The 221,763-nt window shown below is 67.3% G+C and carries 228 protein-coding genes and 1 pseudogene (2 of these 229 only partly in view); 105 read left to right on the top strand and 124 right to left on the bottom strand.

What is annotated here, in order from left to right; translation table 11 throughout:
- Positions 1-609: the 3' portion of a GGDEF domain-containing protein gene (locus AC4LGL_RS11960; RefSeq protein WP_491838870.1), read on the top strand. 480 nt of this gene lie to the left of the window's left edge; only the last 609 of its 1,089 coding nucleotides appear in the window; its start codon lies beyond the left edge, outside the window; the stop codon is at positions 607-609.
- Between the two features lie 11 nt (positions 610-620).
- On the opposite strand, the gene AC4LGL_RS11955 is transcribed toward AC4LGL_RS11960, so the two are convergent.
- The gene (locus tag AC4LGL_RS11955; protein WP_491838869.1) at positions 621-1,838 is read right to left on the bottom strand and encodes a class I SAM-dependent RNA methyltransferase; all 1,218 of its coding nucleotides are present in this window, start codon (positions 1,836-1,838) and stop codon (positions 621-623) included.
- A complete protein-coding gene (locus AC4LGL_RS11950) occupies positions 1,835-3,838 on the bottom strand; it encodes an APC family permease (RefSeq protein ID WP_217267093.1) in 2,004 nt (667 codons plus the stop codon). Before AC4LGL_RS11950 ends, AC4LGL_RS11955 begins: the two co-directional genes overlap by 4 nt.
- Positions 3,839-3,936: 98 nt before the next feature.
- On the opposite strand from AC4LGL_RS11950, the gene AC4LGL_RS11945 reads away from it, so the two are divergent.
- Both AC4LGL_RS11945 and AC4LGL_RS11940 read left to right on the top strand, forming a co-directional pair.
- Positions 3,937-4,611, top strand: a complete 675-nt coding sequence (locus AC4LGL_RS11945; protein WP_088303980.1) for a potassium channel family protein — start codon at positions 3,937-3,939, stop codon at positions 4,609-4,611.
- Entirely contained in the window at positions 4,611-5,279 is a 669-nt protein-coding gene (locus tag AC4LGL_RS11940; RefSeq protein ID WP_055113307.1) for a potassium channel family protein, read from the top strand. Before AC4LGL_RS11945 ends, AC4LGL_RS11940 begins: the two co-directional genes overlap by 1 nt.
- A 6-nt stretch (positions 5,280-5,285) precedes the next feature.
- On the opposite strand, the gene AC4LGL_RS11935 is transcribed toward AC4LGL_RS11940, so the two are convergent.
- Complete coding sequence (locus tag AC4LGL_RS11935; protein ID WP_491838868.1) at positions 5,286-5,981, bottom strand: DUF3159 domain-containing protein; 696 nt, start codon at positions 5,979-5,981, stop codon at positions 5,286-5,288.
- Positions 5,978-6,349, bottom strand: coding sequence for an OB-fold nucleic acid binding domain-containing protein (locus tag AC4LGL_RS11930; protein WP_036444904.1), 372 nt, complete (start codon positions 6,347-6,349; stop codon positions 5,978-5,980). Before AC4LGL_RS11930 ends, AC4LGL_RS11935 begins: the two co-directional genes overlap by 4 nt.
- 134 nt (positions 6,350-6,483) lie before the next feature.
- Here AC4LGL_RS11930 and AC4LGL_RS11925 point away from each other — a divergent pair, with 134 nt between their 5' ends.
- On the top strand, positions 6,484-7,203 hold the full coding sequence (locus AC4LGL_RS11925; protein ID WP_491838867.1) for an alpha/beta fold hydrolase: 720 nt from the start codon (positions 6,484-6,486) through the stop codon (positions 7,201-7,203).
- Positions 7,204-7,212: 9 nt separating this feature from the next.
- Here AC4LGL_RS11925 and AC4LGL_RS11920 read toward each other — a convergent pair whose 3' ends face one another.
- Together AC4LGL_RS11920 and dut are read right to left on the bottom strand one after the other, a co-directional pair.
- Positions 7,213-8,013, bottom strand: a complete 801-nt coding sequence (locus AC4LGL_RS11920; protein ID WP_491838866.1) for a DUF3710 domain-containing protein — start codon at positions 8,011-8,013, stop codon at positions 7,213-7,215.
- Complete coding sequence (dut, locus tag AC4LGL_RS11915; RefSeq protein ID WP_491838865.1) at positions 8,013-8,477, bottom strand: dUTP diphosphatase; 465 nt, start codon at positions 8,475-8,477, stop codon at positions 8,013-8,015. Before dut ends, AC4LGL_RS11920 begins: the two co-directional genes overlap by 1 nt.
- A 25-nt stretch (positions 8,478-8,502) precedes the next feature.
- Here dut and AC4LGL_RS11910 point away from each other — a divergent pair, with 25 nt between their 5' ends.
- A complete protein-coding gene (locus AC4LGL_RS11910) occupies positions 8,503-8,982 on the top strand; it encodes a DUF3093 domain-containing protein (protein WP_064884471.1) in 480 nt (159 codons plus the stop codon).
- A gap of 34 nt (positions 8,983-9,016) precedes the next feature.
- On the opposite strand, the gene AC4LGL_RS11905 is transcribed toward AC4LGL_RS11910, so the two are convergent.
- Positions 9,017-9,319 (bottom strand): DUF4193 domain-containing protein, encoded by a 303-nt coding sequence (locus AC4LGL_RS11905; RefSeq protein ID WP_019344626.1) that lies wholly within the window; start codon positions 9,317-9,319, stop codon positions 9,017-9,019.
- Between the two features lie 165 nt (positions 9,320-9,484).
- Here AC4LGL_RS11905 and cei point away from each other — a divergent pair, with 165 nt between their 5' ends.
- On the top strand, positions 9,485-10,135 hold the full coding sequence (gene cei, locus AC4LGL_RS11900) for an envelope integrity protein Cei (protein WP_491838864.1): 651 nt from the start codon (positions 9,485-9,487) through the stop codon (positions 10,133-10,135).
- Here the strand turns inward: cei and AC4LGL_RS11895 are convergent.
- Entirely contained in the window at positions 10,109-10,957 is an 849-nt protein-coding gene (locus tag AC4LGL_RS11895; RefSeq protein WP_491838863.1) for an inositol monophosphatase family protein, read from the bottom strand. The genes cei and AC4LGL_RS11895 overlap by 27 nt on opposite strands.
- A gap of 157 nt (positions 10,958-11,114) precedes the next feature.
- Here AC4LGL_RS11895 and ppgK point away from each other — a divergent pair, with 157 nt between their 5' ends.
- Entirely contained in the window at positions 11,115-11,936 is an 822-nt protein-coding gene (gene ppgK / locus AC4LGL_RS11890) for a polyphosphate--glucose phosphotransferase (RefSeq protein ID WP_491838862.1), read from the top strand.
- A gap of 205 nt (positions 11,937-12,141) precedes the next feature.
- Positions 12,142-13,587: an RNA polymerase sigma factor gene (locus AC4LGL_RS11885; RefSeq protein WP_491838861.1), complete on the top strand. Its 1,446-nt coding sequence runs from the start codon at positions 12,142-12,144 to the stop codon at positions 13,585-13,587.
- Positions 13,588-13,676: 89 nt separating this feature from the next.
- On the opposite strand, the gene AC4LGL_RS11880 is transcribed toward AC4LGL_RS11885, so the two are convergent.
- Positions 13,677-15,119: a histidine phosphatase family protein gene (locus tag AC4LGL_RS11880; protein ID WP_491838860.1), complete on the bottom strand. Its 1,443-nt coding sequence runs from the start codon at positions 15,117-15,119 to the stop codon at positions 13,677-13,679.
- 283 nt (positions 15,120-15,402) lie between these two features.
- Here AC4LGL_RS11880 and lipP1 point away from each other — a divergent pair, with 283 nt between their 5' ends.
- A complete protein-coding gene (gene lipP1, locus AC4LGL_RS11875; RefSeq protein WP_491838859.1) occupies positions 15,403-16,332 on the top strand; it encodes a LipP1 family hormone-sensitive lipase in 930 nt (309 codons plus the stop codon).
- Between the two features lie 16 nt (positions 16,333-16,348).
- On the opposite strand, the gene AC4LGL_RS11870 is transcribed toward lipP1, so the two are convergent.
- Positions 16,349-17,986, bottom strand: a complete 1,638-nt coding sequence (locus AC4LGL_RS11870; protein ID WP_491838858.1) for a flavin-containing monooxygenase — start codon at positions 17,984-17,986, stop codon at positions 16,349-16,351.
- A gap of 224 nt (positions 17,987-18,210) precedes the next feature.
- On the opposite strand from AC4LGL_RS11870, the gene AC4LGL_RS11865 reads away from it, so the two are divergent.
- Both AC4LGL_RS11865 and AC4LGL_RS11860 read left to right on the top strand, forming a co-directional pair.
- A complete protein-coding gene (locus AC4LGL_RS11865; protein WP_491838857.1) occupies positions 18,211-18,987 on the top strand; it encodes an SDR family oxidoreductase in 777 nt (258 codons plus the stop codon).
- Between the two features lie 5 nt (positions 18,988-18,992).
- Positions 18,993-19,784 (top strand): SDR family NAD(P)-dependent oxidoreductase, encoded by a 792-nt coding sequence (locus AC4LGL_RS11860; RefSeq protein WP_491838856.1) that lies wholly within the window; start codon positions 18,993-18,995, stop codon positions 19,782-19,784.
- A gap of 70 nt (positions 19,785-19,854) precedes the next feature.
- On the opposite strand, the gene AC4LGL_RS11855 is transcribed toward AC4LGL_RS11860, so the two are convergent.
- On the bottom strand, positions 19,855-20,922 hold the full coding sequence (locus tag AC4LGL_RS11855) for an acyl-CoA dehydrogenase family protein (protein WP_491838855.1): 1,068 nt from the start codon (positions 20,920-20,922) through the stop codon (positions 19,855-19,857).
- Positions 20,923-21,064: 142 nt separating this feature from the next.
- Between AC4LGL_RS11855 and AC4LGL_RS11850 the strand changes: the two genes are divergently transcribed.
- The gene (locus tag AC4LGL_RS11850; protein WP_491838854.1) at positions 21,065-21,955 is read left to right on the top strand and encodes an IclR family transcriptional regulator; all 891 of its coding nucleotides are present in this window, start codon (positions 21,065-21,067) and stop codon (positions 21,953-21,955) included.
- Between the two features lie 8 nt (positions 21,956-21,963).
- Here the strand turns inward: AC4LGL_RS11850 and AC4LGL_RS11845 are convergent, their stop codons facing one another.
- Positions 21,964-23,061 (bottom strand): acyl-CoA dehydrogenase family protein, encoded by a 1,098-nt coding sequence (locus AC4LGL_RS11845; RefSeq protein WP_491838853.1) that lies wholly within the window; start codon positions 23,059-23,061, stop codon positions 21,964-21,966.
- Positions 23,062-23,135: 74 nt separating this feature from the next.
- On the opposite strand from AC4LGL_RS11845, the gene AC4LGL_RS11840 reads away from it, so the two are divergent.
- On the top strand, positions 23,136-24,137 hold the full coding sequence (locus AC4LGL_RS11840) for an acyl-CoA dehydrogenase family protein (protein WP_491838852.1): 1,002 nt from the start codon (positions 23,136-23,138) through the stop codon (positions 24,135-24,137).
- On the opposite strand, the gene AC4LGL_RS11835 is transcribed toward AC4LGL_RS11840, so the two are convergent.
- Positions 24,087-25,523 (bottom strand): wax ester/triacylglycerol synthase family O-acyltransferase, encoded by a 1,437-nt coding sequence (locus AC4LGL_RS11835; protein ID WP_491838851.1) that lies wholly within the window; start codon positions 25,521-25,523, stop codon positions 24,087-24,089. The genes AC4LGL_RS11840 and AC4LGL_RS11835 overlap by 51 nt on opposite strands.
- A gap of 145 nt (positions 25,524-25,668) precedes the next feature.
- Here AC4LGL_RS11835 and AC4LGL_RS11830 point away from each other — a divergent pair, with 145 nt between their 5' ends.
- The 4 genes from AC4LGL_RS11830 to AC4LGL_RS11815 are packed head-to-tail and all read left to right on the top strand — an operon-like array spanning position 25,669 to position 29,892.
- Entirely contained in the window at positions 25,669-27,315 is a 1,647-nt protein-coding gene (locus tag AC4LGL_RS11830) for an AMP-binding protein (protein ID WP_491838850.1), read from the top strand.
- Positions 27,312-28,301, top strand: a complete 990-nt coding sequence (locus tag AC4LGL_RS11825) for an alpha/beta hydrolase (RefSeq protein WP_491838849.1) — start codon at positions 27,312-27,314, stop codon at positions 28,299-28,301. Before AC4LGL_RS11830 ends, AC4LGL_RS11825 begins: the two co-directional genes overlap by 4 nt.
- A gap of 20 nt (positions 28,302-28,321) precedes the next feature.
- Positions 28,322-29,119, top strand: a complete 798-nt coding sequence (locus tag AC4LGL_RS11820) for an SDR family NAD(P)-dependent oxidoreductase (RefSeq protein ID WP_491838848.1) — start codon at positions 28,322-28,324, stop codon at positions 29,117-29,119.
- Complete coding sequence (locus AC4LGL_RS11815) at positions 29,119-29,892, top strand: glucose 1-dehydrogenase (RefSeq protein ID WP_491838847.1); 774 nt, start codon at positions 29,119-29,121, stop codon at positions 29,890-29,892. Before AC4LGL_RS11820 ends, AC4LGL_RS11815 begins: the two co-directional genes overlap by 1 nt.
- Before the next feature lie 49 nt (positions 29,893-29,941).
- Here AC4LGL_RS11815 and AC4LGL_RS11810 read toward each other — a convergent pair whose 3' ends face one another.
- The 4 genes from AC4LGL_RS11810 to AC4LGL_RS11795 all read right to left on the bottom strand — a co-directional run bounded on the left by AC4LGL_RS11810 (position 29,942) and on the right by AC4LGL_RS11795 (position 33,345).
- Positions 29,942-31,006 carry an alcohol dehydrogenase catalytic domain-containing protein gene (locus tag AC4LGL_RS11810; RefSeq protein ID WP_491838846.1) on the bottom strand — a complete coding sequence of 355 codons (1,065 nt, stop codon included), beginning with the start codon at positions 31,004-31,006 and terminating at the stop codon, positions 29,942-29,944.
- Positions 31,006-32,202 carry an LLM class flavin-dependent oxidoreductase gene (locus AC4LGL_RS11805; protein WP_491838845.1) on the bottom strand — a complete coding sequence of 399 codons (1,197 nt, stop codon included), beginning with the start codon at positions 32,200-32,202 and terminating at the stop codon, positions 31,006-31,008. Before AC4LGL_RS11805 ends, AC4LGL_RS11810 begins: the two co-directional genes overlap by 1 nt.
- 86 nt (positions 32,203-32,288) lie before the next feature.
- Positions 32,289-32,927, bottom strand: a complete 639-nt coding sequence (locus AC4LGL_RS11800) for a TetR/AcrR family transcriptional regulator (RefSeq protein WP_491838844.1) — start codon at positions 32,925-32,927, stop codon at positions 32,289-32,291.
- A gap of 43 nt (positions 32,928-32,970) precedes the next feature.
- On the bottom strand, positions 32,971-33,345 hold the full coding sequence (locus AC4LGL_RS11795) for a DUF952 domain-containing protein (protein WP_491838843.1): 375 nt from the start codon (positions 33,343-33,345) through the stop codon (positions 32,971-32,973).
- A gap of 159 nt (positions 33,346-33,504) precedes the next feature.
- Here AC4LGL_RS11795 and AC4LGL_RS11790 point away from each other — a divergent pair, with 159 nt between their 5' ends.
- Positions 33,505-33,696, top strand: coding sequence for a DUF7455 domain-containing protein (locus tag AC4LGL_RS11790; protein WP_055113266.1), 192 nt, complete (start codon positions 33,505-33,507; stop codon positions 33,694-33,696).
- 64 nt (positions 33,697-33,760) lie between these two features.
- Positions 33,761-34,759 (top strand): YihY/virulence factor BrkB family protein, encoded by a 999-nt coding sequence (locus tag AC4LGL_RS11785; protein ID WP_491838842.1) that lies wholly within the window; start codon positions 33,761-33,763, stop codon positions 34,757-34,759.
- Here the strand turns inward: AC4LGL_RS11785 and AC4LGL_RS11780 are convergent.
- Positions 34,749-34,985: a DUF3039 domain-containing protein gene (locus AC4LGL_RS11780; RefSeq protein WP_055113262.1), complete on the bottom strand. Its 237-nt coding sequence runs from the start codon at positions 34,983-34,985 to the stop codon at positions 34,749-34,751. The two genes, AC4LGL_RS11785 and AC4LGL_RS11780, sit on opposite strands and share 11 nt — an antisense overlap.
- Positions 34,986-35,062: 77 nt before the next feature.
- On the opposite strand from AC4LGL_RS11780, the gene AC4LGL_RS11775 reads away from it, so the two are divergent.
- The 3 genes from AC4LGL_RS11775 to AC4LGL_RS11765 all read left to right on the top strand — a co-directional run bounded on the left by AC4LGL_RS11775 (position 35,063) and on the right by AC4LGL_RS11765 (position 37,491).
- Entirely contained in the window at positions 35,063-35,491 is a 429-nt protein-coding gene (locus AC4LGL_RS11775; RefSeq protein ID WP_491838841.1) for a DUF3099 domain-containing protein, read from the top strand.
- Positions 35,492-35,608: 117 nt separating this feature from the next.
- The gene (locus tag AC4LGL_RS11770; protein ID WP_268952398.1) at positions 35,609-36,598 is read left to right on the top strand and encodes a sigma-70 family RNA polymerase sigma factor; all 990 of its coding nucleotides are present in this window, start codon (positions 35,609-35,611) and stop codon (positions 36,596-36,598) included.
- Positions 36,599-36,801: 203 nt separating this feature from the next.
- Complete coding sequence (locus AC4LGL_RS11765; RefSeq protein ID WP_055113255.1) at positions 36,802-37,491, top strand: iron-dependent transcriptional repressor DtxR; 690 nt, start codon at positions 36,802-36,804, stop codon at positions 37,489-37,491.
- 4 nt (positions 37,492-37,495) lie between these two features.
- Here AC4LGL_RS11765 and AC4LGL_RS11760 read toward each other — a convergent pair whose 3' ends face one another.
- Positions 37,496-38,563 carry a DUF4192 domain-containing protein gene (locus tag AC4LGL_RS11760; protein ID WP_491838840.1) on the bottom strand — a complete coding sequence of 356 codons (1,068 nt, stop codon included), beginning with the start codon at positions 38,561-38,563 and terminating at the stop codon, positions 37,496-37,498.
- 161 nt (positions 38,564-38,724) lie between these two features.
- On the opposite strand from AC4LGL_RS11760, the gene sthA reads away from it, so the two are divergent.
- The gene (sthA, locus tag AC4LGL_RS11755; RefSeq protein WP_491838839.1) at positions 38,725-40,140 is read left to right on the top strand and encodes a Si-specific NAD(P)(+) transhydrogenase; all 1,416 of its coding nucleotides are present in this window, start codon (positions 38,725-38,727) and stop codon (positions 40,138-40,140) included.
- On the opposite strand, the gene AC4LGL_RS11750 is transcribed toward sthA, so the two are convergent.
- Positions 40,134-40,958, bottom strand: a complete 825-nt coding sequence (locus AC4LGL_RS11750; RefSeq protein WP_491838838.1) for a trypsin-like serine peptidase — start codon at positions 40,956-40,958, stop codon at positions 40,134-40,136. The two genes, sthA and AC4LGL_RS11750, sit on opposite strands and share 7 nt — an antisense overlap.
- A 171-nt stretch (positions 40,959-41,129) precedes the next feature.
- Here AC4LGL_RS11750 and AC4LGL_RS11745 point away from each other — a divergent pair, with 171 nt between their 5' ends.
- The 3 genes from AC4LGL_RS11745 to AC4LGL_RS11735 all read left to right on the top strand — a co-directional run bounded on the left by AC4LGL_RS11745 (position 41,130) and on the right by AC4LGL_RS11735 (position 43,959).
- Positions 41,130-42,155 (top strand): proteasome assembly chaperone family protein, encoded by a 1,026-nt coding sequence (locus tag AC4LGL_RS11745; protein ID WP_491838837.1) that lies wholly within the window; start codon positions 41,130-41,132, stop codon positions 42,153-42,155.
- Positions 42,156-42,190: 35 nt separating this feature from the next.
- Positions 42,191-43,213, top strand: a complete 1,023-nt coding sequence (locus AC4LGL_RS11740; protein ID WP_491838836.1) for an alpha/beta fold hydrolase — start codon at positions 42,191-42,193, stop codon at positions 43,211-43,213.
- A gap of 68 nt (positions 43,214-43,281) precedes the next feature.
- Positions 43,282-43,959, top strand: coding sequence for a PhzF family protein (locus AC4LGL_RS11735; protein ID WP_491838835.1), 678 nt, complete (start codon positions 43,282-43,284; stop codon positions 43,957-43,959).
- Between the two features lies 1 nt (position 43,960).
- Here AC4LGL_RS11735 and nrdR read toward each other — a convergent pair whose 3' ends face one another.
- Together nrdR and AC4LGL_RS11725 are read right to left on the bottom strand one after the other, a co-directional pair.
- Positions 43,961-44,416, bottom strand: coding sequence for a transcriptional regulator NrdR (nrdR, locus tag AC4LGL_RS11730; RefSeq protein ID WP_463745561.1), 456 nt, complete (start codon positions 44,414-44,416; stop codon positions 43,961-43,963).
- 164 nt (positions 44,417-44,580) lie between these two features.
- A complete protein-coding gene (locus AC4LGL_RS11725; protein WP_491838834.1) occupies positions 44,581-45,111 on the bottom strand; it encodes a LysM peptidoglycan-binding domain-containing protein in 531 nt (176 codons plus the stop codon).
- A gap of 242 nt (positions 45,112-45,353) precedes the next feature.
- Between AC4LGL_RS11725 and lexA the strand changes: the two genes are divergently transcribed.
- Positions 45,354-46,076 (top strand): transcriptional repressor LexA, encoded by a 723-nt coding sequence (lexA, locus tag AC4LGL_RS11720; protein ID WP_064884422.1) that lies wholly within the window; start codon positions 45,354-45,356, stop codon positions 46,074-46,076.
- A 48-nt stretch (positions 46,077-46,124) separates the two neighbouring features.
- Here the strand turns inward: lexA and AC4LGL_RS11715 are convergent, their stop codons facing one another.
- Complete coding sequence (locus AC4LGL_RS11715; protein ID WP_491838833.1) at positions 46,125-48,428, bottom strand: LGFP repeat-containing protein; 2,304 nt, start codon at positions 48,426-48,428, stop codon at positions 46,125-46,127.
- Between the two features lie 188 nt (positions 48,429-48,616).
- Positions 48,617-49,777 carry an acyl-CoA dehydrogenase family protein gene (locus AC4LGL_RS11710; protein WP_491838832.1) on the bottom strand — a complete coding sequence of 387 codons (1,161 nt, stop codon included), beginning with the start codon at positions 49,775-49,777 and terminating at the stop codon, positions 48,617-48,619.
- 101 nt (positions 49,778-49,878) lie between these two features.
- Between AC4LGL_RS11710 and AC4LGL_RS11705 the strand changes: the two genes are divergently transcribed.
- Positions 49,879-52,167, top strand: coding sequence for a molybdopterin guanine dinucleotide-containing S/N-oxide reductase (locus tag AC4LGL_RS11705; RefSeq protein WP_491838831.1), 2,289 nt, complete (start codon positions 49,879-49,881; stop codon positions 52,165-52,167).
- A 108-nt stretch (positions 52,168-52,275) separates the two neighbouring features.
- Positions 52,276-53,781, top strand: a complete 1,506-nt coding sequence (locus AC4LGL_RS11700; RefSeq protein WP_491838830.1) for a PE-PPE domain-containing protein — start codon at positions 52,276-52,278, stop codon at positions 53,779-53,781.
- 7 nt (positions 53,782-53,788) lie between these two features.
- Here AC4LGL_RS11700 and hflX read toward each other — a convergent pair whose 3' ends face one another.
- Genes hflX through AC4LGL_RS11680 form a run of 4 tightly spaced genes read right to left on the bottom strand, consistent with a single transcriptional unit; the run spans position 53,789 to position 57,734 of the window.
- Positions 53,789-55,198, bottom strand: a complete 1,410-nt coding sequence (gene hflX / locus AC4LGL_RS11695) for a GTPase HflX (RefSeq protein WP_491838829.1) — start codon at positions 55,196-55,198, stop codon at positions 53,789-53,791.
- Between the two features lie 46 nt (positions 55,199-55,244).
- Positions 55,245-56,123 carry a diaminopimelate epimerase gene (gene dapF / locus AC4LGL_RS11690; protein ID WP_491839344.1) on the bottom strand — a complete coding sequence of 293 codons (879 nt, stop codon included), beginning with the start codon at positions 56,121-56,123 and terminating at the stop codon, positions 55,245-55,247.
- Between the two features lie 19 nt (positions 56,124-56,142).
- Positions 56,143-57,051: a tRNA (adenosine(37)-N6)-dimethylallyltransferase MiaA gene (miaA, locus tag AC4LGL_RS11685; RefSeq protein ID WP_491839343.1), complete on the bottom strand. Its 909-nt coding sequence runs from the start codon at positions 57,049-57,051 to the stop codon at positions 56,143-56,145.
- Positions 57,048-57,734, bottom strand: a complete 687-nt coding sequence (locus tag AC4LGL_RS11680; RefSeq protein ID WP_491838828.1) for a class III extradiol ring-cleavage dioxygenase family protein — start codon at positions 57,732-57,734, stop codon at positions 57,048-57,050. Before AC4LGL_RS11680 ends, miaA begins: the two co-directional genes overlap by 4 nt.
- 227 nt (positions 57,735-57,961) lie before the next feature.
- Between AC4LGL_RS11680 and AC4LGL_RS11675 the strand changes: the two genes are divergently transcribed.
- Positions 57,962-59,305: a DUF349 domain-containing protein gene (locus tag AC4LGL_RS11675; protein WP_491838827.1), complete on the top strand. Its 1,344-nt coding sequence runs from the start codon at positions 57,962-57,964 to the stop codon at positions 59,303-59,305.
- A gap of 50 nt (positions 59,306-59,355) precedes the next feature.
- Here AC4LGL_RS11675 and AC4LGL_RS11670 read toward each other — a convergent pair whose 3' ends face one another.
- Together AC4LGL_RS11670 and miaB are read right to left on the bottom strand one after the other, a co-directional pair.
- Positions 59,356-60,006, bottom strand: a complete 651-nt coding sequence (locus AC4LGL_RS11670; RefSeq protein WP_491838826.1) for an Rv2732c family membrane protein — start codon at positions 60,004-60,006, stop codon at positions 59,356-59,358.
- The gene (miaB, locus tag AC4LGL_RS11665) at positions 59,994-61,583 is read right to left on the bottom strand and encodes a tRNA (N6-isopentenyl adenosine(37)-C2)-methylthiotransferase MiaB (RefSeq protein WP_491839342.1); all 1,590 of its coding nucleotides are present in this window, start codon (positions 61,581-61,583) and stop codon (positions 59,994-59,996) included. The genes AC4LGL_RS11670 and miaB overlap by 13 nt, the downstream gene beginning before the upstream one ends.
- Positions 61,584-61,741: 158 nt before the next feature.
- On the opposite strand from miaB, the gene AC4LGL_RS11660 reads away from it, so the two are divergent.
- From AC4LGL_RS11660 to AC4LGL_RS11645, 4 genes are all read left to right on the top strand, one after another.
- Entirely contained in the window at positions 61,742-62,470 is a 729-nt protein-coding gene (locus AC4LGL_RS11660; RefSeq protein ID WP_491839341.1) for an amino acid ABC transporter ATP-binding protein, read from the top strand.
- Positions 62,471-62,494: 24 nt separating this feature from the next.
- A complete protein-coding gene (locus tag AC4LGL_RS11655) occupies positions 62,495-63,304 on the top strand; it encodes a glutamate ABC transporter substrate-binding protein (RefSeq protein ID WP_491838825.1) in 810 nt (269 codons plus the stop codon).
- A gap of 63 nt (positions 63,305-63,367) precedes the next feature.
- Complete coding sequence (locus AC4LGL_RS11650) at positions 63,368-64,048, top strand: amino acid ABC transporter permease (protein ID WP_491839340.1); 681 nt, start codon at positions 63,368-63,370, stop codon at positions 64,046-64,048.
- Complete coding sequence (locus AC4LGL_RS11645) at positions 64,048-64,941, top strand: amino acid ABC transporter permease (protein ID WP_491838824.1); 894 nt, start codon at positions 64,048-64,050, stop codon at positions 64,939-64,941. The genes AC4LGL_RS11650 and AC4LGL_RS11645 overlap by 1 nt, the downstream gene beginning before the upstream one ends.
- Positions 64,942-64,969: 28 nt before the next feature.
- Here the strand turns inward: AC4LGL_RS11645 and recX are convergent, their stop codons facing one another.
- Together recX and recA are read right to left on the bottom strand one after the other, a co-directional pair.
- Complete coding sequence (gene recX / locus AC4LGL_RS11640; RefSeq protein WP_491838823.1) at positions 64,970-65,533, bottom strand: recombination regulator RecX; 564 nt, start codon at positions 65,531-65,533, stop codon at positions 64,970-64,972.
- Positions 65,502-66,557 (bottom strand): recombinase RecA, encoded by a 1,056-nt coding sequence (recA, locus tag AC4LGL_RS11635; RefSeq protein WP_055113217.1) that lies wholly within the window; start codon positions 66,555-66,557, stop codon positions 65,502-65,504. The genes recX and recA overlap by 32 nt, the downstream gene beginning before the upstream one ends.
- Positions 66,558-66,757: 200 nt before the next feature.
- Between recA and AC4LGL_RS11630 the strand changes: the two genes are divergently transcribed.
- The 18 genes from AC4LGL_RS11630 to hypD all read left to right on the top strand — a co-directional run bounded on the left by AC4LGL_RS11630 (position 66,758) and on the right by hypD (position 82,347).
- Positions 66,758-67,087, top strand: coding sequence for a hydrogenase maturation nickel metallochaperone HypA/HybF (locus AC4LGL_RS11630; RefSeq protein WP_491839339.1), 330 nt, complete (start codon positions 66,758-66,760; stop codon positions 67,085-67,087).
- 1 nt (position 67,088) lies between these two features.
- Positions 67,089-67,877 (top strand): hydrogenase nickel incorporation protein HypB, encoded by a 789-nt coding sequence (gene hypB / locus AC4LGL_RS11625; RefSeq protein WP_491838822.1) that lies wholly within the window; start codon positions 67,089-67,091, stop codon positions 67,875-67,877.
- A gap of 119 nt (positions 67,878-67,996) precedes the next feature.
- Positions 67,997-69,052 carry an NADH-quinone oxidoreductase subunit B family protein gene (locus AC4LGL_RS11620; protein WP_044517805.1) on the top strand — a complete coding sequence of 352 codons (1,056 nt, stop codon included), beginning with the start codon at positions 67,997-67,999 and terminating at the stop codon, positions 69,050-69,052.
- A gap of 97 nt (positions 69,053-69,149) precedes the next feature.
- Complete coding sequence (locus AC4LGL_RS11615) at positions 69,150-70,949, top strand: nickel-dependent hydrogenase large subunit (RefSeq protein ID WP_491838821.1); 1,800 nt, start codon at positions 69,150-69,152, stop codon at positions 70,947-70,949.
- 3 nt (positions 70,950-70,952) lie between these two features.
- Complete coding sequence (locus AC4LGL_RS11610) at positions 70,953-71,855, top strand: NifU-related iron-sulfur-binding protein (protein ID WP_491838820.1); 903 nt, start codon at positions 70,953-70,955, stop codon at positions 71,853-71,855.
- Positions 71,852-72,484, top strand: coding sequence for a DUF5947 family protein (locus AC4LGL_RS11605; protein ID WP_491838819.1), 633 nt, complete (start codon positions 71,852-71,854; stop codon positions 72,482-72,484). The genes AC4LGL_RS11610 and AC4LGL_RS11605 overlap by 4 nt, the downstream gene beginning before the upstream one ends.
- On the top strand, positions 72,481-73,137 hold the full coding sequence (locus tag AC4LGL_RS11600; protein ID WP_491838818.1) for a DUF6084 family protein: 657 nt from the start codon (positions 72,481-72,483) through the stop codon (positions 73,135-73,137). Before AC4LGL_RS11605 ends, AC4LGL_RS11600 begins: the two co-directional genes overlap by 4 nt.
- The gene (locus tag AC4LGL_RS11595; RefSeq protein WP_491838817.1) at positions 73,134-74,453 is read left to right on the top strand and encodes a hypothetical protein; all 1,320 of its coding nucleotides are present in this window, start codon (positions 73,134-73,136) and stop codon (positions 74,451-74,453) included. Before AC4LGL_RS11600 ends, AC4LGL_RS11595 begins: the two co-directional genes overlap by 4 nt.
- A gap of 12 nt (positions 74,454-74,465) precedes the next feature.
- Entirely contained in the window at positions 74,466-74,585 is a 120-nt protein-coding gene (locus AC4LGL_RS11590) for a DUF6893 family small protein (RefSeq protein WP_110917949.1), read from the top strand.
- 8 nt (positions 74,586-74,593) lie between these two features.
- The gene (locus AC4LGL_RS11585; RefSeq protein WP_491839338.1) at positions 74,594-75,076 is read left to right on the top strand and encodes a hydrogenase maturation protease; all 483 of its coding nucleotides are present in this window, start codon (positions 74,594-74,596) and stop codon (positions 75,074-75,076) included.
- A gap of 3 nt (positions 75,077-75,079) precedes the next feature.
- The gene (locus AC4LGL_RS11580) at positions 75,080-75,334 is read left to right on the top strand and encodes a HypC/HybG/HupF family hydrogenase formation chaperone (protein ID WP_491838816.1); all 255 of its coding nucleotides are present in this window, start codon (positions 75,080-75,082) and stop codon (positions 75,332-75,334) included.
- Positions 75,331-77,628, top strand: a complete 2,298-nt coding sequence (gene hypF / locus AC4LGL_RS11575; protein WP_491838815.1) for a carbamoyltransferase HypF — start codon at positions 75,331-75,333, stop codon at positions 77,626-77,628. The genes AC4LGL_RS11580 and hypF overlap by 4 nt, the downstream gene beginning before the upstream one ends.
- Positions 77,629-77,632: 4 nt before the next feature.
- Entirely contained in the window at positions 77,633-78,382 is a 750-nt protein-coding gene (locus AC4LGL_RS11570) for a DUF6390 family protein (protein WP_491838814.1), read from the top strand.
- Positions 78,379-79,140 carry a phosphoheptose isomerase family protein gene (locus AC4LGL_RS11565; protein WP_491838813.1) on the top strand — a complete coding sequence of 254 codons (762 nt, stop codon included), beginning with the start codon at positions 78,379-78,381 and terminating at the stop codon, positions 79,138-79,140. The genes AC4LGL_RS11570 and AC4LGL_RS11565 overlap by 4 nt, the downstream gene beginning before the upstream one ends.
- Before the next feature lie 4 nt (positions 79,141-79,144).
- Entirely contained in the window at positions 79,145-79,819 is a 675-nt protein-coding gene (locus AC4LGL_RS11560; RefSeq protein WP_491838812.1) for a D-sedoheptulose-7-phosphate isomerase, read from the top strand.
- Complete coding sequence (gene hypE, locus AC4LGL_RS11555; RefSeq protein ID WP_491838811.1) at positions 79,816-80,916, top strand: hydrogenase expression/formation protein HypE; 1,101 nt, start codon at positions 79,816-79,818, stop codon at positions 80,914-80,916. The genes AC4LGL_RS11560 and hypE overlap by 4 nt, the downstream gene beginning before the upstream one ends.
- 17 nt (positions 80,917-80,933) lie before the next feature.
- Positions 80,934-81,206 (top strand): HypC/HybG/HupF family hydrogenase formation chaperone, encoded by a 273-nt coding sequence (locus tag AC4LGL_RS11550; protein WP_491838810.1) that lies wholly within the window; start codon positions 80,934-80,936, stop codon positions 81,204-81,206.
- A gap of 16 nt (positions 81,207-81,222) precedes the next feature.
- Positions 81,223-82,347: a hydrogenase formation protein HypD gene (hypD, locus tag AC4LGL_RS11545; RefSeq protein ID WP_491838809.1), complete on the top strand. Its 1,125-nt coding sequence runs from the start codon at positions 81,223-81,225 to the stop codon at positions 82,345-82,347.
- Positions 82,348-82,357: 10 nt separating this feature from the next.
- Here the strand turns inward: hypD and AC4LGL_RS11540 are convergent, their stop codons facing one another.
- Genes AC4LGL_RS11540 through AC4LGL_RS11530 form a run of 3 tightly spaced genes read right to left on the bottom strand, consistent with a single transcriptional unit; the run spans position 82,358 to position 83,998 of the window.
- Positions 82,358-82,561, bottom strand: coding sequence for a hypothetical protein (locus tag AC4LGL_RS11540; RefSeq protein WP_055113216.1), 204 nt, complete (start codon positions 82,559-82,561; stop codon positions 82,358-82,360).
- Positions 82,562-82,621: 60 nt separating this feature from the next.
- Positions 82,622-82,816, bottom strand: coding sequence for a DUF3046 domain-containing protein (locus tag AC4LGL_RS11535; protein WP_491838808.1), 195 nt, complete (start codon positions 82,814-82,816; stop codon positions 82,622-82,624).
- A gap of 9 nt (positions 82,817-82,825) precedes the next feature.
- Entirely contained in the window at positions 82,826-83,998 is a 1,173-nt protein-coding gene (locus AC4LGL_RS11530; RefSeq protein ID WP_491838807.1) for a glycosyltransferase, read from the bottom strand.
- Positions 83,999-84,039: 41 nt separating this feature from the next.
- On the opposite strand from AC4LGL_RS11530, the gene AC4LGL_RS11525 reads away from it, so the two are divergent.
- Complete coding sequence (locus AC4LGL_RS11525; protein ID WP_055113210.1) at positions 84,040-84,474, top strand: limonene-1,2-epoxide hydrolase family protein; 435 nt, start codon at positions 84,040-84,042, stop codon at positions 84,472-84,474.
- A gap of 7 nt (positions 84,475-84,481) precedes the next feature.
- Here AC4LGL_RS11525 and pspM read toward each other — a convergent pair whose 3' ends face one another.
- The 5 genes from pspM to pgsA form a co-directional block, all read right to left on the bottom strand.
- The gene (gene pspM, locus AC4LGL_RS11520; protein ID WP_491838806.1) at positions 84,482-85,300 is read right to left on the bottom strand and encodes a phage shock envelope stress response protein PspM; all 819 of its coding nucleotides are present in this window, start codon (positions 85,298-85,300) and stop codon (positions 84,482-84,484) included.
- Positions 85,301-85,320: 20 nt separating this feature from the next.
- The gene (gene pspA, locus AC4LGL_RS11515) at positions 85,321-86,136 is read right to left on the bottom strand and encodes a phage shock protein PspA (protein ID WP_491838805.1); all 816 of its coding nucleotides are present in this window, start codon (positions 86,134-86,136) and stop codon (positions 85,321-85,323) included.
- Between the two features lie 227 nt (positions 86,137-86,363).
- On the bottom strand, positions 86,364-86,705 hold the full coding sequence (clgR, locus tag AC4LGL_RS11510) for a transcriptional regulator ClgR (protein ID WP_491838804.1): 342 nt from the start codon (positions 86,703-86,705) through the stop codon (positions 86,364-86,366).
- A gap of 92 nt (positions 86,706-86,797) precedes the next feature.
- The gene (locus AC4LGL_RS11505; protein WP_491838803.1) at positions 86,798-87,286 is read right to left on the bottom strand and encodes a CinA family protein; all 489 of its coding nucleotides are present in this window, start codon (positions 87,284-87,286) and stop codon (positions 86,798-86,800) included.
- The gene (pgsA, locus tag AC4LGL_RS11500) at positions 87,264-87,869 is read right to left on the bottom strand and encodes a CDP-diacylglycerol--glycerol-3-phosphate 3-phosphatidyltransferase (RefSeq protein WP_491838802.1); all 606 of its coding nucleotides are present in this window, start codon (positions 87,867-87,869) and stop codon (positions 87,264-87,266) included. Before pgsA ends, AC4LGL_RS11505 begins: the two co-directional genes overlap by 23 nt.
- Positions 87,870-87,911: 42 nt before the next feature.
- Here pgsA and AC4LGL_RS11495 point away from each other — a divergent pair, with 42 nt between their 5' ends.
- Positions 87,912-88,433: an amino-acid N-acetyltransferase gene (locus AC4LGL_RS11495; protein ID WP_491838801.1), complete on the top strand. Its 522-nt coding sequence runs from the start codon at positions 87,912-87,914 to the stop codon at positions 88,431-88,433.
- Between the two features lie 108 nt (positions 88,434-88,541).
- Here AC4LGL_RS11495 and AC4LGL_RS11490 read toward each other — a convergent pair whose 3' ends face one another.
- A complete protein-coding gene (locus AC4LGL_RS11490) occupies positions 88,542-91,121 on the bottom strand; it encodes an FtsK/SpoIIIE family DNA translocase (protein ID WP_491838800.1) in 2,580 nt (859 codons plus the stop codon).
- A gap of 158 nt (positions 91,122-91,279) precedes the next feature.
- On the opposite strand from AC4LGL_RS11490, the gene AC4LGL_RS11485 reads away from it, so the two are divergent.
- The 3 genes from AC4LGL_RS11485 to AC4LGL_RS11475 all read left to right on the top strand — a co-directional run bounded on the left by AC4LGL_RS11485 (position 91,280) and on the right by AC4LGL_RS11475 (position 93,351).
- A complete protein-coding gene (locus tag AC4LGL_RS11485; RefSeq protein ID WP_055113196.1) occupies positions 91,280-91,594 on the top strand; it encodes a putative quinol monooxygenase in 315 nt (104 codons plus the stop codon).
- Between the two features lie 63 nt (positions 91,595-91,657).
- Positions 91,658-92,485: a mycofactocin-coupled SDR family oxidoreductase gene (locus AC4LGL_RS11480; RefSeq protein ID WP_491839337.1), complete on the top strand. Its 828-nt coding sequence runs from the start codon at positions 91,658-91,660 to the stop codon at positions 92,483-92,485.
- Positions 92,482-93,351 carry an SAM-dependent methyltransferase gene (locus AC4LGL_RS11475; protein WP_491838799.1) on the top strand — a complete coding sequence of 290 codons (870 nt, stop codon included), beginning with the start codon at positions 92,482-92,484 and terminating at the stop codon, positions 93,349-93,351. The genes AC4LGL_RS11480 and AC4LGL_RS11475 overlap by 4 nt, the downstream gene beginning before the upstream one ends.
- On the opposite strand, the gene AC4LGL_RS11470 is transcribed toward AC4LGL_RS11475, so the two are convergent.
- The gene (locus AC4LGL_RS11470) at positions 93,348-93,755 is read right to left on the bottom strand and encodes a group III truncated hemoglobin (protein ID WP_491838798.1); all 408 of its coding nucleotides are present in this window, start codon (positions 93,753-93,755) and stop codon (positions 93,348-93,350) included. The genes AC4LGL_RS11475 and AC4LGL_RS11470 overlap by 4 nt on opposite strands.
- Before the next feature lie 185 nt (positions 93,756-93,940).
- Here AC4LGL_RS11470 and AC4LGL_RS11465 point away from each other — a divergent pair, with 185 nt between their 5' ends.
- Complete coding sequence (locus tag AC4LGL_RS11465) at positions 93,941-94,378, top strand: hypothetical protein (protein ID WP_491838797.1); 438 nt, start codon at positions 93,941-93,943, stop codon at positions 94,376-94,378.
- On the opposite strand, the gene AC4LGL_RS11460 is transcribed toward AC4LGL_RS11465, so the two are convergent.
- The 5 genes from AC4LGL_RS11460 to AC4LGL_RS11440 form a co-directional block, all read right to left on the bottom strand.
- Entirely contained in the window at positions 94,364-95,038 is a 675-nt protein-coding gene (locus AC4LGL_RS11460; RefSeq protein WP_491838796.1) for a hypothetical protein, read from the bottom strand. The genes AC4LGL_RS11465 and AC4LGL_RS11460 overlap by 15 nt on opposite strands.
- Positions 95,039-95,085: 47 nt before the next feature.
- A complete protein-coding gene (locus AC4LGL_RS11455; protein ID WP_491838795.1) occupies positions 95,086-96,762 on the bottom strand; it encodes a ribonuclease J in 1,677 nt (558 codons plus the stop codon).
- The gene (dapA, locus tag AC4LGL_RS11450) at positions 96,762-97,610 is read right to left on the bottom strand and encodes a 4-hydroxy-tetrahydrodipicolinate synthase (RefSeq protein ID WP_491839336.1); all 849 of its coding nucleotides are present in this window, start codon (positions 97,608-97,610) and stop codon (positions 96,762-96,764) included. Before dapA ends, AC4LGL_RS11455 begins: the two co-directional genes overlap by 1 nt.
- A gap of 112 nt (positions 97,611-97,722) precedes the next feature.
- On the bottom strand, positions 97,723-98,475 hold the full coding sequence (gene thyX, locus AC4LGL_RS11445; RefSeq protein ID WP_491838794.1) for an FAD-dependent thymidylate synthase: 753 nt from the start codon (positions 98,473-98,475) through the stop codon (positions 97,723-97,725).
- A 46-nt stretch (positions 98,476-98,521) separates the two neighbouring features.
- Positions 98,522-99,337: a hypothetical protein gene (locus AC4LGL_RS11440; RefSeq protein WP_491838793.1), complete on the bottom strand. Its 816-nt coding sequence runs from the start codon at positions 99,335-99,337 to the stop codon at positions 98,522-98,524.
- Between the two features lie 98 nt (positions 99,338-99,435).
- Between AC4LGL_RS11440 and AC4LGL_RS11435 the strand changes: the two genes are divergently transcribed.
- The 10 genes and pseudogenes from AC4LGL_RS11435 (at position 99,436) to AC4LGL_RS11390 (ending at position 107,777) form a co-directional block, all read left to right on the top strand.
- Complete coding sequence (locus tag AC4LGL_RS11435; protein ID WP_491838792.1) at positions 99,436-100,410, top strand: DUF3558 family protein; 975 nt, start codon at positions 99,436-99,438, stop codon at positions 100,408-100,410.
- 96 nt (positions 100,411-100,506) lie between these two features.
- A pseudogene (locus tag AC4LGL_RS11430) lies at positions 100,507-101,382 on the top strand (hypothetical protein); the annotation flags it as partial.
- A gap of 24 nt (positions 101,383-101,406) precedes the next feature.
- Positions 101,407-101,595 carry a DUF4926 domain-containing protein gene (locus AC4LGL_RS11425; protein ID WP_491839335.1) on the top strand — a complete coding sequence of 63 codons (189 nt, stop codon included), beginning with the start codon at positions 101,407-101,409 and terminating at the stop codon, positions 101,593-101,595.
- A gap of 155 nt (positions 101,596-101,750) precedes the next feature.
- Positions 101,751-102,239 carry a hypothetical protein gene (locus AC4LGL_RS11420; RefSeq protein WP_491838791.1) on the top strand — a complete coding sequence of 163 codons (489 nt, stop codon included), beginning with the start codon at positions 101,751-101,753 and terminating at the stop codon, positions 102,237-102,239.
- 215 nt (positions 102,240-102,454) lie between these two features.
- On the top strand, positions 102,455-102,751 hold the full coding sequence (locus tag AC4LGL_RS11415; protein WP_491838790.1) for a hypothetical protein: 297 nt from the start codon (positions 102,455-102,457) through the stop codon (positions 102,749-102,751).
- Positions 102,752-102,820: 69 nt separating this feature from the next.
- Positions 102,821-103,606 carry a bestrophin-like domain gene (locus AC4LGL_RS11410; RefSeq protein WP_055113166.1) on the top strand — a complete coding sequence of 262 codons (786 nt, stop codon included), beginning with the start codon at positions 102,821-102,823 and terminating at the stop codon, positions 103,604-103,606.
- A 157-nt stretch (positions 103,607-103,763) separates the two neighbouring features.
- Positions 103,764-104,375, top strand: a complete 612-nt coding sequence (locus AC4LGL_RS11405) for a TetR/AcrR family transcriptional regulator (RefSeq protein ID WP_088304125.1) — start codon at positions 103,764-103,766, stop codon at positions 104,373-104,375.
- The gene (locus AC4LGL_RS11400; RefSeq protein ID WP_088304124.1) at positions 104,372-105,448 is read left to right on the top strand and encodes a DUF1214 domain-containing protein; all 1,077 of its coding nucleotides are present in this window, start codon (positions 104,372-104,374) and stop codon (positions 105,446-105,448) included. Before AC4LGL_RS11405 ends, AC4LGL_RS11400 begins: the two co-directional genes overlap by 4 nt.
- Complete coding sequence (locus tag AC4LGL_RS11395) at positions 105,445-106,707, top strand: sulfotransferase family protein (RefSeq protein ID WP_491838789.1); 1,263 nt, start codon at positions 105,445-105,447, stop codon at positions 106,705-106,707. The genes AC4LGL_RS11400 and AC4LGL_RS11395 overlap by 4 nt, the downstream gene beginning before the upstream one ends.
- Positions 106,704-107,777: an NADPH:quinone oxidoreductase family protein gene (locus AC4LGL_RS11390; protein WP_491838788.1), complete on the top strand. Its 1,074-nt coding sequence runs from the start codon at positions 106,704-106,706 to the stop codon at positions 107,775-107,777. The genes AC4LGL_RS11395 and AC4LGL_RS11390 overlap by 4 nt, the downstream gene beginning before the upstream one ends.
- A 531-nt stretch (positions 107,778-108,308) precedes the next feature.
- Here AC4LGL_RS11390 and AC4LGL_RS11385 read toward each other — a convergent pair.
- Positions 108,309-109,508, bottom strand: a complete 1,200-nt coding sequence (locus AC4LGL_RS11385) for a winged helix-turn-helix domain-containing protein (RefSeq protein WP_491838787.1) — start codon at positions 109,506-109,508, stop codon at positions 108,309-108,311.
- Positions 109,509-109,604: 96 nt separating this feature from the next.
- Between AC4LGL_RS11385 and AC4LGL_RS11380 the strand changes: the two genes are divergently transcribed.
- A complete protein-coding gene (locus tag AC4LGL_RS11380; protein WP_491838786.1) occupies positions 109,605-110,846 on the top strand; it encodes a hypothetical protein in 1,242 nt (413 codons plus the stop codon).
- Here the strand turns inward: AC4LGL_RS11380 and AC4LGL_RS11375 are convergent.
- Positions 110,828-111,319 carry a dihydrofolate reductase gene (locus AC4LGL_RS11375; RefSeq protein WP_491838785.1) on the bottom strand — a complete coding sequence of 164 codons (492 nt, stop codon included), beginning with the start codon at positions 111,317-111,319 and terminating at the stop codon, positions 110,828-110,830. The genes AC4LGL_RS11380 and AC4LGL_RS11375 overlap by 19 nt on opposite strands.
- A complete protein-coding gene (locus AC4LGL_RS11370) occupies positions 111,316-112,116 on the bottom strand; it encodes a thymidylate synthase (RefSeq protein ID WP_491838784.1) in 801 nt (266 codons plus the stop codon). Before AC4LGL_RS11370 ends, AC4LGL_RS11375 begins: the two co-directional genes overlap by 4 nt.
- Positions 112,117-112,158: 42 nt before the next feature.
- Between AC4LGL_RS11370 and AC4LGL_RS11365 the strand changes: the two genes are divergently transcribed.
- Both AC4LGL_RS11365 and AC4LGL_RS11360 read left to right on the top strand, forming a co-directional pair.
- Positions 112,159-112,908 carry a dienelactone hydrolase family protein gene (locus AC4LGL_RS11365; RefSeq protein WP_491838783.1) on the top strand — a complete coding sequence of 250 codons (750 nt, stop codon included), beginning with the start codon at positions 112,159-112,161 and terminating at the stop codon, positions 112,906-112,908.
- Positions 112,909-112,930: 22 nt separating this feature from the next.
- On the top strand, positions 112,931-113,848 hold the full coding sequence (locus AC4LGL_RS11360) for an HpcH/HpaI aldolase/citrate lyase family protein (RefSeq protein ID WP_491838782.1): 918 nt from the start codon (positions 112,931-112,933) through the stop codon (positions 113,846-113,848).
- 7 nt (positions 113,849-113,855) lie between these two features.
- On the opposite strand, the gene AC4LGL_RS11355 is transcribed toward AC4LGL_RS11360, so the two are convergent.
- The 5 genes from AC4LGL_RS11355 to AC4LGL_RS11335 all read right to left on the bottom strand — a co-directional run bounded on the left by AC4LGL_RS11355 (position 113,856) and on the right by AC4LGL_RS11335 (position 116,460).
- Positions 113,856-114,320, bottom strand: a complete 465-nt coding sequence (locus AC4LGL_RS11355; RefSeq protein ID WP_491838781.1) for a hypothetical protein — start codon at positions 114,318-114,320, stop codon at positions 113,856-113,858.
- Between the two features lie 13 nt (positions 114,321-114,333).
- On the bottom strand, positions 114,334-114,789 hold the full coding sequence (locus AC4LGL_RS11350; RefSeq protein WP_491838780.1) for a flavodoxin family protein: 456 nt from the start codon (positions 114,787-114,789) through the stop codon (positions 114,334-114,336).
- Entirely contained in the window at positions 114,786-115,256 is a 471-nt protein-coding gene (locus AC4LGL_RS11345) for a hypothetical protein (RefSeq protein ID WP_491838779.1), read from the bottom strand. Before AC4LGL_RS11345 ends, AC4LGL_RS11350 begins: the two co-directional genes overlap by 4 nt.
- Positions 115,253-115,990: a 4-hydroxy-tetrahydrodipicolinate reductase gene (dapB, locus tag AC4LGL_RS11340; protein WP_491838778.1), complete on the bottom strand. Its 738-nt coding sequence runs from the start codon at positions 115,988-115,990 to the stop codon at positions 115,253-115,255. Before dapB ends, AC4LGL_RS11345 begins: the two co-directional genes overlap by 4 nt.
- A gap of 77 nt (positions 115,991-116,067) precedes the next feature.
- Positions 116,068-116,460 (bottom strand): hypothetical protein, encoded by a 393-nt coding sequence (locus tag AC4LGL_RS11335; protein WP_491838777.1) that lies wholly within the window; start codon positions 116,458-116,460, stop codon positions 116,068-116,070.
- A gap of 114 nt (positions 116,461-116,574) precedes the next feature.
- Here AC4LGL_RS11335 and AC4LGL_RS11330 point away from each other — a divergent pair, with 114 nt between their 5' ends.
- On the top strand, positions 116,575-117,345 hold the full coding sequence (locus AC4LGL_RS11330) for an META domain-containing protein (protein WP_491838776.1): 771 nt from the start codon (positions 116,575-116,577) through the stop codon (positions 117,343-117,345).
- Between the two features lie 2 nt (positions 117,346-117,347).
- Here the strand turns inward: AC4LGL_RS11330 and aldR are convergent, their stop codons facing one another.
- The gene (gene aldR, locus AC4LGL_RS11325; protein WP_064935636.1) at positions 117,348-117,857 is read right to left on the bottom strand and encodes an HTH-type transcriptional regulator AldR; all 510 of its coding nucleotides are present in this window, start codon (positions 117,855-117,857) and stop codon (positions 117,348-117,350) included.
- Positions 117,858-117,954: 97 nt separating this feature from the next.
- Here aldR and ald point away from each other — a divergent pair, with 97 nt between their 5' ends.
- The 3 genes from ald to AC4LGL_RS11310 all read left to right on the top strand — a co-directional run bounded on the left by ald (position 117,955) and on the right by AC4LGL_RS11310 (position 120,319).
- Positions 117,955-119,070 carry an alanine dehydrogenase gene (gene ald, locus AC4LGL_RS11320; RefSeq protein ID WP_491838775.1) on the top strand — a complete coding sequence of 372 codons (1,116 nt, stop codon included), beginning with the start codon at positions 117,955-117,957 and terminating at the stop codon, positions 119,068-119,070.
- A 96-nt stretch (positions 119,071-119,166) separates the two neighbouring features.
- Positions 119,167-119,721 carry a DUF4334 domain-containing protein gene (locus AC4LGL_RS11315; RefSeq protein ID WP_491838774.1) on the top strand — a complete coding sequence of 185 codons (555 nt, stop codon included), beginning with the start codon at positions 119,167-119,169 and terminating at the stop codon, positions 119,719-119,721.
- Positions 119,722-119,848: 127 nt separating this feature from the next.
- Positions 119,849-120,319, top strand: coding sequence for an Hsp20/alpha crystallin family protein (locus AC4LGL_RS11310; RefSeq protein ID WP_491838773.1), 471 nt, complete (start codon positions 119,849-119,851; stop codon positions 120,317-120,319).
- Here the strand turns inward: AC4LGL_RS11310 and bla are convergent.
- The 6 genes from bla to AC4LGL_RS11280 all read right to left on the bottom strand — a co-directional run bounded on the left by bla (position 120,311) and on the right by AC4LGL_RS11280 (position 126,978).
- On the bottom strand, positions 120,311-121,195 hold the full coding sequence (gene bla / locus AC4LGL_RS11305; RefSeq protein ID WP_491838772.1) for a class A beta-lactamase: 885 nt from the start codon (positions 121,193-121,195) through the stop codon (positions 120,311-120,313). The genes AC4LGL_RS11310 and bla overlap by 9 nt on opposite strands.
- 18 nt (positions 121,196-121,213) lie before the next feature.
- Positions 121,214-122,503 (bottom strand): M16 family metallopeptidase, encoded by a 1,290-nt coding sequence (locus AC4LGL_RS11300; protein ID WP_491839334.1) that lies wholly within the window; start codon positions 122,501-122,503, stop codon positions 121,214-121,216.
- 29 nt (positions 122,504-122,532) lie between these two features.
- The gene (locus tag AC4LGL_RS11295) at positions 122,533-124,785 is read right to left on the bottom strand and encodes a polyribonucleotide nucleotidyltransferase (protein WP_491838771.1); all 2,253 of its coding nucleotides are present in this window, start codon (positions 124,783-124,785) and stop codon (positions 122,533-122,535) included.
- 304 nt (positions 124,786-125,089) lie between these two features.
- On the bottom strand, positions 125,090-125,563 hold the full coding sequence (gene lppU, locus AC4LGL_RS11290) for an LppU family putative lipoprotein (RefSeq protein WP_491839333.1): 474 nt from the start codon (positions 125,561-125,563) through the stop codon (positions 125,090-125,092).
- A gap of 37 nt (positions 125,564-125,600) precedes the next feature.
- The gene (gene rpsO, locus AC4LGL_RS11285) at positions 125,601-125,870 is read right to left on the bottom strand and encodes a 30S ribosomal protein S15 (RefSeq protein WP_055113116.1); all 270 of its coding nucleotides are present in this window, start codon (positions 125,868-125,870) and stop codon (positions 125,601-125,603) included.
- A 121-nt stretch (positions 125,871-125,991) separates the two neighbouring features.
- Positions 125,992-126,978 carry a bifunctional riboflavin kinase/FAD synthetase gene (locus AC4LGL_RS11280; protein WP_491838770.1) on the bottom strand — a complete coding sequence of 329 codons (987 nt, stop codon included), beginning with the start codon at positions 126,976-126,978 and terminating at the stop codon, positions 125,992-125,994.
- 80 nt (positions 126,979-127,058) lie between these two features.
- Between AC4LGL_RS11280 and mntR the strand changes: the two genes are divergently transcribed.
- The 3 genes from mntR to AC4LGL_RS11265 all read left to right on the top strand — a co-directional run bounded on the left by mntR (position 127,059) and on the right by AC4LGL_RS11265 (position 130,244).
- On the top strand, positions 127,059-127,784 hold the full coding sequence (gene mntR / locus AC4LGL_RS11275) for a manganese-binding transcriptional regulator MntR (RefSeq protein ID WP_055113112.1): 726 nt from the start codon (positions 127,059-127,061) through the stop codon (positions 127,782-127,784).
- Between the two features lie 76 nt (positions 127,785-127,860).
- Positions 127,861-129,030 carry an LLM class flavin-dependent oxidoreductase gene (locus tag AC4LGL_RS11270; RefSeq protein WP_491838769.1) on the top strand — a complete coding sequence of 390 codons (1,170 nt, stop codon included), beginning with the start codon at positions 127,861-127,863 and terminating at the stop codon, positions 129,028-129,030.
- A complete protein-coding gene (locus AC4LGL_RS11265) occupies positions 129,027-130,244 on the top strand; it encodes an SfnB family sulfur acquisition oxidoreductase (protein ID WP_491838768.1) in 1,218 nt (405 codons plus the stop codon). Before AC4LGL_RS11270 ends, AC4LGL_RS11265 begins: the two co-directional genes overlap by 4 nt.
- A gap of 7 nt (positions 130,245-130,251) precedes the next feature.
- On the opposite strand, the gene truB is transcribed toward AC4LGL_RS11265, so the two are convergent.
- From truB to pptH, 3 genes are read right to left on the bottom strand one after another with little or no spacing between them, the layout of a single operon-like run.
- A complete protein-coding gene (gene truB / locus AC4LGL_RS11260) occupies positions 130,252-131,145 on the bottom strand; it encodes a tRNA pseudouridine(55) synthase TruB (RefSeq protein ID WP_491838767.1) in 894 nt (297 codons plus the stop codon).
- On the bottom strand, positions 131,142-131,816 hold the full coding sequence (gene pptT, locus AC4LGL_RS11255; protein WP_491838766.1) for a 4'-phosphopantetheinyl transferase PptT: 675 nt from the start codon (positions 131,814-131,816) through the stop codon (positions 131,142-131,144). Before pptT ends, truB begins: the two co-directional genes overlap by 4 nt.
- The gene (gene pptH, locus AC4LGL_RS11250) at positions 131,813-132,772 is read right to left on the bottom strand and encodes an ACP phosphodiesterase PptH (protein WP_491838765.1); all 960 of its coding nucleotides are present in this window, start codon (positions 132,770-132,772) and stop codon (positions 131,813-131,815) included. Before pptH ends, pptT begins: the two co-directional genes overlap by 4 nt.
- Positions 132,773-132,933: 161 nt before the next feature.
- On the opposite strand from pptH, the gene AC4LGL_RS11245 reads away from it, so the two are divergent.
- Positions 132,934-133,530 (top strand): DUF3558 domain-containing protein, encoded by a 597-nt coding sequence (locus tag AC4LGL_RS11245; protein WP_491838764.1) that lies wholly within the window; start codon positions 132,934-132,936, stop codon positions 133,528-133,530.
- Positions 133,531-133,578: 48 nt separating this feature from the next.
- On the top strand, positions 133,579-135,216 hold the full coding sequence (locus AC4LGL_RS11240) for a CocE/NonD family hydrolase (protein ID WP_491838763.1): 1,638 nt from the start codon (positions 133,579-133,581) through the stop codon (positions 135,214-135,216).
- A gap of 80 nt (positions 135,217-135,296) precedes the next feature.
- Here the strand turns inward: AC4LGL_RS11240 and AC4LGL_RS11235 are convergent, their stop codons facing one another.
- Together AC4LGL_RS11235 and AC4LGL_RS11230 are read right to left on the bottom strand one after the other, a co-directional pair.
- Positions 135,297-135,845 carry a DUF1802 family protein gene (locus AC4LGL_RS11235; protein ID WP_491838762.1) on the bottom strand — a complete coding sequence of 183 codons (549 nt, stop codon included), beginning with the start codon at positions 135,843-135,845 and terminating at the stop codon, positions 135,297-135,299.
- Positions 135,842-136,105 (bottom strand): DUF2277 domain-containing protein, encoded by a 264-nt coding sequence (locus AC4LGL_RS11230; protein ID WP_491838761.1) that lies wholly within the window; start codon positions 136,103-136,105, stop codon positions 135,842-135,844. The genes AC4LGL_RS11235 and AC4LGL_RS11230 overlap by 4 nt, the downstream gene beginning before the upstream one ends.
- A gap of 22 nt (positions 136,106-136,127) precedes the next feature.
- Between AC4LGL_RS11230 and AC4LGL_RS11225 the strand changes: the two genes are divergently transcribed.
- Complete coding sequence (locus AC4LGL_RS11225) at positions 136,128-136,883, top strand: enoyl-CoA hydratase (protein WP_491838760.1); 756 nt, start codon at positions 136,128-136,130, stop codon at positions 136,881-136,883.
- 5 nt (positions 136,884-136,888) lie between these two features.
- Here AC4LGL_RS11225 and AC4LGL_RS11220 read toward each other — a convergent pair whose 3' ends face one another.
- Complete coding sequence (locus AC4LGL_RS11220; RefSeq protein ID WP_055113100.1) at positions 136,889-137,326, bottom strand: MerR family transcriptional regulator; 438 nt, start codon at positions 137,324-137,326, stop codon at positions 136,889-136,891.
- Positions 137,327-137,371: 45 nt separating this feature from the next.
- Between AC4LGL_RS11220 and AC4LGL_RS11215 the strand changes: the two genes are divergently transcribed.
- A complete protein-coding gene (locus AC4LGL_RS11215; protein WP_491838759.1) occupies positions 137,372-137,989 on the top strand; it encodes a class I SAM-dependent methyltransferase in 618 nt (205 codons plus the stop codon).
- Between the two features lie 150 nt (positions 137,990-138,139).
- Here AC4LGL_RS11215 and AC4LGL_RS11210 read toward each other — a convergent pair whose 3' ends face one another.
- From AC4LGL_RS11210 to AC4LGL_RS11200, 3 genes are all read right to left on the bottom strand, one after another.
- Positions 138,140-138,838, bottom strand: coding sequence for an anti-sigma factor (locus AC4LGL_RS11210; RefSeq protein WP_491838758.1), 699 nt, complete (start codon positions 138,836-138,838; stop codon positions 138,140-138,142).
- Positions 138,835-139,398 (bottom strand): ECF RNA polymerase sigma factor SigK, encoded by a 564-nt coding sequence (gene sigK / locus AC4LGL_RS11205; protein WP_491838757.1) that lies wholly within the window; start codon positions 139,396-139,398, stop codon positions 138,835-138,837. Before sigK ends, AC4LGL_RS11210 begins: the two co-directional genes overlap by 4 nt.
- Positions 139,399-139,483: 85 nt before the next feature.
- Positions 139,484-140,377 carry a cyclopropane mycolic acid synthase family methyltransferase gene (locus AC4LGL_RS11200; protein ID WP_491838756.1) on the bottom strand — a complete coding sequence of 298 codons (894 nt, stop codon included), beginning with the start codon at positions 140,375-140,377 and terminating at the stop codon, positions 139,484-139,486.
- Positions 140,378-140,617: 240 nt separating this feature from the next.
- Between AC4LGL_RS11200 and AC4LGL_RS11195 the strand changes: the two genes are divergently transcribed.
- The 3 genes from AC4LGL_RS11195 to AC4LGL_RS11185 all read left to right on the top strand — a co-directional run bounded on the left by AC4LGL_RS11195 (position 140,618) and on the right by AC4LGL_RS11185 (position 144,081).
- Positions 140,618-141,532 (top strand): metal-dependent hydrolase, encoded by a 915-nt coding sequence (locus AC4LGL_RS11195; RefSeq protein ID WP_491838755.1) that lies wholly within the window; start codon positions 140,618-140,620, stop codon positions 141,530-141,532.
- Between the two features lie 148 nt (positions 141,533-141,680).
- Positions 141,681-142,622, top strand: coding sequence for a PDR/VanB family oxidoreductase (locus AC4LGL_RS11190; RefSeq protein ID WP_491838754.1), 942 nt, complete (start codon positions 141,681-141,683; stop codon positions 142,620-142,622).
- A 58-nt stretch (positions 142,623-142,680) separates the two neighbouring features.
- A complete protein-coding gene (locus AC4LGL_RS11185) occupies positions 142,681-144,081 on the top strand; it encodes an FAD-dependent oxidoreductase (RefSeq protein ID WP_491839332.1) in 1,401 nt (466 codons plus the stop codon).
- A gap of 67 nt (positions 144,082-144,148) precedes the next feature.
- On the opposite strand, the gene AC4LGL_RS11180 is transcribed toward AC4LGL_RS11185, so the two are convergent.
- The 7 genes from AC4LGL_RS11180 to rimP all read right to left on the bottom strand — a co-directional run bounded on the left by AC4LGL_RS11180 (position 144,149) and on the right by rimP (position 151,937).
- Positions 144,149-145,483 (bottom strand): MATE family efflux transporter, encoded by a 1,335-nt coding sequence (locus tag AC4LGL_RS11180; protein WP_491838753.1) that lies wholly within the window; start codon positions 145,481-145,483, stop codon positions 144,149-144,151.
- Positions 145,484-145,515: 32 nt separating this feature from the next.
- A complete protein-coding gene (locus AC4LGL_RS11175; RefSeq protein ID WP_491838752.1) occupies positions 145,516-146,520 on the bottom strand; it encodes a DHH family phosphoesterase in 1,005 nt (334 codons plus the stop codon).
- Positions 146,513-147,016: a 30S ribosome-binding factor RbfA gene (gene rbfA, locus AC4LGL_RS11170; protein WP_135362295.1), complete on the bottom strand. Its 504-nt coding sequence runs from the start codon at positions 147,014-147,016 to the stop codon at positions 146,513-146,515. Before rbfA ends, AC4LGL_RS11175 begins: the two co-directional genes overlap by 8 nt.
- A gap of 13 nt (positions 147,017-147,029) precedes the next feature.
- Positions 147,030-149,858 carry a translation initiation factor IF-2 gene (gene infB / locus AC4LGL_RS11165; RefSeq protein WP_491838751.1) on the bottom strand — a complete coding sequence of 943 codons (2,829 nt, stop codon included), beginning with the start codon at positions 149,856-149,858 and terminating at the stop codon, positions 147,030-147,032.
- Between the two features lie 79 nt (positions 149,859-149,937).
- Entirely contained in the window at positions 149,938-150,189 is a 252-nt protein-coding gene (locus tag AC4LGL_RS11160; protein ID WP_367301455.1) for a YlxR family protein, read from the bottom strand.
- Between the two features lie 177 nt (positions 150,190-150,366).
- Complete coding sequence (nusA, locus tag AC4LGL_RS11155; protein ID WP_055113091.1) at positions 150,367-151,395, bottom strand: transcription termination factor NusA; 1,029 nt, start codon at positions 151,393-151,395, stop codon at positions 150,367-150,369.
- Complete coding sequence (rimP, locus tag AC4LGL_RS11150; RefSeq protein ID WP_491838750.1) at positions 151,392-151,937, bottom strand: ribosome maturation factor RimP; 546 nt, start codon at positions 151,935-151,937, stop codon at positions 151,392-151,394. The genes nusA and rimP overlap by 4 nt, the downstream gene beginning before the upstream one ends.
- Positions 151,938-152,137: 200 nt before the next feature.
- Here rimP and AC4LGL_RS11145 point away from each other — a divergent pair, with 200 nt between their 5' ends.
- Together AC4LGL_RS11145 and AC4LGL_RS11140 are read left to right on the top strand one after the other, a co-directional pair.
- A complete protein-coding gene (locus AC4LGL_RS11145) occupies positions 152,138-152,665 on the top strand; it encodes a hypothetical protein (protein WP_491838749.1) in 528 nt (175 codons plus the stop codon).
- On the top strand, positions 152,662-153,141 hold the full coding sequence (locus tag AC4LGL_RS11140) for a ferritin-like domain-containing protein (RefSeq protein WP_491838748.1): 480 nt from the start codon (positions 152,662-152,664) through the stop codon (positions 153,139-153,141). Before AC4LGL_RS11145 ends, AC4LGL_RS11140 begins: the two co-directional genes overlap by 4 nt.
- An 81-nt stretch (positions 153,142-153,222) precedes the next feature.
- Here the strand turns inward: AC4LGL_RS11140 and AC4LGL_RS11135 are convergent, their stop codons facing one another.
- The 9 genes from AC4LGL_RS11135 to mqo are packed head-to-tail and all read right to left on the bottom strand — an operon-like array spanning position 153,223 to position 164,335.
- The gene (locus AC4LGL_RS11135; protein ID WP_491838747.1) at positions 153,223-154,983 is read right to left on the bottom strand and encodes a proline--tRNA ligase; all 1,761 of its coding nucleotides are present in this window, start codon (positions 154,981-154,983) and stop codon (positions 153,223-153,225) included.
- A gap of 24 nt (positions 154,984-155,007) precedes the next feature.
- A complete protein-coding gene (locus AC4LGL_RS11130) occupies positions 155,008-155,682 on the bottom strand; it encodes a 4a-hydroxytetrahydrobiopterin dehydratase family protein (RefSeq protein ID WP_491838746.1) in 675 nt (224 codons plus the stop codon).
- 33 nt (positions 155,683-155,715) lie between these two features.
- Positions 155,716-157,236 carry an MFS transporter gene (locus tag AC4LGL_RS11125; protein WP_491838745.1) on the bottom strand — a complete coding sequence of 507 codons (1,521 nt, stop codon included), beginning with the start codon at positions 157,234-157,236 and terminating at the stop codon, positions 155,716-155,718.
- Between the two features lie 33 nt (positions 157,237-157,269).
- Entirely contained in the window at positions 157,270-158,487 is a 1,218-nt protein-coding gene (cobA, locus tag AC4LGL_RS11120; RefSeq protein WP_064959945.1) for a uroporphyrinogen-III C-methyltransferase, read from the bottom strand.
- Complete coding sequence (locus AC4LGL_RS11115) at positions 158,484-159,848, bottom strand: cobyrinic acid a,c-diamide synthase CobB (protein ID WP_491838744.1); 1,365 nt, start codon at positions 159,846-159,848, stop codon at positions 158,484-158,486. The genes cobA and AC4LGL_RS11115 overlap by 4 nt, the downstream gene beginning before the upstream one ends.
- Before the next feature lie 28 nt (positions 159,849-159,876).
- Positions 159,877-160,491, bottom strand: coding sequence for a cob(I)yrinic acid a,c-diamide adenosyltransferase (cobO, locus tag AC4LGL_RS11110; RefSeq protein WP_491838743.1), 615 nt, complete (start codon positions 160,489-160,491; stop codon positions 159,877-159,879).
- Positions 160,492-160,505: 14 nt separating this feature from the next.
- A complete protein-coding gene (locus AC4LGL_RS11105; RefSeq protein ID WP_491838742.1) occupies positions 160,506-162,377 on the bottom strand; it encodes a magnesium chelatase subunit D family protein in 1,872 nt (623 codons plus the stop codon).
- Between the two features lie 19 nt (positions 162,378-162,396).
- On the bottom strand, positions 162,397-162,882 hold the full coding sequence (locus AC4LGL_RS11100) for a GNAT family N-acetyltransferase (RefSeq protein ID WP_064931161.1): 486 nt from the start codon (positions 162,880-162,882) through the stop codon (positions 162,397-162,399).
- A 13-nt stretch (positions 162,883-162,895) separates the two neighbouring features.
- Positions 162,896-164,335 (bottom strand): malate dehydrogenase (quinone), encoded by a 1,440-nt coding sequence (gene mqo / locus AC4LGL_RS11095; RefSeq protein ID WP_491839331.1) that lies wholly within the window; start codon positions 164,333-164,335, stop codon positions 162,896-162,898.
- Between the two features lie 337 nt (positions 164,336-164,672).
- Here mqo and AC4LGL_RS11090 point away from each other — a divergent pair, with 337 nt between their 5' ends.
- Positions 164,673-165,701, top strand: a complete 1,029-nt coding sequence (locus tag AC4LGL_RS11090; RefSeq protein ID WP_491838741.1) for an alpha/beta hydrolase — start codon at positions 164,673-164,675, stop codon at positions 165,699-165,701.
- A 9-nt stretch (positions 165,702-165,710) separates the two neighbouring features.
- Complete coding sequence (mtr, locus tag AC4LGL_RS11085) at positions 165,711-167,096, top strand: mycothione reductase (RefSeq protein ID WP_491838740.1); 1,386 nt, start codon at positions 165,711-165,713, stop codon at positions 167,094-167,096.
- Here the strand turns inward: mtr and nicT are convergent.
- The 7 genes from nicT to AC4LGL_RS11050 all read right to left on the bottom strand — a co-directional run bounded on the left by nicT (position 167,093) and on the right by AC4LGL_RS11050 (position 173,599).
- A complete protein-coding gene (gene nicT / locus AC4LGL_RS11080; RefSeq protein WP_491838739.1) occupies positions 167,093-168,193 on the bottom strand; it encodes a Nickel transporter NicT in 1,101 nt (366 codons plus the stop codon). The two genes, mtr and nicT, sit on opposite strands and share 4 nt — an antisense overlap.
- A 64-nt stretch (positions 168,194-168,257) precedes the next feature.
- Positions 168,258-168,587, bottom strand: a complete 330-nt coding sequence (locus tag AC4LGL_RS11075) for an ArsR/SmtB family transcription factor (protein ID WP_491838738.1) — start codon at positions 168,585-168,587, stop codon at positions 168,258-168,260.
- A 9-nt stretch (positions 168,588-168,596) separates the two neighbouring features.
- On the bottom strand, positions 168,597-169,322 hold the full coding sequence (locus tag AC4LGL_RS11070; protein ID WP_491838737.1) for a FadR/GntR family transcriptional regulator: 726 nt from the start codon (positions 169,320-169,322) through the stop codon (positions 168,597-168,599).
- Between the two features lie 17 nt (positions 169,323-169,339).
- Positions 169,340-170,113: a 3-oxoacyl-ACP reductase gene (locus AC4LGL_RS11065; protein ID WP_491838736.1), complete on the bottom strand. Its 774-nt coding sequence runs from the start codon at positions 170,111-170,113 to the stop codon at positions 169,340-169,342.
- Complete coding sequence (locus AC4LGL_RS11060; RefSeq protein WP_491838735.1) at positions 170,114-171,478, bottom strand: aldehyde dehydrogenase family protein; 1,365 nt, start codon at positions 171,476-171,478, stop codon at positions 170,114-170,116.
- Positions 171,475-172,194: a gamma-glutamyl-gamma-aminobutyrate hydrolase family protein gene (locus AC4LGL_RS11055; protein ID WP_491838734.1), complete on the bottom strand. Its 720-nt coding sequence runs from the start codon at positions 172,192-172,194 to the stop codon at positions 171,475-171,477. The genes AC4LGL_RS11060 and AC4LGL_RS11055 overlap by 4 nt, the downstream gene beginning before the upstream one ends.
- A 37-nt stretch (positions 172,195-172,231) precedes the next feature.
- Positions 172,232-173,599 (bottom strand): glutamine synthetase family protein, encoded by a 1,368-nt coding sequence (locus AC4LGL_RS11050; protein ID WP_491838733.1) that lies wholly within the window; start codon positions 173,597-173,599, stop codon positions 172,232-172,234.
- 189 nt (positions 173,600-173,788) lie between these two features.
- On the opposite strand from AC4LGL_RS11050, the gene AC4LGL_RS11045 reads away from it, so the two are divergent.
- On the top strand, positions 173,789-175,378 hold the full coding sequence (locus AC4LGL_RS11045; protein ID WP_491838732.1) for an amino acid permease: 1,590 nt from the start codon (positions 173,789-173,791) through the stop codon (positions 175,376-175,378).
- Here AC4LGL_RS11045 and AC4LGL_RS11040 read toward each other — a convergent pair whose 3' ends face one another.
- The gene (locus tag AC4LGL_RS11040) at positions 175,379-178,705 is read right to left on the bottom strand and encodes a DEAD/DEAH box helicase (RefSeq protein ID WP_491838731.1); all 3,327 of its coding nucleotides are present in this window, start codon (positions 178,703-178,705) and stop codon (positions 175,379-175,381) included. It abuts the gene before it with no gap.
- Positions 178,706-178,802: 97 nt separating this feature from the next.
- Here AC4LGL_RS11040 and AC4LGL_RS11035 point away from each other — a divergent pair, with 97 nt between their 5' ends.
- Together AC4LGL_RS11035 and ngg are read left to right on the top strand one after the other, a co-directional pair.
- Complete coding sequence (locus AC4LGL_RS11035) at positions 178,803-180,608, top strand: N-acetylglutaminylglutamine amidotransferase (RefSeq protein WP_491838730.1); 1,806 nt, start codon at positions 178,803-178,805, stop codon at positions 180,606-180,608.
- Positions 180,605-182,392 carry an N-acetylglutaminylglutamine synthetase gene (gene ngg, locus AC4LGL_RS11030; RefSeq protein WP_491838729.1) on the top strand — a complete coding sequence of 596 codons (1,788 nt, stop codon included), beginning with the start codon at positions 180,605-180,607 and terminating at the stop codon, positions 182,390-182,392. The genes AC4LGL_RS11035 and ngg overlap by 4 nt, the downstream gene beginning before the upstream one ends.
- A 230-nt stretch (positions 182,393-182,622) precedes the next feature.
- On the opposite strand, the gene AC4LGL_RS11025 is transcribed toward ngg, so the two are convergent.
- The 5 genes from AC4LGL_RS11025 to AC4LGL_RS11005 all read right to left on the bottom strand — a co-directional run bounded on the left by AC4LGL_RS11025 (position 182,623) and on the right by AC4LGL_RS11005 (position 186,902).
- Positions 182,623-183,186, bottom strand: a complete 564-nt coding sequence (locus tag AC4LGL_RS11025; RefSeq protein ID WP_491838728.1) for an alpha/beta fold hydrolase — start codon at positions 183,184-183,186, stop codon at positions 182,623-182,625.
- Positions 183,187-183,249: 63 nt separating this feature from the next.
- Positions 183,250-183,924 (bottom strand): hypothetical protein, encoded by a 675-nt coding sequence (locus tag AC4LGL_RS11020; RefSeq protein WP_491838727.1) that lies wholly within the window; start codon positions 183,922-183,924, stop codon positions 183,250-183,252.
- A 9-nt stretch (positions 183,925-183,933) separates the two neighbouring features.
- Complete coding sequence (locus AC4LGL_RS11015; RefSeq protein WP_491838726.1) at positions 183,934-185,433, bottom strand: cobyric acid synthase; 1,500 nt, start codon at positions 185,431-185,433, stop codon at positions 183,934-183,936.
- Between the two features lie 10 nt (positions 185,434-185,443).
- Positions 185,444-186,301, bottom strand: a complete 858-nt coding sequence (gene map / locus AC4LGL_RS11010; RefSeq protein WP_491838725.1) for a type I methionyl aminopeptidase — start codon at positions 186,299-186,301, stop codon at positions 185,444-185,446.
- Positions 186,302-186,317: 16 nt separating this feature from the next.
- Positions 186,318-186,902 carry a TetR family transcriptional regulator gene (locus AC4LGL_RS11005; protein WP_491838724.1) on the bottom strand — a complete coding sequence of 195 codons (585 nt, stop codon included), beginning with the start codon at positions 186,900-186,902 and terminating at the stop codon, positions 186,318-186,320.
- A gap of 41 nt (positions 186,903-186,943) precedes the next feature.
- Here AC4LGL_RS11005 and AC4LGL_RS11000 point away from each other — a divergent pair, with 41 nt between their 5' ends.
- From AC4LGL_RS11000 to AC4LGL_RS10990, 3 genes are all read left to right on the top strand, one after another.
- A complete protein-coding gene (locus AC4LGL_RS11000) occupies positions 186,944-188,005 on the top strand; it encodes a DUF1214 domain-containing protein (RefSeq protein ID WP_491838723.1) in 1,062 nt (353 codons plus the stop codon).
- A complete protein-coding gene (locus tag AC4LGL_RS10995; RefSeq protein WP_491838722.1) occupies positions 188,002-189,189 on the top strand; it encodes a sulfotransferase family protein in 1,188 nt (395 codons plus the stop codon). The genes AC4LGL_RS11000 and AC4LGL_RS10995 overlap by 4 nt, the downstream gene beginning before the upstream one ends.
- A 69-nt stretch (positions 189,190-189,258) precedes the next feature.
- Positions 189,259-189,639 carry a PaaI family thioesterase gene (locus tag AC4LGL_RS10990; RefSeq protein WP_491838721.1) on the top strand — a complete coding sequence of 127 codons (381 nt, stop codon included), beginning with the start codon at positions 189,259-189,261 and terminating at the stop codon, positions 189,637-189,639.
- A gap of 2 nt (positions 189,640-189,641) precedes the next feature.
- On the opposite strand, the gene AC4LGL_RS10985 is transcribed toward AC4LGL_RS10990, so the two are convergent.
- The 3 genes from AC4LGL_RS10985 to AC4LGL_RS10975 all read right to left on the bottom strand — a co-directional run bounded on the left by AC4LGL_RS10985 (position 189,642) and on the right by AC4LGL_RS10975 (position 192,776).
- Entirely contained in the window at positions 189,642-190,229 is a 588-nt protein-coding gene (locus AC4LGL_RS10985) for a DUF1707 SHOCT-like domain-containing protein (protein WP_491838720.1), read from the bottom strand.
- A gap of 23 nt (positions 190,230-190,252) precedes the next feature.
- The gene (locus AC4LGL_RS10980; protein ID WP_491838719.1) at positions 190,253-192,076 is read right to left on the bottom strand and encodes a penicillin-binding transpeptidase domain-containing protein; all 1,824 of its coding nucleotides are present in this window, start codon (positions 192,074-192,076) and stop codon (positions 190,253-190,255) included.
- 91 nt (positions 192,077-192,167) lie between these two features.
- Positions 192,168-192,776, bottom strand: coding sequence for a TetR/AcrR family transcriptional regulator (locus tag AC4LGL_RS10975; RefSeq protein ID WP_491838718.1), 609 nt, complete (start codon positions 192,774-192,776; stop codon positions 192,168-192,170).
- 75 nt (positions 192,777-192,851) lie between these two features.
- Here AC4LGL_RS10975 and AC4LGL_RS10970 point away from each other — a divergent pair, with 75 nt between their 5' ends.
- Positions 192,852-193,412 carry a peroxiredoxin-like family protein gene (locus tag AC4LGL_RS10970; RefSeq protein WP_491838717.1) on the top strand — a complete coding sequence of 187 codons (561 nt, stop codon included), beginning with the start codon at positions 192,852-192,854 and terminating at the stop codon, positions 193,410-193,412.
- Between the two features lie 18 nt (positions 193,413-193,430).
- Here AC4LGL_RS10970 and AC4LGL_RS10965 read toward each other — a convergent pair whose 3' ends face one another.
- Genes AC4LGL_RS10965 through sigI form a run of 5 tightly spaced genes read right to left on the bottom strand, consistent with a single transcriptional unit; the run spans position 193,431 to position 198,786 of the window.
- Entirely contained in the window at positions 193,431-194,285 is an 855-nt protein-coding gene (locus AC4LGL_RS10965; protein ID WP_491838716.1) for a GNAT family N-acetyltransferase, read from the bottom strand.
- A gap of 55 nt (positions 194,286-194,340) precedes the next feature.
- Positions 194,341-195,495, bottom strand: a complete 1,155-nt coding sequence (ispG, locus tag AC4LGL_RS10960; RefSeq protein ID WP_491838715.1) for a flavodoxin-dependent (E)-4-hydroxy-3-methylbut-2-enyl-diphosphate synthase — start codon at positions 195,493-195,495, stop codon at positions 194,341-194,343.
- Positions 195,496-195,508: 13 nt separating this feature from the next.
- Positions 195,509-196,729: a M50 family metallopeptidase gene (locus AC4LGL_RS10955; RefSeq protein WP_491838714.1), complete on the bottom strand. Its 1,221-nt coding sequence runs from the start codon at positions 196,727-196,729 to the stop codon at positions 195,509-195,511.
- Entirely contained in the window at positions 196,726-197,910 is a 1,185-nt protein-coding gene (dxr, locus tag AC4LGL_RS10950) for a 1-deoxy-D-xylulose-5-phosphate reductoisomerase (protein WP_491839330.1), read from the bottom strand. The genes AC4LGL_RS10955 and dxr overlap by 4 nt, the downstream gene beginning before the upstream one ends.
- A 30-nt stretch (positions 197,911-197,940) precedes the next feature.
- Positions 197,941-198,786 carry an RNA polymerase sigma factor SigI gene (gene sigI / locus AC4LGL_RS10945; protein WP_491838713.1) on the bottom strand — a complete coding sequence of 282 codons (846 nt, stop codon included), beginning with the start codon at positions 198,784-198,786 and terminating at the stop codon, positions 197,941-197,943.
- A 93-nt stretch (positions 198,787-198,879) separates the two neighbouring features.
- Here sigI and AC4LGL_RS10940 point away from each other — a divergent pair, with 93 nt between their 5' ends.
- Both AC4LGL_RS10940 and AC4LGL_RS10935 read left to right on the top strand, forming a co-directional pair.
- Positions 198,880-199,722 (top strand): NmrA family NAD(P)-binding protein, encoded by an 843-nt coding sequence (locus AC4LGL_RS10940; RefSeq protein WP_491838712.1) that lies wholly within the window; start codon positions 198,880-198,882, stop codon positions 199,720-199,722.
- A gap of 24 nt (positions 199,723-199,746) precedes the next feature.
- Positions 199,747-200,187, top strand: a complete 441-nt coding sequence (locus tag AC4LGL_RS10935; protein WP_491839329.1) for a nitroreductase family deazaflavin-dependent oxidoreductase — start codon at positions 199,747-199,749, stop codon at positions 200,185-200,187.
- Positions 200,188-200,209: 22 nt separating this feature from the next.
- On the opposite strand, the gene AC4LGL_RS10930 is transcribed toward AC4LGL_RS10935, so the two are convergent.
- Positions 200,210-201,028 carry a DUF4097 family beta strand repeat-containing protein gene (locus AC4LGL_RS10930; RefSeq protein ID WP_491838711.1) on the bottom strand — a complete coding sequence of 273 codons (819 nt, stop codon included), beginning with the start codon at positions 201,026-201,028 and terminating at the stop codon, positions 200,210-200,212.
- A gap of 20 nt (positions 201,029-201,048) precedes the next feature.
- A complete protein-coding gene (locus tag AC4LGL_RS10925) occupies positions 201,049-201,522 on the bottom strand; it encodes a histidine kinase (protein ID WP_491838710.1) in 474 nt (157 codons plus the stop codon).
- Between the two features lie 107 nt (positions 201,523-201,629).
- Between AC4LGL_RS10925 and AC4LGL_RS10920 the strand changes: the two genes are divergently transcribed.
- On the top strand, positions 201,630-202,751 hold the full coding sequence (locus AC4LGL_RS10920; protein ID WP_491838709.1) for a hypothetical protein: 1,122 nt from the start codon (positions 201,630-201,632) through the stop codon (positions 202,749-202,751).
- A 51-nt stretch (positions 202,752-202,802) separates the two neighbouring features.
- Here AC4LGL_RS10920 and AC4LGL_RS10915 read toward each other — a convergent pair whose 3' ends face one another.
- Positions 202,803-204,104 (bottom strand): hypothetical protein, encoded by a 1,302-nt coding sequence (locus tag AC4LGL_RS10915; protein ID WP_491839328.1) that lies wholly within the window; start codon positions 204,102-204,104, stop codon positions 202,803-202,805.
- Positions 204,105-204,361: 257 nt separating this feature from the next.
- Positions 204,362-205,231, bottom strand: coding sequence for a TIGR03619 family F420-dependent LLM class oxidoreductase (locus tag AC4LGL_RS10910; RefSeq protein ID WP_491838708.1), 870 nt, complete (start codon positions 205,229-205,231; stop codon positions 204,362-204,364).
- A 47-nt stretch (positions 205,232-205,278) separates the two neighbouring features.
- Here AC4LGL_RS10910 and AC4LGL_RS10905 point away from each other — a divergent pair, with 47 nt between their 5' ends.
- Together AC4LGL_RS10905 and AC4LGL_RS10900 are read left to right on the top strand one after the other, a co-directional pair.
- A complete protein-coding gene (locus AC4LGL_RS10905; RefSeq protein ID WP_491838707.1) occupies positions 205,279-206,613 on the top strand; it encodes a cryptochrome/photolyase family protein in 1,335 nt (444 codons plus the stop codon).
- 87 nt (positions 206,614-206,700) lie between these two features.
- Positions 206,701-206,955, top strand: a complete 255-nt coding sequence (locus AC4LGL_RS10900) for a DUF2631 domain-containing protein (RefSeq protein WP_088304089.1) — start codon at positions 206,701-206,703, stop codon at positions 206,953-206,955.
- Positions 206,956-206,977: 22 nt separating this feature from the next.
- On the opposite strand, the gene AC4LGL_RS10895 is transcribed toward AC4LGL_RS10900, so the two are convergent.
- Positions 206,978-207,835 carry an acyl-CoA thioesterase gene (locus AC4LGL_RS10895; protein WP_491838706.1) on the bottom strand — a complete coding sequence of 286 codons (858 nt, stop codon included), beginning with the start codon at positions 207,833-207,835 and terminating at the stop codon, positions 206,978-206,980.
- A complete protein-coding gene (locus AC4LGL_RS10890) occupies positions 207,835-208,440 on the bottom strand; it encodes a hypothetical protein (protein ID WP_491838705.1) in 606 nt (201 codons plus the stop codon). The genes AC4LGL_RS10895 and AC4LGL_RS10890 overlap by 1 nt, the downstream gene beginning before the upstream one ends.
- Positions 208,441-208,649: 209 nt before the next feature.
- Here AC4LGL_RS10890 and AC4LGL_RS10885 point away from each other — a divergent pair, with 209 nt between their 5' ends.
- Positions 208,650-209,357 (top strand): DUF427 domain-containing protein, encoded by a 708-nt coding sequence (locus AC4LGL_RS10885; protein ID WP_491838704.1) that lies wholly within the window; start codon positions 208,650-208,652, stop codon positions 209,355-209,357.
- 33 nt (positions 209,358-209,390) lie between these two features.
- Positions 209,391-209,870, top strand: a complete 480-nt coding sequence (locus AC4LGL_RS10880; protein WP_491838703.1) for an SRPBCC family protein — start codon at positions 209,391-209,393, stop codon at positions 209,868-209,870.
- A 9-nt stretch (positions 209,871-209,879) separates the two neighbouring features.
- Here the strand turns inward: AC4LGL_RS10880 and AC4LGL_RS10875 are convergent, their stop codons facing one another.
- The 8 genes from AC4LGL_RS10875 to AC4LGL_RS10840 all read right to left on the bottom strand — a co-directional run bounded on the left by AC4LGL_RS10875 (position 209,880) and on the right by AC4LGL_RS10840 (position 218,182).
- Entirely contained in the window at positions 209,880-211,115 is a 1,236-nt protein-coding gene (locus tag AC4LGL_RS10875) for a MinD/ParA family ATP-binding protein (RefSeq protein ID WP_491838702.1), read from the bottom strand.
- Positions 211,116-211,291: 176 nt separating this feature from the next.
- Positions 211,292-212,215, bottom strand: coding sequence for an alpha/beta hydrolase (locus tag AC4LGL_RS10870; protein ID WP_491838701.1), 924 nt, complete (start codon positions 212,213-212,215; stop codon positions 211,292-211,294).
- Between the two features lie 3 nt (positions 212,216-212,218).
- Positions 212,219-213,754, bottom strand: coding sequence for a flavin-containing monooxygenase (locus AC4LGL_RS10865; protein ID WP_491838700.1), 1,536 nt, complete (start codon positions 213,752-213,754; stop codon positions 212,219-212,221).
- Entirely contained in the window at positions 213,736-214,440 is a 705-nt protein-coding gene (locus AC4LGL_RS10860) for an SDR family NAD(P)-dependent oxidoreductase (RefSeq protein WP_491838699.1), read from the bottom strand. Before AC4LGL_RS10860 ends, AC4LGL_RS10865 begins: the two co-directional genes overlap by 19 nt.
- 38 nt (positions 214,441-214,478) lie before the next feature.
- Positions 214,479-215,264, bottom strand: a complete 786-nt coding sequence (locus AC4LGL_RS10855; RefSeq protein WP_491838698.1) for an HpcH/HpaI aldolase family protein — start codon at positions 215,262-215,264, stop codon at positions 214,479-214,481.
- Positions 215,261-216,229: a zinc-binding dehydrogenase gene (locus AC4LGL_RS10850; protein WP_491838697.1), complete on the bottom strand. Its 969-nt coding sequence runs from the start codon at positions 216,227-216,229 to the stop codon at positions 215,261-215,263. Before AC4LGL_RS10850 ends, AC4LGL_RS10855 begins: the two co-directional genes overlap by 4 nt.
- Before the next feature lies 1 nt (position 216,230).
- Positions 216,231-217,469, bottom strand: coding sequence for a cytochrome P450 (locus tag AC4LGL_RS10845; RefSeq protein ID WP_491838696.1), 1,239 nt, complete (start codon positions 217,467-217,469; stop codon positions 216,231-216,233).
- Positions 217,470-217,477: 8 nt separating this feature from the next.
- Positions 217,478-218,182 carry an NIPSNAP family protein gene (locus AC4LGL_RS10840; RefSeq protein WP_491838695.1) on the bottom strand — a complete coding sequence of 235 codons (705 nt, stop codon included), beginning with the start codon at positions 218,180-218,182 and terminating at the stop codon, positions 217,478-217,480.
- A 76-nt stretch (positions 218,183-218,258) separates the two neighbouring features.
- On the opposite strand from AC4LGL_RS10840, the gene AC4LGL_RS10835 reads away from it, so the two are divergent.
- Both AC4LGL_RS10835 and AC4LGL_RS10830 read left to right on the top strand, forming a co-directional pair.
- Positions 218,259-219,119, top strand: a complete 861-nt coding sequence (locus tag AC4LGL_RS10835) for an SMP-30/gluconolactonase/LRE family protein (RefSeq protein WP_491838694.1) — start codon at positions 218,259-218,261, stop codon at positions 219,117-219,119.
- Positions 219,120-219,131: 12 nt separating this feature from the next.
- Complete coding sequence (locus tag AC4LGL_RS10830; RefSeq protein WP_491838693.1) at positions 219,132-219,953, top strand: thioesterase family protein; 822 nt, start codon at positions 219,132-219,134, stop codon at positions 219,951-219,953.
- A gap of 45 nt (positions 219,954-219,998) precedes the next feature.
- Here the strand turns inward: AC4LGL_RS10830 and AC4LGL_RS10825 are convergent, their stop codons facing one another.
- Both AC4LGL_RS10825 and AC4LGL_RS10820 read right to left on the bottom strand, forming a co-directional pair.
- Positions 219,999-221,177 (bottom strand): alpha-hydroxy acid oxidase, encoded by a 1,179-nt coding sequence (locus tag AC4LGL_RS10825; RefSeq protein WP_491838692.1) that lies wholly within the window; start codon positions 221,175-221,177, stop codon positions 219,999-220,001.
- On the bottom strand, positions 221,174-221,763 hold the 3' portion of the coding sequence (locus AC4LGL_RS10820; RefSeq protein WP_491838691.1) for a cyclase family protein. 319 nt of this gene lie beyond the right edge of the window; only the last 590 of its 909 coding nucleotides appear in the window; its start codon lies off the right edge, out of view; the stop codon is at positions 221,174-221,176. The genes AC4LGL_RS10825 and AC4LGL_RS10820 overlap by 4 nt, the downstream gene beginning before the upstream one ends.

Here is a 221,763-nt window from a genome sequence, read left to right as displayed (position 1 = left end):
GCGCTCCTGGTGATCCTGAGCACCTCAGCGCTGTGCCGGATGGCAGTCGAGCTGATCGAACCCGACCGCGTCCAGCATCCGAGCGAGATCGACCCGCTGACTGGTCTGCTCAACCGCGAGGCCTTCGACATGCACACCGCCACGATGCTCGGCTCCCACAGCCGCCACGACGACCAGTACCTGGTGGTTGTGGCCGTCGGCATCGATGACATGGCGCTGCTCAGCGACATGGACGGCAGCCATAGCACGTTGCACGCCCGCGTCGCCGTCGCCCAGGCGATCCGCGAGACCGTGCGCCACAAGGTTCCGCTGGCCCACGTATCCGACAGCGAGTTCCTGATCGCCGACGTGTTCAAGACCAACGATCCGTCACCCCTGGTCAACCGGATCCGCATGGCGCTGACCACCACGCCCATGCGGTTGACCGCCAGCATCGGCAGCGCGTGCAGCCAGCTGCGTCCGCTGACCGAACTGCCCACTCCGCAGATCGTCGACGCCCTGGTGGCCCTGGCCGTCACCGCCATGAACCAGTCGAAGGCCCAGGGCGGCAACCGCGCCACCTACGCCCACTTCCCCACCCCCACGATGGGCCCCGACGCCCAGGAGTGAGCCGGGCCCGTTCAGCGGGTCAGCACCGCGACGCACTCGACGTGATGGGTGAGCGGGAAGGAATCGAACACCCGCAATTCCTCCACGGCGTAGCCGTGCCGCAGATACAGCCCCACGTCGCGGGCGAATGACGCAGCCTCACAACCGATGTGGATCACCCTCGGCGCCTCGGTGGCGGCCAGCGCGTCGATCACCTCACGCCCGGCACCGGTGCGGGGCGGATCGAGCACCACGACATCGGGACGTCCCGACTGCGCAGACAGCGCACGCCGCACCGAATCGGTGACCACCGAGACCCAGGGCAGGTCGGCCAACGCGCTGCGCGCGGCACGCGACGCCCCTCGGGAGGTGTCGACGGTCAGCACCCGTCCGTCGGGCCCGACCTGCTCGGCCAACGCGGCGGCGAACACCCCGGCACCGCCGTACAGATCCCACGCCGTCATCCCAGGCTGCAGCCCGGACCGATCGGCCACCAGCCCGCTGTAGAGGGCGGCCGCATCACGGTGGGCCTGCCAGAACGCCGTCACCGGCAGCATCCACTGCCGCGCGCCGATGCGCTGCACCGCCTCGTACTCGCCTTCGATCACGCGCGTCTGACTCTTCGAACCGGCCACGCGACCGTCTTTGCGGCCGGTCTTGGGGCCCGACTGCACGACGTGCCTGCGGCCGTCGGAATCCAGCACCGCGTGCACGTGCGCGCCGGGCGTCCAACGCATCTCTGCCAGTCCATCGGTCAGCTCGGCGGGCAGTTGTGCGCAGTCGAGATCGGTGACCAACTCGGCGCTGTGGTAGCGGTGGAATCCGGCCCGGCCGTCGCCGGTCGTGTCCAGCCGTACCCGGGTGCGCCAGCCGAGCACCTCGCCGGCACCGACCGGCTCGGCGACCGCGCTCTGCTCGTCGCGCCACGTGTATCCGCCCAGCCGGGCCAACTGGTTGGCCACCACCGCGCCCTTGAGCCGACGCGCCGCACCGGGCTCGGCGAATGCCAGATCGCAGCACCCGGCACCGTCGACGCCGGCGATCCGGCACAGCGACGCGACCCGGTCCGGTGACGGATCTATCACCTCGACAACCTCTGCGTGCCAATACGATCCGCGCTCGTCGAGCACCTTGACCCGTACGGTCTCGCCGGGCAGGGCATAGCGGACGAACACCACGCGGCCGTCGTGGCGGGCCACACAGCTGCCACCGTTGGCCGCCGGGCCCGTGGTCAGAGTCAGTTCCGTCATTCCAGAAAACCCCTGCGCGCGTCGCCCGGAGTGGCGCGAGGCTGCAGCGCCTTGAGCCGCTCCGACGAATTCAGTTGCCACGGAACCGAAGTCACCATCACGTTCGGCATGAACAGCAGCCGGCCCTTGAGCCGCAACGCGCTCTGGTTGTGCAGCACCTGCTCCCACCAGTGCCCCACCACATATTCGGGGATGAACACCGTCACCACCGTGCGCGGCGATTCCTTGGTAACCCGTTTGACGTAATCCAGCACCGGCCGGGTGATTTCGCGGTAGGGCGAGGCGATCACCTTCAACGGCACGCTGATGTCACTGTCTTCCCACTGGTGCACCAGGGCACGGGTCTCGGCGTCGTCGACGCTGACCGTGATCGCCTCCAGCACGTCCGGCCGCGTGGCCCGCGCATACGCCAGCGCCCGCTTGGTCGGCAGGTGCAGCTTTGACACCAGGACCACCGCGTGGTTGCGGCTCGGCAGGACGATGTCACCCTCGGCCTCGTCTTCCCTTTCGAGTTCGCGGGCGACGGTGTCGTAATGCTTGTGGATGAGTTTCATGATCACGAACAGGGCGCTCATCGCCAGGATCGCGATCCAGGCACCGGCGACGAACTTGGTGACCACGACGACCACCAGCACCGCACCGGTGGCGGTGAGCCCGACCGCGTTGATGATGCGCGACCGCATCATGTGCCGCCGCACCGCCGGGTCGGTCTCGGTGCGCAACAACCGGGTCCAGTGCCGGACCATGCCGATCTGGCTGAGGGTGAACGACACGAACACACCGACGATGTAGAGCTGGATCAGCGCGGTCACCTCGGCCCGGAAAGCCACCACGAAGGCGATCGCGGCAAGGGCGAGGAACAGGATGCCGTTCGAGAACGCCAGCCGGTCACCGCGCGTGTGCAGCTGCCGCGGCAAGAAGCGGTCCTGGGCCAGGATCGACCCGAGCACCGGAAAGCCGTTGAATGCCGTGTTGGCCGCCAAGACGAGGATCAGCGCGGTGACTCCTGCGATCAGGTACAGGCCCACCGGGAAGTCGTGGAACACCGCATCGGCGAGTTGCGCGATCAGGGTCTTCTGGTGATAGTCCGGCGGCGCACCGATCAGCTGTTCGTGCGGACGCTCGGCGATCTGCACGCCGGTCGCCTTCGACAGCAGAATGATTCCCATGAACAGCGTCACCGAGATGACCCCGAGCAGCAGCAGGGTGGTTGCCGCATTACGCGACTTGGGTTTCCGGAACGCCGGCACGCCGTTGCTGATCGCCTCGACACCGGTCAGGGCCGCCGAACCGGACGAGAACGCCCGGGCCACCAGGAACACCAGCGCGAAACCGAGGACTTCGCCATGTTCGGGGCGGATCTCGAAACCGGCGGACTCCGCGCGCAGCGGATGGTCCAGAACGTAGATCTGGAACAGACCCCAGCCCAGCATGATGTACATGCCGATCATGAACGCGTAGGTGGGAATCGCGAAGGCGGTACCCGATTCCCGCAGCCCGCGCAGGTTCATCGACGCCAGCAGCAGGATCGCCGCCACCGCGAACATCACCTTGTGTTGAGCGACGAACGGCACCGCCGAACCGATGTTCGACATCGCCGAGGACATCGACACCGCAACGGTCAGCACATAATCCACCATCAGCGCGCTGGCCACCGTGAGGCCGGCGGTCGGCCCGAGGTTCGTGGTGACGACTTCGTAGTCACCGCCACCGGACGGATAGGCGTGCACGTTCTGCCGGTAACTGGCGATCACGATCAGCATCACGGCCGCGACCGCCAGACCGATCCAGGGCGTCAGCGAGTAGGCCGTCAGCCCCGCCACCGAGAGCACCAGGAAGATTTCCTCTGGCGCATAGGCCACCGACGACAACGCATCGGAGGCGAACACCGGCAGGGCGATCCGTTTGGGCAGAAGCGTGTGAGAGAGCTTGTCGCTGCGGAACGGCCGCCCCAGTACCAACCGGCGCGTTGCCGTCGAAAGCTTGGACACGAGAGCCAAGACTAAGCCCGAACACGAAAAGTCGTCACAAAGCTGTAGCGTTCGAGTGCAACGGTTAAGCGCAACAGCGCTCCTCTGTCACCGGAAAGGACCGTCGGGTGCGTGTAGTCGTCATGGGGTGCGGCCGGGTGGGCGCGTCCCTCGCAGACAGCCTGGCCCGCATCGGCCACGAGGTCGCGGTCATCGACCGCGACACCACCGCGTTCCACCGGCTCTCGCCGGAGTTCGCCGGTGAGCGTGTGCTCGGGATGGGCTTCGACCGTGACGTGCTGCTGCGCGCCGGCATCGAGGAGGCCGGGGCGTTCGCCGCGGTGTCCTCGGGCGACAACTCCAACATCATCTCGGCGCGGGTGGCCCGTGAGACGTTCGGCGTCGAGCGCGTGGTGGCCCGTATCTACGACGCCAAGCGTGCTGCCGTCTACGAACGGCTGGGGATCCCGACGGTGGCGACCGTGCCGTGGACCACCGATCGTCTGCTCAACGTGCTCACCAGGGAGACCGAGACCACCAAGTGGCGCGATCCCTCGGGCAACGTGGGCGTGGCCGAACTTCCGCTGCACCAGGATTGGGCCGGGCACCTGGTCACCGATCTGGAGGCGGCCACGGGTGGCCGCGTGGCCTTCATGATCCGGTTCGGCAACGGCTACCTTCCCGAACCCAAGACCGTGATCCAGGCCGGCGACCAGGTGTACGCGGCCGCGGTATCCGGGCACATCGCCGAGGCGCTGGCCATCGCGGCGCTGCCGCCGAGCGAGGACTTGGAGTCGCACTGATGAAGGTTGCCATCGCCGGGGCCGGGGCCGTGGGTCGCTCCATCGCCCGCGAGTTGCTCGAGAACAACCACGATGTGACGCTGCTGGAGCGCAATCCCACCCACATCGACGTCGATGCCATCCCGGCCGCACACTGGCGGCTCGGCGATGCCTGTGAGCTCACCGTGATGGAGTCGGTCAAGCTCGAGGAATTCGACGTGGTGATCGCGGCGACCGGTGACGACAAGGTCAATGTCGTGGTCAGCCTGCTGGCCAAGACCGAGTTCGCGGTGCCGCGGGTGGTGGCCCGCGTCAACGACCCCCGGAACGAGTGGCTGTTCGACGAGAACTGGGGTGTGGACGTGGCGGTGTCGACACCGCGCATGCTCGCCTCGCTCGTCGAGGAGGCTGTCGCCGTCGGCGACCTCGTGCGCCTGATGGAGTTCCGCAAGGGGCAGGCCAACCTGGTCGAGATCACCCTGCCCGATGACACCCCGTGGGGCGGCAAGCCCGTCAAACGGCTCGAGCTGCCGCGCGACACGGCCCTGGTGACGATCCTGCGCGGAGCCAGGGTGATCGTGCCCGAATCCGACGACCCCCTCGAGGGTGGGGACGAGCTGCTGTTCGTCGCGGTCACCGAGTCCGAGGACGAGCTGCGCGAACTGCTGCTGCGTCCGGCGCCGCGCTAGGCCGCCTCAGTCGGCGCTCTGCGTCGTATCCTGCGCGTGCACAGCGCGCTGGGCGGCCCTGATGGCCAGATACGTCACCAGCGCGGCCACGGCGGTCAGCGGCCAGCCCATCGCGATACGTGCGAAACCCAACCAGCCGGTCTGGTCGGAGTCGTACAGATACTGCTGCACCAGAAACCGCGACCCGAACACCGCAACCCAGGTGAGGGTGGCGATGTCGAATGCCAGCACCGCCTTACCGACCTCGCGCCAGGCCCGGTCGTGGGTGTTCACCCAACCCCAGATGTAGCCGACCACCGGGCGCCGGACGATCACCGACACCCCGAACAGCACCGCGTACACCAGAGAGCTCCAAATGCCAAGCAGGAAATAGCCTTTCGACTCCCCCACCACGTAGGCGATCAGGGCACTGACGCCCACGGCGAAGAATCCCGACACCGCGGGCTGAACGGATTCGCGGCGGATCAACCGCCAGATGAGGATCAGTGTCGCCACGCCGAGCGCGGCTGCGATCGCCGGCATCAGGCCGAACGCCGTGGACACCGGGACGAACACCACCACCGGCAGCGACGAATAGATCAGGCCGCTGACGCCGCCCATCTGGTCCAGCACCGCACGTCCGCCGCCATGGGCAGGAGTCAGCGCCGGGTCACTCTCGGGGGGTTCAGGTGCGTTGCCTGTGTCCTCTTCGGGTTGGCTCACTTCTGAATTTCGTAGCGGGGGTTGTAAATCGCCTTCGCGCCGTTCTCCAGCTTGCCGACGCGGCCGTGCACCCTCAGAGTGCACCCCGATTCGATGCCCGGAATACGGCGCTGTCCCAGCCACACCAACAACACCGTGTCGGTACCGTCGAACAATTCGGCCTTGATGCCGCCGGAACACCCCTTGCCGTTACATTCCACGCTGCGCAGGGTGCCGACCATCGTCACTTCCTGGCCGCGCTGAGCGTCGATCGCTTTCAGCGCGCCGGTGTTGGCGGCCTCATCGCTGAGCTCTTCGACATCAAGCTGTTCGGGGTCTTCCGTCAGGCGTCGCGTAAGCCGGCGCAGATACCCTTCGGCCGTAGCCATGGCCTCTCCTGACCTTCTGCGGATCCACTGTGAATCCGCCCAACCAACGCCACCGTAGACCTCTTGTGCACCGAATGCCACGTGGGGTGTGGGTCGGCACGCCGACGATTTGACCGGGCAGGCACGATCGTGTGATGAGCGTCATTCTGCGCGGTGTTCCCACCGTTCTCCTGCCCGGCACCGGGTCCGACGACAACTACGTCTACCGGGCATTTTCCGATGCGCTGCATGATGCCGGCGCGCTGGTGGTGACCCCGCCACCGACTCCGGACCGGCTCGTCGAGGGCTACCTGCAGGCGCTGGACGACGCCGCCCGGTCCGGCCCCATCGCGGTCGGCGGAGTGTCCATCGGCGCCGTCGTGGCGGTGCGGTGGGCGTTGGACCATCCCGGCCGGGCCGTGGCGGTGCTGGCCGCCCTGCCGCCGTGGACGGGGACCTCCCAGCACGCCCCCGCGGCGCTGTTGGCCCGGCAGTCGGCGGATCTGCTGCGCCGGGACGGGCTGGCGGCCACGGTGGCCCAGATGCGGGCGTCCAGCCCGCCGTGGCTCGCCGACGAGCTGGCCCGGTCCTGGGTGGGTCAGTGGCCCACCCTGCCCGACGCGATGGAGGAAGCGGCCGGTTACCGCGCACCCGGCAGTGCCGAACTCGAACAACTTCGGATACCGATGGGCGTCGCGGTCGCCACCGACGATCCGGTGCACCCGGCCGAGGTCGGCTACGAATGGGTGACTGCCGCACCGCAGGCGGCGTTGCGCTCGGTCACGCTCGAACAGATGGGGCTCGACACCGGCGTGCTGGGGGCCGCATGTGTGGCGGCGCTGCAGGAGGCCGCCAGCGACACTGTCGCGAGCTGAGGCGGGGCCTCAGCCGCCGGTGATGGTGCGCAGCTGCTGCATCGCCGAGCCCTGCACGCTGCGCCGGGCCACCGGCTCGGCCGGCGGCTGGTCCTGCGGCGGGGACTGTGACGCAGCTGCGAGCTGCTGGGCGGCCTGCTGCATCGCGGCCTGCTGCGCCGCGGCCTGAAGTTGGGCGGCCATCGGCTCGGGCAGCTCCACCTGCAGCGGTGTGCGTACCGGCAGGGGGGTGTCCCCGCGACGAATCACGGTGTCAGCCAATGATGCCCGGGCCTCGTCGGCCAGTGCGTCGATGGTTTCCGGGGCGCCGTTGACCACACAGCGCACCATCCAGCGGTAGCCGTCGACACCGATGAACCGCACCACACCGCCATTACCCGCGCCGACCACCTCGCGGCCCCACGGGCCGTCCTGGATGGCCACGGAGCTGGCGTCCTTGCGCAGCGACTCGGCGAGCTCACCGGCCACCTCACGCCAGAGGCCTGCGCTCTTGGGCGCGGCGTAGGCGGCGATGGTGAACCGCCCGTTGGGCGTCACCACCCATACCGCGCTGGGCGCCCCGGCCTCGTTGAGCTCAACCTGCACCTGACCGCCGTCGGGCATGGGGATCAAGACCGAGCCGAGATCGAGCCGCCCCTGCACCGCGACGGCGGGGTCGTCGAAGTCCTCGACTTCGAACGGGCCCTGATCATCGGCCCAGTCGTCGCTCTGGTCCTCGTCAGCCGCTTCTGCCGCAGCCGGTTGTTCGACAACCTGCTCATCAGCTGTGCCGTCTGCCGAATCGTTGTTCTTGCGTTTTCCGAATGCCATCACAAACTCGCATGTCCGCCGGAGGAACCGTGGCCGCCATCGCCACGGGAGGTGTCAGCCAGGCCCGCCTCGTCGAACGAGGTCACCTCGACCAACTCGGGCAGTTCTACCCGCTGAACCAACAGCTGGGCAATCCGGTCACCGCGGTTGATCACGATCGGCGTGTGCGGATCGAGGTTGATCAGCGAGACCTTGATCTCGCCGCGGTAGCCGGCATCTACGGTGCCCGGGCTGTTGACGATCGAAAGACCCACGCGTGCAGCCAAACCCGAACGCGGGTGGATCAGGCCCACCATTCCGTGCGGAATGGCCACGGCCACGCCGGTGGGCACGAGCTCCCGTTGCCCGGGGGCCAGCTCGACATCGCGCGCGCTGTAGAGGTCTACGCCCGCGTCACCATCGTGCGCCCGGCTGGGCATCGGTAGTTCGCGGTCCAATCGGACGACCGCCAGAGAGGTGGACACGACGTCACAGATTACTCTGAGCCGCGTGTCAGACACGCGCGCAACCGCCCAAAGCGTTCACTACCGCGAACGTTTGTGGGTGCCCTGGTGGTGGTCGCTGCCCGCTGCGGTGCTGGCAGGAGTGATCGCATTCGAGATCGGGCTGGCCGCGCCGGCGATCCCGGCGTGGTTGCCGTACGTGCTCCTGTTCGGCGTGGCGGCGGCTGTGCTGATGTGGTTCAGCAAGACCGAGTTGAAGGTCGTGCGCGACAGCGGGGGCGACACCGAGTTGTGGATCGGTGACGCGCACCTGCCGACGAGCGTCATCTCGCGCGCCGCGGAGGTCCCGCGGTCGGCGAAGTCGGCGGCGCTGGGCCGTCAGCTCGATCCCGCCGCCTACGTGGTGCACCGGGCCTGGGTAGGCCCGATGGTCCTGGTGGTGCTCGACGATCCGGATGACCCCACCCCGTACTGGTTGATCAGTTCGAGGCACCCGGATCGGGTCCTGGCGGCGCTCCGCGGCTGAGCCGCGAATTCAGCGCCAGCGGCTGAGCCGCCGGTCAGGCGGCGCAGTCCGTGCAGATCATCACGCCGTTCTTCTCGCTTGCCAGCCGGCTCCGGTGATGCACCAGGAAGCAGCTGGAGCAGGTGAACTCGTCGGCCTGCTTCGGGACCACCCGTACCGACAGTTCCTCGCCGGACAGGTCTGCGCCCGGCAGCTCGAACGACTCGGCCGATTCTGATTCATCGACATCCACCACGGCGGACTGCGCCTCGTTGCGCCGCGCCTTGAGCTCCTCGAGCGAATCCTCAGAAACCTCGTCTGCTTCGGAACGCCGCGGAGCGTCGTAGTCGGTAGCCATCGTCTGTGTCCCCTCCCTTACCTTGCAGCAGAGCTTTGTACCAGCGTCGAACGCATTCCCCAAATGATTCGTGCCCGTATTGCCACACGTTTCACTGTGATTTACATCACAGTACCGTCTGAGCTCTGGTGCGTCAGCGAACACCGTTGCCCTTAGAGTGCATGTGTGGTCGCGCAAATCACCGACGGCACCGCCTTCGACCGACACGGTCGACCGTTCCGTCGGCGCAGTTTCGTTCCCGGCATCGTGCTGTTCGTTGCACTTGCGGTCGTGACGATGATCGTGTGGATCATCGCGCTCAACCAACCGACCGATGTGCACGTTGCCGCGGTCTGCAACAACCCGCCGCCGGCCGCTGATCCGGCGGCCCCGAAGCTGGGCGAACAGGTGGCCTTTTCGGCGATGACCGACGTCACTCCGGCCCCGCTGGCCGAGACCAGGATCCGCGTACTCAACGCCAGCGGCCAGGGCGGGCAGGCCGGCGAGGTGGCCGGCGCACTGCGCGATCTGGGATTCGCCCAACCCGAGGCGGCCAACGACCCGATCTACGCCAACACCCGGCTGGAATGCCAGGGCCAGATCCGGTTCGGCCCGTCCGGCCGCGCCGCTGCCGCAGCGGTCTGGCTGGTGGCCCCGTGCACCGAGCTCTTCCAGGACGAAAGGCCGGACGCCACAGTCGATCTGGCACTCGGCACGGAGTTCAGTGAACTCGCCAGCAACGACGACATCCGGGCCGTGCTGGCCAGCCTGCGACCCGACGCCACCGCTCCGTCGGATTCCGCACTCCTGTCAAAGATCCATACCGCCGCCTGCTAGCGCGTCGCGCAGACCGTCGGCGATGCCCGGCGCCGACGCCGCCGCATACTCGGCGCCGGGTGCGGTCGGCAACCACACCGTCGCCCCCGCTTCGGCCGCGATCAGCGCCGCCGCCGCCCAGTCCCAGACCTGGACGTCCTCTTCGTAATAGGCGTCCAACCGGCCGGCGGCAACCATGCACAGGTCGAGCGCGCACGAACCGATGCGACGCACGTCGCGCACCGCGGGCAGGATGTGTGCCAGCACACCGCCCTGCCTCGCGCGCCGGTCGGGATCGTAGGAGAACCCGGTACCCACCAGCGCCATCGACAACTCGTCGACGGCACTGCACCGCAACGGGGTCCGCACCCCTGCCCGCACCACCTCGGCGCCGTGCCCGAGTGCGGCCGAGTACACCTCGCCGGCGGGCACATTCGCCACGGCCCCGGCCACCGACCGGCCGTCGTACTGCGCGGCCACCGACACCGCGTAAGCCGGGATGCCGTAGACGAAGTTCACGGTGCCGTCGATCGGGTCGAGCACCCAACTCAGGCCGTCACGCCCTTCCTGCTGGCCGCCCTCCTCCTCCCCCAGGATCGCCTCTGACGGCCGCAACACCGCCAACCGCTCACGCAGCCACCGTTCGGTTTCGGTGTCGACGATCGTGACGGGGTCGGTCGGGGTGCTCTTGGCTCTCACGGCTCCCGGGGCCGGCGCCCCGTCGGAGTCCGCGGCGGCACCGAACACCTCGGCGCGCCGGCGCGCGACGAACTCTGCGGCTTCGGTGGCAAGTTGCTCGGCCACCGCCCTCAGGGCGGGAGCATCGAAACTGTTGTCGGTCACGGCTCTATCGCAACACCTTCCGACGGAAAAGTCGCTTCCGGGGGGATGCCGGACCGCACGCGCGGGCGTTGGCGAGCAACTAAGGTGGGGGCGCGCTTGGTTTGTCCCTACCCCTGTCCGACAGCATCCTCACCGCCTGTCCCTCAAAGGAGCACCCATGACCGCACCCGACGCGCCCGCGCCAGATCCGGTTTCCTCCGAAGCGCCTCAACGCCGCGGATTCGGCGTCGACGTCGGCGGCAGCGGGATCAAGGGCGGCATCGTCGACCTCGACACCGGACAACTCGTCGGCGAGCGGTTCAAGCTCGACACGCCGCAGCCGTCCACCCCGGAATCGGTGGCGAAGACAGTGGCTGCGGTGGTGGCCGAGTTCGGCTGGACCGGCAAGGTGGGCGTCACCTACCCAGGGGTGGTCACCGAAGGCATCGTGCGCACCGCGGCCAATGTCGACAAGGGTTGGATCGGCGTCAACGCCTCCGAGGTGATCAGCACCGCTCTCGGCGGACTGCCGGTGCGCGTACTCAACGACGCCGACGCCGCGGGCCTGGCCGAGGAACACTACGGGGCGGGCAAGGACAACTCCGGTGTCGTGGTGCTGTTGACCTTCGGCACCGGCATCGGCTCGGCGGTGATCCACAACGGGGTGTTGTTGCCCAACACCGAGTTTGGCCACCTGCAGGTCGACGGCAAGGAAGCCGAGCACCGCGCCGCCTCGTCGGTCAAGGAGCGCAAGGATTGGAGTTACGCGCGCTGGAGCGAAGAGGTGAACAAGGTTCTGGTGACGATCGAGAACGCGATCTGGCCGGACCTGTTCATCGCCGGCGGCGGCATCAGCCGCAAGTCGGACAAGTGGCTCCCCCTGCTGAAGATCCGCACCCCGATCGTGCCTGCGGCGCTGCTCAACACCGCAGGCATCGTGGGGGCGGCCATGGCCAGTCAGGTACCGGGGGCCACCGACCCGCAAGCTACCAATCGGTAACTTTGCCGGGTTGGGTCGGTCACGTGTCGAAATTTGCCGCTCGGCACGGTGAACTCCCACACTGTCGTTACAATGGTCCTCGGCGGCCGCCTACCGAATAGCGGTGAATATCCCAGCCGATAAGAACGCCAACATTCGATAGCAGACGCTTTCGGTGGACTATGCCCATACCCACCGAGAATTTCGCGAGACCGAAAGGGTGTACGTGGCAGCGACAAAAGCAAGCCCGGCGACCGACGAGCCGGTGAAGCGCACCGCTACCAAGACTCCCGCCAAGAAGGCCCCGGCCAAGCGGGCAGCCAAGAGCACTGCAGCCAAGGCCGAGGGCGGCACCGCCACCAAGCGCGCTCCCGCCAAGAAGGCGCCCGCCAAGAAGGCCGCCAAGGCCACGGCGAGCAAGCCCGAGGACGTCAACGACGATCTGGAGACCACCGACGACCTGGAGGCAGGTCCAGGCGAGGATCTCGACGTCGAGGACACCGACCTCGAGCTCGACGACGATCTCGGCAGTGACGACGACGTCGAGGAGTCGGGCGACGACGAGGACGACGAGGACGAGGCCGAGGAAGGCAAGGACGCCAAGGCAGCCGCACCGGCCGCGGGCAAGGCGGCCAAGTCCGACGAGGAGCATCCCGAGCCGTCCGAGAAGGACAAGGCCTCCGGCGACTTCGTCTGGGACGAGGAAGAGTCCGAGGCACTGCGGCAGGCACGCAAAGACGCCGAGCTGACGGCCTCGGCCGACTCCGTCCGCGCCTACCTCAAGCAGATCGGCAAGGTCGCGCTGCTCAACGCCGAGGAAGAGGTCGAACTCGCCAAGCGCATCGAGGCCGGGCTGTTCGCCACCCAGAAGATGGCTGAGTTCGTCGAGAAGGGCGAGAAGCTCACCACTCAGGTGCGACGCGACTACCAGTGGATCTGCCGCGACGGCGATCGCGCGAAAAACCATCTGCTGGAAGCCAACCTGCGTCTGGTGGTGTCGCTGGCCAAGCGCTACACGGGCCGCGGCATGGCGTTCCTGGACCTGATCCAGGAAGGCAACCTCGGTCTGATCCGCGCGGTCGAGAAGTTCGACTACACCAAGGGTTACAAGTTCTCGACGTACGCCACCTGGTGGATCCGTCAGGCCATCACCCGCGCCATGGCCGACCAGGCCCGCACCATCCGTATCCCGGTGCACATGGTCGAGGTGATCAACAAGCTCGGCCGTATCCAGCGCGAGCTGCTGCAGGACCTGGGTCGCGAGCCCACGCCCGAAGAGCTGGCCAAGGAAATGGACATCACGCCGGAGAAGGTGCTGGAGATCCAGCAGTACGCGCGTGAACCCATCTCGCTGGACCAGACCATCGGCGACGAGGGTGACAGCCAGCTCGGTGACTTCATCGAGGACTCCGAGGCCGTCGTGGCCGTCGACGCCGTGTCGTTCACGTTGCTGCAGGATCAGCTCCAGTCGGTGCTGGAGACGCTGTCCGAGCGCGAGGCGGGCGTGGTCCGGCTGCGGTTCGGCCTCACCGACGGTCAGCCTCGCACGCTCGACGAGATCGGCCAGGTCTACGGCGTCACGCGTGAGCGCATCCGCCAGATCGAGTCCAAGACCATGAGCAAGCTGCGCCACCCCAGCCGCTCGCAGGTGCTGCGCGACTACCTGGACTAGGTTCCGGGTCGGGAAGCCGACAGACAACGAGACCGGCCCCCTCCGTTCGACGGAGGGGGCCGGTTTCTTACTTGCCGTCCGAATCTTTCTTACTTGCCGTCCGAATCGGCGGAAGCCTTTCCGGACGCGGCGCCGCCACGCGAAGTGCTTGCCGCGCCGGCACTCTCGGACACCTTCTTCGCAACGTCCTTGATGCCGGTGACCGAGGACTTCACCGTCGACCTCAGCTGACCGGCGATATCGGAAACGCCGGCGCGAGCCTGCTCGCCGGCCCGCCTGGTATCCGCGAAGGCCTTCCCGGGCCTGACGAGGTTGCCGCGCGACAGATCCGTTGCACCCTTACCTCGCAGCGAGGCCGTCACCTTCTCGGCCACACTGCTGTGATCGGACCCGGCCGATGCCTGCGCTTCCTTCGGGTCGGACACCTCAGCGTTGAGCGACTTCAGCATGTCCGTGGCCGAACCGCTGGTCGGGACAGCACCCTTGACCGGATCGGACACCTTGTCGGTGAGCTCGGATACCGGCTCCGGATCCGGGACGCTCACCTTGCCGATGGCCTTGTCGACCCGCTTGATGACCTCGGCATTGATCGCCCGGTTGAACTTGGCCACCGAGAACGAGGCATCGGCCATACTGCGGTTGATCGCCGTCGCCACCTTGATCACGTCGCCGGTGGCGAAGGCGTCCGTCACCTGTTTCATGGCGGCATCGAGCTGGCGGGTCAGCGTCCGCATCTGCAGCCCGACCTCATGCCCCAGTGTCGCCTCGGGACTGAACCGCTGGCCGTTCCAGTCCACGACGGTCCAGCCGTCCTCGGGGTTTCCCTCGATGACGACGTAGTCGGTGTTGCCCAGCGCATGCTGGCTCAGCAGCATGCCCTTCTCCGCCAAGGTGAGGTTCTTGGCGTTCATCATGGTCCAGAACATGATGGTGCCGCCGTGCGAGAACACGACGACGTTGCGGTCACCCTTGTCGTACATGGTCTTCAACGCGCCGTCGACGCGCGCGTCGAACTCGTTGCCGTCGATCGAACCCGGGATTCGGGCGCCGAGCTGACCGGCGAACGCCCACGCGATCGGCGCCTTGAGGTAACCGTCCAGCGCACCGCTCTCGGGTGTGCCCTCGTAGTCGCCGGCCTCGATCTCCTGCAGGCCGGGCAGCACCTGGATCGGCAGGCCCAGATATGCCGACATCGGTTCCGCGGTCTGCTGGGTGCGGATCATCTGCGACGCGTAGATCGCGTCGTAGTTGTTGTCCCCCAGCTTGTCGGCCACCGCCTGAGCCTGCTCACGGCCCAGCGGGGTGAGCGAAGGCCCCGGCGTCGAGGTGTCGATGTTGCCCGACGTGTTGCCTGCGGACTGACCGTGACGCACGAAGGTGACCCGCATGTTCTCGGCAGCCCATGCGGGCAGCACGGACATCACAAAAAAGCCGAAGGCTATCAGCATGATGCCCAGGCCTCTCCACGTCGTTCTCGAACGACGACGCACAGCGGGTGCGGCGCCGTTGTCGAACCTGCTTGGTCGGACCATTTCCCCTCCATCTATCAGGTGGTCGAGCACGTCGTGGTGACAGCTCGGATCTGCCCGGACGAATACGACTCCCCGACTGAGGGTTTCGACGAGAGGCAACCGATTTCCGGGTGTCGACCGCCTCACTGCGCCGGGCCATGTGATCGTGCGCACTCACCGCGCGTCCGGGCGCGGCAGTCCCGCTCAGCGGTACAGCGGGAACCGGATTCCCCATGTCTCACTGCGCGGTACACCGCAGTCGGAGACAGGGCCGATGTGATGTTGTGAAGCGCAGGAGGCGGATATGAAGGTCGATCCGGAGATCGCAGCGCTACTGCCCGCGCTGAATGCCGGTTTCCCGGCTGTCGAGACGATGGGCGGAACCGAGGCCAGGGCCGCCGTGCGATCCCGGTACCGACCGCCGCCGCAGCCCCGCCCGATCGGGGCGATCGAGGAGCGGACGTTTCCGGGACCCGCCGGCGACATTCCCGTCCGGATCTATTGGCCGGCAGTGCCATCCGGCGTCCCGGCACCGATGGTGGTGTTCGCGCACGGCGGCGGGTTCGTGTTCTGCGACCTCGACACCCACGACGATCTGTGCCGATCACTGGCCAATGGCATCGGTGCGGTGGTGGTGTCTGTCGACTACCGCTTGGCGCCCGAGGCGCGGTGGCCGGCAGCGGCCGAGGACGTGTACGCCGCGCTGTGCTGGGTCGCGCGCCGAGGCACCGAACTCGGCGGTGACGCGGCGAAGCTCGTCGTCGCGGGCGACAGTGCCGGCGGCAATCTCGCCGCCGTGACCACAATTCTTGCCCGTGAGCGCGGCGGGCCGGAGATCGCTTGTCAGGCACTGCTGTATCCGGTCATCGCAGCGGACTTCGACACCGAGTCGTACCGGAGATTCGCCACCGGTTTCTACAACACCCGGGCCGCCATGGCGTGGTACTGGGATCAGTACGTTCCCGACACCGGGGACCGAGCCCATCCACAGGCCGCGCCACTGCACGCGGACCTGCGGGGACTGCCGCCTGCGGTGATCGTCACCGCGGGCTTCGACCCGTTGCACTCCGAAGGCGAAGACTACGCGGCAGTGCTTGCCGCCCACGGGGTTCCGGTTGTGTACCGCAACTATGCCGGCGCCATCCACGGGTTCATGACCATGCCGTCACTGACGTTGGCCGGCCAGGCCGCACAGCAGGTGTGCGCGGATATCCGCGCCGTGCTGGACTCCTGAGCCTCCGCAGCGGCCCCTATCCGGTCAGATCCTGGTGGATGTCAAAGCCCTTGTACCCGGCGGCAGCGACATCGGCGATGATCTCGCCGTACACGCCGAAACCGCCGACGAATGGCATGAACACCCGCGGTTTGCCGGGAATGTTCGCCCCGAGGTACCACGAATTCGCCTGCGGCATGAGGGTTCCTGCGGCACGTCGGGTGCATTCGGCCACCCACTCGGCGGCGGCGTCTTCACGGGCCTCGATCGCCGGAGCTCCGTGGGCGTCGAGGTAGGCGATCGCATCGGCCACCCAGTTCAGGTGCAGCTCCGAATGCAGCACCATGTTGGCCAGCACCGAGGGCGCGCCCGGACCAGCGATGTTGAAGACGTTCGGGAAGCCCGGCACACCCAGGCCCAGGTAGGTCGCGGGCCCCTCGGCCCACGCCTCGTTGAGGGTGCGCCCGCCCCGGCCGACCACATTCAGTTTCTGGACCGATCCGGTCATCGCGTCGAATCCGGTGGCCAGCACCAACGCATCCACGTGGTAATGCGCATCGGTGGTATCGATACCCGACGGGTCGATCCGCTCGATCGGCGTCGCCCGCAGATTCACCAACGAGACATTGTCCCGGTTGAAGGTCTGGAAGTAGTTGTCGTCGGTGCAGATTCGCTTCGCACCGATCGGATGATCCTTCGGAATCAACACGTCGGCCACCGCCGGGTCGTCGATCACGGCGCGGACCTTCTGCTCCCAGAACAGTCGTGCGGTGTCGTTGGCCTCGATGGTGACCAACTGGTCCGGGAAGGCCTTGGAGAACAACACTCCGCCCAGCTCCCAGCGCCGCTCGTAAGTCTGCTGCAGTTCCTCGGCAGAGACGTCCAGGGCGGACTTGGGATGGGGCTGGTGCGGTGAACCGCCGCCGCTGAGCATCGAGAGCCTGCGACGTTCGGCGTATCCGGCCTTCTGCGCGGCCCGCGTCTCATCGTCGAGCGGAATGTTGCCGGCCGGCACGCTGTAGTTCGGGGTGCGCTGAAAGACGATGAGCTGCTCGGCTTGCCGGGCGAGGTACGGAATCGCCTGGATACCGGAGGATCCGGTACCGATCACACCGACCCGCTTGCCGGTGAAATCAACGCCTTCGTGCGGCCAGTGTGCGGTGTGATAGACCTCGCCCGCGAACGATTCGAGACCCTCGATCGCGGGAATGTTCGCGTTGGACAGCGGTCCGACCGCCAGGATGCAGAAGCGCGCGGAAACCACGTCGCCGCGGTCGGTGCGGACCTGCCAGCGCAACGCCTTCTCGTCGAGCACCATGTCGGTCACCCTGGTCCCGAACGAGATGTCGCGCCGCAGGTCGAACCGGTCGGCCACATGGTTGAGGTAGGCCAGGATCTCCGGTTGGGTGGCGTACTTCTCGGTCCAGTTCCACTCCTGTTCGAGATCCTTGTCGAACGAGTAGGAGTAGTCGACGCTTTCGACGTCGCACCGGGCGCCCGGATAGCGGTTCCAGTACCAGACTCCGCCCACGCCGTCGGCGGCCTCGAACACGCGGACCGAAAGGCCTTGCTGCCGAAAGCGATGCAGCGCGTACAGCCCGGCGAAACCGGCTCCGACCACGACGACATCCACTGCAGCAGGTGTTACAGCGGTATCCGACGGAGCTGACTGCACTGTCACAATCGTTGCCTTTCGCTTCACTGTTCGCCTGCGTCACGTTACGAACGACCGGGTGCGCTGGACAGCAGGTGTCTCACTCACCGGTACGACTCCCGCTGGGTGAGACTCACGCCCGGACGACCACCACCGCGGTTATCGTGGCGTTCACCCTGCGGCCGCGGTGTGGCTGCATCAACGCTGGATCCAGCTCGGTTTCAACCTGAAAGGAAGTTGTTGGGATGCAAGCAGATTCGGATAGCTTGTCAGATGTCGTAGCGATCGTCACCGGTGGTGCGCGCGGCCTCGGAGCGTCCTTCGCCCGACAGATCGTCACGCGCGGGGGCAAGGTGGTGATTTCCGACGTACTCGACGACGACGGCGCCGCGCTGGCCGCAGATCTGGGCGGCAACGCGCGCTACATCCACCTCGACGTGACCGATGCCGGGCAGTGGCAGTCCGCGGTGGAGCTCGCCCTGTCTGAGTTCGGCAAACTGAACGGCCTGGTCAACAATGCCGGCATCTCGACCGGCCAGTTCATCGAGCATGAACCGCTCGACCATTTCCGCACCGTGCTCGAGGTGAACCTGGTCGGAGTGTTCAACGGCCTGCAGGCCGTCATCGCCCCGATGCGCGCCGCCGGTGGCGGCTCCATCGTCAACATCTCCTCGGCCGCAGGCCTGATGGGCCTGGCGCTGACGGCCGGCTACGGCGCCTCGAAATGGGGCGCGCGCGGCCTGAGCAAGATCGCCGCGGTGGAACTCGGCACCGACCGGATCCGGGTGAACTCGGTGCATCCCGGCATGACATATACGCCGATGACCGCCCAGGTTGGCATCACCCCGGGCGAGGGCAACTACCCCAACACGCCGATGGGCCGCGTGGGCGAGGCCGATGAGATCTCCGGTGCCGTCTGCTATCTGTTGTCCAGCGCCTCCAGCTACGTCACCGGTGCAGAGATCGCCGTCGACGGCGGCTGGACGGCCGGACCGACCGTGAAATACGTGATGGAACAGTGACGATCATGAAACGACTTGAGGGACGCCGGATCCTGGTGACCGGCGCGGGATCGGGAATCGGGCAGGCCACCGCGCTGCGGCTGCTCGACGAGGGTGCCGCGGTGGTGGGCGCGGACATCTCCGCCGACGGCCTGGACGCCACCCGGCAGAGCGCACAGCAGGCCGGCACCGCTGACCAGTTCACGGTGCTGACGATGGACATCGGTGACGAGGCGTCGGTGGTCGACGGCGTGCGCACCGCGGTCGAGGCGCTGGGCGGACTCGACTCGGTCGTCAACGCCGCCGGGATGCTGCGCGCGGTGCACACCCACGAGATGACGCTGGCGGCCTGGAATCAGATCATCGGTGTCAACCTCACCGGGACGTTCCTGGTGATCCGCGAGGCGCTGCCTGCGCTGCTGGAGAACCCGCAGAGCGTCATCGTGAACTTCAGTTCCACCTCGGCAGCATTCGCCCACCCCTATATGGCGGCCTACGCGGCCAGCAAGGGCGGCATCCAGGCGATGACCCATGCGCTCGCGCTGGAGTACGGCAAGCAGGGCCTGCGGGCAGTCAGTGTGGCACCGGGCAGCATCAAGTCCGGAATCACCGATGCCACACCGGGACTCGTTCCGGCTGACAGCGACTGGTCGCTGTTCGCGAAACTGTCGCCGATCATGCCGACCACTCTGGCCTCTGGTGGTGCCGGCATGGGCGATCCGTCCGCGGTCGCCGGGGTGATCGCCATGCTGGTGTCCGACGACGGCGCGTTCATCAGCGGCACCGAGATCCGCATCGACGGCGGCACCCACGCCTGATCCCGAGCGACGAAAATGGTGGGCGGCACCGATCTTGGTGCCGCCCACCATTTTTCGCCGTGCCGCCAGGTCAGAGCGACACCATCTTTGACTCGGTGACCACGGTTGCCAGGCCTACGTGGGCATCCCGCCACAACCGCTGCACCGGGTTGCCGCGGCGCAGGGCGTCGACGTTCGAGTGACAGACGATCTCATCGAGCGCCCGCACTGCCCGGCGAGCCGCGGCGATCTGATCGCGGCGTGCGCGGGCTCGCATCCCGGTGTCGATCGAGCCGTCCAGCACCCGGTTGAAGGACGCGGTGAGCGTGTCGAGCAGCACCAGCCGCGACGCCCGGATCTCGGCGGCCGCATGTTCTTCGACCGGTCCGTCGGCACCGGTCACCTCGACATGGTGACTCAGTGCGCCCTCGGCCATGCCGATCACCGCGGCCGTGATTCCCAGCGGCGCGATGGTGCTGAGCGGGATGTGGTAGATCGGGTTGCGCAGGCCGGCATGTCCCGGCGCGGTGCCGTCGACGATGCGGTTGTGGTTCAGCAGCCGATGTCCGGGGATGAACACGTCGTCGATCGTGATGTTCTTACTTCCGGTGCCGATCAGTCCGATGGCATTCCAGGATTCGTCGTCGATCCGCAGATCTTCCCGCGGCACAAGCGAATACCCCAGGCCCTCGGCGTCGCCGGTGCCGACGACCCGGGCGCCGACGACAACCCACTCGCAATGGTCGATGGCCGCGACCGATCGCCACTCCCCCGAGAGCCGGTAGCCCCCGTCGACGGGCAGGAGCACGCCGGCCGGTGTATGAGCCGAGGCGATCCAGACATCGGAGTCGGCCTCCCACACCTCGTCGCGCAGCCGCCGGCCGGCCGAGGCCAACGCCCACGGCGGCACGCCGACCGAACCGGCAACCCAGCCCGCCGCCCCGTCCAGCCGGGCGATCTCGAGCACCGCCTCGGCGAAGTCACCTGGGTGCGTTTCGATGCCGCCGAACTCCTCGGGCTGCAGCATGTGCATCACGCCCGACTCACGCAGCGCCTCGACGGCCCGACCGTCGAGCCGGCCGAGCTTCTCGTTGACGGGCCCGAGTGCCAGTATCAGATCGGCATTCTCGTGGATGCCGTCCAGAACGTCCCTGGTCATTTCAACACCACGCATCGAAAACTCCTTGTCGCGCGTATCGCATGTTGCCCACCATGGTGAGGTACCGCACCTTTACGCTTGCGCCGGGATCTCGCTGAGTGAGATTGTGGGGGACTCAGTGATCGACGTCCTAGGGGGCGCAGTGCCGGCATCCACCAGAAACGCGACGGCTCGGCCACGCGCCGAATCCGGTGAGGCGGCCGTTTCGATGGTGGATCGCGTCGCCCTGATCCTCAACTCCTTCGATGAACCCGGCAAACATCTACGGCTGGATCAGATCGCCACGCGCACGGGGCTGCCCCGGTCCTCGGTACATCGCATCCTCAAACAGCTGCACAGCGCCGGCCTCCTGCAACATCGCCCGGACGGCTATTCGCTGGCGGCCTCCCCGCTGCCGGTGACCCGGATGATCGACCACTCACAGCTACGCAGCGTGGCGTCACCGACCCTGTCCCGACTCCATGCCGACACCGGTCTCGTGGTCCACCTCGGCGTGCTCTTCGGCGGTGATGTCATCTACCTCGACAAGGTGGCCGGACGCAACAGCGCGGTGGTGCCCACCCGCGTCGCGGGCCACACGCCCGCGCACGCCAGCGCCTTGGGCAAGACCATGCTGGCCGAGCTTCCCGCCGAGGAGGTCGATGCCGTCCTGGGGCCGCGCCTGGCCCGGTCCACCCGGTCCACCATCAGCGATCTGGAGACGCTGCACCGCGAACTCGCGCGGATCCGGTCGCGCCACGGGCTCGCCTACGACAACGAGGAGCTGGCGATCGGTCTGACCAGCGTGGCGGCGCCACTGCGCTCGGCCGACGGCGAAGTGGCAGGACTGTCGTTGACGGGCGCGGTTCCGTTGCATCGCCTGCAGCGCACGGCCCCGTTCGTGATCAGGGCGGCCCGGCACATCTCCCAGCAACTCGGCTCCCAGCAAACAGGTGCGCGCGATTCCACCTCGATGGCCAGCTCCCAGGCGCAGGCCACCGACAACATGCTGTCGCGCGTGCTGCGGACACTCACCTCCGACGCCTGGGTCTGACCGGCCGGCTACCAGACGATCTCGTCGACCTCCATGCCGAACGAGTGTCGGCCGACGAGCGAGAGCACCTGCTCCACGTTGCTGGCAACGTGGGTCTGCGCGGTCTGGACATCGCGCCACACCCGTTCCACTAGCGAGTCCCCGATAGCATCACCATGCGAGTGCGCCATGAACGTTCGGATCGCCGCGACAGCGCGCCGGGAGGCCAGTACCTGGTCCCGCCGCGATCGCAGCACCAGGTCGTTGCCGGGCGCCAGATCGCCGCGCGCGCAGTCCATGAGATCGCCGAGGTTGCGTTCGATCTGCCGGTTCGACAGGTCGAGATCGCTGCACGCCATGGCCACCGGATCAACCGGCGAACCCCGCCCGGGCCGCAGTGCGGACAACACGTTCTCGGCCGCGCCCAGCAGTGGAACCGTACCCGTGTGGGTGTACATGGTGGGCTGCGGCAACCGGTACAGCGGAGCCAGCGAGCTGAGCTGGTCGCTGCTGACCCAGCCGAACGTGCGGTACCGCGGCACGACCGCACCCGAGACGACGACGTCGTGGGCACCGATACCGCGCAATCCCACGCTGTTCCACGTCGATTCCACGACGTAGTCCTGACGCGGCACCAGCGCCACCAGGAAGTCCTGGGCCGCACCGTCCTCACCGACCAGCACCGCGGCGGCCATCAGCCACGACGCGTGCAGGATTCCGGTGCACCGGCTCCACCGGCCCGACAACCGGAATTCGTCCCCGACGCGTTCGAGCCGACCGGTAGGCGCATACGACTCACAGAGCAGGGTCCGTGGATCCGGGCCCCACACGTCGCGCTGGGCCCGGTGATCGAACAACGAGAGATGCCAGGTGTTGACGCCCAACCCACCGGCCAGCCATCCCGTGGAGGTACACGCCGCTGACAGCTCACGGGTGACCGCCAGGTACTCCGCCGGGTCGGCCTCGGTCCCGCCGAACGCCTTGGGCCGCAGCATCGCAAAGAAGCCGGCATCGTGCAGGCCGGTGATCACCGAGGGATCGACGGCACCGGTACGGTCGACATCGGCCGCGGCCGCGGCGATCGCCGGCAGTGCCTGGCGTACTGCGCCGCGCACATTCTGCGTCATCGTTGCCGCCCTGTCCTGCCCGTCCGGTGTGTCACCATCGTGAATACCATTCGTCGCCCTTCCCAGGAGGTCATATGGCCGAGCCGCCCGGTGCGCCCGACGTCGAGCCCAGCCGCTCGGCCGCTGAATCGATTGCCGTCGTGCGTGATTCGGGATCCGGCCGGTTGTTGCAGCCGGTGCGATACGGCGGGCGGGCAGTGCCGCCGGCCGAGTTCCTCACCGCGGTGGCCGACCTCGCCGAGCGCGACGGGTCGACGGGATGGCTCGCGGCGGCCGTCAACGCCGCCGCCTACGCGGTGGCCGGGCTGGGCGACCCTGCCGCCGAACGGGTGTGGGGCGCCGACGCCCGTGCATTGGTGACCGCTGATGCGGATCCGGTGGGACGGTTGGCCGCCGGCGACGGCCAGTTTCGGCTCACCGGTCGCTGGGAATCGGTGACCGGCGCCCACGTCGCGGACTGGCTGCTGCTGGGCGCCCTCGACGGCGAGACGGTCCGGTACGCCCTTGTCCCCCGCAGCGCGGTCCAGGTGGACGGCGACGGCGGCCCGCGTGGTCTGGACGCGGCCGGAATCGGCGATGTCACAGTGTCGGACGTGGTCCTCGACAGCAACTCTCTGTTCGCCCTGTCTGACGACACGGCCTGGGACAGAGGCGAATTCGACGATGATCGACCTCCCTACCCCCTTCTTGCCGCAGCCGGGCAGGCGGCAGCCGTCGTCGGCGCCGCCTCCGGGGTGTGGCAGGCGCACGTCGGTCAGGTCCGCCGGCGGCTGGGCACCTCGTACGGCAGCGAGGACACCACCGAACTGACGGCCTCGGCGGTACTGGTGGCGACGGCGGAATCCGACATCGACGCCGCTCGGCTGCAACTGTCCACAGCACTGAGTGCCGATGCCGACAGCGCGGCCTCGGCGCTGCGCCAGGCCGTCACCCGCGCGCGCAATGCCGCCGACGAACTGTTGAGCAGCGGCAACCGCCACGCACTCGATGTGACGGACCCGGTGACCCGGCTGTGGTTCGACGTCCTAGCCGGATACCGCCTGACGATCCGGCGCTCGATGCCCGCCGTCGACTGAACCGGCGCGCGCCGCCAACTCGGCCAGAACCTGCGGCACCCGGTCGGCGATCCCGTACGGATCCGACACCTGATCGCCACAGGTGAGCACGCAGATCGCCATCTCGTCGCGGTAGCTCCAGCCGGTGAAGTTCAGGCCCATCGGGAACACGATCGGCCCCGACGAGATCAGCTGCTCGATCGGCGCACCGCCCCAGTACAACGTTTCCTGCGGACCGCGCATGTTGGATGCGATCAGGCTGAACATCGGACGGCGCTTCATCTTGGCCCCGAGGATCGGCAGCACACGCGAGTACAGCCAGAACAGCGGCCAATACTCCATCCAGTCATGCTGCAGCCAGGCGTCCCGCTCGGCCTGCACCTCGCGCGCTGCCCGGGTGGCCGATGCGACCGCCGCCAGGCGCTCCACCGGGTCGGCGATGTGGGTGGCGAGGTCGACGTTCCAACGCGCCACCTTGTTGCCCCATTCGGCCTCGGTTTCGGCCGGCCGCATCGACACGGGCACCACGGCGGTCATGCTCTCGTCACTGGCCTGTCCGGTCTCGGCCAGGTAGTCGCGCAGGGCGCCACCGCAGATGGTCAGGAACACATCGTTGATGGTGACGCCGAATGCCTTGGACACCCGCTTGATCTCGGTGACGTCGCACCGTCGGTAGGCGAATCGACGGCTGGCCGAGAACGGTTCGTTGAACGGCATCGCCGGTGCGGCGAAAGCCTCTGCGTAGCCCGGCTTTCCGGCCTTCTGCCGGCGGCGGATCACCCCGGTGACGGCCACGGTGCGGGCGATGATGCTGGGGAAACGGGCCAGCGCGGCGATCTGGTGACGCAGCACCAGCGGCCACCAGACCCATGGTGCGGGCCGCTGCTCGTTGCGCAGTGCGGTCCGCCCCGGCTGCGGTAGCGGGGTCGCCGGGTCGGCGCTGTACAGCGTTTCGAGCAGACGTAGCGAGGCGGTGCCGTCGGCGACGGCATGGTGGATCTTGAGTACCAGGGCGATGCGGCCGTCCTTGAGGCCTTCGACGTACCAGAGCTGCCAGGCCGGCCGGTCGCGGTCCAGGGCCACCTCGAAGATCTCGCCGATGGTCGCGGCGAGCTCCTCGTCACCACCGGGCGCGGGAGCCGTGGTCCGCTGGACGTGGTGTTCGATATCGATCTCCGGACGCGACACCCACCACGGCCGGCCGAAGCCCACCCGTGGGGACAGCAACTGCCACTGCATCGGTTCGACCTGATCGACCCAGCCCTGCACGGCGCTCTTGATCCGGTCGAACGTGAGCGGTTCAGAAACCTGGTCGGGATCCAGAACGACGGCCTTCATCGTGTGTTGCGGTTGGACCGAGCTCTCCCATGCCAGAAAGCTGTTGTCCTCGCCCTTCAAACGCCGCATTCTCAACCTCGCTTGTCCGCCGCCGATACGGCTCTCCTGTGGCTGCCATCACTCTTCACCAATCGTGTGTCCCAGGAGACAAGCTGTCTCGGCCAGCGAGACTTCAGGGCCCGCACCGGGCCCGATGCGACCTACGGTTTGCGCCATGAAGCGAGCTACTCTGCGCCCATCCAGCCTCGCCGCCAGGATCAACCGGTTCCGCGTGATCGCCCGTAGCCTCGCCGTGCTGCGTGAGTCCGGCCTGTCCGGTGGAGCGGCCGACGGGATCCGGCAGGCAAAGTTGGTCCGCCAGTTCGGCGGCTTCGCCGCCGTCATCGAAAGTGCCGCGACCCGCGATCCCAACGCCATCGCGATCACCGACGAATGGGGTGACGTGACGTTCGCCCAACTCAACGACCGGGTCAATGCCCTTGCCCGGGCCTGGAACTCACGCGGCATCGGTGCGGGCTCGGTGATCGCGGCGCTGTGCCGGGACCACCGCGGCCTGGTCACCGTCCTGGCCGCGGCCGGTAAGGTCGGGGCGCAGCTCCTGCTGATGAACACCGGGTTCGCCAAGCCGCAGCTCGCCGATGTGGCAACCCGCGAGAAGGTCACCGTGCTGATCTACGACGAGGAGTTCACCGACCTCGTCAGCGCCATCGATCCGGGCGTACGCCGATTCCTGGCCTGGACCGACGAACGCTCGGCCGCCGACGTCGAGGGTTCATTGGAAGGTCTGATCGCCGCCACCTCGCCGGCACCGGTCGCCGCGCCCGCCAAACCCGGCGGCATGACGCTGCTGACCAGTGGCACCACCGGCACACCCAAGGGCGCCCCGCGCGGCAAGACCTCTCCCCTGTTCTCCGCACAGTTGCTGGACCGGGTGCCGCGCCGCCGCGGTCAGACCTGCATGCTGGCCGCGCCGATGTTCCACGGCACCGGGCTCGGGCAGGCCGTGCTCTCGCTGGCCCTGGGCAACCGCCTGGTGCTGCGGCGGAAGTTCAACCCGGAGGAGACGCTGCGCGCGGTCCAGAACCACCACTGTGACGTACTGGTCGTCGTGCCCACGATGCTGCAGCGAATCCTGGCTCTGCCCAAGGATGTTCGCGACAGCTACGACACCTCGTCGCTGAAGATCATCTTCGTCTCGGGCTCGGCCATGCCGCCCGACCTGGTCACGCGCACCCTGGCCGAGTTCGGTCCGGTGCTCTACAACCTCTACGGCTCAACCGAACTCGCGGTCATGACCGTGGCGATGCCCGAAGATCTGAAGCACGATCCACGCACCGCCGGCCGGGCCCCGGTCGGGTGTGCCGTCCGCCTGTACGACTCGGCGGGCAACGAGATCACCGAACCCGGTGTGATCGGACGGGTATTCGCCGGCAGTGACGTGAGCTTCGCCGGCTACACCGACGGCCGCACCAAGGAATCGATCGACGGATTGCAGAGCAGCGGGGACGTCGGCCACTTCGACGACACCGGCCGCCTCTACATCGACGGCCGTGACGACGACATGGTGATCTGCGGTGGCGAGAACGTCTACCCACTGGAGGTCGAGAACCTGATCACCAGCCATCCCGAGGTCGACGAAGTGGCGGTGATCGGGGTCAGCGACGACGACTTCGGCCAGCGGCTCAACGCCTACGTGGTGCTCGTCGACGGGGCGACGCTGGGCGCCGATGAGATCAAGGCCTATGTGCGGGCGAACCTGGCCCGGTACAAGATTCCCCGCGACGTCGAGTTCCTCGGCAAGCTGCCCCGCAACGCCACCGGCAAGGTGCTGCGCGGCGAGCTCACCGGAGGTGCCCGGTGAGCGGCTCACGCACCACCGAAGACACCATGAAGCGCGAGGTCGCCGGCCGGATGGGCGACGCGTTCGCCCCGATCCTCGAAGGCAGCAGTGACCCGATCGAGGCGGCGGCCGAGGTACGGGCCCGGCTCAAGGCCAGCCGCCGGCCGGCCCAGCCCGTTCCGGTGGGCAAGGTCGAGGACCGCACCGTTCCCGGTCCCGCAGGTGAGATCCCGGTCCGGATCTACCATCCGGCGGACCCCGAGCCTGGCACTGCCTTGCCCGTACTGGTCTATTTCCACGGCGGCGGATTCGTGCTGTGTGATCTCGACTCACACGACTCGTGCTGCCGCAGGCTCGCCAACGGCATCGGCGCGATCGTGGTCTCGGTCGACTACCGGCTGGCACCCGAGCACCCCTACCCCGCCGCGGTCGAAGATGCCTGGGCGGCAACAGAATGGACGGCTGCCCACGCCGTCGAGCTCGGCGCTGACCCGGCCCGGATCGTGATCGCAGGCGACAGCGCGGGCGGCAACCTGGCTGCCGTGATCGCCATGACAGCCCGCGACCGGGGCGGACCCGCGATCGCGTTGCAGTTGCTGATCTACCCGGTGGTGGATCAGCGTCGCAAGTCGTCGCTGTCCAGCCCGCACACCAAGAGCGGGGTGCTGACCGCCGAACACATGCAGTGGTTCACCGCCCAATACCTCGGCGCGAGCGGCGCGCAGGCCGAGGTGTCGGCATCGCCGATTCTCGGTGACCTGACCGGACTTCCGGATGCGCACGTGCTCACCGGGGCCCTGGATCCGCTGTGCGAGGAAGGCGAGGAGTACGCCCGCCTGCTCGCCGCCGGCGGCGCGACAGTGAGCGTCCGGCGTTACGAGCGGGGCTTCCACGGCTTCTTCAACCTCGCCGACCATCTGCCCGCTGCGGCGGAGGCCACCGAAGACGTGTGCGCCGTCGTCCGCGACGCCCTGAAGTCCGACCTGAACAACCAAGACCACACCTGAAAACCACTGAAAGGCAACCCATGAAGCTGAGGAACTCCCGCGCTCTGGTCACCGGCGCGAGCCGCGGCCTGGGCAAGAGCATCGCCGAGGTGCTGGCCGCGCGCGGTGTCGACGTCGCCGTCGTGGCACGTGACGCCGAAGCGCTCAACCTGCTCGTCAAGGAGATCGGCGGCAAGGCCTACCCCACCGACCTGGGTGACCCGGCGGCCGTGGAGGGTCTGCTGGACCGGGTCGAGGCCGACGGAGCGGTGGACATCGTGATCAACAACGCCGGTATCGACCACGTCGGCCGGTTCCATCAGGTCAGCCCCGAGCAGATCCGCAACCTGCTTCAGGTCAATCTGGCTGCGCCGATGGACATCTGCCGCCAGGCGATACCCCGCATGGTCCAGCGCGGGCGGGGCCACATCGTCAACGTCTCGTCGATGGGGGCGATTTCGCAGGGGCCTGGACTGACCCTGTACGGCACGTCGAAGGCCGGGCTGAGCCATTTCACCGCGGGCATCCGCGGCGAGCTCCGGGGCAAGCCGGTCGGCACCACGCTGGTCCAGGTCGGCGAGGTCAAGACCGACATGATCGACCACATCCGCGCATTCGGTCCGGCGCGGCGCACCATCGAGCGGTCGATCCGGTGGCGGATGATTCCGCGCGACCAGTTGGACCCGGCAGTGGTTTCGGCGGCGATCGCCGATGCCATCGAGAACAACCGTCGCCACGTCATCCTGCCGCGCAACATCGTCCCGATGGCGAAGTTCACCGAATTCCCCCGCCGCGTCTCCGAACTCATGCTGACCGGCATCGACCAGGACAACGACTGATGCCCGGCGTGGACCTGACCGGCAAGGTCGCGATCATCACCGGCGCCGCCCGCGGGCAGGGCGAGGCCGAGGCGCGGCTGTTCGCCGCGCTGGGCGCCAAGGTGGTGCTGACCGATCTCCTCGTCGAGGAGGGTGAGCGGGTCGCCGCGTCCATCGGCGCCGCCGCCCGCTTCGTCCACCACGACGTCGGCAACGAAAATGACTGGCGCACAGTGGTCGACACCGCTGTGCGCGAATTCGGCCGCGTCGACGTGCTGGTCAACAACGCCGCCATCTGCAAGGTGGTGCCACTGGCCGAGCAGGACACCGCCGGGTTCGAGCAGATGCTACGGGTCAATCTCATCGGCGCGTTCCTCGGCATGCAGGCCGTCACCGAGCCGATGCAGGCCGCCGGCGGCGGATCGATCGTCAACATCTCGTCGCAGGCGGGTGTGCAGGGGCTGGCCGGGTACACCGCCTACGGTGCTTCCAAGTGGGGCCTGCGCGGGATGTCGAAGGTCGCGGCGATCGAGCTGGGCCCGTTGGGCATTCGGGTCAACACCGTCTATCCCGGCATGATCGACACCCCGATGATCGCCCATCTCGAGGTCGAACGCGGACTGGGTGGCCATCCCGGTGCGCCGCTGACCCGCGTGGGCACGCCCGAGGAGGTCGCCGATGTCGTCGCCTTCCTGGCCTCAGATGCGTCGTCGTACATCACCGGCGCGGATCTGACCGTGGACGGTGGTGCCAGCGCGGGCCGGATCCCGGTGACCCCGGTCCACACCAACTGACCCCCGAGAGCAGGCGTCGGCGCCCTGCGTGCAGAGCGCCGACGCACCCTCACTGCCCCGGCAGGACCAGGATCTTGACGTGCGCCTCGGGGTCACGCAGCGCCTCGAACGCATCACCCAGGCCGTCGAGGCCGACCCGCCCGGTGATGATCGCCTCGGCATCGATCTCGCCTGCGGCCAGCCGTGCCAGCACCTTCTCGTAGGCCTGGTCGTAGGGGCCGTGACCGAAATTGATGGCGATCTGCCGCATCTGGGCGACCACCGGGATGATGGTCTCCTCGGCGAACGGCGAGGCCACCACCTGGATACGCGAACCCCACGGCAGGGTGTGGGTCAGTGTGTTCAGGGTGCCGACGCGTCCGCTGCACTCGTAGGCGATCAGGAGACCCTGCGGATCGGCCCGGGCGGTCTTCCCACTGCCTAGCAGCTCGTTGTACACGGCGATCGGATCCTGCTCGTCGGGGTCGACGACGATGTCGGCACCCATCTTCGCGGCGAGCTCGCGGCGCTTGGGTGACGGCTCCGACGCGATGACGGTGTGCGCCCCGGCGGCCTTGGCGGCCAGGATCGTTCCCAGGCCGATCGATCCGCATCCGATCACCAGAGCGGTGTCCGCGGGCGTCAGACCCGACTGCTGCATATGCATCTCGCCGACGTGGAGCGGCTCGGCCAGAGCGGCGTGCTCCAGCGACAGACCGTCGGGCACGTGCCGAACCCAGAAGGCGTCAACGACGATGAACTCGCCGAAGGCCCCGTGGTATCGGTTCGAGTAGCCGATGATCGTCGGCATTCCGTTGCCCTGCTCTGTGGTGATGCCGAGCCCGGTGACCCGGTCCCCCTGGGTGAAATCCTCGACACCCGGGCCGGTTTCGACGACGGTGCCGGACCACTCGTGGCCGAGAACCACCGGACGGGTGGCGTCGAACACCGCGAATGGATACCCCGCACCGGCGGCCACCTCGACGAACCGGCACGGATCCTTGGACATGCTCAGGTCACTGCCGCAGATGCCGCAGGCGGCCACTTTGACGCGCAGTTGCCCGGGCCCGGTGGCGGGCGGTTCGGTGACATCGGTGACGGTGAACTGACCGTCGAAGTACTCCGCGGCGCGCATCACGCCCCCTGCCCGGCGAGCTGCTCGGCAGGCTGGCCGTAATAGTCGGTGTGCGCCTGGGTGATTGCGCCGATCAGGCCGCCCAGCAGGTATTCGCTGTTGTCCTCGGCGAACTGCATGCTGGCCTGCCGGCCCGCGTTGCGGTTCTTGAAGTGCGGGACGACCTCCGACGCGAACAGCTCGTAACTGCGCTTGGTGTCCTCCCAACTCGCCATGTCCACATGCATGATCAGAAGGGTGCCGAACCCGCCGGTCTTGTCGATGAGGCGTTCGATCTGAGCGATCGCGTCCTCCGGGGTACCGATGATGACCTGACCGAACTCGCCCAGATTGTCGGTGCGCCACTGGTTGATGATGCCCTCGGGCGTCTGCGCCCAGTCGGGGCTGATGCCCTGCTGCCGGTTGACGTACTCGGCGATGGCATGGATCCGGCGGCTGACGGCCCGCTCGGCTTCGGCCCGGGTCTCGGCGATGAACATCGGATTGACCAGGCGCCAGGTGGAGCGGTCCGCCTGATACCCGTTCTCGGCCGAAACCTTCTCGTACACACCCCAGTTGCGGTCGAGTACGTCGAACCCGCTGGGTGAGCTGGCGGCCAGTGACAGCAGGGACAATCCGTGCGTACCGGCGAGCACCGAGCCGTTCGGCGAGATGGTCGAGGCGGTCGCCACCTCGATGCCGGCCGGGTCGTAGGTCGGCAGCTGGGCCCGCGCGTCGCGCAGGGTGAACCAGTCGGTCGCCATGTTGACGACCTCGCCGCGCAGCAGACGCAGCACCGCCTCCAGCGCCTCGCCCTGCATGCGGCGCTGGTCGATCGGGTTGATCCCCATCATGTGTGCGTCCAGCGGGATCTTGCCCGGCCCGGTGCCGACGATCAGCCGGCCGCGGGTCTGCAGATCGAGCTGGGTGATGCGGTCCGCGGTGACCAGCGGGTGGTGGTACGGCAGCGACATCACGCCGGTGCCGAACCGGATGCGCTCGGTGCGCTCGGCCGCTGCCGCGATGAAAACGTCGGGCGCAGGAACGATTTCAGATCCGGTCGAGTGGTGCTCACCCATCCAGGCCTCATCGAAACCGAGATGGTCGAGATGCTCCATCAAGTCGATGTCGCGGCGCAGCTGCAGGGCCGGGTCGGCGTTGAGGGGGTGATAGGGCGCCAGGAACGCGCCGAACTTTATCGAACTCGAATTCCACATGCCCGGCACGTTATCTGGATCGACTGATTGGATCAAGTGATCCATAAATTTGGCCTGCGAAACCCCTCCGGCACCGCCGCGATGGGTCAGGCCCCGAGCAGCCGATCGACGCCGCCGACGACGAACCGCACCAGGTCTTCGTAGAAGTCCCGCAGTTCGGTCTCGTCCAGCCGGTTCCCGTTGCGGCGCCATCCGTCGGCCCGGCTCAGCGCCTGGATGAAGTTCATGATCGAGATGGCCCAGCGCAACTCCAGGCGCGCCGGATCAGAGTCCGGAAACGCCCGCTGCACCTGGGTGAACAACTCCTCGGGCAGGTGCTGCTCGGTGTCGAGCATCACCGGATTGTTGTCCTGCGAGATCTGAGCAATGATCTTGATCCACCGCATCCCCCGGACCCGGTGGCGGAGCAACAGTTTCAGATACGGCTCGGTGACCGCGCGGACAAGGGCATCAGCGCTCGGCGCGTTCGGATCGGCCGCGAGTGCCGCCACGTTGGCCGCGATCTCGTCGCGCACCGGCGCACCGATGTCGGTGAGCACCGCGCGCAGCAGGTCGTCCTTGGAGCCGAAGTGATAGTGCACCGAGGCCGCGCCGAGTCCCGCGGCCGCATTGACCGCCCGCACCGACACCGCGTCCACCCCCTGGGCGGCGAACAGCCGTTCGGCAGCCTTCACCAGGCGCAGCCGCGTGGCCGCGCCCTGCCGGTTCTGGGCCGCGACAGACACCCGACGAGCATGTCACGCGCCGAGCAGGCTGCTCAGCTGCGCTCTACGCCGACGGCGTGTCGTCGGTGAGCGGCGTGAACCGACCCTCGCCATCGGGCGCATAGGTCGTGGTGGTCATCACAGCGTCCACCGGCAACGGACCGTACAGATGCGGAAACAACATCGCGTCGGGGTCCGTCGGAACTCCGGGTTCCCAGCGCACCGGATCGGTCAACTTCGCCGGATCGATGTGCAGCAGCACCAGGTCGCGCCGTCCGGAGTACAGCCGATTCGCCGGCAGATGCACCTGCTCAGGCGCCGAGAGGTGGACGAAGCCCTGCGCCCCGAGCGAGTCCGGACGGTGCTCACCGCTACGCTGAGCCGTCAGCCAATCCTCGACGCTGCACAAGTGAACCAGGACACGCGGGGATGGATGCATACCGTCAGCTTGCCGGGCCAGCAACACGGCGGCCAAGTGAGACACGACACACCGGTGAACCCTTGGGGAACAAGGCCGGAATCCAAAACGTCTGACAGAGTAGACATACGCAATCAAGGCGCCTTTGCCGAGATGCGCAGAGCAGAAGACGGAGGAGCCATGAACGCAACTCTGACAAGCCCGGAGCTAACCAGAGCCGACCGCTGCGATCGTTGCGGTGCGGCCGCACGCGTGCGCGCGAAGCTGCCCTCGGGGGCCGAGTTGCTCTTCTGCCAGCACCACGCGAACGAGCACGAAGCAAAGTTGGTCGAGCTGGCAGCAGTGCTGGAGACCAGCGCGGCAGACGCCTGACCGCCAACAGCCGGCACCACCCGCCTGGGCAGGAGCACGTTTCGTCAGTAATGCTTGACTGGTCATGACTGGCCAGCCGCTTCCAGTACCACCATCACGCCACCACATCTGGCATCTCACTCGACGCACGTTGTCGAAGAGCTGGGACGATTCCATCTTCTCGGAATCGGCACAGGCGGCGTTCTGGTGCGCGTTGTCACTTCCTCCCCTGCTACTGGGGATGCTCGGCAGCCTGGCCTACATCGCACCGTTGTTTGGGCCGGACACCCTGCCGACGATTCAGGATCAGCTGATCAACGCGGCGAACAGCTTCTTCTCCCCCAACGTCGTCAACGAGATCATCGAACCGACGATCCGCGACATCGTCAGGGGCGCCCGCGGCGAGGTGGTGTCGGTGGGTTTCGTGATCTCTTTGTGGGCCGGGTCGTCGGCGGTGTCGGCGTTCGTGGACTCCATCGTGGAGGCCCATGATCAGACGCCGCTGCGGCATCCGGTGCGGCAACGCTTCTATGCGTTGGGCCTGTACGTCGTCATGCTCGTCTCTGCCATCGGGATAGCGCCGCTGCTGGCGCTCGGGCCGCGGGCGGTGTCCGAGCACATTCCGGACAGTCTGGACAACGCACTGCGCTACGGCTACTACCCGGCGCTGTTCCTCGCGGTGTTCGTGGGGGTGACTGTGCTGTACCGGGTCTCACTGCCGGCTCCGATCCCGACGCACCGCCTGGTGCTGGGAGCGGTGCTGGCGACGGTGGTGTTCCTCGTCGCCACGTTCGGGCTGCGGATCTACCTGACCTGGATCACGAGCACCGGCTACACCTACGGCGCACTCGCCACGCCGATCGCGTTCCTGCTGTTCGCGTTCTTCCTGGGTTTTGCCATCATGCTCGGCGCCGAACTGAATGCGGCGATCCAAGAGGAGTGGCCGGCGTCGGACACGCATGCCAGGCGGCTGCGGGAATGGCTGGAGGACAAAGCCCTCAACGGCTCCCACAATGACGAGGCCCAGGCGCCGGCAGAAACACCCGCGCCCGAGCCGGTCGAACCGCCGCCGCCTACTTCTTGAGCGATTCGTAGATCTTCTTGCAATCCGGGCACACCGGAGAGCCCGGCTTGGCCGACTTGGTCACCGGGAACACCTCGCCGCACAGCGCGACCACATGCGTGCCCATGACCGCACTTTCGGCGATCTTGTTTTTCTTGACGTAATGGAAGAACTTGGGGCTGTCGTCGTCGGTCCCGTCGTCGACGCGTTCGTCGGTGTCCGGGCGCTCGATGGTCTGGGTCTGCATAGTTTTATTGTGCCTGGCTGCGGGGCATAGGGAAATCCGCATGCCACGACCCGGTCAGGGTGTGGAACAGTAGAGGCATGAAACAAAGCCACGAGCTGAGTTTCGACGACGATTTCGGCGACGATTTCGGCAAGGAAGCCCGCCCGGTTCTCATCACCAAAGCCGCACCTGCCTACGAAGTGCAGCACCGCCAACGCGTCCGCAAGTATCTGACGTTGATGGCCTTCCGCATCCCGGCGCTCATCCTCGCCGCGGTCGCCTACAACATCTGGCAGAACGGACTCATCTCGCTCGCGATCATCGTGGCGTCGATACCGCTGCCCTGGATGGCCGTGCTGATCGCCAATGACCGTCCCCCGCGAAGCGCCGAGGAACCACGGCGTTATGCCGGCCGCGGCGAGCGGATCCCACTGTTCCCCACCGCAGAGCGGCCGGCGTTACAGAAGGACCCGTTTATGCCACCGCAACCGGACGCAGCGCGGACCGACCGCGATGAGCCCAGCTGAGCGGCTTCTTTAGCCATTCTCAGGACATTCTCAGGTCGGTTCGGAAAAACCGCAGCTCAACGGGCATGAATCCGGCGGTCGGCGGGAACTCTCATGGGGTCTACGACGTTGTAGATCATGACAGTTCGAGCTGATCAGGAGGCCGTCATGGCAAATGCCACCACAAGCCGCGTCGACAGTGATCTGGATGCCCAGAGCCCTGCCGCCGACCTCGTGCGCGTGTATCTGAACGGCATTGGCAAAACGGCGTTGCTCAACGCCGCCGATGAGGTAGAACTCGCAAAGCGCATCGAGGCGGGCTTGTACGCCCAGCACGTGCTGAACACCAAGAAGCGCCTGGGCGAGAACCGGAAGCGTGATCTGGCCACCGTCGTCCGCGACGGTGAGGCAGCACGGCGGCACCTGCTGGAGGCCAACCTCCGCCTGGTGGTGTCGCTGGCCAAGCGCTACACCGGTCGCGGCATGCCGCTGCTGGATCTGATCCAGGAAGGCAACCTGGGCCTGATCCGCGCGATGGAGAAGTTCGACTACTCCAAGGGCTTCAAGTTCTCCACGTACGCCACCTGGTGGATTCGCCAGGCGATCACCCGCGGGATGGCGGACCAGAGCCGCACCATCCGGCTCCCGGTCCACCTCGTCGAGCAGGTCAACAAGCTGGCGCGGATCAAGCGGGAGATGCACCAGAACCTGGGCCGCGAGGCCACCGACGAGGAACTGGCCGAGGAGTCCGGCATCCCGGTCGAGAAGATCAACGACCTGCTGGAGCACAGCCGGGACCCGGTGAGCCTGGACATGCCGGTCGGCACCGACGAGGAGGCCCCACTGGGCGACTTCATCGAGGACGAGAATGCGATGTCCGCCGAGAACGCCGTCATCTCCGAACTGCTGCACACCGACATCCGCCACGTGCTGGCCACGCTCGACGAGCGTGAGCAGCAGGTGATCCGGCTGCGGTTCGGCCTCGACGACGGTCAGCCCCGCACCCTCGATCAGATCGGCAAGCTGTTCGGTCTGTCCCGCGAGCGGGTCCGCCAGATCGAGCGTGAGGTCATGTCCAAGCTCCGCAACGGCGAGCGTGCGGACCGGCTCCGCTCCTACGCCAGCTAGTCCCTCCGCCAGATGTGCCCCGTCGGTTTCCGGCGGGGCACGTCGCACATCTGGAGCTGTTTCGGGCCTCGCCGGGCGGTTCCGGGCCCATGTCCTGGGGTTTTGCCCCAGGCTGTGAGGTGCCCGACGCCCCGATGTTGCGCCGCAGTTCAAGAGCCGGAAACGGTAGACTGAGCCGTGACGTTTGGGCTGGGAAGGCGCGCATGAACGATCTGGTCGACACCACCGAGATGTACCTGCGGACGATCTACGACCTCGAGGAAGAGGGCGTGGTGCCGCTGCGCGCCCGCATTGCCGAGCGGCTCGACCAAAGCGGTCCGACGGTCAGCCAGACGGTGTCGCGCATGGAACGCGACGGCCTGCTGCACGTCGCCGGTGACCGCCACCTGGAGCTGACCGACAAGGGACGTGCGCTGGCGGTTGCCGTGATGCGTAAGCACCGGTTGGCCGAACGGTTGCTCGTCGACGTGATCGGGTTGCCGTGGGAGGACGTCCACGCCGAAGCCTGCCGCTGGGAGCACGTGATGAGCGAGGACGTGGAGCGGCGCTTGGTGCAGGTGCTCGACAACCCCACCACCTCGCCGTTCGGCAATCCCATCCCGGGCCTGTCGGACCTCGGCGTCGGCGCAGCGGGCTACGACGATGTCAGCCTGGTCCGGCTCACCGAACTCCCGGTCGGGCTGCCGGTGGCCGTGGTGGTCCGCCAACTCACCGAACACGTTCAGGGCGACACCGAACTCATCGGTCGACTCAAGGATGCCGGCGTGGTACCCAATGCGAGGGTCACCGTCGAGGCCAATGACCACGGCGGCGTGATGATCGTGATCCCGGGGCACGAGCAGGTCGAGTTGCCCCATCACATGGCGCACGCGGTCCGCGTCGAGAAGGTCTAGCCACTCAACCGGCCCTGCGGCGCCACGTCCGCCGTGGCGGCAGTTGCACGCCGAGCTGTTCGGCCAACCGATAGCCGGTGACCGCCAGCTCCCGGATGCGCTCCGGCCGCATGCCCGCTTGTAGCGCGGTGTCGAGCATGCCCGCCATCCGGTGCGTGGGCCGTGCGTCCAACGCGGCATCGAGCGATACCCCGGCCAGCGGCCCGTCGCCCCGCGCATACGCCGAGAAGGCCAGCAGAACAAGCGCTTCGGCGCGCCACGGATCGGGCAGATTACGGGCCAACAGCGCCCACAACGCTTCGGCCTGCTCCGCGCACTCCCCGACCGCCAGCGCATAGAGCGTGTCGCGGACCCTCGGATCGGCCAACCCGACGGCCAACCGCGCCAACTCGGTACTGCCGGGCGCATCTCCCTCGGCCACCTGCGCCGCTGCCCGCATTGCGGCCTCGACGTCCCCGCGCACCTCGTCGTCGGGCCGGATGTCCGGGCACCCCGGCCGCTGCGCCGCGAGCTCCAATGGCCGTTTCATCGAGGCCGCGGCCACGAGGTCCGGCCGGATCACCCGAAGTAGCTCGTCACGGCTGCCGTAGAGCCGCCGGCCGTCGAGCACCGCAGCTGCCGCCAGTGGTGACGCGCCCGGGTCGTCCACGTATCCCTCTGCGCCACAACCGTCGGCGCAGTGCCAGAACCCCCCGGCGGCCACCTTGTCCACCACGTGCGCGGCGTAGAGCTCGATGCCGTCCGCGGCCAGCGCCTCGTCCAGCACCGCCGCGAGGTCGCGGTAGCGGTCATCGCACACCCGGCAGTCCCGGCTGTGATCGTCCACGACCACAGCGATCACGGCGTCCGCGCCGGCGTTCGCCGCGAGGTCGACGAGGTGCGCGACGCGGCCCGACATGTCGTCGGCCAGATCGGCGCGCATGACGCAGCCCAACTCGCCCCGGTCGACGGTGACGAGCACGAGGCTGCGGTGCGGGACGAAGCCGAGCACCGCGGGCAGTGCGGCGATCAGCGCGCCGGGGCGGTTGAGGTGGAAGTCGAACTCGGGCGAGGAGGGCGATGGTGTAGTCATGGCCCGACCGTGCCAACCCGCCCCGTCACCGATCGCGGCCCGAACCGGGCGGCGGCAGTGGTTGGGGATGGACTCTGCGCTGGGGATAACCCGTTTGTTCACTCGGTATTCGGCGTCAGCCACATGTGCCGGTTCCGCAACCCCGCGTAGACAGTTGACCCATGGGTTCGATGCAGGAATATGACCTCGTTGTCATCGGTTCGGGTCCTGGGGGCCAGCGCGCCGCCATCGCCGCAGCGAAACTGGGCAAGACCGTTGCGGTGATCGAGCGGGGCATGATGCTCGGCGGAGTGTGCGTCAACACCGGCACCATTCCGTCCAAGACGTTGCGTGAGGCCGTCGTCTACCTGACCGGTATGAGCCAGCGCGAACTCTACGGCGCGAGCTACCGCGTCAAGGACAAGATCACCCCCGCCGATCTGCTGTCCCGCACCCAGCACGTCATCGGCAAGGAGATCGACGTCGTGCGGTCTCAGCTGATGCGTAACCGCATCGAGCTGTACACCGGGCACGGCCGATTCTCCGACGAGCACACGATCCTCGTCGAGGATCCCAACCGAGCTGAATTGGTCACTGTCCGTGGCCGTTTCATCGTGATCGCCACCGGAACCAAACCGGCCCGACCGGCCGGCGTCACGTTCGACGAGGCACGCGTGCTCGATTCCGACGGCATCCTCAATCTCGCGACCCTGCCCACCTCGATGGTGGTGGTCGGCGCCGGGGTCATCGGCATCGAGTACGCCTCGATGTTCGCCGCGCTGGGCACCAAGGTCACCGTGGTGGAGAAGCGCGACGACATGCTGGAGTTCTGCGATCCCGAGATCATCGAGTCGTTGCGCTTCCACCTCCGCGACCTCGCGGTGACGTTCCGGTTCGGCGAAGAGGTGACCGCCGTCGACATCGGCACCTCGGGCACGGTGACCACCCTCGCCAGCGGCAAGCAGATCCCCGCCGAGACCGTGATGTATTCGGCCGGACGCCAGGGCCAGACGGATCACCTCGACCTGGCCAACGCCGGTCTGGAGGCCGACGCCCGCGGCCGCATCTACGTCGACGACAACTTCACCACCAAGGTGGACCACATCTACGCGGTCGGCGACGTCATCGGATTCCCGGCGCTGGCCGCGACATCCATGGAGCAGGGCCGGTTAGCCGCGTACCACGCCTTCGGCGAACCCACCAAGGCCATGATGAGCCTGCAGCCGATCGGCATCTACTCGATCCCTGAGGTGTCGTTCGTCGGGGCGACCGAGGTCGATCTGACCAAGGATTCGATTCCGTATGAGGTCGGCGTATCCCGGTACCGCGAACTGGCGCGCGGGCAGATCGCCGGGGATTCCTACGGGATGCTGAAACTGCTCGTGTCCACCGAGGATCTGCGGCTACTGGGGGTGCACATCTTCGGTACCAATGCCACCGAGATGGTCCACATCGGGCAGGCCGTGATGGGTTGCGGCGGCACCGTCGAATACCTCGTCGACGCGGTGTTCAACTATCCGACGTTCTCCGAGGCCTACAAGGTCGCGGCGCTGGACGTGATGAACAAGCTGCGCGCGCTCAACCAGTTCCGCTACTGACAGTCCGATTCGAGGGCCGCCGGCGCCGCGTCGCCGGGGCCGTCGGCCTCGGCGCGGACGAGCAGGCGCGCGATCCGGTCGTCGAAGCGCGGTGAGTAGGACACGTCGTCGTCGCAGCCGCCGCCGTCGAGTCCGCCGACCAACCCGGTCACCGTCGACCCCGAAACCCACGGGGCACCGCTGAAACCATCGGTCACGCCCGCACAGGCCAGGGCCGGGAATCCCTGCAGTGACGACTCGGTCGCGCCGCGGCACGCCATCGGGCTGCCGCCTTCACCCATCGGGTAACCGGTCACCGTCACCGGGCTGCCCGCCGCCGGCGCCGACCCCAGGGTCAGCCCGCCACCGGATTCGGCCAGCAGGCTGGCGGTGGAATCCCCGGTCACCCGCACGATCGCATAGTCGGCCTGAGGATCCTGGTTGGCGAGCCAGCGCGAGTCCAGATACACGCTGCTCACGTGCCAGGTGTCACCGGCGCCCGCGCCGAAACCGGGGACGAACGTGGTGTCGACACCGTCGAGCAGGCAGTGCGCGGCCGTCAGGATGAGGTCAGCTGTCGGGGTGGCCAGCACCGACCCGCTACAGGTGTGCGTCGTGGTATCGCCCAGGAAGAGCGCCCCCACCCGACGATCCGGCGTCACCGACTCGACCCCGGCCTGCGACAACGCGCTGGCCGCAGCCGGTGTGCTGCTCGGCGGGGCGGTCGTGAGGCTGGCTGCCGCCCCACCGGTGGTGGGGCCCGGAACGGTGCACGCCGCCGCCCCGGCCGCCGTCAGGGCAGCCGCGACTGTGAATTTCGCCATCCGGGTCGCGCGCATCATCACGATTTTGCCTGATCGCGCGGAGAACTGCCGGAATGCGACCCCCAGCCCGGCGCGTTCGAACGCACAAGCGGGGCGGAACGAACCCGCAGGACGGGTATGCGGGACACTGGACGATACGGCGGTAGGCCGTCACAGCGTCCTACCGCAGCGAGGAGACGAAGCGAGATGACCGACACCAGCGACACCCCCGATCAGCACTACCAGCCCGACCAGAGCGGCATGTACGAGCTTGAGTTCCCGGCCCCGCAGCTGTCGTCTTCGGATGGACGCGGCCCGGTGCTGATCCACGCGCTGGAGGGTTTCTCCGATGCCGGCCACGCGATCCGCCTGGCCGCCGAGCATCTCAAGGACACGCTCGACACCGAGCTGGTGGCCTCCTTCGCCATCGACGAGCTGCTCGACTACCGGTCGCGCCGGCCGCTGATGACATTCAAGACCGACCATTTCACCAGCTACGACGAACCCGAGCTGAACCTGTACGCGCTGCACGACGGCGTGGGCACGCCGTTCCTGCTGCTGGCCGGCCTGGAGCCGGACCTGCGGTGGGAGCGGTTCATCACCGCGGTGCGGCTGCTCGCCGAACAGCTCGGGGTCCGCCAGGTGATCGGCCTCGGCACCATCCCGATGGCGGTGCCCCACACGCGCCCCGTCATGCTCACCGCGCACGCGAACGACAAGGAGCTGATCGCCGACCACACCCCGTGGGTCGGCGAAGTCCAGGTTCCGGCGAGCGTCTCCAACCTGCTGGAGTTCCGCATGGCCCAGCATGGGCACGAGGTGGTGGGGTACACCGTGCACGTCCCGCACTACCTGGCCCAGACGGCCTATCCGCCGGCTGCCGAGGCGCTACTGGCCGAGGTCGCCCGGACCGGTTCGCTACAACTGCCGTTGGAGAAACTTTCCGAGGCCGGAGCCGAGGTCTACAGCAAGATCAACGAGCAGGTAGAGGCCAGCGAAGAGGTGGCTCAGGTGGTGACCGGGTTGGAGCGCCAGTACGATGCGTTCGTTGCCGCACAGGAGAATCGGTCTCTGCTGGCGCGGGATGAGGAACTGCCCAGCGGTGATGAGCTGGGAGCCGAGTTCGAACGGTTCCTCGCCCAGCAGACCGGTGACAAGCACAAGGACGACAGGTACAAAGACGGGCGGGACGGCTTCGGCGACGGCTTCCCGAACGGCGACAACCACTCATAGCAGCCCGACACCGGGCGAGGGCGAGGTTGACCAGCATGACCGAACGCAAGCCCCATCTGCGGACCGTCCGCGAGCTCACCCCGACGCTCGAATACCGCACGATCCACGGATACCGACGGGCCTTCCGGGTGGCCGGATCCGGTCCGGCGATCCTGCTGATCCACGGCATCGGTGACAACTCGACCACCTGGCACACCGTGCAATCGGCGCTGGCACAACGGTTCACCGTGATCGCTCCGGATCTGCTCGGCCACGGCAGCTCCGACAAGCCGCGTGCGGACTATTCGGTCGCGGCGTACGCCAACGGCATGCGCGACCTACTCAGCGTGCTCGACATCGATCGGGTGACCGTGGTCGGACATTCACTCGGCGGTGGCGTGGCGATGCAGTTCGCCTACCAGTTCCCGCAGTTGGTGGATCGGCTGATCCTCGTGGGCTCCGGTGGCGTCACCAAGGATGTCAACGTGGCTCTGCGGGTGGCCTCGCTCCCGATGGGCAGTGAGGCGCTGGCCCTGCTGCGACTGCCCCTGGTGCTGCCGGCGTTGCAACTGGCCGGTCGGGCCGCGGGCACCGTATTGGGCTCAACCGGTCTCGGCCGCGACATCCCGGACATGCTGCGTATCCTCGCGGATCTGCCGGAGCCGACGGCATCGTCGGCGTTCGCCCGGACCCTGCGCGCCGTCGTGGACTGGCGCGGCCAGGTGGTGACCATGCTGGACCGCTGTTATTTGACCGAATCGGTGCCGGTCCAGTTGGTCTGGGGTGAAAGCGATTCGGTCATCCCCGTCAGCCACGCGCACATGGCGCACGCCGCAATGCCCGGTTCCCAGTTGGAGATTTTCTCCGGATCCGGGCATTTTCCGTTCCACGACGATCCCGACCGCTTCGTCGAGGTGGTCGAACGCTTCATCGACACGACCGAACCGTCGGTGTACGACCAGGACCGGCTCCGCAGCCTGCTGCGCAGCGGCCGGACCGAGGCGACGATGAGCGGGCCGTTCGACACTCAGATCGCGGTGCTCGACGCAATGGACGCCGACGAGCGCAGCGCCACCTGACCTGCTCCCCCACGAGGTTCCCCGAGCGGCCCTCCCGGACGGCGCGGGCCGCGACGTAGCATCGGTCTATGGCCATCGACGTCACTGTTTTGCGTGTGTTCACCGACTCCGAGGGCAAGCACGGCAATCCGCTCGGCGTGGTCGACAACAGCAACGTCGCCCCCGCCGACCGTCAGCGGATCGCCACCGAATTGGGTTACAGCGAAACGGTATTCATCGATCTTCCGCAGCCGGGCGGTAAGTCCGCCAGTGCCCACATCTTCACACCGGTCGCCGAACTGCCGTTCGCAGGACATCCCACGGTCGGCGCATCGTGGTGGCTGCGCGAAAAGGGGTTGCCGGTCAACACATTGCGGGTGCCCGCCGGGATCCTTCCCGTCGAGTACGACGACGATCGCGCCATCGTCAATGCCCGCTCGGAATGGGCCCCGGAATTCGCCATCTATGACCTGGCCACGGTCGACGAGGTGCTCGCCGCCGACCCTGACGATTTCGATGACGCCTACCTGTGGGCCTGGAGCGACGAAGCGCACGGCACGTTGCGATCCCGATCCTTCGCCTCGCATCTCGGGATTCCCGAAGACGAGGCCACGGGGTCGGCGGCAGTACGGATGACCGACTATCTCAGCCGGGATCTCACGATCCTCCAGGGAAAGGGTTCGGTGATCGAGACCCGCTGGAGTCCGGAGGGCTGGGTACGTCTGGCCGGCCGCGTCGTCAACGACGGCACAACCCAACTCGACTGAGCTACGCCTCGGCGCGATGCGCCCGCAGGGCTTCGATTTCGCGCTCGAAGTCCTCGGCGGAGGAGAATGACCGGTACACCGAGGCGAACCTCAGGTAGGCGACCTCGTCCAGTTCGCGGAGCGGTCCGAGGATCGCCAGGCCGACCTCATTGCTGGGGATCTCCGGCGTGCCGAGGCCGCGGACCGCGTCCTCGACCTTCTGCGCCAAGACATTGAGCGCATCGTCGTCGACCTGCCTGCCCTGACAGGACCGGCGCACTCCGCGGATGACCTTCTCCCGACTGAACGGCTCGGTCACCCCGCTGCGCTTCACCACGGCCAGCACCGCGGTCTCCACAGTGGTGAACCGACGTCCGCACTCCGGGCACGACCGCCGGCGCCGGATGGCCTGCCCCTCGTCGGTCTCGCGGGAATCGACGACACGCGAATCAGGATGACGACAGAACGGACAATGCATTACCGCTCCTTCGTCATGCCGCCGGACAACTAGTTCGAGCGCCCTTGAGCGTACCCGCGATGCCCTCGGCAGACTCACCGCCGGGTCCAGTGGCATGTAGGTGCTCACGCCGACACCGGCCAGTGATGCTGCCTGCCAGGACGTTTCAGCGGACATTGCGCTGCTCAGCCAACCGGTGCGAGCAGTGTCTGCCCGGCGTCGACCGCGGCAGAGTCGAGTTGGTTGAGGTCACGAATCTGCTCGACGACCCGGGCCACCGGAGCATCCGGGGCAACCCGGCGTGCCACCTGCTGCAGCGACTCCCCGGACTTCACCTGGACCACCGCGAGTTCCGCCGGCTGCGGGCTCTCGGCCCCCATCACCCCACCGAGTTGGGCCACCAGGCCGAGCCACACCGTGATACCGGCGGCGACCAGGGCCAGTAACACCGTGGTCAGCGGCGTGATGGGCCGGCTGCGGTGCGACGCCCGCGACATCAGCACACCGGTTCCGCGGTAGTGGACCGCACCGGCGGCGGGGCGGGCACGGCCCGGGCGCTGCGCCCGCTGCACCCGGCGTACCGGCCGGGCCACACCGGTACCGAAGGTGGCGCTGCCCCTGGCGCCTGCGGCGCAGCGGGCCCGCTGCGGTGAGGACTGGGGCACGGCCCGAACAGCGCGGGAACGGCTATCGGCGGGGATATCGATGATCGCCATCTGACTGCCTTTCGGTGGACTCTTTCGCTCTTGTGTTCGAACATACTCGCTCAGGTGTTCGATTGATAGAACATGTGATCGAACTGTTGCCAAACGATAGAACAGGGCACCGACAAGTTCCGGCCACGAACCCCGCGCACGAGCACGAACCGCCGCCCCATGCGCCCCACCAGCAGACACGCCCACAACACGCGTCGAACACATGTTTGATTAATGTTCGATCAGGGACTACATTCGGCCCCATGAGCGACGACCGCAGCAGGGACGGCAACACGGAAAGCCCGGCCGGATCGGACGGCGCGGGTCCACGCCGGGCCGAGGGCGGCCTCACCGACCGGCAACGCACCATTCTCGACGTGATCCGCGCGTCGGTGACCACTCGCGGCTACCCGCCCAGCATCCGCGAGATCGGCGATGCGGTCGGATTGACCTCGACCTCGTCGGTCGCCCACCAGTTGCGCACCCTGGAACGCAAGGGCTACCTGCGCCGCGATCCCAACCGCCCGCGCGCTGTCGACGTGCGCGCCGCCGACGATCCGACGGCCGCCGCACTGGTGTCCACCGACGTGGCCGGCTCCGACGCGCTCCCCGAGCCGACGTTCGTGCCGGTGCTCGGCCGTATCGCCGCGGGCGGCCCCATCCTGGCCGAGCAGGCCGTCGAGGACGTCTTCCCGCTGCCCCGCGAATTGGTCGGCGAGGGCTCACTGTTCCTGCTCAAGGTTGTCGGCGACTCGATGGTCGATGCGGCCATCTGTGACGGCGACTGGGTGGTGGTACGCCAGCAGAGCGTGGCCGACAACGGCGACATCGTGGCAGCCATGATCGACGGCGAGGCCACCGTCAAGACGTTCAAGCGGACCCGCGGTCAGGTCTGGCTGATGCCGCACAACCCGGCATACGACCCGATCCCGGGCAACGACGCAGCGGTGCTCGGCAAGGTCGTCACCGTGATCCGCAAGATCTGACCGGACGAGGGCCCGGCCTCACCTGACGGCTGCCGAGCCCCACAGCCCTCAGTCCGTGCGCACGAACCCGTTCGTGCGGGCGAATTCCTCACTGGCGAACCAGATCTCGGCCACTGCGTCGTCGTACTCGCTACTGTCGGGCGCCCAGTACCGTCCGGACTTCGTGTCCGCCTTGATCGGATAGCCCTCCGGCGCACGGTGGGGATCGTCCAACGGCAGATGGATAGCGGTGGCAGTCGGTATCTCGTCGAGTTCGATGGCGGCGTGGCGCCCGCTGTGCGCCTCGCTGCTGTATGCCTCGGCCTCGGTGATGACGCGGGTCGGCGCGGTGTCGACGTTGTCCTGATCGCTCGGGACCGCCAGGCCGCTCAGCCCTGCGAAACCCTGTGCCTCACGCACTCCGCCCACCGGACCGGGCATTGACCCGGTATCCACCAGGTCCTCGTCCACGAGTTCCGCTTCGATGTCGTCGACATCGTCGCCCTCGGCGACCTCCTCGAATTCGGCGTCGATCGGCGTATCGAGATCCTCGTCGCCGAAGTCGTCGTCCTCGAAGTCGTCATCTTCATAGTCGTCTTCGAAGTCGTCATCGTCGTCATAGTCGTCGAAGCCCTGCTCCCCGACCAACTGCGAGGAATCCTCCGGCGGTTCCTCCTCCTCGCCCGGCACCCCGTAACCACTGGCCGATCCGTGCGGAGCGGCCCACTGGCTGACCGGAATGGCGATATCGGTGGGGCCGTCGTACGGAGACGCCGCGCCTGAAGATTCCTCGCCCGGGCCGGCGAACCGCGCCGTCGCGGCGTCGCCGTACGCAGCGCTCGGGCCGTAGCCGTTGGCCGCGTCGGAGCCACCGCCATCGCGGTACTCATCGTGGTCGTACCCACGCGAGCCGTAGCGCGCGTCGTCATATCGACCCTCGTCGTAGGACGAATCTCCCGGTCCGCCGTCGTAGTCGTCGTCGAACGGATCGTGGTCGAAGTCGTCATCGCCACCGGCGCGGCGACGGTGCCACAGTGCGGCACCGACGATCAACCCGGCGAGCAGCACGACCGGGATCACCGCGATCAGCCACCACCAGCTCCAATGCCAGGAGAACGGCTTCTTGCTGTCGGTGTCGGAGGGCTGCGGTCCGGCCGCCGGGGTCTGCCCGAGTCCGGGAACCTGCAGTCCGCTCAGCTCGGAGGCGAGTTTCGACGGCTCGGTGGTGAACTTGTCGGCGTCGCGGTCCCACGAGATCGCTCCCCCGCTGAACCGCTGGCTGATGACACCGCCGTCTTCGGTCTGGTCGGCCATCGGGGCGCCCAGCGCGCCCTTGGCCCCACCGAGCTTCTCCCAGGCCGCGTTCATCGCGCCCCGCACGATCACCGCGCCGTAGTCGGGGGTCCAGAAGATGACGGGGTTGTCAGCCGCCGCGAAAGTGCTGATCCGGCTATTGGGACCCAACCCGCCCTCGGCCTCGCTTGCGGTCGGGAAGCCCAGATCGCCTTCCGGGCCACCGACGCTTTCATACTTTTCGAGCAGCTGGCCGGTGATGGCATTGGCCCCGGTGGCCGGGCTGTAGAAGATCTTGCCGCCGGCGTACTTCTGGCCGAATCCACCGTCGCCGATTGGATACTGGTCGCCGTCCTTGGCTCCCAGCGGTCCCATCACCCCGCCCGCCTCGCGACGCGCAGCGGCGATCGCCGAGGCGGGGTCCGACGGTACGTCCAGACCGGCCAGCTGATCGGCCAGTTCCGGCGGCACCGTGGTGAACGCCTTGGTCTTGCGGTTCCAGGAGATCTCGCCGCCGGTGAACTTCTGGGAGATCACGTCGCCGTCGAACGTCTCGTCGTCGGCGGGGACGCCCAGTACTCCCGCGGAGCCGCCGAGCTTGTCCCATGCGGCGTTGATGGCGCCCCGCACCACCCGGGCACCGGTGGACGGAGTCCAGAAGATGACCGGGTTGTCAGGCGCACTCAAGGTCGAGTTGCGGCTGTCCGCGGCACGTCCGGCGCCCTCGTCGATGGTGGGAAATCCCATGTCGCCGTCGGCCGGGCCGCCCAGCGACTCGTACTTGTCCAGGATTGCGCCCTGCATGAAGTGCGCGCCGGTTGCCGGGGTGAAGAACATCTTGCCGCCGGAGAAGTTCTGCGCGAAGCCAGAACCCACCGCGTACACGCCGCCCTGCCGCGGCCCGAGCGGGCCGCCGTCCCCACCGTTGGCCTCCCAGGCGGCCGTGACCGCGGCGTCGGCATCCGACTCCGGGGTGGCCGAAGCCACCGCCGGCACCACCAAAGCAGCGACTACGAGTGCGAGCAGGCCGACCGCCAACCGCCACACGGCCGCGTTCAGCCTCGCTCCCGGCCTAGTCATGCGCCCTCCCCGCTCGTTCGGCAAAGTTTCCTTAGAAATGTCCCGCCCGGACAACTTTGCGTCAGCACGTGACGATAACCAACTAACGTGGCCGATCATGACCAAAAAAGGCCCAATATCTGGGTCCGAAGACCCAGATTTGGGCTTTTTTGGACGAGTACCGGATAAATCGGGGGCCGATCGGCCCGCTAGACACCCAGCCCGCGACCGATGATCTCCTTCATGATCTCGGTGGTGCCGCCGTAGATGGTCTGCACTCGGGCATCCAGGTAGGCCCGCGCAACCGGGTACTCACGCATGTAGCCGTAGCCGCCGTGCAGCTGCAGGCAGCGGTCGATGAGCTCCACCTGCTTCTCGGTCGAGTACCACTTGGCCATCGCCGCCTGCTCCACGGTGAGCTTCTCGTCGAGGTGCAACCGAATGAACTCGTCGACCATCATCCGGACCACGGTGGCCTCGGTGGCCAGTTCGGCCAGCAGGAACCGGCTGTTCTGGAAGCTGCCGATGGGCTTGCCGAACGCCTTGCGCTCCTTGGTGTACTGCACGGTCTGCTCCAGCACCGCCTCCATCGCCGCGGCGGCCATGATGGCGATCGAGATGCGTTCCTGCGGCAGGTTCTGCATCAGATAGACGAAACCCTGCCCCTCCTCGCCGAGCAGGTTCTCGACGGGAACCTTGACGTCGGTGAACGACAGCTCGGCGGTGTCCTGGGCCTCCAGACCGATCTTGTCCAGGTGCCGGCCCCGCTCGAAGCCCTCCATACCGCGCTCCACCACCAGCAGGGAGAAGCCGAGAGCACCCTTCTCAGGGTCGGTTTGGGCAACGACGATCACCAGATCGGAGTTGATGCCGTTGGTGATGAAGGTCTTGGACCCGTTGAGGACGTAGTGGTCACCGTCGCGCACCGCGCGGGTCTTGATGCCCTGCAGGTCGCTACCGGTGCCCGGTTCGGTCATTGCGATCGCCGTGATCAATTCGCCCGTGCAGAACTTGGGCAGCCACCGCTGCTTCTGCTCCTCATTGGCCAGCCGGAGCAGATACGGCGCGACGACGTCGTTGTGCAGGCTGAAGCCGATGCCGCTGAAGCGACCGGCGACGGTCTCCTCACAGACGATCGTGTTGTACCGGAAGTCGTCGTTACCGCCGCCGCCGTACTCCTCGGGCACCGCCATCCCGAGAAAGCCCTGCTTACCCGCCTCCAGCCAGACCCCGCGGTCGACGATCTTGTCCTTCTCCCACTGGTCGTGGAAGGGCGCGACATGCTTGTCCAGAAACGCCCGGTACGACTCGCGGAACAAGTCGTGCTCGGGCTCGAACAACGTGCGGTCGTACTTCACAACACTGCCCATGGTGTGACCTCCGGTACTGGTTACTGATTTGGGGCCAACCTATACCAACCGGGTGGTTGGTCAGCCCTGGGGAGGGTGGGTACCGCCCGTAAACTCTGCTCATGCCCCGGTCCCCCATGAGCCTCGCGCACTGGGGCGCCTTCACCGCGAACGTCGCGGACGGCGACATCGCGGCCGTCACCCCGATGGACGGTGACGCTGACCCCTCACCGTTGCTCGGCAACCTCGCAGGCTCGATCCGGCACCGCTCCCGTATCGCCGGGCCCGCAGTGCGACGCGGCTGGCTGCGCGACGGCCCCGGCCCCAGTACCGAACGGGGCGCCGACGAGTACGTCGCGGTCTCCTGGGATGAGCTCTTCGAGTTGCTGGCCGAGGAGCTGCGCCGGGTCGTCCACACCTACGGCAACGAGGCGATCTACGGCGGCTCCTACGGCTGGGCCAGCGCCGGACGCTTCCACCACGCCCAGAGCCAGGTGCACCGCTTTCTGAAAATGCTCGGCGGCTATACGTCTTCCCGCCATTCCTATAGCCTGGGCGCGACCGGGGTGATCATGCCCCGGGTGGTCGGTACTCACGACGACCTGTTCAAGCGCTCCACCGACTGGGAGATCATCAGCGAGCACACCGATCTGCTGGTGTGCTTCGGCGGACTCGCACTGAAGAACACCGGCATCAATCACGGTGGCACCACGGCACATCCGGCCCGCGACGCGCTGCGCCGGATGCGTGAGCGCGGCGGAAAGATCGTGTCGCTGAGCCCGCTTCGTGACGACGTCGACGGCGACTGCCGATGGCTGGCCCCCGTCCCTGGCACCGATGTGGCAGTGATGCTCGCCCTGGCCTACGTGCTGGCCACTGAGGGCCTGGCCGACCTCGACTTCCTCGACACGCACTGCAGCGGATACCAGCGGTTCGAGCGCTACCTGTTGGGCCACGACGACGGTATCGCCAAGAGCCCGCAATGGGCGTCGGCGCTCAGCGGCCTGCCCGCCGGCGAGCTCGCGGACCTGGCGAGGCAGATGGCCGCCTCCCGCACCCTGGTCACCGTCAGCTGGTCGCTGCAGCGGATCCGGCACGGCGAGCAGGCGCCGTGGATGGGCCTGACCCTGGCCGCCATGCTGGGCCAGATCGGTGTGCCCGGAGGGGGTTTCGGGCACGGCTACGGGTCGATGAACGAGCCGGGGTTGCCGCCGCTGCGCTGCGGCCTGCCCGCGCTGCCACAGGGGCTCAACCCGGTGCAGACGTTCATCCCTGTCGCGGCCGTGACCGACATGCTGCTGCACCCCGGCCAGCCGTTCGATTACAACGGACTGCGCCTGACCTACCCCGACATCAGGTGCGTGTACTGGGCCGGCGGCAATCCGTTCCACCACCACCAGAACATTCCGAGATTGTGCCGCGCCCTGTCCCGGGTGGACACCATCGTGGTGCACGACCCGTACTGGACGGCGATGGCCAAGCATGCCGACATCGTCGTGCCCTCGACCACCGCCTATGAGCGCGAGGACTACTCGGGTTCGCGCAATGACCCCCTGCTGGTCGCCATGCCTGCGCTGACCCCGCCGTACGGCGACTCCCGCGACGACTACACCACGTTCTCGGCGCTGGCCGAGCGGCTCGGGTTCGGTGAGCAGTTCACCGAGGGCCGCACGGCACGGCAGTGGTTGGTCCACATGTATGAAAAGTGGTCTGCCGGACTGGATTTCGAGGTACCCGAGTTCGACCAGTTCTGGGCTGAGGGTCACCTGCGGTTGCCCACCGAACCGGGGCTCACGCTGCTGGCTGATTTCCGGGCCGATCCGGTCGGGCACCGGTTGGCCACCCCGAGCGGTCGGATCGAGATCTTCTCGCAGACCATCGACGGATTCGGCTACCCCGACTGTGCCGGCCACCCCCGGTGGTACGAGCCGACCGAGTGGCTCGGCGGTGAGCGGGCCGGCCGCTATCCGTTGCATCTGCTGGCCAATCAGCCCGCGACCCGCCTGCACAGCCAACTCGACGGCGGTGCCACGAGTCAGGCATCGAAAGTTCAAGGGCGCGAACCGATCCGCATCCACCCGGACGACGCGGCGGCCCGAGGGCTCGCAGACGGTGACGTAGTGCGGGTGTTCAACGACCGTGGGGCGTGCCTGGCCGGGGTGATGATCGACGACCGGTTGCGCCCGTCGGTGGTGCAATTACCGACCGGAGCGTGGTACGACCCCGCCGAACCGTCAGATCCCGATTCGATGTGCGTGCACGGCAATCCCAACGTGCTCACCGACGACGTCGGGACCTCGTCGCTGGCGCATGGCTGCACCGGCGCACATGTGCTGGTGCAGGTCGAGAAGTTCGATGGAACGCTCCCCCCGGTGCGGGCACATGAGCCGCCGGTGATCCGGCAACGCTGAAACCGTTGGGCCGCCACCACTTCGGCCGTTTTCCCGGTGACAGTTGCATGCCGGTGCAAAGATCCCTTCAGCGCTGACGGCTTCGTCAGCAGAAGGAGATCCGGGCCGATGCGATTCTCACCCCGTTCTGCTGCCAGGTCACTGCTGGTCGGCGCCGTAGCGGTATCCGGCTCGGTGGTCATCGGCCTGACACCCGTCGGCACCGCAGCAGTCGGTCTGGTGGTCGCGGTGACACCGCTGATCGTCCCGGGCACCGGAACCCCGAACCCGCAGGACTCCAACAACTACCTGGCCAACGCCGTGGCCTACTACGTCCAGCCCAGCGGTAGTTGCGGCGCCGAGGACTGCGCGGCGCCGGTGGCCATCCCCTACATCGCCCAGTTCTGGCCCATCCCGCTCCCCGGCTGGGGCGGACTGGAGGGCGCCAAATGGAACGTGTCGGTGGCCAGCGGGGTCACCCGGCTGACCAGTGAACTCGTCGGTGCCAACAACCCCAGTGCGGCGCATCCCGTGACCGTCTTCGGCTATTCGCAGGGCGCCACGGTGGCCAGCATTGTCAAGGGCAACCTGGCGGACCTGACCGACGAGCAGAAGCAGAATCTGAGTTTTGTCCTGATCGGTAACCCCAACCGCCCTGACGGCGGCCTCTTCGAGCGGCTGGCGATCCTGGGCACCGTGCCGATCCTCGACGCGACGTTCGGCCAACCCACTCCGACGGACACCGGCATCGAGACCTACGACATCGCGCTTCAGTACGACGGCGTCGCCGACGCTCCGTCATGGGTGCTCAATCCGCTCGCCCTGGCGAATGCGCTGGCCGGATTCGAGTACGTGCACGGCTCTTACCTGGACCCCCGAGGCGACGATCCGGACACCGCAGCGCCGTACGGCTACACACCCGAACAGGTGCAGGCCGCGATCGAGAATGCGAAGGCGAACTGCAGCGCCGAAACCCACTGCCAGAAGGTCGACGGCAGTGATACCTACTACGTCACCCTGCCGGCGAAGACGCTACCGATCATGCAGCCGCTGCTCGACCTGGGTACGGCGACCGGTACGTCCGCCGTGGTGATCCCACTCGTCGACCTGGTCTCCCCGATGGCGCAGACCCTGATCGAAACCGGTTACACCAGAACCGACTACAGCAGTCCGACACCGTTCCAGTTGCTGCCCAGGTTCAACCCGGTCAAGTTGGCCACCGACCTGGTCAACGACATTCCGGAGGGCATCCGGGCCGCGCTCAACCCGGGGCTCGACCCACTGCCCGGATGGACCGATCCGACGCAGTCCGGCGTGACCGTCCGAGTCCCGGACGCGGCCGACAAGACCGTTGTCGACACCACGAAAGTCTCCGCTACCTCCGATGACAAACCGCTCCGGCAGCTGAGCAAGGACACCGAGCCCGAGACAGCCCCGAAGCAGCGCCCCTCATCGCCGAAAGCGCTCGCAACCAAGGGACACCCGGCGCGTGACATGGCCAAGTCGCTCCGAAGCAGCGTGCGCAAGGCCCTGGGTCAGGACAGCGCGAAGGACAAGGCCACGGACCGTGCCGAGGCAAGAGACACCAGCACCAAGGACGCGGGCACCAAGGGCAAGAAGAAATCTGCCGCCTGACGCGTGCTCAGAAGGTGGCGAACTCACTCAGGCTCGCGGCCAGTGCCATGGGCACCCGCGCCTTGATGCGGGTGCCGTCGGCAGTGTGCTCGGTGGCGTCCACCCGACCGTCGGCGTGCACCCGTGCGACCAGGTCCCCGCGGTCGTAGGGAATCGTCACGTCCACCGTGGCGTCGGTCGGCGGGATCATCTCCGCCATCCGGGCCCGCAATCGGTCCAGCCCCTCGCCGGTGTGCGCCGAGACGAAGACTGCATCGGGCAAGGCGCGGCGTAGCGCGGCCAGTCCGAGGTCGGTGGCCGCGTCGATCTTGTTGACCACCAACAGCTCCGGCGGCGGGGTGATGTCGTATTCGACGACCACCTCGTTGATCACCTGCCGGACCGCATTGATCTGCGCCAGCGGATGGTCGTCGGACCCGTCCACGACGTGCACCAGCAGGTCGGCGTCGACGACCTCTTCCAGCGTGGACCGGAACGCCTCGACCAACTGGGTGGGAAGGTGCCGGACGAAGCCGACGGTGTCGGTCAGCACGAACGGCCGGCCGTCGTCGAATTCGCCACGCCGCGTGGTGGGTTCGAGCGTGGCGAACAGGGCGTTCTCCACCAGCACACCGGCCCCGGTCAGTGCGTTGAGCAGGCTGGACTTGCCGGCGTTGGTGTAGCCGACGATGGCCACCGAGGCTGCATCCGAGGTCAGCCGCCGGCTGCGCTGGGTGTCGCGGATCTTCTTCATGTCGCGAATCTCGCGGCGCAGCTTGGCCATCCGCTCCCGGATGCGGCGGCGGTCGGTCTCGATCTTGGTCTCACCGGGCCCGCGGGTTCCCACGCCACCACCGGCACCGCCGGCGCGACCGCCGGCCTGGCGCGACATCGATTCACCCCAGCCGCGCAGCCGGGGCAGCATGTACTCCATCTGGGCCAGCGACACCTGCGCCTTGCCCTCCCGGCTGGTCGCGTGCTGGGCGAAGATGTCCAGGATCAGCGCGGTGCGGTCGATCACCTTGACCTTGACGACCTTCTCCAGCGAGTTGAGCTGCGCAGGTGAGAGTTCGCCGTCGCAGATCACGGTGTCGGCCCCGGTGGCCAGGACCACCTCCCGCAGTTCGACGGCTTTGCCCGAGCCGATGTAGGTGGACGGGTCCGGCTTGTCGCGACGCTGGATCAGGCCCTCGAGTACTTCCGATCCGGCGGTCTCGGCGAGTGCCGCCAGTTCGGCCAGGCTGGCATCGGCGTCGGCTGCGCTGCCTTCGGTCCACACTCCGACCAGGACCACGCGCTCCAGCCTGAGCTGGCGGTACTCGACCTCGGTGACATCAGTGAGTTCGGTGGAGAGCCCGGCGACGCGGCGCAGTGAAGCGCGGTCTTCGAGGGCCAGCTCGCCGGTGCTGGGTGTTACGGGATGTTCTGGATGAGTCATATGTACTTACAGGTTGTCACGTGGGTCCGGCCGCGCGCACCCCAATTTAGAGAGCACAGTGTGCCACCGAGTTCTCCCACCACTCGTTGCTCAGTTCACCGCGCGCCACCAGTACAGAGGGGCCGCGCAGGAAGCTGGTGGACTCGGTGATCGTCACGGTGACCTCCCCACCGGGGATGCGCACCCGCAACGTCCCGGTATCGGCACCCTGACCGGCCAGGGCCGCCAGCGCGGCCGCGACGGTGCCGGTACCGCAGGAGCGGGTCTCGCCGACGCCCCGCTCGTGCACGCGCATCGAGACCGCGCCGTCCACCGGAGCGGTCAGGACCTCGACGTTGACGCCTTCGGGGAACAGCTGCGTGTCGAACGACACCGGGGCACCCACATCGAGTGCCGCCAACTCATCCTCGGTCAACCCGACGCAGGCCAGGTGCGGATTGCCCATATCGACGGCCAGCCCGCTGACACTACGGCCGCCGACGACGGCGGTGCCGGTACCGAACTGGTTGGCCTTACCCATCTCGACGGTGACGTCGGCGGCCGTCGCGTCGACGCTGTGCAACACCACCGGACGCGGACCGGCCAGCGACCCGACCACGAACTCGTCGGCGGATTCCAGTCCGGACGCGCGCAGGTAGTGCGCGAACACCCGCACGCCGTTGCCGCACATCTGCGCGATCGAGCCATCGGCGTTGCGGTAGTCCATGTACCAGTCGGCTGCCGCCACCCCGTCGGGCAGCCGCTCGAACACCCCGGCGGCCTGCGCGGCGCCCGCGGTCGTCACCCGGAGCACGCCGTCGGCGCCGAGACCACGACGCCGGTCGCACAGTGCGGCCACGGCAGCCGGCGTCAGCGACAACGCGGCGTCGAGGTCGGGCAGCACGACGAAATCGTTCTGGGTGCCATGTCCCTTCGCGAAAGGGATCGAGCCGAAGATCACCTGTTCAGGATACGTGCCGCCACGCCCGCAACGCGTCGTGCACCAGTCCGTCGGCTGCCCCGTCCAGCCACACCACCCGATGGTCACGCCGGAACCACGAGCGCTGCCGGCGCACATAGCGGCGGGTGCCGATGAACGTCGGCTCCCGCGCGGCCGAGCCGTCTCCCCCGGCGTCCAGGTCGGCCAGCACCTGCGCATAGCCGAGTGCCCGCGCCGCGGTGACCCCGTCGCGCAGCCCTCGACCGATCAGCGTGTGTACCTCGTCCACCAGACCTTCGTCGAACATCAGGTCGGTGCGTTGTTCCAGGCGCTGATCGAGAACGGCTGTGTCCCAGTCCAATCCGATGATCGCGGTGTCCCAGCGGGGTGTGCCGATGCTCGGCGCCGAGGCAGCGAACGGCTGCCCGGTGAGCTCCACGACCTCCAGGGCCCGCACGATCCGCCGGCCATCGGTCGGCAGGATCGACGCACCCGCGGCAGGGTCCACCCGGGTCAGCTCGACGTGCAGGGCGGCCACCCCCACTTCGGCCAGGCGGGCCTCCCACCGCGCCCGCACCGCCGGATCGGTGGCCGGGAACGTCCACTCGTCGAGCAGCGACTGGATGTAGAGCATCGAACCGCCCACGATCACCGGCACCGCACCGCGGGCCGCGATGGCCTCCACGTCGGCCGCGGCCTCCTGCTGATAGCGGGCCACCGTCGCGGTCTCGGTGACGTCAAGGACATCGAGCTGGTGGTGTGCGATGCCGCGCCGCTCGGCGACCGGCAACTTGGCAGTGCCGATGTCCATGCCGCGGTAGAGCTGCATCGCATCGGCGTTCACGATCTCGCCGCCCACATTCTCGGCCAGCGCGAGTGCCAACGCCGACTTCCCCGTCCCGGTCGGTCCGATGACCGCGATGGGCCGGGTCACGGCAGCCATTCGCCGACGAAGTAACCGACGCCGTACGGGGCTCCGCGGTAGAGCTCACGTGCCGATCCCGGCTCGGGCTCGGTCAGTCCGGCCAGTACCTGGTAGGCCACCCTGCCGAGCACGGTTTCGGGCAGCTCGGCCAGCGCCGAGAGGTCTCCGGTGGCCAGGGCATCGTCGACTTGCTGTTGGACCGACGCCGAGTCCGGGTCGTGCCCACCGGGGGCCGCCGGCGTGAGCGTGTTCAGGCCATCGGCGACCACGAGGACACCGACGGGATCCGGAGATTCGTCGAGGCGGGCGCGCAGCGCGCGCCCCCGGGCCAGCGCCTCGCCGACCTGCTCTGATGCGGCAAAGGCGTGCACCTCGATGTCGGCGCCGGGTGCCGCCTGTCCGCGGATCCACCCCGCTACCAGGGCACACAGCGGCAGTGCCACCGGATCGGCCGTCGTCCCGTGACCGAGAGCCACCGGGACGTCGGCGCCGTAGCCGGCGAAGGTCCCGGCACAGTCCGGCCCGTACACCGCCTCACCGGGGCCGACCCCGATGGCCAGCCAGCGCGGCGGTAGCGAACCCGCTGCGGCTATGACGGCCTCCCGGAGGTCGGCCACCTCGCTCGCAGCCGCTCCCACCAGTTCGGGCACCAGGACCGGTGTGGCGGGGACGATCGCGATGGCGCTCAGCACCTCACCAAACTAGTGCGCGGCCCCTTCTGGGCTGCGCGCCGAGGCCCGGTAGGACGCCCAGATCGGCCCGCCTGGGACCCCGTCCGCGCGAGTTTGTCAGGGCATTGCGCCTAAAGCCGTGGGCACGGCACAGCACGACCTGCTTCAATAGCGGACAAAGCGACAGCATCAGGCGCCGCGTCGCGCGGCAGATGCGCGGGCAACCGTGCGGAGTACGAGGAGCGGATATGACAACCAGTGAGCCAGGCGGAGCCACCCCCGAGCCGACCTCCGGGCCCACACCGAGGCCCACTCCCCGGCCCGGACCACCCCGCCCCGTTCCCCGCCCCAGCCGGGTCGCACCGGTGGTTGCCGTGGCGCCGGCCGGCGACCCACACCAGTTCGGCCGCGTGGATGCCGACGGCACGGTGTGGTTGATCAGCGGATCCGGCGAGCGTGTCATCGGCTCGTGGCAGGCCGGCGACACCGAGTCGGCGTACGCGCACTTCGGCCGGCGCTTCGATGATCTGCACACCGAGGTCGCCCTGCTCGAACGCCGGTTGTCCTCGGGCACGGGCGATGCGCGCAAGATCAAATCGGCAGCCGCAGCGCTGGCTGAAAGTCTGCCCACCGCAGCAGTTCTCGGCGATGTCGACGCGTTGAGCGCCCGCCTGTCGGCCATCCTGGAACACGCCGACGAAGCCGCCAAGACCGAGCGGGCCCAGCGCGACGAGCACCGCGCCGCCCAGACCGCACGCAAGGAGGCACTCGCCGCCGAGGCCGAGGACCTGGCGGCCAACTCCACCCAGTGGAAGTCCGCCGGTGACCGCCTGCGCGAAATCCTCGATGAGTGGCGCACCATCACCGGGCTGGACCGCAAGCTCGACGACGCCCTGTGGAAGCGCTACTCGTCGGCCCGCGAGACGTTCAACCGTCGTCGCGGCTCGCACTTCGCCGAACTGGACCGCGGGCGCGTAGGTGCCCGCCAGCTCAAGGAGGCGCTGTGCGATCAGGCCGAGCAGCTGTCCGGCTCGACCGACTGGGGCGCCACCGGTGCCGCGTTCCGTGACCTGCTGACCCAGTGGAAGGCCGCCGGACGCGCCGCCAAGGACGTCGACGACGCATTGTGGCACCGGTTCAAGGCCGCCCAGGACACGTTCTTCGGGGCCCGTAACGCCGCCCACGCCGAACGTGACGCCGAGTTCAAGGCAAATGCCACCGCCAAGGAAGCGCTGCTGGCCGAGGCCGAGAAGATCGACACGACGGATCTGGATGCAGCCCGCGCCGCACTGCGCACGATCGGCGACAAGTGGGACGCGATCGGCAAGGTTCCCCGCGAGCGCGCCGCCGATCTGGAACGCCGCCTGCGTGCCGTCGAGAAGAAGGTCCGCGACGCCCCGGCCGGTGGTGTCGACCCCGAGGCGCAGGCCCGGGCCGACCAGTTCCGTTCCCGCGCCGAGCAGTTCGAGAAGCAGGCCGAGAAGGCGGAGGCCGCCGGTCGGGCCAAGGATGCTGCCGAGGCCAGGGCGAGCGCCGAACAGTGGCGTCAGTGGGCCGACGCCGCGGCCGCCACACTCGGAGAGCGCAGGTAGCACCACGCTCCGAGGGCGTAAATAGCCCCCAGACCTGGGGCTGGGCGCAGCTAGGTCTGGTCGGGCTGGTCCGGCTTCTCACCGGCGGTGTCGGGCTTCGTGACGTCGGTCTTGGTCACGTCGGTCTTGCCGTCGCCGGGCATGGGGATGCCGAGCACGCCGTGCTGCTGATGCTTCGCGGCTTCGCGGCGCCGGTCCTCTTCGGCCGCCAGTTGCAGCGCGGTGCGCGACCACACCACGCGGGCCCAGTGGAAGGTCAGGATGATCACGGCCAGCCACCCGATGATCAGCCCGATTCCGGGGCCGGGATGGCCCGCAGCGGTCTGACGCGACCACACCGCAAGCATCCCGAGCGCGCTGGCCACCGCCGAACCGGCCAGGGCTGTCCAGGCCAGCGCCCAGCGGCGGGTGATCAGCGCCAGGGTGGAGAACCCGACCGAGAACACCAGCGCCAACCAGATGAAGACGCGCGACGGCAGGGAGATGCCGTCATTCAGGGCAGTGGCGTCACCAACCAGGACGTCGAACCCCTTGGTGGTGCCGGTGTGCGGCAGCACGAACGACAGCAGCACCACGAACACGAGGATGGCCACGACCATCGCACGCGGACCCGTGTCGAATTCGCGGGTCACCTTGCGCTCGACGGCCGCCAAGTCGTCCTTGAACCGGTCGAAGTCGCTTTCGTTGCTCAACAGCCACATCCTCCTGATGACGGCGGGGTTTCCGGCGCGCCGATCCGCGGCAGCCCCAGCCCGACGCCGGTACGCGGGCGCCGCCCCGCCTCATGGGCGTCGCCGGCGGGGGTACGGCGGTGGGTCGCCAGCGGGGCGTCGGCGATCAGATGGTGCGGCGCAGCGCCGGTCACGGTGGTGGTGACGATGTCGCCCGGCCGGATCCGCTCCACGTCGGCGCCGGGGCTGAAATGCACCAGCCTGCCGTCGCGGGCTCGGCCCGACATGCGGGCGGTGCTGGCGTCCTTTCGGCCCTCGCCCGTGGCGACAAGCAGTTCCACCGCCCGGCCGATCTGAGCCTGGTTCTCCTCCAGGGAAATTCGCTCCTGCAGCTCGATCAGCCGTTGATAGCGTTCGGTGACAACGGCTTTCGGCAACTGGTCGGGCATGTCGGCGGCCGGGGTACCGGGCCGGATGGAGTACTGGAAGGTGAAGGCAGTCGCGAAACGCGACCGCTCGACGACATCGAGGGTGGCCTGGAAGTCTTCCTCGGTCTCACCGGGGAAGCCGACGATCAGGTCAGTGGTGATGGCCGCGTCAGGGATCGCAGCCCGCACCTTGTCGATGATGCCCAGGTAGCGGTCGGCCCGGTACGAACGGCGCATCGCCTTGAGGATCCGGTCCGAACCGGACTGCAGCGGCATGTGCAGCGTCGGGCAGACGTTGGGGGTCTGCGCCATCGCCTCGATCACGTCGTCGGTGAACTCGGCCGGGTGCGGTGAGGTGAACCGCACCCGCTCCAGCCCTTCCACCTCGCCGCAGGCGCGCAGCAGCTTGGCGAACGCACTGCGGTCGCGGGGAACATCGGACCAGTTCGTCGGGTCCTCGCGCAAGCGCTCGTCCGCAGCAAACGACACACCGTAGGCATTGACGTTCTGGCCCAGCAGGGTGACCTCGAGCACGCCCTGGGAAGCCAGGGTCTGCACCTCGGCCAGGATGTCCCCGGGGCGGCGGTCGACCTCTTTGCCGCGCAGCGACGGCACGATGCAGAACGTGCAGGTGTTGTTGCAGCCCACCGAGATAGACACCCAGGCCGCGTAGGCCGACTCCCGCGTCGCGGGCAGGGTGGACGGAAACTCCTGCAGCGCTTCGACGATCTCGACCTGGGCGGCGCGGTTGTGGCGGGCCCGCTCCAGCAGCGTGGGCAGCGACCCGATGTTGTGGGTGCCGAAGACCACGTCGACCCAGGGAGCGCGGCGCAGGACCGAATCGCGGTCCTTCTGGGCCAGGCACCCGCCGACGGCGATCTGCATGTTCGGATCGGCCTGCTTGCGCGGGGCCAGATGACTGAGATTGCCGTAGAGCTTGTTGTCGGCGTTCTCGCGCACCGCGCACGTGTTGAACACGACGATGTCGGCGTCGGCGCCGTCGGGGGCCCTTCGGTATCCGGCGTCCTCCAGCAGGCCGGACAGCCGCTCGGAGTCGTGCACGTTCATCTGGCAGCCGTAGGTGCGGACCTGATAGGTGCGCTCAGAGCGCTCGTCGGCCGGGTTCTGTGCGGTTGGCTCCTCGCGCGAGCGCTCGTCGGCCGCGTCCCGGTTCACCATCGTCGTCACGGCCTCAATGGTACGGAGCCACCCGAAACGTCAACGCGGCGGATTGACGAGATCCGGGCAGGCCGGGCCTTCCCTGGGTAAGGTCACCTGCCATGGGTAGCCCCGGCGAGCAGCCGCAGGTCGACGACGCGGCGCCACCAGATGTGCCGATGATCTCACTTCAGGGAGTCAACAAGCACTTCGGACCCCTGCACGTACTCAACGACATCAACCTCGATGTGGGGCGCGGCCAGGTCGTCGTTGTCCTCGGACCGTCGGGTTCGGGCAAGTCCACGTTGTGCCGCACCATCAATCGGCTGGAGACCATCGACTCCGGCAGCATCGCGGTCGATGGCCAGGAGTTACCCGCCGAGGGCCGCAGATTGGCTCAGCTGCGGTCGGATGTCGGCATGGTGTTCCAATCCTTCAACCTGTTCGCGCACAAGACGATCCTGGAGAACGTCATGCTCGCCCCGGTGAAGGTGCGGCGCAAGCCCAAGGCGCAGGCCCGGGAGGACGCCATGGCCCTGTTGGACCGGGTCGGAGTGGCCAACCAGGCCGACAAATACCCGGCCCAGCTGTCCGGCGGTCAGCAGCAACGCGTGGCCATCGCACGATCGTTGGCGATGAACCCCAAGGTGATGCTCTTCGACGAGCCGACCAGCGCCCTGGACCCCGAGATGATCAACGAGGTCCTGGCCGTGATGACCTCGTTGGCCCGTGAGGGCATGACGATGGTGGTGGTCACCCACGAGATGGGCTTCGCCCGCCGGGCGTCTGATCGCGTCGTGTTCATGGCCGACGGAGCCATCGTCGAGGACGGACCACCCACCGAGTTCTTCGACAATCCGAAATCCGATCGCGCCAAAGATTTTCTCGGCAAGATCCTTCATCACTGACGCTCCGCCGAAAGGAACCCGCACATGCCCTCCGCGCCGTTCAAGTTGGTCGGTACCCTCGCGCTCGCGCTCGCGCTCCCCTTCGCCGCGACCGCGTGTGGCGGTGGTGGCGACTCCAGCAAGATCGTCATCGGCACCAAGTACGACCAGCCCGGCCTCGGCCAGAAGAAACCTGACGGCACCATGTCCGGGTTCGACGTCGACGTGGCCAAGTACGTGGCCAACGAACTCGGCTACCCCGAGGACAAGATCGAGTGGAAGGAAGCGCCCTCGCCGCAGCGCGAGACGCTGATCCAGAACGGTCAGGTCGAATACATCGTCGGGACCTACTCGATCACCGATGCGCGCAAGGAGAAGGTCGACTTCGCCGGGCCCTATCTGCTGACCGGGCAGAGCCTGCTGGTGCGCGCCGACAACAACGACATCACCGGGGCAGCGTCGCTGGAGAACAACAAGAAGCTGTGCTCGGTGTCGGGTTCCACCCCGGCTCAGAACATCAAGGACAAATACCCGAAGGTGCAGCTGCAACAGTTCGACACCTATTCGGCCTGCGTCGACGCGCTCAAGAACGGGGTCATCGACGCGGTGACCACCGACGAGGTGATCCTGGCCGGCTTCGCCGCGCAGAGCCCGGGCAGCTTCAAGATCGTCGGTGACACGTTCTCAGAGGAGCGTTACGGCATCGGTCTGAAGAAGGGCGACACCGAGCTGCGCAAGAAGATCAACGACGCACTCGAAAAGATGGAGTCCAGCGGCGCCTGGAAGGAAGCGTTCGAGCGTAACCTCGGCCCGGCCGGTATTCAGACCCCGGCGCCGCCTGCCGTCGACCGCTGACCCGGGGGCAACGCACCGACCGTGGAGCTCCTCAACGAGTACCTCGACAAGATCTCGGCATCACTGCAGATCTTCACCGACCACCGCGACGCGATATACGCGGCGTTCTGGACCACGATCCAGCTGACGGTGTTCTCCGCGATCGGTGCGCTGATCCTCGGCACCGTGCTGGCCGCGATGCGGCTCGCACCGACACCGGTGATGAACTGGCTCGGCACCGCGTACGTGAACATCGTCCGCAACACGCCGCTGACGCTGATCATCCTGTTCTGCTCGTTCGGTGTGGGCCAGACGCTGGGCATCACTTTGGTCGACCCGCATTCGCCGACCTCGCTCGCGGACAGCAACTTTCGTCTGGCCGTGCTCGGGTTGACCGTCTACACCGCATCTTTCGTGTGTGAGGCGGTGCGATCGGGAGTCAACACGGTTCCGCTGGGCCAGGCCGAGGCGGCCCGCTCACTGGGCCTGAGTTTCGGTCAGAACCTGCGAATAATCCTGCTGCCACAGGCTTTTCGGTCGGTGATCATCCCGCTGGGTTCGGTACTGATCGCTCTGGCGAAGAACACCACCATCGCCTCCGCGATCGGCGTGGCCGAGGCCGCCTTGTTGATGAAGGAGATGATCGAGAACACCGCTGCACTGATGACGGTCGGCGTGATCTTCGCGACCGGCTTCGTGATACTGACCCTGCCACTCGGGTTGATGTTCGGATGGCTGGGCAAGAGACTGGCGGTGGCACGGTAATGAGCGCTTCTGTCCTCTTCGACGCGCCCGGCCCGCGGGCGCGGGCCCGTAACTGGGTTTTCACCGTGCTGACCGCGGTCGTCGCCGCGGTGCTGCTGGGTTTCGTGATCTGGCGGATGTGGACCAAGGATCAGCTCACCGGTGCGAAGTGGGAGCCGTTCCTGACGCCGGACCTGTGGCGAACATACGTCCTGCCCGGCGTGCAGGGCACGCTGACCGCCGCTGCGGTCAGCATCGTGTTCGCGTTGATCCTCGGCGTGCTGCTCGGGGTGGGCCGATTGGCACCGATTGCACCGATCCGGTGGATCTGCGGTGTGATCGTGGAGTTCTTCCGCGCCGTCCCGGTGCTGATCATGATGATCTTCGCGTACTTCCTCTATGCCGTATACGACACGTTCCCGTCCAAGCATCTGGCGCTGGCCGGCGTGATCACGGGGCTGACCCTTTACAACGGTGCCGTGATCGCCGAGATCGTGCGTGCCGGTATCAATACGCTGCCGCGCGGGCAGCGTGAGGCGGCGGCCTCACTCGGCCTGTCGTGGGGACAGACCATGCGATTGATCCTGCTGCCACAGGCGGTCACCGCGATGCTGCCGGTGCTGGTGTCCCAGCTGGTGGTGGTGCTCAAGGACACTGCGATCGGCTACCAGATCACCTTTGTGGAGATGGTGCGCCAGGGCACGGTCATCGGGTCGGCCTACGGCAACTATCTCCCAGCGCTGATCGTGATCGCCATCTTGATGATCACGGTGAACTTCGCGCTGTCCTCATTCGCCACCTGGCTGGAACGACGAATGCGCCGTTCCAGCCGTGGACCCGCGCCGCTGGAACCCGAGGCCGTCGAACAGGAGGGCGCACCGGGCGCGCAGGTGCTGCACACCCAACGGGATTGAGTTCGGGTAGAGCGACACAATGCGGCCGCTATACCCGGCGCCGCTCCCGTTCGCCGGCCAGTTCGACGCTGACGACGTCGAAGGCCATCGACTGGTTGTAACCGCGACGGGCCAGCATGCCGACGAGCCGACGCGTCACCTTCACGTCGCCGTCGTCGTCATCGAGCCGCTCGCGACGCAACTTGTCCCGAACCAGCTGCTCGGCCCGTTGCCGCTCGGCAGCCGGATCCAGGTCGGCCAGCGCGGCCTCGATGACTTCTTTGTCCACGCCCTTCTTGCGGAGCTCGACGGCCAAGGCGCGCTTACCTTTTCCTGAGTTGGCGTGCCGGGACCGCACCCACTGTTCGGCGAAGTCCTCGTCATCGATCAGCCCGACCTCGGTCAACCTGTTCAGCACCTTGGCGCTGAGGTCTTCCTCGTAACCCCGTTTGGTGAGCTGTTCGATCAACTCGGAGCGGGTGCGGGCCCGCACGGTGAGCAGGCGCAGGCAGACGTTCTTTGCCTGCTCCTCACGTTTGCGAGGATCCTGCGTCTGCTCTCCGTCGGGCGTACCCGACGGCTCAGAAGTCAACCGGGGCGGGAAGGACGTCATCAGCCTTTGCCTCGGCGGTCACGACAGCACCGATACCGAGCTTCTCCTTGATCTTCTTCTCGATCTCGTTGGCGACATCGACGTTCTCCAACATGAACTTGCGGGCATTCTCCTTGCCCTGCCCCAGCTGCTCACCCTCGTAGGTGAACCAGGAACCGGACTTGCGGATGAAGCCGTGCTCGACACCCATGTCGATGAGTGAGCCCTCGCGGCTGATGCCGTGGCCGTACAGGATGTCGAACTCGGCCTGCTTGAACGGCGGCGAGACCTTGTTCTTGACGACCTTGACGCGGGTCCGGTTGCCGACCGCGTCGGTGCCGTCCTTGAGCGTCTCGATGCGCCGGACGTCGAGACGGACCGAGGCGTAGAACTTCAGAGCCTTACCGCCCGTGGTGGTTTCGGGCGAGCCGAACATCACGCCGATCTTCTCGCGGAGCTGGTTGATGAAGATCGCGGTGGTGCCCGAGTTGTTCAGCGCACCGGTCATCTTGCGTAGCGCCTGGCTCATCAGACGGGCCTGCAGACCGACATGGCTGTCCCCCATCTCACCCTCGATCTCGGCGCGGGGCACCAGAGCGGCCACCGAGTCGATCACGAGGATGTCCAGAGCGCCCGAGCGCACCAGCATGTCGGCGATCTCCAGCGCCTGCTCACCGGTGTCGGGCTGGCTCACCAGCAGTGAATCGGTGTCGACACCGAGCTTCTTGGCGTACTCGGGATCCAGGGCGTGCTCGGCGTCGATGAACGCCGCGATGCCGCCGGCGGCCTGGGCATTGGCCACCGCGTGCAGCGCAACGGTGGTCTTACCCGAGGATTCCGGGCCGTAGATCTCGACCACGCGGCCGCGCGGCAGGCCGCCGATGCCGAGGGCCACGTCCAGGGAGATCGAACCGGTGGGGATCACCGAGATGGGCTGGCGCACCTCCTCGCCGAGGCGCATCACCGAGCCTTTACCGAAGTTCTTGTCGATCTGGGCCATCGCCAGTTCGAGCGCTTTTTCGCGATCAGGGGCTTGCTGCGCCATGATGATGCCTCTCCAAGTAGTCGTGTTGACCGGTGTTCCGATCGGTTGGCCGTGACGCTAGGCCAGGGCACCGACAAGTCCGGATCTCCGCTCGAACACCGCCACAGTAAAGCGAACATCTGTTCGACTCAAGGAGACACGCCGTGTGCGCGGCGAAACGGGCCTATCGTGGGAGCATCCAGCCCGGAGACGGGGTAGCGATGCACGAGATGGCGATCACCCAGAGCGTTGTCGACGCGGTGTGCGAGCACGCCGCAGGCCGGCGTGTGCACAGCGTGAAGCTCGAGGTCGGCGCCCTGTGCGCGGTCGTCCCAGACTCCATGCTCTTCTGCTTCGACCTGGTCACCCAGGGCACGGTGGCCGATGGCGCCCGCCTCGACCTCGACATCCAGCCGGGTGCGGCACAGTGCCGCAGCTGCGGCACGCAGTTCGACCTGCCCGATCTGATCCTGTTGTGCCCGTGCGGAAGCGCCGATGTCAAGGTCACCGCCGGCCGGGAACTGCGGATTCTCTCGATGGAAGTGAGCTGACATGTGCGCAACCTGCGGCTGCGGTCAGGACGGGGCCGTCATCACCCTCGCCGGTCATGACCACCCCCATGATCACGACCATCCCCACGACCACCCCCACCAGCATTCTCACGGCGACAACCAGCACACCGAGACTGTCTCGCTGGAACAGAAGGTGCTGGCCAAGAACGACCTCATCGCCGAGCAGAACCGGCAGTGGCTGGCCGAACGCGGCATCCTGGCGCTCAACATCACCAGTTCACCGGGAGCGGGCAAGACGACACTGCTCGAACGGACCATCCGTGAGCTCGACGCCGACCGCCCGGTCGCGGTGATCGAAGGCGACCAGGAGACGTTGCTCGACGCCGACCGGATCCGGGCCGCGGGGGCACGTGCGGTTCAGGTCAACACGGGCGCCGGATGCCACCTCGATGCGGCCATGGCCGGGCGCGCCCTGGAGACCCTCGATCCCGAGCCCGGGACTCTGCTGTTCATCGAGAACGTCGGCAACCTGGTCTGCCCGGCATTGTTCGATCTCGGCGAACACAGCAAGGTCGTAGTCGTATCGGTCACCGAAGGCACCGACAAACCATTGAAGTATCCGCACATGTTCGCCGCGGCGGGCCTGGTGATCCTCAACAAGATCGACTTGCTCCCCTACGTCGACTTCGACGTCGAAACCTGTTGCCGCCATGCACGATCCGTCAATCCCGACGTCACGATCCTGCCGACGTCGGCGACCCGCGGCGACGGGCTCGACGCTTGGTACGCCTGGGTTGACGCACACGTAAACACCACGCCGGCGCACTAGCCTGTTGACAAGACAACCACCCAGGAAACTATCCCGGAGTTTGAGGTCTCAAGCAGGCTGCGCGCGGCTAAGCTCGAGCCATTGGGGCCGTCAGCCCTGGCCCCGGAAAGCTGTGACCTATGCCAACCGAGGCAGCAGTCAAAGCAGAAGAGGCACTGATCCACGTGCTGTGGATCAACGCCGGTCTGAGTTGTGATGGCGATTCGGTGGCGTTGACTGCCGCCACCCAGCCGAGCATCGAGGAGATCGCCCTCGGGGCGCTTCCCGGTCTTCCCAAGATCGCCGTCCATTGGCCCCTGATCGACTTCGAGTGCGGACCGAGCGGGGGCGCCGACGATTTCCTGTCGTGGTTCTTCAAGGCCGAACGAGGCGAACTGGAGCCCTTCGTCCTGGTCGTCGAGGGATCGATCCCCAACGAGCAGGTCAAGGAAGAGGGTTATTGGTGCGGTTTCGGCAACAATCCCGCGACCAACCAGCCGATGACCACCAGCGAATGGCTGGACCGGCTCACGCCCAAGGCCACCGCCGTTGTCGCCGTCGGCACCTGCGCCACCTACGGCGGCATCCATGCGATGGCCGGTAACCCGACCGGCGCGATGGGTGTGCCCGACTATCTCGGCTGGGACTGGAAGAGCAAGGCCGGCATTCCGATCGTCTGTGTTCCCGGTTGCCCTGCGCATCCAGACAACATGGCCGAGACCTTGACGTATCTGCTGTACATGGCCACCGACCAGGCTCCGATGATCCCGCTGGACGAGGAGCTGCGCCCCACGTGGCTGTTCGGCAAGACCGTCCACGAAGGATGCGACCGGGCGGGCTATTACGAGCAGGGCGACTTCGCGACCGAGTACGGATCGCCGAAATGCATTGTGAAACTGGGCTGCTGGGGACCTGTGGTCAAGTGCAACGTCCCAAAGCGCGGCTGGATCAACGGCATCGGCGGTTGCCCGAATGTCGGCGGCATCTGCATCGGGTGCACGATGCCGGGATTCCCGGACAAGTTCATGCCGTTCATGGACGAGCCGCCGGGCGGCAAGGTGTCAACCGCGGCGTCAGGCCTCTACGGCTCGGTCATCCGCAGCCTGCGGCACGTCACGGGCCACACCGTCGACAAAGAGCCCAAGTGGCGGCATCGCGGTACGAAGCTCGACACCGGGGCCACCCGCACCTGGTAGACCGGGCGGACCACCGGTTCGTCAGCACCCGACCGCGACGCCATCGCGTACGTCGGAGCCCGTTGCCTTACAGACGTTTACACGAAAGTGAAGTTCGATGACCGGAACAATAATTCCCGAGCCGTCCCAAGTGAAGCGCGAGCCCGGTCAACTGGTGGAGATGGCCTGGGATCCCATCACGCGCATCGTCGGCAGCCTCGGAATCTACACCAAGATCGACTTCGAGAACCGCGAGGTGGTCGAGTGCCACAGCACTTCGTCGATCTTCCGCGGCTATTCGATCTTCATGAAGGGCAAGGACCCTCGCGACGCTCACTTCATCACCAGCCGCATCTGCGGTATCTGCGGGGACAATCACGCGACCTGCTCGTGCTACTGCCAGAACATGGCCTACGGGGTCAAACCCCCGCATCTGGGCGAATGGCTGGTCAACCTCGGCGAGGCCGCGGAATACATGTTCGACCACAACATCTTCCAGGAGAACCTGGTCGGTGTGGACTACTGCGAGAAGATGGTGTCCGAGACCAACCCGAGCGTGCTGGCCAAGGCGGAGAACACCGCGGCACCACACGCCGACGCGCACGGCCACCGCACGATCGCCGACATCATGCGCGCGCTCAACCCGTTCACCGGTGAGTTCTACCGAGAGGCGCTGCAGGTCAGTCGGTGGACCCGGGAGATGTTCTGCCTGATGGAGGGTCGCCATGTGCACCCGTCGACGCTGTATCCGGGCGGCATCGGGACGACCGCGACCATCCAGCTGATGACCGACTACATGACACGGCTGATGCGCTACGTCGAATTCATGAAGAAGGTCGTGCCGATGCACGACGATCTCTTCGACTTCTTCTACGAAGCCCTGCCCGGCTACGACAAGGTCGGCCTCCGCCGCACCCTGCTGGGATGCTGGGGATCCTTCCAGGATCCCGAGGTCTGCAACTTCGCCTACAAAGACATGGAGCGCTGGGGCGACGCCATGTTCGTCACCCCCGGCGTGGTGGTGGACGGCAAACTGCTGACGCATTCGTTGGTCGATATCAACCTCGGGATACGAATTCTGTTGGGCCACAGTTACTACGAAGACTGGACCGACCAGGAGATGTTCGTCAAGACCGATCCTCTCGGCAACCCGATCGACCGGCGTCACCCGTGGAACCAGCACACCAACCCCAAGCCGCAGAAGCGGGACTTCGACGAGAGCTACAGCTGGGTGATGTCGCCACGCTGGTACGACGGCAAGGACCACCTCGCCCTCGACACCGGCGGTGGCCCGCTCGCGCGGCTGTGGTCCACCGCGCTCGCGGGGATGGTCGACATCGGCTACGTCAAGGCCACCGGCAGCAGTGTCCAGATCAACCTCCCCAAGACCGCGCTCAAGGGCCCGGTCGAGTTGGAGTGGAAGATCCCGGCCAAGGGCAGCAACACCATCGAGCGCAATCGGGCCCGCACCTACTTCCAGGCGTACGCTGCCGCCTGCGCGCTGCACTTCTGTGAGAAGGCACTCGTCGAGATCCGGGCCGGCCGCACCAAGACCTGGGAGCCCTTCGAGGTTCCCGACGAGGCCATCGGGTGCGGTTTCACCGAAGCGGTGCGCGGGGTGCTGAGCCATCACATGGTCATCCGCGACGGCAAGATCGCGAACTACCACCCGTATCCGCCGACACCATGGAACGCCAATCCGCGTGACAGCTACGGCACCCCCGGCCCGTACGAGGACGCGGTGCAGGGCCAGCCGATTTTCGAGGAGAACGATCGGGAGCATTTCAAGGGCATCGACGTCATGCGGACGGTGCGCAGTTTCGATCCGTGTCTGCCCTGCGGGGTGCACATGTACCTGGGCAACGGAAAGTCGTTGGAGCTGATGCACTCCCCCACTCAATCCGCCACCGGGGAATGACATATGACGCCCGCCGCTGATGCAGTCCCGGACCTCCCCGAGCAAGACGCACGATGGCGCACGGCGGGCGATCGCATCGAGAACCTGCTGCAGGGCTGCGCCGCAGGCGGTTCGGTGGCCCTGGATCGCGCCGAACAACTCGTCCGGGAGGTGACCGATCTCTACGGCGCCGCCCTGGCCCGGATGCTGCAGATCGCCGCATCCACCGATCCCGCAGTGGCGGATGCCGTCGCCGCTGACGATCTGGTGGCCAGTCTGCTGCTGGTGCACGGTCTGCATCCCCATCCGGTCGAGCGGCGCATCGCCGATGCGCTCGACGGTGTACGCCCGTACCTCGGATCACACGGGGGCGATGTCCATCTCCTGGAAGTCGCACCGCCGGTGGTCCGGCTGCGGTTCGCCGGAAGCTGTAAGAGCTGCCCGTCCTCGGTGATCACCCTCGAATTGACCATCGAGGACGCGATCATGGCGGCCGCGCCCGAGATCTCGACGATCGACGTCGTCACCGAGGATTCGGCGGCGCAGGTGATACCCGCCGAATCGTTGTTGGCCCGGCTGCACGGCGACGGGCACCGCCACGCCACGTGGCAGCCCGTCCCCGCACTCGCCGAACTCGTTCCCGGCGAGGTCGGCGGGTTCTCGGTGGCCGACGTCGCGGTGCTGGCCTGCCGGATCGGCGATGAGTTCTTCGCGTACCGGGACGGCTGCCCCCACTGCGGCAGCAGATTTGCCGGGGCCGCCCTGAGTGGCTCCGAATTGCGCTGTCCGCAGTGCGGTACCGGTTTCGACGTCGTCCATGCGGGGACGGCGGTCCACGACGCCACCGGCCTGCATCTGGAGCCGATCCCGGTTCTGCTGCGCGACGAAGTGCTGTCGATGGCGCTGGCCACGGAGATCGCATCGTGACCGGCCCACTGGACGTACTGGCCCGTATCCGGGCCGGCCGACCTGCGCCGGCGCAGGTCGCTGAGCAGTGCGAGATGTGCAGCGAACCGATCGGCGACGAGCATCGGCACGTGGTCAATGTCGAAGGCCGCCAACTGATGTGCGTATGCAGTGGCTGTTATCTGCTGTTCACCGACACCAGCGCCGCATTGCGCTATCGGGCCATCCCCGATCGTTACCTGGCATTCGACGACTTCGGCGTCGGCAGGCGTGAATGGGAGTCACTGCAGATTCCCGTCGGACTGGCGTTCTTCTTCCGGAACTCGGCGCTGGGACGGGTGGTGGCGTTCTACCCGGGTCCGGCCGGGGCCACCGAATCCGAACTCGACCTGGACACCTGGAATTCCGTGCGCCGCGCCGATCCTCGGATCGACCTGCTGGCCGAGGACACCGAAGCGCTGCTGCTGCGGGTCCCGGCCAACGAGAGTCAAGCGTTGTCCTGCCATCTGGTGCCGATCGACGCCTGCTACGAGTTCGTCGGCCGGCTGCGGATGCTGTGGCGCGGCTTCGACGGCGGCCAGGACGTGCGCCGCTACGTCGACGAGTTCTTCGACACGCTCGCCGACCGCAGCAAGGTGGTGGCCCGATGACCGAGCCCTCGGTGCCGAGCACCTCGGTGACGTTCTCCGTGCTGGACATCACGCCGGAACCGTATGCGGTGACGCCGATCCTGTCTGCGCGGGTGGGCGTGGCCGCCGTGGGTGAGGATCCGGTGCACGCCATCGCCCTGCGCTGCCAGGTACGTATCGAACCGCTGCGGCGCAGCTACAACGATGCCGAAGCGGCGGGCATGCTGGACCTGTTCGGCCCGCGGGAGCGTTGGGGCAACACGCAACGCAGTTTCCTATGGCAGCACAGCGGCGCCATGATTCCCGGATTCACCGGAGCCACCCAGGTCGATATGCCGTTGGAGTGCACCTACGACTTGGAGGTGGTGGGATCGAAGTACCTGCACGCACTCGACGACGGCATGGTGCCACTGCAGTTCCTGTTCAGCGGAACGGTTTTCACCCGCGGAGCCCGCGGCTTCGCCGTGCAGCAGGTGCCTTGGGACCGTGAAGACCATTTCGATATGCCGGCTTCCGTGTGGCATCAGCTGATGGCACAGCATTTTCCGAACACGGGCTGGCTGCGGCTGCGGCACGACACCCTCGACGAGCTGGCCAACTACAAGTCTCGTTGGGGCATGCTGTCGTTCGAGGCTGCGATCGACAACCTGCTGACCAGACAGGACATCCAATGAGCGGCAATCTGGATCAGGCCCTCGCAGTCGCCGACGCGGTCCTCTACGAGGGTTACCTGCTCTACCCGTACCGCGCCGACTCGCGGAAGAACCAGTCCCGCTGGCAGTTCGGTGTGCTCGGTCCGACCGATGCCGAACACGCGGGTCTCGGCGAGGACAGCGTGCTGTCCACCCAACTCCTGGTCCGTCCCGGGGACCGCGCGGCACTCTCGATGGTCGTTCGCTTTCTGCAGTTGCAGCACCGGGGTGTCGAGCGCAGCCGCGACGACGGAGCCTACGAGCCCGTCGACGAGCTGACCGTGGAGTCTCAGTCGTGGCTGAGTTGGGACGAAGCGGTAGAGCGCGCGGTCGATTTCGGTCCGTTTGCGATGGCCGACCTGGACGTCCCGAAGACACATCCCTTCGTCGTGGCTGGGGGCACCGAAACCGAAGACGTCCGGGGCGGCCGGTTGGTGCGCTCCCGGCGTGAGCTGCGGGGCGAGTTGACCATCGGCGCCGAACCCGACGGTGATCTGCTGCGGGTGAACCTGACCGTCCACAACACGGCGCCGCCCGTCGCCGACAAGCACGACGCCATCGCGGTGTCGCTGATCGGCACGCATCTGATCGCCGAAGTCACCGACGGCGAATTCGTCTCCTTACTGGAACCGGACGCACCTGCCGTCGCGGCGGTGTCGCGGTGTCGTCACCATCGGTGCTTCCCGGTGCTCGCCGGGAAACCGGGCGCGCACGACCTGATGCTCGTGTCGCCGATCATCCTCTACGACCACCCGGAGATCGCCGAACAGAGCCAGGGCGATCTCTTCGACTCGTGCGAGATCGACGAGATCCTCACGTTGCGGGTCATGACGATGACTGACGAGGAGAAAGCCGGCGCCCGGGCCACCGATCCCCGGGCAGCCGCGATCATCGACCGCTGTGACTCGATGTCCCCGGAGGCGATGCTCGACCTGCACGGTGTCCTGCGTGATCCGCGTGCCTCCGATCCAGCACTGATTCCGGAGATTCCCGACGGCGTCGATTGGTGGGATCCCCTGGCCGACAACGCCGTGGATCCCACCCTCGACGCGGTCCTGATCAACGGGGTGCGCGTCTGCCGCGGCAGCCGCGTGCGGTTACACCCGTCCCGCCGTGCCGACGCGCAGGACATCTTCTTCGCCGGCCGCATCGCACAGGTGGCCTCGGTCCACGAGGACGTCGAGGGCGAGCGGCACATCGGCGTCGTGCTCGACGACGACCCGGCCGCGGATCTGCACGCGTGGTACGGCCGCTATCTGTACTTCGCCGCCGACGAAGTAGAGCCATTGGCGCAGTGAGAGGAGTTCGAGATGGAAGTTGTGGGTTGGATCGCTGTCATCGCCGTCGCGGCAGTCGCGTTGGCGGGCGTCGTGGTCGGGGTCCGGTCTATCCCCGATGCTCGGCGATACCTCAAGATGCGTCGCATGTAGGAGGTGCGATCACGTCTTCAGTTCTGGTAGCCGGCATCGGCAACATCTTTCTCGGCGACGACGGATTCGGTCCCGAGGTGATGCGGCATGTGCCGCCGAGCCTCGCAGGTCCGGGTATTCGGCTGTGCGACTACGGGATCCGAGGCGTGCACCTGGCCTATGACCTGCTCGACGGATGGGATTCCCTCGTCCTTGTCGACGCGCTGCCCGGCCGGGGCCACCCCGGTGCGTTGCACGTGTTCGAGGCTGATCATGAAAGCAGTTCGAGCGCTACGGGTCTCGATGCGCACGCGATGGATCCGGCGGCGGTGTTCGCCAGCCTGCGGGCGCTGGGTGGTAGCCCACCGTTCACCGTCGTCATCGGCTGCGAAGTGGAGACGGTGGCCGACCGTATCGGGCTTTCGGAACCGGTTGCCGCGGCGGTCCCGGATGCCGTGAGGGCGGTACACGCCGCCGTGGCGCGCCTGTCGAACACGGTTGGGAAGGGTTGAGTCATGTGCCTTGGAATCCCCGGCCGGGTGGTCCGGATGCTGCCCGGATACGGAGGCCAGCTCGCCCTCGTCGATGTCGCGGGCGAGCACCGAAAGGTCAATGTCGGCATGCTGTCCGACGAGACCTTTGCCCCCGGTGACTGGGTGATCATCCACATGGGCTTCGCGGTCGAGAAGACGGACCACGCCGGCGCCGAGGCCGCGATGCAGGGCCTGGAGCTGCTGGGGCGCGGTCGCAACACCGAGGTGCCACCGTGACGGCGCGGCGACGGCTGCTCGTCGCAGTACACGGAGTCGTTCAGGGCGTGGGCTTCCGGCCGTTCGTCTACACCACGGCGGCCGTGCTAGGACTGGCCGGCTGCGTCCGCAACGACAGTTCCGGAGCCGTCATCGAAATTGAGGGAGCGCCCGACGATCTGGATGCCTTCCTCCGCCGGCTGCGCGACGACCCGCCCCCGTTGGCGGTGATCGAATCCGTCGACACCCGCTCGATCCCGCCCACCGGCGGCACCGGATTCACGATCGCCGACACGACCAGGGCCGGCGGCGGCCGCACCCTGGCCTCCCCCGACGTGGCGATGTGTCCGGAATGCACTGCTGAACAACGCGATCCATCGAACCGCCGGTACCGTCACGCCTTCATCAACTGCACCAACTGCGGGCCCAGGTTCACCATCATCGCCGCACTGCCCTACGACCGTGCGGCCACCACGATGGCGACTTTCGCGATGTGCGGCGAATGCGCGCGTGAATACGGCGACCCGGCCGACCGGCGCTTCCACGCGCAGCCCGTGTGCTGCCCCGGCTGCGGCCCGACTCTGCGATGGCAGGACGACTACGGTCCGCTCGTCGGAGAGGCCGCGCTGCGGCGCGCCAGGCGCCTGCTGGCCGACGGGGCGATCCTGGCGGTCAAAGGCATCGGCGGCTACCACCTCGCGTGCGACGCCGGCAACACCGCAGCGGTCACCGAGCTTCGCCGGCGTAAACGTCGCGGCGACAAGCCGTTCGCGGTGATGGTTCCGGACCTGGCCACCGCGCGCGAGATCGCCGAGGTCGACGACACCGCGGCCCGGGTGCTGTGCGGACCGCAGCGGCCCATCGTTCTCCTGCCCCGCGCGGCCGGTGCACCGGTCGCCGAAGCGGTGGCGCCGCGCAACCCCGACCTGGGCGTCCTGCTCGCCTACACGCCGCTGCACACCCTGCTGTTCGGATTCCCCGGTGATCCGCCCAGCCCGAGGGTTCTGGTGATGACCTCGGCCAATCTCAGTGGCGAACCGATCTGTTTCTCCGATGACGAGGCGCTTCGGCGGCTGTCACACATCGCTGACGGATGGCTCATGCACGACCGCGAGATCCTGGTGCCCTGCGACGATTCGGTGGTCCGGGTCGCCGACGGCGACGAGCTGGCCATCCGCAGATCCCGGGGGTACGCGCCCCTGCCGGTCGCCCTGCCGGTAGCGGTGCCGCCGACCCTGGCGGTCGGCGCCGACCTCAAGAACACCATCGCGGTGGCCGACCACCGGTACGCCTGGCTGAGCGCCTACATCGGCGATATGGACAGCCTGGCCACGTTGTCGGCGTTCGAGCGCGCAGTCGACCACCTGGAGGCTCTGACCGGCGTCGAACCTGAAACCTTGGTCTGCGACGCGCATCCGGGATACCGGTCCAGCAACTGGGCGCATCGCAATGCCGGGTCCCACCCGGTGAGGACGGTCCAGCATCACCACGCCCATATCGCCTCGGTGATGGCCGAACACGGCCTGGACGGCACGCAGCAGGTGCTCGGGTTCGCATTCGACGGGACCGGATACGGTCCCGACGGCACGGTGTGGGGCGGTGAGGTACTGGTCGCCGACTACAAAGGCTTTCGGCGGGTTGCCCATCTCGCGCAGGTACCGATGGTCGGCGGTGACATCAGCGTGCTGCGCCCCTACCGGATGGCGCTCTCGCACCTGTGGGCTGCCGGGCTGCCGTGGGACGCCGATCTGCCGCCGGTCCGCGCGTGTCCCGACGACGAATACCGGACCCTGGCGCATCAATTGGCGACCGGGTCCGGCGGCGTCGCGACCTCGAGCATGGGCCGGTTGTTCGATGCGGTGTCGGCGTTGATCGGGGTGCGACAGACGGCCGTCTACGACGCCCAGGCCGCCATCGAGCTGGAAGGGATCTCACGGGGCACCGCGGTGGGCACACGCCGGTATGCGTTCGAGGTGAATTCCGGTGCGTCACCGGCCACCATCGACCCGGGGCCCGTGCTCGCGGCGATCATCAACGATCTGCGCGCGGGCGTGACACCCGCGGTGATCGGTGCCCGGTTCCACCACGCCGTCGCCGGGCTCATCGTAGAACTGGCACTCGACCTGGTGGATGCGAATGGTTGCTCGGAGCAGCCGGTGGCGTTGTCCGGCGGGGTTTTCCAGAACCTGCTGTTGCTGCGCCTGACCTTGACCGGATTGCGTCAACACGGTCTGCGGGTCATCACCCACCGCCGGGTACCGCCGAACGACGGCGGTATCGCCCTGGGCCAGCTCCTGGTCGGGAATGCGGGGTGACGCCATGACCGCACTGCCGACACAGCCACTGCCCGCCGGATACCGACTGTTCGCCCGGTATGCGTTCCCGCCGAACGAACTCGGATACTGCGGTCCCGCGGGCCCGGCAGTCACGCCCGGCGAAGATACGTCCGAGTTCGCCTCACACGCACGGGAATTCGACGGTGCATGGCCCTACCTGCAGGCCATCGCCGAGGCAGTCGGCGCCGGCCCGCTGGACGCGGAGGTGGTTCGAGGCTATTGGGTCGGCGGACCGCTCCTGGGCCGGGTAGATCCGAGCATCCTGCTGGACCAGCTACGGGCGGCATTCCAGGGGCAAGTGACCGGAGGGCTCGACACGGTGTCCGCTGCGGGGACATCCGCCGGCACGGTACTGGCCCACCACAGCTTCCACGTGTTCGTTGTATACCCGTGGGTCCGATTCCTGGACCGGGATCCGGACACCGCGTTGAGGGTTCTCCAGAACTGCCGGATCCGTTGGGGCACAGTCACCACGGTCGAGGACGAGCATGTCGTCGTCGAGTCCTGCCCGTTGGTGCTGGACGGCAGTCGCCTCACGCTCGGTGAGCCCGTCGCCGAGCGGACCCGGTGGAGCCGGGACGGGAAATCTCTGACGAACCCGCCCACTCCGGGTGACACCGTGTCCGCTCACTGGGACTGGGTATGCGACACACTGACCGCCGATGAGACCTCGGCGCTGGCCTACGCCACCCGCGCCACCCTCGACCTGGTGAATACAGGAGGTCGACCATGAGTACGACGACACCGACCGTCACCCCACCCACCGGCGCCGGGCCGCCGGGCACATCCTTCGTGGACACCGATCTGGCCGCCGATCTGGCCACAGCCGCGTTGGATGTAGCCCGGAAATTCCACGACGGTGCCACGCTCTGGGTGATTGCGCCCCAATGGGAACCGCACGCCCATCACGTGGCCGTCGAGTTCGTCCACCCGGTCATCGTCGGCAAACGCGCCCTGCCCTCGGTGGCGCTGGTCGAGCCCGATCCGGTGGCCCAGGCCAGGGTCGCCAGCCAGCCCGGAGATCTGCTTCTGGCGGTGGCGTCGGCCGACCAGCCGGCGGCCGTCGACACCATGCGGCGGGCCGCGGCGTGGGGTGTCACGACATTGTGGATCGGCTGCGGCCCGCGCCCTCCGGCCGGTGCCGCCCACCACATCCTGTGGATCGACTCCGACGACCCGATGGTCCCGGCCACCGGCCGGTTCGTCCTGATCTACCACCTGCTCTGGGAGCTCACCCACGTGTGCTTCGAACATCCCGGCCTGTTGACGCCCGCGCCCGCAGACACCGGGCCGGCCTGCGTCACGTGCGGCGACGAAGGTCGGGCGGCCGAAGTCGTGATCGCACCTGCCGAACCAGGTGGGCGGGCGCTGGTCCGCAGTGCCGCCGGAGAGGAATGGGTGGAAACCGCGATGGTCGGTCAGATGAGGGTCAACGACCTGATCCTGGTGCACGCGGGTACCGCGATCGCGCAGATGACGGAAGTCAGGTGACATCATGACCGACACTGAGAGCACCGGATTCCTCTACCCGTTCATCGAGTCCGAAGAGACCGATGTGCGGGCGCTGCTCGACGACCTGGCCGCATCGGCACGCGGAAAGGCCACCGAAAGCGCCCGGCTGCAACAGGAATCACTACAGGAGTACGACTCGGGCCTGACCGCGGCGGGGACCGCGATGGCCGATCGCTTCCTGCGCGGTGGGCGCCTGTACACCCTGGGCAACGGTGGCAGCTCCACCGATGCAGCCACCCTGGCCTCCCTGTTCAGCCGGCCCGCGAGGGGAAGGCCGGTGGCGGCCTGGTCGCTTGCTGCCGACGAGGCGGTGGTCACGGCGCTGGGCAACGACGTGGGTTTCGACCTGATCTTCAAACGCCAGATCATCGCGCACGCCCGCGATCGCGACATCGCCATCGCACTGTCCACGTCGGGTAACTCCGAAGACCTCATGACGGCCATCGCCGAGGCCAAGATGCGCGGCGTGCTCACCATCGGATTCTCCGGGCACGACGGCGGACGAATGGAGATCGTAGCCGGGGAGTCCGGGGATCTGGATTTCTGTTTCACGGTGCACAGCCAGAGCATTCATCGCATCCAGGAGAGCCACGCGATGCTCGGTTACCGGCTGTGGGCAGTGGTGCAGGACCAGATGTCGCAGGCGTACGCATCATGAGCACCGTCGCCACCTCGACCGCAGCCCAACGCGAGGACCGCGTGCTGGAGCGGATCGAGAAATTCCGGCAGCGGCGCCCACGACTGATCGACGAGGTCGTGACCCTGGCCCACGGCGCCGGCGGAAAGTCCTCGGCCGCACTGGTCGACGCGGTCTTCGTCGAGGCGTTCCGCAACCCCGAACTCGAACAGCTCGGGGACGCCGCGGTCCTGCGGACCCCGTCGGGTGACACGCTGGCGTTCTCTACCGATTCGTATGTGGTTGCCCCACACCGCTTCCCGGGCGGGTCGATCGGGCATGTCGCGGTGCACGGAACCATCAACGACCTGGCGGTCTCGGGCGCCCACCCCCAATGGCTGTCGGCGGGCTTCGTCATCGAAGAGGGATTCCCGATCGCCGAGCTGCGCGAGATCGTCGCCGACATGAGCGAGGCCGCCGCACGGGCCGGGGTCCAGATCGTCACGGGCGACACGAAAGTCGTCGGTAAGGGTGCCGCCGACGGTATGTACATCTGCACAGCCGGAGTCGGAGTCGTGCCGGCGGGCAGACATCTCTCGCGCGAGAGTGTGCGTGCCGGGGACCGGGTACTGCTGTCCGGCACGATCGGTGACCACGGAATGGCGGTCATGCTGGCGCGCGGTGACCTGGCCATCGACGCCGACATCGCCTCTGACACCGCACCTTTGCACGAACTCGTCGAGATCCTGCTGGCCGCCGCCCCGTCCACGCGGTGGATGCGCGACGCCACCCGCGGAGGCGTCGGCACGGTGTGCAACGAGCTGGCCAAGGACTCACCGTTCGCGGTGATCCTCGACGAGGACCGCATTCCCATCGAGCCACAGGTCGCGGGTGCCTGCGACCTGCTGGGCATCGACCCCCTCTACGTCGCGAACGAAGGGAAATTCCTCGCGATCGTCCCGGCCGACGAGGCCGACGCTGCGGTGACCGCGTTGCACGCACATGCGCAGGGCGCCCGGGCCACGGTGGTCGGCGAGATCGTCGCCGAGCCGCCCGGAATCGTCGCGCTACGTACCGCCTTCGGCGGCAGCCGGATCGTCGACATGCTCGTGGGCGATCCGCTCCCCCGGATCTGCTAGGTGAAAGGAGCAGTCCCATGTGTCTGGGCATTCCCGGCCAGGTCGTCGACATCGTCGACGCCGAGGCCCACCTCGCCAAGGTCGATGTCAACGGGGTACGCCGGGTCATCAGCGTGCGCCTGCTCGCCGACGACAACCTGCAGGTCGGCGACTGGGTACTGGTGCACGTCGGGTTCGCGATGGCCAAAATCGACGAGCACGAGGCGAAGCTGACGCTCGACCAGGTACAGAAAATGGGCGCCGACTACACGACCGAGATCGACGCGTTCAATTCTTCCGAAATCGCCTGACGCAAAGAGGTGTCGCATGAAGTTCGTCGACGAATTCCGGGACCCGGCGGCCGCCCGCGTCCTGGTGAAAGCGATCACCGAGCTCGCCGCCGGTGACGAGTTCAAGTTCATGGAAGTCTGCGGCGGCCACACCCACACCATCTACCGGCACGGGATCGAGCATCTGCTGCCGGAGTCGATCGAACTGGTCCACGGGCCCGGATGCCCGGTGTGCGTGATCCCCATGGGCCGGGTCGACGACGCGATGTGGTTGGCCGAACAGCCCGGCGTCATCTTCACCACCTTCGGCGACATGATGCGGGTGCCCGGGTCCAACGGCAACCTCATCGAGGCCAAGGCCCGCGGCGCCGACGTCCGCTTCGTCTACTCACCGCTCGATGCACTGAAGATCGCCCGCGACAATCCCGACCGCCATGTGGTGTTCTTCGCGGTCGGATTCGAGACCACGGCGCCGTCCACCGCCGTCACCCTGGTGCGCGCCCGCGCACTCGGCGTCGGCAACTTCAGCGTGTTCTGCAATCACGTCACCATCGTCCCGCCGATCAAAGCCATCCTGGAGTCACCCGACCTGCGACTATCGGGGTTCCTGGGGCCCGGCCACGTCTCGACTGTGGTCGGTCTGCGCCCCTACCGCTTCGTGCCTGCCGTCTACCACAAGCCGATCGTGGTGGCGGGCTTCGAACCGCTCGACATCCTGGCTTCGGTGCACATGCTGCTGCGCCAGATCCGTGACGGCCGCTGCGAGGTGGAGAACCAGTACACCCGGGTGGTGCGGCCGGAAGGCAACACCGCGGCGCTGAAACTGATGGCGGAGACGTTCGAACTACGGCCGCACTTCGAATGGCGCGGGCTCGGCTTCATCTCGCAGAGCGCGCTCAAGATTCACCCCGACTATGCCGCCTACGATGCCGAGCTGATCTTCGAGATGCCCGGGGTACGGGTTGCCGACCCCAAGGCCTGCCAGTGCGGTGAGGTGCTCAAGGGCGTCATCAAGCCATGGGAATGCAAGGTCTTCGGAACGGCCTGCACACCGGAAACCCCGATCGGCACCTGCATGGTGTCCCCGGAGGGCGCCTGCGCGGCCTACTACAACTTCGGCAGATTGCACAGAGAAACTGCACAGCTGTTGCTGCGGCATTAGCGATGGGGGTTCAGCGACGCCAGTTCGGAAAGTTGTCGAGATCCCGCAGCGTCATGACGAACCCGACCGCGCCGACGGCGATGGCCAGGAAGTATCCGAGGGCCGCCGGCCACCCGGCCAGCGTCGACGCGACCAACCAGCACAGCAGTACTGCTGCGATCACCAGCAGAACACCGTAAAGAGGTGTCCGCATCGGGTGGTCACCAAGACCCATGACTCCGGTATACGCCGAATCGGTGGCGGGGAAAAGACCCGTCAGCTCACCGGTGGCTGTTCACCACTGCTCGCGCGGGACGTCGAAGTCCGCACACAACGCCCGCCACACGCTGCGCGGCTCCACCCCGTCCTCGATGGCCTGCGCGGCGGTACGGCCGTCGAGGGCCGCCAGCACATGGTCGACGAGCAGCGAACGACCCCGCATCGCGCCGAACTGGCCGTCCACGAGCTCATTGAATTCGGTCAACCGCACGGGCCCAACCTACCCAGTGCCCGCCAGTGCGTCATGGCACACCCGTACCGGATCCGCCACCTCGGCGATCGAGGCGCCGGCGCGCTCAGCGGCCGCCCGGTAGGACGATGCCCCGAGGACGGTGTCGACCGCCGCGGTGAGCGCCTCCCCGGAAAGTGGCCGCACCAGCTGCGCACTACCTTGGCGCACAACGCGATTGGCGATCTCCCACTGATCACCGCCACCCGGCACCACCACCATCGGCACACCTGCCAGCAGCGCCTTGGACACCAGACCGTGCCCGCCACCGCAGATCACCAGATCGGCGTGCGACAGCAGCTCGTCCTGACGGCCGAGCCCCACTGCCGCCCACGGCGGCACCTCCACGTCGGCCCCGCCGAGCCGCGACACCACCACGCGGGCCCCCTCGGGCAGTGTCTGGCCCGGGCGTAGCGACTCCAACACCAGTTCGGCCATCCCCTGCGTCCCGGTGGTCGCGGTAGACGGCGCCACCATCACCACCGGGCCCGAGCCCGGCGGCACGGTCAGCACCGCCTCGGTCGGTTCGAAGTGCAGCGGACCCACCACCACGGCCTCGGCCGGCCAATCCGGGCGCGGCACCTCCAGTGCGGGCAGGGTGGCGATCAAGCGCCGCAACGGGCCGGGGTCGGCCGCGGGCAGGCCGATCGCGGCGCGCACCCCGGCCCGCTCGGCCAGACCCGCCCGCACAGACCGCGCGGTCAGGGCCCGCATGACGGTGTCGCGGAGTCGTCCCCGGATACCGACGCCCGGGGCCAGCCCGCTGCCGAGCGGCGGCAACCCCTTCGACGGCAGGTACAGCGGATGCGGGTTGAGCTCCACCCACGGCAATCCGAGCAGCTCGGCAGCCAGCCCGCCGCAGGCGGTGATCACATCGGAAACCACCAGGTCCGGGCGCAGTTCGCGCAGTCCGGGGACGTTGAGTTCCGCCATGCGTCCGGCACGTTGGTGGATCTTGGCGCCGGCGTCGGCGTCGTCGTCACCATCGGCGGGATCGAGGCCGGCGAGCTCGATGGCATCGATGCCGGCAGCCCGTGCGGTTTCGAGCCATTCCACCCCGGTCAGCAGCGTCGGGGAATCCCCCGCGGCAAGGAACTTCAGGCACAACGCAAGGGCCGGGAAGGCATGTCCGGGATCGGGCCCGGCGACCACCGCTACGCGCACCGGCCTACCTTGCCACAGCCATCTCCCACTAGGCTTCGGGCATGCCTGACCAATCCACCACCGCAACGCAGACTCCGACCGCCACGGTCGAGACGTTCCTCAACGCGCTGCAGGAGCAGGACTTCGACACCGCCGAGACGACGCTGGCGCAGAACCTCGTCTACCAGAACGTCGGTTTCCCGACCATCTACGGGCGCAACCGCGCGGTGAAGCTGTTCCGGTCGATGCCGGCCTGGATGGGCTTCGAGGTGAAGATCCACCGGATCGCCGCCGACGGCGCCGCTGTACTCACCGAGCGCACCGATGCGCTCACGTTCGGGCCCCTACGCCTGCAGTTCTGGGTGTGCGGGGTGTTCGAGGTGCACGAAGGCCGGATCACGCTGTGGCGGGACTACTTCGACATGTTCGACATGGTCAAGGCAACGGTGCGCGGCCTCGTCGGTGTGGTCGTGCCGTCGCTGCGCCCGTCGCTCTGACGGCGAATCAGGCGCGGCGCAGCTGACCGAGTTCGTCGAACGCCTGCGCCCATCCGACCAGACGATCGGTGGCGCCGGTCAATTCGTTGCGGTAGCGCTGTTGAGACAACGGCGACGCCGCACTTTGGCCACCGTTCACCGTGGATACGAGTTGCGCTGCAGCAGTGACCATTTCGTTGTACTGCCGCACGCCCTGACCGAGCTGGGCGGTGAAGGCGTTGATGGTGGGCACCAGGTGCTGGCGAGACTGTGGAGCGCTGCTGATCGCGCGCTCCATCGAGACCACCTCCGTGGCGGTGGCCGCCATGGTCCGCGCGGTCTGATTGGCCACCGTGGTCAGTTCCCGCAGTTCGTCGGCGGGCAGCATCCGCCCGCGCTCCAGTACGCCGAGCAGTGAGAACATGCCCCGCTCAGAGGCCATCAGCGCCGACATGGGCTGACGGGCGGCCGAGCCCCACGGTGGTAACCGACGTCCCGAGACCGGCCGCTCCGCCGGCAGCGGTTCCGCGCGCAGCCAGCGGTAACGCAGCCAGAACAACGTCGCGGGGAACGCCGCACCGGCCGCGATCGCGCCGGCGATGATCAGGCCCCAGACCGGTGTGCTCCACGACGCCAGCAGCGCCGTCACGAGCACCCAGAATCCGGTGGCCAGGGTGAAGAACACCCCGAAGCGCAACGCCCACCGCCGCTTGCGCAACAGCTTTGCGCGCGGATCGGCGGCGGCGCTGAGCTTCTCGGTCAGGGCTCCGGACAGGTCTGCCGCGGTGTCAATCCCCCGTTGCACCAACGATTTCCAGGCCTCGGGTCGACCGGTCTTGGTAGCCATGATCTAGAACACTCGAATCTCTACTGGCCGAGCGGATTCTCGGGGGTGGCAGGAGTCTGGTTGGCTGCCGGGGTGGCCGGGGTGGACGGGGTGGCTCCGCCGCTGGGCAGCGCATCGCCGCGCATCGACGCCCGGATCTGCTCGAGCCGGGAATGGCCGGCCATCTGGACGCTGGCCTGCTGTACCTCCATCATGCGGCCCTGCACCGAGTTCTGCGCCAGCTCGGCCTGGCCGATGGCGTTGGCGTAGCGGCGCTCGATCTTGTCGCGAACCTCGTCGAGGCTCGGGGTGTTGCCGGGTGCGGCGACCTCACTCATCGAACGGAGCGAGGCACTGACCTGCTCCTGCATCTTCGCCTGCTCGAGCTGGGACAGCAGCTTGGTGCGCTCGGCGATCTTCTGCTGCAGCATCATCGCGTTCTGCTCGACAGCCTTCTTGGCCTGCGCGGCGGCCTGCAGGGCCTGATCGTGCAGACCCTTGAGGTCCTCGACGCTCTGCTCGGCGGTGACGAGCTGAGCGGCGAACGCCTCGGCGGCGTTGTTGTACTCGGTGGCCTTGGCCGCGTCACCGGCCGCGGTGGCCTGATCGGCCAGCGTCAGCGCCTGGCGCACATTGACCTGCAGCTTCTCGATGTCGGCGAGCTGCCGGCTGAGTCGCATCTCAAGCTGGCGCTGGTTGCCGATGACCTGGGCGGCCTGCTGGGTCAGGGCCTGGTGTTGCCGCTGCGCGTCCTCGATGGCCTGCTGGATCTGCACCTTCGGGTCGGCATATTCGTCGACCTTGGAGCTGAACAGCGCCATCAGGTACTTCCATGCCTTGACGAACGGATTGGCCATGGGTTCGTTCCGCCTTATCTGTCGGGCTTGTCTGTCAGGCTTGCCCAGCAAGCCGGTGCTCGGGTCCTACTGCTCTTCAGGTTGCCGCAATTCCTCTGATGCCAACTTATCGGTTCTGGACAGGCAGCCACAGTCCCGTCGACTGTTCGCGTGGGTGTTTTGCGAAATTCGTACCCGCCCGCGAACAGCGCGGTCAATCCGGCATCGGCGGTGGCGTCAGGCTCCGGTCACGCGACGGCCATCGACACGACCTGCGGGATGACCACCTTGGTCGACGCATCGATGTGGGCGACGTTGGCAGCCACATCGGGACGGACGGCTGCCGAGGCGTGTTCACGCTCGGCCATGCTCTCACCGGCATCGGTGAGCACCCGCGAGAGCGGAACGTCCAGCGCGTCGCAGATGGCGCTGAGCAGTTCGCTGGAGGCCTCCTTGCGGCCCCGCTCGACTTCGGAGAGATACCCGAGGCTGACCCGGGCCGAGTCGGACACTTGACGCAACGTCCGACCCTGTTCGGTGCGGGCGTTACGCAGCACGTCGCCAATCACCTCACGCAGCAATGCCGTCATCGTGCCCTCCTTCGCCTGGCGGTCGCAGGTCCGCTGACTGACCAACGCCGCGGACCACCGCATGGTTCCCGCCGTCCGGTTGCAGATCTGGGTTACTGATTCTCGACCAGGAAACGCAGCCGGGTGATCGCCTCGTCGACGGCGGCGCGGCGGATGTCCCAGCGTGAGCCGGATAGGGCCAGCTCGACGACGTCCGTGTCGACCGGGCCGGCCAGGCCGATGAACACCGTGCCCACCGGGTGTCCGCCGTGCGGTTCCGGCCCGGCCACGCCGGTCAGGCCGACACCCCAGGTGGCCGCGCACCGCTGCCGGGCGCCGACCGCCAATGCCCGCGCGGTGGGTGCAGCGACCGGGCCGACCGCGTCGAGCACCTGCGGGGCCACGCCGGCCAGCCAGATCTTGGTGTCCTCGTTGTAGGTGATCAGTCCGCCCTGTAGCACCGCACTGGCCCCTGTCACGCCCGCGAGCGTCGCGGCGAGCAGGCCGCCGGTCAGCGACTCGGCGGTGGCCACGCTCTGTGAGCGCACCGTCAGGTCGGCGACCAGCGCCCTGGCGTCATCAGTGAGCAGCGGATCGTCCACGTGAATCCCTGATCGCGGAGAGGACGTAATCGGCGCCGGTGAGCACGGTCAGCACCACGGCGGCCCACATGATCGCCCAGGCCACATCGAGCCAGATGTCGGGCCACGAATGCAGCGGAAGGACGAACAACCCGATCGCGACGGCCTGCACCAGTGTCTTGAGCTTGCCGCCACGGCTGGCCGGGATCACTCCGTGACGCAGCACTGCGAATCGCAGCACCGTGATTCCGATCTCACGGGTCAGTACCACCGCGGTGATCCACCAGGGCAGATCGTGCAGCATCGAAAGGCCGATCAGCGCCGCGCCGATCAGTGCCTTGTCGGCGATCGGATCGGCCAGGGTGCCGAACTCGGTGATCATGCCGTAGCTGCGGGCCAACGCACCATCGAGGTGGTCGGTGATCACCGCGACCGCGAACACCGCGAAAGCGGCGATCCGCCAGCCGGATTCATGACCGTCGCCGACGAACAGAAATACGAGGAAGACCGGAACCAGCACCATTCGCACACCGGTGAGCACGTTGGCGAGGTTGGCCACGCGCGCACGCGGGACCACCGGATCGGTAGAAGGTTGGCCCGGCACCGCAACAGAATATCGGTTGCCGTAACCGATACTCTTGCGCCTGTGAACCCAGGCAGTGTCGAGCCGCGCAAACACCCTGTGGTGCGCCGCGCCCGCACGTCCGATGTCCCGGCGATCAAGGGCCTCGTCGACGTCTATGCGGGCAAGATCCTGCTGGAGAAGAACCTGGTCACGCTGTACGAGGCGGTCCAGGAATTCTGGGTCGTCGAACTCGACGATGAGCTGGTGGGATGCGGCGCGCTCCACGTGTTGTGGGCCGATCTCGGTGAGGTGCGCACCGTGGCGGTGCATCCGAAAGTCCGCGGCACCGGCGTGGGGCATGTTCTCGTCGAGCAGTTGCTCGACGTCGCCCGCGAGTTGCGCCTGAGCCGTATCTTCGTGCTGACCTTCGAAGTCGACTTCTTCGGCAAGCACGGTTTCGAGGAGATCGACGGCACCCCGGTGACCGCCGAGGTGTACGAGGAGATGTGCCGCTCGTACGACACCGGTGTGGCGGAGTTCCTCGACCTGTCCTACGTCAAGCCCAACACGTTGGGCAATACCCGGATGTTGTTGACGCTCTGAAGAGTGCGCTGCTCGACGCCGCTCCCCGCCTTGTCACGCTGGAGTGGCCGCCGGGCTCGAGCGCCACTCCGGCGTGACAATCGTCGTCGCGGCGGCTACGAAAGCGCGCTAGAACTCGTCGGGATCGTCGTCCGCGTCGGCACCGTTCGCGTCGGACCCGCCGCGGATCAGCATCAGCGTGCCGGCCAGCTCGTCGGGCTTGACGAGCACCTCGCGGGCCTTGGAGCCCTCGGACGGCCCGACTATCTGTCGGGTCTCCATCAGGTCCATGAGCCGGCCCGCCTTGGCGAAACCGACGCGCAGCTTGCGCTGCAGCATCGAGGTGGAGCCGAACTGCGAGGACACCACGAGCTCGACGGCCTGCAGGAAGACATCCATGTCGTCGCCGATGTCCGGGTCGACGTCCTTGCGCTCGCCGGCCTTGACCGCGGTGACACCCTCGACGAACTCCGGCTCGGCCTGGGTCTTGGTGGCCTCGACGACGGCGTGGATCTCCTCGTCGGTGATGAACGCGCCCTGCATGCGCAGCGGCTTGTTGGCGCCCATCGGCAGGAACAGGCCGTCGCCCATGCCGATCAGCTTCTCGGCGCCTGGCTGGTCCAGGATGACGCGGCTGTCGGTGAGTGACGAGGTCGCGAACGCAAGCCGGGACGGCACGTTGGTCTTGATCAGACCGGTGACGACGTCCACCGACGGCCGCTGGGTGGCGAGCACCAGGTGGATACCGGCGGCACGGGCTTTCTGTGTGATGCGGACGATGGCGTCCTCGACGTCACGCGGTGCGGTCATCATCAGGTCGGCGAGCTCGTCGACGATGGCCAGGATGTAGGGGTAGGGCTTGTAGACCCGCTCGCTACCCAGCGGCGTGCTGATCTCGCCCGAACGCACCTTCTCGTTGAACACGTCGATGTGGCGGACCCGGGACGCCTTCATGTCCTGGTAGCGCTGTTCCATCTCCTCGACCAGCCAGGCCAGTGCCGCGGCGGCCTTCTTGGGTTCGGTGATGATCGGCGTGATGAGGTGCGGAATGCCTTCGTACGGCGTGAGTTCCACCATCTTCGGGTCGATCAGGATCATCCTGACCTCTTCCGGGGTGGCCCGCGCCAACAGTGAGACCAGCATGGAGTTGACGAAGCTGGACTTACCGGAGCCGGTCGACCCAGCCACCAACAGGTGCGGCATCTTGGCCAGGTTGGCCGAGACGAAGTCGCCCTCGATGTCCTTGCCCAGGCCGATCACCAGCGGGTGGTGGTCGCGACGCGTCGACGGCGCGGTGAGCACGTCGGACAGTCGCACCATCTCGCGGTCGGAGTTGGGCACCTCGATGCCGACGGCGGACTTGCCGGGGATCGGGGCCAGCATGCGCACGCTCTCGGTGGCGACGGCGTAGGCGATGTTGCGGTGCAACGCGGTGATCTTCTCGACCTTCACACCGGGTCCGAGTTCGACCTCGTAGCGGGTGACGGTCGGCCCGCGGGTGCAACCGGTCACGGCGGCGTCGACCTTGAACTGTTCCAGCACCGAGGTGATGGCGTCGGTCATCTGATCGTTGGCCGCGGTGCGCAGCTTCGGCGGGTCGCCGGCGATCAGCAGATCCAGCGCAGGCAGGGTGTACGGACCCTCGACCACCCGGTCCATGACGAGGGTGTCATCAGAGGATTTGGCCTTCGGCTCGGATTTGACTTCGGCCCTCTTGCGGGGGCGCGGCTTGACCGCGGGCTCGGGAACGGTCGGCGCGTCGGTGTCCTCGGGCAGCGGGTAGTTGTCCATCGGCGTGCCGGCCGGCGCCTTGGGGGCTTCGATGGCGGCTGTCGGCCAGGTCTGGGCGTCGCCGCGCGACGCGTCGTCGTCGTAGTAGCCGTCGGACAGATCGTCGGAGTCGTCGTCCTCGTACTCATCGACGTAGTCGTCGTCGTACTCGTCATCGTCGTAGTCGTCGTGGAACGCCCGGGTGCTGAACATGGTCCGCAGGGTCGAGGGCACCTCGCGGATCGTCGTCCCGGTGACCAACAACAGACCGAACAGCACACCCATGAACAACAGCGGTGCGGCGATCCACTCGGTCAGGCCGTCCGACAGGGGCCCACCGATGGCGAAGCCGACGAATCCGGCGGCATGCTGGCGCGCGACGGGGTCCTGCGGCGATCCCGACCAGAGGTGCCACAGGCCTAGCAACGGCAGCGCGATCATGGCCGATCCCAGGATCAGCCGGGGCCGGGACTCGGGGTCCGGCTCGGTGCGCATCAGGACGACGGCGATGGCGCCGAGAATGACGGGCACCAGCACCACCGGTCCACCGATCAGGGTGCGTACGGCAGTGTCGATCCACTGACCCACCGGACCGGCCGCATGGAACCAGGAACTGGCGGCCACCACGACCGCGATACCCAGCAGCGCGAGCGCGAGACCGTCGCGGCGGTGTCCGGGTTCGATATCGCGGGCCCGGCCCACCGAGCGGGCGGTCGATCCGGCTCCCTTGGCCAGCATCAGCCAGCCGGCGCGGGCACCCTGGCCGAGCTTCTGGCCCGCGGCAGAGACAGGTGAGGCCTGGGGCCGGCGTGCGGGCTTACGCCGCGGCGCAGCCGGGCGCCCCTTGCGGGCCGGCGCCGGACGCCGCGAACCGCCCCGCGAGCTGGCATTCGACCTGCTCGAACGCGCTCCGGATCGGCCGGCGGTCTTGTTAGCCATGTCCGCAAGCCTAGTCGCACATGCCCCACAATCACCATGTGCCACACGGGTCACAAGACGGTCTCAAATGACACTTAGCCATACGAACCATTTTCGTCGGGTTATCGCCTAGGGTGGACAGTCGTCCAGTTTCGGTTCTCATGAGGAGTTCTGCACCTATGCCAGTTGTTGTCGTCGCCACCATGAAGGCCAAGCCCGAGTCCGTCGACGCCGTGCGCGAGGCCTGCACCAACGCCGTCGCGGCCGTGCACGACGAGCCGGGCTGCCAGCTGTATTCACTGCATGAGTCCGACGGCACGTTCGTCTTCGTCGAGCAGTGGGCCGACGCCGACGCACTCAAGACCCACAGCACCGCTCCGGCCATCGGCACCCTGTTCGGCTCGATCGGCGAGCTGCTCGACGGCGCTCCCGATATCAAAATGTTGCAGCCCGTAGTGGCGGGTGACCCCGCCAAGGGACAGCTGCGCGGCTGATGAGCGCTTGCGCGAAGAAGAAATGGCACTGATGAGCGCTTGCGCGAAGAAGAGATGGCACTGATGTCTGCTGCCGCTCCCCTGGCCGGGAAGGTCGCGTTCATCACCGGCGCCGCGCGCGGCCAGGGCCGGGCGGAGGCCCTGCGACTGGCCGCCGACGGGGCCGACATCATCGCGATCGATCTGTGCGATCAGATCGAATCGGTGCCCTATCCCCTCGCCACGCCCGACGATCTGGCCGCGACGGTCAAGCTCGTGGAGGACGCAGGTGGCCGGATCGTGGCCATACAGGCCGATGTCCGTGACGAGCACGCGCTGCGGGCAGCGCTGCAGACCGGGATTGACCGGTTCGGCCGGCTCGACATCGTCGTCGCCAACGCCGGGATAGCCCCGATGCAGTCGGGCCCCGACGGCTGGCGCGACGTCGTCGACGTGAACCTGACTGGCGCGCACCACACTGTCGAGGCGGCGATTCCGATCATGGTCGCCCAGGGTGACGGCGGGTCGATCGTGCTGATCAGCTCGGCGGCGGGACTGATCGGTGTGGGCGGCGGCGACCGCGGTTCGCTCGGCTACACCGCAGCCAAGCACGGCGTGGTCGGACTGATGCGGGCGTACGCCAACTTCCTGGCCCCGCACAGCATTCGGGTCAACACGATCCACCCCACCGGGGTCGACACCCCGATGATCAACAACGAGTTCACCCGCGGGTGGCTGAAACACATCGCCGAGGAGTTGAACGCACCGACCGATTTCAGCAATGCGCTCCCGGTGCAGGTGATCCAGTCGGAAGACGTCGCGAATGCGGTGGCGTGGCTGGTGTCCGATCAGGCGCGCTACATCACCGGGGTGACACTTCCGGTGGATGCGGGCATCGTCAACAAGCGATGAGCAATCCCGTCGCCGCAACAGCCGTCGGCCCGATGGTGCTGGCCGCCGTCGAACAGTACGAGCCGGTGCAGCGACGGTTGGTCGACGACGACATGGCGCTGTCATTCCTGCCGGCCGGCGTGCGTGCCTTCACCCGGACCGCGCGCTGGTCGGTTGCCCGCAGACTTCTGATCCAGGCCACCGAACGGTCGGGCCCGGGACTGTGGGCGAACCTGACCTGCCGCAAGCGTTACCTCGGCGACAAGCTCACCGAGGCGTTGCCCGATATCGACGCGGTCGTGATTCTCGGCGCCGGCCTCGACACCAAGGCCTACCGACTCGCGCGACACAGTGCGGTGCCGGTGTTCGAAGTGGATCTGCCGGTCAACATCGAGCGCAAACGCTCGGTGGTGCACAGCGCGCTGGGTGCCGTTCCCCCGTCGGTGCACCTGGTTCCGGTGGATTTCGAAAACGACGATCTGGCCGCCGAACTCGCCCGGCATGGCCACCGCAGCGACCACCGCACCTTCTTCATCTGGGAAGGCGTGACGCAGTATCTGACCGCCGACGGTGTCGCGTCGACATTCGAGTTCCTCCGTTCGGCAGCACCGGCGAGCCGAATCGCATTCACCTACGTCCGTAGCGATTTCATCGACGGCACGAATCGCTATGGTGCCGAATCGCTGTATCGCCGGTTCCGGATCCGCAGTCAACTGTGGCAGTTCGGGCTCGAACCGGACCGGGTGCCGGCCTTCATCGAGCCCTACGGCTGGCAGCTGGCCGAGCAGGCCGGGCCCGACTACCTCACCGAGCACTACATTTCGCCGGCCGGGCGGAAGCTGACCGCTTCTCAGGTGGAATGGACCGCCTACGCCGAAAAGCGTTAGCAGGCAACCAGAGCGTCGAGTTCGGCGGCGTCGGTCCCGGCCAGTCTCCGGTGCATGGCCTTGGCGATGCGCCCGGCCTGGAGCTTGGCCCGCTCGGCATGTGGACCCTCGAAGAGCTCGTCGACAGTATCGGTCCACAGCGTCAGCCAACGCACGAAATGCTGTGCCGCCAACGGATGACGGGCGTGCAGTTCACGGTGCACGGTCAGGGCGCTGCCCCGGTAGAGCCCGGCACGGAACAGCACGGTCTCCCAGAAGTCCCCCATGACCGGGATGTGATACCTCAGCCCTTTGACGCGCAGCTCGGTGAACGGCTCGGCAAGCACGGGATCGGAAAGCGCCTTGCTGTAGAACCGCCACAGCAGCAGCTCCACATCGTCACGCCCCGCCAGGTCTTCAGCCATCGGACAGATCCCTTTCCAGGCCGGTCGCACGCCTGCCCCTAGTTTCTACAACAATTGATTGTATAAACTCTAGCCATGATCACCTCGCTGATCCACCTCAGGCTGATGTGGCGGGCTTTGGCAAGCTGGCAGGCGCCTGTCGGGCGCAAGATCGGCCGAGCAGTCGGCCCGTTGGGAGGAATGTGATGAATGCCGGTCTGGCTGTCGCGATAGCCGTCGCCTTCTGCTGGCTGGGCATGGTGCTGGCGATCTCGTTCATCGAGGCGCCGCTGAAGTTCCAGGCCCCGGGTGTGACGCTGCAGATCGGACTCGGCATCGGGCGCAGGGTCTTCCGCGCACTCAACGCGGTGGAAACCGCATTCGCCGTCGTCATCATCGTGATCGTCGCCGTACACCGCCCGTCACCCGGCGTGATTGTTGCTTTCGCGATTGCCGTCGCGGCACTGGCGGTGCAGTTGATCGCGGTGCGGCCCAAGCTCATTCAGCGTTCCAACGCTGTCCTTGCCGTCGCCCCGGGCGACGAGGCGGAGTCACGTTCGCAGGCGCATTACTACTACGTCGGGTTCGAGCTCATCAAGGTGGTCGCACTGTTGGCCGGCGGGGTCCTGCTACTGGCCGGCTGACTCCGCGCTGAGCGTATTGACCTTCACCACAAGGCCTTTCGAATACGGACGCTGCGGGTCGCGCGGGTTTTCCTCCGGGAGGATGAATCGCCACCCGTTGCCCGGATTCTTGTCACTGGCCACCAGAAACCCGCCCCGGGCGGCAGGGCCGGCGAGTTCCTCGGCGACGCGAATTGGGCCATCGGCGAACAGATCGCCGGCCTGAGCCTGCACCGTCGGGTCTGAAGCCAATCGCCCCAGCCAGGTGGTCATCACATCATGGACGTACGTCGCCTGAGCATCGGACAACCTTGCGTCGATCAGGATCGCCGAATTGGAATCGGGCAAACCCGCCGGGTACACGTCGCACAGCACGCCTCCGCGCGTGGCCCGGTCGTAGAAGCGACGCATCAGCAACGGAATCCCGAATTTGGTGGCACCAAGGTAGAACGCGCAGAACACCACCACAAATCCCGCAACGACAACCATGTTCTGGTGCCCTTGGGTGGCGAAGGCATAGGCCGTCACGCTGAAGAAGATGACAGCCGCGATGACCATCATTCCCACCATCACACGAATCGTGTGCGGATACTCCACAACGCGCTTGACATCGTCCGATGTACTGAACGGTGGAAGCGGGCGGCGTCGTTCCAATGGCACCTGTGGTGCGGGATGGCTCACCGACCCAATCTAACCGGCCCGGCGGGTCGCCCGGTGCACCTTTTCGGCTAGATCTCGATGACGGTCGGAACGATCATCGGCTGGCGTCGGTAGGTCTCGCCCACCCACTTGCCCACGGTGCGCCGGACGGCCTGCGCGATGCGGGTGGGGTCGGTGATGTGATCGGCGGCAAGGCTTTCCAGCTCCCGCTCGACGTTGCGGGCGACCGCCTCCAGCGCCTTCGGATCCTCCGAGAACCCGCGGGAATGCAGATGCGCGGGCGCGGCCGGCTTTCCGGTCTCGCGGTGGATCACGACTGTCACCGCCACGAAACCCGAGGACAGGATGAGGCGTTCACCGAGTGTGGCGTCACCGACATCCCCGGTGATCAACCCGTCGACGAACATCTTGCCGACGGTCACCGCACCGGAGATCGACGCCTTGCCGGCGACGAGGTCCACGCTCACACCGTTCTCGGCCAGCACGATGTTCTCCTGCGGCACCCCGGTGCTTGCGGCCAGCGCCGCATTGGCGCGCATGTGCCGCCAGGTGCCGTGCACCGGCATCACATTGCGGGGCCGCACCCCGTTGTAGAGGAACAGCAGCTCACCCGCATAGGCGTGGCCGGAAACGTGAACGCGCGCTTGGGCATTGGTGACAACGCGGGCGCCGATCTTGGCCAGCGCGTCGATGACTCCGTAGACCGCTTCCTCGTTGCCCGGGATCAGCGACGAGGACAGGATGATCAGATCGCCCGCCGTCAGCGTGATACTGCGATGCTCGCCACGCGACATCCGCGACAGCGCGGCCATCGGCTCGCCCTGCGTGCCGGTGGTGATCAGCACGACCTTGTCGGCCGGCATCATCTCGGCCGCTCCGATGTCGAGGATGTCGGAATCGGCCACCCGCAGATAGCCGAGCTCGCGGGCGATGCCCATGTTGCGCACCATCGAGCGCCCGACGAACGAGACCCGCCGGCCCAGTGCGACGGCGGCGTCGACGATCTGTTGCACGCGATCGACGTTCGACGCGAAGCACGCCACGATCACCCGGCCCTCGGCGCCGCGGATCAGCCGGTGCAGCGTCGGGCCGACCTCGCTCTCCGACGGGCTGACACCCGGGTGCTCGGAGTTGGTCGAGTCACACAGGAACAGATCGACACCGGCATCGCCGAGCCGCGACATACCCGGCAGGTCGGTCGGGCGGCCGTCGAGCGGCTGCTGGTCGAGCTTGATGTCGCCGGTGTGCAGCACCGTGCCGGCGCCGGTGTGGATCGCCACGGCCAGACACCCCGGGATCGAGTGGTTGACCGCGAAGTATTCGCATTCGAAGACGCCGTGCTGGCTGCTCTGCCGCTCGCCGACCTCGACGAAGACCGGCTTGATCCGGTGTTCACGGCACTTCTCGCGGATCAGCGCGATGGTGAACTTCGAGCCGACCACCGGGATATCCGGACGCAGCTTGAGCAGGTAGGGAATCGCTCCGATGTGGTCCTCGTGCGCATGGGTGACGACGAGGGCTTCGACATCCTCCAGCCGGTCCTCGACGTGACGCAGGTCCGGCAGGATCAGGTCCACGCCGGGCTCGTCGTGGCCGGGGAACAGCACCCCGCAGTCCACGATGAGCAGCCTGCCCAGGTGCTCGAAGACCGTCATGTTGCGGCCGATCTCGCTGATTCCGCCCAGCGCGGTAACTCGCAGACCGCCGGGGGCCAGGGGCTTGGGGGGCGCGAGTTCGGTGCTCACTATCGCAACACCGCTGCCGCGCGCATGTCGGTGGCCAGCGCCTCGATCTCAGCCGGGGTGGCGGGAATCTGCGGCAGCCGCGGCAGACCGGCATCGAATCCCTGCAACCGCAGGCCTTCCTTCGACATGGTGACTCCGCCGAGGTGAGCCTGGGCGCGGGCCAGGGGGGCCAGCGACACGTTGATCTTGCGGGCCGTGGCGATATCGCCAGAATTGAACGCGGTCAACATGTCCCGCAACTGACCTGCGGCCAGATGTCCCCAGACGCTGACGAAGCCGACGGCGCCCATGGCCAACCACGGCAGGTTCAACGTGTCGTCGCCGGAGTAGTACGCCAGCCCGGTCTCGGCGAGCATCTCGCCTCCGCCGTGCAGATCGCCCTTGGCATCCTTGACACCCACGATGTTCGGGTGAGACGCCAGGGCGCGGATGGTCTCCCATGCGATCGGGATCGACGAACGCGGAGGAATGTCGTAGAGCAGGTTCGGCAGGTCGGTGGCATCGGCCACGGCCGTGAAGTGCGCAAGCAGGCCGGCCTGCGGGGGCCGCGAGTAGTACGGCGTCACCACGAGCAGGCCGTGTGCCCCCTCGGCGGCGCAGGCCTTGGCCAGGTGCACGCTGTGCGCGGTGTCATAGCTGCCCGCCCCGGCGACGATGCGGGCCCGGTCCCCCACGGCCTCCAGCACCGTGCGCAGGAGCGCGAGCTTCTCGTCATCGGTGGTGGTCGGCGACTCACCGGTGGTGCCCGAGAGCACCAGGCCGTCGCAGCCGGCGTCGATCAGGTGATTGGCCAGGCGGGAGGCAGCCTCGAGATCGAGCGAGCCGTCGGGCTTGAACGGCGTCACCATTGCGGTCAACACCGTGCCCAACTGCGCCGTTACATCGATTCCGCTCGTACTCACGCGCCAAGATTACCCTGGGTCGATCGGACCTCCGTCGCCGTACCAACCGGCGACTCCGTCAAGCCTCCGTCGCCAAAGGCGAGGTAGCCACCTCACTACCATCCGCCAGCGTCGAAATCTCGAAATCGGAGAACACCGCCGGAGCCGCCTCCACGAGCTCACGCAGACAGGCGATCGCCAGCCTGCGGATCTCCACATCGGCATGTTCACTGGCCCGCATCGCGATGAAATGGCGCCAGGCGCGGTAGTTGCCGGTGACCACGATGCGGGTCTCGGTGGCATTGGGCAGCACCGCCCGGGCGGCCTGTCTGGCCTGCTTGCGACGCAGGACCGCGTTGGGTTGGTCGGCGAACTTGGCCTCCAGCCGATCCAGCAGCTCGGTGTAGGTCGCGCGGCTGGCGTCGGCCGCCGCGGTGAAGATCTGCACCAACTCCGGGTCGTCCTCGAAGCCAGGCGGAACCACCACCTCGGCGTCGTTCTCGGGGACATAGCGCTGCGAGAGCTGTGAGTAGGAGAAATGCCGGTGCCGGATCAGCTCGTGGGTGGCCGACCGGGATATGCCGCTGATGTAGAAGGACACCGATGCGTGTTCGAGCACCGAGAAGTGGCCGACGTCGATGATGTGGCGGATGTAGCTCGCGTTGGTCGCCGTTCGTGGATTGGGCTTCGACCAACTCTGGTAACAGGCCCGGCCGGCGAACTCGGTGAGCGCAGGCCCGCCCGCGGCATCGGTGCTCCACGGCACGTCAGGCGGTGCCTGGAATTCCGTCTTGGCGATCAGCTGCACGCGCAGCGGCGCGATCTCGGCCACCCGCCCACCCTACTGTCGAGGTGCAGGCGGACCGCACCAATGTGCCTCATCGGTAGATGGTGGCGACCCACGGTTGGGCGCAGAAGTGCTGAGCCGCGGTCGCCGGATCGATACCGGCGGCTTTCATCGCCGCGGTCCGCGTGGCCAGTGCGCCCGGTAGATAGTCGTCGTTGGAGAGGGCGCAATCGACGTTGCCGTTGCGGATCCACTCACGGGTGTCGCCCGGGCGCTTCGGCCAGTCCGGGACCTGGACGTCGAGTGCGACGGCTTCAGCCAGGACGTCGGCGTCCCACCGGTAGAGGGTGACGGCTCCCGCGGCCGCGCCGGAATGCGCGTAATTCCCGAAGAACCCTTCGGGCGTTCGATAGAACTGCCGAAATCCGAACAGTTCGCCGGCACGGACGAAGTGCGTCGGCTGTCCGGTCGGCCGCCACACCGCCATGGGCTCGCCACCCGTTCCGCCTCTTCCGGTGACGACCAGCAGGACCGGGGTGCCGCTCTGGTCGATGTCCTGCAGCACTGCGGCCACCCCGGTCTGGCCGATCTTGTCGGTGGGTTCGCGGAACTCCTGGACGGTTGTGTCACCGCGTCGGACGCTGAACGACCACGCCGGGTCGCTGGACACGGTGATGCTCGAATCGCCGTCGAGAGTCAGTGTGCAGCGGATGTTTTGGTGATCCAACGCCGGTTCGAAGGAGATCGACACGGAGGCGCACGGCGGCAGTGCCTGTGGTCCTGCGGTGTTCGTGGCACCGGCCGAGGACGTCGTCGGCGTCTCGGGTGCGGGTCGCTCCGGTGTGCATCCGCCCAGCAACAGTGCCACCGCAACGACGGCCGCCGAACCCCACCCCCGGATCTGCATCGTCAGATCGTATTGCCGGAAATGCCGCTACTATCGCGCGATTTTCTCCGCCAAGATGAAAGGCAAGCTTCTGGCTTCATCCAGCGTGGGGGGACGCAATGTCGCAGTCGGTGCGGGTCGGGTTGTTCTCGGCAGTGGTGATGCTCGTCGCGGGTTGTTCGACGACGACCTCGACGACGCCGGCTGCGCCATCGTCGACTTCCGGGCCGGCACCGCAGCCGCTGTCACGTGCAGAGACCATCGCGTGGGCGCGCGGGATCGATCCGTGCGCCTTGATCGAGCCCAGCCATCTCGAGGCGCTCGGCACCGTCAAGGCATTCGGCACGTCAGCGAACTCGACCTCGTGTGAAGCCGTCGTGGATGACGGTTCCTCCCGCGGGATCGACGTCTTTTGGTCAGTTGCCTTCGTGCCGTTCGACTTCCTGACCTCGTCGCTCGGCTCTCTCGAGGAGATCGACGGTGTCAAGGCGCGCCGTATCGATGCCGCCTCAACTCTCACCCCCGAGGTGCGCGCTCAGCTCGTCGAAAGCGCATGCAGCTACGACGTGGCCTTCGAGAACGACATCGCGGTGCGGCTGCGGGTGTCGATGGAGCGCGATCGGGATGCGTGCGCGACCGCCAATCCGTTGGCCCGCGCGGTGATCTCGACATGGCCGGAGCACCCGACGCAGGGCAGTTCCCCGCACACGACGGTGACGGCCCTCACCGACGCGGCCCCGTGCGCGGTGGTGCCGACGTTGCAGGAGTCGCGAAAGGTGTCGTTCGACTGGAAGGACCAGTCCCTCACGTCGTGCTTCTTCACCGTCGACGCGACCGAGGTCTTGGTGACCTTCGACTACCGGTCGCGGGAATCGGTGGCCGCCGAGGCCGAGCCGACGAAGTTCGGCGATCACGACGGTTACCGAAAGGTCCACGAGGGAACGACCTTCGCTGACGCCGTCGTCGGTGACGACTTCGACGGCGTCGACGCCGGCCACCCGAGCCGACTCGTCCCCGTCGTCGCGGTCGACGGAGACGACGCCGCGGTGGTCTCCGACGTCACGACGGCGGTGGTGAATCAGCTCCCGCGCTGACCCGCAGGCCCCGGATTCACCCGAACCGGCAGGCTCGCGCTCCTAGACTCGGCTGATGTTCCGCGTCGTCTCGATCGCACACCACGAGGGTTCGCAGTGCTGATCGGCGTAGCCGCCGCACTACTGGCGTGCGTCGGCTACGGGACAGCCTCGGTACTGCAGTCGTATGCCGCAGGGCATTCCGTCGACGCGACCGAGACCGCAGAGCGCGGCCCCACCCTGCGTTCGACGATCGGCGCGATGCTCGCCCCGATCTTCATCGCGGGCATGGCGCTGGACCTTCTCGGCTTTGTGGGCAGCCTGGTCTCGGCCCGTTTGATTCCACTGTTCCTGTCGCAGACGATCATCAGCGCCAACCTCGTGGTCACCGCAGTGCTGAGCATCTTTGTGCTCGGCGTCCGACTCCACCGGCGCGACTGGACCGCGATCGCGATAGTTCTTGTGGCGCTGTGCATCCTGGGAGCCACCGCCGGGCGGCTGGGTGGCCGGAACCCCGGGGCGGTCATGCATTGGGGTGTCCTGGTCGTGTCGGCGATCATCCTCGGTCTCGGTGCCGCGCTGGCCCGGCTGCTCGGGCGCAACGCCGCGGTGCCCGCGGGCCTGATCGCCGGCGTGCTCTACGGGGCGATGGCGGTGGCAATTCGGCTCGTGGACGGTCTCGATCCCCTGAACCTCCGTGTGCTGATCGCCGACCCGGCGTCGTGGGCCGTGGTGCTCGCCGGTCTCGGTGGCTTCTACCTGTTCACCGTTGCCCTGCAGGTCGGATCCGTGAACGGGGTGGCTGCGGCATTGGTGGTCGGCGAAACCGTGGTGCCCGGCATAGTCGGCGTGGTTCTGCTGGGTGATGTTTCGCGACCGGGCTACGGCGCACTGGTGGTCATCGCGTTCATCGCGGCCGTCGGCGGCGCCGTCGCACTCGCCGTGTCCAGCGCCGCCGAGTACGAGCGGGCGCAGAGTTCCCCGCAACCCGGGCCGCCGCGACCGGAAGAACACGGCCTGGTCCGACTGAGACAACCGATGCCCGAACACAACCTGCCGGCCGGGGCGGTCGGGACGGTCGTGGTGGACTACACCAAATTCGGGCCATCCGACCTGCCACCCGCCTATGAGGTGGAGTTCATGGATTCGCAGGGCAATACCGAAGCGCTCGTCACCGTGCCCGAGGAATTCCTCGAAGTCATCTAACGCCGGAGTTCTCACCTCGGGCCCGGCGGTCGCCTGACCGAACTTGTCAGACCCTTCCTCTTTACTGTCCTGTTCCCCGGACACCGGGCGGCGGATTCACAGCTTGGACCCTGTCCCGCCACCCGGCCCACCCACCTGAATTGGAAGGTCTCTCGATGCTACGCAGAATCACGGGCACAGCCACCGCCGCTGCCGGCAGCACGTTCCGAAATCCTCTGGCCCTGTGCCTGCTTGGCATAACGCTTACGTTGGCGGGCTGCGTTTCACCGGACCGGGTCTCGGCGAATCCCAGCGACACACCGAAGTGGAACGCCGGGGTGTCGTCGTCCTCCACACCGTCCCCCGTCGCGTCACCGCCGACCGCAGCCGATTTCCTCATCGGGGTGGTCGTCACCCAGCAGAAGTGCTACGGCTCGGCGGGATGCAACTACCGATACACCATCAACCCGCAGTACATCAGCGCAAAGCCGTTGCCGGACAAGACGACCGTGATCTTCAAGGTGACCGGGGGCGATCAGGATCAGGTCGGCAACTTCACCATCGACGCAGACGGAACCGCGACCTTCGACCGGGAGACCGGCATCTCCGGTCCCGAGGGCGCTGACCTGCAAGCCACCGTCACCCAGGTCCTGCCCGGGCGCTGAGGCGCGGTCCAGACCGACGAATTGGTCGCTGATCGAGGGGCAGCGACCAATTCGTCCGTCCTTGTCCCCCGATCGGCGGATGCAGCGCGGCCCGGGCCGTGGTCCGATCAGCCGACAGACACCGGGGACGACGTGCAGGACGCTCGACGCAACAACACCGCCGGCGCCCCTGCCGCGCAATGTATCTCCCCGAGACCGAGCGAGGAAAAGTGATCATGAGAGGAACCACCGTGCACTACGAGATGCTGGATCTGGTCCGCGAACGCGCCAACGAGAAAGACTGGGACCTGATCTTCGACAGCGGCCCCAATGCGGAGTACCGCACGATGGTGTGGGAAAACCCTCTGCTCAGCGCCACCGGCGTGGTCACGGAGCTGGAAATCGGGTTCAGCCCCGACGGTCGCATCATCTTCTCCGAGAGGCGGTGCGGCGGCGTCGCCCACAAACGCGTCAAGCCGGACAACGCCTTCGGGTCCACCGATGTCTGCCTCGCCGCACTGCAGATGATCTGATCCGGAGCCGGCGCCCAAACCGATCGATCCGCCTTCGCGACGGGAAGTTTGCTGGCATCCTTCTCATCTATGGGCGACTTCGGGTTGTTCGGAACCTGGCTCCTGCTCGCGGTGGTTGTCGTCGGCGCCGTGGCACTGGCGGTCGGCAGCGTGTTGCTGGCCAGCCGCGTCATTGCTCGCGACACGCGCCCAGAGCACAACTCGGTGTTGTCACCGTTCCTCACCGTCGTCGGCCTCGTCTACGGTGCATTGCTGGGGTTCACCGTTGTGGTCGGATGGCAGCAATATCTCTCCGCACAGACGAACGTGTCCAACGAAGCCTCGACCTTGGTGACCATGTACCGCCAGACGGTGGCCATGCCGCAGCCGGAACAGACCCAGGTGCGCGAACAGTTGCGCGCGTACACCGCCGCGGTGCAGGGCCCGGAATGGGGCAAGGAAGAGTTCGGCTCCATCAGCAACAACGGCCGGCACGCACTCACTGAGATGTATCGCATCGTCGGCACTGCCAAGTCGGACTCGACCGCCAGCCCGATCAACAGTCAGTTCCTCAGCCAACTGGCTGTCCTGACCTCCGACCGCAGTGCGCGCATCCTCAACTCCAGTCCACGGATACCTGTGCTGTTGTGGTGCGCCCTGATCTTCGGCAGCCTGGTACTGATCACGCTGGCCAGCTTCATGCGCCTCGAGAGCAGTCGCGCCCACATGATCCTGGTCAGCACCGTCACGGTGCTGCTGGCTCTGCTGCTCTTCCTCGTCTTCATGCTCGACCATCCGTATGGCCCGGTGGGCGTTACCCCACAACGGTTTTCACATGCCGTGATGGTGTTCGACCTGATCGACCGCGGGACCTGACCGCTCCCCTGCCCGCCCCCTTGCCCGATCTCCACGTCGGTTTCGACCGCAGGGCTGTTGTTCGACCACAAGCACGACCCAGGTGTCGATATCGGCGCGCATCGGGCACCGAATTTGCCTATTGACCTAATTACGTGACGCATCGTAACTTAATCGTGTGTCCTCGCTCACAGGCCCGGGACGGCCACGTGATCCACAAACTCAGCGCGACATCATGCGCGCCACCCGCGACCTGCTCGCACGTGACGGCTACGACCAGCTGTCCATCGAGGCCATCGCCCGCGAGGCCGGCGTCAGCCGGCCCACCATCTACCGGCGGTGGCCGTCGAAGGCCCACCTCGTCTTCGATGCCGCTTTCAGCCAGCCACCTGGTGGTGAACTGCTCTCGCTCTCAGGTGATTTCGACGCCGACCTGCGCGGCTTCACCTCGGCGGTGCTCACCTTCTGGCGCGATCCCGTGGTGGAGGCCGCCGCACTCGGCATCCTGACCGAACGTCGCCGCGACCCGGAACTGCATATCAAGACCCAGCAACTGCTCGACGAGCAGACCAAGGGCGCCTTCCGCTCCCTGGTCGCCTCGGGCGTGGAGCAGGGCCGGGTCCGTCCCGATGTCGACGTCGACATGGTCTACCAAGCGTTGATCGGCACCGCGTTCTACGCCGCACACATGGAACCGGACATCGATGTCGATGACACCGCAGATCGATTGTGCTCCTTGCTGACCGAAGGAGCAGGACGTATCCACCCACGAAGGAAGGACCGACCATGACCGACAAGGCCGAACTGTCAGAGGCGTTCAACGCGCTGCTCGACGAGCTGCGCGGCATCGAGCAGAAACTGCTGACCGCCGAACCCGCGCTGAGCGAACCCGATCTGCTCGACGGGTACCGCCTGACCTTCAGCCTGCTGCGCGTCAGCGTCGATGCCTATGTGTGGGGCGACCGGGACAAGCCCATCCTCGTCGACGTCATCAGCCCGTACCTCAAGTGGGGCGGCGACAATTCGGATGCGTTCTATCAGCTCGCACCACTGAACCCGGCCCGCACCTATCGAGTCACCGGCAACCGTGGCGATGCGGTGTACCTGTCCATGACGGTCTACGGCGGGCCGGGTGAAGGCCGCTACAGCGACCGCATCGTCGGCACGATCAACAACCGCGATCTGGAGTTCGACGAAGACGGCAACTTCGAGTTCATCATGAGCCCCGATTCCCACCCGGGCGCCTGGCTCAAACTCGATGCCGACACCGAATTCGCCTTGACCCGTGATTATCTGAATGATCCCACCACCGACCGCCGCCCGACGTGGCGAATCGAGGCGCTCGACCCGCCCGCCCGGCGCACGGACAGCGCCGCCGATCTGGCCCGCCGCTTCCGGTACGCCAAGGCCTGGCTGCACGAGCAGGTTTCCTTCCTGCCCACCAGGGTTGAGCCCGCCAACCAGCTCCACCCACCGTTCCCGGTCCCCCAGAACGCCTACGGGTGGTCAGCCGCCGACGCGGCGTACGCCATGGGCGCCTACGATCTGGAACCGGATCAGGCCCTGATCATCGAGGGCACCTCGCCGGAGTGCGTGTTCTGGAATCTCTGCCTGTGGAATCCGTTCCTGCACACCTTCGACTACACCCATGAGCGCGTCACGATCAACGGCGCCCACGTCACCTACGAACCGGACGGGTCGTGGCGGATCGTGATCAGCGACAAGGATCCGGGCCACCCCAACTGGGTCTCGACGGCCGGCCGACCCAAGGGCCTGATCTGGCTGCGCTGGTTCCTGCCCGACGAGACCCCCGCACACCCGCAGTGCCGGGTCGTCGACGTGGCCGAGGTCTCGGCTCTGTGACCACCGACGTACGGCGGCCGGCGCCGATCCGGTTCGACGATCTCGCCCATCCGGTGTATCCCGCTGCAGCACAACCGATCCGTGACGGACTGGCCGCCTACGGCACGATTCTGGACCTGCAACCCGACGCGTTGCTGGCAGCCGCGACCGAGCGGTCCGGCCTGGACGACTTCGGCGACCCGGCATTCCGGGAACGTCTCGACGTGCTCTGTACCGCCCTGTGTGACGAGGCGGGTCTTTCCGACACCGGCCTGGCGATCGCATTCGAGCAGCTGGTGGGCAATTTGGTGAACCGGCTGCGGCTGGAGGCACTCATCGCCGACCATCCCGAGATCGAGGACATCGAGATCGCACGGCCGATCATCATCTGCGGCCTCCCCCGCACCGGCACCACCCACCTGCACAACCTGCTCGCCGCCGACCCCGCCCTTCGCTACCTGCCGTACTGGGAGAGCCTCGAACCGCTGCCCGGCCCCGGTGAGGACTCGCCGGGACCCCGTCAGGATCGCTGCACCGCGGGCCTGGAAATGGTGAACACCTCGATGCCGGAGTTCAAGCGGATGCACGACATGACCGTCGAGCACGCCCATGAGGAGATCCAGCTACTGGCAAACGACATCTCGGGCATGCTGTTCGAAACCACCTATTACGTACCGAGTTTCGCCGCGCACTACAAGGCACATGACCAGGCGCCGTCCTATGCGTACGTCAAGCGCAGCCTGCAGGCGATGCAATGGCTGCGCGGCGGAACGCGCTGGGTGCTCAAGTCGCCCCAGCACCTCGAACAATTCCCGATGCTGGCTGCCACCTTTCCCGATGCGACTTTCGTTGTCACCCATCGCGATCCGGTCGAGGTAACCCTGTCGATGATGACCATGATCTGCTATGCGACGCGGATGGCCGTGACGCAGCCCGACGTGGCGAAACTGACCGGACACTGGCTAAGCCGCATCGACGATCTGCTCGCCGGCTGCATCCGCGATCGCGACGTGCTGCCCGCCGGGCAGTCCATCGACGTCCGGTTCGACGACTTCATGGCCGATGAGCGGGCCACGCTCGCCGACATCTACCGACTCGCCGACCAGCCTTTCGGCGACGACGTCCGCGCGGCCATGAGCGACTTCCTCACCGAGCACCCCCGCGGACGCTATGGGGGCGTGATCTACGACCCTGCCGATCTACAGCTCGATCCGGCCGCCCTGGCCGAGCGATTCCGCGCCTACCGCGAGCGCTTTCTCACCCCTACGGAGGACAAATGAACCAGCCCGCACCACAGCCCATCACAGCGGAGGCCTGGGTGGCCACCGCGCTCGGCGAGCCCACCGAGGTACTGGAACGCCAAACCGTCGAGGTGCGTGCACCCGGCCCCAACGAAGTCCGCGTCGCGGTCCGCGCGTTCTGCCTGAACTTCAACGACATCGACATCATCAAGGGGCGGTACACCACGCTGCCGCTGCAGCCGCCGTTCGTGCCGGGCATGGAAGCGGTCGGAGTGGTCGAGAGTGCGGGCCTGGGTGCCGAACACCTGGTCGGCCGCCGCGTGGTCGGGATCCCGGTGATGGCCTTCGGCGGGTATGCGTCGTACGCCATCGTCGACGCGGCGACAGTGCTCGATCTGCCGGAGTGGGTCAGCGACGTCGACGGTGCCGCCCTGCACTACCCGTTCCATCTGGGCTGGTTCGCCTTACGCGAACGTGGCCGGTTGCAACCCGGTGAGACGCTGCTGGTGCACGCGGCCGCCGGCGGTACGGGGTCGGGCGCGCTGGTCCTCGGAAAGGCGCTGGGCGCCAAGGTGATCGCCACCGCCGGCAGCGAGGAGAAGCTGGAGCTCTGCCGGAAGCTGGGCGCAGACCATGCCGTCAACTACCGCGACGACGACTGGGTCGAGCAGGTCATGGACCTCACCTACGGCCGCGGCGTCGACGTCGCGTTCGACGCGGTGGGCGGAAGCGTGACGACGAATACGTTCCGCTGCATGGGATTCAACGGACGTCACCTGATGGCGGGGTTCGCCGAGGACATCGCCCTCGAAGACGGTGACTACATCTCGCCGCGTCCGATCGCCTACGGCAACTTCGATGTGTGCGGGGTCTGTCTGGTCTACGTGACCGATCCCCTGGCCGTGCGCCGCACGCTCGGGTTCAACTGGCCGGCCCGCTCCGAGGGTCTCGATGCCCACGTGCAGATTCTCGAACTGATGCGTACCGGCCGGCTGCAGACCGTGGTGGGCGACAACGTGGAGTGGGATCAACTGCCGCAGGCGTTGGCGCGGATGGCCGCCCGCGAGACCACCGGACGACTGGTGGTGAGCACGGGGGCGCACGACTGAAATAGGCCTCCACCAAACGGTACAACTGGGATGACACCCGGGCGGATCCCTCGACTCCTGGACGAACGTCCAAGTCGGCCGGGTCCGCCCGGTCAACCATGCCGGCTGTCCAGTCGGGCGGCAGCGAGATTAGTATGCTTGTCTAGGTAATCTTGTCTGATGGTGGCCGGGGGGTCCCGTTGAGTTTTGGATGGTATGTCTTCATGCACCGCCCTGACGGCGGCGTGATGCCGATCGCTGGGTTCTGGCGCAAACGCACCGCTGTGCGGTGGGCCCAGCAGCATGAAGAGCCAGACTGCCACCTTGAGGTTCAACGCTACGACTGGTGGTTGACAGGCGCGTGGCAGCGACGCAGCGACAGCTTTCGCGGCGACGCCGGCACCCCCGCACTCGCTTTCAATCAGCGATGATCGCCCTGCACTACAGATGAGTAGCGGACCGGGGCGCCGCTCTGGCCGCCGGTCGCCTTGGTGCCGGCTGGTCCGTCGGTGACCCAGTTACGTTGCGTAGCCGACAATGTCGACGTCGCACTCACCGCAATGCCGTCCGCAGCGCGTCGGCGAGATCACCGCGCGGCCCGACGGTCACGTCGTCGACGCCGAGCCATGACGCCATCGAGCACAACTCCGCCGCCAACGCGTCCGCGACCCGTGAACGGTCGCGACCGTCTTCGGTGAAAGCACCCAGCACCTGCAGCGCCGCATCGGTACGTTTGAGGTCGACTCGTGCCACCAGCTCACCGTCGAGCAGAAACGGCCATACGTAGTAACCGAATTGGCGTTTGGGTGCGGGGACGTAGATTTCGATGCGGTAGTGAAAATCGAACCACCGCTCCACCCGGGGCCGGAAGAAGATCAACGGGTCGAACGGGCACAGCAGTGCCGTCCCGCGGTCGCGCCGCGGCACCGTCTGGCCTGCACGCAGGTAGGCCGGGGTGCCGTCGACGTCGACGGCCTCGAGCTCTCCGTCGGCCACCAGCTTGGCGATCGCCGGCTTGACCTGCCGCGCGCCCATCCGGAAGTAGTCGCGGATATCGGCCTCGGTGCCGACCCCCAGCGCGGTCGCGGCGCGCAGGGTCAGTTCCCGCACCGCCTCGTCGTCGTCGACTTGCCGAGCCAGCACGTCCGCCGGCAGCACCCGCTCGGTGAGGTCGTAGTGGCGGGCGAACCCAACGCGCGTCGCCGTTGTCAGGACACCCGAGGACCACAGCGCCTCGGCGACCCACTTGGTCTCGCTGCGGTCCCACCACGGACCTTTGCGGCCGCGCGGTTCGGACTCGAGATGGGCCTCGATCTGGCCCGCGGTCGACGGCCCGAGCTCGGCGACCGCCGCCACGATGTCGTCGGCCAGTTTGGGATTCTTCCGGACGATTTCGGTGCCCCATCGGCCGTGCGTGTACTCCCGCATCCGCCACCGCAGCAGCGGCCAGTCCTCCACCGCCATCAACGCGGCCTCGTGCGCCCAGTACTCGGTCAGAAGCCGTGGTGAACGTGTGCTGTGTGACCAGGCGGCCCGGTCCAGCGCATCGCGGTCGTATGGCCCCAGCCGGCTGAACACCGGCGCGTAATGGGCCCGTACCGCCACCGACACCGAATCCAGCTGCAGCACCTGAATACGGGAGATCAACCTGCGCAGATGCGCACGGGTGACCGGTCCGCGGGGTTTGGATTCGTGAAATCCCTGGGCCGCGACGGCGATGCGGCGGGCCTGTGCGCTGGTGAGGGTGGCCACGTTGCCATCGTCCCCTACGGCACCGACAAGTAGCGGAGCGGATTGGAGCGAGAGCACCCGCAAGTAGCGGAGCGGATTGGAGCGATACTGGTCCGCGTGGCGTTGGACTGGGATGCGTTCGAGACCGAGTTGACTCTGGCTGCCGTGGATGCGGTCCGCGCGCTGGTCGCGACAGCCGCCTCGGAGACGCCGTATGCCGTGGCATTCGGCGAGTTCTATGCCGAGACCACCGGGGTGATCTACCTTCCCAATCTGGCGCTGGCCACCGAGGAGTCGGTCGAGGAGCCGGATTGCCGGTTCAGCCCGCCGGATTGGGAGCATCAGGACTACGAGTGGGGTGAAACCGATTCGCAGTGGAGTGATCGGCTCAGCGCAGCGGTCACAGGCCTTCCCCGCGCACAGTGGGAGCAGGCGTGGGATCGGTTCGCCGAGGCGATGCTGACCATCGCGGCCGGGGTGCGAACCGCCCTCGTCGCCGACGGCACCCTGCCCGACGATGTGGTCGTCTACCTCGACGACGAAGACGCCGATCTCCTGGTCCGCTCGTTGACCGCCGAGGAGCTGCGGCGTCACTTCCCCGAGTACGTGGCTTCTGCCGAGGCGGAACGTGAACTGCTGGCCCTGCCCGTCGAGCAGCGGGTGGCGGCGCTCGCCGCGGCGGCCGGTCTCGTCCGCGGACCCGGCTGCGAACTCGGCCGGGAACGTGCAACCGAACTCCTGCTCGACACGGGTGCTGCCGCCGTACCGGTCGCAGTTGCGGCGCTCGGCCATCCCGAGACCGCCTGGACGGGGGCCAAATTCCTGGCCGACCTCAACATCGCCACGCCGGAGGTGATGGACGCGCTGTGGGCGGCCCTGCCGCTGCGCGGCAATGCGCACGACTGGGTGGCCGTGGCTCTCGGCCGCCTGGGTGCCGGGCTGGAGGTGTTGGCGCGCAACGGTCTTCCGGCCGGTAGCCGGTCGGCCGCGGTCGCTGGGCCGTACCGTTCGTTTCGTGATCAGGGGCGCTCCCACCTGCCGCTGGATTACACGCTGCTGGCCGCCGGGCTTGCCGATCCGGCGGTCGCGGGGGCGGTCGCAGAGGCTCTGAAACCGGGAACCGGGTATTGCACTTTGGACGGGGCCGACCTACCGGGCGCCCGGGTCGGACTCGACCATTCCGAGCCGGTGATCCGCCGCCACGCCGTCATCGTTCTCAGCGATCTGATCGGACCTATGGGTCCGGGAAACCTCGACAGCGAGGTGGTGAAGAACCTGGAGCGACGGATCGACCAGCTGGCCGCCGGCGACCCCGACAGTGAGGTCCGCAGACTGGCCGGTTACCGCGTGCGCACGTAACTGCAGAACCGGTAACGCAAACCTGAGCTGCTGGTCAGCCACTCCCCGGTGGTCTTCGTCCACGTGTCGTCGAGCCCTGGCGCCATCGCGTCGCCCGCTGCTGGTGGCAGGTCGATGTCGATCTCGGTCACCTCGCAGCGGACCGCGAACGGAAGGGCCTGGGCGTAGATCTGCGATCCGCCGATCACCCAGCCGCGGAAGACGTCGTCGAGGCCGGTCAGTACCTCGGCACCGTCGGCCACGTATCCGGGATCGCGGGTGATCACGACGTTGCGCCGGCCCGGCAGCGGGCGGACCTTGGCCGGCAGCGACTCCCAGGTGAGCCGGCCCATCACCACCGTCTGCCCGAGCGTGAGCTGCTTGAACCGGGCCTGGTCCTCCCGCAGATGCCACGGAATGCCGTTGTCACGGCCGATGACACCCGAGGTGGACTGCGCCCAGATCATCGCCAGCTGTCGAAGATCGTCGGTCATACAGCGACGGGCGCCTTGATTGCCGGATGCGGGTCGTAGTTCAGAATCGCAATATCCTCAAAGGTGTAGTCGAAAATCGAGTCACGTTGCGCCAGAACGAGTTCTGGGTACGGCCTGGGGTCCCTACTGAGCTGCAGGGCCACCTGGTCGACGTGGTTGTCGTAGATGTGGCAGTCGCCGGCGGTCCAGACGAACTCACCGACGCCGAGCCCGGCCTGCGCGGCCATCATGTGGGTCAGCAGGGCGTAGCTGGCAATGTTGAACGGCACGCCGAGGAAGAGGTCGGCGCTGCGCTGGTACAACTGGCAGGACAATTTGCCGTCGGCGACATAGAACTGGAAGAAGGCGTGGCACGGCGGCAGCGCCATCTGGGGGATCTCGCCGACGTTCCATGCCGAGACGATGTTGCGCCGCGAGTCGGGGTCACGCTTGAGCAGATCCAGCGCGTTCGAGATCTGGTCGATGTGCTCGCCCGACGGTGTCGGCCACGACCGCCACTGCACGCCGTACACGGGACCCAGATCGCCTGTCTCACTGGCCCATTCGTCCCAGATCGTCACGCCGTGGTCCTGCAGCCACCGCACGTTCGAATCGCCGCGCAGAAACCACAGCAATTCGTAGATCACCGATTTGGTGTGCACCTTCTTGGTGGTGAGCAACGGAAAGCCGGCGGCCAGGTCGTAGCGCATCTGGTGCCCGAACAGGCTGCGGGTACCGGTGCCGGTGCGATCGGATTTCGGCACGCCCTGCTCGGTCACCTTCCGCAGCAGGTCCTCGTAGGGCGTCTGGATCGGCACACGGCCAGCTTACGTGGCGCCACGAGGAGTAGAACGGAAGCCATGCCGACCACCAAGGACACCATCACCACAGCCGACGGCACCTGCCGCGTCACCGTCGCGACCCCGGACGGCGAGGGCCCCTGGCCGGGGGTCGTGCTGTTTCCCGACGCCGGCGGCCTACGTCCCGCGATGGAAGAGATGGCGGCCAAGCTGGCGGGATTCGGTTATGTCGTTCTGGTACCCGACGTCTACTACCGCAACCCGGGCTGGGGCCCCTTCGACCTCAACACCGTGTTCAGCGACCAGGAGCAGCGCAAGCAGCTCTTCGGGCTGATGAGCACGCTCACCCCGGAGATCTTCGCCGCGGACGCCGAGGCGTTCTTCGACTATCTGGCCGCCCGGCCCGACGTCACCGGCGAGAAGTTCGGTACCACCGGCTACTGCATGGGCGGCCGTGCCTCGTTGATCGTCGCCACCCGGGTGCCGGAGCGGGTCGCGGCTGCGCTGTCCTTCCACGGCGGCCGGCTGGCGGTCGAAGACGATCCGGACAGCCCCCACCTGCTGGCCGACAAGATCCAGGCCACGGTTTATGTGGCCGCGGCCGAGAACGACGCCTCGTTCACCGAGGACGACGGCAAGCGGTTGGAGGATGCGCTGTCCGGCGCAGCCGTCGACCACACCATCGAGTTCTACCCCGCGGCCCACGGCTTCGCGGTGCCGGATCACGCGGCGGTGTACGACGAGGCAGCTGCACAGCGGCACTGGGAGAACACCGAGCGGGTGTTCGGGGCCGCGTTAACCCCGGCGTAGTCGGTAGGCGACGATTGACGGCGTGTATGACCAGCCCTTCTCCGACGAGTCCCACCCCACCGAGCCCGGATTTCGGATCGACCCGGTATTAGCCCGGAGCTGGCTGCTGGTCAACGGCGCACAGTACGAGCGGTTCGCCCCGGCGGCCCGCTCCCGCGCCGACATCGTCGTCCTCGACATCGAGGATGCGGTGGCTCCCAAGGACAAGGTCGCCGCTCGCGAGAAGGTGACCCGCTGGCTGGCCGAGGGCAACAGTGACTGGGTCCGGATCAACGGCTTCGGCACCCCGTGGTGGGCGGATGACCTGGAGATGTTGGCCGGCAGCGCGGTGGGCGGCGTCATGCTGGCCATGGTCGAGTCTGTCGACCATGTCACCGAGACTGCCCGACGCCTGCCGGACGTGCCCATCGTCGCGCTGGTGGAGACCGCCCGGGGCCTGGAGCGGATCACCGAGATCGCCGCGGCCAAGGGCGCCTTCCGGCTCGCCTTCGGTATCGGCGATTTCCGGCGCGACACCGGTTTCGGCGACAACCCGGCAACGCTGGCGTACGCGCGCTCACGCTTCACCATCGCCGCCAAGGCCGCCGGACTGCCCGGCGCCATCGACGGACCCACCGTGGGCTCCAGCGCGCTGCGACTGTCGGAGGCCACGGCGGTCTCGGCCGAGTTCGGAATGACCGGCAAGATCTGTCTGACGCCCGATCAGTGCCCGACGGTCAACGAGGGCCTGGCCCCTTCTCAGGACGAGATCAGTTGGGCGAAGGAGTTTTTCGCCGAATATCAGCGCGACGGCGGTGAGATCCGCAACGGGTCAGACCTGCCCCGGATCGCCCGGGCCAACAAGATCCTGGATCTGGCCAGGGCGTACGGCATCCACGAACCCGAGTACAGCGACGATCCGGACCACGTGCCGGCCCCGTCCGACACGTATCACTACTGAGGTTCGCTCAGGCCCGCGGTGTGTCGTCGTTGCGGTGCATGAAGTTGTTGATCGCGCGGACGATGCCGCGGCCGGCGTAAATGCCCGCCGCGACAGACACGATGATCATCGCGATGAACATCACCAGCCAGTTGGACCGGCTGTGACTGACGTTCCACCAGATGAACGTGAACAGCAGCGCGCAGATGAAAACGACGATGTCCCGCCAGTTCCCGCGGTAGGACATCGCGGCCTCACGGATTTCGCGACTGCGGTCACTCGCATCGATCAAACCGTCGATTCGTTCGTCGATACTGGCCTTGAGCCGCGCTTTCCGTTCGACGTCTTCGGCGGGCAACCGGTCCAACAGATCGAGGTCCTTGGTGATCATGCCGCGGATGTCCGGCGGTTTGAGGTTGCCTGCGATCACCCCGAGCATCGCACCACCGGCGATGGGCGCGGCTCCGAGTGCAAGTTCGGCGATCCCCGGCATAGCTGTCCTCTCGTCAGTCCATCAGCGTGGCAGCCAACGTGCCGCCCAACTCGTAGGCGCGCTCACGGACGGCTCCGTCCACCACTCCCGTAACTTCAAGCACGTCAGCCGCTTTGACCAACGCCAGCCCGGTCACAATCTTGTCGACCGCGCCCGCCGCACCGACCGTGTCATTGTTGCCGTGTACCCACAGCCCGTACGGGCGCCCGGCCACGTGGTCGAGGCTCGGGTAATACACCGTATCGAAGAAGTGCTTCAATGCACCGCTCATGTAGCCGAAATTGGCTGTGGTGCCGAACAAATAGCCGTCAGCGGCCAGCATGTCACTGACGGTCGCAGCTAACGCCGGCTTGGCCAGCACCTCGACCCCGGAGATGTCCGGATCGTGCGTGCCGGCGAGTACCGCCTCGAGAAGCTCCCGCGTTGCCGGAGACGGCGTGTGATGCACCACCAGCAGCGTCTTGGTCATGACGACTGGTGTTCCTGCATCCGCACCGCCGTGCGCATGGTCTCGCGCGCGCGGCCCCGGTCACCGGCGAAGTCATAGGCGCGGGCCAGCCGGTACCAGCGAACCCAATTGTCCGGGTCGGCCTCCAGCTCGGCCTTCACCGTTCCGAACAGGTCGTCGGCCGCGTCGCGTTCGATACGACCCGACGGCCGGGTCGGCAGCTCGCTGACGTCGAGTTCCATGCCCTGTTCCCGGGCGAGCCGGGCCAATCGTTGATGCGCCAGACCGGCCCGCAGCGTGGTCACGAGCACCCAGATACCGATCAGCGGGAACACCAGCAGTGCCACGCCCAGCCCGATCGCGGCCGGCTCACCCGAAGTGATGAAGATCAGCGCGGTGCGTCCCAGCATCAGGAAGTAGACGATCAGCGCCAGGCACATGAAGCCGATCACCAGTTGGATGCGCAGCGACCGCGCGCCGTCGCTCACGACAGATCGAGCAGCGGTTCAATGCCGATGGTCAGGCCGGGCCGCTCGCCGACCTTCCGCACGGCCAGCAGCACGCCCGGCACGAACGAGGACCGGTCCAGGCTGTCGTGCCGGATCGTCAGCGTCTCCCCCTGCGTTCCGAACAGCACCTCCTGGTGGGCCACTAAGCCGGCCAGCCGCACCGAGTGCACCGGCACCCCGTCCACATCGGCGCCGCGGGCCCCTTCCAGACCGGTGCTGGTGGCGTCCGGGTTGGGCGGCATACCTTTTCGCGCCTCGGCGATGAGCTTCGCGGTACGGGCGGCCGTGCCGGACGGAGCGTCAGCCTTGTGCGGGTGGTGCAGTTCGATGATCTCGACCGATTCGAAATAACGAGCCGCCTGCTGGGCGAAGTGCATCGACAGGACGGCCCCGATGGCGAAGTTCGGCGCGATGAGCACCGCGGACTCGGGCTTCTCCTTGAGCCAGGCCTCCACCTGTTCGATACGCTCCCAGGTGAATCCGGTGGTTCCGACGACCGCGTGAATACCGTTGTCGATGAGGAATTTCAGGTTGTCCATCACCACATCGGGATGGGTGAAGTCGATCACCACGTCGGTCTTGGTGTCGGTGAGCAAGCTCAGCGGGTCACCGACGTCGACCCCGGTCGAAAAAGTCAGATCCGCCGCAGTTTCGACCGCGTGCACCATGGTCGCGCCGACTTTGCCCTTAGCCCCGAGAACACCAACTCGCATGGTTGGGAGCCTACTGCCTCACGGCATCGAACTTTCGTTCGAGACGTGATCCGCCTGCGCGTGTAGTTGTGTGATCGCTAGTTGATCGGTCCGGCAAGCGCTGCCATGCGCCAAGCAGCCGCCAGGACGCCACCTTGCGCGAGAATGCCGATCAGCACCCACCAAAACGCTATTCGTTGGCGTCCCAGCTGGATGACGCCAACACAAAAGAACAGTCCGGCCGGCGCCAACGACGCGATCGCCGTCCACATGGCGTAATTGATCCACTTCTCATCGCCGCATGCCTCGTAGGCGCAGTTGTCGATGCTCATCGGCAATGCCATGAAGCTCAACAACGCGAGCAAACCCAAACCGGCCTGCGCCAGGAACAGCACCACACATACGGTGACGTCGGCGATCCGGACTCCGCGGGGCAACCGGCGCACGGGTCCACCCCTCGCAGGCTGCCCGGGCGCTGCCGTGTCGTCCACGACGTCACAGTAGCCGGGCTGCGCCGTCGTGGGCGTGACAGTAGATCAGGATTTCCGGCGATTGGGGTGCCGCAACCGCAGGGCGGCTCCGACTTCGCCGTCTACGGTGGAACGATGCGTCCTATCCAGGTGGTGCCGTTCGCTGTTGCCGTTCTTGCGTTCATGGGATGTTCGGAGAACGCGGCCGCCGACGCCGCAGACCTCAACGGCCGCACCTTCATCTCGCAGCAGGTGGAGGGTGAGCAGATCCCGGGCGGCGGACCGCTCACGGTCGGTTTCGACGGGAAGCAGATCAGCACCTTCGCGGGCTGCAACCACGGTTCCGGCTCCGCCGATCTTGCCGATGGCCGAATCACGACCCAGCTGGCGATGACCATGATGGCCTGCCCGCCACCGGTCGGCGATTCGGATGCCTGGGTTTCAAAGTTGTTCGGCGCCAAGCCAACCTGGTCGTTGTCGGGCGACACCCTCACATTGCACACCGACGCTGCGACCGTCACGCTGCGGGACAAGAAAGTGGCCGACCCCGATCGACCGCTCACCGGCACCACCTGGCAGGTCACCAGCCTGGTGTCCGCGCAGGCGGTCAGCACCTCGGTCGCACTCGAGCAGTCCAAGCCCACGCTGACCATCGGAGACGACGGCGCCGTCAGCGGTTCGACGGGCTGCAACCGAATCACCGGCCGCGCAACCGTTTCCGGTTCGCCGGCGGTCATCGAGTTCGGCCCGCTGGCCACCACCAGGATGGCCTGCCCACCGGAGGTCAATGAGGTCGAGCAGGCCGTGTTGCGGGTCCTGAAGGGCACAGTCCAGACTTCCATCGACGCCGACGAACTGAAGCTCTCCGGCACCGACGGCAACGGTCTGGTGCTGCGCGCCCAGTGACTTCAGAGCGGTGACGCCCCGCGCAGATGCTCGAAGATCAACGAGGTCTGCGTGCCGGCAACGTCGGCGTCGGCGTTGAGGTTCTCCACCACGAATGCCCGCAGGTCATCGGTGTCACGTGCGGCCACGTGCAGGATGAAATCGTCTCCCCCGGCCAGGAAGTACACGTCCATCACCTGCGGCCGGGTGCGGATATGGGCAATGAAGTTGCGGATCTTGCCCCGCGCGTTCGATTGCAGGCTCACCGAGATCATCGCCTGCAGGCTGAGTCCCACGGCCGCCGGATCGATGTCGGTGTAGAAGCCACGGATCACCCCGATCTCCTGGAGCCTGCGCACCCGGCCGTGGCAGGTCGACGCGGCGATACCGACCGCCTCTGCCAGTGCACTGTTGGACATGCGGGCATCGGCGTGCAACGCCAACAGGATGCGCCGGTCCACCTCGTCGAGATCAGGCCGAACATCCTTCGGCGAACGGGCCGCGCGCCCGGGCAAGTTTGATGAATCTTCCATTGTCCGACGATTCTAACGAATCTTCATCGGAGATATTGCTCACTTATCGAAGCTTCTTCACAATTATTTTCAGCACCCCAACTTTGAAGGAGCGATCATGCTCGTCGGTATCCCGACCGAGATCAAGAACAACGAGTACCGCGTGGCCATCACCCCGGCGGGCGTCGCGGAGCTGACCCGACGCGGCCACGATGTGATCATCCAGGCCGGCGCGGGCGAGGGCTCGGCCATCACCGACAACGACTTCAAGGCCGCAGGTGCCGAGATCGTCACCACTGCCGATCAGGTCTGGGCCGAGGCCGAGCTGCTCCTCAAGGTCAAGGAGCCCATCGCGGCGGAGTACTCGCGGATGCGTAAGGGCCAGACGCTGTTCACCTATCTGCATCTGGCGGCGTCCAAGGAGTGCACCGACGCGCTGCTCGCCTCGGGCACCACTTCGATCGCGTACGAGACAGTGCAGACGGCTGACGGTGCCCTCCCCCTGTTGGCCCCGATGAGCGAGGTCGCGGGCCGACTGTCCGCGCAGGTCGGCTCATATCACCTGATGCGCACGCAGGGTGGCCGCGGCGTGCTGATGGGTGGCGTCCCCGGTGTCGCACCGGCCGAGGTCGTCGTCATCGGCGGTGGCGTGGCCGGCTACAACGCGGCCCGCATCGCCAAGGGCATGGGCGCTCACGTCACCGTGTTCGACCTGAACATCAACACACTGCGCAAGATCGACAACGAGACCAACGCAGGCATCGAGACCCGTTACTCGTCGAGCTTGGAGCTCGAAGAGGCCGTCAAGAAGGCGGACCTGGTGATCGGCGCGGTGTTGATCCCGGGCGCCAAGGCCCCCAAGTTGGTCACCAATTCGACCGTGGCCCACATGAAGCCGGGCGCGGTGCTGGTCGACATCGCCATCGACCAGGGCGGCTGCTTCGAGGACTCCCGGCCCACCACTCATGACGACCCGACGTTCGCCGTGCACGACACGGTGTTCTACTGCGTGGCCAACATGCCCGGCTCCGTGCCGCGCACGTCGACCTTCGCACTGACCAACGCCACCATGCCGTATGTGCTCAAGTTGGCCGACCGGGGCTGGAAGGCCGCCTGCGAGGCCGATGCGGCGCTGGCCAAGGGACTGTCGACGCACGAGGGTGCGCTGCTGTCCGAGCAGGTCGCCGCCGATCTCGACATGCCGTTCACCGATCCGGCCGCAGTCCTGGCATAGGCAAACCCCTCACAATCGCCCGGCCGAGTCCCTTCGGCCGGGCGATCTGCACTCGGGCATGGCCAAACTTGACACGTGTCAAGTATCGTTGTGCCCATGTTGCTGCAGCAGTTGCTACCCACCGTGCCGACGACCACCGCTGAGGCGCTCGCAATCTTCGACGCGGCCGAGGCTGTGGAGCCGGAGTTCATGCTCGGGACCTGGCACGGCGCCGAACTGCCGACCGGACATCCGATGGATGGCCTACTGGCGGCCAGCGGATGGTGGGGCAAGCAGTTCGTCGATGCCGAGACCGTGCATCCCCTGCTGTTCCCCGCCGGCGACGGCATCTCGCTGTGGGCCCTCAACCCACTGCTGGCATTCGGCGGCCTCGGGGTGTCGACCAAGATCCCCCTGCTCCGGAACCGATCGATGACAGGGCCGATCGCGGCGTTGCGGCCCCTGCTGCAGACCCGCGCGCCCAAGGCCAGGTTGCGCACCACCCGTTACCGCGGCGTGGACACCGCGACGATGGTCTACGACCAGCTGCCCATCAACGACGTGTTCCGGCGGCTGTCCGACGACGCTGTGATCGGGGCGATGGACCTGCGGAACTCCCGCAAGCCGTATTTCTTCGTCCTACAGCGCGACGACTCGATGCGGGTGACCTAGCAGCCACGCGTACGCGCGCTGTTCACCACACATTCGGCCAGTGGCTCCACGTCGGTGCTTGGATCGAAAGGGCAAGCGTTACAAGGTCTTTTCCTCCGATCGACGTTCCAGGACTGAGGAGTCACCCATGGTCAACCTGCCCGTCGCGCACCAGCCCCGCCCGCTGCTGCCCGAGCTCTCGGAGTTCTTCGCCGGCATCACCCCGTTCCCCCGCCTGCGTCCGATCTTCGAGCGCAACCTCATGCGCATCGAGGACGAGGTCACCGAGGACCACTACGAACTGCGGGCCGAGATCCCCGGTATCGATCCGGCCAACGACGTTCAGATCACCGTCGCCGACGGCCAGCTGACCGTGAAGGCCGAGCGTTCGGAGCGCGCCGACACCACCGCGCGGTCGGAGTTCTCCTACGGCTCGTTCCTACGCACCGTGACCCTGCCCGCCGAGGCTGACGAGGAAAACATCACCGCCGGCTACGAGCGCGGCATCCTGACCGTGCGCGTGCCGTTGTCGCAGAACCCCGCCGGCGCCCGTCAGATCGCGATCCAGGATACCGAAAATGGCTCGACCGCAATCGAATCCGCCGAGCACTCAGAGTAACGACGGCAGAATCAGCGCGGTCAGCTCACCGATGAGCGGACGCAGGTTGTCGGCCTTCGGGTCGTCGGCCTGCGACCGCGTCATCACCGCCAACAGCAACCGCTGCCCGTTCGGCCCATAGGCGATCCCGACGTCGTTGGTGCTGCCGTAGTCCCCGCTGCCGGTCTTGTCGGCGGTGGTCCAGCCCTCCGGCAGTCCGGCACGCACGCTCGAGGTCTGGTTGGCCCGCATCCAGTCCTCCAACTGGCGCCGCTGCGGCGGGCTCAACGCATCACCGGCCAGGATCTCGCGGTATCCGATTGCCAGCGCCGCCGGAGTGGACGTATCTCTCGGATCCCCGGGAATCGCCGAGTTCAGCTCGACCTCCCAGCGGTCCAGCCGGGTGCGCTCATCTCCGATGCTGCGGGCGAACGCGGTGATACCGGCAGGCCCGTCAATCGTTTTCAGCAGCAGGTTGCCCGCAGTGTTGTCACTGCGCTGCAGTGCCGCCTGACACAGCTCCGCCAGTGTCAGCTCGGAACCGGCATGGGTCTCGGTGACCGGAGAGTTCGGCACGAGGGCCTCCGGGTCGACGAACACCCGGTTGTCCAGTGAGATCTGTTTACGCCCGACCATCTGCAGTACCCGCGCCGCGGCATACCCCTTGAACGTCGAACACATCGCGAACATCTCGTCGGCCCGGTGCGTGAGTGTGCGGCCGGAATCCAGATTGGTCGCGGACAAGCCGATCAGGGCGTTGTCACGACGTTCCAGTTCGGCGATCTGGTCGTCCACCGGGGTCGCGAACGCCGGTGCGGCGTTACCCACACCGACGCCGACGGCAGCCGCCGCCACGAGCGAACCGATCAGAACATTGCGCCGCGAGAGTCCCGTCATCGGACCCACCCTAGCGGGTCAGCCGACGATTGTTTGAAGCTGTTGCGGCAGAGTCTTTTTCGACCGGTGCGGGCCGAGTACGGCCGCACCGTAGTCGCGAGACAGCAACTGATGCGCCACCGCATTGACCTCTTCGAGGGTGACAGCCTCGATCTGGGCCAGTGTGTGATCGATGGTCCGGTGTTCACCGTAATTGAGCTCGCTGCGCCCGATCCGGTGCATGCGCGATCCGGAGTCCTCGAGGCCCAGCACCAGCCCACCACGCAACGAGCCCTTGGCGATCCGGCACTCGTCGGCAGTGATCCCGTCTCTGGCAACGCCTTCCAGCACCTCGGTGGTCACCCGGACCACTTCGTCGAACCGCTCGGGCTGACAGCCGGCGTACACCGAGAGCGCACCGCTGTCGGCGAAGGTGTCGACCGTCGAATACACCGAGTAGGCCAGGCCGCGGGATTCCCGGATCTGCTGGAACAGACGGGAACTCAGGCCGCCACCGAGGGCGGTGTTGAGCACCGACAGCGCCCACCGGTGTTCCCAGTGCCGGCCGGGCGTACGAACGCCCAGCGACACATGGGTCTGCTCCCCGTCGCGGTCGACCACGAGCAGCGACGGCTTGCCGACGACACGTCCCGCCCCTTTGCGCGGAGCCACCGCGTTGCGTCCGGGTTCCAGGCGCGGACCGAAATGCTGCCGCACCAGCGACACGACCACGTCGTGGTCGATGTTGCCCGCAACCGCCACGATCATCCGTTCGGGCGTGTAACGGCGCACGTGGAAGGAGTGCAGTTGCGCGCGGGTCATCGTCTCGATGGACTCGACGCTGCCGATCACCGGCCGTCCGACCGGGTGATCGCCGAACATCGCCGTCAGGAAGACGTCACCGAGGCTGTCCTCGGGATCGTCGTCGCGCATGGCGATCTCTTCGAGGACGACGTCGCGCTCCACCTCGACATCCTCAGTGGCACAACGCCCCCGCAACACGACGTCCGCCACCAGGTCGACGGCGAGTTCCAGGTCGGAGTCGAGCACATGTGCGTAGTAGCACGTGTGCTCGCGCGTCGTGAACGCGTTCAGCTCACCACCGACCGCATCGACAGCCTGTGCAATGTCGACTGCGCTGCGCGTCGGGGTGGCCTTGAACAGCAGGTGTTCCAGGAAGTGGGCGGCGCCCGCGACGCTTCGACCTTCGTCGCGGGAACCGACACCTACCCAGACCCCGACGGATGCCGAACGCACCGACGGGATGTACTCAGTGACCACCCGGAGTCCGCCGGGCAGATCTGTCCGGCGGACATCAGTGGTATTCAGTGCAAACGCCTTGTGTCGAGCTGAGGTGATCAGGACTCGGCAGCAGCGGCGTCGGCCGTGGCCGGAGCGCCGTCGGCAGCCGGATCCGCCTTCTCCGCAGTCTCTTCGTCAACCAGCACCAGCGAGATCTTGCCGCGGTTGTCGATGTCGGCAATCTCCACGCGGAGCTTGTCGCCGACCTTCACCACATCTTCGACCTTGTTGATCCGCTTGCCGCGGCCCAGCTTGGAGATGTGGACCAGGCCGTCACGACCCGGAAGCAGCGACACGAACGCACCGAAGTCAGTGGTCTTGACCACGGTTCCGAGGAACCGCTCACCGATCTTGGGCAGCTGCGGGTTGGCGATGGCGTTGATCTTGTCGATCGCGGCCTGCGCGGCTTCGCCGTTGGAGGCACCGACGAACACCGTGCCGTCATCCTCGATCGAGATCGACGCGCCGGTCTCCTCGGTGATCGAGTTGATCATCTTGCCCTTGGGCCCGATGACCTCACCGATCTTGTCGACCGGAACCTTGATCGTGGTGATCCGCGGTGCGTAGGGGCTCATCTCATCGGGGGCGTCGATGGCCTCGGCCATCACGTCCAGGATGGTCAGGCGCGCGTCCTTGGCCTGGCTCAGTGCGCCCGCCAGCACCTTCGAGGGGATGCCGTCGAGCTTGGTGTCGAGCTGCAGCGCGGTGACGAAGTCCTTGGTGCCTGCGCACTTGAAGTCCATGTCGCCGAAGGCATCCTCGGCGCCGAGGATGTCGGTCAGCGTCACGTAACGGGTCTCGCCGTTGACCTCGTCGGAGACCAGGCCCATGGCGATGCCGGCCACCGGCGCCTTGAGCGGCACACCGGCGTTCAGCAGCGACAGGGTCGAGGCACACACCGAACCCATCGAGGTGGAACCGTTGGAGCCCAATGCCTCCGACACCTGACGGATCGCGTACGGGAACTCCTCGACGCTCGGCAGCACCGGAACCAGCGCACGCTCGGCCAGCGCACCGTGGCCGATCTCGCGACGCTTGGGCGAGCCGACGCGGCCGGTCTCACCGGTCGAGAACGGCGGGAAGTTGTAATGGTGCATGTAGCGCTTGGAGGTCTCGGGCCCCAGCGAGTCGATCTGCTGGGCCATCTTGACCATGTCCAGCGTGGTGACACCCATGATCTGGGTCTCGCCGCGCTCGAACAACGCGCTGCCGTGCGCCCGCGGGATGATGGCGACCTCGGCCGAGAGCGCCCGGATGTCGGTGACGCCACGGCCGTCGATGCGGAAGTGGTCGGTCAGGATGCGCTGGCGCACAAGCTTTTTGGTCAGCGAGCGGTACGCCGCGCCGATCTCCTTCTCGCGGCCGGCATAGGTGTCGCCGAGACGCTCGAGCACCTCGACCTTGATCTCGTTGGTGCGGTCGTCGCGCTCGTGCTTGCCCGCGATGGTCAGTGCCTCCGACAGCGCGTCGGTGGCCACCGCGGCCACGGCGTCGTAGACGTCTGCCTCGTAATCCGGGAACAGCGGGTACTCGGCGATCTCCTTGGCAGCCTTCTCCGCCAGCGCAGCCTGGGCATCGCACAGCGTCGCGATGAACGGTTTGGCCGCCTCAAGGCCCTCGGCCACGACGGCCTCGGTGGGAGCCTGGGCGCCGCCGGCGACCAACTCGATCACGTTCTCGGTGGCTTCGGCCTCGACCATCATGATCGCGACGTCGTCGCCCACCTTGCGGCCCGCGACGACCATGTCGAAGACAGCCTTCTCCAGCTGCTCGACGGTCGGGAAGGCGACCCACTGGCCCTCGATCAGGGCGACGCGCACGCCGCCGACCGGGCCGGAGAACGGCAGGCCGGAAATCTGCGTCGACGCCGACGCGGCGTTGATGGCCAGCACGTCGTACAGATCCTTCGGATCCAGGCTCAGCACCGTCACCACGACCTGGATCTCGTTACGCAGACCGCTGACGAACGACGGGCGCAGCGGCCGGTCGATCAGGCGACAGGTCAGGATCGCATCGGTCGACGGACGGCCCTCACGCCGGAAGAACGAGCCGGGGATCCGGCCCGCGGCGTACATCCGCTCCTCGACGTCGATGGTCAGCGGGAAGAAGTCGAAGTGGTCCTTCGGCGTCTTGCTGGCCGTGGTGGCGCTCAGGAGCATGGTCTCGTCGTCGAGGTAGGCGACGACGGAGCCGGCGGCCTGCTGCGCAAGCCGCCCGGTCTCGAAACGGATGGTGCGGGTGCCGAAGCTCCCGTTGTCGAGGGTTGCGGTGGATTCGAACACACCGTCTTCAAGTTCAACTACAGACATAGAGTCCGTTGGCCTCTTTCGAATTCATTCAACTGTTTTCGCGGCGTCACGGTGGCGATACGCCACGGGCCCTGGATACGGCTACGGCCGTCGATCGAAGCGGCCGGATGGACCCCGCAGAGATGATCCCTGTGTCGGGGTTCCGGCAGCCACTACCGAAGACCGCCCGTCCGGCGGGCCCGATATGACTCGCAGGAACAGCGCCCGCGGTTCGCGGGTGCCGCACCTGTGTTCAGCGCAGATTCCAGCCACTGAACGCCCTCATGTTACACGGGAGCAACGGCCCAACAGCCATCCGTGCCAGCTAGGACACGTCCTCCACGCATACGGTGAACTGGCGTTCCGAGTAAGCGTAGCCCACCCCGCTGGCGCACTGATCGACGTTCGACACCCCGCGCAGAACCTCGGTGGCCCGTTGCCGGTGCGGCGCAGACGAATCCGCGCAGTCCACCCGATACGGGTCTTTGTCGTTCTCCGGATCGATGCTCATACAGCCGCCGGCGATCCAGTCGATGTCCAGACAGAGCGTCTGGGTCTCGTCACTGAAGGCGCTGCGCACCGAGTAATAGGTGTCGACGTCGACTGGGCACTGGTCGCTGTCCGTGACGGTGGAGATGACCTTGTAGTTCGACGCGTCGCTGCCGCACTCGGCGCGGCTGGAATCCGGGCGCTCGTACGTGCCGCTCATCTTCAGGCACTCCCCTGCCTTCATGTCCGCGGCCGCAGCGGACGAGCATGCGGTCAAACCGCCGATGAAAAGTAGCGCGGCTGCCCCCAGAGGGGCAGCCGCGGTAAGTGTTGGCACTGACGCCGCGTCAGCGACGCAGCCCGAGGCGCTCGATCAGCGAGCGGTAGCGCGCCACGTCAACCTGGGCGACGTACTTCAGCAGCCGGCGACGACGGCCGACGAGCAGCAGCAGACCGCGACGCGAGTGGTGGTCGTGCTTGTGCTGCTTGAGGTGCTCGGTCAGATCCGAGATCCGCTTGGTCAGCAGGGCGACCTGGGCCTCCGGCGAACCGGTGTCGGTCTCATGCAGACCGTAGCTGGTCAGGATTTCTTTTTTCTGCTCGGCAGTAAGCGCCACGAAAGTAACTCCATCATTTCAGTCCCGCGAACATATTCTCGGCACAGCCACCGCGGACTGCAGCGTGCGCCGGATCGGCCGAAAGTGTAGCACCGCGGCGAGCCGCGAAATAAATCCCGAGTCAGTGTGAACTCAGAATCGTGCGTGCCTTGTCGGCGTCCCGCTTCATCTCTGCGACCAGTTCTTCCACCCGGTCGAACTTTTCCATGCCCCGGATCCGGGACACGAAATCGACCGCGACGTGCTGGCCGTACAGGTCGGCCTCGGTATCGAGCACGAACGCCTCGACCGTGCGGGTTCGTCCGGAGAAGGTCGGGTTGGTGCCCACCGACACCGCGGCCTGATACCGCTCGCCGGGGATCACGGTGCCCATCACCGGCCCGTGCCCCAGCACGGTGAACCAGGCGGCGTACACCCCGTCCGCCGGAATCGCCGAGAACATCGGTGGTGCCACGTTGGCGGTCGGGAACCCCAGTACCCGACCGCGCCCGTCGCCGCGCACCACCACGCCTTCGACGCGGTGCGGACGGCCCAGGGCTTCGGCGGCGGCCACGACGTCACCGGCATCGACGCAGGACCGGATGTATGTCGAGGAGAAGGTGACCCGCTCGTCGCGATGCTCGGCATCGAGCGATTCGGTGACCAGCGACATGCTCTCGACCGCGAAGCCGAACCGCTCCCCTGCCTTGCGCAGCATCGCGACATTCCCGGCGGCCTTCTTGCCGAAGGTGAAGTTCTCCCCCACCACCACTTCGAGCACGTGCAGGTCTTCGACCAACAACTCGTGGATGTAGCGCTCGGGGGTGAGCTTCATGAAATCCGAGGTGAACGGCATGACCAGGAATACGTCCACACCGAGTTCCTCGACCAGCTCGGCACGCCGGGTCAGCGTGGTCAGCTGTGCCGGATGACTGCCCGGAAACACCACCTCCATCGGATGGGGATCGAAGGTCATGAGAACCACCGGTACTCCGCGTGATCGGCCGGCTTTCACCGCATGGCTGATCAACTCTGCGTGTCCGCGGTGAACCCCGTCGAACACCCCGATGGTGACTACACACCTGCCCCAGTCCGTGGGGATCTCGTCCTGCCCACGCCAGCGCTGCACGCGATCAGCCTACGACCCGAACGCGCCGGGGTCTGCTCTAGATCCCCCGATCAGGTGATGATTGCCTAAACTTTCCTACTGTGAGTCCAGACGGTAACCACCAAGACCTCTCCACGGTTGCCCAGGACTATCTGAAAGTCATCTGGACGGCCCAGGAATGGTCTCGCGAAAAGGTCAGCACAAAACTGCTGGCCGAGCGGATCGGCGTGTCGGCATCCACGGCGTCCGAATCCATTCGCAAACTCGCCGACCAGGGCTTGGTCCACCACGAGAAGTACGGCGCGGTGACGCTGACCGATGCCGGCCGGCGCGCGGCGCTGGCGATGGTCCGCCGGCACCGGCTGATGGAGACGTTCCTGGTCCAGGAGCTGGGCTACGGCTGGGACGAGGTGCACGACGAGGCCGAGATCCTCGAGCACGCGGTGTCCGACCGGATGCTGGACCGGATCGACGCCAAGCTGGGCCACCCCACCCGCGATCCGCACGGAGATCCGATCCCGGCCGCCGACGGCCAGGTGCCCACGCCGCCGGCCCGCCAGCTCTCGGCCTGCCAGGACGGCGACGCCGGCACGGTGGCCCGGATCTCCGATGCCGATCCGGAGATGTTGCGGTATTTCGACAGCGTCGGGATCAGCCTCGATTCGCGGGTCCGGGTGGTGGCGCGGCGCGATTTCGCCGGCGTGATCTCGGTGGCCGTACAAAGTCCGGGTAAGGCCGGCAGCGCCGCCACCGCGGGAGACGACACCAGCGTCCAGGTCGAGCTGGGCAATCCGGCGGCCGAGGCGATCTGGGTCGTCGCGAGCTGATCGCCCCTGCGGAGACACGATCACCGCGATTTTTACCCGTGTGCAATAGCCTTTTCGGCACCAAGATGTCCTGTTCGTGACTGTCTCTCTGCACTGGTTCCTACCCACCTACGGCGACAGCCGGCTCATCGTCGGCGGCGGCCACGGCACGCCCGCCGGTTCTGCCGGCGGCGACCGCGAGGCCTCGATCGACTACCTGGCCTCGATCGTCCGCTCGGCCGAGCGGTTCGGTTTCACCGGCGCGCTGATCCCGACGGGTGCCTGGTGCGAGGACGCCTTCATCACCGCGGCGCTGCTGGCCCGCGAGACTACGTCGCTCGCGTTCCTGGTGGCCTTCCGCCCAGGCCTGGTGAGCCCGACGCTGTCGGCGCAGATGGCCGCGACGTTCGCCCGACATGCACCCGGCCGGATCCTGCTCAACGTCGTCGTCGGCGGCGAGGCACACGAGCAGCGGGCCTTCGGCGACCACCTGGACAAGGACGCCCGGTATGCACGTTGCGACGAGTTCCTCGACGTGGTGCGCCGGTTGTGGGCCGGCGAGACCGTGACCCACAAGGGTGAGTACATCGACGTCGAGGAGGCCTCGCTGGCCCTGCCCCCGACCCCGGTTCCGCCGCTGTACTTCGGCGGCAGCTCGCAGGCCGCCGGCCCGGTGGCGGCCCGGCACTCCGACGTCTACCTGACCTGGGGCGAGCCGCCGGCCGCGGTGCGGGAGAAGATCGAGTGGATCCGGGCGCTCGGCGAGGAGCAGGGACGCAAGCTGCGATTCGGTATCCGCCTGCACACCATCTCGCGGGACACGTCCGAGGAGGCGTGGGCCCAGGCCGATCGGCTGGTCGCCGCGCTCGACGAGGAGACGGTAGCCGCCGCACAGGCCGGGTTGTCCCGCAGCCAGTCCGAGGGTCAGAAGCGCATGCGTGCCCTGCACGAGGCCAACCGCGCCAACGGCACCTGGAGTGACGCCCGCAGCCTGGAGATCGCGCCCAATCTGTGGTCGGGCGTCGGTTTGGTGCGGGGCGGGGCAGGCACCGCGCTGGTCGGGTCGCACACCGAGGTGGCCGACCGGATCGCCGAGTACGCCGAGATCGGCATCGACGAGTTCATCTTCTCGGGCTATCCCCACCTGGAGGAGTTGTTCTGGTTCGGCGAGGGTGTGGTGCCGATCCTGCGGGAGCGCGGGCTGTTCGGCGGAGGCGCACAAACCGGTGCGCCCGCGTCGATCCCCTTCGTCGGTGCACCGCGATGACCGATCTGGCCGGCGCCACCCGCATCACGTCGGTGGAGACGGCGCTGGGCGCGGCGGCGCGGTTGTCGAGGTCGTTCGCCGAAGCCGCCGGCGCCCGTGACGCGCACCGGATCCTGCCGCACGAGCAGGTTCAGGCGCTCAAGGAGTCAGGCCTGCTGGCGCTGACCGTGCCGACCGAGTACGGCGGGCTCGACGTGCCTGTGTCGGTGCTCGCCGAGGTGTTCCGTCTACTGGCGCACGGTGATCCGTCGATCGCACAGATCCCGCACTCGCATTTCACGTTCCTGGAGGCCCTGCGGCTGCAGGGCACGCCGGCGCAGCAGGCCTATTTCTACGGGCTGGTACTGGACGGGGCGCTGTTCGCCAACGCCCAGTCCGAACGGGGTCCTCATCCCGTCGACGTGGACACCACGACGCTCACCGCCTCGGGCTCGGGCTATCTGCTCGACGGCCGCAAGTACTACTCGACGGGAGCGTTGTTCGCCGACTGGCTGATCGTGCGGGCGTCGCGCTCCGATGGCTCGGGGCTGGTGCCGACGGCCGCCACGCCCAAGGCCATCGCGTTCGTCCCCCACGATGCCCGTGGGCTCGAGGTTGTCGACGACTGGGATGGCATGGGCCAGCGGACCACGGCCTCGGGCACCGTCACGCTCGATGCCGTCGAGGTGCCGGCGGAGCACGTCGTCGAGTTCAGCCCGATCTTCACGCGGCCCACGGTCTACGGGGCGCGGGCTCAGCTGTTGCACGCGGCCCTGGACGTGGGCATCGCGACAGCCGCGCTGGAGGAAGGGGTGCGTCAGGCGGCCAACGCCCGTCCGCATTTCGAGGCGTCGGTGTCCAGCGCCGTCGAGGATCCGACCCTCGTACAGGTCGCCGGTGAGCTGACGGTGACGGTGCGGGGCGCTCAGGCGTTGCTCGCCGAGGCGGCCCGGCAGGTCGACGCGGCCCGCGCCGATCTCACCGAGGACAGCGCCGCGGAGGCCTCGATCGCGGTCGCGATCGCCAAGGTGGCCGCCGCCCGGGCCGCGGTGGAGGCCGGCAGCGCACTGTTCGAATTCGGCGGCACCCGCAGCGCCTCGGCGTCGGGCAACCTGTCGCGGTACTGGCGTGACGCCCGCACCCACACGCTGCACGATGCCACGCGCTGGAAGATCCGCCACATCGGCAACTACACGCTTTCCGGCACGAATCCGCCTCGCCACGGCCAGCTTTGAGCGCCGATTACAGGGTTGCGGGCCGCAGCACCACCACGTTCTTGGTGCGTGACGAGCCTTCCTGCAGCAGTGCGATGACCCGCCCGTCGGGCGCGGTGGCGGCGTAGACCCCGTCGATGCCAGCCGGGGTGAGCGCCCGGCCGTGCCGGGTGTCCTCGGTTTCCGCGTCGGTCAGGTCGCGGCGCTGAAACCCCACCAGGCAGGCCTCGTCGAGCGAGTAGCTCAGCCGCGCCTCCTCGGCGAGCTCGTCCAAGGTGCGGGCCTCGTCGAGGCCGTACCGACCGACCTTGGTACGCCGCAGCGCCGTCAGGTGCCCACCTACGCCCAGCGCCACACCCACGTCGCGAGCCAGGGCGCGGATATAGGTCCCCGAGGAACAGTCCACCTCGACATCAACGTCGACGAAGTCGTCCACCCGCCGGACGGCGAGGACTTCGAACCGGCCGATGCGTACGGGCCGGGCGGCCAGCTCGACGGTCTGCCCTTCGCGGGCCAGCTTGTAGGCCCGCTGACCGCCGACCTTGATGGCGCTGACCGCCGAGGGCACCTGTTCGATGTCTCCGCGCAACGCCCCGACCGCTGCCTCGATCTGCGCACCGGTCACGCCTACCGCTGAGACCGACTGCAGCACTTCACCTTCGGCATCTTCGGTCGTGGTGGTCTGCCCCAGCCGGATCGTTGCCGAATACGACTTGTCGGTGGCGGTGAGCAGACCGAGGATCTTGGTGGCGCGTTCGATCCCGACCACCAGCACCCCGGTCGCCATCGGGTCGAGCGTGCCGGCATGACCGACCTTGCGGGTGCCGAACAGTCGCCGACACCGCCCCACTACGTCATGGCTGGTCATACCGGCCGGCTTGTCGACGATCACCAGGCCGGGGTCCGGAACCGGTCGGCTCACAGCACGATCGCCGTCAACGTGACGCCGTCGCGCACCGACCAGCGGCCGGCCAGGGCGGTCAGCGGCGGCCCGTGTTCGGCGGCCGGGTCGATGAGGATCTGGGAACGAAACGTTCCGGCCGTGCCCGACCCGTCCACCCCGAACGTGATGTGGGCATCCTCGAACCCGAGCCAACGATGGGTCAGCGGGTACCAGGCCTTGTAGGTGGCCTCCTTGGCGCAGAACAGGATTCGGTCCCAGTGCAGACCGTCCGGCAGCCCGCCGAGCTCGGAGCGCTCCAACGGCAGCGAGATGGCGCCCAGCACCCCGTCGGGCAGCACGTCGTGCGGTTCGGCGTCGATGCCGACGGAGCGGACACCGCCAACCCGGCCGACCACCGCGCCGCGGAAGCCCTGACAGTGCGTCAGGCTGCCGACGATGCCGTCGGGCCAGCACGGCTCGCCCTTGTCCCCCTTGAGGATCGGGACCGGCCCCACACCCAGCTCGCCCAACGCCTGGCGGGCGCAGTAGCGCACCGTGGTGAACTCGTTGCGCCGCTTGGCCACCGCGCGGGCCACCAGTTCCGCTTCCTCCGGCAGCGCCGTCAGACCCGGCGGGTCGTCGTACAACTCGGCCGCCGCGAGCTTGTCGGGCATGTCGGGCAGCACCTGCCCCAACAACGTTCCGCTCATGCGCGCCTCGCCTTGATGCGTTCCTGCATCTGCTGTGCGTGGGCGCGCATCTCGGCCGTGATCTGGAAATGTCCGCCGAACTCGTTGAGATACCCGGGCGTGTAATTGGGGTCCGGCAGGATCTGGCGCAGCCAACGGAAGGGTTTGCGGCGGCGCCACTCCCGCGGATAACCGACCGAAACCTCTTCGAAGCGCACATCGTCGTACCACGTGGTGCGGGGAATGTGCAGGTGACCGTATACCGAGCAGATCGCGTTGTACCGGGTGTGCCAGTCCCTGGTGGCCGTCGTACCGCACCACAACGAGAACTCCGGATAGAACATCGCATCGCAGGGTTCGCGGACCATCGGAAAGTGGTTGACCTGAACCGTCGGGGTCATCCAGTCCAGGTCTTCGAGTCGCTTGCGGGTGGCCGCCACCCGCTCACGGCACCAGGCATCGCGGGTCGCGTAGGGCTCACTGGACAACAGGAACTCATCGGTGCCGACGACGTTCCGGTCCCGGGCGATGGCCAGCCCCTCGGCCTTGGTCGAGGCTCCCTCGGGCAGGAAGGTGTAGTCGTAGAGCAGGAACATCGGCACGATCGTGGCCGGGCCACCCTGTTCGGTCCACACCGGGAACGGGTGCTCGGGCGTGATGACACCCATCTGGTCGCACATGTCGACCAGATAGTCATAGCGGGACCGGCCGAAGATCTGCATCGGGTCCTTGTTCGTGGTCCACAGTTCGTGGTTGCCCGGAACCCAGATGACTTTCGCGAACCGCTTGCGCAGCAGGTCCAGAGCCCAGCGGATCTCATCCGTGCGCTCCCCGACATCACCCGCGACGATCAGCCAATCGTCCGGCGAGGCCGGATACAGCGACTCGGTCACCGGCTTGTTCCCGTTGTGACCGGTATGCAGATCGCTGATCGCCCACAGAACCGGCTGCCGGTCCCTCGATTCGTGATCAATCATCACAGTTGCACCACCACAACGGACCAGCCTAACCGGGCGGCGCGACGGCGGGCCGTTGACAACTAGAACAGGTTCTCGTTTATGGTCGAGTCCGTCGCGACGGACCGCTACACTCCCCGCAAGCCGGGGATCGTTTTGCCACCAAACTACGAGGGGGTGTGATGGCCGCCAAGTTGCGCCTACTTTCGGCTTCGACAGGGCTGGTTGCGGCGTTGGTCGCGGCGGTGCTCGTGGTGTGGCAGCCGAGCCAGACCGAAGGCGCAGCCTCGGGCCCGCTCCAACTCGACGTCACCGACCTCCCGATGACCAACGTGTCCACCACGATCAAGTGGCCGGTCGTCGAGACCACGGACCCCTCACCGTTCGATCCCTGCAACGACATTCCGTTCGACGCGGTCCAGCGGATCGGCCTGGCCTATACCCCGCCGGAGCCCGAGGACAGCCTGCGCTGCCACTACGACGCCGGCAATTACCAGATGGCCGTCGAAGCGTTCGTGTGGCGCACCTACGAGCAGACCATCCCGGCCGACGCGGTCGAGTTGGACGTCGACGGTCACCGGGCGGCCCAGTACTGGATCATGAAGCCGACCGACTGGAACGACCGGTGGTGGGTCACCTGCATGATCGCCTTCAAGACCAGCTACGGCCTCATCCAGCAGTCGCTGTTCTACTCGCCGGTCCACTCCCCGGATCGGCCGGACTGCCTGCAGATCAACCTGCAGCGGGCCCACGAACTCGCGCCGTACTACAAGTTCTGAGCACCACCGAGTCCGAGCACCGCGGCGGTGCATCCGTAACCTGGTTGCGTGAGCAAGTTCCGCCGGTACGCCGGTAAAACGGTCAGCAAGGTTCTGGGTCTGCCGCCGCAGACGACCGACTTCACGGTGCAGCACGGGCTGCGGGTGCCGATGCGCGACGGCGTCGAGCTGATCGCCGATCACTACGCACCCGTCACCGACCGTCCCGCGGGCACTCTGCTGGTGCGCGGGCCGTACGGCCGTCGCTTCCCGTTCTCGCCGCTGTTCGCTCAGGTGTACGCGGCGCGCGGCTATCACGTGGTGCTGCAGAGTGTGCGCGGCACGTTCGGCTCGGGCGGGCAGTTCACGCCGATGGTCCACGAAATGGCCGACGGCGCCGACACCGTGGCCTGGCTGCGCGACCAGCCGTGGTTCACCGGCTCGTTCGCCACCGTGGGCCTGTCCTACCTCGGCTTCACCCAGTGGGCGCTGCTGGCCGATCCGCCGCCGGAGATGAAGGCCGCCGTCATCACCGTCGGCCCGCACGACTTCAGTGCATCCTCCTGGGGCACCGGTTCGTTCTCCCTCAACGACTTCCTCGGGTGGAGCGCGATGGTCGCCCGCCAGGAGGAACCCGGCGTGCTGCAGGCCCTGTCGCGGCAGCTGCGCGGGCCCGCCGAGCTCGCCAAGGCGACCGCCGGTCTGCCCATGGGCGCAGCCGGCCGTCAGCTGCTCGGCACCGGCGCACCGTGGTACGAATCCTGGCTGGAACATCCCGAACGCGACGATCCGTTCTGGGACCTGCTGCGGTTCGACGACGCATTGCAGCAGGCCGAGGTGCCCATCCTGCTGCTCAGTGGATGGCAGGACCTGTTCCTCGACCAGACCTTGGAGCAGTACAAGCAGCTGCACCGGCGCGGTGTCCCGGTGGCGTTGACGGTCGGTCCGTGGACTCACACCCAGCTGATGACCAAGGGACTCACCACCGTGGTCGGCGAATCGCTGGACTGGCTGGGCGCCCACCTGGCCGGTCACGGCGAGACCAGCCGCAGCACTGTCCGGATCCATGTCAACGGGCGCGGCTGGGTGGAGCTGGCCGACTGGCCGCCGGTCATGCCGGAGCACGAGTTGTTCCTGCAGCCGACGGGTCGCCTGACCGATAGCGCGCCGCCGGACACCGCCCCGGCGTCATCATTCACCTATGACCCCGCGGACCCGACGCCGACCGTCGGCGGCCGACTGCTGGCCGCGGCCGGCGGATACCGCGACGACACTCGACTGGCCCGGCGCAACGACGTGCTGACGTTCACCGGCGATCCGCTTCCGGCCGATCTGTATGTAGCCGGAAACCCGGTCGTCGAACTGGCCCACAGCTGCGACAACCCACATCACGACATCTTCGTCCGGATCAGCGAGGTGGACGCAAAAGGCCGGTCCCGCAACGTGTCCGACGGGTTCCTCCGGTTGAACGATCACACCGGGCCGGTTCGGCTCGAGCTCGACGCCGTCGCACATCGCTTCGCTGCGGGGTCACGGATCCGGCTGCTGATCGCCGGCGGCTCACATCCACGCTTCGCCCGTAACCTGGGCACCGCCGAGCCGCCGATCTCCGGTTCTCAGCTGGTACGGGCCGCCCATACCGTGCATCACGGTCAGGGCGGGGTTTCGCGGGTGGTGTTGCCGGCCGGCCCGGTGCCGCCGGCGTGAACATAGGCCCCCGACCGAAGAACAACGCGGCGAATTACGGTCACCTCGGGACTGCAACTCGCCGCACAAGCGGGTAGCCCTCAGCCGACTGAGGTTCGAACCCGCTCGGCGACGCCGCGCAACATCGCGTCGTCGTGCACCGGCAGGCCCCAGTCCGCCTGCACCGCAAGGTCAACCCAGCTCTTACACCCGGCGAACTCGGGCGTGCGCGCCAACTGAATCGGCGTGCGCAACGGAGCCACCTGGACGACCAGGACGGTCAGGCGGTGTTTGGGGCGGAAATCGAGGCGGTCGGCCCGCACCGATCCGGCGGTCCAGATGTGCAGGTCGGCCAGGTCGTCGATCGACTCGGGACGGTTGACCTCGACTGCGGCAACGACTTTCGCTCCGGCGCGAACCGTCACGGCGTCCTCGGTGCTGTCGGCGGACGCCTCAGCGAGCAGGTCATGGTGTTCGAGGCGCACCCGTTCGGCGTGGCTGTGCGCGATCGTCGGGAAAAGCACGAATTCCGGTGCGGCTACCGAGAACCGTTTTTCGTGGATGCCGCCCTTGCGCAGCAGCACGGTCTGTCGACCGTCGAGCAGCGCATGTACGGCCGCGCTCCACTCCTTGAGCGCTGGTTGGGTCACGTTGCCAGCCGGGCCCGAACGTCTGGACGACGCAGTGGCGGGACAGTCTTGGGTGGCTGCCGGCGCGGAGCCAGCCCGTCGAGCAGCCGGGTGGTCGTGGCGGTGACCTCGGCGACGGCGGCCTCGAACGCCTCGACGTTGGCGCCGGCCGGACGGGTGATCCCGCTGACCTTGCGCACGTACTGGCGCGCCGCGGCCTCGATTTCTTCGTCAGTGGCGGCGGGCTCCAGCCCACGCAACTCGGTGATATTGCGGCACATGCCCCCACGATAGGTTGATCGGATGAGTGATGACGTCCTGCTGATCGACACCACCGACCGGGTTCGCACCCTGACGCTGAACCGGCCCCAGTCACGCAACGCGCTCTCGGCGCAGTTGCGCACCGAGTTCTACGCTGCGCTGCGCGACGCGCAGGCCGACGATGACGTGGACGTCGTGATCCTCACCGGCGCCGATCCGGTGTTCTGCGCGGGCCTGGACCTCAAGGAACTCGGCAACACCACCGAGCTGCCCGACATCTCCCCCAAGTGGCCGGCCATGACCAAGCCGGTGATCGGGGCCATCAACGGCGCCGCGGTCACCGGTGGCCTGGAGCTGGCGCTGTACTGCGACATCCTGATCGCCTCCGAGCAGGCCAAGTTCGCCGACACCCACGCCCGGGTCGGGCTGTTGCCGACCTGGGGCCTGAGCGTGCGCCTGCCGCAGAAGGTCGGGGTGGGCCTGGCCCGGCGGATGAGTCTGACCGGCGACTACCTCTCGGCCACCGAGGCGCTGCGCGCCGGCCTGGTCACCGAGGTCGTCCCCCACGACGAATTGCTGCCCACGGCCCGCCGGGTGGCCGCCTCGATCGTCGCCAACAATCAGGCTGCGGTCCGGGCGCTGCTCGCGTCGTACCACCGCATCGATGAGTCCCAGACCGATCAGGGGCTGTGGATCGAAGCGGCCTCGGCCCGCGCCTGGATGGCTACGGCGTCGGGTGACGACATCGCAGCCAGCCGTAGCTCCGTGATCGAGCGGGGACGCGCGCAAGTGCGCTGAGAGGGTCAGTCCACGAGCCACCCGGCCTGGTCGTTGGCAAGTTCCTCGACGCTCATCCCATCGACGAGCCGGTCCAGCGCGCCGATCATCGTGTCGCATTCACGTGCCGGGTGATCTTTGGGGCAACGCAACGCATGAGTCAGAAACTGTTGCGCCCCTTGCGCTTGCGCTATCACCCGATCCAGCGCGGCGATCTGCTCGCGCACCGTCTCGCGCCACTGCTCACTCGGCGCGTCCAGCACCGCGGCCGCGGTGTCGAGCGGAAGACCCAACCGGTTCACAATCTTGAGCAATGCGAGCCGGCGCAGCTCCTCGGGCCCGTACATCCGCTTTCCGGCCTGCCGCTGCCGCGGGGACACCAGCCCACGTTCGTCGTAGTACCGCAACGCCGACGGGCTCATCTGCAGCCTCGCCGCGGCGTCGCCGATCGGGATCAGGTCCATGCCGCCATTTGACTTCAACCCACCTTGAACCGGCAAGGTCTACCTATGAACGCCGCGCGTGCGATCAATCACCATGCCGACCACCCCGGCTTTTCGGGCGTCACCGGGGTGTTGTGCGGGCTGGCCTTCCTCCTGGTGGGCCGGGCGAAGGCCCGGTTGGCCGCCGACATCGCGCAACTCTCGTCGGCAGACCATGTCGTGGACGTCGGTTGCGGACCGGGCACCGCCGCCCGGGTGGCCGCCCGCCGCGGAGCGCAGGTGACCGGCGTCGATCCCTCGTCCACCATGTTGCGCATCGCCCGGATGGTCACGCCGAAACGCGCACCCATCACCTGGCGCGAGGGCACCGCAGAAGCACTGCCCGTGCCGGGCGGTTCTGCGACGGTGGTGTGGGCGCTGGCCACCGTGCACCACTGGCAGGACGTCGACAAGGCGGTCGCCGAGGCCCACCGCGTGCTGGTACCGAGCGGACGGTTGATCGCGATCGAGCGTCAATCACCGGTCGACGCCACCGGATTGGCCAGCCACGGCTGGACGCAGCAGCAGGCCGAGGCGTTCGCTGCCGTGTGTCGCGACGCCGGATTTGACGACGTCTCAGTGGCCGAGAACGGCAGCGGCAAGCAGGCCGCCTGGGTGGTCAGCGCTACACATCGTCCTCTCTAGTCCCGGTGTAGCGAGCCGCCCGAGCTGAGTTGCCGCTGTCCCGAGTCCATCTCGACCACCCGGCAAAATGAATCGCTTGTCTCTCGGACCTGCTGGCACACTTGCCCGCGCCGGCCGACGAAGATCAGCCTGCGCGGCGGTCCCCCAGGGTCACTCAAGCGGCAGTTGGACGAATATCTGCCCGGTAGGCTGCTCCGAGCCGGACCCCGGCTCTACCGTGAACGCCAGGGTATTGGCGGTGCCGAGATCGAGGACCGTGTCGGTCGCGGACGGACCCACGGCCGCAGCACTGAGTGTGCCGGCCGACCTCGGCTTCCCGCCGTCCAGCAGCCACATCTGGTAGACGGTGTCGGCGGCGGGTGGAGCAACGCCGTTCATGACCAGCACCGCGGCGTCACGTTCCCGCGAGTAGACGACCGTAGCCGTACCGCCGGCCGGAATGACCCCGCTGACAGACCGTACGTCCGCGGCGCCGAACACCTGCTCGGCCACCGACGGAGCCGGCGGCGTCGGCCGCAGCGCAATGCCCGCGCCGAACGAAGCGATCGCGATCACCACAGCCGCAGCAGCCGCCAACACCGCTGGGCGCCAACGCTTCCGACGCGACGACGAGTTCGCGGCAGCCAGTATCCGCTGGCGCAGGCGTGCCGGGGGTTCGACGGCGGTCACGTTCGAGAGAATGGCCATGGTCTCCCAAATGCCCTGTACCTCTTCGCCGAAGGCCGAAGCCACGTCCGCGGGCGCGCCGTCGACTCCGCGTTCGATCTCGGCGCGCTCGCGGTCCGAGACCGCGTCCAATGCGTAGAGCGCCGCCAACTCCAGCAGTTCGGACCCGTCCGCCTCTGTCATGTCGCCCCCAAACACCGGCGGAGGCTCAACAGGCCAGAGCGGATCCGTGACTTCACGGTGGCGAGGTTGACCGCAATCCGCTCTGACACCTGGGGATAGGTCAAACCGCGGTAGTACGCCAATTCGATGCACCGGCGCTGTGCGTCGGACAGCGCGTCCAGACACTCGACCACTTGGCGATGTTCCTCTGACAGCGCGGCCGCGTCTACCACGATGTCAACAGGCGGCTCACCAGACATCGCTGCATATTTGGAATCGCGACGACGGGCGGCCTGCTCGGCGCGGACGCGATCCACCGCACGCCGATGCGCCAGCGTAATCAACCATGCCGCCGCAGAGCCCGCCGAAGGATCGAAAGACGCTGCGCTCCGCCATACCTGAAGGTAAACCTCCTGTGTGGTTTCCTCGCTATAGCCGCGATCGCGAAGGACCCGGCTGACCAATCCGAAAACCCGCGCACGGGTGTGGTCGTAGAACATCGCGAATGCCACGACATCGCCTCGGGCCACCCGGCGCAGCAGGTCGTCGAGGTCGCTGTCCGACCGCGGTGAATCTGCCATCACGCGTGAGAGTCTCGGCCGAGGTGGCAGATGACCGGCCGAAATGGACCACTTGCCAGGACAATCCGGAGCGCTGATCGATTTTTCACCGTCCCGCGCTCTCGTCCATGAAGAACTGGCACTTCTCCAGAGTGAACTGGACGACGTCCACCTGGCCCTTCCGGAACAGGTCCGCGCAGCCCGTCAGATATTTCATGTAGCGCCGGTAGACCTCCTCCGACTGGATCTCGACCGCACGTTGTCTGTTGGCCTCCAACGCGGTCGCCCAGCAATCCAGCGTTGTCGCATAGTGCGGTTGCAGTGATTGTTCGCGGGTCAACGCGAAGCCACTCTCGATCGCGTGCTCATCCACCATCGGCGCAGAGGGCAGCTGACCGCCCGGAAAGATTTCGGTCAGGATGAACTTGATGAACCGAGCCAGCTCGAAGGTGATCGGCACCCCCAACCGGCGGGCATCGTTGGGATGCAGTCCGCAGATCGTGTGAAGCAACATCACGCCGTCGGACGGCAGCGCCTGATGAGCCATCCGGAAGAAGGCCGGATAACGCTGATGACCGAAGTGTTCGAATGCTCCGATCGAGACGATCCGATCGACCGGCTCGTCGAACTCCTCCCAGCCGGCTAATCGCACGCTTCTGCGTCGAGGGCTGTCCATCGCATCGAACATCGTCTGCACGTGTGCAGCCTGGTTCTTGGACAAGGTCAACCCGACGACGTCGACGTCGTAGCGTTCGATCGCCCGCCTCATGGTGGCTCCCCAACCGCAGCCGATGTCAAGCAACGTCATTCCCGGCTCGAGCCCCAGCTTGCCGAGTGCCAGGTCGATCTTGGCCAGCTGTGCTTCCTCCAAGGTCATGTCGTCACGCTCGAAGTAGGCGCAGCTGTAGGTCTGTGTCGGGTCGAGGAACAGCCGGAAGAAGTCGTCCGACAGGTCGTAGTGGGCCTGTATGTCCTCGAAGTGCGGCGTCAAGCTGGGCATATTCGAATCCACCTATCTGACACGTGCGGATGAGCGCGCCGGTTCATCAGTTCCGCGCAGGTAATTCGGAGCCGACACCCTCGCGGATCATTTCGACTTGGTCGCTCGCACCCTCATCCGCGAGGACCATCGCTCCGAATATCAGTTGAGGGCGGACGTTGGGTACCGACCTCTAGACGACTGGAGACGTCCATGGCCTCAGCGCGACAATGCAGTGGTTCACCTGCACGTCGAACTCGCGTGCCAGCTCAACATCAGACCGCATCGGGTGCGGACCGCTTCGCCCCCGAGGAGGTGGCGTTGCGCCCGAGGCGAGTTCACGTCCAGTTGGATGCGGCGCCATTGCATTGGATCCCAGAGGATCCGTACGCCTCGCACATCGTGACGGCACTCAACTTGTTTCTGCCGGTTGCCGAGCGGTGGTTCAGCAGACTGCTCTCCGATGCCTTGGAGCACGTGCGAGACGAGCACCTGAGGGAGGAGATCATCGGCTTCATCGGCCAAGAAGCCGTACACGCCAACACTCACGACGAGGTCCTGGTCGAATTTGTGCGGCGACACGGAATTGATCCCGAGCCTTTTCATCGCCAGTTGCAATGGATAGCGGACCAGTACGACCGGCGGGTATCCACAGCCAGTTCAGACAAGCGGCGCAAAGCACTCGCCTCGGGCACGCATGCGCTCTGCGCCGCAGAGCATTTCACCGGTGTGTTGGGGCACTGGGCACTGAACAATTCCTGGGACGACATGGGCGTCGACCCGATGTTGTGTGACCTCTATCGGTGGCACGGCGCCGAGGAGGTAGAGCACCGTCACGTCTCGTACAACGTCGCAAGATACTTCGGCATGGATTTCATCGCCCAGGCCGTGTCGGGTGTCCTGGTCAGTGTCGTGTTCTTCACGCTGCTGCTGCGTGGAACGAAGTTCCTGGTGCACAAGGATCCGGTATTGCCGAACCTGGGGTACGCCCGGATCTTGTGGCAGCTGCGTGCCTCGGGTAAGCGCGGAGCTGTCCCGACCGCGGGTTTCATGATCCGCAGCGGGCTGCGCCTCCTCAAGCCCGACTACCACCCCGTCGACGAGGGCGTCACGGCACAAGCGGTTGCGTACCTGGCCACCTCACCTGCGGTGCGCGCTGCCCATGTACATCGGTGAACCGCCACCTGGGCTTTACCGGTCGGATCGTCCAGACGTCATCGTTCGGTTGGCCGCGACAGCCGTTTCCCACTTCGTATCGACGGTGATGCGTCTGGGAGGAGATGGAGAGCTGCCTGAACTCAGACACGCCGCAAACCGTAAGAGCGTGCTCGTAGCGGACCGACGCAGCGTCGCGCGCGACGACACCGTCGTCGAGCTCACCCTGACATCCCACGACGGCTCGACTCTGTGCCGATGGCACCCGGGCGCACACATCGACCTTCATCTGCCGTCGGGGCGCACCCGGCAGTACTCACTATGCGGGGACCCACACCGCACGCAGGAGTATCGGATCGCCGTGCGCCGGATCCCCGGAGGCAGCGGTGGGTCGGTGGAAGTCCATGGCCTGGACGTGGGTCAGACCGTCGAGATCAGTGATCCGCGTAACGCATTCACGATGGCTGTGCCAGGTTCTGGCTCCAAGGCCGCGAAAATCCGTTTCATCGCGGGCGGAATTGGTATCACACCCATCCTGCCGATGGTCCGTCTCGCCGAGCGCCTCGACGTGCCGTGGTCGTTGTGTTGCACGGGACGGCGACGAGACAACCTGCCGTTCCTGGATGAACTCGCAGCCTGGGGAGACCGGGCGCAGGTGCACACCGGTGACGAGCATGGGCGGCTGACCGCGAGCGAACTCCTCGACGGGGTGGACGACCAGAAAGCGGTCTACCTGTGTGGTCCGCCATCGATGGTGGAGACTGTCCGCCGGGTCGTACCGCTCGATTCAGGCATGGAGTTGCACGTCGAGCGTTTCTCACCGCTGTCGGTGGTCGACGGGATTCCGTTTGAAATCGAGCTGGCGCGTAGCGCCAGGATTGTGCAGGTCGGCCCAGACCAGACCGCGCTTCAGGCCCTGCGGGCGGCCGTGCCCAACGTGGGCTACTCGTGCCGGCAAGGGTTCTGCGGAACCTGCGTCCAGCGGGTCATTGCCGGCGACGTCGAGCATCGCGACGCGCTCCTCACCGACCAGCAACGCGAGTCCGGACAGATGCTCGTTTGTGTCTCCCGGGCCGAATCCATTTCCGGACGGCTCGTCCTTGACCTATAGCCGAGATTCGACAGGAAGGGTGCGGTGACATGTTGGCCAGTCTGCGGGGGTACCAGTGCTGATCAGAACGCTCGACCGTCCTTCGAACCACGCCGTGGTCATCGGCGGCAGCATCGCCGGCCTTTGTGCAGCTCGTGTGCTGGCCGACCACTTCGACCGTGTCACTCTGTACGAACGCGATGAACTGCCCGACGAACCTGTCAACCGCCCGGCGATACCCCAAGGTCAGCATGTTCACCTCCTGATGGCGCGGGGAGCGCAGGAACTCGAACGCCTCTTTCCAGGACTGCTGGATGACATGGCCGGCGCCGGCGTTCCTGTCGTCCACAATCAGCCGGAGTCAATTCATTTCGCTGCGGCCGGACATATCCTCGGCACCGGGAAAGGGCTGCAAAACAGCTTCACCGCGTACGTGCCAAGCCGCGGACAACTCGAATGGCAGATCCGCAGGCGCGTCAACGCGATTCCGTCGGTCGGGCTGGAACAGCGAGCGGTGGCGTACCCGCAGTTCGATCCTGACACCAATCGGGTCACCGGAGTGGTCCTCCACGACAGCGAGCGGGTGCCTGCTGACCTCGTCATCGACGCCTCAGGCCGCGGTAGTCGCCTACCAGTGTGGCTGCAGCAGTGGGGCTTTGACCGACCGAGGGTAGATGAGGTCCACGTCGGGGTCACATACGCCTCGCACCGGGTCCGGATTCCACCCGGCCTGATCGCGGAGAAAATGGTGCTGGTCAGTGCAACTCGGGACCGGCAGCTCGGCATGGGCATGTTGTTCCACGAGGACAGCACCTGGACCGTCACGACATTCGGAGTGGCGAAGACCGAACCTCCACGTGACTACGCCGGGATCTGCCGATTGGCCGAGACCCTGCTACCGCCGCACATCAGTTCGGCTGTGCAAGCAGGAGAACCGCGCGGCGCCATGATGTTTCACCGCTATCCCACCTGCAAATGGCACCGATACGACAAGCTGTCCAGACTGCCCAGTGGAATACTGCCATTCGGCGATGCCGTCGCGAGCCTCAATCCCACTTTCGGCCAAGGCGTGACGATGACGACTATTCAAGCCGGCAATCTACGTGCAGTCCTCGGCAGCGGATCGACGGATGTTGCTGCCCGGCTGGCACATGCGACGGCACGATCCACCTATCCGGTGTGGCTCATGAACGCAGTCGCCGATCATGCCGAGCATGGCGCCCAGGGTCACCGTCCGTGGTGGTACAGGCCGCTGTACGGCCTGTTCGATCAGTTCCTCGCCGCAGCGGAGACAGACCCGGTGCTGGCCGAATGGTTTCTCCGGCGCACCAGCCTGCTCGACAGTCTCTACCTGGCACCATCGCCTCGGCTCGTCGGGCGCGCCGTCCGCAACAACGTCCGGACGTGGCTGTCCGAACGCACCGCCACGGGGCCGACTGCCCGTGTGGTCAGACAATCTTCGACCGACCTGTCACGGTGATCGCCCTGGACGCCAACCAACTTCGCCATCATCGCGCGGCCTCTTGCCGACCTGGGTTCGTTTGGGCCTAACCGGCCCCGGGCACCAGCCAACGACCTGAGAACGCCCGCCAACCGACGAAGATCAACCTCAGCACCATGAACGTGCTCAACCCCGACCAGATGCCGAACAGGCCCCAGCCGTAGATGAGCGACAACCAGATCAGCGGCAGGAAGCCGACCAGCGCGCTGGCCAGCGTGGCGTTGCGCATGAATTTGGCGTCGCCCGCACCCAACAGCACACCGTCGAGGGCGAAGACGATTCCCGCCACGGGCAATTGGGCCACCAGGAACCACCACGGCACCCTGATCGCCTCCAGCACCGATTGATCGTCGGTGAACACCGGCGGCAGTACCGAGGAGCCGACGGCGAACACCAGGGCCAGCACCACGCCGGCCATCGTGGAGAACAGCGTCACCCGCCACGCCACGCTCTTGGCATGCGCCAGTTGACCCGCTCCCAATGCCGCGCCGACGAGTGACTGCGCGGCGATGGCGAGCGAATCAAGCACCAGTGCAAGGAAACTCCACACCTGCAGGACAACCTGATGGGCCGCCACGGCCGCCGCACCGAACCGGGCAGCGACGGCTCCGGCCGACAGGAAGCAGGCCTGGAACGCCATCGACCGCACCAGCAGATCGCGGCCCATGGTCAACTGGGCACGCAGCACCGCGGGCTGAACCCGTAGCGCCACCTTCTCACTCAGCAGGGCCCGCAGGAACAACAGCGCCGCGACCCACTGCCCCACCAGGTTGGCCACCGCAGACCCAGCCAGCTCCAGCCGTGGCAGACCCAGCCAGCCGTAGACCAGCGGCGGGCAGAGCACCGCTGACACGGCGAACCCGAACACCACGTAGCGCAGCGGCCGGACCGTGTCCTGTACCCCGCGCATCCAGCCGTTGCCTGCCAGCGACACCAGGATCGCCGGGGCGGCCAGGATGGCGATCCGTAGCCACGGCAGTGCGGCGTCGGCGATGTCAGAGCGTCCCGCGATCGCCGACAGCAGCGGCACCGCCGCCGCTTGTACCACCGCGATGATCAGGAGCCCCAGACCCAATGCCAACCAGGTGGCCTGGACGCCTTCGCCTACGGCGGACTGCCGGTCACCCGCCCCGAACATGCGGGCCGAGCGCGCCGTGGTGCCGTAGGACAGGAACGTGCCCTGGGAGTTGACCAGGCCGAGGATCAGGCCACCGATCGCCAGGCCGGCCAGGCTGAGCGCGCCCAGCCGCCCGACGATGGCGATGTCGAAGAGTAGGTAGATCGGCTCGGCGGCGAGCACACCGAGTGCCGGAAATGCCAGGCCGGCGATCCGGCGGGTGGTGGCCGGCGTGACGGGAATGTCGCCTTCGGGTTCAACCATGTGACGGCCCGGGAACGGCGTGCCGTACGGGGTCAGGCAAGAGCTTGCGCAAGCGCCTGCACGACGTCATCGGCGGGCCCGGCGGCCGAGTACCCGGCCGCGTGCGGGTGGCCGCCGCCCCCGAATGAGCTGGCGACCGTGGCCAGGTTCAGCGACTTGGCCCGCATCGACACCGACCAGTGTTGCGGCTCAATCTCTTTGAACACCGCGGCGACTTCTGCCTGCTGGGTGGTGCGCACGATGTCGACGATGCTCTCCACTTCCTCGGGCCGGGCGCTGGACCATTCGTCATGCGGCACCACGGCATACACGAGTCCACGGCCGCCTACGGCACCCGGGAGCAGCCGCGCCGAAGCCAGCACCCGCGACAGCATCGGCAACCATGCGAACGGATGGGTGTCGAGCAGGGCGCGGCTGATCGAGGCGTTGTCGACCCCGAGTTCGACCAACCGGGCCGCCAACCGGTGTGCCCGCGCGGTCGCCCAGCGGAACGAGCCGGTGTCGGTGGTCAGCCCGGCGTACAGACAGTGCGCCACCCGTTTGTCGATGGGCTTGTCCCAGGCGTCGAGAAGTTCGGCCACCAGCATCGTGGTGGAATCCGCCGTCGGGTCGACGTAGTTGGCGGTGCCGAACAGCTGGTTGGACGCATGGTGGTCGATGACCAGGACCTCACGGCCGGCAACGGCCAGTCCCGCCAGCGCACCGAGCCGGTTGACGCTCGGGATGTCCACTGTGACAACCAGATCAGCGTCATCCCGGATGGTGTTCGGCGAGACCATCAGATGCCCGCCCGGCAGTGTCTGCAGGGATTCGGGCAGCTGGTCGGGAGCCGCGAAGGCTACCTCGACCTGCTTGCCGGCGTCGTCGAGCACCTGCGCGAGGGCCAGCCCGGCGCCGATGGTGTCGGCATCGGGATAGACATGGCACACCACGCTGATACTCGTCGCGTCGGAGAGAAGGTCGGCTGCCGCACGCGCGTCGACACGCTGACCGGAAGGGCACCCGTTGGGAGCCCCCGAATGAGCACTTTCAGTCATCCGTTCGATCGCGGTCACCGGCATCCTCTGTGTCTGCCCCGTCGGCAAGCCCGTCCATGTCTTCCGCCCCGCTCACACGGTACGGGTCCTCATCACCGGCGTGCTTGGCACCCTGCCGAACTCTCGCCAGATCCTCGTCCGCAGCCCGCGCCCGAGCCAGCAGCTCCTCCATCCGGTGCGCCGCATCGGGCACGGTGTCGCGGACGAACGCCAGGGTCGGGGTGAATCGCACCCCGGTCCCGGCGCCCACCTTGGTCCGCAATACGCCCTTGGCCTTCTCCAGCGCCGCCGCCGCGCCGGCATAGTCCGGCTCGTCGTCGAGCGAGGATCCCAGCACCGTGTAGTAGAGCGTGGCGTCGTGCAGATCGCCCGTCATCTTCGCGTCGGTGATGGTGACCCCCGCCAGGCGGGGATCCTTGATCTCGTACTCGATCGCTGAGGCGACGATGGTGGAGATCCGTTTGGCGAGCCGCTTGGCCCGTGCGGGATCAGCCATTATTCGGACACCTTCACGCGCGAGCCTTTTCAACGAGCTCGTACGTCTCGACGACGTCGCCTTCCTTGATGTCGTTGTAGGTCAGCGTCAGACCGCACTCGTAACCCTCGCGGACCTCGGTGGCATCGTCCTTCTCGCGCTTGAGCGAGGACACCGTGAGGTTCTGCGCGACCACCGTGTTGTCACGCAGCAGCCGGGCCTTGGCGTTGCGACGCATGATGCCCGAGGTGACCAGGCAGCCGGCGATGTTGCCGACCTTGGACGACCGGAAGATCGCCCGGATCTCGGCGCGGCCGAGCTCCTTCTCCTCGTACACCGGCTTGAGCATGCCCTTGAGGGCCTTCTCGATCTCGTCGATGGCCTGGTAGATCACCGAGTAGTACCGGATCTCCACACCCTCGCGGTTGGCCAGCTCGGTCGCCTTGCCCTCGGCACGGACGTTGAACCCGATGATGATCGCGTCCGAGGCGGAAGCCAGGTTGACGTTGGTCTCGGTGACGCCACCGACACCGCGGTCGATGACCCGCAGCTCCACTTCGTCGTCGATCTCGATGCCCATCAAGGCTTCCTCGAGGGCTTCGACCGTACCGGCGTTGTCGCCCTTGAGGATCAGGTTCAGCTGGCTGGTTTCCTTCAGTGCCGAATCCAGGTCTTCCAGGCTGATCCGCTTGCGGCTGCGTGCGGCCAGCGCGTTGCGCTTGCGCGCACTGCGCCGGTCGGCGATCTGGCGGGCGATGCGGTCCTCGTCGACAACCAGGAAGTTGTCACCGGCACCGGGCACCGACGTGAAGCCGATGACCTGGACCGGACGTGAGGGCAGCGCCTCTTCGACGTCGTCGCCGTGCTCGTCGACCATGCGGCGGACGCGACCATAGGCGTCGCCGGCCACCACCGAGTCGCCGACCCGCAGGGTGCCGCGCTGGATGAGCACCGTGGCCACCGGACCGCGACCGCGGTCCAGGTGTGCCTCGATCGCCACACCCTGGGCCTCCATGTCGGGGTTGGCCCGCAGGTCCAGGGCCGCGTCGGCGGTCAGCACGACCGCTTCCAGCAGCGCCTGGATGTTGGTGCCCTGCTTGGCCGAGATGTCGACGAACATGGTGTCGCCGCCGTAGTCCTCGGCCACCAGGTTGTACTCGGTGAGCTGCGCCCGGATCTTGGCCGGGTCGGCACCTTCCTTGTCGATCTTGTTGACCGCCACCACGATCGGCACGTCAGCGGCCTGCGCGTGGTTGATGGCCTCCACCGTCTGCGGCATGACGCCGTCGTCGGCCGCGACCACGAGGATCGCGATGTCGGTGGCCTTGGCACCACGGGCACGCATGGCGGTGAACGCCTCGTGACCCGGGGTGTCGATGAAGGTGATCGGCCGGACGTTGCCGTCCAGATCGACCTCGACCTGGTAGGCGCCGATGTGCTGGGTGATGCCGCCGGCCTCGCCCTCGCGGACGGTGGCGTTGCGGATGGTGTCCAGCAGTCGGGTCTTGCCGTGGTCGACGTGACCCATGACCGTGACCACAGGCGGGCGGAACTCGAGGTCGTCCTCGTCACCCTCGTCCTCGCCGTAGGTGAGGTCGAAGGACTGCAGCAGTTCGCGGTCCTCGTCTTCGGGCGAGACGACCTGCACCTTGAAGTTCATCTCGCTGCCGAGCAGCTCCAGGGTGTCGTCACCGACCGACTGGGTCGCGGTGACCATCTCACCGAGGTTGAACAGCGCCTGGACCAGTGCGGCCGGGTTGGCGTCGATCTTCTCGGCGAAGTCGCTCAGCGATGCGCCGCGGGCCAGCCGGATGGTCTCGCCGTTGCCCTTGGGCAACCGCACACCACCGACGACGGGCGCCTGCATGTTCTCGTATTCGGCGCGTTTCGCCCGCTTCGACTTACGGCCGCGCTTCGGGGCACCGCCGGGACGACCGAACGCACCGGCTGCGCCACCGCGCTGACCGGGACGACCGCCGCCGCCACCACCGGGGCGACCGCGGAAACCGCCGCCACCACCTGCGGGTGCGCCACCGCCACCGCCGGCACCGCCGCCGCGGTAGTTACCGCCACCGCCGCCGCCGGGACGAGCACCCTGACCGGCACCGCCGGGACGGGGGCCGCCACCGGGACGCGGGCCGGGGCGTGGGCCACCACGTCCGGGAGCACCGGCGCCGGCCGGACGCGGCGGCATGTTGCCGGGCGACGGACGCGGGCCACCGCCGGGACGCGGGGCACCGGGCCGCGGCTGCGGCCGCGGGATGGGCCGCTCGACCGGCTGCTGCGAGGAGAAGGGGTTGTTGCCGACCCGCGGGGCACGCGGGGCCGGCTTCGGGGCGCCCGATGCCGGACCCGGACGCGGGCCGGGGGTGGCACCGGGAGTGGGCCGCGGACCGGGCGTGGCGCCCGGAGTGGGCGCTGCCGGGGCGCTGGGCGCAGCAGCGGCCGGCGCACTGGGCGCGGCCGGAGGCTGCGGGGCAGCCGGCTTGGGTGCGGCGGGACGGGCCGGAGCGACCGGGGCCGCCTCGGCTGCCGGAGCCTGGGGTTCGACCGCCGGGGCCGCGGGGGCCGCGGGCTTGGCCGGGGACGGCTTGGCCGCCGTCGCGGGGCTGGGAGCCGGAGCGCCGGGCTTGGGGGCCGCGGGCGCTGCAGCGTTGCCCTGCGGGCGGGGCTTGTCTTCGGGCTTCTTGCCGCCGGCCTTGGTGCCGAACGACTCGCGCAACCGACGCGCGACGGGCGGCTCCACAGTGGAGGACGCCGACTTGACGAACTCGCCCTGCTCCTTGAGCTTGGCTAAGAGTTCCTTGCTGGTGACACCGAGTTCCTTCGCCAACTCGTGTACACGGGCCTTACCTGCTGCCACTACATCTCCTCGTCTGGAGGCAACAGCGGTGGTAGGCGCCGCGCCTCGGGTTTAGCTATGACGCATGGTCATCGGGACTTCACGGTGTGCTCATGTTCTTCGCTACCTGTTCTGTTGCCGGGGTGGCGGGCCCGTCGAGGTCGAACTTCTCGACGTACTCGATCACCGCGGATGTATCCGGTGAACCGGTGAGTCGCAACGCTCGGACGAAGGCTCGTCGCTTCACTGCCATCTGTGCGCACTGCTGGTCGGGGTGCAGCCACGCACCACGCCCAGGCAGACTCGCCGCGGGGTCAACGGTTACGGAACTGGTCCCGTTCCCGTCGGTCACCGCAACCACTCGGAGCAACTCGGCGGCCAACTCTCGCTTCCGACACCCGATGCAGGTCCGCACTGGTCCGACAGAGGTGTCGGAGGTGCTTCGTTGCGTCAGAGCCGGAGTCTCGCGCTGGATCACGGCTGAGTCTACCGCCCCGGGGCCCGTGGTCCGAAACGCCGGTCACTACTGTCAATCGTGTACCGCCCCGGGACGGACGTCCTGCTCCGGTTGCGGCGCCGCATCGCTGCGGATATCGATCCGCCAGCCGGTCAGCCGAGCCGCCAGCCTGGCATTTTGTCCTTCTTTACCGATCGCCAGAGAAAGCTGGAAGTCGGGCACGATCACCCGTGCCGCCCGCGCAGCCTCGTCGATCACCGACACCGACACGACTTTCGCCGGCGACAGGGCGTTGGCGACGAAGCGGGCGGCGTCCTCGTCGTAGTCGATGATGTCGATCTTCTCGCCGGACAGTTCACTCATCACATTGCGCACCCGCTGCCCCATCGGGCCGATACACGCGCCCTTGGCGTTCAGTCCGGGGACCCGCGAGGCCACCGCGATCTTGGACCGGTGCCCGGCCTCCCGGGCAACCGCCACGATCTCCACCGACCCGTCGGCGATCTCGGGTACCTCCAAGGAGAACAGCTTGCGGACCAGGTTCGGATGGGTGCGGGACAGCGTGATCAAGGGCTCGCGGGCACCTCGGGTGACGCCGACGACGTAGCAGCGCAGCCGGTCACCGTGCTCGTAGCGCTCCCCCGGCACCTGCTCGGCGCTGGGGATCACACCTTCCGAGCCCTTGGTCTCGCTGCCGATCCGGACCACGACCAGCCCGCGGGCGTTGGCCCGGGCATCGCGCTGGATGACTCCGGCCACGATGTCGCCCTCGTGGGCCGCGAACTCCCCGTAGGTCTTCTCGTTCTCCGCGTCGCGCAGCCGCTGCAGGATCACCTGGCGGGCCGTCGTCGCCGCGATCCGCCCGAATCCTTCAGGCGTGTCATCCCATTCGTGCAGGACATTGCCGTCGGCATCGGTCTGACGGGCGATCACCTTGACGACACCGGTCTTCCGGTCGATGTCGATGTGCGCGTCGGGCTCATGCCCCTCGGTATGGCGATACGCGGTGAGCAACGCCGATTTGATGGTCTCCACGACCACGTCGACCGTGATGCCCTTGTCGGCCTCGATGGCATGCAGCGCCGCCATGTCGATGTTCATTCGCCGGCCCCCTTCCCGGTTTCTCCCGACAGTTCCAGTTCACGTCGGTTTGGAGGTGAAAACTCCACTTGGACAACAGCTTTGGCGATATCAGTAAGAGCGATCTCACGGATGGCCAGTTCGCGGCCTTCCGGCACCACGACCTTCAGGACCGTGCCGTCGGTTTCCCCGAGCCTGCCGGTGAACACCGAACCGTCGGCCAGCGTGAGCTCGGCCTTGCGCCCGCGGGCGCGGCGGAAGTGCTTGGCCTTGGTGAGGGGCCGATCCACACCCGGCGAGGTGACGTCGAGCACATACGGCGTGTCGCCCTGCGCAAGCTGGTCGAGCAACTCAGAAGCCGTCCGCGACAGCGCCGCCAGCGAATCAAGATCGAGACCTTCGTCGCCGTCAGCGATCACGGTGATGCGGGGCGGCCGGGTCGACGCGTCGATCACGACATCGTCGATTTCATAGCCTGCGCGCGCGAACTCGCCGTCCAGCAGCTCGATCACCTGCGTCTGCGACGGCAAATCCGCAGACCGCAACTTTGGATCCGGTGCCACGGCGAGCTCCTCATCTTGAATTGTCTCCGACACAAATCCCAGGGCCAGCCACCTGGATCAGCCCCGGAATTGCCTATCCACGATACGCCAGGCCCCCGGCAGCAACCGCCAATCGCAATCCGGTGCGTGGCGAATGTCGTCGCGCCGGGCCCGGCCGGCCAGTCAGCGCCGCGTCAGGCGGGCGTCTGAGCAATGGCAGGATGTTCACCGTGCCGAGCGCCCATGCAGACATCAGCCGGCGGCGCGTACTGTTCTCGGCCGCGGCTCTTGCCCTGCTGGGCGCCACCGCCGCATGCAGTACGACGCCCCCTCAACCCGAAGTGGACGACCTGACCGCGCAGTGGGACCGGGCCCGCGCCGACAGTGCGCTGGCCGCCGACGCGGCCGCCGCCCAGTCTCCGCAGGCGCCGGTGGCCCGGGCGCTGAATGCGGTGGCGACCGATCGCAGCGCGCACGCCAAAGCCCTGGCCGACGAGTTGACCCGGATGACGGGTTCCACGCCGGCGAACACCACCACCACCACCAAGAGCACGGCCAAGGCTGCTCCGGGCGGCGGGGCAGACCCGTCGGCACCGAGCGTCGACGACGTTGTCGATGCGCTCAAGGAGTCCGCCGACCGGGCCGCCGGCCTGGCCCGCAGGTTGTCCGGCTATCGCGCCGGACTGCTCGGATCCATCGCCGCCTCGTGCACGGCCGGCCACACCGTCGCGCTGGGAGGTGCACAGTGACCTCACCGGGACCACGATCGACCACCTCGCCCACCCGGCCGACGACCGCCGCCGATGCCGCACTGTTCGACGCGGTGGCCGTCGAGCATGGGGCCATCTACGGCTACGGGCTGGTCTCGGCCCATTCGACGGCCGAGGACAACGCCCTGGTCGCCACGGCGATGGCCGAACACCGGGCACGTCGCGAGGAGGCCATGGCCATGCTCGACGCCCGCTCGGTCACCCCACCGCTACCCGCGGCCGGATATCAGTTGCCCGCGCCGGTCACCGATCCGACCGACGCCGCCAACCTCGCGATCCGGATGGAGGAGGACTCCTCGGTGGCCTGGCGTGCGGTGCTCGAGCAGGCCGACAGTGACGACGACCGCACGTTCGCGGTGGCTGCCCTGACCCAGACCGCCGTCACGGCGGCCAAGTGGCGCGCCATCGTCAACGCCTGGCCGGTGACGGTCGCCTTCCCCGGCGGCGGCGAATAACGGCCTCGGTCACCCGCCGCTTTCCACGCCGGGGTCGCGCTCCGCTAGGCGGAGCGGCCCAGGCGTAGAAGTCGACGAAGCTCAGCCGGCGGTGAGGGCCGCCGAGATCTCGGCCGCCGCATCGTCGACGGCAATCTCGCGGTTCTCGCCCGTGAACCGGTTGCGCAGCTCCACCACACCGTCGGAGAAGCCGCGGCCGACAACGACGATCCACGGCATACCCAGCAACTCGGCGTCCTTGAATTTCACGCCGGGTGAGGCCTTGCGGTCGTCGAACAGCACCTCGTGACCCAGGCGGTCCAGGGCGGCGACGAGTTCGGTCGCCCCGGTCCGTGCGGCGTCGTCCTTGTTGGCCACCACGACGTGTACGTCAAAGGGTGCGACGGCGCTCGGCCAGCGCAGGCCGAGCTCGTCGTGCTGCTGCTCGGCGATCACGGCGACCATGCGGGACACCCCGATGCCGTAGGAACCCATGGTGAGCCGCACCGGCTTGCCGTCCTCACCGAGCACGTCGGCGGTGAAGGCGTCCGCGTACTTGCGGCCCAGCTGGAAGATGTGGCCGATCTCGATGCCACGCGCCGCGGCGAGCACGCCGGCGCCATCCGGTGACGGGTCGCCTTCGCGGACCTCGGCGGCCTCGATGGTGCCGTCGGGAGTGAAGTCACGGCCTGCGACCAGGCCGACGACGTGCCTGTTGGGCGCGTCGGCACCGGTGATCCACGCTGTGCCGTCCACCACGCGCGGATCGACGAGATAACGAACCCCGTTGTCCAGCAAGGCCTTCGGCCCGACGTAGCCCTTGACCAGGAACGGGTTCTTGGCGAAGTCGGCGTCGTCGAGCAAGGCGAACTCGGCAGGTTCCAGCGCGGCGCCGAGACGTTTCTCATCGACCTCGCGGTCCCCCGGCACGCCGACCGCCAGCAGCTCCCACTCGCCGCCGGGCTCGCGGGTCTTGAGCAGGACATTCTTCAGGGTGTCGGCGGCGGCGACCTGGCGACCCGAGAACTGTTCCAGAGCAGCCGAATTGGCCCAGTCCACCAGTGTCGCGATGGTCGGGGTGTCCGGAGTGTCGTGAACCTGCGCGGCGGGCTGCCCCTCGATCGGCAGCGGCGCCGGCGCCCGGGTGATCACCGCCTCGACGTTGGCGGCGTAGCCGGATTCCAGGCAGCGCACGAAGGTGTCCTCACCGACCTCGCTCTCGGCCAGGAACTCCTCGGAGGCACTGCCACCCATCGCGCCGGAGACCGCCGACACGATCACGTAGCGCACACCCAGGCGGCCGAAGATCTTCTGGTACGCCTCGCGGTGCGCGTGGTACGCGTTCTTCAGGCCATCGTCGTCGACGTCGAACGAGTACGAGTCCTTCATGACGAACTCACGGCCACGCAGAATGCCGGCGCGCGGACGCGCCTCGTCGCGGTACTTGGTCTGGACCTGGTACAGGATCACCGGGAAGTCCTTGTAGGAGGAGTACTCCCCCTTGACCGTCAGCGTGAAGATCTCTTCGTGCGTCGGCCCGAGCAGATAGTCGTTGCCACGCCGGTCCTGCAGCCGGAACAGGGTGTCGCCGTACTCGGTCCACCGGTTGGTGGTCTCGTAGGCGCCGCGCGGCAGTAGCGCCGGCAGCAGGATCTCCTGGCCACCGATCGCGTTCATCTCTTCCCGCACGATGCTCTCGATCCGGCGCAGCACCCGCAGGCCCAGCGGCAGCCAGCTGTAGATGCCGGGGCCGACCGGCCGGACATAGCCGGCGCGGATGAGCAGCTTGTGGCTGGGCACCTCGGCATCAGCGGGGTCGTCGCGCAGGGTTCTCAGGAACAGCTCGGACATGCGGGTGATCACAGGCGACAACCTTAAGGCGTGTCGTCAGTCACGGCCCTGCCAGGTACAGATGCAGGCCTCGTTGCCCTCGGTGTCGGCCAGTACCCAAAAGCGCGGGGCAACCCGGTCACTGAGCAATATGCCGCCTGCGGCCAGAGCCGCGTCGACGCGGGCCTGCGCGGCGTCGTGGGGCACGTCGATGTCGAGGTGGATCCGGTTGCGTTGGGGCCGAGGCGCATCCATCTGCTGAAACCAGATGGCCGGGCCACGGTCGAAGGGATCCACGAGTCCGGCGTTGAGATCTGATACGCCCGGTTCGGCTGGGGTTTCATCGATATAACCCGTGACGGCCTTCCAGAACGGGCGGACCGCACCGATGTCGAGGGCGTCGATCGCGATCTCGATGGCCTGGACCGCGACGCGACCGGTGGTCGTTTCGAAACCGTGCCCGGCCAGTGCCTGGGACACCTCGCGGGCCAGTTCCAGATCCCGCTCGGTCACCGCATGGGCGTCGCGCGTGCGCAGCCTCAGCACCGCCCGGTCACCACGGATGTCGACGGAGAGGTGTTGTGACGCATCCGCGCCGGCCGCGTGCACGGCGTGGCCGGCCGCTGAGGCGGCATCAGCCATCGAAGGGGCCAGGACCTCGGTGTAGACGGCTCCCAGCACCAGGCGCCAGCCCAGCGGGCCGACGGCGTCCGAGATCTCCCGGCGGTTCATCGGCGTCAGCCTAACTCCGCGACCGGGACGAGGTCAGTCGACTTCGATCTCTCCGGCGTCGATGGCTTCCTTGACGTCCTGGGCGTGGGCCACCTGCTTGGAGGTGTAGCCGATGAACAATGCCGCGACACCGACCAGGACCGCGACCGCAGCCACCCACAGCAATCCGTAGGTGTAGCCCGCGTCGAGCGCCGCCAGTTGCGGTTCGTTCATGTCCTTGACCGGACCGGTGATGCCGCCCAGGTAAAGGGTGCGTGAGGTGATGACCGCCTGGATGATGGCCAGCACGAGCGGGCCGCCCAGGTTCTGCAGCATCAGCGCGATGGCCGAGGCCGGACCGATACGGTCAATGTCGACACCCGCGATCGCCGAGAGCGTCAGCGGCACCACGATCATGCCGATGCCGATACCGCCGATGGTGATCGGCAGCACCAGGTTCGGGAAGTACGGAATGCCGGCGTGCAGCGTCGAGCCGTAGAGCATGGCCCCGAGCACCAGGATCCCGCCCGCGATCACCACGATGCGCGGCTGGAAGAACCGCACGATCTGGGACGACGCCCCGAGGCCGATGCCCATGCCGATCACGAACGGAATGAAGCCGACGCCGGCGTGCAGGGCGCTGTAGCCCAGGATGTCCTGCACGTAGAGACCGATCAGCACGGTCAGGGTGAACAGCACACCGCCGGCCAGGAAGATCGCCGCGAACGTGGCGACCCGGTTGCGCTCGTGGAACAGGTCGAACGGCACCACCGGGTTCTCGGCGCTGCGCTCGGCGATGAGAAAGGCAATGCCGAAGACCGCTGCCGCGGCGCCGGAGCCGAGCGTGATCGGGGACAACCAGCCGCTCTCGGGGCCCTGGGTGAAGGCGAATACCGCGGCCGTACAGGCCAGCGTGGCCAGCAGCGCGCCGGCGGCATCCAACTTCATCCGCTCGCGATGCGTTTCCTGCAGCGAGGTACGGGCCAGGTACAGCATCACCAGACCGATGGGCACGTTGACCAGGAAGGCCCACCGCCAGGACACCTCGGTGAGAGCTCCGCCGACCACCAGGCCCATCACCGAACCGATTGCGGTCATGGCTCCGAACACCGCGGTGGCAGCGTTGCGGGCCGGGCCTTTGGGGAACGTCGTCGCGACGAGCGCGAGCCCTGTTGGTGCCGCGATGGCGGCGCCGACGCCCTGAAGCAGCCGGGCGACGACCAGGGTGGCCTCATTCCAGGCGATGCCGCACAGGATCGAGGCGATGATGAACAACCCGACGCCCACGATGAAGGTGCGTTTGCGGCCGATCGTGTCGCCGAGCCGTCCGCCCAGGAGCATCAGGCCGCCGAAGGTCAGGACGTAGGCGGTGATGACCCAGCTGCGCCCGGCGTCGGACAGGCCGAGTTCGTCCTGGATCCGCGGCAACGCGACGATCGCGACCGTGCTGTCCATCGTGGCGAGCAGCTGCATGCCACCGATTGCGATTACCGCGGAAAGGAAGCCCCAGGACGGGAACCAGGACGGGAGGCGGGCGGCGAGGCCCTGGCGCTCGGCGTCGTTGAGTGCCGTCATAACGCGTCACCTTACCGGAATCTTAAGAATCCTTTAACCGGCGAAGGCCGCCACGGGTCCGATCACGATGATCGCCGGAGGTCGAATGCCGTCCGCACGGATCCGCTCGGGCGCGTCGCCGAGAGTCGCCAGCAGGGTGCGCTGCGCGAGGGTGGTGCCGTGTTGCACCACCAGAACCGGCGTATCCGCAGGTCGGCCCCCGTCCAGGAGCGCCTTGGTGAACAGCTCGATGCGTTCGACGGCCATCAGCAGCACGATGGTGCCGGTCATCGCCGCCAGGGCATTCCAATTGACTAACGATTCGGGGTGGCCAGGCGCAACATGGCCGCTGACCACCACGAACTCGTGGGTCATACCGCGGTGGGTGACCGGAACCCCGGCCAGCGCGGGTACCGATATGGCACTCGTCACACCGGGAACGACGGTCACCGGGATGCCGGCCTCGGTGCACGCCAGGACCTCTTCATATCCGCGGGCGAAGACGAACGGGTCGCCGCCTTTGAGCCGGACGACGAACTTCCCGTCGCGGGCCCGGTCCACGAGTACCTGGTTGATCGCCTCCTGCGCCATCGCCCGCCCGTACGGGATCTTGGCCGCGTCGATCACCTCGACGTGAGGTCCGAGTTCGGCGAGCAACTCCTGGGGCGCCAGCCGGTCGGCGACCACCACATCGGCGCGGGCCAGCAGGCGGCGTCCGCGCACGGTGATCAACTCGGGATCGCCGGGGCCGCCGCCGACGAGGGCCACCCCGCGGGGCGCCTCCCCCGGCTCGTCACCGGCGTCTGCGGTGAGCAGGCCGCGCTGCAGCGCTTCGTGGATGGCGGTGCGGATGGCCGCCGAGCGGCGGTGCTCCCCGCCGGCGAGGACGCCCACCGACAGGCCGTCGGAGTCGAACGTGGCGGGGGTCACCGCCGATCCCTCGCGCGCCACGTCGGCGCGGACACAGAAGATGCGCCGCTCGTCGGCTTCGGCGGCGATGGCGGCGTTGACCTCGGAGTCGTCGGTGGCCGCAAGCACATACCAGGCACCGTCGAGATCCCCGGCGCGGAAGTCGCGCAGTTGCAGGGTGATCCCCGGGTCGTCGTGCGACAGCGCCTCCACCGCGGGGCTGGCCGCCCGGGCAATCACATGTACGTCGGCGCCGTGGGCGATCAGCAAGGGCAGCCGACGTTGCGCGACGGTTCCGCCGCCGACAACGACGACCTTCTTGCCCGACAGGCGCAGGCCGACGAGGTAGGCATTCTCGGTCACCCGCCGAGCTTAGTGGTTGCTGCTGTGGTGACGAAGCGGGTGATGGCCTCCGGGTGCGCCGCGGGGTGGGTGTGGAGGTATCCGGCATGCACACCGCGCTGCACGGCACCGTCGCGCCGGGCCGCCTGCCCGGGCCCGGCGAACGCCCAGGCGGGCGATGATTGTTCGACGAATTCGACTGCAGTCCGGTGGAATTCGTGACCGGTGACCCGATCTCCTGCGGCGTGCATGCTGGAGTCAACGACCGCTACGGCGTCGCGGTAGCCCAGCGTGAGACGGTCGGTGAACCGCGCCGAACCGGCAAGCACACCGCACATCTGCACCCCGTCGAGATCGTCGACCAGGTACGTCAGACCCGCGCACTCGGCATGCACCGGGCCTCCACTGGCAGCGAGGCGGCGGATCTGCTGGCGGACAAGATCGTTGGCCGACAGTTCGGCGGTGAACTGCTCGGGAAACCCGCCGGGCAGCACCAGCGCGTCCGCACCGGCGGGCAGTGGTTCGGACAGGGGGTCGAACTCGGCGACGTGCGCCCCGGCCCCGCGCAGCAGCTCGGCGTGCTCGGCATAGCTGAAGCTGAAGGCCTTGCCGGCCGCCAGGGCCACCGTGACGTTGGTCACCGACTCGGCGACCGGGCTCCACGGCGCGGCGGTGACGTGCGCGGTGGCTGCGGATGCCAGGGCCCCGAGATCCACGTGCCGGGCCACCAGGGCGGTCATTGCGGCCACCGCGTCACGGGCCTGCCGGCCGTGCTCGACCGCGGTGACGAGACCGAGATGTCTTGATGGGACCGATAACTCGTCACTCCGAGGAATCGCCCCGAGGACCTGCACCCCGGCGTGTTCACAGGCCTGGCGCAGCACCGCCTCGTGCCGGTCCGAGCCCACCCGGTTGAGGATCACCCCGGCGATCCGCACCGCCGGGTCGAAGGTGACGAAGCCGTGGATCAGGGCCGCGACGCTGTGACTCTGCCCACGGGCATCGACCACCAGTACCACCGGGGCCCCCAGCACGCCGGCCACCTGGGCCGCCGAACCCCGCGGGATACCGGTCATCTGCCCCTCGATGCGACCGTCGAACAGGCCCATCACGCCTTCGACCACCGCGATGTCGGCGCCGGCGCAGCCGTGCCGGTACAGCGGTCCGATCAGCTCCTCACCGACGAGCACCGGGTCGAGGTTGCGGCCAGGGCGGCCGGCGGCCAGGGCATGGTAGCCGGGGTCGATGAAGTCCGGGCCCACCTTGAACGGCGCCACGGTGTGACCGGCCCGGCGCAGCGCACCGACCAAACCCGTTGCCACCGTGGTCTTCCCGCTGCCCGAGGCCGGAGCAGCGATCACCACCGCCGGGGTGGTGTTCATGTCTTCCGGCGAACGAGGGTGACCACGCCTACCATTCGATGCCCTTCTGGCCTTTACGGCCGGCATCCATCGGGTGCTTGATCTTGGTCATCTCCGTCACCAGATCCGCGGCATCGATCAACGCCTGCGGGGCATCGCGGCCGGTGATCACCACATGCTGGCTACCCGGCCGCGTGCTGAGCACCTCGACTACTTCTTCTACGTCCACCCAGCCCCATTTGAGCGGATAGGTGAACTCGTCGAGCACGTAGAACTGATGGCGTTCTTCCGCCAGCCGACGTTTGATCTCGGCCCAGCCGTCGGCGGCCGCCGCGGCATGGTCGACGTCACTGCCGTGCTTGCGGGTCCAGGACCAGCCCGAACCCATCTTGTGCCATTCGACCGGCCCGCCGGCCCCGTGCTCGTCGTGCAGCTGACCGAGCTGACCGAACACGGCCTCCTCGCCGACCTTCCACTTCGCGCTCTTGACGAACTGGAACACTGCGACCGAAAAGCCCTGGTTCCAGGCCCGCAGTGCCATGCCGAAGGCCGCGGTGGACTTGCCCTTCCCGGGCCCGGTGTGCACGGCGAGCAGCGGCGCGTTGCGTCGGGCCTTGGTGGTGAGGCCGTCGTCGGGCACCGTCAGCGGCTGTCCCTGTGGCATGTGGGCGGTCCTTCCTAGGCGGCGGTCTGGCGCTGGACGAGCCGGGTCAGTTCGGCCGCGCGCAACTGCTCGAGCCGGACTGCCGGCGACCCCAGCTGCTGAGCCAATTGCCCGGCCAACCCGAGTCGCACAAACGATGTTTCACAGTCGACCACCACGGCTGCGGCACCCTCGGCCACCAACGCGGCCGCGGCCTGCCGGGTACGGCCCAGCGGATCAGGACCCTCGGTGGCGCGGCCGTCGGTGAGCACCACCACCAGGCTGCGCCGGGCGCGATCGCGGGCCTTCTCCCGGATCACCAGATCGCGGGCGGCCAACAGCCCCTGGGCCAGCGGTGTCTTGCCCCCGGTGTCGAACCGGGCCAGCCGCCGACTGGCGATGTGCACCGAGGTGGTGGGCGGCAGCAGCACCCGAGCGTCCTGTTGACGGAACGTGATCACCGCGACCTTGTCCCGACGTTGGTAGGCGTCGCGCAGCAGCGACAGGGTTGCGCCGGTGACCGCCGACATCCGGTCGCGGGCGGCCATGGACCCGGAGGCGTCGACGACGAAGATCACCAGATTGCCTTCGCGGCCTTCACGTACCGCGCGCCGGATGTCCTCGGGGCGGGGTCGCGGCAGTCCCGCGCCCCGTTGGCGGCCTGCGGTGGCGAGCAGGGTGGCGAACATGTGCAGCCCGTGCCCGCTGCCGGGTTCCGCGGTGGCCGCGATGGGGGTGCCGGTGCGGTTGCGGGCCCTCGAACGGCGGCCGGGCGCGCCCTCACCGACTCCGGGCACCACCAGTGCCTTGGTCCGGAACACCGCCGACGGCGGGGCACTGGGACGGTTCGTGGACGGCTTCGAATTCCCCTGTGCCGGCTGCCCGTCCGCACCGGAGTCGACGCCGCCACCAGGTGGATCGAAGTCCGGATCGAAATCAGGGTCAGGCTCCGCGTCGGGTCCCGACTGCTCGGCGGACTCCCCCGCCTGCTGCATGGCCTCTTCGAGGCGTTCGGGGTCCAGGCCCGGATCGTCGAACGGATCACGCCGACGCCGGTGCGGCAACGCCAGTTCGGCGGCCACCCGGATGTCCTCCTCGGCGACGGTGCTGGCACCGCGCCAGGCAGCGTGGGCGACGGCGGTGCGCGCCACCACCAAATCGGCACGCATCCCGTCGACGTCGAATGCCGCGCACAGCGCGGCGATGCGCCGCAATTCGGTGTCGGGCAGTTCGACCGCGCCGATCGCCTTGCGGGCGGCCGCGATCCGGTCGGCAAGCTCCGCATCGGCGCCCGCGTGGCGCTCGACGAAGGCCCTCGGGTCGGCTTCGAACGCCATGCGGGAGCGGATCACCTCGACGCGGACGTCGACATCGCGTGAGGCGGCGACGTCGACGGTCAGACCGAACCGGTCCAGCAGCTGCGGGCGCAGCTCCCCCTCCTCGGGGTTCATGGTGCCGATCAGGACGAACCGGGACTCGTGTGAGTGCGAAATACCTTCGCGTTCAACGTGAACCCGTCCCATGGCGGCGGCATCGAGAAGTACGTCGACCAGGTGGTCGTGCAGCAGGTTGACCTCGTCGACGTAGAGGACGCCACCGTGGGCGCGGGCCAGCAGGCCCGGTGAGAAGGCGTGCTCGCCGTCGCGGAGCACCTTCTGCAGATCCAGCGATCCGACCACCCGGTCCTCGGTCGCGCCGATCGGCAATTCCACCAGGCGGGCGTCGTCGTCGACCGCGGACAGCACCGCGGCCAGGCCGCGGACCGCGGTGGATTTCGCAGTTCCCTTCTCACCGCGGATCAGCACGCCGCCGATCTCAGGGTGAACCGCGCACAGCAGCAGGGCCAGGCGCAGCCGGTCCTGCCCCACCAGTGCGCTGAACGGGTAGGTGTGGGTCTCGGCCGTCATCAGGAGGACTCGCTCTCGGTCATGTCGGCTCCTCGCGCAAGCGCTCGTCGGACCGGAACCCGGCACGCACCATCGGCACGTGCGGGATTCCGTCATCAAGGAATTCGTCGCCGTCACGGACGAATCCGTGCCGGCCGTACATGTCGATCAGGTAGGTCTGGGCATTGATGTGGCACGGGTAGTCGCCGACCTCGGCCAGTGCGGCCTGCATGAGCCGGGTCGTGTGGCCGCTGCCCCGGGCACTGCGTTTGGTGCACACCCGGCCGATCCGGAACGCCTTCTCGCCGCCGGGATGCTCCTCCATCAACCGCAACGTCGAAATGACTTCTCCGTCCGGGCTTTCCAGCCAGAAGTGGCGGGTCTCGGCGAGCAGATCCCGCCCGTCGAGCTCAGGGTAGGGCGTGGCCTGCTCCACCACGAACACCTCGACGCGGAGCTTGAGCAGCTCGTAAAGCGTTGGTACGTCGAGATCTTTGGCCCAACTGCGGCGTAGTGCGACCGTCATCCGCCCGCCCCGGTCACGCTGTCACAGGGACGTCCAGCTGCAGCGCCTTGGTGCCCCACGCCCAGACTTCCTCGAACAGGCCGGGTTCCGTGGACAGCTTGGTACCGAGGGAGGGCACCATCTCCTTGAGCTTCGGCAACCAGCTCTGGTACCGATCGGTGAAGCAGCGCTCCAGCACGTCGAGCATGGCCGGCACAGCGGTGGATGCACCCGGCGAGGCGCCGAGCAGACCGGCGATGCTGCCGTCGGCGGCGGTCAGCACGGTGGTGCCGAACTCCAGCACACCACCCGCACCCTTGCGTCGGATCACCTGCACGCGCTGTCCGGCGATGTCGAGCTCCCAATCGGAATCGACTGCGCTGGGCGCGAATTCGCGCAAGGTGTCGACCCGTGCGGCCTCACTCAGCAGCAGCTGGCCAACCAGGTAGTTGACCAGACCCATCTCGGTGAGCCCGACGCCGAGCATCGACATGATGTTGTTGGGCTTGACCGACAACGGCAGGTCGGTGAACTTGCCCTGCTTGAGGAACTTCGGCGTCCAGCCGGCGAACGGACCGAACAGCAGCCACGACTTGCCGTTGATCACGCGGGTGTCCAGGTGCGGCACCGACATGGGCGGGGCGCCCAGCGGCGGCAGTCCGTACACCTTGGCCTGGTGGCCTGCGGTCAGCGCCTGGTTGTTGGTCCGCAGGAATGCGCCGCCGACCGGGAAACCTCCGAAGCCCTTGGCCTCGGGAATGCCGGCCTTCTGCAGCAGCGGCAGCGCGCCACCACCGGCGCCGACGAACACGAACCTGGCATTGAACTTGCGCTTGAGACCGGTGCGCCGATTGGTCACCTTGAGTGTCCAGGTCCCGTCCGATTCCTTGCGCAGGTTGCGGACCTCATGGCCGAACAGGGTGTCCATCCCACGCTGGGCGGTGAAGCCGATGAGCTGGCGCGAGAGCGCACCGAAGTCGACGTCGGTGCCGTGCTGCGACCAGTTCAGCCCGACCGGATCGGAGAAATCACGCTTGGCGGCCATGAACGGCAGCCGGCGCGCGAATTCGTCCTTGTCGTCGATGAATTCCATCGAGGCGAACAGCGGGTTGCCGACGAGGGCCTGATGCCGGCGCTTGAGGTAGTCGACGTTGCCGGCGCCGTGCACGAAACTGACGTGCGGGATCGGGTTGAGGAAGCCGCGCACGTCGGGCAGCACGCCGTTCTCGGCCGCGTAGGCCCAGAACTGCCGCGACACCTGGAACTGCTCGTTGACGTTGATGGCCTTGGTGGTGTCGATGGAGCCATCGGACAGCTCGGGCGTGTAGTTCAGCTCACACAGCGCCGAGTGCCCGGTACCTGCGTTGTTCCACGGATCGCTACTCTCGGCGGCAGCGCCGTCGAGCCGCTCGATCATGGTGATGGACCAGTCCGGCTCCAGCAGACGGATCAGAGCGCCGAGGGTTGCGCTCATGATGCCGGCGCCAACCAGCACGACGTCTGTCTTCACGGTCGTACCCACGTTTGCCTCAGACACCCTGATCGCTCGTCCTTTGTTGTTGCGCGGCCCGTCGACATGGACGGCTTTTGTTATGCCCAGGTTATCGCGCGACGAATCCCAGTTGGCCAGGCATGGTAGTGCGATCCGTCACCCGTCTGGCCTCCTCAACCCCACGACAGCCGCCGGGCACCCCTGGATCCGGCGCGTGGCCCGGCAACACCGCAGGCAAGTCTGCAGGTCCCCGGGCCGGCAAACGGACTCTCCGCCGTCATTACGACACCCGTTTCCGGCGCGCGGCTAGGGTGGAACCGTGACGTCACGGGAGCCCTCCTGGGAGCCGGATGTATTGCCTGGGTTCTGGCAACAGACCATCGATGCAGGACCTGATCCCGATGGCGAAGGTCACCTGGTCGCCACGCTGGTACGCCGGGGCCCGGCCGCCACGGCGGACGGGAAGGGCCACGCGGTGCTGGCACTGCACGGCTACACCGACTACTTCTTCCACACCGAACTGGCGGATCGATTCGCCGAGCGCGGCTTCGCGTTCTATGCGCTGGATCTCCCCAAATGCGGACGCTCCCGGCACGAGGGGCAGACCGCGCACTTCACCACCGATCTGGCGCGGTACGACGACGAGCTTCAGCGCGCGCTGGAGGTGATCGCGGCCGACACCGGCGACGCCACGGTATGCCTGTACGGGCATTCGGCAGGCGGGCTCATCCTCACGTTGTTCGCCGATCGTCTGCGTCGCAGCCGCCGGCTGGCCCCTCTGCACGTCGGCGGACTGATCCTCAACAGCCCGTTCTTCGACCTGCACGGCCCGGCGATCCTGCGCACCGCACCCACATCGGCCGCCCTGATCGCCCTGGCCCGGCTGCGCAAACTGTCGGTGATCCGTAAGCCCACCGAAGGTGGCTACGGCACCACCCTGCATCGCGACTTCGGCGGCGAGTTCGACTACAACCTGGAATGGAAACCGTTGGGCGGCTTCCCGGTAACGCTCGGTTGGATCAACGCCATCCGCCGCGGCCAGGCCCGGCTGCACCGCGGGCTGGACGTCGGCGTACCCAATCTGATCCTGCGGTCCGACCGCAGCGTCACCGAAACCGCCGATCCCGCCGGGATGCAACGCGGTGACGCGGTACTCGATGTCAGTCAGATCGCACGGTGGTCCGGTTGCGTGGGTAACCACACCACGGTCGCGCCGATCGCCGACGCCAAACACGACGTCTTCCTGTCGGTGGCCGATGCCCGGGAGGCGGCCTACCGTGAGTTGGACCGGTGGCTGGACTATTACCTCAATCTGCAAACCCGGCCGAGCACAACACCTTCCGGATAGGGACTGCGCATGGAGCACTACGACCTGACCATCATCGGCACCGGTTCGGGCAACAGCATTCTCGACGAGCGTTACGCCGGCAAGAAGGTTGCGATCTGTGAGCAGGGCACGTTCGGCGGCACCTGCCTGAACGTGGGCTGCATCCCCACCAAGATGTTCGTCTACGCCGCTGACGTCGCGGACACGATCAAGGACAGCGCCAAGTACGGCATCGATTCCCACATCGACAAGGTGCGCTGGCCCGACATCGTCGCGCGGGTGTTCGGCCGTATCGACCCGATCGCCGCAGGCGGCGAGGACTACCGCCGCAACGACCCCCACATCACGGTGTATGCCAGCCACACCCGATTCGGGCCCAAGACCGCCGATGGCCGCTACACACTGCGCACCGAGTCCGGTGACGAATTCAGCAGCGATCAGGTGGTGATCGCGGCCGGTTCCCGCGCCTACGTCCCGCCGGCCATCGTGGACTGCGGCGTCACCTACTACACCAGCGACGACATCATGCGGATCCCCGAACTGCCCGAACACCTGGTGATCGTCGGCGGCGGGTTCGTCTCCGCCGAGTTCGCCCATGTGTTCTCGGCGTTGGGCGTACGGGTCACCATCGTGGTGCGTGGTGATTGTGTTCTCAGCCATTGCGACGAGACGATCTGCCAAGAGTTCAGCGCGCTGGCCGCCGAGAAGTGGGATCTGCGGACCCACGAGAACGTGATCGGCTCCCACCACGAGGGTGATCGGATCGTCCTGGACCTCGACGATGGCAAGACGCTGCCCGCCGACATGCTGCTGGTGGCCACCGGCCGGATCCCCAACGGGGATCTGCTCGACGCCGAGCTGGCCGGGGTGGAGGTCGACGAGGACGGTCTGGTCATCGTCGACGAATACCAACGCACCACGGCGCGTGGCGTATTCGCGCTCGGGGACGTCTCCTCGGAGTACCAGCTCAAGCACGTGGCCAACCACGAGTCCCGCGTGGTCAAGGAGAACCTGCTGCGCGATTGGGATGACACCGAGGCGATGGTGCGCAGCGATCACCGGTTCGTCCCGTCTGCGGTGTTCACCGAACCGCAGATCGCTACAGTCGGGTTGACCGAGGAGCAGGCCCGCGACCAGGGCTACGACTTCGTCACCAAGATTCAGGCCTACGGTGACACCGCGTACGGCTGGGCGATGGAGGACACCACCGGCATCGCCAAGCTGATCGGCGATCGCGCCACCGGCAAGATCCTGGGCGCCCACATCATGGGCTACCAGGCATCCGCGATCATCCAGCCGTTGATCCAGGCGATGAGCTTCGGGCAGACCGCCGAGGAGGTTGCCCGGGGGCAGTACTGGATTCACCCGGCACTGCCCGAGGTGATCGAGAATGCGCTGCTGGGCCTGACCGGCTAGGCCCGCGCAACCCAGCGCTCCTCGATCCGGCCGAACCGCCAGATCCCCAGGGCCACAACCCAGCTCAATACAAAGAGCCCGACGATCGCGAATCCGACGAACTCCAGGTCGGCCGAACCGATGAATGCCAGCGGACCCGTGGTGATGCCAAGGCGCTCGACCAGCAGACCGGCCAGAACGATGACGCCGATCACCAGCGCCACGATCACCGACAACACGGTGACCGTCAGGTTGTAATAGACCTTGCGGACCGGCTGCAGGAACGCCCAGCCGTAGGCCCGCGACATGAAGATTCCGTCCACGCTGTCGAACAGGCTCATCCCTGCCGCGAAGAGCACCGGCAGCACGAGGATGGCGTACCAGGGCAGGGTGAACGCTGCCGCACCCGCCGCCAGCACCAGCAGCGCCACCTGGGTCGCGGTGTCGAAGCCCAGGCCCATCAGAAAGCCGACCGGGTACAGGTGCCACGGCTTGCTCACCCGTCGCATGAACCGGCCGAGCAGACGGGCCAGGAAGCCCCGCTGTTGAAGTTGACGTTCGAGTTCGGCCTCGTCGAACTGTCCGCCGCGCATGGCACGGAAGATCTTGGCGATGCCGACGACGGCGAACAGATTCGTCAGGCCGATCAGGATGAGGAACGTCCCGGCCACCACCGACCCGATCAGCCCGAGGGTCTGCAACATCGGCGAATCCTCGTTCTGCACCGGCCCGGCCAGCGCATGAACACCGAACGCCAGCAGCAGGGCCAGCCCGAACACCACGCTGGAATGCCCCAGCGAGAACCAGAATCCCGCCGAGAGTGATCGCGTGCCCTCACCGACGAGTTTGCGGGTGGTGTTGTCGATGACGGCGATGTGGTCGGCGTCGAAGGCGTGCCGCACACCCAACAGGTAGGCGGTGACACCGATTCCGACCCCGAACACCCCGGCCGACCCCAGCGTGATGTGTTGCGGCGCGACGCCGTAAATCAGTACGCCCCAACCGAATACATGCAGAAGCAAGACCACCGCGGCGACCACCGCGATCGACGTCCAATCAGCGCGGTCGAATGGCTGCGGCTTCGTCGTCGTCACCTCGGGAACCGCGCCAGTGGTCATTTATCGAGCCTAAGACGGCGCCAGATATCTGTCCAGATGAACAGATGAACAGATGAACACGGTTTCAGCCGTGCCGCGCCCCGATCCAGTGCAGCAGGTCGTGCACCGTCTCGTCCTCGAGCCGGTAGTTCACGGTGCGGCCGGCTCGGGTTGAGGTGACCCAGCCCTGCTCCCGAAGCACCCGCAACGCCTGGGAGACGGCGTTTTCCGAGCGGCCGAGCGCCGTGGCCAGATCACTGACACAGATCCCCGGCGCGCGGTGCAGACCGAGCAGGATCTCCAGCCGGTGGGGGTCGGACAGCAGGTCGAAGCGCTGCGCCCACCCTGGGGTGTCGACGTCGGCCAAGGCCGACGACGCGCGTTCGACCTGGACCTCGTTACCGTGCCGGTCCACGGTACGAATCTAGTCCAGGAAGCCGTGGAGCAAGGCCGACGATCCCCCGACATGTGCCAGCATGGCCGCGGCGGCCCGCTCGCTGTCACCGGCCAGGATCGCCATCACGATCGCTTCGTGCTGTTCGTCGGAATGGGCGATGTTGCGCAGCAGCAGCGGGATCTGATCCAGCAGCGCATTGAGCCGCATGCGGTTCTCGGCGACCAGCGGTACCAGTGAGGGCGAACCCGCGGCTTCCGCGATGGCCAGGTGCAGCCGCGAATCCAGCCGGCGGTAGTCGTCGGGCTCGGCCGCGCGGACGTCTTCCAGCCGCGACCACAGGCCCTCCCGCTCGGCCGCGCTCAACGTCCGTCCGGCCGCCATCCGCGCCGCCCCGACCTCCAGGATCTCCCGCAGCCGCAACGCGTCGTCGATCTCCGCGCGCGTCGGACTCGGACCGTCGGCGGTGTGCCGGGGCAACTCAGTGGCCAGGAAGGTGCCGCCGTACCGCCCCCGCTTGGACACCAGATAACCGGCATCGGCGAGCGATTTGATCGCCTCCCGGACGGTGTCGCGACTGACCCCGAGCCGGGCGGCAAGCTCACGCTCTGGCGGCAGCGACTCCCCCGGACCCAACACGCCCAGTCGGATCGTCTCCAGCAGCCGGCCCACGGTGTCCTCGAAGGCATTGCCCAGCCGGACCGGACGCAGCAGGGCGGCGTCTGCGGCGGGCTGGGGGTCCGGTTCGGCTGTCATGGCGAGCTACCAGGGTGTCACAGGGGCGTCACGTACGCGGAGCTGATGCCGCCGTCGACGAGGAATGTCGAACCGGTGATGAACGACGCGTCGTCACTGGCCAGGAACGCCACCGCGGCGGCCAGCTCCTCGGGTTCGGCGAAACGGCCCAGCGGGATGTGTACCAGCCGGCGGGCGGCACGCTCGGGATCCTTGGCGAACAACTCCTGCAGTAGCGGGGTGTTGACCGGCCCGGGGCACAGGGCGTTGACCCGGATTCCTTGCCGCGCATACTGCACGCCGAGTTCGCGAGACATCGCCAGCACGCCGCCCTTGGATGCGGTGTAGGAGATCTGGGAGGTGGCCGAGCCCATCACCGCCACGAACGATGCGGTGTTGATGATCGAGCCCTTGCCCGCGGGCACCATGTGGCGCAGCGCCGCCCGGCACGACAGGTAGACCGATTTCAGGTTGATGTCCTGCACCCGCTGCCAGGCCGGCAGTTCGGTGGTCTCGATCAGGTCATCGTCCGGAGGCGAGATCCCGGCGTTGTTGAACGCGATGTCGACCGCGCCGAATGTCGCCGCCGCGGTGTCGAAGAGGTTGTCGACGGCATCCTGATCGGACACGTCGACCCCGACGAACAATCCGTCGAGTTCCTCGGCGGCGGCCTCTCCGGTGGCGGGGTCGATATCGCCCACCACGATCGTGGCGCCCTCGGCGCGCAATCGCCGGCCGGTGGCCAGGCCGATGCCGCTGGCACCACCGGTGATGACGGCGACCTTGCCGGCCAGACGTTGGGTCAGATCCATCTACAGCTCCTCTACTGCGAAAAAGACATTCTTGGTCTCGGTGAAGGACAGCGGTGCGTCAGGCCCCAACTCGCGTCCGAGCCCGGACTGCTTGAAACCACCGAACGGCGTGTTGTAGCGCACCGAGGAGTGTGAATTGACGCTGAGATTTCCCGATTCCACGGCCCGCGACACCCGCATCGCGCGCGAGAGGTTGTCGGTCCAGATCGAGCCCGACAAACCGTAGGGCGTGTCGTTGGCCAGTGCGATGGCGTCCGCTTCGTCTTCGAACGGGAGCACGGTCACCACCGGACCGAAGATCTCGTCGGTCACGGTGCGGTCCGTGCGCTGCGGCGTCAACACCGTCGGCGGAAACCAGAACCCGGGTCCCTCGGGGGCCGAACCCCGGAATGCGACCGGGGCGCCGTCAGGCACGTAGGAGGACACCGACTCCCAGTGCGGACGGGACACCAACGGCCCCATCTCGGTGTCGCGCACCGTGGGGTCCCCGACGGCCACGCCCTTGACCGCCGGCTCCAGCAGCTCCATGAACCGGTCGTAGACCTTGCGCTGCACCAGGATCCGGCTCCGCGCACAGCAGTCCTGTCCCGCGTTGTCGAACACCCCGTACGGTGCGGTGGCCGCGGCCTTCTCCAGATCGCAGTCGTCGAACACGATGTTGGCGCTCTTGCCGCCCAGCTCCAGGGTCACCCGTTTGACCTGGGCCGCCGCGCCGGCCATCACTCGCATCCCCACCTCGGTGGATCCGGTGAACACGACCTTGCGGACGCCTGGATGGGTGACGAACCGTTCTCCGACCACCGAGCCCTTGCCCGGCAGCACCTGAAAGAGCCCCTCCGGCAAGCCCGACTCGATGGCGAGCTCACCGAGCCGGATCGTGGTCAGCGGGGTCCATTCGGCGGGCTTGAGCACGACGGCGTTGCCTGCGGCCAGCGCCGGGGCGAAGCCCCATGCGGCGATGGTCATCGGGAAGTTCCACGGCGTGATCACGCCGACCACGCCCAGAGGCTCGTTGAACGTGACGTCCAGGCCGCCGGCCACCGGGATCTGCTTGCCGCTCAACCGCTCCGGAGTGGCCGAGTAGAACTGCAGAACGTCGCGGACGTGCCCGGCCTCCCATTCGGCCTGGCCGATCGGGTGCCCGGAATTGGCCACCTCGAGGGCGGCCAGCTCATCGATGTGGGCGTCGACGACACCGGCGAAGGCGCGCAGTGCGGCGGCACGCTCGGCCGGCGCCAGGCGGGCCCAGGCCCGTTGCGCCACCGCGGCACGGGCCACCGCGTCATCGACCGCGGCGACATCGAGATGACCGACCATGGTCAGCACCTCCTCGGTAGCCGGGTTGACGACCTGACTGGATGTCATGAAACCCTCTCTGTCGCATAGATTCTGGCTGCCTCTACCACGGCGGTGAACAACCGTAGATCATCGAGGCTCTCCTCCGGGTGCCACTGCACGCCCAGCACGAACACATCGCCGGGCAGCGTTGGATCACGTTCGACGGCCTCGATCACGCCGTCACTGTCGCGGGCGCTGACCACCAGGCCCTCACCGAGCCGGTCGATGGCCTGGTGGTGATAGCACTGCGCATCGGATGCGCCACCGATCAGCTCTGCCAGCTTGGTACCCGGAACGGTGAGCACCGCCGATGTGCCGAATATCGCGTTGCCCTTCTGATGATGGGTGTGACCGATCACCTCGGGCAGGTGCTGGTGCAGGGTGCCGCCGAGAGCGGTGTTGAGAACCTGCGCGCCCCGGCATATGCCGAGCACCGGAACACCGCGTCGCAGAGCAGCTTCCAGCAGCGCGAACTCCCAGGCATCGCGCTCGGTGGGCGCCTCGTTGGTGGCCGGGTGGGACTGCTGTCCATAGCGCGCCGGATCGACGTCCGGACCGCCGGTGATCACCAGCCCGTCGACGCGGTCGAGTACCGAATCGGCGATGTCGCGGTCCACCGGCTGCGGCGGTAACAGCAGTGCGATGCCACCGGCACGGGTGACACCCTCGAAGTAGATCTGCGGCAGGAAACTGGCACGAACGTCCCACACCCCCGTCTGCGCCTGCTGCAGATAGGTCGTCATGCCGATGACCGGGCCTGACCGTCTGCTCGCGCTGAAATCAGAGCCGTTCAAAGCCGCGGACCCTTTCCCAGTCGGTCACCGTGGAATTGAACGCCGCCAATTCGACGCGCGCGTTGTTGAGGTAGTGCTCGACGACGTCGTCCCCGAATGCCGTGCGCGCCACCTCGGACTTCTCGAACAGCTCAGCCGCCTCGGCCAGCGTGGTGGGCAACCGTTGCGCCCCACTGGAATAGGCATTGCCCGGCAGCGGGTCGGAAAGTTCCAGCTCGTGATCGATGCCGTACAGACCGCCCGCGATCAGTGCCGACACGGCCAGGTACTGGTTGACGTCTCCCCCGGGTGCCCGGCATTCCACCCGCATACCCGGCCCGTGGCCGACCACCCGCAACGCGCAGGTGCGATTGTCCATACCCCAGGCAATGGCCGTGGGCGCGAAACTGCCGTCGGCAAATCTCTTGTAGGAATTGATGTTCGGAGCGTAGAACAGCGTCATCTCGCGCAGCGTGGCCAGTTGACCGGCGATGAAGCTGCGGAACATCGACGACATTCCCTGCGGATCGGACTCGTCGGCGAACACGGGAGACCCGTCCTCGCCGCGTAGCGAGACGTGGATGTGACAGCTGTTGCCTTCGCGTTCATCGAATTTCGCCATGAACGTCAGGCTCTTGCCGTGCTGGTCGGCGATCTCCTTGGCACCGTTCTTGTAGATGGTGTGGTTGTCGCAGGTGTTGCGGGCGTGGTCGTAGCGGAACGCGATCTCCTGCTGACCCAGGTTGCACTCCCCCTTGACGCCCTCGCAGTACAACCCGGCGCCCTCCATGCCGAGGCGGATGTCGCGCAGCAGCGGTTCCATCCGGGTGGACGCCATCATGGCGTAGTCGACGTTGTAGTCGCTGGCCGGTGTCAGGCCCCGGTAGCCCGCCGCCCACGCCTCCCGGAAAGTGTTGTCGAACACCATGAATTCGAGCTCGGTCCCGACGTACGGCACGAGTTCGCGCTCGGCCAGGCGATCGATCTGCCGGTTGAGGATGCTGCGGGGCGCCTGTTCGACGGGGCGACCGTCGAGCCACGACAGGTCCGCCATCACCAGCGCGGTGCCGGGCAGCCACGGGATCAACCGCAAGGTGCTGAAGTCGGCTGTCATCACCATGTCGCCGTAGCCGGTTTCCCAGCTCGACATCGAGTAGCCGCCGACGGTGTTCATGTCGACGTCGACCGCGAGCAGGTAGTTGCAACACTCTGCGCCGTGGGCGGCGACCTCCTCGACGAACAACCGGCCCGAAACCCGCTTGCCCGTCAGCCGGCCCTGCATATCGCAGAAGGCGACGATCACGGTGTCGATCTCACCCGCCGCCACCATTTGCTCCAGATCGGCTCGTGCCAGCATGCCGGGGTTCTGGCTCATTGCGCACCCTCCTGCCCGTGTGGGGCTTGCCGACCAACCTGACGTCCAGCCGACCATTGTCTCGCCGATGACGTGACGATCGTGCACCGAATTAGCACGATTGTCACGTCAAAAGGTAGGACAACAGACCAATAAAGTTCTATGGTCCGTTTGGCAGACCGCCCACCGCCCGGCACACGAGGAGCCGCCATGCCCGAGGGGCACGAAGAACTCACCGAACAACTCACGGACGACGAACAACATCTCGCCAAACTCGGTTACGTCCAGGAACTGCAGCGGTCCTGGTCAGGATTCTCCAACTTCGCCATCTCGTTCTCGATCATCTCGATCCTCGCCGGTTGCTTCACGTCGTTCGGATTGGGCTGGAACAACGGCGGCCCGGCCGCCATCGCCTGGGGGTGGCCGATCGTCTCGGTCTTCATCCTGATCATCGGCTTCTGCCTGGCCGAACTGGTCTCCGCCTACCCCACCTCAGGTGGAATCTATTGGTGGGCGTCCAAACTCGGTGGGCCCAAGGCCGGCTTCTACACCGGCTGGCTCAACCTGATCGGCCTGATCGCGATCCTGGCATCGGTGTCCTACGGCAGCGCGACATTCCTGGATCTCACCCTGGGCACGTTCAGCGAATCCTGGCTGGCCGGCTACAGCCTGACCCGGGTGTTCATCATGTTCCTGCTCATCCTGGCCGTCTCGGCCGTGATCAACATCTTCTCGTCACACCTGCTGGCCGTCATCAACAATGTCTCGGTGTGGTGGCACGTCGCCGGCGCCTCCGCGGTGATCGCGATCCTGTGGCTGCTCCCGGACCAACATGCCAGTGTCTCTGATGTTTTCGCGAAGACCATCAACAATTCGGGGATCTTCTCCGGCTCGACGTCCGGTTGGGGCTTCCTGCTGTTCGTGCTACCGATCTCGGCGATCCTCACGCAGTACACGATCACCGGATATGACGCGTCGGCGCACCTGTCCGAAGAGACCAAGAGCGCGGCCAATGCCGCCGCGAAGGGCATCTGGCAGTCGATCTTCTACTCGGCGATCGGTGGCTGGATCCTGTTGCTGTCGTTCCTGTTCGCCGTGCAGAACTCCGACGAGGTTTCGGCCAATGGTGGCGCGGTCGCAACGATCTTCACCCAGGCACTGGGATCCAAGTGGGCCGGCGTCGTGCTGCTGATCGCCACCGCGGGCCAACTGTTCTGCACCACCGCCTGCCAGACCAGCGCCTCGCGCATGCTGTTCGCCTTCAGCCGGGACCGCGCGGTACCCGGACACCAATTGTGGTCGAAGATCAGCGCCACCCGCGTCCCCGCGAACGCCGTCATCATCACTGCGGTGATCGCCGCGATCATCACGCTGCCCGCCATCGTGCCGGTGAAGATTCCGGTCAACGGCGTCGACGTGCCGTCCCCGGTCGCGTTCTACGCGGTCGTCTCGATCGGTGTGGTGGGCCTGTACCTGTGCTTCGCGGTACCGATCTACTACCGGTGGAAGGCCGGCGACTCCTTCGAGCAGGGCAAGTGGAATGTCGGCAACAGGTACAAGTGGATGGCGCCGGTGGCGATCGTCGAGATCATCGTCACCGCGATCATCGCGATGTTCCCCACCTCGCTCGGTGGCATGCCGTGGGATCCGAGCTTCCAGTGGAAGTTTGTGAACTACACCCCGCTGCTAGTGGGCAGCGTGCTGATCCTGCTCTTCATCTACTGGCACGCTTCGGTGAAGCACTGGTTCACCGGTCCGATCAAGCAGGTGGACACCGCCAGCGCGCCCGTCTCCGGTTGATCAGCCGAGGAGTTCGCGGATATCGGAGGCGGTGATGGCCGAGCCGAACAGATCGCCGTCGTCGACCACCGCGGCGAACAGGGCCCGCTTGCGGTCCTGCAGCGCAACCACTTTCTCCTCGATGGTGTTCTCCGCGACCAGACGGTAGACGCTGACCGGCCGGGCCTGCCCGATGCGGTGGGCCCGGTCGACAGCCTGCGCCTCGGCGGCCGGGCTCCACCACGGGTCGCACAGAAAGCAGTAGTCGGCGGCGGTGAGGTTGAGCCCGAATCCCCCCGCCTTCAGGCTGATCAGGAACACTTGCTTGGTACCGGCACCGAATTCCTCGATGGCCCTGGCCCTGCCGTCGGAGTCGACGGAACCGTCGAGGTAGCTGTAGGCGATCCCCGCGGAATCCAGATGCGACCTGACGATGCCGAGGAACCCGGTGAACTGGCTGAACACCAGCGCACTGTGTCCCTCTGCCACCAGCTGATCGAGCTGTTCGACCAGGAAGTCGATCTTGGCCGAACCTACCGAGCGTGCGGCGTCGTCGATCAACCCCGGGTGCAGGCTGAGCTGGCGCAGCAGGGTCAGCGACCGGAAGATCTGGAACCGGTTCTTCTCCCAGTCCCCCAGCAGTCCCAACACTTTCTGGCGTTCCCGCGCCAGCCGCGTGTCATAGATCTTGCGGTGCTTGGCGCTCAGGCCGATGGTCAGCACCTGCTCGCTCTTCGGGGGCAGCTCGGTGAGCACCTGGCCTTTGGTGCGGCGCAACAGCACCGGTTTGATCCGCCGGCGCAGCACCGGAAGCAGGTCGTCGGCCTGGCCCGATTCGATCGGCTTACGGAAGTACGTCTCGAACACCTTCGGGGACGGGAACAGACCGGGCACGGTGATCGACAGCAGCGACCACAACTCCATCAGGTTGTTCTCCATCGGTGTGCCGGTGATCGCCAGTTTGAACGGCACCTCGAGCAGGCGAGCGGCCTGATGGGTCTTGCTATGATGATTCTTGACGAACTGGGCCTCGTCGAGAACCATTCCAGCCCATGGGATTTGCGAATAAGCGGCGATATCCATGCGCAGCAGCGTGTAAGAGGTGACGACGATATCGGCCGCGGCCACCTGTTCGGCCAACCCCACCGCCGCCCGGGCGGTGGTGGAGGTCAGCACCACCGCATTCAGGTCGGGGGTGAACTTGCGGCACTCGGCCACCCAGTTGCGGGCCACGCTCGTCGGCGCCACCACCAGGAACTTCCCGGCACCTCCGCTCACCGCCCGCGCGATGAGCGCCAGGGTCTGCACGGTCTTGCCCAGGCCCATGTCGTCGGCAAGCACTCCGCCGATCCCGTTGTCCCACAGGAACGAAAGCCAGTCCAGCCCGTCCCGCTGGTAGTCGCGCAGGTCGGCGTCGAGGCCCGCGGGCGGTTCGATGGGCGCCGGCGGACGCGCGGCGGCCAAACGCGCCAGATTCGCCCGCCACCGGGCGAGCTGCTCGTCGACAACGCCGAGCTCCAGCAGTTCGTCCCACAATGTGACGTTGAGCGATGCGGCATTGACCCGGTCCCCGTCGATCTCACCGAGCGCACGCGCCTCGTCGAGCAGTGCCCTCAACCGGACCAGCTCCGGCGTGTCGAGCCGGAAGTAGATACCCGACGGCAGCAACATGTGCGTTGCGCCAGTAGCCAATTCGCGAATGACCTCGGGCAGGGCCACCGTCTCGCCGTCCACGCACACCGTGACGTTCAGGTTGAACCAGTCACCCGGAACGGAGGTGTCCCCGGAGAACGACAGCACCGGGTCGGCACCGGCAGCTCGGTACCGGCCATCGGCATCGACGATCAGCTCCGCGTAGCAGTCCAGTTGCGGCAGGGTGTGGTCACACAGCACCGCGGCCTCCACCGCGGTGAGAGTGACGCCGCCCAGCAGAGTGCGCCGGGACGCGACCGCGACCGCGTCCACAGCACTCACGGCATTGACGATGGCCCGTAACTCGTGGACGGCCTCGGCGTCGAGCGTCGTGGAGATCCGGCGGTTGACATGCTGTGAGGCTTGACGTTTCCAGTCCTGCGCGGCCGCTGCGACCACCTGCAACGCCGGTAGTACCCGCTGCCAGAGCTCCTCCTCCGCGGCCGGGTCGCGATATCCGATCAGCCCGGCCGAAGACAACGGGTCGAAGTCGTGATGCTGATCGTTGACCTCGTACCGGGTGCTCCAGAAGACCCGTGCGCCGCCGTCGACGACCTTGACGGTCAGCGCGGGCTTCGGGCCGGTGATGGTCGGTGGGACGAAGAGACCGTCGGCGACCTCCATGTCCACGCTGCTGGCCAGCCGGGGCAGGATGTCGACCGCGAGTTCGCGCGCCATGTCGGCCGGGATGTGCACCTGCTCGTGGTGGCCCAGCATTTCGGCCATGGTGCGTGCGGGCACCGGATCGAAGGCACCCATGCGTAGCACCGAGTCGACAACCTGGAACATCCCGTGCGGAGCGGGCATCCCGATCAGCCCGACGCCGTCGGGCTCGCGTTCCTGTCCGTCGACGATCAGGGACACTGACATCACCGCACCGCCGCCGCCCTCGGCGGCGAAGTCCAACCGGAGGTGGACGTTCTTGGCCAACTCGACCGCACGGATGCCCGTTGCGGCGTCTGCCAGGATGGTCACGCCGGCGGCGAGCACGTCGTCGAGCCGTGGCCACAAGGTGGCGGGCATTCCGTTGAGCATCATTCCCTCGCCGCTGTGCGGCGAGGAGTACCGCACCATCTCCGACACCAGCGCCCGCACCGCCCGGTACTGCTCGCGATCGAACTCGCCCGAATCGGGATAGTCCGCGAGGCGACCCCAGGTCAATGCGCGGGTGATCCAGGTGCCCCGTTTGCCCAGCGTCAGCGGACGCAGCATCAGCAGGGTTCCCGGGCGGTAGCGGGTGGGTGCACCGATGGAGAATTCCAGCGCGATCGGTTTGCCGCCCCCTGCCGGGGCGGCCACCTCGTCGAGCACCTTGTCGAGCACGTAGCGCCAACGCTCCACCGGCTCATGGGCCGCATCGGCCGGGGACGCCGCCAGCACCAGGGCGACGGCATGTTTGCAGAACGACCCCACGGGGCATGAACACAGTGCCCACTCGACGACAGCCCGACTTCCCGGCGACAGTCCGACCTCAAGGACATACAGCTGACCATGCGAACCCACGCACCGTCCGCGCAGCAGACGCTCGTCGGCATCGAACTCGATGTCGCGGACCCGGCCCTCGGCGGCATAACGTTCGCCGCGCACGGTCGACTGCGCTCCGAAATCGCGAATCAGCTCGTCACGGGCTATCCCGAAGCCGAATCCAGGCCTCATGCGAGGAGAATAGGGCCACTGTCCGACATGTCCTGGTCACACCCCCGACACACCGCGGGTGACGCACCGACGCCAGATCCTGTGTAGGGTCGAACTGATGTGTGGAGCCGCCGGGGAGGTGCGTCTCGATGGCCGGACACCGGATATTTCAGCGGTGTCGGCCATGGCAGACGCGATGGCACCCAGGGGTCCGGACGCGGCCGGTGTGTGGTCGCAAGGCCGGGTCGCACTGGGTCACCGCCGCCTGAAAATCATTGACCTGACCGAAGCGGGCGCCCAGCCCATGGTTGATCCCGAACTGGGATTGACCGTTTGCTGGAACGGCTGCATCTACAACTACCAGGAGCTGCGCCGGGAACTGTCCGGGCACGGTTACCGCTTCTTCTCGCACAGCGACACCGAGGTGTTGCTCAAGGCCTATCACCACTGGGGTGACCGGTTCGTCGAGCACCTGATGGGGATGTTCGCGTTCGCGATCGTCGAGCGGGACACCGGCCGGGTGCTGCTCGGCCGCGACCGGCTGGGCATCAAGCCGCTGTACATCACCGAGGACAACCATCGGATCCGGTTCGCCTCGTCCCTGCCGGCACTGCTGGCCGGCGGCGGCGTCGACACCCGGATCGACCCGATCGCACTACACCACTACCTCACGTTCCATTCGGTGGTGCCCCCTCCGCTGACCATCCTGCAGGGCATCAAGAAGGTGCCGCCCGCGTCGGTGGTCGCGATCGAACCAGACGGCAGCCGGCACACCACCGTCTACTGGTCACCCGATTTCAGCCGGCACGCCGACCGGGCCGACTGGTCTGAAAAGGACTGGGAGGACGCGGTACTGGAGTCACTGCGGCGCGCTGTCGAGCGGCGTCTGGTGGCCGATGTGCCCGTCGGGTGCCTGCTGTCCGGCGGGGTCGATTCTTCGCTGATCGTCGGCCTGCTCGCCGAAGCCGGCCAACACGGTCTGTCCACCTTCTCGATCGGTTTCGAGTCCGTGGGCGGCGTGGCCGGTGACGAGTTCAAGTACTCCGACATCATCGCCGAGCATTTCGAAACCGATCATCACCAGATCCGGATCGACACCGACCGCATGCTGCCCGCCCTCGGCGGGGCGATCGGCGCGATGAGCGAACCGATGGTCAGCCACGACTGCGTGGCCTTCTACCTGCTCAGCCAAGAAGTGGCCAAACACGTGAAGGTGGTGCAGTCCGGGCAGGGCGCCGACGAGGTCTTCGCCGGTTACCACTGGTACCCGCCGATGGCCGAACCGGGCGCGGCCAGCCTTGACGGTTCGGTGGCCAGCTACCGGGGCGCGTTCTTCGACCGGGACAGCGCCGGAGTGAGTGCGCTGATCAGCGACAGCTACCGCGCCGACGGGGACCCGAGCGGGGTGTTCGTGACCGATCACTTCGCTGCGGCGGGCGCCGAGACCGGGGTGGACCGGGCGTTGCGGCTCGATACGACCGTGATGCTGGTCGACGATCCGGTCAAGCGGGTCGACAACATGACCATGGCGTGGGGTCTGGAGGGCCGCGTGCCGTTCCTCGATCACGAGCTCGTCGAGTTGGCCGCCACCTGCCCGCCGGGCCTGAAGACCGCGTACGGCGGCAAGGGTGTGCTCAAACAGGCTGCGCGCCGGGTGATTCCGGCAGCCGTGATCGATCGCCCCAAGGGGTATTTCCCGGTCCCGGCGCTGACCCACCTCGAGGGGCCGTACCTGGACATGGTCCGCGATGCGCTGTATGCGCCGGAGGCCAAGGAGCGCGGGCTGTTCCGTCCCGAGGCCGTCGACCGGCTGCTGGCCGACCCGAACGGCAGGCTGACTCCTCTGCGTGGCAACGAGTTATGGCAGATCGCGCTGCTCGAGTTGTGGCTGCAGCGCCACGGTGTGACGGGAGCCGCGGCATGACCGCCACCGACCACGATGCGTCGGCCCCGGCACTGGAGCCCGACCACACCGAGGCGATCACGCTCGGCCTGCACGATGCCTCCCCCCAGCACCTCGTCGACGCCATGGCCGACGATGTGGTGCTCGAATTAGGCTGGGGCCGGCTGATTTTCGGGCAGACATTCGCCGACCCCGAGACACTGGCCGAGGTGCTGCAGCAGGAGGGCCCGGGCCGCCGCGACATCTGCATCTACGCCCGCGAATCGCACGTGCTGATCGCCCGCTCCCCCGCGGAACTGTTCATCGACCCGAGCCACACCTACCGGTTGCGGTTCACCGATGAGCTCACCGCGGCCGACCCCGTCGGGTTCACCGTGCGTACCTTGCAGACGCCGAACGACGCCGACGCGATGAACCGGGTGTACGTGCGGTGCGGGATGGTGCCCGCACCCGTCGACGTCATCTGGCACAACCACACCCTCACCCCCGCCGTGGTCTATCTGGTCGCGGTGCGCGACGACGACGGCAGTGTGGTGGGCACCGTCACCGGCGTCGACCACAAGCGACTGTTCGCCGACCCTGAGGACGGGTCGAGCCTGTGGAGTCTGGCGGTGGATCCGGCCGCCGGACTCCCCGGCGTCGGCGATGCGCTCACCAGGACCCTGGCCGGGATCTTCCGCGAGCGGGGCCGGGCTTACCTGGATCTCTCGGTGGCCCATGACAATTCCGCCGCGATCGCGCTGTACGAGAAGCTGGGCTTCCATCGCGTTCCGGTGCTGGCCGTCAAGCGTAAGAACGCGATCAACGAGCCGTTGTTCACCCATCCTCCGGAGACCGTGGACGATCTGAATCCGTATGCCCGCATCATCGCCGACGAGGCGATGCGCCGAGGCATCCGGGTCGAGGTTCTCGATGCAGGCGCCGGAGAGATGCGGCTGTCGCACGGCGGCCGCAGCGTCGTCACCCGGGAGTCGCTCTCGGAGTTCACTTCTGCGGTGGCCATGGCCCGCTGCGACGACAAGCGCCAGACCCGGCGCATCGTCTCCGACGCCGGCATCACGGTGCCCAAGGGCCGGCTGGCCAGTTTCGACGCCGAGGATCACGAGTTTCTGGCAGAGGTCGGCGATGTGGTGGTCAAGCCCACCCGCGGCGAGCAGGGCAAGGGCATCACCGTCGGGGTGGACGGCGGCGACGAACTCGACGCCGCGCTGCACCGAGCCCGCGAGCAGTACCCCGAGGTGCTGATCGAGCAGCGCGCCGCTGGCGACGATCTTCGGTTGGTCGTGATCGACAGCAAGGTGGTGGCCGCCGCGATTCGCAGGCCGGCCGAGATCGTCGGCACCGGCAAGCACACCATCGGTGAGCTGATCGAGACGCAGTCGCGGCGCCGCGCCGCCGCCACCGGTGGGGAATCGCGCATCCCGATCGACGACGTCACCAAGGGCACGGTCGCCGAGGCCGGATGGTCATTCGACGATGTGCTGCCCGAGGGCGAGCGGCTGCGGGTGCGACGGACGGCGAACCTGCACCAGGGCGGGACGATCCACGACGTCACCGCGGAGGTGAACCCGGAACTGTGCCGGGTCGCAGTGGCAGCGGCCGACGCGCTCGGCATACCGGTGACGGGAATCGACCTGCTGGTGCCCGATGTGACGGGCCGTGAGTACGTCTTCATCGAAGCCAACGAACGCCCGGGCCTGGCCAATCATGAGCCGCAGCCCACGGCGGCGGCGTTTGTGGATTTCCTGTTCCCGCAGCAGCCGGGGTTGCCGCAGGCCTGGATGCCTTCGGAGGCGGCTGACTGAGCGCCCGCGCGGAGGGCAGGCTCAGCCCGCCCCGCGTTGTCACTCCAGCGTGACACTCGACGGCCGGAGCCACTCCAGCGTGACAAACGCGAACGGTCCGGTCACCGGCCCACATCTGCTGTCACTCCAGCGTGACACTCGGCGGCCAGAGCCACTCCAGCGTGACAAACCGCCGGGCGGGCTGAGCCTGTGACCTGGACCTGGACCTGAACCTGGACCTGAAGCGCAGGTCACCAACTACTGGTGCGCAGCACGATCTCGGCCGCCAGTTGCGCGGTCGAATCACCGGCATTGCGCCGGCCCGGCATCTCCACCATGCGGAAGTCACCGTAGACATAGCGTTGGCTGGCCTTGGCCACTGCGCGAGCAGCCGGGGTGCTGACCAGCACGGTGGTGTTCATCTCCACCGGGGGGCATTCGTCGTCGCGGATCACGCCGGTGGCGTCGGCGACACGTGGGTGGCCGCGGTCCACGACCACCAGGCCGATGAACTTGTCCAGCCGGGTGGCGGCCAGCTCCCAGGCGAGTTCTCCCCCGAGTCGGTCACCCACCAGCAATGCCCATTTGATGTTGAGCGAGTCGAGAATGCCGACCACCGACTTGGCGGTCAATCGCGGATCGGGACCGATGATCACCGTGCGCAGTGACGCGGTGTGCAACCGTCGGCAGATCGGCTCATAAGCGGCCGGACCGTGATGGCCCGCGCTCAGCACCACCACGGTGGAACCCTTCTCGGGTCCCGAGACGTCGACGGGCGTGGTGAATCCGTCGATCGTCGCGACGGTGGTAAGCATTCGGACAAACTACCGTCCAGTAGCGACGTGCGGGCCGGAATCAATATTGTCCTGACGCCTGCGTCAGCGTGCGTCGAGGCGGTGGGCCTGGATACCGAAAATATCCAGAAATGTCTGCGGCAATGCACCTTTGGCGACGATCGATGGATTCTGGGCCGGGAATGCGATGCCGAAAACCGCCCAGTTGCCGACGTTTTCGAAGGCGAAGAAGATGCTCTGTTCACCACCGCCCAGACGCATGGTCTGTTGATAGGCCAGGGCCGACGCACGCGGCGCGGCGAGCTTGGTGGTGGTCATCGGGATGCCCTTGTCCGCCGGATCGAAATACGTGGAGAACTGCGCGCACCGTTGCGCGGTGTCCGCCAGCCGATCGAGCGGCAAGGGCGAGCTCATCACCGTCAGCACCATGCGCGCGCCGTCGTAGGCGGCGATGATCTGCGCGGCACTGCCCGGGCCCCGCTCGGCGGATTCGGCGATCACCCGGGTCATCCCGTCGCTGCATCCCGCCGGTGTGGACAGCATCGGTGGCGGCCCACCGGATCCGCCCGGACCCACACCGTCGTCGATCACGCGATCGAACTGCACGCCCGGAGGGAAGTCGGCGGGGGTCAGCAACACCTTCTCGAGGGTGGCTCCGGGCCACGTGGGAGATCCGGCGACCACGGTCGAGCAACCGGACACCGTCGTCATGGCGACCAGTCCCACCAAAGCTGCCACCCACCGATGGCGCCGATTCATCTGCCCAGGTTACCGAGGTACGTCGACGAGCGCAGTGCTCATGGTGGGCCGCGGCGGAGGCCCGTGCCACACCAGGTCCATCACGGCATCGACGTCGAGATGTGCGGCCAGCAAGTCGGCCATGAGATCCAACTGGGCATCACGCCGACCCCGGACGTCGATGTCGTCGGCAACCACGAACCCTTCGCGATCCGCGGCCGCGGCGACCTCGGTGAGCCAGGCCCGACGCAGGCGGTCATTGTCGAGCAGACCGTGCCAGTGGGTGCCGTACACCGCGCCGCGACGCAGCCCGATCCCCAGCCAATCATCGGCCGCGCTGCGAGTCACCTGCCCATGATGGATCTCGTAGCCCCACAACGGTTCTTCCCAGTGTCGCAGGGTTTTCTGGAGAGCGAATTCGATGTCGGCATCGATCAGCCCCAGCCCCTCGACTGTTTCCGAGGTCGCGGACTCGACGCCGTCGTCGATGCGGCGGCACAGCATCTGGAACCCGCCGCACACCCCGAGCACGGGCCGGCCCTGGTCTGCGTGTTCGAGAATGGCCTCGGCCAGGCCGCGTCGTCGTAGCCAGGCCAGGTCGCTGACGGTGGCTTTGCTTCCGGGGATCACCACGAGGTCGACGCCGGCGAGGTCTGCGGCGTCGGCGACCCAGCGCACCGCAACGCCGGGCTCGCAGGCCAGTGCCTCGATGTCGGTGGAGTTGGAGATGCGCGGCAGCCTGATCGCGGCGACCGTGAGTGTCTGCGCCCCGCGGGGCGATTGCGGTGTGCCCACCATGCCGCCGGGCCGGACCGACACCGAATCCTCGGTGTCGAGCCAGATTCCGTCGTCGAACGGGATCACGCCGTAGGTGGGCCGTCCGGTCAGCTCGAGCAGCTGCCGCAGTCCGGGTTCGAGGAGGGCTGGGTCGCCACGGAACTTGTTGACGACGAATCCCGCGATCAGGGCCTGGTCCTCGGGGGCCAGGACCGCCACGGTGCCGTGCAGGTGGGCCAGCAGACCGCCGCGGTCGATGTCACCCACGACGATGACCGGCAGGTCCGCCGCGCGGGCCAGCCCCATGTTGGCCAGGTCAGTGGCACGCAGGTTGATCTCGGCCGGTGAGCCGGCCCCTTCACAGATCACCACGTCGAATTCGGATCTCAGCGAGGCCAATTCGTCGGCGACGACGGTGGCGAGCCGCTCCCGGCGGGTGAAGTAATCGCCGGCGGCCACCGTTCCGGCCACTTGGCCGCGGATCACCAACTGCGACGTGCGATCCCCACCGGGCTTGAGCAGGATGGGGTTGAACCTGGTGCTGGGCGCCAGCCCGGCGGCCCGGGCCTGCATGGCCTGGGCGCGGCCGATCTCGCCGCCGTCGACGGTGACCGCCGAGTTGTTGGACATGTTCTGCGCCTTGAACGGCGCCACGGACAGACCCTTACGCGCCAGCAACCGGCACAGCCCCGCCACGACCATGGACTTGCCGGCATCGGAGGTGGTGCCGGCGACCAGCAGCGCCCCGCTCACGGTTGCCGCGTCACGGCAGCGTGAGGATCTCGGCGCCGTCCTCGGTGACCACCAGGGTGTGCTCGAACTGAGCGGTCCACTTGCCGTCCTTGGTCACCACGGTCCAGTCGTCGTCCCAGATCTCGTAGTCGAGCGACCCGAGGTTGATCATCGGTTCGATGGTGAACGTCATGCCCGGTTCCAGCACGGTCTCGACAGCCGGCTGATCGTAGTGCAGAACCACCAACCCGTTGTGGAACGTGGTGCCGATGCCATGCCCGGTGAAATCGCGAACCACGTTGTAGCCGAACCGGTTTGCGTAGGCTTCGATCACCCGGCCGACGATCGACAGAGCCCGCCCCGGCTTGACCGCCTTGATGGCCCGCATGGTCGCCTCGTGAGTGCGCTCGACGAGCAGCCGGTGCTCCTCGGAGACGTCGCCGGCCAGGAAGGTGGCGTTGGTGTCGCCGTGTACGCCGTCGATGTAGGCGGTGACGTCGATGTTGACGATGTCACCGTCCTCGACCACGGTCGAATCCGGAATTCCGTGACAGATCACCTCATTCAGCGAGGTGCAGCAGGATTTGGGAAATGCCTTGTAGCCCAATGTCGATGGATAGGCGCCGTGGTCGATCATGTATTCGTGGGCGATGCGGTCCAACTCGTCGGTGGTGACGCCGGGAGCCACCGCCTTGCCGGCCTCGGCCAGTGCCGCTGCCGCGATCTGTCCCGCGACGCGCATCTTCTCGATCACCTCTGGGGTTTGCACCCAGGGTTCGCTGCCCTCCTGCACGGTGGACTTCCACGCGTATTCCGGCCGCGGGATCGACTTCGGAACCGGCAGGGTCGGTGACTGCACGCCGGGGCGCAGGGCGGTACGAACTGGCATGTGGACAGCTTAATCGTCAGCCCACCGACAACGCCCCCAGCGCCGTGCGCACCCGCTGCGGCAGCGACCCGCCGTGCTCGAGCCAGTCGTCCAGTGCGATGCGCACCGCCGCCATCGCGAGCGCGCCGATCAGGCGCGGCCGGGCGTCGTCCGGGGTCAGGTCGGCGAATCTGGGGGCCACCAACTCGGCGATCGCCGTCTCGTAACCGACGTAGATCTGCAGCGTCCAGGCGCTCAGCGCCGGCGACGACCGGGTCAGTACGGCCAGCTCACGCACCTGATCGCTGATCGTGTCGAAGCCGTCGCCGAGGTCTCCGAACGCGGCCACCACCGCTTCGTGCGCCGACAATCCGCTGGGCTGGGCGGCCAGTTGCGCGGTGATCACGTCCAGCCAGTGCCTGGTCATCCCGTCGGCGACGGCGTCCTCCTTTGAGGAGAAGTACCGGAAGAAGGTGGCCCGTCCGACCTCTGCCTCGGCGGCGATCTGTTCCACCGTGGTGGCTGCCAGCCCGCCGGCAGCCACCAGCGCGGCGGCGCATGCGGCGATCCGGTCGCGGGTGGCCTGCCGCTTGCGAATGTTGAGGGGAATCGGTTCGGTCATTTCACATATGAGACTACGTCTCATTTGAGACCCTGTCTCGCATGAGCGAAGAACGCGCCCCGAAAACCCTCGAAGCCTGGCAGTTCGTCCAGAAAATGCTCGGCGACATCACCGAGATCGTGAAAGGCGATGCCCGCGACGAGCGCGAACTGCTCGACGGGCTACGGGTGGTGTCCCGGGTGGCGGCACTGTGCTCGGAACTGTCGGTGGAGGCCGACCCCGAAGTGCCGTGGTTCTTCGACATGTGCTCGCCCACCCGGATGGTCGGCGGCCCCAATCCCGACGGCCGCTACCTACTCGCGATGATCCGCGGCGACCGCACCTACCGGATCACCGGAACCCGCGGCACCACCGCCTATCTGGGTTTTCAGGTGCTTGCCGGCACCGGCATGACGCCGCGACGGATGGCCGCCTACCTCAGCGACACCGATCTGAAGCTCGACGGCGACACCTTCACGATCGTCGTGTCGGCCGAGCGGCCGGCCGGACTCGACGGCGCGCAATGGCTGCAGATCCCCGCCGACGCCGCCTCGATCGTGGTGCGTGAATACGTCGGCGACGCGGCCACCGAGACCCCGGCAACCCTGCAGATCGCGACCCTCGACGCCGGTCCCCCACAAGCGCTGACCGACGCCGAGGTGGCCGATCAGTTCACCGCGATGGCCTGGACGCTGATGAAGCTGACGACTCTGCACCGCACCATCAAGCCGGAACTGCTGACCCGGCCCAACGAGCTCGTCACCGCCGAGGCCGCCGCGCTGGGGTCCGCGGACACCAGACCCGACAACCTCTACATGATCGGCACGTTCGACCTTGCCGACGACGAGACGCTGCAGCTCGAATTCATCCCGCCGGACACCCGCTACTGGAACGTGACGCTGGAGAACATCTGGCACGAGTGCATCGAGCCCCGGCGCCGACACAGTTCGGTGACGGACAAAGGCGTCGCGGCCGACGCCGACGGCAAGGTGCGAATTGCCATCGGCAACAAGGACTCCGACCACGGCCACTGGCTGGACACCGGCGGCCGTCGCCGGGGGTTCGTGGTGCTGCGCTGGCTGGACAATCCGGCTGCACCCGAGGTGAAGGTGACGGTGCGATGACCCAGCACCGTTTCGATCCCGACACGCTGATCGCCCAAGCCTGCACGATCGCAGACAGCGACGACTTCGGGGAACCCGACGGCTGGCGCGAGGATCTCACACGCCTGGCCGACGGGCTGGCAGGCGAAGCCCGGCTCAACGACCTGGGTATCGAGATCGCCGTCATGGACATCGTCAACCCGCTCGTTCACCGCCTTCGAATCATGCAGTGGCGCAAGGACAATCCGGCTGTTGCGGCTACCCCAGTCGAGCGGCCCATCTTCATCGTCGGTCAGCCTCGCACCGGCACCACCATCCTGTTCGACCTGCTGGCCCAGGATCCCGCGCTACGACCGCCCCTCACCTGGGAGGTCGACGCGCCATGGCCCTTGCCCCGACCCGATACCTACACCACAGATCCGCGCATCGCCCAGATCCAGGCGAACATCGAGATGTCCGAGCAGCTGGTGCCCGGTCTGTTGGCGCATCACCCGATGGGAGCACTGGTCGGGCAGGAGTGCGTGCGGATTTCGGCCGGACAGTTCTGCAGCATGATCTTCTCGACCCAGTACCGGCTACCCACGTACTACCGCTGGCTGCTCCACGATGCCGACCACCGCAACGCCTACCGCTACCACCGGATGTTCCTGCAACACTTGCAGTCCGGAGTGCCCGGGCCAGGTACCGCACCCCAGTGGCTTTTGAAATCGCCTGCCCATCTGTGGCAACTGGACGCGTTGGTCGCCGAGTACCCGGACGCGCTGATCGTGCAGACCCACCGCGATCCGCTCAACGTGATCTCCTCGATCGCCGCGCTCACCACGCACCTGCGTCGACTGGCCTCCGATCACAGCGACATCACCGAATGCGCCACGCAATCGCGCGAGGAGATCGTCGTCGGGCTGGAGAACTCGATGAAGGCCCGCGACTCCGGGATACTGGCCGCGGGCCAGATCGTCGACGTCCAGTTTGCCGACTTCATCCGCGATCCGTTCACCACGATCCGCGGCATCTACGAGGCACTGGACCGCGAGCTCACCCCGGTGGCCGAACAGCGCATGCGGGACTTCCTGGCTGCACACCCCGGGGACAACGGCGGCGCGCGCTACACGTGGAGCAACACCGGTCTTGACGCCGGGGAGGTTCGCGCCCAGGTCGCCGGCTATCAGGAGCGGTTCGGCGTCCCCACCGAAGCGCTGCGGTAACCGCTGCGAGAGCGCTCCTCTCATGAACCGGTAATGGTGTTACCGTACGGGGATGACTGAGGCACGGCGATGACCGAAACCGTTCATGTGCTGCAACTGCTGGACTACCGCGAGGTCGAGTCGAGCGCCGACCGGCTGGTACTCGAAATGGACAACCGGCCCGACCTCGCCAACGTCCGCGGCGCCCTGCAGGGCGGGCTGGTGGCTACCCTGATCGACATCGCGGCAGGGATGCTGGCCGGCAATGCCAGCGGGGTCGGCTACGACGTGACGACCGCCGACCTCAACATCCACTTCCTCGCGCCGATCATGGGAACGGCTCGCGCGGAGGCGAAGGTCGTACGGGCCGGTAAACGCCTCATCGTGACCTCGGTCGACGTCACCGACGTCACCCGCGACCGACTCGCGGCTCGCGCGACCCTTACGTTCGCGGTGCTCGAACCCCGCTGAGATCAGGACCGGCGCAGCGTTAGCTTCCAGTTGCGCCGCGGCCCACGGATATCCACCGAACCGCACACCACCTTGCCGGTCAGGATGATGTGTGGGGAGCCGTCGGCCGGCGCGTCGCGACGGTGATCGTCGGCGCTGCCCACGATCACCTCGACGTCGTCGATGGAGGCGCTCGCGCCGTCCGGCAACCGGATCTCCACCGACCCGAATTTCATGTCCAGCTCGATGACCACCATCGGCCCGGCGAACCGGGCCCGGGTCAGATCCAGCTCCACCGAGCCCATCCGGCGCACCAGTGCCAGCCGGGTCGGAACGGTCCATTCACCCTGACGTTTCAGTGAGCCGAGCACACCCCGCAACTCGACGCGGTCGGTGGCGGTGGTGACGATGGCTCCAGGTCCCGGCAGATCCCCCACCAGCGCATCGAGGTCCGAATGCAGACGGGCGTGCGAGACCATCGCCGAGCGCTCCTCGAACTCGGCGATGTCGATCAGTCCGAGTGCCACGGCATTGTGCAGCCGCCGCAGCGTGCCATTGCGGTCCGCATCGGAGACCCGTAGGTCCACAGATTGTTCATTGATCCCTGTCATGGCAGGTTCAACGGTACCGCCGTTCAGGCCAGGTAGTCCGGGGGCAGGCTGTCGAACATGGTCTTGCACATCCGCACCGCGTACTCCGAGCTGCCGCCACCGACGATCAGCGCAGCGAACGCCATGTCCCCGCGGTAGCCGGCGAACCAGGAGTGCGAGCCCCCCATGAACTCGGCCTCTCCGGTCTTGCCGCGCACATCGCCGAGCCCGTTGAGATCCTTGGCCGTGCCGTTGGTCACCACCAACCGCATCATCGGCCGTAGTCCGTCCACCATCTTCGGGCTGATCGGCGCCCCCGCGCGGTCGACCATGGTCTGGCGGCCCTCGATGAGTTGCGGCACCGGCGTCCTGCCCGCCGCGACGGTCGCGGCCGCCAGCGCCATGCCGAACGGGCTGACCAGCACCTTGCCCTGACCGAAGCCGTCCTCGGTGCGCTCGGCCAGGTCCACCGTCGGCGGCACCGAACCGGTCAACGTGTTGAGGCCGTCCACCTGGTAGTCGGTACCGATGCCGTAGCGCGCAGCAGCCTGGGTGAGACCGCGCGGCGGCATGCGGCTGGCGAGTTCACCGAAGGTGGTGTTGCACGAATTGGCGAATGCGCGTGACATCGGAACGGTGCCGAGATCGAATGCGTCGTAGTTGGTGACGGTCCGGTGCCCGATGTCGAGCGTGCCGGGGCAACCCAAAAGGGTGTTGGGCGTGGCCATGTCGCGCTCGATGGCCGCGCCCGCGGTGACCATCTTGAAGGTCGATCCGGGCGGGAACTGGCCCATCGTGGCGAGCGGTCCGATGGCGTCGGCGGCCCCGTTCTGCGCGACGGCCAGGATCTCGCCGGTGGACGGTTTGATCGCGACGATCATCGCCTGCTTGCCCGTGGTGTTGACCGCGTTCTGTGCGGCGTCCTGCACGGAGCGGTCCAGGCTGATGGTGATCGACGGTGCCGGATCACCGGGCACCTCGTTGAGCACGTCGACATCGACGCCGTTCTGATTGACCGTGACGACCCGCCAGCCCGGCTGACCGTCGAGCTGGTCGGCCACCGATCTCTTGACCTCGTTGACGATCGCCGGGGCGAAAGTCTCGTCGGTGGGCAGCATTTCGGGTTGCGGGGTGATGACGACGCCGGGCAGCCGGCCGATGGCGGGCGCGATCCGGTCGTTGTCGGCTTGCCTCAGCGTGATCAGGCTCATCGGCTGCGCGGACGCGCTGGCCTGTTCGGCAAGTCGCTGCGGGTCGCCCAGGGCGGGGTCGAATCCCCGCAGGGCGTCGGCGACCGCACGGGACGTCGGCATCAGCGCGGCACCGGCCGCTCGCGCGTCGAGTGCGTAGGCATAGATGTAGCCGGGCACCAGCACGTCGGTACCGCCACGCTCGTTGACCGATGCCCGTCGCGGCGCGTCGGCCCGCAGGGCAAAGGTCTGGTGCTCACCCAGCCTGGGGTGCAGTCCGGTGGCGCTCCAGCGCACCTCCCACCGACCCTCGTCGCGGATCATGTTGAGTTGGCCGTCGTAGGTCCAGCTGCGGTTCTTCGGCAGGTGCCAGGTGTAGCGGTAGGTGACGCTGCCGGTGTCCCCGGCGTACTTCGAACCGAGGATCTGCGCGTCGAGTCCGGTGGCCTGCAAACCGTTCCACGCCTCACCGAGGGCGGTTTTGGCATCGTCGGGCCGGTCGGCCAGCGCCGCCGCGGCGGCGGTGTCACCAGTGGCCAGCGCCGCGAAGAACTGTTCGGCGGCGGGCTCGGGCCCGTCGGGCCGCGGGGTGCAGGCACTGAGCGCCGTGGCCCCGAGGACCGCGATGACCGTCAACAGGCCTGCGGTCCGTGTGACTGATGATGTTTGAGTTGCCATTGAGGCTGATGTTAGAAACGTCGACGCCGGAATCGTCGGAGGCGCACCGATACCGAACCGAGACTGTGGTGAGACCGACGAGTTGCCCGCTTCACACGTCCAGCGCACTCAACAGGATTTCGAGGCCGCGCCGGAACTCCTCATCGGGCCCGATCCCTGCGGCGGCAGCCGCGGTCTCCGACAACAGCGGGTAGTCGCCGGCCGGCAAACCCGCCAGGACCTGAGTTCCGGGCCCGGCCAGGCTTCCCAGTGTCTCGATCTCAAGCGCTCCGAAGATGTAGGCGAGCAGTGCCCGGAACGCGTAGACCCGTCGCTTGCCGTCATATCCGGCGGCTGTGAGCACGCCGAGCACCGACTCACCCCAGCACAGTGACGCCGGCGAGCGGTGCCGATGCGTGAGCATCAGCGGTGCCACCGCCGGATGCCGCGCAGTCGCCGTACGTACCCGCTCGGCGAGCTCAGCGAGCTGGTGGCGTGTCGATCCCCGCGGCAACGCGAGGTCGACTCCGTCGAGCACGAGGTCCACCACCATCGCTTCGAGCTCGTCCCGATCGGCCACGTAGCGATACAGCGACATGGTGCCCATGCCCAACCGACGAGCGACAGCACGCATCGACAGACCCGCCAGCCCGTCGGTGTCGACGACCTCGAGCGCGGCGGCGGCAACCTGACGTTGGGTGAGTGAGCGTGGGCGAGGCATGACGATTGACAGCGTACACCGTACTCCTATAGCGTCCAATCATAGGCGTACAGCGCACTCTAACCAGGAGGAGCCGTGACCACATCCGCCTCACCCAAGGCGCCCACAACCATCGGCCGATACCAATTCCGCAGTGTCACAGGCGAACACATACCGGTGCCCGATCCGAGCGATCTGGTCCACCTACAGTTCAGGCGCTTCGCCGGCTGTCCGATCTGCAATCTGCATCTGCAGTCCTTCGTCGCCCGGCATGCCGAGATCAACGCCGCGGGCATCCGCGAAGTGGTCTTCTTCCACTCCCCTGCCGCCGAATTGGCCGAGCACACAGCGGATCTGCCGTTCGCGACGGTCGCCGACCCGGACAAGGACATCTACCGGCAGTTCGACGTGGAGTCCAGCCCCCGCGCCCTGCTCGATCCCCGCAGCTGGCCGGCGATCATCCGGGGCAGTGCCCTGACCCTGCGCGGGCGATTCCGCGCCCCGGCCGGCCGGCAGGCCGGTGGACGACTAGGGCTACCCGCGGATTTCCTGATCGCACCGGACGGCGTGGTACTCGCGGCCAAATACGGCGCTCACGCCGACGATCAATGGTCGGTCGACGAGCTGCTGGCACGAGCCGCCGCCGGACAGCGATGACGCCCGGGCCCGACGCGCTCAGTCGAGCAGGATGGTGGCGAACGTGCCGACCTGTCCGAAGCCGATGCGGGCGTACGTCGCCCGGGCCACGGTGTTGTAGCTGTTGACGTACAGGCTCGCGATACGGCCCGAGGCCACCACGGCGGCCGCCAGCGCAGCCGTCCCGGACGTGCCGAGCCCATGGCCCCGCCACTCCGGATGCACCCACACACCCTGGATCTGGCCGACCGTGGGCGACTGCGACCCGACCTCCGCCTTGAACACCACCTCGCCGCGCTCGAACCGGGCCCACGCCCGTCCCGCGGCGATCAGGCTGGCGATGCGGCGACGGTAACCACGTCCACCGTCGCCCAACCGCGGGTCGACACCGACCTCGCCGATGAACATGTCGATGGCCGCCACCAGGTAGGTGTCGAGTTCCTCCATCCGCACCGGGCGGACCGCCGGGTCGATCGCGCAGATCGGCATCGAGTTCAACGCCATCAGCGGCTGCTGCTCGCGGACGTCGCGGGCCGAACCCCACACCGATTCCAGCCGACGCCACATCGGCATCACCAGCTCGGCGCGGCCCACCACCGAGGAGCAGCGCCGCGCGGTGCTCATCGCCTTGTCCGAGAAAGCCTTGAGATCCTCGGTGTCCCCGCGCAGCGGGATCAGATTGGGCCCGGCGTAACACAGCGATTCGGTGACGCCGCGCCGCGTCCACAGCTCCCCGCCGATCGCGCCGTGCTCGACGCCGAACTCGGCGACACGCGCGGCCACCATGCACGACCCCACCGGGTCCTCGTCGAACACCTGCAGGCAGGAGGTGGCGTCACGCACCACGGACACTCGTCGCTCGTCGACGAGTCGAAACAGCGGCGGAGCCGACATTGGCGATTCCCTCTGCTCAAGCCAAGGCTGGGTGACCCCGCTCACAGGGTCGCTATCAGCTTACGGTCACCACAGGCGAACCGCTGGCATCATCTGAACCCGCGGATTCCGCCAGGCGCATCGCCTCTTCGATCAGGGTCTCCACGATCTGCGCCTCGGGCACGGTTTTGATGACCTCACCCTTGACGAAGATCTGGCCCTTGCCGTTACCGGAGGCAACGCCCAGATCTGCCTCTCGGGCCTCGCCCGGACCGTTGACCACACAGCCCATCACCGCGACCCGCAGCGGGACGTCGAGTCCGTCCAGCCCCGCGCTCACCGCGTTGGCCAGCGTGTACACGTCGACCTGGGCGCGCCCGCAGGACGGGCAGGACACGATCTCCAGGCCACGCGGTCGCAGATTCAGCGACTCCAGGATCTGATTGCCGACCTTGACCTCTTCGGCCGGCGGCGCCGACAGGGACACCCGGATGGTGTCGCCGATGCCCTCCGACAGCAACGCGCCGAACGCCACCGCGGACTTGATGGTGCCCTGGAACGCCGGACCCGCCTCGGTGACACCGAGGTGCAGCGGGTAGTCGCACTGGGCGGCCAGTTGGCGGTACGCCTCGACCATGATCACGGGGTCGTTGTGCTTGACGCTGATCTTGATGTCGCCGTAGCCGTGCTCCTCGAACAGCGACGCCTCCCACAGCGCGGATTCGACCAGCGCCTCAGGCGTGGCCTTGCCGTACTTCTGCAGCAGCCGCGGATCCAGCGAGCCGGCGTTGACGCCGATCCGGATCGGGATGCGCGCATCCCCGGCGGCCTTGGCCACCTCTTTGACCCGGCCGTCGAACTCCTTGATGTTGCCGGGGTTGACGCGCACGGCGGCACAGCCGGCGTCGATCGCGGCGAAGATGTACTTGGGCTGGAAGTGGATGTCGGCGATCACCGGGATCTGGCTGTGCCGGGCGATCTCGGCGAGCGCGTCGGCGTCCTCCTGCCGGGGGCAGGCCACCCGCACGATGTCGCAGCCCGAGGCGGTGAGTTCCGCGATCTGCTGCAACGTCGAGTTGATGTCGTGCGTCTTGGTGGTGCACATGGACTGCACCGCGATCGGGTGCTCGCTGCCGATGCCGACACCGCCCACGTCCAGCTGACGGGTCTTGCGGCGCGGCGCCAGGGTCGGCGCCGGGGGCGCGGGCATTCCCAAACCGATGGACGTCATGTTGTCGGTTCTCCTACTGGAAGATGCTGAGTGGGTTGACCAGGTCTGCGGTCACGGTCAGCAGCATGTAGCTGACCACTACCAGCAACACCACGTACGTGGCGGGCATGAGCTTGAGGTAGTTGACCGGGGCTGCGGCCACTTTGCCGCGGGCCGCCCGGAACATGTTGCGGATCTTCTCGTACGTCGCCACCGCGATGTGGCCACCGTCGAACGGCAGCAGCGGCACCAGGTTGACCGCGCCGAGCACAAAGTTCAACTGCGCCAGGAAGAACCAGAACGCCACCCACAGCCCGGCCTCGACCGTCTCGCCACCGATGATGCTCGCGCCGACGACGCTGATCGGGGTCTCCTTGTCGCGCTCACCGCCGCCGATCGCGTCTACCAGGGCCCCGATCTTGGTCGGGATCTTGGCCAGCGAGTGGGCCAACTGGACACTCATGTCGCCGGTGAACGAGATCGTCGCGGGCACCGCGGTGATCGGGTTGTACTGCGTCGGCGGCTTGACGGGGACGGCGCTGACGCCGATCGCGCCGACGGTGGCCGCTTCCTTGGCGTCCGCGCTGGTGAACCGTTGCGTCTGGGTCACGTCGACGACGGTGGTGATGGTCTGACCGTCACGCTTGAGTTCGATGGACACCGGACCGTTGAGTTTGCGGACCGCTGCGGCCATCGCGGAGAAATCGGACACCTGCGTGTCGCCGACCTTGACGATCTCGTCACCGGCCAGGATCCCGGCCTTCGCCGCCGGCCCGGCACCTTGGCACTCACCCATCTTCTCCAGGGTCAGTTGCGGTGCGACACAACCCGTTTCACCCACGATGGCGGTGGTGGGCTGGTTGATGTTGGGCAGACCCCACATGATCGCGATGGCGTAGAGGAGCACGAACCCGATGATGAAGTTCATCGCGGGCCCGGCGAACAACACCGCGACGCGCTTCCACACCTTCTGCTTGTACATCGCATACGGCCGGTCTTCGGGTGCGATCTCGTCGACCGACGTCATGCCGGCGATATCGCAGAACCCACCCAGCGGGATCGCCTTGAGGCCGTACTCGGTCTCCCCCAGCCGGTTGGGCCGCCGCGTCGACCACAGCGTCGGGCCGAAGCCCACGAAGTAGCGTCGCACCTTCATCCCGGTGGCGCGCGCCACCCACATGTGCCCGCATTCGTGCAGGGCCACCGATACCAGGATGGCCAGCGCGAACAGCGCGATGCCGATAACGAACATCATTTGGTGACGAGCCCTTTTCTGACGGATTTCTGCTCGACCGTGCGCCGTGCCAGTTCCTTGGCCCACCGCTGCGCGTCGAGTACTTCTTCCACGGTAGCGGGTTCGGCGGCCCACTGGTCGGCAGCGTGCAACACGTCACCGACGGTTTGCACAATCGCCGGGAACGGGATGCGGCCCGCGAGGAACGCCTCGGCCGCCTCTTCATTGGCGGCGTTGTACACCGCGGTCAGGCATCCCCCGCCGGTTCCGGCCGCCCGCGCCAGGTTCACCGCGGGGAACACTTCGTTGTCCAGCGGCAGAAATTCCCAGGTGGAGGCGGTGGTGAAGTCACAAGAAAGGGCCGCACCCGGTACCCGTGCCGGCCAGCCCAGCGCCAGTGCGATCGGCAGTTTCATGTCCGGTGGGCTGGCCTGGGCCAGTGTCGAGCCGTCGGTGAAGGTGGCCATCGAGTGCACGATCGACTGCGGATGCACCACGACCTCGATGCGCTCGTAGTCGATGCCGAACAGGAGGTGGGTTTCGATCAACTCCAGGCCCTTGTTGACCAGGGTGGCCGAGTTCAGCGTGTTCATCGGGCCCATGGACCAGGTCGGATGCTTGCCGGCCTGCTCCGGGGTGACCGATTCCAGGTCGGCGGCCGACCATCCGAGGAACGGACCGCCCGACGCGGTGAGCACGATCTTGGCGACCTCGTCGGCGGTGCCGCCCCGCAGGCACTGGGCCATCGCGGAGTGTTCGGAGTCCACCGGGACGATCTGACCGGGTCCGGCCGCCTTGAGCACCAGGGGGCCACCCGCGACGAGTGACTCCTTGTTGGCCAGGGCCAGCCGCGCACCGGTGGCCAGGGCGGCCAGTGTCGGCGCCAGCCCCAACGCCCCGACCAGCGCGTTGAGCACCACATCGGCTTCGGTGTTCTCGACGAGGCGGGTTGCCGCGTCGGGCCCGGCATAGGTCACGTCGCCGACCTTCTCCGCGGCGGCCGCGTCGGCCACCGCGATGTTGGTCACGCCGGTCGCGGCGCGCTGGGCGGCGAGCAGGTCGGGGTTACCCCCACCGGCAGCCAGGCCGACGACCTCGAACCGGTCCGGATTGGCTGCGATGACGTCGAGTGCCTGCGTGCCGATGGATCCGGTGCTTCCGAGGATCAGCACGCGCTGCCGCGCCGGGGAATCGCTCACCAGACCATTGTGCCGCGCTGTGACCGGCGTCCCCTAATGCGTACGGGCCGACGGGTCGGCGGTGGCCTCGATCTTGAGTACCACCCCGTCGCGGATGGTCAGCACCACGACGGCGAACAGCCGGCGCCGGTCGTAGGCCAGCAGCACCGGCTCGGCCGCGCACACCACCGTCGCGCCTGGTCCGAGGTAGCGGAGCAGGTTTGTCGCGACGTCCCGGCGGCCGTGGTTGACCTGACGCAGGGCCGGGTCGGTGAGCACGGTGCCGACCCCCCAGACACTCGGGTCGAGCACCGAGGCCAACGCCGCCACGTCGCCGTTGGCACACGCGGTGATGAACGCATCGGTGACCTGTCGGTGCTCGTCGGTGCTGACCTCATCCAGCGTCGGCGCGGCGCCGGTCACCTTCGTCCGGGCGCGGCGCGCCAGCTGGCGGCACGTTCCGACCGGGCGTCCCACGGTGTCGGCGATGTCGTCGAACGGGATCCGGAAGATGTCGTGCAGTACGAATGCAACGCGCTCGCCGGGACTGAGCCGGGTCAGCACCGCCAGCAGTGCCGAGCCGACCTGGTCGTCGAGCGTGACGCGGTCTGCCGGGTCGGAGCCGACAGCCGCGGTGGTGTCCAGTGCCGCCGAGCCGTCGGGGCGCTCGAACCGAGCCCGGGCCGACCGCAGGAGGTCCAGGGACAGCCGGCCTGCCACCACGGTCAACCAGGCGCGAACGTCATCGAGATGTTCCTGGTCGGCGCCGGCCAGCCGCAGAAACGCCTCCTGGGCGATGTCCTCGGCGTCGCCGATGTCGCCCAGCATGCGGTAGGCGAGGTTGACCAGATAGGGATGGTGGTCGCGCCACGCCGCCTCGAGACCGGCAGATCCGTTCATGTGTCTACGACGAATCCGCGGCCCGAAAAGTTACTCGCGGCCTTGAATTGGTGCCGCTGTAACTTTTCGGACGGCCGCCCCGTCCTTGATTGCATGAACACAATTCTCGTCACGGGCGCAACCGGCAATGTCGGCCGCCCGCTTGTCACCGAACTCGTCCGTGCCGGTGCCCAGGTGCGCGCGGTCACCCGTGATCCGCAGACCGCGGCATTCCCTCCCGGCGTCGAACTGGTCCCGTCGGCCGCCGAGGGCATGGCCGGCGCATCGGCGGTATTCCTCAATTCCCGGGCGCTGGGGCAGGAGCTGGCCGCGACGGTCGAACTGGCCCGCGCCGCCGGGGTGCAGCGCCTCGTCGCGTTGTCGGCGATCAATGCCGATGACGACGACTCCCGCCAACCGTCACGTGTGCGCGGGGACCGCAACCGCGAGGTCGAGGAGCTGGCCGTGGCCTCCGGCCTGGAGTGGGTCAGCCTGCGCCCCACCGTGTTCGCATCCAACTTCGCCGGCATGTGGTCGGCGCAGATCCGGGCCGGCGATGTGGTGAGCGGACCGTATGCCGGCGCGTCTACCGCAGTGATCGTCGATGCTGACATCTCGGCCGTCTCTGCGGTCGCGCTGCTCACCGATGACCTTGTGGGACAGCGCATTCCGCTGACCGGCCCACAGGCGCTGACCAACACCGAACTGGTGGCCACGATCGGGCGCGTGCTGGACCGGCCGCTGCACTATCACGAGGTGCCCACCGAGGTGGTGCGGCAGCGGTTCGTCGATCTGGGTTTTCCGCCCGCGTTCGCCGATGCCTACATGGGCCTGTTGGCCGACACGGTCGAAAGGCCCGCACTGGTCACCCACGAGGTGGACAAGATTCTCGGGCGGCCGGCCACGCCGTTCGCCGATTGGGTAGCCGACCACCGCGAGATTTTCGCCAATAACTGAGGAGGACAAGACATGTCGGAACACGTGACCGAGCCCCACCCACCGCGGTGGCTCAAGCCGATGAACAGGGTGATGATGGCGGTGCAGAGCCTCGGCATCCCGACCGGCCCTGCGATGGTACTCACCGTTCCGGGCCGCAGGACGGGTAAACCCCGCAGCACTCCGATGACGCCGTTCGACCACGACGGCGGGCTCTACACCGTTGCCGGCTACCCCGGCTCGGACTGGGCGGCCAATGCCCGCGCCGCCCGTACCGGAACGCTGACCCGGGGCCGACGGTCCCGGACGGTCAGGATTGTCGAACTCACGCCGGACCAGTCGCGTCCGGCGCTGCGAGCGTTCGCGGTCAAGGTTCCGGTCGGTGTCGGGTTCGCCAAGCGCAGCGGCCTGGTGGTCGACGGCACACCCGACGAGTTCGAGGCACTGGCAGGACGTTTGACGGTGTTTCGGTTCGATCCGGCCTAGCGCGCCGCGGACAACCGGTCGGCTAAGCGGAGTGGCCCGCGGACACCGGACCGACGGCACGGCGGATCGAGATGTCTCCCGATCCGGTGCGGGCCTGGAGCCTGAAGGTCTCGTCGCCGTCGGCCGGGCCGTCCGAAGACTGCAACCCGTTGTCGACAGTGCCGGAGTGGGTCTTGAGTTCGAGCCGCGCGGCAGTGCCCTCCGGAATGCCGACTTCGACCTCGCCGCTGCCGGTTTGCGCACTCAGTGCACCGTTGACGGCTACGGCGATGGTGACAGAACCCGAGGCGGTTTGATGCCTGGCGTGACCGCGCAGCGTTCCGACGGTCAGGCTGCCGCTGGCCGCCTGGAACTTCAGATCGCCATCCACTCGGTCGATCTGCGCGTCGCCGGACGCCGTGGCGATCCGCGCGTTGCCCGTCAGATCGCCGACGGTGATGTCACCGGAGGCGCTGTCTGCCTTGAGGTTTCCCACGAGAGTGGCCACCCGCATCGCTCCGCTGGCCGTGGCGAGGCGGCAGTCCGAGTACCCACCGTCGGCGTCGATGTCGGCCGACGCCGAGGACAGGTTCAGCCGGGAGCCGGTCGGCAGGGCGATGTCGACGCGGACCGCTCCCCCGCGCCCCATCGACAGGACCTTCCGGCCTGCGGTCACCACGAGGGTGCCGTCGTGAAAATCGATCCGGGCCTGCTCGGCCGCACGCACGTCGGAGGTGCGTTCGGGATCCCGCGGCTTGATGTCGACGACGGTGTCGTCGCGGTCGGTGGCTGCCAGGTGCACCGAGCCGGCAACGACTTCGACGACGGCCGTGATGGGTTCGGCGGTGTGGAACTTGGGCATCGGTTTCTCCTGTCGATCGGTCAGCGGACCCAGCCGCTGAAGGTCTTGTCGGTGCCGCGACTCGGACGCCCGGTCCGACCGAGGGCCGCTGCGGCGGAACGTACGAGCCAGGCATTCACGGACACACCGTCGCGTCGAGCGGCGGCCTCCACTCCGGCACGAAGGCTGTCCGGGAGTCGTAGTGACACGCGCCAGGTACCGCCGTCGCCGTCGTCGGGGACGTCCACGACGGGCTGCGCGGGAGCGTCGGCCTCCGCGGACTCGACCGCGAACTCGGGGTCACGCCCGTTGAGCCGGACGTGGACGGATCCGGGAGCGAGTTCACGGGTGATCTGCTCGGCCGCCTCGGACAGCGCCTCCAGCAGTGCCAGCCGCAGCGCCGAATCCAGTGGCACGGTCAGTCGCTGGGCCAACGCCTCGGCCTCGACTCCTCCCGCCGCGGCGGCCACGCCGAGTTCGTGCCGGACGGTGTCGACATACGGCTGCAAGTCCATGCTGTCATATTGACATCATTTCGATGTCATCACAAGCAGCATGTTGACGCAATTCCACCGCGGCGCGCGCTGACGGACCACCTCGGCGCGACCGTATGCTCAGGCGGATGAACTCCGCCGAGGACGCCCGGACGATCCCCGTCACTGCTCGGACCGAGTACCTGACCAGCCGCCACGGGGCGACCCTGGCCGCGGCGGGCACCGCGGGAGTGGCCGGCCTGGCCGCACTGGTGGGCCTCAACTACCTCGGGGCACCAAGCCTTCTCACTGCAGTGGTCGCGGCACTGCTCGTCACCGTGGCGTTGGGCACGGCCACGTACGGGCGCCTGGAGAAGCCGGGCGCGGTGCTGATCACGGTCGATGCCGACACCGTCTATCTCGGCGATGAGACCCACGCGATCGTCAGTTACCCGTTGTCGTCGCTGACGGCAGTGAGCCGAGCAGGTCCGGCCGGTGAGACCGCGGCGACGACCAACACCCGGCGCCTGACGGTTCGTGGCCAGAACTACCTGACACTCACCTTCGCCACCGGCAGTGACGCCACCAACGGCACCGACGAGTGGCGGGTGGCTGTCGTCGGATCCGATCCCGCGGCAGCCGAGATCCTGCGCCGCCTGCGGGCGACGCTGCCCGATGCCGAACCCGACGACGTCGAGACGCCTGCCGCGCCGTCGACGCCCAACCCCACATCGCGGATCGCCGACGCCGGTACCGACGAGGCGGCAAAACGGTTGTGGGAGGAAGCATCCCGGCGCCACAACGAGATCCTGAGCGCCTATGGCAGTTACGAACTGGACCCGACGATGATGCTGCGCTATCCAGCCATCACCGATGTGACGGTCGATACCACCCAAACTTTCCACGTCGCGCTCGATGAGGCAGCGGCCCTGCGCACCGAGGACTATCCGGGCAACAGGAGCCTGGCCGACGCCTACCAACAGGCAGTGGTCACGCTGCGCCGAGCCTGGATCGCCTGCGAATCACACGGCAAGAAGGTCGGCACCACCTATCTCGAACCGGCCGACCAGACCGAATTGGACACTGCGCTCAAGCTTTACAACCACGCGGAATCGAGTACGGCACCAGCCGAGCAGGCGGCGTATTACGGGCGGGTCCGCGACATCGTCACCAAACTCGTCGACCGCGGCGTCCTGCATCCACCCAAAGTCCAACTGGTGCAGCTGGAAGGCGTCACCCGGCGGTCCATCGAGGCCGCAAGGCCGAGCTGAACTCAGTGGCCGCAAGGCCGAGCTGAACGCAGTGGCGGCCCAGCTGACGAGTCAGATCGCGCCCGGCGCGAGGAATTCTCCGGTGAGCGAGTACGTCCCCGTCGCCTCTTCGACACCCGCGAGCTCGATCCGGACCGCCAACCGGTGCTCGTCGATCTCCCGGTCCGTCAGCCAGATGTCGACGGCCTCGCGTTCGTAGGGCTCCAGGGCGCCGCGTTGCATCGCCTGTGCGCGAACGGATTCGAAAGCCTGCTGCGAGATGTCATCGAAGGAGAAGGTCTGCCGTCCCGAGTTGTACGACTCGTCGGTGATCTCGGGCAACTCTCCCGGTACGACGATGATCTGGCCGGCTCGGTCACCGGTCTGGAAATCGAGCATCACACCGCCGTTGGTCTGGACTTCGCTCGGGCGCGCTGTCGGTGTGGCCCGGTGTGTGCCCCGGATCTCGAAGTTGGTCAGCACCCGGTCTGAGGGGGCGATCCCGGCGAGCGCCAAGCCGTCTCGCGCCTTCTGGAACGAGACCGCGAAATCTGCCGGGTCGAAGATCTCGCCCACGGTGCCATCGGGCAGCGCGTCGATGGTCTTGCTGCCGAAAGTACCGGTCAGAATCACCGGAGCGCCGGGGCCCGACCGCTTGATCTCCAGGGTGTCCAGTTTGCTGAGCCGGCCCTGTGAATCAAGTTGGCGCACCATCTTGTCGACGATCGCGTTCAGATCGGTCGACGCGATGTCGGTGGCGAGAAATGTGCTGTCTTTGCGCTGAACTCGCGGCGATGGAGTGGTGAACGCGTCTCCGCCGTTGTTGATGTACACGGTCGTCGTGTCGCCGTTGGTCGGGTCGAGCACTGTCCCGTAATCCGACCCGCTGCCGGTGAGGCGGACATCGAGCAGATTGTTGGCCGCGGCCGGGCCGAATTGCGCGGTGATCGCGCGGATCATGCCGTCCCGTCGGACATTCAGATTCATGCTCTTGGACTTGGGCCCGGCGTCGGCACGCGGCGCCGCGGGGGCCGATGCGTTGGTGAGCGAGATGTGCCAGGCATCGCCGACGCCGAAGATCACCGTGAGCGCCACCAGGATGGTGACCGCCGGATAGATCACCGCCCACTTGCCGGGCTGATCGTGGAACTCGGGTGGGCGGGCCGGCTCGCGGGGCGGCAGCCGCTTGGGTGGCAACACGGTATCGGGGCTGTCGGTCAGTGACCGGAAGTCACCGCGCGACATCGAGGCGATCCACCGCGCCTGATAGGCGGTGTCGTGCGGCGGGCTGATCGTCGCGGTCACCAGCGTCGGCTGCAGATCATCCTCGGCGAGGATACTGCGGGTCAGTGCGTCAACCCGTACCGGCACCATTTCGCCGAGGGTCTGCTCGACGAACGGATCGAGTTCGGAGACGCGTGATGGCCGGGGCGTCAGCGCGACTCCCCCGACGATCAGTGGAATCGACAGCAGCAGCGCGACCCACCAGGAGTTATAGGCGCCCAGTCCGATGCCGAGAGCGATGAGCACACCGGCCGCGCCGGCCTGGCCGACCCGCACCGTCCGCTTCACCGTCGCTCCTCTGCACTGTTTGCTTTTTCAAAAGCATAGGGCGATCTGGGCGAGCTGCTCTACTGCACCTTCGCGATGATCGTCTCGGCGAACTGCTCGATGGGACCGCGGAATCGGTCGACGCCGCTGGCGCCGTTGGGCATTGAGAGCCAGGGCGCACACATCACCGCGGTGATCCCGTGATCCTCGGCCCGCTTGTACAGGTCCGGCGAGGGCGGATCCAGCAGTGCCAGGATGATGTCGAACGGCTCGTCCTGCCGCCCGTAGTCACGGCGCAGTTCGGCCAACCTGGCGGTGTAGCGGGTGGCCTGCTCCAGGGTGTACGCGTAGCCGATCCAGCCGTCGCAGGATCGGGCCGCACGCCGCAGCGCCGCCTCTGATTCACCGCCGCACAGGATCGGCACGGGGGCGGGCGGATGAGGTTCGATCATCAGCTCGGGAATCGAGTAGTACCGCCCTTCGTACGACACCCAGCCGCCGCGCCAGATCTCGCGCAGCGCCGGGATCATCTCGTCCAGCCGCTTACCGCGAGTATCGAAATCCTGGCCCATGAGCTCGAATTCCTCACGCATCCAGCCGACCCCGACCCCGAGGGCCACCCGCCCACCGGAGATCACCGCGGCCGTCGCCACCTGCTTGGCGACCTCGAGCAGCGGACGCGCGGGCGCCACGTACACGGCGTTGGAGAACTGCAACCGGCGGGTCAGCGCCGCCATTGCCCCGATCAGTACCCAGGAGTCCGGCCACGCTGTCTCCGGTGCCCACGGCGGCTTGCCCGTCGACGAGTCCGGGTACGGCGACGACAGCTCGCGCGGATAGATCATGTGATCCGAGCAGACCATGCCGTGATAGCCGGCCTCGTCGAGCAACGGCGCCACCGCCAGCGCGTCGGTGGTGTCCATGAATGCCGTACCGCTCCAGAACTGCATCTGCGACCTTCCGTGTATTCCGGTGTGTTCATCGGCAGCATGGACACATGCCCACGCTGCTCTGGTTCCGGCGAGACCTGCGGTGCCACGACCATCCCGCCCTGTTGGAAGCCGCACGAGAAGGCGGCGAGGTACTCGCCTGCTACGTGCTCGATCCGCGACTGGAGGCATCCGCGGGTGCACGTCGCCTGCAGTATCTGTACCGGGCGTTGCGCAACCTGTCTGACAACCTCGACGGAAAACTTCTGGTGACTCGTGGCCGACCAGAACAGCGGATTCCGGTGCTGGCCCGGGCCATCGGCGCCACCTCGGTGCACGTCTCGCAGGACCACTCGCCGTTCGGCCGGCGCCGCGACGACGCGATCCGGGCCGCCCTCGGCGAGATCGCCCTGTGTACGACAGGATCGGGCTATCTGGTGTCGCCCGGGAGGATCACCAAATCGGATGGAGCGCCGTATCAGGTCTTCACGCCGTTTTTCCGCGCCTGGCGCCGGCACGGCTGGCGCATGCCTGCGGATTCCGGGCCCGATTCCGCGCGCTGGATGGACCCGGCCGACATCTCTGACGACGTCGGCGCCCGCGTCGACATTCCTTCTGTCACAGTCCAACTGACGTTCGAAGCAGGAGAAGACGCGGCGCGGTCGCAGTGGCGGGATTGGGTGGCGGAGGAATTGGCCGATTATGCGGCCCGGCGCGACCGCCCCGACCTCGATGCCACCAGCCGGATGTCGGCACACCTCAAGTTCGGCGCCATCCACCCACGCTCCATGGCCGTTGACCTCGACTCCAACGACGAGTCCTACCTGAGGGAGCTGGCCTTCCGCGATTTCTATGCCGCGGTGCTGTACCACTGGCCCGACAGCGCGTGGCGAAACTGGAACCGCGATTTCGACGCGATCGAAGTGGACGACGACGAGGCGGCCCGGCAGGCATTCGAGGCGTGGAAGGACGGCCGGACCGGCTTCCCGATCGTCGATGCCGGGATGCGCCAGCTCGCCTCGACAGGGTTCATGCACAACCGGGTGCGCATGATCGTGGCCTCGTTTCTCGTCAAGGACCTGCACCTGCCATGGCAATGGGGTGCGCGCTGGTTTCTGGACCAGTTGATCGACGGCGATCTGGCCAACAACCAGCACGGGTGGCAGTGGGCGGCCGGTTGCGGCACCGACGCCGCACCGTACTTCCGCGTTTTCAATCCGAACCTGCAGGGCGCGAAGTTCGACCCCGACGGCGACTACATCCGACGCTGGATACCGGAGTTGGCCGATGTCGCCGATGTGCACAAACTCGGCGCCGGCCGACCGCGGTCCTATCCGGAACCGCTCGTCGACCACGCCGAGGAGCGACAGGAGGCCCTGCGGAGGTACCGGCGTCTCGGTTGAACCCCCAGGGCCGGCGTACGACGCAGTGTCGTATGTCAGAATGTGCGGAAGCCAAGCCTGAAGCCAGTTCGATCCGGAGGAGCAACCGTGGCCAGCACCGAAGTGGAGCGCAACAACGGCGTCGACGTCGAGGAAGTGCCGTCCGCAGCGTGGGGCTGGTCGGATCTGAACATCAAGGTGATCCACCTCGGCGGCATCCTGTCCGCGATCTTCCTGCTGGTCATGATGCGCGGCAACCACATCGGCTGGGTCGAGAACTGGTTCCTCATCTCGTTTGCCGCGATCATCTTCCTGGCCGTGATCCGCAACATCTGGCTGCGTCGCCGCGGCTGGATCCGCTAGCCGCGCACCGTGCCCGCCGGCCCTACAACCGGGCCGGCACATCGATCGAGGTATCCACCGGGCGAATCAGCCCCTCCTGGGCGAACGAAGCCAGCAACTCGCCATCCTCGGTATGCACCTGACCGCGGACATATGACATCCCCTGTCCGGCCGCGGTGCTCTCGTGGCTGTAGAGCAACCAACCGTCCCACTCCACCGACTCGTGGAAGCTGACCGCTGTCGACATCAGGGCTGTCGACAGCGTCGAGTGCGCCTGCGCCGTGCCGATCCCCCGATGCGGCCGCATGGTGGTGGAGATTCCGAGCTGCCCGGTGAAATACGCCAGCAGCGCCTTGGCGAGATCGTCCCGTTCGGGGATCGGGTCATAGCGCAGCCAGGCATAGAGTTCGGGCGGCCCCACCTCCTCGGGATTGTTCACGTCGACCACATCGACCAGGCGCAACTCATGACCCGCCATCGCCCGCCCGGCCGGGTGGGCATCCTCGGGCGTCTCGACGTCGGGCCGCAACGCATGGTGACTGACGACGTCGCCCGTGGGCACATCGGCGAGGACCGTAACGGTCGCGCACAACCGTGAATCCTGGGCGACGGCCACCACAGCCGTCGCCGTCGAACGGCCCTCGTGCACCACGTTCACCGCCAGCTCAACGGTGGAGTCGATCTCGATCGGCCTGGTAAAGACCGCATGCGCCGAACGAATTGTCTTGTCGGGGCACCGCTTTGCCACCGCGACGATGGCCTGGCCCAACGCTTGCGCACCCTTGGCCACCTGCCTGCCGTCGGTGCCGGCCGGTCCGGTGACGCCGACGAACCGATCCGGCCCGACAGGCGTCACATCGAACACCTCGAGCAGGCCGGCGACGGACGCCTGTTGGGGCATCAACACACCGGCACCAGATCGGCCTCGAGCAGGCCCGCCGACCGTCCATACCGGAACAGTGTCTCCACCTGCCCGGCCGAACCCGGATCCGCCCCGGCGACCGCCAAGGCGTGGGCCTTGAACGCCAGCGCTGCCGCGCTCGGCCGGTACTGCACGCGGTCAACGGCCTCACCGAGACCGTCCGGGCCGTGTGCCCCGAAAAACACCACACCGGCACCGGATCGGCGCACGGTGCGTACGTGGTCGCCGGATTCGAACCGGTCGGTCGCGATCGCAGTCATCGCCACCGCATCCGCCTCGGTCGGCAGCCACAGGCCGGTCAGATCAACGGCTTTCAGCCCGAGGATCCGGAGCGCACGCTCGTCTGCACAGGCATCGGCGGCGACGCCGACGCGCCAGCCCGCCATCGCCCGGTCGAACAACCATCCGCCGATGGCCGACACCACGGCGGTGACATCGGCAGCCACCACGTTGAGTTCGTACTGCAGGGCCTTGTCGGGCCGCGCCCGCGGCCCGGAGAGCGGGCTGGTGCGAGCAACCGTGCCGAGCACATTGCCGCCGCGCGCTTCGGACAACTGTGCGGACATTCCTGACTGTGGGGACATAGGGCATCCAATCCGGGTCCAAAGGGCTGATCGGCCGGCACTCTCGACGGGGGTGTTGCGGTGTGGCCCGCCTCACCCAACAGCGTGACATTCTCAAGAGAATCTGTAAAGCTTCTATCTGGACGCAGCGATCAGTCCCACGAACGGACACCGCTGCGTTCGATAGCCGCGCCCACAACCAGCAGGTCTGCCAAAATGGAGGTCCCGCAATGAGTCTCGTCGCAGGGCGGGGTCCGTTGAGTACACAACCGGCCGGTTGGTTCACACCTCCGCTCGCTGATGGCACGGTCTACGTCGAACCGCACCCGCGCCGTATTCAAGCCTTGCGCGGTGATGTCGCCGTACTCGACACCGAACATGCCCTGATGGTGCACCGCGCCGGCCAGCCGCTCAGCTATGCGTTTCCGAGCGACGAGGTCGGCGACCTTCCGCACGCGCCCGTGGCCGAGGCACCGGGATATGTGACGGTGCCCTGGGATGCCGTCGACGCATGGTTCGAAGAGGGACGCAAGCTGGTGCACTACCCGCCGAACCCCTACCACCGGGTCGACTGCCGGCCGACCCGCCGCGGCCTGCGGGTGACGGCCGGTGACACCGTTCTGGTCGACACCGACGACACGGTGATCGTCTTCGAGACTGCGCTGGAACCGCGGCTGTATGTGGACCCCACCCTGGTCCGCACCGATCTCCTGCAACCCAGTTCGACCACGTCGTACTGCAACTACAAGGGCACCGCCACCTATTGGTCGGCGGTCGTCGGCGGCACCGTCATCGCCGACGTGGCGTGGAGTTACCCCGACACCCCTCCCGAGTCCCTGCCCATCCAGGGATTCCTCAGCTTCGACACCACGCGGGTGGACATCCTCGCCGAGCTCCCCTCCTCGGGGGCATCGGCAACCTGCGGCTGCGAACTCTGACCACACCGGGAATACCGAGGAAGGCGAACAACATTGGGCATCGTGACGACCAGTTCCGAAACCGCGTTCACACAATCGGCGGAGGAGATCTATGACTTCGTCACCAATCCGGCGAACTGGGTGAAGACCTATCCGGGCAGCGCGCACATCGGCGGATTACCCGAGCGGCTACCGCTGGAGGTCGGCGACACCTGGACCGAGGCCGGACCCGACGGCACGCAGATCTACACCTGGCACCTGGCGATCGCCATGCGACCGCGGATGTGGGTGTTCAACTCGGTTGGCCGGCTCGGCCACGATGCCGACGGCAACGGCGGTAAAGAAGGCCGCATCACCGTGCAGTACCAGTTCACCCGCCCGGGCAACGACATCACGCTGTTCAGCCGCACGATGACCATCGAGGCCTACAAAGATGCCCCGTTGCCGGATGCGCTGTTCCGCGTGGTCAACCCGGCCAATATCGACGCCTATCACGCCGCTGTGGCACGGGAGCTGAGCGGCGGGTCAAGCTAGGACCGCGGATCAGACGCCTGCGCCGCCCTCGAAATCGTCGGACAGCGCGGCCGCCAGCTGCAGGGTGCGGCGCCGGAACGCCGGTCGCAACAGATCGAAATGGATCTCGGTGCCCGCGGCGATGTGCTTGTCCCACGGCAGCACGAACACCCGGCCCGGGGCCACGTGCTTCTGAAACTGGTGCACCAGGTCGCCGGTGTTCACGTTGGGTTTGCGGGGCCCGACGTGGTTGACCACCACGCAGGAGCGGTTGAGCAGGTCCTGGTAGCCGTTGTGGCGCAGCCAGTCCATGGTGACCGCGGCCTGGCGGGCACCGTCGATCGAGGCGCTGGCCACGATGACCGCGCTCGAAACCGTCGCCAGCACGCCACGGCCCGCCGGCGCGAACATGTCGGCCGCGCAGTCGGCCAGCACCAGGTTGTAGTGCTTGGAGACAGCGGCGGTGGCCGCATTCCAGTCGGCGTCGTTGAAGGCCCGGCCGGCGCCGCTGTACTCATCGCTGGACAGCACCTCCAGCTTCGACTCGTTCATGCTGGTGTAGGCCCGGACATCGTTGTAACGCGACAGGTCCTTGGCGGCCAGGAGATCGCTCACCGTCGCCGCGGACTGCCGTCCTGCCCGATCGGCCAGATTGCCGCCCGCCGGGTCGGCGTCGACGGCGAGGATCCGGTCACCCCGAACCGCGCTCAGCACCGATCCGAGCGCCACGGTGACAGCGGTCTTGCCCACGCCGCCCTTCAGGCCGAAGACACCGATCTGGTGGGACTCACGGGCGGTGCGGCGCACCCTGGCGTAGAGGTCCAGTTCGTACAGTTCGTCACGGGACAACCCCAGGTTGAGGCGGGTGGTGACATAGACCGCCCGCCGCCAGCCGCGCCGTGGCTGCATCTTGACCGAGGAGCGCACGCCGACGCGGGAGAGATTGTCGATGGCGCGGGGCTCTCCCGGAGCGGCCGGCGGAACCGGCTGCTCCAGGATCCAGCTCCCGGCCGAGGACGACCCGCTGATCGGGCGGCCCGGGACCGGCGGGAGCTTGGTGGTGATCTCCGATTCGCGGGGAGCGGCGAAATTCGAGGTCAGAACGATCGGAGGAGTCGATACCCTGGCGTCGCCGTGGCGGGACCGTCCGCTCGGCAGCGCCGCGACCGGTCCACCCAGCAGGGCGTCAAGTCCGCCGTATCCCAGAGGTTCCCTGGCGTGTTTGGCGTCGCCGGAGTACATGAGCCGGTCGTCGTCGGCCGACATAGTTACCTCTCAATCGCTTACTCGCTCCCGACGTACCCGGGTTGACCCCTCGGGCGTGCCGTAGCCATCGTCGCACCGGCCGCACAGATTTGTCCGTGCGAAATCCGGATAGAACAGACCTGCATTATTGCCCACAACGTCGATCGCAACCACCGCCGAGCTGGCCAGCTACCGCGTCATCCGTGCAGGGCGCGGCGCAAAGCCGCACCTTGTAGTGCGAAAAGTTGGTGGCTGACCTCCCACTCGGGAAGCAACGAATCGAACCCGTGGCATGTCCCGGGAAACAGATGCAGTTCGGTGGCAACGCCCTCGGCCAGCAGCCTGCGCGCATAGTCGAGTGCCTCGTCGCGCAGCGGATCGAGTTCCGAGCAGGTGATCAGCGCGGGCGCCACACCGGCCAGGGTCGCGGCCCGGGCGGGCACCGCCGTCTCCGGAACGTCCCTCCCGCCCGCATAGTGCCGCCACATCGCCACCGTCGCCGGACCGTCGAACCCCGGGGTGTCGGTGAATTCCTGCTTGGACCGGGTGGGCCGGTCGTCGAGCACCGGCTGATGCAGTGCCTGGAACACGATCGGTGGAGCGGCACCGGCTGCGGAGTGCTGCGCCAGCAGCGCGGCCAGCGCGCCGCCGGCGCTGGTGCCGGCAACCGCGATGCGGCCGGCATCGATGTCGAGTTCCCCGGCCAGGGTGGCGGCCCAGTTGAGCACCACCATCGCGTCGTCGAAAGCGGCCGGATACGGGTACTCGGGCGCGAGCCGGTAGTCCATCGCGATCACCGTGCACCGGGCTCGCCGGGCCAGCTCCACGCATTGGATCTGGTCGGTGTCGAGGTTGCCGAGGACGAAGGCACCCGAATGGCAGTAGACGACCGCCGGCGACGGCGACGGTCCACCGCGGTAGATCCGTACCGGGATGGTGCGCCGCCCGAGTGCGACGCGGGCCCCGACGATCTCCACGCCGGGGGTGTCCAGGACCTGCGCAGCGTCCCGCCGACGCTGATCCAGCGAGGTACGCACCACGCCCAGCTGATCGGTGCTCAGGTCGGTCCGGGCCTCGGCAAACCCGTGTAACGCGGGGTCGAGGCGCTCCAGCCAGGCCATGGCTCAGCCGTCCGTCCGATCGGCGGCCGCGGTGACCCGGGCCGGGTAGTTGATGGGCGGTTCGAAAGTGTAGTCCGCGGACCGGAACCGACGGGTCATCGACCAGAAAGCTCTGGCGCTGCGTGGCCACTGGGTGACCACCCGGCCGCTCGGAGCCCGGAAGTAACTGCTGCACCGGGTCAGCCACACGGTGCCCTGCATCCACCGGTCGATGTCGGCGAGAAACGCGGCCATCGCGCCGGGACGCACCCCGACATAGGACTTACGTTTGCGCCGAAGGTGTTTGAGTGCCCGCACTACGTAGCGGGCCTGCGCCTCGAGGATGAAGATGACGCTGTTGGAGCCGACATTGGTGTTCGGCCCGTACAGCATGAAGAAGTTCGGGAAGCCCGGCACGGCCATTCCCAGGTAGGCGAACGCCCCGTCGCTCCAGGTGTCGTGCAGCGACACCCCGCCCTCACCGGTCACCTCGATCTCGCCCAGGTAATCGGCCGCCGCATAACCGGTGGCGCACACCACCACATCGACGTCGAGTTCCCGACCGTCCTCGGTGACCAGCGACCGGGACCGCAGCGCACGAGCCGGGCTGGAGACCACCTCGACGTTGGGCCGGGTCAGGGTGGCGATGAAATCCGGGGAGAACACCAGTCTCTTGCACCCCAGTGGGTGGTCCGGGGTCAGCCGGGCCCGCAACTCGTCGTCGGCCACAGTCGATTCGAGGAGATTGAGCGCAACCGCCTTGAACTCCTGGGTCTTGTCGCTGCCGTTCTCGATGACCGCGATGTTGGATTCACTGCGCAGCCAGAGCCGGGTCCGGTAGATCTTCTTCGCGAACGGCACATGGGCGAACAGCCAGCGTTCACGGTCGGTGTACGGGCGGTCGGGCTTGGGCAGCACCCAGGTCGCCGAACGCTGCACCGAGTACACCTTCTCGGCCACCTTCGCCAGCTCCGGAACCACTTGGGAGGCAGTCGATCCGGTACCGAGCACGGCCACCCGGGCACCGTCCAGCTTCACCCCGTGATCCCACTGCGCGGTGTGCATAACGGTGCCGGTAAACGGCTCCTCGGCCACCAGATCCGGCTGCAACGGCTGGGTGAACAGGCCGATCGCCGACACCACGATGTCGAATCGGTGCTGCCCGCCCGAGGCTGTGGTCAACAACCAACTGTTGGTGTCGGCGTTCCACCGCGCCGAGGTGACCTCGGTGTTCAGCTGCAGATGCGGGCCCAACCGGTAGCGCTCGGTGCAGCGCTCGAAGTACTCGAGGATCTCCGGTTGCCCCGCCCACAGCCGGCTCCAGTCGGCATTGAGATCGAACGAATACGAGTACAGGTGCGACTTCACGTCGCACGCCAGACCCGGGTACGTGTTGATCCGCCATGTCCCGCCGACCCCGTCTTCGCGGTCGAAGATCGTGAAATCGTGGAAACCGGCCTTTTTCAGGAAGATTCCGAGCGCCAGCCCACCCGGGCCGGCCCCGATGATCCCCACCGAGAGTTTCGAGCTGGGCACCGGCGTCATCCGATCTTCAGACATTGGCCGCCGTCGATGACGAGCTCCGAGCCGGTGATGAACGCCGCCTGGTCCGACAATAGGAACGCCACAGCGTCGGCCATCTCGCTCGGCTTGCCCAGCCGCCCCAACGTCGCCCGCTCTGTGAGCCGGGCCTTGGCGGACTCGTCGAGCATCGGCGTCTCGACGGGTCCGGGAAAGATCGCGTTGACCCGGATCCCGTCGCGGCCGAGTTCGGCAGCTGCCACCTGAGTGAGCCCGCGTAGTGCCCACTTCGACGAACCGTACGCCGCGTGGTGTGGAAACGGGCGTATCGCGCCAGTGCTGCAGGTGTTCACCACCGCGGCGTTGTCCGCCCGCCGCAGCGGCTCGAGCGCGGCCTGCAGTCCCAGGAAGGGCCCCAGGCAATTCACCCGCCACAGGCTCTCGAAACCGCTCGGAGTTTCCTCGGCGATCGAGGCACTGTGCAGCACACCGGCGTTGTTCACCAGTGCGTTGAGCGCCCCGAATCGGGCCACAGTGGCTGCCACGGCGGCCCGCCAGTGCTCTGGCGATGTCACGTCCAGTTCGACCGCCAACGCGTTTTCGCCGAACTCGGTTGTGGTGGAGGTGAGTTCGTGGATCAGGTGATCCCCCGCGGTCACCCGGTAGCCGTCGGCCACCAGCCGACGCACGATCGCGGCACCTTGTCCGCGGGCAGCCCCGGTCACCAAGGCCACCCGGGCTCTGCTGGGCTCTGGTCCTGCGTTCAGTTGTAGCCTCCTCGTTCGGTGGCCGGCACGGCCTGCCCTATGGCTTCGTTGAGATGCTCGGCGGCGCCGCGGCGCAACGCCTGCGATTCCGAGGCCAGCGTGACCATCTGGAACCCCAAGTCGGCCATTGCCTTTCCCAGTTTTCCTGCCCCGGCATGGATCCCGGAGACCAGCCCGGCCGCATGGGCGGCAGTCCGGATCGTGACCATCGCCGCCCGCACCTCGGGGTGCGTCCAGGCATCGGACAGTTGGTAACCCATCGAGATGGCCAGATCAGCCGGGCCGACGTAGATCCCGGCGAGGCCGGGCACCGCGCAGATCTCGTCGGCAGCGGCCAGCCCCCGTGCGGTCTCGATCATCGCGAACACACTCACCCGGGATTCCAACGCAGCGGTGTCGTGTCCCAGACCCGCCCGCAGCGGCCCGAAGCTGCGTATCCCGGCCGGCGCATATCGCGTGGCCGCCACCGCCGCGGCGGCCTGCTCGGCCGATTCCACCATCGCGATGATCACCGCGTCAGCGCCGGCGTCGAGCACTCGGCCGATCGGTGCGGGATCGGCCGAGGGCAGGCGAACGGCGGTGGCGATCGGGACGTGTTCGAGCCGCCGCAACAGCAACGCCACGTCCGCATCGTCGAGATAGCCGTGCTGAACGTCGAATCCGACGTAGTGGTAGCCGGCCGCGGCGAACTCCTCGGGACCGAGGATCGTCGGTCCGACCACCCAGCCGCCCCAGACCTGGGCGTTGGACGCCAGTGCGTTCTGCAGTCTGCTGGGGTTCATCGGCTGATCGCAATCTTGACGCGCTCGGGCACCGGACGACAGGCCAGTTCGAATGCCGCCTGCACATCGTCCGAGCCGAAAGTGTGGGTCACGTAACTGGGCAACAGGTCGGGATGCTCCCTGGCGAACTCGTCGGCCCGGCGCAGCACGCGCTGACGGTCCAGTGTCACACCGGATTTCAGGGTCAAGTTGTTCCGCAACATCGTGCGCATGCTGATCGGATAGCTGTCGTCGTCGGGCACCCCGAAGTAGAACACCGTGCCCCCGAACCCGGCAGCTTCCAAGGCATGGTTGAGCGTGGCGACCTGATGTCCGACCGCCTCGATCACGACATCGGGCTTACCGGTGGGCCCGAGGTGCCGAACCCAGCGGTCGCTGGTGGCCCGGATCGGGGAATCGACACCGAACTGGCTGCTCACCGAGAAGCGGTCCACCGGGTCCACGCCGGTGACCTGCGCCGCGCCGAAAGCTTTCGCCACATAGGAGAACAGCAGGCCGATAGAACCCTGCCCGATGACGGCGACGTGGCGGCCCTTCAGGTCTGGTAGCTGCTCGACGGCGTAGAGGACACATGCCAGCGGTTGCAGTCCGACGGCATGCTCCGGGCTCAGCGCCGGGTCGTAGGCCACCAGTCCGGCTCCGTCGGCGACGACGCGTCCCATCAGACCGTCGAATCCCGAGGCCCAGCCGACCACCCGCTCCCCCGGCCGGTGGTCGGGATGACGGCTGGCCAGTACCTCACCGACGATCTCGTGGATCGGGAAGCCGGTCATCTCCGCTGCGCAGCACCCGGTGTCGCCCGGCAACTTGCCCTGGGTGCCGCGGAACCCCGGCAGGTCGCTGCCGCAGATCCCGGCGGCCAGGAAGTCGAGCAACACCTGACCGTCGGCCAGTGATTCCGCCGAGGGCTCTGAAACCTCTTGTCTTTCAAACGTGTACGGGGCGACGAGCCGATAGGACCACACGTCATACCTCCACAGGAATGTTGTTCCAGCCCCACTGGAAACTCGACGGCGGCCGCGATGCCGCGGACTCGTCGATGTGGTAGTCGGGCACACGTTTGAGGAATTCCTGGATCATGATGGTGATCTCCAACCGAGCCACGTGGACGCCGAGGCAGAAGTGCTGCCCGTGGCCGAACGACAACAGCCGTTCGATGCGCCTGTTCCACACGAAGTCATCCGGGTTCTCGTATTCGCGTTCATCCCGGGCTGCCGAGGCCAACAGGGTGATGACACGCTGGCCGGGGTTGATCGTGGTGCCGTGAATGGTGTAGGGCCGCCGGACCGTTCGGGCGAACCACTGTGCGGGTGCACTGTGACGGATGATCTCTTCCCTGGCGATCGGCACATTGCCCTCGAGATCGGATCGGACCTCGGCCAGTTGGTCGGGGTGGCGCAGCAGTTGCCACAGCCCGGTCGCGGTGATCTTGGGAACGGTCTCGGTGCCGCCGATGAACACGCCGAGCATCTGCACGGCAGCTTCCATGTCACCGAAAGCCGAGCCGTCGGGCAACCGGAACTCGATCAGGGCATCGGCGATCGGCACGCTGCCGTCGTGCCCTTCGGCACGCCGGCGTTCGATGATCGGGGTGAGGTAGGACAGGTAGCCAGGCCGTGCGTTGCCGACCTCGACCCCTTCCCCAGGCTGCGCGAGGCTGCCTGCGTTGACCGTCGCCAACACCTCCGGCGCGAGATCGGCTGGTAGTCCGACGAATTCGCAGACCATCGCGGCCGCCACGATGCCCCCATAGTCCTGCGTGAGGTCGAAGGTACCGCGCGGCAGCAGCTCGTCCAGGCGCTCGTTGGCCAATGTTCGGATCCGCTCTGCCAGCTTGGCCGCCGACCGCGGCCGGAACTGCGCCGAGGTGCAGCGCCGCACGTTCTCGTAGAGCGGAGAATCGAAGTTGGCGTGGAACGGCATGGGATGCAACGCCGGATCCGACACCGGGCCGGTGTTGCGGTGCGCCAGCACGTTTGCGGCCGGCAGGGTGCCCTCGGAGGCGACGAAGGTTCCGTCGTTGACCCCGAGCAGGTTCCAGATGTCGTCGAACCGGGACAACGCATAGGTGTCCCACTTGTCGATGTAATACGCCGGGTACTCGTCGCGCAGGATCCGGTAGTACGGCAGCGGGTTGGCCATCACCTCCGGATCGAACGGGTCGTAGGTGAAGTCCTGCAGCAGAGGCTGTTTCGTCGAGTTCATGGCCGCCTTCACTTCAGCGGTGACGGCGGCAGCGCCGAAAGGATCGAATCCTCCCAGCCGTCGCGCAGCGCGGGGGCCACGCTCATCCAGGTGACGATCTCCGCGGGCGGGTTCCCCTTCCAGGACGGGTAGTGGTTCTCGAAACAATCCCAGTCATCGTCGAGCGCCCAGTAATGGATGACCTCGTTGAACCGGAAAGTCGTGATGAACGAGCCCAGCCAGCGCTTGCCCGTACTCTCCGACCACGGCACATACAGCCGCTCTAGTTCCCGGATGTAGTCGTCCTGGCGCCCCGGCTTGGTCTCCATGATCTCCTGGATCACCAGGCCAGCACCGAAATTCGCCTCGCGCAGCTGCGCGAGGGTCCTGTTGTACTTGCCGGCGTACATGATTCGGCCCTCACCACGGGCCCCAATCTCGGACAGGTAGGCCGCCCACTGCAGTGCGGGCTTCTCATGGCTGCCGCCGACCGCCTGCGCCTTGCCGATCCGGGCGTAGTCGGCAAATGCGTCGATCTCCCAGATGATCGTCACCTGCGGCCAGTGCCCGTTGTACGGCGTGGTTTCCCAGATCGAGAACAGCCGGGCTCCGAGGTCCTCCATCATCGGCTGATAGACCTCGCCGAAGATTTCTGTGAACCGATCGGTCCGACCCGACCCCAGGTCGATGGTCTCGTGCAGATACAGCAGCGTGTGGCCATAGAACTTCTTCATCTAGGGCGCTCCGGTGGTTGACAGTGACACCCTGCGAGCGTGACACTTGAGGCGTGTTTTGTAAAGGTGCGGGAACATGACGGCGGGAACCGACCAAACCGGGACAACCGAACTGGCACAGGGTTTCTGTTTTGGTGAAGGCCCGCGCTGGTTCGAGGGTCTGCTGTGGTTTTCCGACATGCTGGGCGAGGCCGTGCACACGGTCACGCTGGCAGGCTCCATGACCACGCTGCCGGTCCCCGGACATTCCCCGTCCGGGTTGGGTTTTCGGCCTGACGGCACCCTGCTGATCGTGTCCACGGAAAGCCGCCAGGTGCTGCGCTACGACGGCGACGCCGTCGAACTTCTGGCCGATCTGACCGACCTGGTCCCCGCCGCCCTCGGTGACATGGTGGTCGACGAGCACGGCCGGGCCTATGTCGGATCGCAGGCCCGGACCGACGGGGTGATCGTGCGCATCGACCCCGACGGCACCACGGCTGTCGTCGCCGAACATCTCGACTTTCCGAACGGCATGGTGATCACCCCGGACGGCAGCACCCTGATCGTCGCGGAGTCCACCGCGCGACGGCTGAGCGCGTTCACCGTCCGCACCGACGGCAGTCTCACCGACCGGCGAGTGTTCGCCGAGGGTCTCGACGGCCCTCCTGACGGTCTCGCCATCGACGCAGAGGGCGGGGTGTGGGCGGCATTGACGTTGGCTCACGAGTTCCAGCGCATCGCGCCCGACGGATCGGCCGTCACGCACCGATTCGAAACCGACGGACGTACCGCCATCGCCTGCGCCCTCGGCGGTGTCGAGGGACGCACCCTGTTTCTGGTCACCACCACCGACGCCTATCCGGAGCGACTGATCGGCACCAAACTGTCGCGGATCGACGCGCTGATGGTCGAAACGCCCGCTCCCGGCGATCACGACGCACATCACCACCACTGACGACAGGTAGACATGTCTGACTCTTACTACGAGCTGATCGACGAGAACGATCCGATCGGCGAGAAATTTCGCGCGACCGACATGGCGCGCGGCACGTGGTCGGCGGCGATCCAGCACGGTGCGCCGGTATCGGCATTGCTGGTGCGGGCGCTAGAAGGCTGCGAACACCGCGCCGACACTCGTTTGAGCCGGGTGGCGATCGATCTGATGGGCGGGGTGCCGTCGGAAGGTGACCTGTGGGTACGTGCGCAGCTGGAACGACCGGGCAAGCAGATCGAACTGGTCAGCGCCGAAATGCTGGCGCCCGGGCCCGATGGTGATCCCCGGGTGGTGGCGCGGGCCAGCGGTTGGCGGATGTTGCAGCTGGACACCACCGCGATCGCGCACACCGGGGTCGAGCCGCTACCACCGCTGGAGCAGGCCCGCAGCCGCGACATGACCAAGAACTGGGAGCCCAACTACGTGCACAGCGTGGACTGGCGCTGGCTGACGGTGCCGCAGGCCCCCGGGCCCGGTGAGTCCTGGCTCAAACCGACGGTCGACGTGGTCAAGGGCGAGCCGATGACGCCGCTGCAGCGGCTGTTCGCGGTCGCCGACGACGCCAACGGAATCGGCTCCAAGATCGACATCCGAAAGTGGACGTTCCTCAACACCGATCTGGTCGTGCACGTCCACCGGGTGCCCGACGGCGAGTGGATCGGCATCCGTGCCGACACCAACTACGGGCCCGACGGCATCGGCGCCACGGTCGGGACGCTGTTCGACCAAAGCGGCGCGGTCGGCGCGATCCAGCAGTCCGTGCTGGTGCGGCCCCGCCCGCCCAAGCGTTCCTAACGCGAGGAGACGTGTAGGTAATCGTCAATAGCCATTTTTGGGTACCTAAGTGTCTGCTCGGCGGAGAACTGAGCGGTCGAGGTCGGCGACGCTCGCGACGCCCATCAGCGTCAGCGTGGACCGGATCTCGGCAGCCAGGATGTCGAGCACCGCGCCCACCCCCGCGCCGCCGGCCACGGCCAGCCCGTAAATGTATGGCCGGCCGATCAGCACCGCGTCGGCGCCGAGAGCCAACGCCGTCACGACGTCAGTACCGGTTCGCACACCGCTGTCCAGCAGCACGGTGGCGCGGTCGCCGACCGCGTCCGCGATATCGGGCAGCGCGTCGACCGACGCGATCGCGCCATTGAGTTGGCGCCCACCATGATTGGACACCACCACGCCGGTGGCACCCACGTCGTCGATCGCGCGCACCGCATCATCGGGCTCCAGCACGCCCTTGACGAGGAAAGGCCCGTCCCAGCGCTCACGGAGCACGGCGACGTCACGCCAACTGAGATCCGGCCGCATCCGGCGATTTTGGATGCTGACGGATTCCACTGCCCCTTTCGCTCCGGCGGTATGGGTGAGGCTGCGCATCGTCATCCGCTGGTGTCGCAGCAGCCCGTACCACCAGTGCGGCCGGATCGCGGCGTCAGCGATCCGTCGCGGAGTGAGGATCGGCGGGTGTCCCATGCCGGTGCGTCGCTCCCCGGTGCGGTTGCCCTGCACCGGAACATCGACGGTGACCACCAGGGTGCGATACCCGGCGTCGCGGGCTCGGCTGAGCATCGAATCCGAGAACGGGCCATCGCCCCAGGGATACAGCTGGAACCAGTGGTCGGCCGAGGTGCCCGCCGCGACTTCCTCGATGGAGTACGACGACGCCGTGGACAGCGTCAGCCGGGTCCCGGCACGTTCGGCGGCCTGCGCAGCGGCCAGCTCACCCGACCAGTGCGCGAGGCCGGTGAGCCCCGTGGGGGCCAGCACCACCGGCAGGTCGAGTCGCTGTCCGTCGATCGTCACACCCACGTCAGCCCCGGAGTGACCGGACAGGACCCGTTGGCGCAGTGTCCAATTCGCAAAGGCGCTGCGATTGGCACGCAACGTGCGCTCGTCTTCGGCCCCGCCGTCGAGGTAGGCCCACACCATTTCCGGCAGCACCCGGCGCGCCGCGTCCCGAAAGTCCTCGACCGTGACCAACGGGGTCGGTGTGCGCAACCGATACTGAAAGGCCGGGCTCATTTGATCGCGATGGGTGTGACCGGCGACCCGACGGCATTGCTGATGCGCAGCGGCGGCGCCACGAACAGGAAGGTCCACAGGCCGTCAGCAGCACAGTCGGCGGCCAGCTCGTCGAGATCGAGGATCTCGGCCAGCGGCATGCCCATATCGCGGATCAGGATGCAGTGCAGTGGCAGCGTCTCCCCCGTCTCGCTGGGGATCACCTCGATGGCCCAGTTGTCACTGCCCACCGCCGCGACACCGCGGTCACGCAACCAGCGCGCACAGTCGATGCCAAGGCCCGGCTCGGTGGACATCCAGTCGTCGCGGCCCTGGGCCAGCAGCCTGCCCCGCCAACCGGTCCGCACCAGCAGGAAGTCGGCCTCTCCGACGGTCACGCCCTGCGCCTGTTCGGCCGCCTCGAGGTCGGTCGGCGTGATGGCGGTGCCACCTTCGAGCCAGTCCACTCCGTGCAACCGGGCGATGTCGAGCAGCACCCCGCGCCCGGCGATCTTGTCGGTGAAGGCGTCGACGGCCAGCTGACGGGCTCCGGCGCGGGTGCGGACCTGGTCTGTCGAGTAGCCGTTGTACAGCTTGTCGTCGTAGG

It is taken from the genome of Mycolicibacterium arcueilense, from assembly GCF_058536225.1.
Note: the sequence above shows the minus strand (reverse complement) of the source record. Positions and strands in the feature narration are given on the sequence as shown.

What these genes read in the sequence shown, in the direction of transcription:
- AC4LGL_RS11180 (WP_491838753.1), bottom strand. Translation starts at nt 145,483, where the DNA reads ATGGTTGAACCCGAAGGCGACATTCCCGTCACGCCGGCCACCACCCGC.
- AC4LGL_RS10875 (WP_491838702.1), bottom strand. Translation starts at nt 211,115, where the DNA reads ATGTCGGCCGACGACGACCGGCTCATGTACTCCGGCGACGCCAAACAC.
- AC4LGL_RS11700 (WP_491838830.1), top strand. Translation starts at nt 52,276, where the DNA reads ATGCGATTCTCACCCCGTTCTGCTGCCAGGTCACTGCTGGTCGGCGCC.
- AC4LGL_RS11830 (WP_491838850.1), top strand. Translation starts at nt 25,669, where the DNA reads ATGAAGCGAGCTACTCTGCGCCCATCCAGCCTCGCCGCCAGGATCAAC.
- AC4LGL_RS11675 (WP_491838827.1), top strand. Translation starts at nt 57,962, where the DNA reads ATGACAACCAGTGAGCCAGGCGGAGCCACCCCCGAGCCGACCTCCGGG.
- AC4LGL_RS10830 (WP_491838693.1), top strand. Translation starts at nt 219,132, where the DNA reads ATGTCTGACTCTTACTACGAGCTGATCGACGAGAACGATCCGATCGGC.
- AC4LGL_RS11810 (WP_491838846.1), bottom strand. Translation starts at nt 31,006, where the DNA reads ATGCGCGCCGCGGAGTACTTCGACGGTCAGTTCACCGTCACCGATGTC.
- AC4LGL_RS10980 (WP_491838719.1), bottom strand. Translation starts at nt 192,076, where the DNA reads ATGGCAACTCAAACATCATCAGTCACACGGACCGCAGGCCTGTTGACG.
- sigK (WP_491838757.1), bottom strand. Translation starts at nt 139,398, where the DNA reads ATGGCAGATTCACCGCGGTCGGACAGCGACCTCGACGACCTGCTGCGC.
- AC4LGL_RS11210 (WP_491838758.1), bottom strand. Translation starts at nt 138,838, where the DNA reads ATGACAGAGGCGGACGGGTCCGAACTGCTGGAGTTGGCGGCGCTCTAC.
- AC4LGL_RS11070 (WP_491838737.1), bottom strand. Translation starts at nt 169,322, where the DNA reads ATGACAGCCGAACCGGACCCCCAGCCCGCCGCAGACGCCGCCCTGCTG.
- dapB (WP_491838778.1), bottom strand. Translation starts at nt 115,990, where the DNA reads ATGCGAGTTGGTGTTCTCGGGGCTAAGGGCAAAGTCGGCGCGACCATG.
- AC4LGL_RS11525 (WP_055113210.1), top strand. Translation starts at nt 84,040, where the DNA reads ATGCCTGACCAATCCACCACCGCAACGCAGACTCCGACCGCCACGGTC.
- AC4LGL_RS11790 (WP_055113266.1), top strand. Translation starts at nt 33,505, where the DNA reads ATGAACGCAACTCTGACAAGCCCGGAGCTAACCAGAGCCGACCGCTGC.
- AC4LGL_RS10955 (WP_491838714.1), bottom strand. Translation starts at nt 196,729, where the DNA reads ATGATGTTCGTTATCGGCATCGCGCTGTTCGCGCTGGCCATCCTGGTA.
- AC4LGL_RS10870 (WP_491838701.1), bottom strand. Translation starts at nt 212,215, where the DNA reads ATGGCCTGGCTGGAGCGCCTCGACCCCGCGTTACACGGGTTTGCCGAG.
- AC4LGL_RS11020 (WP_491838727.1), bottom strand. Translation starts at nt 183,924, where the DNA reads ATGAATCGGCGCCATCGGTGGGTGGCAGCTTTGGTGGGACTGGTCGCC.
- AC4LGL_RS11655 (WP_491838825.1), top strand. Translation starts at nt 62,495, where the DNA reads ATGCCCTCCGCGCCGTTCAAGTTGGTCGGTACCCTCGCGCTCGCGCTC.
- AC4LGL_RS11705 (WP_491838831.1), top strand. Translation starts at nt 49,879, where the DNA reads ATGCCCCGGTCCCCCATGAGCCTCGCGCACTGGGGCGCCTTCACCGCG.
- AC4LGL_RS11550 (WP_491838810.1), top strand. Translation starts at nt 80,934, where the DNA reads ATGTGTCTGGGCATTCCCGGCCAGGTCGTCGACATCGTCGACGCCGAG.
- bla (WP_491838772.1), bottom strand. Translation starts at nt 121,195, where the DNA reads ATGACGGGACTCTCGCGGCGCAATGTTCTGATCGGTTCGCTCGTGGCG.
- AC4LGL_RS10920 (WP_491838709.1), top strand. Translation starts at nt 201,630, where the DNA reads ATGAACTCCGCCGAGGACGCCCGGACGATCCCCGTCACTGCTCGGACC.
- AC4LGL_RS11065 (WP_491838736.1), bottom strand. Translation starts at nt 170,113, where the DNA reads ATGGATCTGACCCAACGTCTGGCCGGCAAGGTCGCCGTCATCACCGGT.
- ppgK (WP_491838862.1), top strand. Translation starts at nt 11,115, where the DNA reads ATGACCGCACCCGACGCGCCCGCGCCAGATCCGGTTTCCTCCGAAGCG.
- AC4LGL_RS11860 (WP_491838856.1), top strand. Translation starts at nt 18,993, where the DNA reads ATGAAACGACTTGAGGGACGCCGGATCCTGGTGACCGGCGCGGGATCG.
- AC4LGL_RS11330 (WP_491838776.1), top strand. Translation starts at nt 116,575, where the DNA reads ATGCGTCCTATCCAGGTGGTGCCGTTCGCTGTTGCCGTTCTTGCGTTC.
- AC4LGL_RS10865 (WP_491838700.1), bottom strand. Translation starts at nt 213,754, where the DNA reads ATGTCTGAAGATCGGATGACGCCGGTGCCCAGCTCGAAACTCTCGGTG.
- clgR (WP_491838804.1), bottom strand. Translation starts at nt 86,705, where the DNA reads ATGACGGCATTGCTGCGTGAGGTGATTGGCGACGTGCTGCGTAACGCC.
- AC4LGL_RS11775 (WP_491838841.1), top strand. Translation starts at nt 35,063, where the DNA reads ATGAAACAAAGCCACGAGCTGAGTTTCGACGACGATTTCGGCGACGAT.
- AC4LGL_RS11740 (WP_491838836.1), top strand. Translation starts at nt 42,191, where the DNA reads ATGACCGAACGCAAGCCCCATCTGCGGACCGTCCGCGAGCTCACCCCG.
- recA (WP_055113217.1), bottom strand. Translation starts at nt 66,557, where the DNA reads ATGGCGCAGCAAGCCCCTGATCGCGAAAAAGCGCTCGAACTGGCGATG.
- AC4LGL_RS10975 (WP_491838718.1), bottom strand. Translation starts at nt 192,776, where the DNA reads ATGCCTCGCCCACGCTCACTCACCCAACGTCAGGTTGCCGCCGCCGCG.
- AC4LGL_RS11930 (WP_036444904.1), bottom strand. Translation starts at nt 6,349, where the DNA reads ATGGCTACGGCCGAAGGGTATCTGCGCCGGCTTACGCGACGCCTGACG.
- hflX (WP_491838829.1), bottom strand. Translation starts at nt 55,198, where the DNA reads ATGACTCATCCAGAACATCCCGTAACACCCAGCACCGGCGAGCTGGCC.
- AC4LGL_RS11375 (WP_491838785.1), bottom strand. Translation starts at nt 111,319, where the DNA reads ATGACCGACGATCTTCGACAGCTGGCGATGATCTGGGCGCAGTCCACC.
- dapA (WP_491839336.1), bottom strand. Translation starts at nt 97,610, where the DNA reads ATGGTGACGCCGTTCAAGCCCGACGGCTCGCTCGATCTCGAGGCTGCC.
- ngg (WP_491838729.1), top strand. Translation starts at nt 180,605, where the DNA reads ATGACCGCCACCGACCACGATGCGTCGGCCCCGGCACTGGAGCCCGAC.
- cobO (WP_491838743.1), bottom strand. Translation starts at nt 160,491, where the DNA reads ATGCCACAGGGACAGCCGCTGACGGTGCCCGACGACGGCCTCACCACC.
- AC4LGL_RS11615 (WP_491838821.1), top strand. Translation starts at nt 69,150, where the DNA reads ATGACCGGAACAATAATTCCCGAGCCGTCCCAAGTGAAGCGCGAGCCC.
- AC4LGL_RS11295 (WP_491838771.1), bottom strand. Translation starts at nt 124,785, where the DNA reads ATGTCTGTAGTTGAACTTGAAGACGGTGTGTTCGAATCCACCGCAACC.
- hypD (WP_491838809.1), top strand. Translation starts at nt 81,223, where the DNA reads ATGAAGTTCGTCGACGAATTCCGGGACCCGGCGGCCGCCCGCGTCCTG.
- AC4LGL_RS11105 (WP_491838742.1), bottom strand. Translation starts at nt 162,377, where the DNA reads ATGACGGCCGAGACCCACACCTACCCGTTCAGCGCACTGGTGGGGCAG.
- lipP1 (WP_491838859.1), top strand. Translation starts at nt 15,403, where the DNA reads ATGAAGGTCGATCCGGAGATCGCAGCGCTACTGCCCGCGCTGAATGCC.
- AC4LGL_RS11600 (WP_491838818.1), top strand. Translation starts at nt 72,481, where the DNA reads ATGACCGAGCCCTCGGTGCCGAGCACCTCGGTGACGTTCTCCGTGCTG.
- AC4LGL_RS11750 (WP_491838838.1), bottom strand. Translation starts at nt 40,958, where the DNA reads ATGCGCGCGACCCGGATGGCGAAATTCACAGTCGCGGCTGCCCTGACG.
- AC4LGL_RS11905 (WP_019344626.1), bottom strand. Translation starts at nt 9,319, where the DNA reads ATGGCTACCGACTACGACGCTCCGCGGCGTTCCGAAGCAGACGAGGTT.
- AC4LGL_RS11630 (WP_491839339.1), top strand. Translation starts at nt 66,758, where the DNA reads ATGCACGAGATGGCGATCACCCAGAGCGTTGTCGACGCGGTGTGCGAG.
- AC4LGL_RS11835 (WP_491838851.1), bottom strand. Translation starts at nt 25,523, where the DNA reads ATGCGGCGTTTGAAGGGCGAGGACAACAGCTTTCTGGCATGGGAGAGC.
- pspA (WP_491838805.1), bottom strand. Translation starts at nt 86,136, where the DNA reads ATGGCCAATCCGTTCGTCAAGGCATGGAAGTACCTGATGGCGCTGTTC.
- AC4LGL_RS11770 (WP_268952398.1), top strand. Translation starts at nt 35,609, where the DNA reads ATGACAGTTCGAGCTGATCAGGAGGCCGTCATGGCAAATGCCACCACA.
- AC4LGL_RS11745 (WP_491838837.1), top strand. Translation starts at nt 41,130, where the DNA reads ATGACCGACACCAGCGACACCCCCGATCAGCACTACCAGCCCGACCAG.
- AC4LGL_RS11820 (WP_491838848.1), top strand. Translation starts at nt 28,322, where the DNA reads ATGAAGCTGAGGAACTCCCGCGCTCTGGTCACCGGCGCGAGCCGCGGC.
- AC4LGL_RS11470 (WP_491838798.1), bottom strand. Translation starts at nt 93,755, where the DNA reads ATGGCTGAAGACCTGGCGGGGCGTGACGATGTGGAGCTGCTGCTGTGG.
- AC4LGL_RS11710 (WP_491838832.1), bottom strand. Translation starts at nt 49,777, where the DNA reads ATGGGCAGTGTTGTGAAGTACGACCGCACGTTGTTCGAGCCCGAGCAC.
- AC4LGL_RS11350 (WP_491838780.1), bottom strand. Translation starts at nt 114,789, where the DNA reads ATGACCAAGACGCTGCTGGTGGTGCATCACACGCCGTCTCCGGCAACG.
- AC4LGL_RS11475 (WP_491838799.1), top strand. Translation starts at nt 92,482, where the DNA reads ATGAGCAATCCCGTCGCCGCAACAGCCGTCGGCCCGATGGTGCTGGCC.
- AC4LGL_RS10835 (WP_491838694.1), top strand. Translation starts at nt 218,259, where the DNA reads ATGACGGCGGGAACCGACCAAACCGGGACAACCGAACTGGCACAGGGT.
- nicT (WP_491838739.1), bottom strand. Translation starts at nt 168,193, where the DNA reads ATGACCACTGGCGCGGTTCCCGAGGTGACGACGACGAAGCCGCAGCCA.
- AC4LGL_RS11315 (WP_491838774.1), top strand. Translation starts at nt 119,167, where the DNA reads ATGTTGCTGCAGCAGTTGCTACCCACCGTGCCGACGACCACCGCTGAG.
- AC4LGL_RS10930 (WP_491838711.1), bottom strand. Translation starts at nt 201,028, where the DNA reads ATGCCCAAGTTCCACACCGCCGAACCCATCACGGCCGTCGTCGAAGTC.
- AC4LGL_RS11440 (WP_491838793.1), bottom strand. Translation starts at nt 99,337, where the DNA reads ATGCAGATCCGGGGGTGGGGTTCGGCGGCCGTCGTTGCGGTGGCACTG.
- AC4LGL_RS11230 (WP_491838761.1), bottom strand. Translation starts at nt 136,105, where the DNA reads ATGTGCCGCAATATCACCGAGTTGCGTGGGCTGGAGCCCGCCGCCACT.
- hypE (WP_491838811.1), top strand. Translation starts at nt 79,816, where the DNA reads ATGAGCACCGTCGCCACCTCGACCGCAGCCCAACGCGAGGACCGCGTG.
- AC4LGL_RS10845 (WP_491838696.1), bottom strand. Translation starts at nt 217,469, where the DNA reads ATGAACTCGACGAAACAGCCTCTGCTGCAGGACTTCACCTACGACCCG.
- pspM (WP_491838806.1), bottom strand. Translation starts at nt 85,300, where the DNA reads ATGGCTACCAAGACCGGTCGACCCGAGGCCTGGAAATCGTTGGTGCAA.
- AC4LGL_RS11100 (WP_064931161.1), bottom strand. Translation starts at nt 162,882, where the DNA reads ATGACGGTCGCACTACGCCGCAGTTGGGCCAAAGATCTCGACGTACCA.
- sigI (WP_491838713.1), bottom strand. Translation starts at nt 198,786, where the DNA reads ATGAACGGATCTGCCGGTCTCGAGGCGGCGTGGCGCGACCACCATCCC.
- recX (WP_491838823.1), bottom strand. Translation starts at nt 65,533, where the DNA reads ATGACGTCCTTCCCGCCCCGGTTGACTTCTGAGCCGTCGGGTACGCCC.
- miaB (WP_491839342.1), bottom strand. Translation starts at nt 61,583, where the DNA reads ATGGTGAACCGGGACGCGGCCGACGAGCGCTCGCGCGAGGAGCCAACC.
- AC4LGL_RS10840 (WP_491838695.1), bottom strand. Translation starts at nt 218,182, where the DNA reads ATGAAGAAGTTCTATGGCCACACGCTGCTGTATCTGCACGAGACCATC.
- map (WP_491838725.1), bottom strand. Translation starts at nt 186,301, where the DNA reads ATGCCAGTTCGTACCGCCCTGCGCCCCGGCGTGCAGTCACCGACCCTG.
- AC4LGL_RS11560 (WP_491838812.1), top strand. Translation starts at nt 79,145, where the DNA reads ATGACCGACACTGAGAGCACCGGATTCCTCTACCCGTTCATCGAGTCC.
- AC4LGL_RS11670 (WP_491838826.1), bottom strand. Translation starts at nt 60,006, where the DNA reads ATGTGGCTGTTGAGCAACGAAAGCGACTTCGACCGGTTCAAGGACGAC.
- AC4LGL_RS11000 (WP_491838723.1), top strand. Translation starts at nt 186,944, where the DNA reads ATGAGCGAAGAACGCGCCCCGAAAACCCTCGAAGCCTGGCAGTTCGTC.
- AC4LGL_RS11035 (WP_491838730.1), top strand. Translation starts at nt 178,803, where the DNA reads ATGTGTGGAGCCGCCGGGGAGGTGCGTCTCGATGGCCGGACACCGGAT.
- mtr (WP_491838740.1), top strand. Translation starts at nt 165,711, where the DNA reads ATGGAGCACTACGACCTGACCATCATCGGCACCGGTTCGGGCAACAGC.
- AC4LGL_RS11055 (WP_491838734.1), bottom strand. Translation starts at nt 172,194, where the DNA reads ATGACGACCTATCTGCAGCAGGCGCAGACGGGGGTGTGGGACGTTCGT.
- AC4LGL_RS11645 (WP_491838824.1), top strand. Translation starts at nt 64,048, where the DNA reads ATGAGCGCTTCTGTCCTCTTCGACGCGCCCGGCCCGCGGGCGCGGGCC.
- AC4LGL_RS11245 (WP_491838764.1), top strand. Translation starts at nt 132,934, where the DNA reads ATGGCCGCCAAGTTGCGCCTACTTTCGGCTTCGACAGGGCTGGTTGCG.
- AC4LGL_RS11490 (WP_491838800.1), bottom strand. Translation starts at nt 91,121, where the DNA reads ATGGCTAACAAGACCGCCGGCCGATCCGGAGCGCGTTCGAGCAGGTCG.
- AC4LGL_RS11355 (WP_491838781.1), bottom strand. Translation starts at nt 114,320, where the DNA reads ATGCCGGGGATCGCCGAACTTGCACTCGGAGCCGCGCCCATCGCCGGT.
- AC4LGL_RS11420 (WP_491838791.1), top strand. Translation starts at nt 101,751, where the DNA reads ATGCTACGCAGAATCACGGGCACAGCCACCGCCGCTGCCGGCAGCACG.
- AC4LGL_RS11485 (WP_055113196.1), top strand. Translation starts at nt 91,280, where the DNA reads ATGCCAGTTGTTGTCGTCGCCACCATGAAGGCCAAGCCCGAGTCCGTC.
- pptH (WP_491838765.1), bottom strand. Translation starts at nt 132,772, where the DNA reads ATGATTGATCACGAATCGAGGGACCGGCAGCCGGTTCTGTGGGCGATC.
- AC4LGL_RS11920 (WP_491838866.1), bottom strand. Translation starts at nt 8,013, where the DNA reads ATGGCATTCGGAAAACGCAAGAACAACGATTCGGCAGACGGCACAGCT.
- AC4LGL_RS11045 (WP_491838732.1), top strand. Translation starts at nt 173,789, where the DNA reads ATGCCCGAGGGGCACGAAGAACTCACCGAACAACTCACGGACGACGAA.
- AC4LGL_RS11660 (WP_491839341.1), top strand. Translation starts at nt 61,742, where the DNA reads ATGATCTCACTTCAGGGAGTCAACAAGCACTTCGGACCCCTGCACGTA.
- AC4LGL_RS11025 (WP_491838728.1), bottom strand. Translation starts at nt 183,186, where the DNA reads ATGCTTACCACCGTCGCGACGATCGACGGATTCACCACGCCCGTCGAC.
- AC4LGL_RS11880 (WP_491838860.1), bottom strand. Translation starts at nt 15,119, where the DNA reads ATGGTCCGACCAAGCAGGTTCGACAACGGCGCCGCACCCGCTGTGCGT.
- AC4LGL_RS11130 (WP_491838746.1), bottom strand. Translation starts at nt 155,682, where the DNA reads ATGAACCGCCGGGAGATCTCGGACGCCGTCGGCCCGCTGGGCTGGCGC.
- AC4LGL_RS11795 (WP_491838843.1), bottom strand. Translation starts at nt 33,345, where the DNA reads ATGCATCCATCCCCGCGTGTCCTGGTTCACTTGTGCAGCGTCGAGGAT.
- AC4LGL_RS10825 (WP_491838692.1), bottom strand. Translation starts at nt 221,177, where the DNA reads ATGAGCCCGGCCTTTCAGTATCGGTTGCGCACACCGACCCCGTTGGTC.
- AC4LGL_RS10915 (WP_491839328.1), bottom strand. Translation starts at nt 204,104, where the DNA reads ATGGTGCCGGTACGGGTTGACGCACTGACCCGCAGTATCCTCGCCGAG.
- AC4LGL_RS11620 (WP_044517805.1), top strand. Translation starts at nt 67,997, where the DNA reads ATGCCAACCGAGGCAGCAGTCAAAGCAGAAGAGGCACTGATCCACGTG.
- AC4LGL_RS11735 (WP_491838835.1), top strand. Translation starts at nt 43,282, where the DNA reads ATGGCCATCGACGTCACTGTTTTGCGTGTGTTCACCGACTCCGAGGGC.
- nrdR (WP_463745561.1), bottom strand. Translation starts at nt 44,416, where the DNA reads ATGCATTGTCCGTTCTGTCGTCATCCTGATTCGCGTGTCGTCGATTCC.
- AC4LGL_RS11415 (WP_491838790.1), top strand. Translation starts at nt 102,455, where the DNA reads ATGAGAGGAACCACCGTGCACTACGAGATGCTGGATCTGGTCCGCGAA.
- lexA (WP_064884422.1), top strand. Translation starts at nt 45,354, where the DNA reads ATGAGCGACGACCGCAGCAGGGACGGCAACACGGAAAGCCCGGCCGGA.
- AC4LGL_RS10965 (WP_491838716.1), bottom strand. Translation starts at nt 194,285, where the DNA reads ATGTCGGCTCCGCCGCTGTTTCGACTCGTCGACGAGCGACGAGTGTCC.
- AC4LGL_RS11540 (WP_055113216.1), bottom strand. Translation starts at nt 82,561, where the DNA reads ATGGGTCTTGGTGACCACCCGATGCGGACACCTCTTTACGGTGTTCTG.
- rbfA (WP_135362295.1), bottom strand. Translation starts at nt 147,016, where the DNA reads ATGGCTGATCCCGCACGGGCCAAGCGGCTCGCCAAACGGATCTCCACC.
- AC4LGL_RS11480 (WP_491839337.1), top strand. Translation starts at nt 91,658, where the DNA reads ATGTCTGCTGCCGCTCCCCTGGCCGGGAAGGTCGCGTTCATCACCGGC.
- AC4LGL_RS11465 (WP_491838797.1), top strand. Translation starts at nt 93,941, where the DNA reads ATGAATGCCGGTCTGGCTGTCGCGATAGCCGTCGCCTTCTGCTGGCTG.
- AC4LGL_RS11145 (WP_491838749.1), top strand. Translation starts at nt 152,138, where the DNA reads ATGTTCACCGTGCCGAGCGCCCATGCAGACATCAGCCGGCGGCGCGTA.
- AC4LGL_RS10940 (WP_491838712.1), top strand. Translation starts at nt 198,880, where the DNA reads ATGAACACAATTCTCGTCACGGGCGCAACCGGCAATGTCGGCCGCCCG.
- hypB (WP_491838822.1), top strand. Translation starts at nt 67,089, where the DNA reads ATGTGCGCAACCTGCGGCTGCGGTCAGGACGGGGCCGTCATCACCCTC.
- AC4LGL_RS11220 (WP_055113100.1), bottom strand. Translation starts at nt 137,326, where the DNA reads ATGGACCTGATCCCGATCGGCGACGCCGCGGCGAGGCTGCAGATGAGC.
- aldR (WP_064935636.1), bottom strand. Translation starts at nt 117,857, where the DNA reads ATGGAAGATTCATCAAACTTGCCCGGGCGCGCGGCCCGTTCGCCGAAG.
- AC4LGL_RS11570 (WP_491838814.1), top strand. Translation starts at nt 77,633, where the DNA reads ATGACCGCACTGCCGACACAGCCACTGCCCGCCGGATACCGACTGTTC.
- AC4LGL_RS11050 (WP_491838733.1), bottom strand. Translation starts at nt 173,599, where the DNA reads ATGAGCCAGAACCCCGGCATGCTGGCACGAGCCGATCTGGAGCAAATG.
- ispG (WP_491838715.1), bottom strand. Translation starts at nt 195,495, where the DNA reads ATGACGTCCATCGGTTTGGGAATGCCCGCGCCCCCGGCGCCGACCCTG.
- AC4LGL_RS11955 (WP_491838869.1), bottom strand. Translation starts at nt 1,838, where the DNA reads ATGACGGAACTGACTCTGACCACGGGCCCGGCGGCCAACGGTGGCAGC.
- AC4LGL_RS10890 (WP_491838705.1), bottom strand. Translation starts at nt 208,440, where the DNA reads ATGTCCCCACAGTCAGGAATGTCCGCACAGTTGTCCGAAGCGCGCGGC.
- AC4LGL_RS11005 (WP_491838724.1), bottom strand. Translation starts at nt 186,902, where the DNA reads ATGACCGAACCGATTCCCCTCAACATTCGCAAGCGGCAGGCCACCCGC.
- AC4LGL_RS11265 (WP_491838768.1), top strand. Translation starts at nt 129,027, where the DNA reads ATGACCGATCTGGCCGGCGCCACCCGCATCACGTCGGTGGAGACGGCG.
- AC4LGL_RS10855 (WP_491838698.1), bottom strand. Translation starts at nt 215,264, where the DNA reads ATGAACCCCAGCAGACTGCAGAACGCACTGGCGTCCAACGCCCAGGTC.
- AC4LGL_RS11040 (WP_491838731.1), bottom strand. Translation starts at nt 178,705, where the DNA reads ATGAGGCCTGGATTCGGCTTCGGGATAGCCCGTGACGAGCTGATTCGC.
- AC4LGL_RS10925 (WP_491838710.1), bottom strand. Translation starts at nt 201,522, where the DNA reads ATGGACTTGCAGCCGTATGTCGACACCGTCCGGCACGAACTCGGCGTG.
- AC4LGL_RS11365 (WP_491838783.1), top strand. Translation starts at nt 112,159, where the DNA reads ATGCCGACCACCAAGGACACCATCACCACAGCCGACGGCACCTGCCGC.
- AC4LGL_RS11200 (WP_491838756.1), bottom strand. Translation starts at nt 140,377, where the DNA reads ATGCCCAGCTTGACGCCGCACTTCGAGGACATACAGGCCCACTACGAC.
- AC4LGL_RS11175 (WP_491838752.1), bottom strand. Translation starts at nt 146,520, where the DNA reads ATGACTGAAAGTGCTCATTCGGGGGCTCCCAACGGGTGCCCTTCCGGT.
- AC4LGL_RS10895 (WP_491838706.1), bottom strand. Translation starts at nt 207,835, where the DNA reads ATGCCCCAACAGGCGTCCGTCGCCGGCCTGCTCGAGGTGTTCGATGTG.
- AC4LGL_RS10985 (WP_491838720.1), bottom strand. Translation starts at nt 190,229, where the DNA reads ATGACAGGGATCAATGAACAATCTGTGGACCTACGGGTCTCCGATGCG.
- AC4LGL_RS11215 (WP_491838759.1), top strand. Translation starts at nt 137,372, where the DNA reads ATGAACGCCGCGCGTGCGATCAATCACCATGCCGACCACCCCGGCTTT.
- mqo (WP_491839331.1), bottom strand. Translation starts at nt 164,335, where the DNA reads ATGAGCGCAACCCTCGGCGCTCTGATCCGTCTGCTGGAGCCGGACTGG.
- AC4LGL_RS11310 (WP_491838773.1), top strand. Translation starts at nt 119,849, where the DNA reads ATGGTCAACCTGCCCGTCGCGCACCAGCCCCGCCCGCTGCTGCCCGAG.
- AC4LGL_RS11400 (WP_088304124.1), top strand. Translation starts at nt 104,372, where the DNA reads ATGACCGACAAGGCCGAACTGTCAGAGGCGTTCAACGCGCTGCTCGAC.
- AC4LGL_RS10885 (WP_491838704.1), top strand. Translation starts at nt 208,650, where the DNA reads ATGAGTCTCGTCGCAGGGCGGGGTCCGTTGAGTACACAACCGGCCGGT.
- sthA (WP_491838839.1), top strand. Translation starts at nt 38,725, where the DNA reads ATGGGTTCGATGCAGGAATATGACCTCGTTGTCATCGGTTCGGGTCCT.
- ald (WP_491838775.1), top strand. Translation starts at nt 117,955, where the DNA reads ATGCTCGTCGGTATCCCGACCGAGATCAAGAACAACGAGTACCGCGTG.
- AC4LGL_RS11595 (WP_491838817.1), top strand. Translation starts at nt 73,134, where the DNA reads ATGAGCGGCAATCTGGATCAGGCCCTCGCAGTCGCCGACGCGGTCCTC.
- AC4LGL_RS11590 (WP_110917949.1), top strand. Translation starts at nt 74,466, where the DNA reads ATGGAAGTTGTGGGTTGGATCGCTGTCATCGCCGTCGCGGCAGTCGCG.
- AC4LGL_RS11410 (WP_055113166.1), top strand. Translation starts at nt 102,821, where the DNA reads ATGGGCGACTTCGGGTTGTTCGGAACCTGGCTCCTGCTCGCGGTGGTT.
- AC4LGL_RS11225 (WP_491838760.1), top strand. Translation starts at nt 136,128, where the DNA reads ATGAGTGATGACGTCCTGCTGATCGACACCACCGACCGGGTTCGCACC.
- AC4LGL_RS11815 (WP_491838847.1), top strand. Translation starts at nt 29,119, where the DNA reads ATGCCCGGCGTGGACCTGACCGGCAAGGTCGCGATCATCACCGGCGCC.
- AC4LGL_RS11865 (WP_491838857.1), top strand. Translation starts at nt 18,211, where the DNA reads ATGCAAGCAGATTCGGATAGCTTGTCAGATGTCGTAGCGATCGTCACC.
- AC4LGL_RS11785 (WP_491838842.1), top strand. Translation starts at nt 33,761, where the DNA reads ATGACTGGCCAGCCGCTTCCAGTACCACCATCACGCCACCACATCTGG.
- AC4LGL_RS11390 (WP_491838788.1), top strand. Translation starts at nt 106,704, where the DNA reads ATGAACCAGCCCGCACCACAGCCCATCACAGCGGAGGCCTGGGTGGCC.
- AC4LGL_RS10905 (WP_491838707.1), top strand. Translation starts at nt 205,279, where the DNA reads ATGCCCACGCTGCTCTGGTTCCGGCGAGACCTGCGGTGCCACGACCAT.
- AC4LGL_RS11435 (WP_491838792.1), top strand. Translation starts at nt 99,436, where the DNA reads ATGTCGCAGTCGGTGCGGGTCGGGTTGTTCTCGGCAGTGGTGATGCTC.
- AC4LGL_RS11715 (WP_491838833.1), bottom strand. Translation starts at nt 48,428, where the DNA reads ATGACTAGGCCGGGAGCGAGGCTGAACGCGGCCGTGTGGCGGTTGGCG.
- AC4LGL_RS11855 (WP_491838855.1), bottom strand. Translation starts at nt 20,922, where the DNA reads ATGACCAGGGACGTTCTGGACGGCATCCACGAGAATGCCGATCTGATA.
- AC4LGL_RS11760 (WP_491838840.1), bottom strand. Translation starts at nt 38,563, where the DNA reads ATGACTACACCATCGCCCTCCTCGCCCGAGTTCGACTTCCACCTCAAC.
- AC4LGL_RS11765 (WP_055113255.1), top strand. Translation starts at nt 36,802, where the DNA reads ATGAACGATCTGGTCGACACCACCGAGATGTACCTGCGGACGATCTAC.
- AC4LGL_RS11580 (WP_491838816.1), top strand. Translation starts at nt 75,080, where the DNA reads ATGTGCCTTGGAATCCCCGGCCGGGTGGTCCGGATGCTGCCCGGATAC.
- AC4LGL_RS11940 (WP_055113307.1), top strand. Translation starts at nt 4,611, where the DNA reads ATGAAGGTTGCCATCGCCGGGGCCGGGGCCGTGGGTCGCTCCATCGCC.
- AC4LGL_RS11565 (WP_491838813.1), top strand. Translation starts at nt 78,379, where the DNA reads ATGAGTACGACGACACCGACCGTCACCCCACCCACCGGCGCCGGGCCG.
- AC4LGL_RS10995 (WP_491838722.1), top strand. Translation starts at nt 188,002, where the DNA reads ATGACCCAGCACCGTTTCGATCCCGACACGCTGATCGCCCAAGCCTGC.
- AC4LGL_RS10990 (WP_491838721.1), top strand. Translation starts at nt 189,259, where the DNA reads ATGACCGAAACCGTTCATGTGCTGCAACTGCTGGACTACCGCGAGGTC.
- AC4LGL_RS11840 (WP_491838852.1), top strand. Translation starts at nt 23,136, where the DNA reads ATGGCCGAGCCGCCCGGTGCGCCCGACGTCGAGCCCAGCCGCTCGGCC.
- AC4LGL_RS11610 (WP_491838820.1), top strand. Translation starts at nt 70,953, where the DNA reads ATGACGCCCGCCGCTGATGCAGTCCCGGACCTCCCCGAGCAAGACGCA.
- pptT (WP_491838766.1), bottom strand. Translation starts at nt 131,816, where the DNA reads ATGAGCGGAACGTTGTTGGGGCAGGTGCTGCCCGACATGCCCGACAAG.
- AC4LGL_RS10910 (WP_491838708.1), bottom strand. Translation starts at nt 205,231, where the DNA reads ATGCAGTTCTGGAGCGGTACGGCATTCATGGACACCACCGACGCGCTG.
- nusA (WP_055113091.1), bottom strand. Translation starts at nt 151,395, where the DNA reads ATGAACATCGACATGGCGGCGCTGCATGCCATCGAGGCCGACAAGGGC.
- AC4LGL_RS11780 (WP_055113262.1), bottom strand. Translation starts at nt 34,985, where the DNA reads ATGCAGACCCAGACCATCGAGCGCCCGGACACCGACGAACGCGTCGAC.
- AC4LGL_RS11115 (WP_491838744.1), bottom strand. Translation starts at nt 159,848, where the DNA reads ATGAACACCACCCCGGCGGTGGTGATCGCTGCTCCGGCCTCGGGCAGC.
- AC4LGL_RS11725 (WP_491838834.1), bottom strand. Translation starts at nt 45,111, where the DNA reads ATGGCGATCATCGATATCCCCGCCGATAGCCGTTCCCGCGCTGTTCGG.
- AC4LGL_RS11125 (WP_491838745.1), bottom strand. Translation starts at nt 157,236, where the DNA reads ATGACGGCACTCAACGACGCCGAGCGCCAGGGCCTCGCCGCCCGCCTC.
- AC4LGL_RS11060 (WP_491838735.1), bottom strand. Translation starts at nt 171,478, where the DNA reads ATGACATCCAGTCAGGTCGTCAACCCGGCTACCGAGGAGGTGCTGACC.
- AC4LGL_RS11805 (WP_491838845.1), bottom strand. Translation starts at nt 32,202, where the DNA reads ATGTGGAATTCGAGTTCGATAAAGTTCGGCGCGTTCCTGGCGCCCTAT.
- AC4LGL_RS11845 (WP_491838853.1), bottom strand. Translation starts at nt 23,061, where the DNA reads ATGACGCAGAATGTGCGCGGCGCAGTACGCCAGGCACTGCCGGCGATC.
- AC4LGL_RS11925 (WP_491838867.1), top strand. Translation starts at nt 6,484, where the DNA reads ATGAGCGTCATTCTGCGCGGTGTTCCCACCGTTCTCCTGCCCGGCACC.